This is a genomic window from Enterovibrio norvegicus DSM 15893, assembly GCF_900115495.1.
GTDB classification, from domain to species: domain Bacteria; phylum Pseudomonadota; class Gammaproteobacteria; order Enterobacterales; family Vibrionaceae; genus Enterovibrio; species Enterovibrio norvegicus.
In genome coordinates this window covers 1-195273 of sequence record NZ_FOWR01000005.1, presented here as the reverse complement: position 1 = coordinate 195273, position 195273 = coordinate 1, and the positions used below count along the sequence as shown (strand labels likewise).

Genomic DNA, 195273 nt, shown 5'->3' with positions numbered 1-195273 from the left:
CTCTCTGTCTATGACTTGTTCGGTATGCTCAGTGTCGGAGGGGCTATCGTGATGGTGGAGGAAGACAGCCGCCGTGATGCCAGTGCTTGGCTTTCGTTGATCCAGCACCATCACGTTACCGTCTGGAACTCTGTGCCTGTCTTGCTTGATATGCTCATGGTGGTGGCAGAAAGTGTTCATGCATCTCTGCCTTTCGAACAAGTGCTGCTCTCCGGGGATTGGATTGGTCTGGACATTCCTGAGCGTCTGTTTGCACTTAACGGCCATCAGGTTCGTCTTGCGGCCATGGGCGGAGCAACGGAAGCGGCCATTTGGTCAAATACCTATGACGCTTTCGACCCCGATGCCCCACTCCCAGCCCATTGGACCTCCATCCCGTATGGCAAGCCTCTGGCTAATCAGGTTTATCGTGTGGTTGATGCGCAAGGCCGAGACTGCCCTGATTGGGTGCCCGGTGAATTGTGGATTGGCGGCGATGGCGTCGCGACGGGCTACCGTGGAGATGAAAGCCTCACCCATGCCCGCTTTGTGGAAGCCTCGTCTGACACGGTGCCTGATGCGTCTGTCATGCGCTGGTATCGTACGGGCGACCAAGGGCGGTATTGGCCGGACGGGAATTTAGAATTTCTTGGTCGACTTGATCATCAAGTCAAAGTACGTGGGCATCGCATTGAGCTGGGTGAAGTAGAAAGTGCCTTGATCCGCCTCGAGGGTATCGCACGGGCTGTTGCTGTGGTGCTGACGCCATCTGGCCAACCCGCCTCTTTGGCCGCTGCGATCGTCTTGTCGGCATCCACCGACGATACTCCCTTCGCGCATACAGACATCACAGACCCACTCCGCGCATTGCTGCCTGATTATATGGTGCCTTCAACGCTGGCCGTTGTTGATGACATCCCCCTCAGCGCTAATGGCAAAGTGGATAGAAAGTCTTTGTCTCATCAATTACAGCGGCAATCAGACACTCACTATGAAGCGCCAATTGGACCCATTGAAGAGCAGGTTGCAGAAATTTGGGAAGCTGAACTCGCGATAGATCGGCTTTCGCGCCATGACAATTTCTTCATGATTGGTGGAGACAGCTTAGCAGCAACGAGGATTGTGCAAACCATGCAACAACAACGCATTAGCCCTAACGCTATTCCCCTTTCACTGTTGTTTACGGCACCAAGCATTGCTGAGTTTGCACAGGAAGTATCAGCACAATGGCAAAACCTCGCAGAGGGGCAAACGGAAGGTTCAGATATTTTTGAGGAGGGTTCGCTATGAAGATGTTTACTAAAGGGATGGAGGTTTCAGCCTTCGTTGAGGCGTTAAGAAACCGTGGCGTTCAACTTTGGGTTGAAGGAGAAGCACTTAAGTTCAAAGCACCCAAGGGTGTGATGACAGCAGAACTTAAATCGATATTATTGGCAAAAAAATCCGAGGTCATCGGTTTTCTTAACCATGTTCCGGACGAGGTTACATTAACGGCTTACCCAGAGGATCGTTACGAACCTTTCCCGCTCACTGATTTACAACTGGCGTATATTGTCGGGAGAAGAAATAACTATGAGTTGGGAGGCGTAGGCTGCCATTCCTATATCGAGCTTGACATGCCACGGCTGGATCATGCGCGCCTAGAAAATGCATGGCACAAACTCATCCTTCGTCATGAGATGCTTCGTGCTGTTATTGGTACTGATGGTAAACAGCAGATTTTAAAGCATGTCACTCTCCCCGAGGTTATATGCCATGACACTAAAGGCTTATCCGCTAGTGCTTTCGAAACCGCCATCATCCAGGCTCGAAATGAAATGGCATATCGCCGCTATGACTCTACATGTTGGCCACTGTATGAATTACGGCTAACGCAACATGATGATCGTTCAATACTTCACCACTCCACCGATCTATTGATCGCCGACTTTGCCAGTATCCAAATCCTTTTGGCCGAATTGGGGGAGTTGTATCAACACCCAGAAAAAGAACTCGACGCAATAAATGTGTCTTTCCGTGACATTGTGCTCTACCAGCAAGCGTGTCATTCGCAGCAAGAAAGTGATTCAAAATACCAAGTGGATCGTCAATATTGGCAACAGCGTATCCCGTCGTTACCTGGTGCCCCTGAATTACCCATTCATCAGAACATCCATCCACCAGCTCACCCAATACCTGACGGCGAGCCAAGTTTTGAAAGGCTGTCGTTAGAGGTATCTCCCCCTGAGTGGCAAGCGTTATGTCAAATCGCTACGTCACATCACATCACGCCATCTGGTGCAGTGATGAATGCCTTCGCGGAGGTGTTACAACGTTGGTCTAGAAACGATGACTTTTGCATCAACCTGACATTACTCAACCGCAAAGCGCCGCATCCAGACGTGAATCGTATTGTCGGCGATTTTATTGCAGTGAATGTGTTGGAAATAGCACACGACCGCGGCGGTGACTTTAAAGAAAGGGCTGTTGCCCTTCAGCATCAACTTTGGAAGGACCTCGAGCACGACAGTTACACTGGTATTGATGTTCTGCGTGATATGACCAAGGACAGAAAAAGTAATACGCTCATTCCCGTTGTTTATACCAGCACTGTCGGCGTCAGTGGTGAAGCCTTACCCAACAATGCCTTTATGCATGATGCAAAATTGAATTTTGGGATTACGCAAACACCTCAGGTTTGGCTGGATTGCCAAGCCACAGAACGAAAAGGCGCATTGTGCGTAGATTGGGATATCCGAAAAGGTGTATTCCTACCGGGCGTCATAGAACAAGCCTTTGATGCGTTCAAAACCCTACTCCTTTCTTTGTCTAAGTCAAAAGGGCACTGGAACAGTCGCATGCCTGTTTCCTTAAATTCAGACTGTATTGCGTTGCGTAAGAAACTCAATACAGAAAGAAACGCGCCGCTTCCAGAAGGTTTTCTTCATGCGTCGTTTTGCCATCATGCCATCACATCACCGGATAAAGTGGCACTGATTCATGATGCGCAGACACCCATCACCTTCACCTATCGCGATATGGCCGAATGGTCTCTTTCTATTGCCGATACGCTTCTCGACAAGGGGCTTCAGCCTGGCGAGCCCGTTGCCATATTCTTGGATAAAGGACCTCAGCAAATAGCTGCCATCATGGGCATACTTCTTGCTGGCGGGGCTTACGTGCCTATTGATGTCATCCAACCTGAAAAGAGACGAAACACAATTCTTCACGATGCTTGCATCCGATTAATATTGACTGCTCAAACTGACGCTAACCTAAACTGGCCAGCTGATATCAGAACCATGGTGATCGCTGAACCCCCAACGCTAGAGAGAAATGATCTGGCATTGAAACAACGATTATCACGCATTATTGATCAAGGTTTACAATCAGATACCCGTAACCAATTAGCTTATATCCTGTACACATCAGGCACGACTGGGCGTCCTAAGGGCGTCATGCTGACGCATGAAGGTGTTGGTAATACCATTGCAGGCTTTAATGCAGAATTCGGTATAGAAAGTGACGACAAAACGCTTGCTTTGGTTAATTACAGTTTCGATCTTTCTGTATTGGATATCTTTTGTACGTTGAGTGCGGGCGCAACATTGGTACTTCCTGGCGATGGATGGAGGAATAACCCCGAAGTGTGGGCAAAAACAATCCAACATCAGAGAGTTACCATATGGAACTCTGTCCCCGCCCACATGCAAATGCTTATGTCATTATGTGAGAACAGCCGTTCAATGGATCTTTCTACCTTAAGACTTGCCTTTATCTCCGGTGATTGGATCCCCGTGTCGCTGCCGCCAAAAATTCATGAAATGTTACCGACGTTATCACTCAACAGTCTGGGTGGCCCCACAGAAATATCTGTCACTTGTATTGCCAACCAGATAAAGGACGTGCCCGAAGGAGCCACGAGTATTCCCTACGGCCTGCCATTGAGAAATCACAGACTGTATATCCAAAACAACCAGTATGAAGATTGTCCCGACTGGGTGCCGGGCGAAATGCTGGTAGGTGGTCCAGGAGTTGCGAAAGGGTTCATTAACGATCCGAAAAGAACGCGTGAGCGCTTCATTCTTCATCCTGTTTCTGGTGAACGAATGTACAAAACAGGCGATATTTGCAGGTACCGCCCCGATGGTGTTATTGAAATTCTTGGGCGCCAAGATAATCAAGTCAAAATTCGAGGTCATCGAATTGAGTTGGGTGAGGTCGAAGCGGCATTGAATGAGCTTAGCTATGTGCAACAAGCCGTTGCCTTAGTTAGGTCTGGCCCTGCTGAATTGGTCTGTGCCCTTGTCTTCAATACCGAGGTATTGCATGGCGAAGACAAGGTTGAAGAAGCAACAGATGACATGATTCATCGTGTACAAAATGATCTTGCAGCGTTACTGCCGGGCTACATGATCCCTTCAAATGTAATAACGATGTCCTCGATACCTCTGAGCAACAACGGAAAAGTTGATCGTATATCGCTAAAAGCTTGTTTCGACACACTCATTGTGAACAAGCACACAGAAGAGCTACCGCTTGAAACGCCGCTGGAATTAAAACTCGCTGAGATATGGAAAGCCTTGTTAAAAACAGATCATATCTATCGCTCTGACGACTTTTTCCTCAAAGGAGGATCGAGTCTGACTGCGGTTGAGTTATTAAACCGTCTGTCTGAAGCTGGTTTTATTGTCAATATTGACATGATTTTTAATAACGCAGTCTTTGAAAAGATGGTAGACGTATTGGAAGCGTCAGAAGATGCGGAAGAGGCGTTCCGACAATCCATCGACCTCGACAGTCTGTGCGCAAATGCCTTGAGAAATTTCCCAAATGCAACGCCATTAGAGAAGCAGAGAGCTCAGTCAGGAAACGTATTTATGACTGGCGCAACCGGCTATCTGGGGGTCTATATTCTCAAAATGCTACTCGATAAAACCGACGATACACTCTATTGTTTAGTGCGCTGTCGAGATGAAAGTGAGGGTTACAACCGTATCCGAAAAGTGATCGCCGATCAGGGCTTAGATTGGGAGATCGATACTAAAAGAATAAACATCATTCCCGGAGACTTAACGAAAGAAAGATACGGCCTTGACGACGCGCAATATCAATCACTTTCTCAGAACATCGATAAAGTCTTGCATATTGCAGCATTGATCAGCCTTATTGCGCCGCTCTCCGAGCTTTACCCCATTAACGTTAAAGGCTCTGCCAACGCAATTGAACTCGCGACAACTGGCAAAATTAAACCCATTCACTACATGTCGACTATCGGTGTGCATTATCGCCTTCCCTACGAGGAAAATGAGCCGCCTGTACTCGAATCTGTTGCCCCTGATGGGCCATGGCACAAACCTGAACTCACGTATGAACATACAAAATACATGGCTGAACAAATTTTCTATCGCGCGAGAGAGAAAGGCGTCCCTGTGAATATTTATCGTTCAGGTGCCATTACATGGGATAACACGCTCGAAGCCCCATTCATTAACGATGACGCCTTTGTGAAATTCTTCAGGACATGTTTGAGCATTGCGGCTTACCCGGAGTCGCGCATTTTGATTAGCACAACACCCGTCAATATCGTTGCAGACGCTATCGTTGAAATTAGTCAAATGTACATTCAAGGCAAAGGCGAAAATTATCATGTTGTCTCGCGTCATAGCCACACTGGCGAGCAAATCTATTGTTGGCTCAATGAATTGGGATGCCATTTCAAATCGGTAGATTTTGCGACATGGGATAAGCAGCTCGCTGATAGTTTCGGTAGAGGCTTCATTAATCGCTATTTTAAACATGGCATGGAGCAAGGTGGTCACCATCAGTACCGTATCGACAATACGGAATCCGCATTGGCTACTCTCGACAAAACGCCCTTTGTGATAACAAAGGAATACTTTGAGCCTTTGGTTGCGCACTATAAAGAAGCCATCAACCGCGTATTCGTTGAAAAAGTCGATAGCGTAAAGGCAAGCAAACAAAAAGAGGGAGCATAACGTTGAATAACGTCAAACAACTCAATGCGCACCGTGGGTCAAAAACCGGCGTTAAAACGCCTTGGTTTAGAGTGATTAAAACCGGAGAAAGTATTCGTCAGCGCATATTTTGTCTTCCTCATGCTGGCGGATCAGCCGGTTACTTTAGGCAGTGGCGAGATGCTGTTCCAGCGCACACTGAGCTTATCGCCGTTCAATACCCAGGAAGAGAGGAAAGGCTAAACCACCTCTGTATCGACAATATGGAAGACATGGTTTCTGCCCTCTTTACGCAATTCCTTGAGAATCCGTCACTACTCAGAGAGCCTTTCGTTATTTTTGGCCATAGCATGGGCGCTTCTATTGCGTATGAGCTAACGCTAAAGTTACTTGATGCGGGATTTAAGCTCCCGAAAACACTCATTGCATCTGCGACGGATGCACCTGGCCACGCGAATCCAACGCATTTCCATATCAGTTCTGATGGTTCCCTTATTCAAGAAATAGTGAGGCTTAACCCCTCTCTCTCTTTCTTACAAGAGCATGAAGACCTGTTGCAGATGATCCTTCCATCACTGAGAGCTGACTACAAGCTCATTGAAAGCTATGGGAAGCGAAACGCAAAGCGCCCTCCACTTCCTTTACCCATTATCAAACTCATCGGTGAAGATGATGACGAGTTGAGCAGAAAAGATGCACTGCTTTGGCGTAATCAAACTTCAACGGCGTTTTCGTTACGTGTTTTTCAAGGCGGCCATTTTTACCTCGCAGAACACTATCAGGGAGTAATGAGAACCATTATGGAAGCTTTTGACGATAACGTGGTGTTCCCTCCAACAACACCTTATCACCTGCCGTAACCCTCCTGCCTGATTGGATGCCCCGCACGTTTGCGGGGTATTCAATCCCGATTCGGGTAGTATGAATATATTTGGATGTTTACCATCTTTCTTACTTGAAATCTCACTCCCTGAATTAGATTGGAAGACAACACTATGCGCGGCTCATGGATGAAAGCGATCCCATTAGGTTCTGGTACAACCTCGGCGCTTAAAGACAAGATATATACTGCTATTTGGGTTTTAACGGCAACACTGCTCAGCCAGAAGATACATGCTGAAAGCGCTTATCCCGTTACCGTGACAGATGATAGAGGGAAAGTGGTGACGCTTTCTTCCCCCCCTGACTCTGTGGCGTCTATATCTACGTTTGGCGCTGACACACTAAAAGCACTCGGGGAACAGGCAACAGGGCTATCAACACTTCAACATCGCAAATCTCTTTTTCTAGGCGAACAGGTCAATGATGTCATTAACCTGGGCGAAGTGCATGAACCGGACATGGAACAACTTACCAAGTTAAACCCCGACCTGATCGTTGGCTTACAGCAATATGCAGAACCGTTTGCAGGTCAATTTGAAAAGATTGCGCCTTTGCTTACCTTCGATCTCGTGACATTAGAAGATTCCCACCGTTCCATCGCGGCTCTGGCAGATGCACTGGGCAAGCACAGCGCGGGAACGCAAATAAACGCTGCGTTCGAGAACACATTGAGTGCCTATAACAGAAAAGCCCCTGGCGGGGTAAGCGTCGTCTTCCTATGGCATTGGGCTGATACGATTTATGCCTTTTATGACCACCATATTACCACGCATATCATGCGCGAACTCCGAGGCGATTACACCATGGGACCCACCCCAACACCGGAGTTAAAAAAACCGGATGCGACCGTGTTATCCATGGAGAAACTCCTCACATTAAATCCAGATGTGATCATTTCATTTACGGGGGATGACAAGCCCATCAGCTACCACCCTGTTTGGCAAAGACTCGACGCAGTGAAAACATCCCGTGCCTATCGAGTGGGCGATCAGTATGTAATGACCCATGGCCCTATCGCTAGAGAAATGGTGTTAAAGGAGCTCGCCTACCTTCTTTACCCAACGACCTTCAGTGAGCCAAGTGACATCCCAGACGCCGCGAGAGCAAAACCACTCGTTTTTTCTGAAAGGTAACGTATTGAATGAGTCATCCAACATCAACGTTACCGAAAGGGATGTCGCATCCTCTACGAATGTTTCGGCGTCGTCAGTTTCTTGTAGTGACGGTATGCTTTGCCTTAATTTTTTTCTCGGGCTTGGCGTCGCTGATGACTGGGGAAGTCTATTTTTCAGCATCACAGGTCGCCACAGCGTTTCTGCAACCGTCTGATTCATTGTCAACATTTCTGGTGATCGAACTGAGGCTCCCGCGGTTCCTTATCGCACTCTTTGTTGGAGCAACACTCGGAATGGCGGGTAATATTGTGCAATCCATTACCCGTAATCCCCTGGGTTCGCCCGATCTTATGGGTGTCAGTGCCGGTGCTTCATTCGCCATTGTTGTTTGTATGGCTTGGTCGACGCTTCCTCCTTTGGCGCTCTTGTCAGTAGGCACAATCGGCGGGTTTTCTGCCGGTTTCGTGACGTTTCTTATTGCATGGAAGACGCGACTAGACCCTTTGCATCTCACGCTTTCAGGTATGTGTATTTCGCTTTTTTTTAATGCAGCAATCGTGGTTGTTCTCATTACCGCGAAAGCGGATGCAAACGGTATCTATTTTTGGTTGACCGGCAGTTTGATGGACCGCACTTGGCAACATGCCGTTTTACTGATCCCGTTTGCCTTCATAGGGTTGTTATTGGGTGTCGTATTTTCAAAACCCTTGAATCTACTCATGTTAGAAGACATCACATGTGAATCATTAGGATTTCCTGTTCACGTATGGAGGGTTACCTTGGGATTTATCGCTGTTGTGCTTACTGCAGCAACGGTTTCAGTTGCGGGCCCTATCTCTTTTGTAGGACTCATTGCGCCCCATATCACACGGCTAACGCTACATAACAAACGACATATTCAGTGTGTTGACCATAGGCAAAGACTTCCCATTTCAGCACTGATAGGGGCCGCGCTTGTTTGCGTTGCCGACACCCTTGCAAAACTTCACAATGTGCCTGTGGGTATTCTTTGTGTGTTGGTTGGGGGTCCTCTTTTTGTCTACCTGATAAAGAAAAAAGTGGAATAGAAAATGACAATGGCTTCCCTAGAAAGCACACAAGATATGGCGACGAACCGGCCTACATCCGGCAAGCATTATCGGCGAGTGTTGTTCTCGCTTTGGTTCGTCACTCTGCTACTGATCTTGCTGTCTCTGATGTCTGGCTCGATCCACCTTTCTCCTTCTGAAGTGTTAAACGCACTGATGTTTAATACGCCAGCTACGACGGCACATGAGGTGACATGGAACCTTCGCCTACCTCGCACCCTGCTTGCATTACTGGTTGGCTTTCATTTCGCGCTATCAGGGCTCATTCTCCAAGCCGTGACACGAAATCCGCTTGCAGACCCAAGCATCGTTGGTATTTCAAGTGGCGCTAGTTTAGCCATTGTGATTTTTTTACTTTTGGCTGATTACCTCAACGCAGTCCTGTTTTTTAACAGCCCTTTTAACTTGTCCTTAACCTGGCTTCCCTTCGCTGCACTCGTGGGAGGCGCACTGTCTACACTTTTCGTTGTATTGCTGTCGCTTAAAACAAGACTTCGGCCTATCACGCTGACGCTCAATGGGTTTGCTGTAGGTGCGATAACCAATGCCATTGTCATGTGGCTAGTGATCGTCTGGGGCGGAGGGAGAACAGAGACCACCGTTCTATGGTTGGCTGGGAGTCTCTACGCCAGAGACTTTTCCCACATCATGATTGTGTTGCCATGGACACTCATAGGAGTGTGTATCGTGCCTTTCTTAACATCACCCATGTCAATACTTCGCTTTAATGAGCAACAAGCTCAAACAATGGGCGTAAATGTTTTGGCTTGGCGAATCGCATGTATAGCTATTGCTGTCGTCTTCGCTGCCAGTGCAATTGCTGTGAGTGGACCCATCGGTTTTGTAGGCTTGATTGTTCCCCATGTTGCCAAACTGCTTGTACGCGGTGATATTAAAAAACAATTTTGGGTCAGTGCACTGCTAGGCGCTTGCCTGACTCTTGCTGCTGATATCTTAGCGAGAACTATCGTCAGCCCCATTGAACTGCCAGCGGGAGCCATAACAACCCTACTGGGAATACCCATTTTACTCTTCCTTTTACAACAACAGATTGGACGACGCTCATGACGTTATCTGCATACCAGCTTACGCTTGGTTATCAATCGAACATTATTATCCCTTCAGTCTCTCTGACACTGCATGCTGGAGAGATCACTTGCCTAGTCGGCGCAAACGGATGCGGCAAATCTACGTTGTTAAAAGCCTTGGCTGGTGTCCTTAAGCCAAGACAAGGGACAATTACGTTGAACGAGAAGCCGCTAAAAGACTGGTCTAAAAAAGCCCTCGCTAAAGAGATTGCTTTTCTACCTCAAGATCCAATGGCACCAGACGATATCTCCGTCTACCAGTTGGTATCCCATGGCCGCTTCGCTTACCAAGGGCTTCTGGGTAAAGTCACTCAAAAAGACGTGGATGCCATAGAGAACGCGCTAAAACTCACGGGTATGACAAAGTACAAACATCGTTCATTTAATCATCTTTCAGGTGGCGAAAGGCAGCGAGGTTGGCTTGCCTTATGTATTGCACAACAAGCGAAATTATTGTTACTTGATGAGCCCACCACTTATCTAGATATTGGCCATCAGTATGAAATCCTTTCTCTTTTAAGGGCGTTAAATCAGCAACAACAACTCACCATTGCCATGGTGTTGCATGATATCAACCAAGCAAGCCAATTTGCTGATCGCATAGTCACTCTGCAACATGGAAATATCATTACCGATGACACGCCAATAAACGCGGTTAACGAAAAAATGATGATGAAGGTCTTTGGCATTGATGTTGAGATGCAAACTCGGCGAGACGGAAATAAAATTTACCCGCTAGCCATTCCTCTCGGTGCACGTTAAAACCTCAACGTGCACAAATAATGTTGTGAATATTGAACTTATTCGGGTAATAGAAACCGTATCGGGTAGCAGCGCAATGCTTGTCAATGCAAACTAGATGATTATGAGAATCATTCCCATGAAAATCTAACCTTTGACAAGGAGTATAACGTCATGCGGGTTACCCCCTTAACGCCAGAACAACCACGACCCTCAAATAAAACCAAGTCCATGCCCATGCAAACCAGCGATAAAACTGGTATGAAAATAGGTTGGCCTCTCTTAGGTTTATGTCTGTTCCATTTCGCTTCTTCAGGCTATGCAAGTGAGCAAGATGTTCTTGACGTCATTACCGTCACTGCAGATAAACGAAGTGAAAATATGATGTATGTTCCTTCGAGTCTATCGGTTAAAACAGACCTAGATCTGAAAGATGCTGAAATTACAACAATATCCGAGCTGGCTCAGCACACCCCCAATCTTCATATTTTCACATGGGGCGGTAGCAGAGAGAGTAACATCTTTATTCGTGGGATTGGGCCAGGTCTATTTACTGATCCTACCGTCGGGTTTTATGTTGATGGTGTGAACTACACGAACAACGGTATGTTCGATCTTGATTTGATCGATATCGAACGCATTGAGGTTTTACGAGGGCCTCAGGGAACATTATACGGCGGTAATTCTCTAGCAGGGATCATCAATGTTGTTACCAACAAACCCGACAACTTCACGGAAGGACGCGCATCACTTTCCGCTGACAGCTTAAATGAGAGAAAGCTCAGCGCCACTGTATATACCCCTATTGTTGAAGATCGTCTTTTTGCGGGCTTAAGTGTCGCCGGCGTGCAAAGTGATGGACATATAGAAAATATTTTTGATGGTTCGGACTATGGTAAAAAAGACGATTTTTTTGCCAGAACGACGCTGAGATGGCTTCCATCAGATTCTATCGAGGTTAATTTAGCCGTCGACTATCAACGCCTTAGAGATGATTCCTACGCCCTAGGTCTGGCTGACTTTATCAAAAACAATCCGGAAAAGATCAATAACGACTTCAAAGGTAAAGATAATAGAGACTCGATTGGTGCCTCTCTGTCTCTTACGAAAAATTATGACACCATCGATTTTACATCAATCACGGGATGGAGAGATTGGGAGAATAATAGTTCTGCCGATCAGGATGCAAACAGCAGTGCCCTCTTTGTTTTCCACTCAAGTTCAGATGAAAAACAAACACAGTTATCTCAAGAGTTTCGTTGGGCATCGACTAGCCCTTCTGATCTCCAATGGCTCGCTGGGCTTTATGCCTATGCCAGTGATTACAAGGTACGCGGTCGAAACGACCTCGATTACACAGGTATTGGTTATGGCGGACCTTACGTAGATAGATCAAATGTAAAGAAAACCAATTCCGGCTACGCAGCGTTTGGGCAGCTAGACTACAACATTACGCCAGCATTGGTGATAACAGGTGGTCTACGACTTGATCGAGAGAAACGAAAAGCTGACATAAAATTCAATAACCAAAGTACCTCTAACGTCTCGATAGCTGGTACCAAAGATTTTGATATATGGCTTCCTAAGATTGGTGTTACTTACACATTCGGCGACAGCTCGATGGTGTACTCATCAGTCAGTCGTGGTTACCGAGCTGGTGGCTTCGATCACCTTTACCCGAGCCAGAATGACCCCGCCTACGACGAAGAAACGACGACAAACTATGAATTAGGCTATAAAACAACACAACTCGACAATAAGCTCGACCTTTCTGCTGCCATTTTTCTTATCGACATAAAAGATCAACAGGTTCAACAACTCGTAAAGGCCACCAATCAAGTACTCACCGATAATGCTGGTCGAGCTAGAAGCCAAGGCCTCGAATTCGAAGCGAGATACATCCCCGCCAACAACTGGCTCATCGAGCTGGGGGGAAGTATCACCAATGCCGAGTACCGCAAATATGATAATTGTGATTTGTTGGGTTCAACAAAAAACTGCAACGGTAAGAAGATGGTGAATACACCCAACTTCACCGCCAATCTTGCTGTTCAGCATAGAATCCCGCTGACAGACGACTGGGATCTTTTTAGCCGTATCGATACCACACATATTGGTGAGTATTACTTCAACAGCTTAAATACCCTCAAACAGGAACCTTACCAATTGATCAATGCCAAAGTCGGCTTAGAAGCTTCATCATGGGATGCATATCTATGGGTGAAAAATGCACTCGACGAGCACTACTCAACCGTACAGTATGATTTTGGTACCGGCCCCACCGCTGAAGCAGCAGATCCCCTTAGCGTAGGCATCACATTGACCAGCCATTTTTGACCTTAGTGTAGATGAAACCTGCGTGTCAGCGCGACAGGTTTCATCCTAAACATTCATCAGATCTTTTTAAGTCGCGTCATAGGGGGGCGCCATATTCATGAATGCTCAACAACAAAAATCCGGTATTTTAGTTCTAGGGGGCAAAGGGCAAGTGGGTCATGAGGTTGTCCAATATCTCTTAGACAAAACATCTCACATGATCGTGGTTGCATCTCGCTCTGCCACTCCGGCTGATTTTCCAAAGCGAGATGGGATTCAAAGAGTGTCCACAAAACACATTGATGTGATGGACGAACCTTCGCTCCATTCTCATTGCAAACAGTACTCTCTTGTTATCTCTTGTGTGGGCCCGTCAGGCATCATCGGTGACCGGGTAGCAAAAGCATGTAAAACATCTGGCACGGCTTTTATAGATGCGGGCGGTTACGATCCTGTCTTCCAAGGTCTGAAGAAAGATGAAAAGCGCGTGCCTTCGAGCGTTCCACTCATCATTAACGTAGGTCTACTGCCCGGCTTATCGGGTCTGTTTCCAAAATACGTATTAGAACAGTCATATGACGTATCAGCGATTGACGAGATTGAGATGCAGTATGTCGGGCGCGACGCATGGTCATTTAATTCTGCCTGGGACATTATCAACAGCTTAGGTGGGTTTGGTATAGATCGAGGGTTTGCCTACTTTGAAAACAACATCTTGTTAAAAGCCCCCTTCCGCCAAGCAAAAAGCGCTGTCAACTTTCCTGCGCTCGACACACCAGCAAACACCATGTTGGTGTATTCAGAGGAAGCACTAGAGCTTGTAAAAGAGTGTGATATTCATAATTTACGAACGTATGGAACCAATATTGGCCCTCGTGCAATGAAAGTTTGTATTTTGGCCAAGTTATTAGGGCTATATAAATTCCGCTTCACAAACAACTTCGCCGCCAGACTACTTGAAAAAGCGTCCAGAAAAGATCTTGAATCTCTCAGCCCCTTCTATGGCATTCAAGTCACTTTACTCAAAGGCAAAGAGATCCAGTCTAACGCCCAACTAACACTGACAAACACTTACCAAGCAACGGGTAAAACCATTGGTATCGCTGCCAGATGCGTTCTAGAGGGTAAATGCACGAAGGCGGGTGTACTTATGCTGCACCAAGCTATCGCTTCATCAACATTTTTGTCTTACCTCGAAGAAGAAAACATTGCCGAATGGTCAATCGAACAAAACGTCAAAAAACACATCATTGAGGAGAAAATCGCATGACGTCGCCAGTAAATAAAAAGAGAGTCATTGTCATTGGAGGTAGCGGAGAAACTGGGCGTCGAATTATTCGTTTTCTTACCGCTATGCATCCTCATTTAGACCTCGTCGGCACATCTCGCCAGTCTGGTGGCCAATCTCTTAACAAGGTCCCATTTGTCCATTTTGATCTTGATGATCCCGACAGCGCAGTTGATACCCTCTCATCCTTTGATCTCGCGATTATTGCACTGGGGCCAATGGAAACAATCCAAGCAAAAACCCATCTTCTTTGTTTAAAAGCCTGCGTTGATTGTATTGATATAAACGACAGCCTTTCTGCAGCAGATAGTATTTTCTCACTAAATGAAGCGGCCAAAAGCAGTCACCTTTTGATGTTAACTGGAATGGGCTTCATGCCAGGCTTATCCACATTAATGCTATCTAAGATTGCAGAAGAAAATCGGTCAGAAGATAAAAACTACGCAATAAGAGCTTATATGGGTGCCGCCTATGGCGGAGGAAAAGCGAGCCCTTATGCCATTCTTGCTAGCTTCAGTCGTTATGTGCTTTGGTTTATTGATGGAAAAAGAAAAAAAATAAAAACACCATGGTGTGATGGAAAAGAAGCATTCACCTTTCTCGGCCACACTACAAAAAACCTTCTCATTCCCTACTCCTCGGTAGAAAGTGCAGGCCTTGAAGCAAAGCGTGGTGACCTCTATCAACATATTGAAGGCTTAGATGCTCGCTACAGTATTCAATATCTAAAACAGAGCGTTGCTAAGTTTTTTGCTTTCATATCTCCCAATGAGCGGCGCAATAATCAACTGGCCGAAAAGTTTTACAAAAGTGGCCAGCAAATGAAGGACAAAAAAGACGCCGACCCAGATACCATTCTTTGGTGCTACCCCGACAATGAACCAGAAAAAGGCCTACTCCTCCACGGTATGATTTCGTCTTATGATCTTACTGCTCTCGTCGCTGCATGCTGCGCTGAACTTTACCTCAGTGATCAAATGACAGATATGAGTGGCGTATTTGGCATCGAAAATATCAGTGAGCATCATCGAACATTGCTACTGAAATTGCTCAACACGCAAGGAGTCACTTTTAAGGAAGCCAACACTGATGCGTTAAAGATGTCTGGCCTTTATTTTGGCTGGGTGGAGTGCCCCGAAAAATCTGTCAAGGACATGAAGCACTACTACCAAAACTGGTATACCGCACCGAAACAGCACCCAAGAATGATCCCTTTGCAAAAGGAGTTTTTGCTTCAGTCAGAGATCTGGAAAGCGCTAAAAAGCAGACTAAGTCCGCTCTCTTTTGCAGGGTTTATTGGTAAAACACTTTTTAGATGGCGAGCACATCAAAAACAGCTAAGCGACTTCTCATCCGAGACACCGTTACCCCAAAAAGAGATCTGGGATAAAGCCGTTAAAGATATCAGCATGTTTACCTCGGGATACTCATGCGCACGTGATGTTTTAGGTCAAGAAACTGCGTTTTTACTTTACCGAAAAATGTTTCTTGAAACAGGAAAAATGGAAATGCGATGGCTATGGCCGGATACCCAATTGTTCTCACTATTAGAAGACCCATGCCAAGGAGCAACAGATTATTGGATCGCGTATCTTAGGAGCTATCAACACTTAAATATCCTTTCAGTCAGCCTCGATATCAGTACTTCACGGAAGATTAGCTTTACTATAAATGATTGTTTATACGCTAAGTTATTTACAAATTTAGGGTGCCCAGAGCTCTCTCACTTGATACGTGAAATGGAACGCGAAGCATTGGAATATATATTACTTCCCAACGGAGGATCAGTGACATGGGAATTGTTCGACCAGGGTGATGTTCAAGCGTTGATCACGCTAGCTTCGCCGAGTACAGTGCATAAAGAAGCTGACAGGAAGATTGAAAAGCTTGTTGGATAGATATCATGAGGAAATCTTTAACAAGTAAGGTTGTCTTTGTTTCAACCAATATCTCTTATGACAACGAATACTTATATCGCATGTCTTCCATTGGGATACGTTTACCGTCTCAGATGGTTAGTGAGGCGGTACTAAAACGCAAGTGTGAATTTGCTGCAGGTCGTTATTGCGCTTTTGAAGCTCTACAAAGCCTTGGGATTTCAAAACCAATAGACATCCCTATTGGACCAAACCGCGAGCCGGTTTGGCCTGCTAATACCATAGGATCAATTTCTCACTGCCAAGGTATCGCCGTCGCAGTGGCTGCGTATTGTTCAGATGTGACATATTTAGGGGTAGATATTGAACCTTTGATCTCACCCGAAATATGCAATCAGATCTGGCATTGCGTTGTCTGTGAAAAGGAGTCGAAATACAGCAAAGAGTTTAGCAGCAGAGAAACGTTTCTTACTGTCGTGTTCTCAGCAAAAGAAGCACTCTACAAAGCACTCTTTCCGAGAATCAAACAGGTTGTGGGTTTTGATGCTGTAAAGGTGTCAGGTTTGGAGGCAAAGAAGCAAATAATGTCTCTTTCTTTGAATTTCCGTTTTGACGATTCGCTGACGTTTGATCAAACGTTTTTAGTGCACTATCAGGCGTATTCAGACCAAACAATCCTAACCTTTCTCCATCAGGAAAGAGAGAAATGATTAGGAAAGAGTAAACCTCTCCAAACACACAAATGAGAATGATTATCGATGCAATTAACTGTAGTATATGATTGCTGAATAAGTTGGCGTTGACTGAACAACTACAGGTGTTTACCTGATAGTAGCCCTTGCCCAAAAAAAGGATTGAAATGTGTGCTGCAGCCTATCTCCCTAAGGGAAAGGAAGAGTTAGACAATGATAGCGTTAATGCTCAAGAGCGCGTTGATTATGTTCAAATTCAACAAGGGCTCTCGGTATGTATATCTCGTTCCGAAGCAAGCCTAAAACCTTGCTCATTTCCTGGAGATAATGAGTATATTCACTTAAATTGCCTTTTACAGGGTGAATTTGAAGCGAAAATTCGAAACATCAATATTCATCTCCGAGAGGGAGAAGTTAATATCGGTTTTTCTGATGGGGAAGAATTTTACATGCCCCGCTCAACCGAATTTTGTAATCTCGCCGTCATGATCACACCTAAATTATTGATGGAAATAGCAGGCGAAGAGCTGCTGCAAGAACATTGGTACAGTGACGTTTCATTTTTTGTCAAAAATGTAGGTAAAAGCCCTAAGGCGGTATCAGCTGCTTTGAACTTAGCAACCTTGATGAATGAATCCCCCCAGCGAAAAATATTACTTCATGCTGCGGTACTTAATTACATCCATTGGAGTCTTGAGGACAGCAGCGAGCAATCATGCAAATGTAATATCAGCGCGAGGGAAAAACACCGTTTAGAAGCTGCAAAACGCTACTTATTGAAAGATCTGAGCGAACCACCAACAATATCCGAAATTGCCGAGGTCGTTGGACTTAATCAGTGCAAACTGAAAAGAGGCTTTAAAATTCTCTACAACTGCAGTATTTACGCTTATTTTCAAGAAAAAAGAATGAAGAAAGCGCTAGACCTTCTGCGGCAAAACAACGTAACAGAAACCGCAATGATACTTGGCTACAGTAATGTTAGTCACTTCAGTGCGGCATTCAAAAAACAGTTCAACATTTTGCCTAAAGATGCGCGGCGAGAACTTATAGCCAGTGTGGAATATAATAGAACGCCATGATCAAAATGAGTGGACCTGCCTGAAGGTAGGAAAACGTTCAAACAGTGCCTATTTGAAACCCACTGAGTTACACCATGGCTTCATGCTGATTGACTCACTTTTGAATGAGGATAATAAACTACCGCCACCAGGTAGGGTCTTCATATATTTCTGCTGAATGAAGGCGTTCATGACGCAAATAAAAAGTGCTTACTATTCATTTTCCTTGTCTTTAAAGCACATAAATAAGAGCACATCGTCGCTTATCGATGTGCTCTTATTATGATGAGCAATATGAAAGGATGCGTTCTTTCTATTCGTCCTTTTTGTGCTTTGAGTGACGTTGTAACGTTTGTTTTAACACCACCGCACGGATTGGTTTGGTAACAAAGTCGTCCATGCCAGCATCTAGGCACTTCTCTTTATCTTCATTCATGGCGTTCGCCGTCAATGCGATGATGGGGAGTTCATACCCGTGAGCGCGCAAATACTTCGTCGCTTCAATACCGCATAGTACGGGCATAGACATATCCATCAAAATTAGATCAAACGGTTCGCGTTTCTCCTCAATAATATCGATCGCTTCTTGGCCATTATTAGCAACAACAACCAGATGCCCTGCTTTTTCAAGCATGAGTTTCACCACCATCTGGTTAGCTTTGCTGTCTTCGGCGACCAATACTTTGAGTGGCAGAATCACGTCATCACTCGGTTTGTCTTTTTTCACCAACTCATTGGCTGCAGGTTTAATTAACGGAATGTTAATTCTAAAACGGGTACCCACGTCAGGCTCACTTTCAAATGCTATTGTGCCATTCATCATGGACACGAGTTTCTTACAGATAGATAGCCCTAAGCCTGTTCCACCATATTTTCTTGTAATGCTTCCATCCGCTTGCGTAAACGGTTGGAATATGTCTTTTTGACGATCTGGATGAATACCAATGCCGGTGTCTTCAACGGCAAGCTCCAACCAATCGCCATTCGTCCACATCGAGACTTCGACGCGTCCCGACTCTGTAAATTTCACGGAATTTCCGACCAGATTTAGTAGTATCTGAGTGAATCGATTTCCGTCTTGGTAAATCAGGTCTGGCACATTTTCCGCAATGTCTGTACGCAGCTCAATGTCTTTTTTCGAGGCGTTTTCTTTTAATTGGTTGAATACAATTGTGACACTGTCACGTGGGTTGATGTTTTCAGGCGATAGCGAAAAACGCTCAGACTCAATACGAGAAATATCAAGTACATCGTTGATGATGGTCAGCAACAACTGTGCGGATTTATCCATCTGCAAAACCCAAGACTCTTGCTCGCTGTCGAGGGGTGACTGCTCCAAGGTATCAAGCAAACCCATCACGGCATTCAGGGGTGTTCTGATTTCATGGCTCATCATTGCCAAAAATTGGGATTTGGCTGCGTTTGCTGATTCCGCCTGTTGTCTGGCTTGTTGCAGTTCCTGCAGTCTTTGCTTACGCGTTGTGATGTCCTTTGCTGTTCCTCGAAAGCCCAAACAATTGCCGCGCTTATCGTAATAAGGACGCCCAGATAAGCTGATCCACTTCACTTTGCTATCGCGTGAAATCTGCCATTCAACTTCAGAAAAGGTTTCTTCAAGTTGGATTAAGTCGAGCAGTTTATGCTTCACCTCGGGTTGTTTATTGAGGTGAGCAATAATGGCGCTTGGCTCAGTCGATAAGTCTTCATTAGACGGTGAAGACAGATAGGTAAATTGAAGGTTGTTGTCGATCTCCCAGAACCAATCCCCCGCTGTTTTAGCAAAATCGCGAAAGCGTTGGCGGCTCGCCGTGAGCTCTTGGGTTTTGACGGAGACTAAACACTGGAGGCGCTCGCGGTAATCGATGTCGATAATCGTGCGTTCGATCAAAGGGCGAAAACGTTCGATAACTTGCTGTGCTTTGGTATCGAAGCCGCCTTTGCTTGCTGAGAACAGCATGAGAATGGATTCACTCGCATTGACTGTCATGCCTGTTATCAATGCGGAATGGCAGCTTTTAAAATCAATGTTATTCAACAAAGAGAATTCACTGACGCGCTCTGGCGCATACAGGATGACGGTTTGCCCATTCACGCAACGTGAAAATGTTTTCCCGTCTTTCCATTGCAGATCTTCAACTTGTTGGGATGTGGAGACTAAACAAGAAAACTTCTCTTCTGTGTCCTTGTTTCGTATCAGTACGAGTGCATCATCAAAAGAGACATAGCGTTCGATAACTTTAAGCAGCGTATTGAAGACTTCAATTTTGTTGCTCGCGCCAGACATAGCCGAAATCGCTGACAAAATAGCGCGGTTTTCTTCCTTGAACTTCTGCTCGCGTTCTTCAACACGATTAAGTTCGAACAACGTTTCCTGAAGTTTCTCTGAAACCGCGTTTGTCATAGCTCTTCCTTGTGGAACAAAACAGCAGAGATCATGAGGTTACCGTGGGCGATTTCTCCGCCCAAAAACTGACCTTGTTCACCAAAGGTAAACGGGCAAATAAACGGTGCGTCATGCATCGAGCGGCTCATGTTTATTGCCACGTCATGCAAAGACGGTTTTACGTGCAGCATACAACCCGCACAATAGATTGCTATACCGCCTACAGGTACATCAGCATTCTTGTCATGTTCATTGGCGGAGTTAACGACTCGCCCTGCTCGCGATACAAGCATTTCTGTAGTGCCGGACATGAAATGCACGGTCTCGCCTTCGAAGATGCTACAAAACATTTGAATGCCACCGTCATCTGACACCTTTGATGGGTGCGAAAGACTGTAATAAGGCATGCCATGAATTTCACCGGTTTGACGCCCGAGCGGGAACAAGGTGGATTGAGCAAATAATTGTGCAGGGTCGATGTCTAATCCTGTGGCGTCATGATACCAGCGGGAATAAACCTTCGCCGCGGGCTCACCGTTCAATTCAACTAGCGTGCGCCCTTTCACTTTGGTGGCAATAGCATGTGGTCCCATCGCGGCATATCCGCTATGGAATGAATAACTGATGCGGCCTGATGGGAAATACACTGCCATGCCAATGCCGTCAGCCGTGATTCTTTCGCGGTCGAACAAAGACCAGTTACCACAAATTTCATCATCCGCGGCTGTACCGCCGATAATAGGGACATTGACACCAAGCTCGCTGCGGATGGCACGAAGCACTGTTTCTTCATGGCCCGGTGTTGTGTGGAGTGTTATAAGCGCAGGCAGTTCCCCTGGACGGCCACTGTCGTCAATGGCCTTTTGCAACACGGTTTTGGCTTGCGTGAGCACATCTAAACCAGGGTCGAGTCGGACGACTGCACTACCATATGCGCCCTCTTTGTCTTGGATTGACCAAACCGCGAGGTTATGCCCGTTCACATACCCTTTGTCCGTCATCGTACCTTGGCAAGAAGAGCAACCGAGCACATGTGAATTGGGGAAATGTTTTCTAAGTTCGCTTTTGATGACGTCAACATCTTGCGTTTCTGTGTAGTACGCCAAAATAAGATCAGGCGACGAGTTGGTCGCGCAGATTTCCACCGCAATTTCTTCAACGGCGGTGATGGCGTTAGAATTTGATGACGAAGATGTTGCTATTCTCATTAGCGTTTGGCTATCGAATTTACTGCATGGACCTCAATAATAGCGTTCTCTCTTTATCAAACTCCAGTGTTTAGCCGTTTTCTTTACGTTTAATCACTGAATTCTCTATTGATAGACGATAGAATCATCACATTCGAGATGAATTTACCGCTTGCCATGGATAGCCAGCTTTATATTGTCATACCCTCTCTAGAGCCTTTAAGTCAGATCATCAGTAAGCATCTGGCAGAAAAAGGAAACTCCATTGTCTACTTAACCGACAACGAATCGGAAGGCTATGCCATTGCAGCAGAAGAACCACGCGTTCGTTATCGCTTCTGCTCACCTCATGATCTCAATGCCATCGAACACGAGCTTTATTGGGTTGAAAGGAACATTTCTCCAATTAATAGCGTAGTGGTAATGGTCAATGAAGAAGATATCGAACAGGAAAGAATGCCTATCTCAGAGGATATTTTTTCGTTATATGCATCCCGTCTTAACGAAAATCAACCTCAGCTGTCACTGACCTATGTGATCACCCCTAAATCCAAAGAAAAATCATCAGATTCATTGGCGGATCTCCATTTAAAGCTATGTGAATTGGCGCACAAAGACCAAAACGGATCAGGGATAAAAATCAATCACGTTGTTCTGTCCCCTGGTCATGAACCCCTTGAAGGTGTATGTGCCAGTATTGCGAGGGATGCTTCTGATTTGATTCACTTCCTGTCAACTAATCGTGCCAAAGCGATGCAACAACAAGCCTTCTATTTTTCTAACTGAACCATGAAAATTCCAGTAAAAAAGCAGCCTAGGGCTGCTTTTTTATTGAATTATTCAGTTTCATGCGCAATTTATTCTCAAACGTTAAAATGTTAATGCCTTTCGCATAAATATTAATTTAAAGTTAAAAGTTAATTGCTATTTGATCTTGATCAAAGAAGAGGATCAGTTTCTGGTTTGGCCCTGTTTTAACACTCTCAGGCAAAACATAAATATAAGTCGTCTCGGAATTATCCCGCACTATTTCTTGTTGCAGTAAGACGTTATTTTCCCGCTCTGAATCAACACGTAAATTGAGGGGTTTAACACGGGAGGTGACAGCAAGGCTCTCTTCTCCATCTTCTTGTTTTAAAAGATGTATAGCGACAGTGGAACGCTCTAAAGACACACTGCATGCCCCTACTGATATTTGACAAATCAAGGCGGTCTCATTTGAAGAGTAATTCATTGTTCGCCAAATAAAAGCTGTGATAAGTACAGACATAACGACTAATATTTGTACAAGTCGACCTGTGGTTAATTTTTCTGCTGCCATAATTTACTCGGTATTCCCGTGTTACAGAGCTCAAAGTTTTAGTAGAAATGTTACTCGAGGGTAAACCGTCTGTGGTTAGAACCCTGTATTTCACTGTTTAAGTGAAGTATCATCGATGCCGAAAATGCCACTTTTACAATGAAATAGCAATGGAATGCATTAAGTGGACAGAAAACAAGCACTATTCGCATTGCATTGCTTCTGGGTGGCATTGTGACATTTTTGTCACTATGTATACGTGAGTGTAGTAATCAAAAAAAGTGGAAGCATGCAATATGAGCCAAGATAAGCAGCTTGAACTGGACTACAACTACCGCGTTGTCCGTCAATTTACCCTAGTAACAATCTTGTGGGGCATTGTGGGCATGGGTGTTGGAGTTCTAATTGCCGCTCAGTTGGTTTGGCCCGCACTAAACTTCGATATTCCTTATCTGACTTATAGCCGACTAAGACCACTGCATACAAATGCCGTGATCTTTGGTTTCGGTACAAGTGCGCTTTACGCAACGTCTTATTACGTTGTGCAGCGTACTTGTCAGACGCGTCTATTCGGGGGCAAGCTGGCTGAATTTACCTTCTGGGGATGGCAAGCAGTTATTCTTTCTGCAGCGATTTCTTTGCCGTTGGGTTATACCACCAGTAAAGAATACGCAGAGTTGGAATGGCCAATTGATATCGCAATCGCCGTAGTGTGGGTAGCTTATGCCGTGGTGTTCTTTGGAACCATGATTAAGCGAAAGACCTCCCATATCTATGTCGCAAACTGGTTCTTTGGAGCCTTCATTCTTACTGTCGCCGTTCTTCATATCGTCAACAGCATGGCAATACCTGTTAGTGGAATGAAGTCATACTCCATTTATGCTGGTGCCATCGATGCGATGATTCAGTGGTGGTATGGGCATAACGCCGTAGGTTTCCTTTTGACCGCAGGGTTCTTGGGTATGATGTATTACTTCGTACCAAAGCAAGCGGGTCGTCCGGTTTACTCTTACCGTTTGTCTATTGTTCACTTCTGGGCGCTGGTTTCCCTCTATATCTGGGCGGGTCCACACCACCTCCACTACACTGCACTTCCTGATTGGACGCAGTCTCTGGGTATGGTGATGTCGATTGTTCTGTTCGCACCTTCTTGGGGCGGTATGATCAACGGTATCATGACCTTGTCAGGTGCATGGCACAAACTACGCTATGACCCAATCCTACGATTCCTGATTGTTTCTTTGTCCTTCTACGGTATGTCGACGTTTGAAGGCCCAATGATGGCAATCAAAACGGTTAACGCCCTCTCCCACTATACAGACTGGACAATCGGTCACGTTCACTCAGGTGCACTTGGCTGGGTTGCGATGGTTTCTATCGGTGCGGTTTATCACTTGATTCCGAAATTATTTGGTCAAGAACGCATGTACTCTCTGCGTTTGATCAACATCCACTTCTGGCTGGCAACAGTTGGCGTTGTGCTTTACATCGTCGCAATGTGGATTTCAGGTGTTATGCAAGGCCTGATGTGGCGCGCGGTAAACACAGACGGTACGTTAACGTACAGCTTTGTTGAGTCTCTTGAAGCCTCTTACCCGTTCTACTTCGTTCGCTTTGTTGGTGGCGCAATCTTCCTGTCGGGCATGCTTTTGTTGGCGTACAACGCTTACAAAACGATCTCTGCACCGAAGGCAAGTCTGAAAGCCATTGAACAAGCAGCATAAGGAGACCAACTAATGAGTTCTAGTCGTCATGAAATTGTAGAGAAGAACGTTGGTCTTTTTGCAATCTTAACGGTCATTGCGATCAGTCTTGGAGCCTTAGTGGAAATCACGCCACTGTTGTTCCAAAAACAAACAACGGAACCCGTCGATAATCTTCGCCCTTACACGGCGTTGGAGATGGAAGGACGTGATATCTACATCCGTGAGGGGTGTAACGTATGTCACAGCCAAATGATTCGCCCGTTCCGTGCTGAAACTGAACGTTATGGTCACTACTCAGTCGCTGGTGAAAGCGTATGGGAACACCCATTCTTGTGGGGTTCTAAGCGTACTGGTCCTGATTTGGCGCGTGTTGGCGGTCGTTATTCTGATGAATGGCACCGTGTGCACCTTATCGACCCTCGTGCCGTTGTTCCTGAATCAAACATGCCTGGCTTCCCTTGGTTGGCAGAGAATGTTTTGGATGGCCGAGACACTGAGAAGAAGCTAACGATTTTCAGAGATATGTTTGGCGTACCTTACACCGATGAACAAATTGCAAATGCAAAAACGGACGTGGAAGGTAAAACTGAGATTGAAGCGCTTATTGCATACCTGCAATCTCTCGGCCATGCAATGAAGTAAGGGACTGTTATGGAAATTGTATCGTTCCACAGTATCTGGACACTCGTTATTTTTGTGTGCTTCATTGTTATTGCGCTTTGGGCTTACAGCGGTCGTCGTAAAAAGGATTTCGATGAAGCTGCAAACCTTGTCTTTGCCGATGAGGATAAGAGCCAAGTTAAGACAGGAGAAGATAATAAATGACTACGTTTTGGAGTCTATTCATCACTGTCATTACCCTCGGAACCCTCGCTGGTTGTGCTGCACTTGTAATCTGGTGTAGCAAGGATCTGAAAGGCATTTCTGATGGTGAAGATATGGGTCACGAATACGATGGTATCCGTGAGCTGAACAACCCACTGCCAAAGTGGTGGTCCTATATGTTCTGGGCAACCATTGTTTTTAGCTTGCTTTACTTGGCGCTCTACCCTGGCCTTGGTAACTTTAAAGGCCTGTTTGGATGGCAAAGTTCAGCACAGAACATCAGTAACGTTGAAGATTCACGCCAGCAGTTTGGTGATGATTCAGGGATTAACCAATATGCACGTGAGTTGGCGCAAGCCAATGCCATTTTTGGTGAAACCTTCCGTAAGCTTGCTTACAAGCCTGGTTCGGACGAACTTCTGGATATTCCAGAAATCGCGAAGAACCCTGAGGCGGTAAAAGTGGGTCAGCGTCTCTTCATTCAAAACTGTGCTCAGTGCCACGGCTCAGATGCGCGTGGTCAAGCTGGCTTCCCGAACCTGACCGACAAGGCATGGTTATACGGTGGCGAGCCTGACACCATTAAGGCAACCCTCCTTCACGGTCGTGTCGGTAACATGCCAGCATGGTTAGATGCACTTGGCGAAGATGGCGTTAAAGAAGTGACAACCTATGCATTGAGCCTGTCTGGCCGTAAAGTGAACGCACAAGAGGCAGCGAAAGGGAAAACCCGTTTCGTTGTTTGTGCGGCATGTCATGGTACGGATGGTAAAGGTAACCCTGCATTTGGTGCACCTGATTTGACGGATAACGTTTGGCTGTTTGGCGGTTCGAGAAAGGCTGTTGAACAAACCATTCTTTATGGTCGTCAAGGGGTGATGCCTGCTTGGAAAGATATTTTGGACGAAGATAAGATCCAACTTCTTTCTGCTTATGTTTGGCAGCTAAGCGAAACAGAAAATCAATAATTAGTTAGTAAGACTTAAGCCCCTGCCTTGCAGGGGCTTTTTTACCCAAGAACTCTGTAAAAACAGGAAAGCAAAATGAACAAACCTTGGTATAAGCAGTTCTGGCCTTGGTTCCTGATTGCCCTGCCTGGCTCGGTCGTAGTAGCCAGCTTCTTCACCGTCAGCCTATTATCTGAAAATAAGGTTTCCTTAGTTTCTGAAGACTATTACAAAGACGGCAAAGGCATTAATCAGGACTTTTCCCGCCTTCGCAAAGCAGATGAACTGTCCGTATCTGCCATGCTTTCTGCTTCTGACGACACAGCGATGTTTACGCTAGAGAAAGGTAAACTTCCCCAGTTTCCAACCCTGAACATTACGTTTCAGCACCGTACACTTCCAGACAAAGACATTGAGACCATTGTTAATGCCGACGCTAATGGGCGTTACCGCATTGCCCTTGTAGAGCCTTTACAAGGTCCATGGTATGTTGAGGTGAATGCATTCGATGGTAGTTGGGCGCTAAACCGCAAGATCAACTTCCCTTCATCTGACCCAGTTAAGTTGTATGGCAAGAGCAAGGAATGACAAGAGAAGATTGTTACCACTGTGGAGAGCCAGTTCTCACTGGCGACTCCTTTCACGTTGAGATCCTTGGCGAAGAAAGAACAATGTGTTGTCCGGGCTGTGAAGCCGTCGCAACCACCATCGTCGCTAGCGGCCTAACCTCTTATTACGAATATCGCACCGCCCCAGCAGAAAAAGCCTCGCTCATTCCCGATGAACTTCAATCCCTTTCGCTCTATGACAACGATGACATTCAGCAAGAGTTCGTTCGCCATGAAGGTGGAATAGACGAAGTCGTATTGTCTGTTGATGGCGTATCTTGCGCCGCGTGTGCATGGCTGATCGAAAAGCAACTTGGCAAAGAAGCTGGTGTTTCCCGCATTCAAGTGAATACGACAACCAACCGCGCCACACTGCGTTGGGACCCTTCAGCAACGAAGCTCAGTATTCTGCTGAGTCGCATTCACGCCCTGGGTTACAAAGCTGCACCTTTCGAAGCGGACAGCCAAGAACACCAATACCACCAAACCATGAAACAATACCTCTATAAATTGGGGATAGCAGGTTTGGCGACCATGCAAGTGATGATGCTTGCTGTGGCCATGTATTTCGAAGTATTCGGAGACATGGATGAATCATTTCGAGATTACTTTCGCTGGGTGAGCTTAATCTTTGCCACGCCAGTACTGCTCTATTCCGCGATGCCTTTCTATATTAACGCATGGCGTAATTTGAAAGCACGAACGTTAGGTATGGATGTTCCTGTGTCTATCGCGCTGTTGTTTGCATACTTCGCGAGCTTGTACGCCACAGTAACTGGCGTTGGTGAAGTGTTTTTCGAATCGATCGCGATGTTCACGTTTTTCCTTCTTCTAGGGCGTTTCCTCGAAATGCGCGCGAGACGAACGGCAGCCGCAGCCAGCGCAAACTTGCTTAAATTGATTCCCCGCTTAGCAACGTTGCAATCGGGAGAGCAAATCCCTGCGAAATCTCTCACCGTGGGTCACATAGTGCGCGTCCTTCCTGGTGAACCCTTTCCGGCGGATGGCATGATATTGGAAGGTATCACCACGGTAGATGAATCCATGCTGACGGGCGAATCCATGCCTGAATCACGCAACGTTGATGACGTTGTTTATGCAGGTACCATAAACATCGATGGTAATGTCGATGTGCACGTAACGGCAGAGAAAAAAGACTCGCTTATTGCGCACATCGTTCAGCTGCAAGATGCTGCACAATTGGCAAAACCGCGTGTTGCTGAAATTGCAGATATCGTGGCGAGATACTTTGTGTCAGCCATTTTGATCATCTCGGCGCTCACATGGTGGTATTGGCAAAGTCATCGCCCTGATGATGCATTTTGGATCATGCTGTCTGTATTGGTAGCAACGTGTCCGTGTGCCTTATCTTTGGCGACGCCTACTGCCCTAACCTGTTCAACGACGACATTCGGACGCCTTGGCATTTTGCTTCGACGTGGTCATGTTTTCGAAGCCATTACCAAAATCAATCGACTGATCATCGATAAGACGGGCACGTTAACGGAAGGAAACATCTCGCTTAAGGAAACCAGTACGTATGCGTCGTACTCTGAGAAAGATGTTTTATCGATTGCAGCCGCACTTGAATCTTATGCAAACCACCCTATTGCAGAGGCATTCGGTGAATGTGATAAAATGCAGGGTATTACCAACGTCGAGAATGTCATCGGTGAAGGTCTGAAAGGCCAATATCAAGGCGCCGCGTGGCGAATTGGTAAACCTGCATTTGCGCTTGATGACCCTTCAGACATTGGCGAGTCTCTTCACCAAATCTGGTTGTCGCGAAATGGCGAAAAAATTGCCTCATTTCGCTTGATCGATCCTATTCGTGAAAGCAGCCAAGCGCTTGTTGACCAGTTCCATCAAGCGGGCATTAAAGTCACCATGCTGACGGGCGATAATTTCCACTCAGCACAGGCTGTTGCGAATCACCTAGGCATCGACGACGTCGTGTCGGATGTGTCTCCGAAAGGAAAGCTTGAGTATCTACAATCTCGTCCGAGTGATGAAGTTACCATGATGATTGGGGATGGCGTTAACGATGCACCGGTTTTGGCTGGCGCTCACCTTTCTGTCGCAATGGGCAGTGGAACCGATGTAGCAAAAGCGTCTGCGGATATGGTGTTACTTGGTGATGATTTGAGTAAATTACTAGAAGCACGCAAGCTCGCCGCATTTACGCAAAAAATCATTCGGCAGAACCTGGCCTGGGCGCTAGGATACAACCTCATTATTTTACCGCTCGCGGTCATGGGTTTTGTTGCGCCGTACATTGCAGTAGCTGGTATGTCAGGCAGCTCTGTTATCGTGGTAACCAACTCTCTGCGCCTGTTTAAGAAAGACGTCATTGAAAAACTAAGGGATGCCTAATCATGGAAAGTCTCTATATCCTCATCCCTATTGCCATTGGTCTCGTGTGTATTGCGGTTGGCGTGTTTATTTGGGCGGTAAAATCCGAACAGTTTGAAGATCTAGAACGTCAGGGAATGAACATATTGCTTGATGACGATGAGAAACCGTCAACACAAGGCAAATCTGCATCATCAGATAAAACGGAAGAGTAATCATGTTGTCGGCTGAAGTGTTTGCCGCGTTTACGGTTGGCCTGCTCGGAGCAGGCCATTGCTTAGGCATGTGTGGTGGCGTTGCGGCTGCCGTTTCATTGAGTACCCCTCAACATCAAAAGAAATGGCCATTCTTACTCTTTTATAATGGTGGCCGACTCCTTTCCTATACCCTTATCGGCGGTATTGCTGGCGGCATCGTCTCTGGTCTCACTGACATAGCACAAGTTTCTCAAGGCTTATTATGGTTACGGTTGTTCGCTGCAATCATGATGATTCTTTTAGCGCTATATATAGGCAGGTTCTGGAATGGATTGGCGCATATCGAGCGAATCGGACATGTGCTTTGGAAAAGAATATCTCCGCTAAGTACTTCATTACTGCCACTAAAACACCCAATCGCAGCATTGCCTTTTGGCATGCTTTGGGGGTGGCTACCTTGTGGTCTAGTTTACTCGGCATTGACCTGGTCAGCCGTCGCTGGAGACGCCATAAATGGAATGTTGATAATGCTCGCATTTGGTTTAGGAACTATGCCGGCAATGTTACTGATTGGTAGCGCCGCCGAGTCCATGAAGCATTTTCTTAACAATCTGATTTTTCGACGCTTATCTTCGGCAATTATTTTACTGTACGGATTAGTTACCGCTTATTCTGTATACAATCAGTTCTAACAAAGCTCGATTTCTACGTTAGAAATGGTAAAATATTGACTCAAATCAATTTGGTTAAGCAGGCTCATGATTCAAGACAAAATCATCACCAAACGCGTTCAATCAGGCGGTTGTGCAATTCACTGTCAAGATTGCAGTATCAGTCAGCTTTGTATTCCTTTTACGTTGAGCGAGAGTGAGCTGAATCAGCTTGATCAAATCATTGAGCGTAAGAAACCAATTCAAAAAGGTCAGCCTCTTTTTCAAGCGGGTGATCAACTGCGTTCTTTGTATGCCATTCGTTCTGGCACCATTAAGAGCTACACCATCACCGAGCAAGGTGATGAGCAAATCACAGCCTTCCACCTCGCGGGTGACTTAGTCGGGTTTGATGCCATCAACCAAATGTCCCACCCGAGTTTTGCGCAAGCGCTCGAAACGTCAATGGTGTGTGAGATTCCGTTTGAAACCTTAGATGACCTTTCCGGTAAAATGCCAAAACTTCGCCAGCAAATCATGCGCCTTATGAGCAATGAGATTAAAGGCGACCAAGAAATGATTCTTCTTTTGTCGAAGAAAAATGCTGAAGAACGTCTTGCTGCCTTCCTACACAGTCTTTCTACTCGCTTTTCTCAGCGCGGTTTTTCTCCAAAAGAATTTCGTCTAACCATGACACGTGGTGACATTGGTAACTACCTTGGCCTTACCGTTGAAACCATCAGCCGTTTGCTTGGCCGTTTCCAGAAAAGCGGTATGCTCAGTGTGAAGGGCAAATACATTACTATTCTTGACCATCTAGAACTGAGCCGTCTTGCTGGTGTGAGTAAGTAACTTACCGTCCGAAACCTCATCCAAAGAAATGGCGCTTTACGCGCTATTTCTCTTTTTTTACATCTATCTGTCTGAAATTATCGCACCATCCCGCAAGATTGCGTTACATTAAAGTATCAGCAACACATAGCTGGAGGTTGTTATGAACAGATATACAAACTTGCTCGTCGCAATCGATCCCGACCATGAAGATCAACCTGCATTTACGCGGGCACTTGATATTGCGCATAAGTCGAGCGCATCGGTCAAAATCACACTCTTCCTTGCCATTTACGATTTCTCCTATGAAATGACATCCATGCTTTCCGCTGAAGAACGTCAAGCCATGCGCGCTGGCGTATTGCGACAGCGAGAAGAATGGATTGCCTCTTTGGTGGCTCTGCACGACACCACTGACGTGGAAATAGTGAAGCACGTTGTTTGGCACAACCGTCCATACGAAAGTATGATTGCTCAAGTATTCGACGGTGCGCATGATCTCCTGATCAAAGCCACGCACAAACACGATAAATTAGGTTCGGTTATTTTCACCCCGACTGATTGGCATTTGCTGCGCAAGTGCCCTTGTCCTGTATTGCTGGTTAAGCAGCACGGTTGGCCTGAAAACGGAAAGATCCTCACTGCAGTGAATGTGTCTTCCGAAAACGAAGAGCACATTCCTTTAAACGACAAGTTGATTGATGAAGCGAAAGCAATGAGCAAGTTGCTTAACGCCGAAGTGAATTTGGTTAACGCCTACCCTGCGACACCGGTCAATGTAACGATTGAGTTGCCTGAGTTCGATCCCGCGTCTTATACAGATGCCGTTCGAGGTCATCACCTGCTTGCAATGAAAGCACTGCGTCAGAAACACACCATTGATGAAGCACAAACCTATTGCAGCGAAGGGTTACCTGAAGATGTCATCCCTGCCGTTTCGAAAGAGCTGGATGCTGAGCTTGTGATACTGGGTACAACAGGTCGTGTTGGTTTGTCTGCTATTTTCATCGGCAACACAGCTGAACACACCATCGACCAGTTAGATTGCGATGTACTGGCCATTAAACCTGATGGTTACGTGAGTCCGTTAGCCCCAAACTCGAATTAACCGTCAACACGTCGTTAACCATAAACACGTCGTTAAGCAGCAACGCGAACTGTAATTGACATGCTAGATAGAAGCGCCTTCTCGGCGCTTTTCTTTTTTCTGGATGATAAAACAACCGCGCGAAGTGAAAATCTGCCGATATTGACGCTGTTTGGCACAGAGAGAAGTGCGTCTTTCTTTGTTCGAGACTAGCATCCTGCCGCGAAATCCGTATCATACGCGCCAAACCTTCGCATCGAGGATCGATGTGCTAGATACGCCAACAAATGCTGAAAGCGAAAACATCGCAAATAGCTGGGTATTTAAGAGTCGCCATCGATTGGCATTGATTGCGTTGAGAAATTTCAGAGGCACCAAATAGAAACATGTCGAATCAAGAACTGACCAAATCACAAAAGTACAACCTGAATAAGTTGCAAAAGCGCATTCGCCGTAACACTGGCCAAGCAATTGCAGATTTCAATATGATCGAAGATGGCGACCGCATCATGGTTTGCCTCAGCGGTGGTAAAGACAGCTACACCATGCTGGAAATCTTGCAAAGCCTTCGAAAGAGCGCGCCTATTTCTTTTGAACTGATTGCGGTAAACCTCGATCAGAAACAACCAGGTTTCCCTGAGCATATTCTGCCAGAGTACTTAGATAAGTTAGGTGTTCAATACAAGATTGTAGAAGAAGACACCTACTCTATCGTGAAAGACAAAGTGCCAGAAGGTAAAACGACATGTTCACTTTGCTCTCGCCTGCGCCGTGGTATTTTGTACCGTACGGCAAAAGAGCTAGGTGCAACAAAGATTGCACTGGGTCACCACCGCGATGACATTCTAGAAACCATGTTTTTGAACATGTTTTATGGCGGCAAACTAAAAGGTATGCCACCTAAGTTGGTTTCTGATAATGGCGAACACGTTGTTATCCGCCCGCTTGCTTACTGCCGTGAAAAAGACATTGAGCGTTATGCAGAAGCATCCGATTTCCCGATCATCCCATGTAACTTGTGTGGGTCACAGCCGAACCTTCAACGTCAGGTGATCAAAGAAATGCTGCGTGATTGGGATAAGCGTTTCCCTGGCCGTATTGAAACCATGTTTACCGCCATGCAGAACGTTGTGCCTTCACACCTGGCTGACTTTGAATTGTTTGATTTCAAAAACATTGATAAAGACTCTGGCGTGATCAATGGCGGTGATACAGCCTTTGATAAAGAACAGTTTGTAGATGTTACGCCGTCACAAGACGACGTTGTAGAAGTCGACCCTGCACTTGCTTTGAACGTGGTTCAAGTTAGCTAACTGGTCAGAAGACAGCATCAAAAATACCAAAAAGCCCGCTGTTTATCAGCGGGCTTTTTTTGGTTTCATCTGTCTATCAGAACCCAATAGAAGGTTAGCTTTGCGGTATCCAAGGCGTCACTTTCAGTGGTTGAGACGCCCAGAAAACACGCTCACCTTTTTTCAAATCAGCAAGGCGAAGTGTGGCAACACTGTTCTCAACAGGAATCGAGCGCCCTTCTGACGTCGATAACGAAGAGACCGGCTGTTCAAAATGCACCATCACGCCTTCAACATCTGGCATGAACCAAGAGGCGAACATGCCACCAAGGTCTTGCATCATTGCCGACATTTGCGGCACTAAGACGGCAACAGAATCGGTAGATATTTCGGTCTCAAAGTCTTTTTTAGCCAGTACTTGGAATGAAATGTCACATACGTCGTCACCGGCAGTCTGAATAAACACATCCGGATTCACTTTGCGTAAATTGCTATCCAGTGGCAATGGAAGCTCTTGAGACGCTGGAATAACAAACTCTTCGTAATTCTTCTTTTTTGCCATCCATGCTTTGGTTATCTTGCAGGTTTTTCCCGTCGTAGGTGAAACCATAAAGTATCCAATTTTAACGTCAGGGTGACTTTCCCCGGCGTTATGCTTCAACTGGCTATAAAGTTTGCTGTAAGTAAATTCAACCTGCGCAGCGGCAGCAGGCATTGAAATTACAGCTGCCATCAGGGCAGCCGTAAGTCCTTTGATCATCCTTGGCTCCAATATTTCTCGTTAAAACGAATCATGCTTTGCACTTCATCGACATAGGGTTGCCCGCGCTCAGAGTAACTGAGGAGTCCTTTCGCGAGGGCTTCGCCTGTAATAGGTTGTCCAGACTTTCTCAGTGCTGCTCGAATGTTTCGCAAATCTGCATAAGCAGCATTGCGGTTTACATTCAAGAAGTAAGCGCGGATCGCTTGGAAAGCATCTTTGAATGCAGCAACTTCATGCGTCTGTCCTTTGCCTCGTGCGCTAGGCACCAAGCCACAGCCAGGAGTGTAACACCACTGCCCAAAGTAGTTATTCCCTTCACGAGCGAAGCGTGATGTGCCCCACCCAGATTCTTTTGCAGCTTGGGTCAGTACTAGATCTGGGGGAACAATATCAACGCGCTTTAAGGCTTCATTGAACCATTTGGCATCCGCGCCTGCTTCTGGCAGTGGCAACTTGAACAACTCAGCCACCTTTGCCAAAAACACTTCGTCATCAGAGGTCATGGCTGTTGTCGAAGACAGCGTTTTTAAGCGGGTACGCGCATTAAGGATCAAGTCATTAATGTACGTCACGCCAGGTTTTAGAAAAGAGACAAACGCCTTTTTCTTTTCATCAACGATTTTATAAGAGGCGAAATCCGGCACTTGCTCCATGGAAGGCGGAGGCGATGCCGGTTGAAGTTGACTCACATTGGTGGTGGATTGTGGTGCATCGCTACACGCTGAAAGAAAAAGAGCCGAAGCCAGTACTACACGGGAAAGCTTCATTACGCGTTGAAAACCTCATTATTACCGCCACCAGAAGAAGAATCATCATCCCCCTCTTCAGCCACGGTTACTTCTATACCTACACCGAACATCTCGCGGTACAAGACCCCTTTTACGTTAAACATAAAAGGCAGTGCCCAAATAAGCGCGATACCAGCTGTTGCGTAAGAGAACACAAATAGCACGGCGATGACGATGTAAACCAGCAATAATGGTATCAGCTTTTTTGTGATCGCTCTAAAAGAAACAACCATGGCCTCAACGGGCCTCAAGCGCTTTTCGCAAATCAACAGCGGAGTCATCGAAAAGGTAATGCCGAGAAACATACCGAGTAACGGCAGGATTTGGTTGCCGATGCTTTGCAGTGCCGACACAAAACACATGCCGAGCGTGACTGCCATCGCAAAGGCCATGCCTTTCACTATGTGTCTCGGCTTTGTTCTAAAGCCAATGGCATGGCTTAACCCCATCAAGCTTGCCCCAGCGTAAATAGGCGCGCTTAACACCGTGGAAGCAAACAGCGCAATACGACCTGACGCGAGCAGATCGTCAGTCATGACCGTTTTCCCCACAAACGCATCCATCAGTTCTCTGGGAGAATCCAGTAAGACCGAGAGCACGACCATAAAGAGTGCGACGTTCACGGCGGCAAGAAACAAGACAGCGGGCAAAAAACTCCAGAAGTTCTTCTTTGTTAACTGCATGGCTTCTTCGACGACGCTGGTCGCATTTAACGTATATTTGCCGGTAAGCGCATTTTCTAATGTACCGCCGACATGAAGGGCATTATTTAATTGTTGTTTATTCATATCTAAGTAACTTTTGTCTTTTGGCTGCGAAATTTCCCCATAAATAAAGTTATAGGTGATATTTTTTGCGCACGTCTCAAAGAGGCGTATTTTTAGCCAACAAATAAAGGGTCTATACTGATCGGCGCTCGTTTGTCGAACACGGGAACAAGCGAGGCTGGCTGCGGAATCCAACGCCGATTTCCGCCCTCATCGTCATCAAGTGGTTTTCTGATGAAAATAAGCCATTAAAAAGGAAAAAAACGCTTTAACTTCATGGTTCGCACGTCTATCATGCGCCGTCTACTTTTTAGGGGAATTTTCTAGCTAATCGCCCGTGGTGTAAGGAGTGAGAGTAGAATTGAACGCAACACAGCCAAACAAGAAACCCGTTGTTCAACTTAAAGGTCTTTGTAAGAGCTTTGACGGTAAAGAGATCATTTCTAAATTTGATCTTGAGATTAACAACGGCGAGTTTTTGACAATCCTAGGCCCGTCAGGTTGTGGCAAGACCACAGTACTTCGCTTGATCGCTGGTCTTGAAGATGCAGACGATGGCCAAATTATCCTCGATGAGCAAGATGTCACTGCTATCCCCGCAGAGCATCGTCACGTCAATACCGTATTCCAAAGCTATGCGCTTTTCCCACACATGACGGTTTTCGAAAACGTTGCATTTGGCCTGCGTATGCAGAAGGTCAATGAAAGCGAGATCGAGCCGCGCGTGATGGAAGCATTGCGTATGGTACAACTTGAGAAGTTCGCTCCGCGCAAGCCGCATCAACTGTCTGGTGGTCAACAACAACGTGTCGCAATCGCACGCGCAGTTGTTAACAAGCCAAAAGTCCTGTTACTTGATGAGTCTCTCTCAGCGTTGGATTACAAGCTACGTAAGCAAATGCAAATGGAGCTAAAACAGCTTCAACGTAAGCTTGGTATTACGTTCATCTTCGTTACTCACGATCAGGAAGAAGCCTTGTCGATGTCAGATCGCATCATCGTGATGCAATCAGGCAATGTTGTGCAAGACGGAACGCCGCGTGAAATCTATGAAGAACCAGCAAACTTGTTTGTTGCGCGCTTCATCGGTGAAATCAACGTGTTCGATGCAGATGTGATTGCTCGTATTGACGAACAACGCATCACAGCGACTGTTGAAAGCCGTGAATGTCAGGTTTATTGCAAACTTGATGTAGCGAAAGGTGACCGCATTAAAGTTCTTCTTCGTCCTGAAGATCTTCGTATTGAAGAAATTAACAGCAGTGAATCTGTCAACAGCGCTGGCGAAACCGTAAACGGTATCGTGGGTTACGTTCGTGAACGTAACTACAAAGGCATGACGCTGGATTCTGTGCTTGAGCTTGAATCTGGCAAATCTGTCATGGTGAGCGAATTCTTCAACGAAGACGATCCAGACGTTGACCACTCATTGGATCAGAAAGTTGCAATTACCTGGGTTGAAAGCTGGGAAGTGGTACTGCCTGATGAAGAAGCTTAATCTCCAAAACGCCATTATTGGCGTCATTGTGAGTTGGTTGCTGTTGTTCGTGTTCATTCCGAACTTGATGATTATCATCACCAGCTTTCTGACTCGCGATGATGCAAACTTGATTGAGATGACCTTCACCTTGAGCAACTATGCCAAGCTGTTGGACCCTCTCTATGCAAAAGTGGTTTGGCACTCGTTCTACATGGCTGCCATCGCCACCCTGCTCTGTTTGTTGATTGGTTATCCGTTCGCTTACGTTATCGCGCGTATGCCGGAGAGGATGCGTCCGTTCATGCTGTTCATGGTGATTGTTCCGTTTTGGACTAACTCCTTGATCCGTACATATGGCTTGAAAATCTTCCTCGGGACGCGGGGGCTGTTGAACGAAGGATTACTAACGCTGGGTTTGATCGAGAAACCTCTGCGCATTATGTACACCGAATATGCAGTCATGATTGGCTTGGTTTATATCCTACTGCCGTTCATGATCCTGCCGTTGTACTCAAGCATAGAGAAACTTGATAACAGCTACCTAGAAGCAGCAAAAGACCTCGGCGCGAGCAAGTTCCAATCGTTTGTGAAGGTCATTCTTCCACTGACAACACCGGGTATTATCGCGGGTTGTTTGTTGGTGCTATTGCCTGCACTGGGCATGTTCTATGTGTCTGACCTATTGGGCGGCGCGAAGAACCTGCTGATTGGTAATGTGATTAAGAGCCAAATCCTCAACGTACGCGACTGGCCATTCGGTTCAGCAGCGAGTATATCGTTGACGGTGTTAATGGGTCTGATGCTCTTTGCCTATTGGCGTGTTGGTAAGCTGATTAACAAGAAGGTGGAGCTGGAATGAGTCGTTTTTTCAAGACTGGCTTCATGTCGCTGGTCTATGCGTTCTTATACATCCCTATCATCATTCTTATCGTTAACTCGTTTAACGAAAGTAAATTCGGTATGGAATGGAAAGGGTTTACCACGAAGTGGTACACCCAACTTCTAAGTAACGACAGTTTGGTACAAGCGGCCGGTAACTCGCTAACCATTGCTGTCTTCTCAGCAACCGCAGCAGCAGTTATTGGTAGCCTGACAGCGGTCGCGCTTTATCGCTACCGTTTCCGTGGCAAAGGCTTTGTGAATGGCATGCTATTCGTAGTTATGATGTCTCCCGACATCGTCATGGCGATTTCATTGCTGGCACTGTTTGTGTTGTTGGGCGCGCAATTGGGTTTCCTTACCCTTCTGCTTTCTCACATCACCTTCTGTCTGCCGTTTGTTGTGGTGACCGTATACAGCCGTTTGAATGGCTTTGACCTTCGCATGCTTGAAGCAGCGAAAGACTTGGCCGCAAACGAATGGGTAATTCTGACAAAAATCATTCTGCCTTTGGCAGCCCCTGCGGTTGCTGCGGGATGGTTATTGAGCTTTACCCTTTCTCTTGATGACGTGATCGTCAGTTCGTTTGTGACTGGACCAAGCTATGAAATTTTACCGTTGAAAATCTACTCAATGGTAAAAGTCGGTGTTTCTCCAGAAGTGAACGCACTCGCAACCCTCATGTTGGTCGTCTCTCTTGCGCTAGTAATTTGTTCGCAATTGCTGGCTCGCGATAAGGTGCGCTAACAACGACTGAACCTCAAGATTCAGCATTGTTTTTGCATTTTTCAGTCACGGGTGGAGTTTTCCACCCGTTATTCTTGTTAATCAATCCAAAGTAAAACTGCAGGAGTTATCGATGAAACCCTGGTCTAAGTTTGTGCTAGGAAGCTCTCTGGCCGTTTCCCTCTTCTCTGGTGCTGCATCTGCTGCAGACAATGAGCTGTATTTCTATAACTGGTCAGAGTACATCCCTACCGAAGTGCTCGAAGAATTCACCGAAGAAACAGGCATCAAAGTCATTTACTCAACCTATGAGTCAAATGAAAGCATGTATGCCAAGCTCAAAACCCACCCTGAAGGCTATGACCTTGTTGTACCTTCAACCTACTACGTTGCGAAAATGCGCAAAGAAGGCATGCTTCAGAAAGTTGATAAGACGAAGCTAAGCCACTTTGATGGTCTTGATCCCAACAACCTGAACAAGCCTTTTGATCCAAACAACGAATACTCAATCCCTTATATCTGGGGCGCGACGGGTATCGGCGTAAATACTGACGTGATGGAAAAAAGCAGCGTGCACGCGTGGGCTGATCTTTGGAATCCGGAGTATGAAGGCCAGTTGCTGATGATGGATGATGCGCGTGAGTTCTTCCATATCGCGTTAACCAAGCTGGGCTACTCTGCGAACACCACTGATCCGAAAGAAATTGAAGCGGCATACAAAGAGCTCCAAAAAATCATGCCGAACGTGCTTGTATTCAACTCTGATTTCCCAGCTAACCCTTACATGGCGGGTGAAGTAGCACTCGGTATGTTGTGGAATGGTTCTGCTTATATTGCACGCAGCGAAGGTGCACCAGTCGACATCGTTTGGCCTGAAGAAGGCGCGATTTTCTGGATGGACAACCTTGCGATTCCAGCAAACGCAGAAAACGCTGAAGCGGCACACAAGATGATCGACTTCTTGTTGCGCCCAGAGAACGCAGCAAAACTTGCGATTGAAATTGGTTACCCAACACCCGTGAAAGCCGCATACCCTCTGCTGCCAAAATCGTTCAAAGACGATCCAAGCGTTTACCCACCACAAGACGTGATGGAAAAAGGCGAATGGCAAAGCTCTGTAGGTGAAGCGAACGTGCTTTATGAAGAGTATTTCCAAAAACTAAAAGCCGGTCAGTAATCTCATTACGCCACCAGCAAAATAGAAAAAGCGGCTTTTAAGCCGCTTTTTTTGTTGTTTGAAGTTTGCCAAACACGAACACGTTAATGTAAATCCTACGCTCAATCACTCAATGCAAGCAGTTCTTCCACCAGCGCAGGAACAAGCACACTTGCCTTTCCGTAGCGTTTTTCATCAAATTCGCTTTCTACCGCACTTGGTTCAAGATTGATTTCTATGGTTCTCGCGCCGTTAATCGCCGCTTCATGAACAAACCCTGCTGCGGGGTACACTGCCCCTGACGTACCAATGGAAATGAACAGATCAGCCTGTACCAGTGCTGTGTGAATACGATCCATCGCAATAGGCATTTCACCAAACCAAACAACATGAGGGCGAATCGGTGAAGGCATCTGACAACAATGACACATTTCGTCTGTTGCGATGTCTCCTACCCAATCCAAGACTTGATTCGAGTGGCTACAGCGGGCTTTTAGCAACTCACCATGCATGTGGATCACGTTCTCACTGCCGCCACGTTCGTGGAGGTTATCGATGTTCTGCGTCACGATCGTAACGCTACCATCAAGCTCTCTTTCGAGTTTTGCGAGTGCTTCATGGGCAGGATTTGGCGATACGCCTGACTGCAATTGCTTACGACGTTGGTTGTAGAAGTCTTGAACCAAAGCGGGATCACGCGCAAACCCTTCCGGCGTCGCCACGTCTTCAATTCTATGCTCTTCCCATAACCCATCTTGCGCGCGAAACGTTCGAATGCCTGATTCCGCTGAAATCCCCGCTCCTGTTAACACCACAATGTTTCGATGTGGAAATTGCATCTTGAGCTTCCTTTCTCGTTATCGTTTAAAACCTTTATAACATTGTTAGATTTAGCAAAACAGGATCTAGACGCTAGACCATAGTCGAACATTAAAACGCACAGTGAATTAACGAGAAAAAATCGAAAAATGTCTTATATTTAAAAAATGTATCAAATTCGATAAATCCTTTATGCCGAGCCGAAAACGCCTACTCACATTGCCATGTTTTGCACTTGCAGGATTGCTAGTAGCACCTGTTGTTGCGAAAGACGCTGTGCGCGTGAGTGGATTTGGTACGGTGAGTGTGATTGACTCTGGCACCGATAACTTTGGCCTCAAATATGACCTCTCCAAAGAAGGCTTGTATAGAGAGTCAAGTTTGAAGCCTGGCTCTGCGCTCGGTCTGCAAATCAACGCAACAATTACAGACAACATTGACGCAGTTGTGCAAGGCGTTCTGCAAGATCGCATTGAAAATGATATCGATAAATCAATCTCATGGGCGTTTCTTCGTTACAAGTTCTCACCCAATGTTTCTTTTCGTGTGGGCAGAATAGCAACGCCTATCTACATGCTCTCAGAATACCGAGATGTGGGCTTTGCATATTTATGGACAAAGCCCGTCACAGATTTCTATTCCGCAATTCCTATTGCATCCATGGATGGTGCAGACATTGCTTTTCGTTATTCACTTGGCGATGGCATATTGGAAGCCCGCTTTTTTGGAGGGCAATCCAACGTAACCATAGAAACCATTAATGACCCCTACGAAGTGACCTTGGGTCCTTTGTTCGGCACAAAATTAACGTATGAAGTTGATAATTGGCTTTTCTCTGGTTCTGCAACCACAACAAAAGTGAAAGAAGGCGATCCTTCATTATCCATCACTTCCAACCTTTCAGCCCTTCCACAGTTTCTATGGCCAAGCCTTCCTTCCACATTGGAAGACTTTAGGTTCGTAGACACACGCATTACGTATTACTCACTTGGAACGTCCTATGAGTCAGGAGATTGGAACGTACAAGCAGAGTTGAGTTACACCGACACAGACTGGCCATTCTTCCCCGATTTGGCGGCGGGTTATACCAGTGTCGGTCGAGTATTTGATAGCTTTACCGTGTTTGGTTTTTTATCCAAAGCGAAATCCGTCGGCGGATATTACGAACTTACCTCTCCCCCAACTACGTCACTCGCCATCCCTGATATCGCTACTGGGTTTAACCTTATTGATCAAAACCTAAAAGCACGAATTGTTAATCAAGAAACGCTGGGATTTGGTATGCGTTACGACGTAAACGCAAACGTGGCTTTGAAAGGACAAATTGAAAGAACATGGTTGATCGACAACCGCATTGGTGGGTGGTCTACAACAGCGAGTGGATTAACCGCTTCTGTGCCTGACTTCATTGATACTTACTCTGTTAGCCTGAGCTTTGTGTTCTGATATGAAGAAATATCTAATAGCACTACTCACAATATATTGGCTAGCGTGGCTTCCATCAGCACACGCAGGGTTAGTTGTGGTTGTTAATAAAGACAATCCCGTTGCATCGCTTTCAACACGACAAGTCATCGATCTTTACATGGGAAGATATACCTCTTATCCAGACGGTCGCGTCGTCAATACCACAGATCTCCCTGACAATAGCCCTGAACGTGAAGATTTTTACCGACAATTGGTGGGCAAGTCAGTCGCGCAAATCAATGCGTACTGGGCAAGGTTGTTATTTACCGGCAAAGCTGAGCCTCCTTCGGCGAAATCTTCTTCAGAAGATGTAGTGATGTATGTGGAAGGAAATTCCAACGCCATCGCTTACTTGCATGAAAACAGCGTCACGCCAGGACTTAAAGTGGTATACAGATTTGACGATCCTCAATAAGAAAATTCACATACGCGTTGCAGCAGGTGTTGCTAGCGGCGCAATGATATTTGCCGTGATTGCCTCGGTGCTTTGGTTCTATCTCTCTTATCATCAAGAGGTTGACCGTTCCCGTAGCCAAATTCGACAAATCATTACAACGGTAGAACAAACCGCTTCTATCGCGCTCTATCTTGGAAACAGGGAACTTGCAGAAGAAGTGCTTCGAGGCCTTGAGGCGAATGACATTATTTCAGCGGCACGGTTAACGAGCCAAGACGGACTGTCAGCGTCATTTGAAGATCCAGTAACAAAATCTCACACAGAAACGGCCGTCATTTTTCCTATTATGTCCCCCTTCGACTCGACAGACGTTGTTGGTGATTTACTTGTATACCCAAATCAAGATTACATCGAAGACAACGCCGTCTCTCTGGCAAATATTCAAGCAACAGTGTTGGTCGTTTACTCCGTGTTGATTGCGCTTCTTACCTTGGTTATCGTCAACCGCATTTTGACGGAACCTATGAAGAACATTGCAAATCGATTTCACCAGATCACGCCAGGCGATTCCTGCCGAATTGACGTCCCTTCCGCGCACAAGCGAAACGAAATTGGTGCGTTGGTCGATGACATTAACGTGCTGTTAGATGCCGTGAACAACCAGATCGACAATGAGAGAGAACTTCGCGCAGAAACAGAGAACCTTTCTAAGAAGTTTCGTTTTATCTTTGAGCGTGCGAGTGCAGGTATTGGCTTACTCAATGCTAACAACCAACTCATTGTCGCGAACCCCGCGTTGCTGAGATTGTTGGGACAGACCTTTATTGTTGATACCGACAGATTCACAAAAACAGATTTCACCACCTACTTCAATGACCCCCAGGAAATTCAGGAGTTCATTGAAGAGTTCTGGGTGAAACCGGGCAATCAATTCTCCGCCATTGATATCCAGCTAAGACATAAAGTACGCGCCGCCGATCGTTGGGTGCATTGCTTGTTCTCGAAAGTGGAAGACATTAATAATCCCGATGACAGTTTGGTCGAGATCGTTTTATATGACATTACAGAACGCGCTGAGCGTGAACAGAACATAATTTACGAAGCTGAGCATGACCCTATTACCCAATTGCTTAACCGTCGCGCAGGCATGACCAAACTCGAAAACTCTTTGATTGATGCCGATAAGAAAAAACGGTACTTCGCAATACTCATGATTGACCTTGATGGCTTCAAACGTGTGAATGACACCTATGGCCACGATGCCGGTGACAAAGTCATTATTGAGGTGGCTAACCGCATTAAACAGTTCTTTAGAGGGTCTGACGTTGTGGCACGTTGGGGCGGCGATGAGTTCTTGATCGGATTCTCTTATAACCCAACGTATGAGACGGCAGTGAGTGATGTTGCCTCTGACTTACAACAACAAGTTCAATTGCCTATCGATATTGGCCATGAGCAAACCACATCCGTCGGGTCTAGTATCGGCATTAGCTTGTACCCTCAAAATGAACAAGCGGTAGGCGCCCTGATTGAACAAGCAGACGAATCCATGTACTACGTGAAGAACAACGGTAAAAACTTCTATCGCTTCTACCAGAAAGAAGAGAGTACCGCTTCACTAAGTAAATAGTAGCCCTGTTAGCCTTCATCGATTCGGGTTATAGCGCCACTAACAGATTCTGTGCCGCTGCTCCACTTCAAAGTCTTGCTCCTCCGTTAATAGCAGAAACGGCTAATTAGATCTCACCTTTCTATCTGCTTATCTACCTTTCTATCTAGCGAAAGACCTTTTCATCTTTCGTCCGCCTCAAACGTGGCCGACGTTTAGATGCGCTGTTTAACAAAGGGATTGCCTTCTCTTTCATTTGGTCTGGAATGGTTCTTGTGTAACAGTAAGGACAAGGTACACATGCAATAGAAAGGACTCATGGATGAAATCACTGCGGGTATCGGTCAGAGCCGTTTGCTATCAAGACGATAAAATTCTATTGGCAGAACATAGAGATGAACGCGGCCTTTGGTACATCATTCCTGGTGGCGGTATTCAACATAATGAAACGCTGGATCAGGCGTTTGCGCGCGAACTTCTTGAGGAAACAGGCGGTACAGCCACAATGGGGGATATTCTCTTTGTACGAGAGGTCATTGCTGACAAACTGGAGACAACCTATCTGCCAGAGCATCTACATCAAATAGAATTGTTTGTGGAAGCAAACGGATTCCAAACAATAGAAACGCCGTCTCAATTAGACAAAGATCAGATAGGCAGTGTTTGGATGCCTTTAGACCAGCTTCAAGACCTGTTATTTTTCCCTCAATCCATGGTGCCTGCTTTCCAGAAGAGGGCATTTAATGGGATATACCAAGGCCATATTCTTTAGCTGACGCTTACAACGCATATCAAGTCTTACAATATGTACAGATTTATAACGATAATGCCGTCAGCCTATAGGTATCCGTAACTGGCTAGACCATTCATGTCTTATCACTCAGTTACAATGCCCGACAAGATTAACAAAGGAAGATTTAATTTCTTTATCATGCAGCTAACTAACTATTACAACTTAGAAAACGGTCAATTTGTTTTCACTCGCCGTCAAGCAAGCCATTTCGCCAAATTGGTTGCGGGTGACTTCAACCCTATCCACGACGAAGAATCAAAACGCTTCTGTGTCCCGGGTGATTTGCTGTTTTCTGTATTACTCGCGAAGGCGGGTATTAGTCAGAATATGCACATTTCGTTTGCAGGCATGATTTCAGATAACCTCGGCCTTGAAATTAAAGAAGGCGAAAGCGGAAACCTGTCAGTGGTTGATTGTAATGACAAATGTTATCTCACCATGGCACGTTCTGGCGAAAACATTAAAAACGAAGCACTTGCTGCGAAGGTTGCCGAGAACTACGTGAAGTTTTCTGGCATGAACTTCCCTCACATCATGGTGCCTTTGATGGAAGCGTCAGGCATGATGATTAACCCTGATCGCCCGCTCGTGATTTACGAGAGCATGGAACTGAGTTTCCACCATCTTGATTTCCAATCTCCAACGGTTGAGTTGACCGACTCTCGTATGGACGTAGCGGGAAAGCGCGGCACTGTCACCCTGTCTTTTTGTTTTAAAGAAAATGGTGAAGTCATTGGCGAAGGCAAGAAAAAAATGGTGTGTAGCGGATTAAAAGCGTTTGAAACTGGAGCCGTTGAGGATTTAGTCGAGAAATTTAACAGCCGCAAATCAGAGTTCCTCTCAGCACTTCCTGCCTAAGTATTTGTTTTAACGTATTGAACCCCGTATACCACGGGGTTTTGTTTACTGTTCAATGTCTTACTTTTGAATTGTGGCTAACATTTCTGAGACGATGTTCTATATTTAACTTAAGTTACCCGCGCTGGAGTTGAATATGTCTAACCAATCGTTACTTGCCCATGTAGATAAGCTTCCAAAAATCCCCAAAGTCGTTCAAGAATTAATGAATTTGGTGAACAGCGAAAGCTCAGATCTTAACCAGATCGCTCAAAAAATTTCTCTCGAACAAGTCATTAGTGCCAGAGTACTAAGAATGTCTAATTCGGCCCACTTTGGACGAGGCAGAACAGTGTCATCAGTCGACGATGCGGTTGTTCGATTAGGGCTTGGTCCCATCCGCACATTGGTAACGGCATCTGCGTTGATGAGTGCCTTCCCTAAAATTGAGGGTCTCGACCCCAATAGTTTCTGGAGCACGACATTTGAAGTGGCTACCCTGAGTAAAGTCATTGCTAAAGAACTAAAAATTGACCAAAACGAAGCATTTACCGCGGGTATGTTACATAACATCGGTGATCTCCTGATATATACCGTTTACCCCGACAAAGCGCAGAAAGTTGAACTGCACATGGAAGCGGGTAAAACCAAGCCAGAGGCGCAACAAATCGTGCTCGATACCGACAGCGCTCAACTTGGCGGTCAACTTGCCAAGACCTGGAAGTTTTCAGATGTTTTGATAGATGCCATTGAAAATCAATTTGGTGCCGTACAGGGCGATAATTTTTCACAACTTGCCGCCATCATTAACCTTTGTCGTAAAACCGACCAAGAGTGGGATGATCTCGCGGAAGGTGATGACAAACGCACATGGCTTAATCACCAGCTTGAATACAGCATGCTTGGGTTGAATGAGGACTTAATTGAGCTCATTAATAATAATCGTGGCATCGGTAAAGACATGGCGAATCAATTGCTTTAGAGATTCAGTCACGCACTTGTTGCCGACCATTAAAAAACCGCCTTGTTGGCGGTTTTTTAATGGTGTTTTTCGCTTAACGGCGTGATGTGATCATAAGAAGTAATGCGACATAGATTGGTATTTGTCGCGAACATGTTCAATCAGCATTTTTACCTTGTTGGAAGGATGGCGCGTAAACGGGTAAATGGCATAAATCCCTAGCCGCTTGGCAACGAGTGACGGGAAAATATCGATCAAGCCGCTGTTGAGTAAATCGTGGTACACCAAACACCTTGGCACATAGACTATGCCATACCCCGCCAGCGCCGCTTTGCGTAACGCAGCCGCGTTATTTGTGGAGAAGTTACCGGACACCCTAACAATACGCTTCTCTTTGCCCTGACCTTTATAAGTGGGCTGAGAGACGATGTTATCCATTTTATCGTCAGAGAAGAATTCCCAATCCGCTGCGCCCGTAGATTGATAGGTGTAATGCAGACAATTATGATCCACCAGCGCATCAGGGCTTGATGGCTGTCCGCACCGTTCCAAATACGTGGGTGACGCGCATACAATCCATTGCGAATCGATAAGGTGACGCGCGATCAAACTGGAATCTTCGAGATAGCCCGTTCGAATGGCAAGGTCGAACCCTTCATCGATCAAATCCACAAACCGATTACTCAAAGTCACATCAATGTTCAGCCCTGGATGTTGATGGCAAAAATCAGCAATACATTCCGCCAAGAGTAAATCACCAGAAATGGTGGGCACTGAGACCTGTAAGTGCCCTTTCATTGTCTCGCGTATCGTTGATACGGATTGAACAGCATCTTGTGTGAGGAGTGCCATCTGCTTTGCGGTTGGAAGCAGTGAAACACCCGCTTCAGTGAGAGAAAGTTTCCGGGTCGTTCGGTGCAATAACTGGACGTTCAGATCATCTTCCAATCGACGAATACGCTTACTGACAACGGAATACGCCAAATCGTATTTTTCAGCTGCCAACTTGAATGAGCCAAGCTCGGCAACGTTGGCAAACAAAATCACATCATCTGCTTTCATTTATTATTCGCTTTTTGGAAAGAATTAATTCATTTAATGCCATTTATTCGCCAATGCCAATCTTCTAAGCTGAATTGATCGTATGAAGCCGCGCTCTGTCACAGTACGTAACTATCAAACATGAACAATAAAGGTTCAGGCTGTTTGGGTATAAATGTTTAGATGTATAAGGATGATACATGCACATTTCTCGGATCTATCCGCATAAACCTAACAAGGTCTATCTCTACGCAACATGTCTTGTTGATATGTTTGACCCCGAAACAGGGATTGATGCCGTTGCACTGCTTGAGCAGTTAGGCATTGAGGTGGAATATGTGCCTAAACAAACCTGTTGTGGTCAGCCTGCTTACACGTCAGGTTATACCGAAGAAGCACGCACTGTCGCTGAGCATCAAATGTCGTTGTTTCCCGAGCCGATTCCTATCGTCATCCTTTCTGGCTCATGTGGCGGAATGATGGTGCATCATTACCCGAGGATCTTTCGTGATCATCCCCTGCACCAGCACGCTCTCGCTTTTTCAGAGCGTGTCTTTGAATTTACCGAGTTCCTTACCAGCGTATGCCATGTTCAATTAGCGGATAAAGGCGACGCCACATCTGTTGTTGTGCATACCTCTTGCGCAGCGCGGCGTGAAATGAACGTTCACACGCATACAGCACATTTACTCAGTCAACTCTCTAACGTGAACGTGACGTCGGCAGATTATGAAGAAGAATGCTGCGGATTTGGTGGTACGTTTTCTATCAAGCACCCCAATATCAGTGAAGCCATGGTGGATGATAAAACCCGACATATTCTCAACACGGGTGCAGAGCAACTTGTTAGTGCTGATTGGGGATGCATGTTGAACATCAACGGCGCGCTCGAATACCAGAGACAACCATTCAAAGGGAAACACATCGCCCGCTTTCTCGCTGAGCGATTAAAAAGCCATGAAGCTTCATCAGAGGCATACAGCCAGAACGCAAAACACCGTGGAGTGAACGCATGAGTCATTCCCAACCTGAGATGTTTCACCCACAAGCACAAGATGCCCTCGCCGATAAGGAACTGCGTCTAAACTTCCATGGAGCGATGGATTACCTTCGACATAAACGCAAAGACGCGTTCCCTGATGCTGACGAAGAAAAAGCGGTGCGCGATCTCGCCGAATCGATTCGACAACGTTGTCTGAAAAAGCTGCCTGAGCTGTTGGAACAACTTGAAGCCAACTGCATTCGAAATGGTATTCAGGTGCATTGGGCAGAAAATGCAGAGCAAGCAAATCATATCTTTGCGGAAATAGCCCAAGAACAATGCGCGCAATTGCTCGTAAAAGGAAAATCCATGGTGAGTGAGGAAATTGGCCTTAATCATGACATGGAAAAACGTGGCATCCGCTGCTTAGAAAGCGACATGGGCGAATACATTGTCCAACTCGATGGCGATACGCCTTCACATATCATCATGCCTGCCATCCATAAAAACAAACAACAAGTATCAGACACGTTCGAACACAATATTGATGGTTTTGCTCCCACGACAGACGTTGATTCTCTGATCCAAACGGGACGAGAAATGCTTCGTAATGCCTTCGAAGACGCTGAAATTGGCGTGTCAGGCGTTAACTTTGCTGTCGCTGAAACCGGCACACTGTGTTTAGTCGAAAATGAAGGCAATGGAAGAATGTGTACCACGATTCCTGACGTTCATATCGCTATCACAGGTATTGAGAAGGTCGTGGAGTGTCTGAGTGACATTCCCCCGCTCTACAGCGCATTAACACGTTCCGCGACGGGGCAAGCCATCACGACCTATTTCAATATGATCAGTGGGCCCCGTAAACATCACGAGCACGATGGGCCTAAGCAGGTACATTTGGTGTTGCTTGATAATGGTCGCTCTCAGGCCTATCAAGACGAGGAATTGCGTAAAACCCTGCAATGTATCCGTTGCGGCGCGTGCATGAATCATTGTCCCGTGTATACGCGCATTGGCGGCCACGCATATGGGACTGTGTATCCGGGCCCGATTGGCAAGATCATCTCTCCACATCTGATAGGCATCAAAGAAACCCAGTCTTTGATTACCGCATCCAGCCTTTGCGGTGCATGTGAAGAAGTGTGTCCTGTTCGTATTCCTATCCCTGCATTGTTACAACGGTTACGTCAGGAATCGAAAAACAAAGCCCAAGCGAACCACGCGCCGCTGAAAGGACAAGACGCAGGGAAGAACGCCATAGAGAAAGCGGCCATAAAGGGCTTTGCATTTGCTGCGACGCACCCTTCCGTTTATCACGGCGCATTAGATACAGCCCGTCACATGAATGGCTTGATTCCTCATCACATCGGGAACTGGACGCAATGCCGTGTGAAGCCAACACTCGCTAAAACCTCATTGAAAACCTTGCTTGCGCAAAAGGCAAAAGCGAAAGATGAAGGAGACACGCAATGAGTTCGTCAGCATCCTCTAAATCAGCACCTATCGCATCAGAATCTATTGCATCAGAATCAACGGCGCGTGCACGTATCTTTTCTCGTTTAAATGCCAGCAAGTCAGCCTTCATCGATAAGCCTACTGACGGAGCCTCCCAATGCGCGGAACAATCTATCAACTGGCAACCTTGGCATTCAGACAATCGTGACATGTTAAGCGCGCGCTTGAGAGATACAATCGCTGCTAGCCATGCTGAAGTACATCACATTGAAGCGAACGCATTAGAATCTGCGCTCGTTGACTGTTTGAATGCAGAATCGGTGTCTCGATTGGTGGTAGGGAAAACAAATTCATTGGCCAGTGCCCTCAATGCGGCTTGTCCTACCATGACTGTGACGAAATATGACCAAGACATAGAGACCTTTAAATCGGCGTTATTTCATGACATCGAAGCAGGTTTGTCTGTGTGCCCAGACGCGATTGCAGACACAGGTACCTTGGTATTGTTAACGGGCGAAGAAGAACCGAGAGCTTTATCACTGGTTCCGCCTATGCACATTGCTATCATCCGTGAGCGCGACATCGTCGCAAATTTTGGCGCACTGATGGAAACCGCCACTTGGACAAGGGCAAACTGGTCAGAAGATCCATTGACCAACCTTTTACTGATTTCTGGGCCATCAAAAACAGCAGACATACAACAAACGCTGGCCTACGGCGCACACGGACCCAAGCGCCTCATTGTTTTTGTGGTGAAGGAGCAACCATGAGTAACACGCGAGAATCGCAAAAAGAACAAGAACAACAAAGCAAACGTGCCCTCGCACCCTTGCTCACCACGTTACGACAACGCTTACCTGAATCTCGTGTCATTACAGATGAAGCAAAGCGATTAGCGTATGGCACAGATGCGAGCTTTTATCGATTAATCCCACAGGTGATTGTCCAAGCTGACGATCTTGGTGACATTCTGTTTATCATCAAAACCTGCAGCGACTTTGCCTTTCCTTTTACTTTTCGCGCTGCGGGAACAAGCCTGTCAGGCCAAGCTGTCACAGATTCTGTATTAATTACACTGACGGATAACTGGCGACATCATGACATTCTCAATAACGGGGAGCAGATTCGTTTACAGCCAGGCGTAATCGGGGCAGACGCGAACCGCTACCTCGCCCCTTTCCAACGCAAGATCGGCCCTGATCCTGCGTCCATCAACAGTTGCAAAATTGGTGGCATCGCCGCCAACAATGCCAGTGGTATGTGTTGCGGCACGGCGCAAAATACGTATAGAACCGTCGAAGCAATGAAGATCGTATTTCAAGACGGTACGCTGTTGGACACGGAAAACCCCGACTCTATCGACGCATTCAAGACATCTCATGCCCATTTGATTGATGGCGTTCGGCAACTGTGTACGGACGTATCAAACAACCCAGAATTGAAAGCCCGTATTGCACACAAATACAGACTAAAAAACACAACAGGCTATGCGTTAAATGCACTGATTGATTTCAGCGACCCGATCGACGTGTTAACCCATTTAATGGTCGGTTCTGAGGGAACACTCGGGTTTATCGCTGACATTACTTACAACACCGTGATTGAGCATCCGAACAAAGCGTCCGCGCTAATGGTGTTTGAAGATATTGAAAGTGCCTCTCGCGCCGTGACAGCCTTATCGCAATGCCCCGTCTCTTCCGTCGAAATGATGGATGGGCGCGCCCTTCGATCAGTCGCCGATAAAGCCGGCATGCCTGACTTCATGCCGCTGTTGAATCTAGAGCATTGCGCCCTGTTGATTGAATCGCGCGCCAGCGATGAAAACACGCTGAAGACGCAATGCGAGCACATCATGGATGTATTGACGGCATATAGCATTCCCTATCAAGTGGCGTTTACGTCGGATGCGCATACGGTTGGCACGCTTTGGGGGATCCGAAAAGGCATGTTCCCTGCCGTCGGTGCTGTAAGAGAAGCCGGTACCACCGTCATCATTGAAGATGTGGCCTTTCCCGTTGAACACCTTGCAAACGGAATACGTGAGCTACAAACCTTGTTTGACGACTTTGAATACCATGAAGCCATCATTTTTGGTCATGCGCTTGAAGGGAATTTGCACTTTGTGTTTACCCAGGGGTTTGATGAGCAACGTGAAATAACACGCTACGGTAATTTCATGGATGCAGTGGCACAACTTGTCGCTGTGAAATACCAAGGCTCTCTAAAAGCAGAGCATGGCACTGGGCGCAATATGGCACCCTATGTGGAGTTAGAATGGGGCTCAGATGCTTACGGCTTAATGAAACGGATTAAGGCACTGTTTGACCCTCATGGCTTGCTGAATCCAGGCGTGATCATCAATGACGATCCGAACGCCCACATCACACACTTAAAACCCATGCCCAAGGCCGATGACTTAATTGACCGCTGCATCGAATGTGGTTTCTGTGAAGCGGTTTGCCCCTCAAGAACCTTGTCCTTGTCACCGAGACAACGCATTGTGCTGTATCGCGAGCTACAGCGGCTCGAAAACACCCCGAATGCAGACGAAGCCAAAAAAGCAGAGTTGAAAAAGACGTTTGATTATTTGGGTGTCGATACCTGTGCCGCAACGGGTTTGTGCGCAGAGCGCTGTCCGGTAGGCATAAACACCGGGGATTTAATTAAACAGATCCGCACCGAAAAATACCAAAGCTACCAGCCGATAGCGCGTTGGACTGCAAAGCATTTCTCAACGGTTACATCCTTGACCAAGATAAGCCTAAAAACCAATCAGCTGCTTCAAAATACACTGGGTGAGAAAGCGTTAGACAGGACTGTGAATGGTCTGAGAAACCTGACAAACCAACGCACGCCAGAATGGCACGCTGCCTTTCCGTCACCCAATGCATATCGATTGAAAGCGAGCCCGGAGCGTCGACAAAAGAAAGTGGTGTATTTCCCCTCTTGCGCCAGTCGCAGTATGGGCAATGAAGTTGGCAGCAAGGAAGAAAGAAGCCTTACCGAAGTGACCGTGTCACTACTAGAGCGCGCGGGCTATCAAGTGGTTCTGCCTAAACAGGTTAACAACCTTTGCTGCGGCATGCCGTATGACAGCAAAGGCATGATAGATATCAGTAAAGACAAACGCTACCGACTTGAAGCTGCACTGTGGCAAGCCAGCGAATTGGGTAAATGGCCAATCCTAATGGATACCAGTCCCTGTAAAAAACTGACCCTTGAAGGGCTGACTTTCCCCCTAGACGTGTTCGAGCCGTCAGAGTTCATCATGCAGTATTTGTTTGATGATTTGGATATTACGCCGATCGATGACACCGTCATGCTGCACATTACCTGCAGCACGCGCCGTATGGGGTTGGCGGAAAACTTTGAAAAAGTCGCCAAGCGATGCGCGAAACATGTCGTTGTGCCTGAACACATTGAATGCTGTGGCTTTGCAGGCGATAAAGGCTTTTTTACCCCGGAGTTGAATGCATCAGCAACCGCACCGTTGAAAGAACAAATACCCGAAGGCTGCACCAAAGGTTTTAGCAACAGCCGAACCTGTGAAATTGGCCTGACGCGACACAGCGGTATTCCCTACCGCTCAATTCTCTATTTGCTCGATGCAACGACGACTGGCGTCACCTCTATCAGCCGTAAAAAGCAGAAAGAACGAGAAGCATTAGAAGAAAATATGTAAGTCTCCGTTTGACATCGATTAAACAAATTCAGGGAGAAGGCTTTCTCCCTCATCCAACTCAAATTCAAGCGGTGCCGTTCGGTGCGGTACGCCTTGTATTTGCGCAAGTAAAGAGAGCATGGCTTTTTCACCGGTTTGGCGGTCGGGTGTCACAATACTGGCTAATCGCGGCATCATGGATTGGCCGATGTCGAGTGCATGTACGCCAGCAATACCGATGTCTTCAGGCACGTTGATGGATTGTCGCTGACACTCAAGCAGCACCCCCGCCGCGATCTCATCGTCCGTACAGAAAAACGCATCCGTTTCTGGGTAGCGCTCAAGCACTTTTCGTGTCATCTGGCGCGCGAGAAAGACCGATGACATCGATTTGGCTGCCAAACTGCGAGGCGTGAGCGAATGGCTCTCCATGGCGTCGACATAGCCTTGTGTTTTCTCTCGGGTGAATATGCCCTTTTTCGCACTCAAGCAAACGATATGCTTATAACCACGTTCAATCATCATAGTGACCATAGAGCGTGCGGCGAACGTGTTATCGACGCCTACAGACGGTTTAGAGGAGGTTTCGCTTGCGTCCATCATCTCAACCACGGGCACACCGGCGGTTTTGAGCATTTTCTGGCTTCTCGCCGAGTGGTCTGATCCTGCTAAAATCAAACCATCCACATTGAAAGCCAACAGTGTCTCAATCCGCTTTTCTTCAACGGCTTGATCATAGTCGTATTGGGCATACATCAACTGATACCCAGATTCTTCCGCCACACTCTCGATTCCACGAATCACACCTTGGAATACGGGATGGCTTAACGACGGCAGAATAACCCCCAAGGTTTGGCTGCATTGGTTAGAGAGTATATTTGGCAGGCAATTAGGGATGTAACCGATCTCTTCCAACGCGGCGGCAATTTTCTCGCCAGTCTTAGGTGCCACCTTTTCAGGCGAACGCAGGTATCGACTGACTGTAATTTTGGTCACGCCAACGTGGTCCGCAATGTCTTGCATGGTGGGACGACGAGGTTTTTGCATTCGACCTACTCCTTGTACACGCGCTTCTTCAATGCTTACTGCTTTAAGTTTCTGAACAGATAGCCGCTTTCGCCACAAACAATGATGGAAGTGTGACGGGTAACGTAGAGAGAAACGCGCTCGCTTAAATGCCAACAAGTGTCGATGGATAAAACACGCCGCAATGAAGCGAGATAAAGGTATTAGGTAGCGAGTTACTGCTTGGTTTTATCAATGCGTACAAATCGTGCAAACTTTGGAATGCCGTACTTGGTGTACCCGTTATAGCGATATGTGACTTTGCTGCCTACTGATGGTGGCGTTTCCCGTTGTTTGTCGCTAAACCCAGAACCAATTTTGAAGGTTTTCCCATTTGCCATACGAACAATGATTGCACCCATCATGTTGGTGTATTTCCCTTTTCCCTCAACGTAGCCGATGACTTCTGCTTCGGCATCTTGGGCAATCTTTACTTTAAGCAGGCTGACATCCCTGCCTTGAATATAGATTTCATCAGCATTGCGCAGCATGATGCCTTCTGCGCCCTGAGCATGAAGATTGCTCAGCGCCGCTTGAATGTTCGCATCGCTTATCGCGGGAAAATGAGGAATCAATGCAACGTGCCCATGCGCTTTCTCGAGTAGCGCAGGCACAGCGTTCAAATACTGTTCAATAGCCTGGGTGCGTTGTGAGAAATTTCCTTGGTGATTTGGAGCATCAAATAACATAAAACGTAGGGTTTTCCACTCTAACTCGTTGGGTGTGTCATCCATCACCACAGACAGCGTATGCTCGAACTTGCCTCGACCAGCCCACAGTTCGCCTTCGACAGGAAATGGTGGCAGCACTTCAACAAACCATTGAGGCGCATGAATCTCATTTCCTTTGCGCGTCACCAGACGCTCCCCTGTCCAGTAAGCGCGAATACCATCAAGCTTTTCACTGTAGACGAACTGAGACCAGTTCCTCGTCTCATTCTGCTCGTAATCCATCGCGAGCAATGGCAGGTAAGATTGTTCACTGACGGTTTCAACTGCGTGAACATGGCTCGCACTCAATAACGCTGCGCTCAACACATTTATGCTAACACCTTGCTTCATGGGTATTTTCCCTCCTCACTGATCTAGACAAACACACCAACACCTATCGAAAGGCAATGTTATCTTCAAGCGGGACAGACTCTAGTTAGGGCGGCAGGATTGGGATTGTCTTTGAAGCACAACAAGGCTGGTTGCATTTCTATACAGAAAAAAGGCGCGTTCTCTCGATACGCGCCTTTCTCATGTGTGGGGTAACTGCTTGTTTCTATGTTTTTTTCTATGCTTATCTCTTTAAGCTTATCTCTCTATATTAGCGTCTAGGCATAAGCATAGATGAGAGTCCCGTCTTTAATGACGTTAATCACTTTCTTCGATAAGTAACTCGGCAAAGCGGGACACCCCCAACTACGTCCAAGCTGGCCTGTTTTCGATATCACCTTTGGGTTCGCATAGGCAGCACCATGGATCACGATAGCGCGGCGTCTCGCGTTGTCGTTCACCCCTTTCGACAGCCCATCTAACCGCAAAGAGTACCCGTGCTTGCCATAGTAGGTCTCGCTGGTGCGGAAGACACCTATCGAGGTTTGATGCGAATTCACGCGGTTTGAAAACTTCTTCGCGTAGAGATGACCACTGTTTTTCCCGTGAGAGACATACGAGGAGAACAGGGTTTTACGTTTTGCCACATCAAACACCCAAAAGCGTTTCTCTGAAGATGGCTTACCGTAGTCGATCAGTGTAAACACCGGTCTCGCGCTTTTACTGAACTTGAAATGGTTATAAGCGTCGGCAAATTTATCAAACGACAGTTCATGTTTAATGCCGAGTTGGTTGTACATGCTATAAGCATCAGACAATGGGCTTGCTGCCGCGGCGCCTGAATAGATCAAGGTAGAAAATGCGATTAACGTCAGCGCACAAAAAGCGTTTAATGCCCTAAACATGGTATTCCCTTAAAAAATGATACTAAACCCAACAAAGCAATGCCTTTACCCGATATGGTTTGGGATTGCCGCTTTGTTGTAATAAGTACCAAAATCCGTGCCAGAACAGCGCTTAAGCAATGTATGACATGAATTACATATAAAAATTCAATGAATTAGATACTGAAGGGAGATCCATTCTTCTCTGCGCATTGGACACCAAACACAAGAAAACAACGTGAACGGCTTGTCTTTGCCGCCTTGCTTCTTGTGAATGCGGAATCTTGCCACAGAGGGAATACGTGAAAAAGCCAGCGCGGGCGCTGGCTTTCTATTTATTAATAATCGTGACTCATATTTAATACATGAGTGTAAAGTAATCAGATTTGGTTAATGGCATTCTTGATGCGCTTATCTGAAATTGGGTAAGGCGTACCGAGTTGCTGAGCGAAGAAACTCACACGAAGCTCCTCAATCATCCAGCGAATGTCTTTCACTACTGTTGGCACTTTTTGCCCTTTCGGGATCTTGTTTAACAGCTCTTTGTAATCACCGCTGACAGATTCAATTTTCAGCATATGTAAACGATCTCGATTAGGATCGACAGGCAGCTTATCGAGTCGACGCTCAACCGCATTTAAGTAGCGCTGAATGTCAGGCAAGCGTTTCCAACCGCATTCAGTCGCAAAGCCTTTAAAGATCAATCCATCGACTTGCGCCTTAATATCAGACATCGCAAATGCCATGGTAAAGTCGATTTTGCCTTTCAACTTCTTGTTGATGTTGAACGCTGTCGTCAGGATCTGTTCCACTTGCTTAGCGATATCCACCACGGTGTCACCCAATTCGCCGCGAACGACTTCTTTGAGTGCGTTGAAGTCTTCAGATTGCCACTTCAACCCGCCCTGCGATTCAACAAGTTTATCCACACCGCAAGCAATGCAATCATCGATCAAATCCAACACGCGCCCGTATGGATTAAAGTACAAACCAAGTTTCGATTTGTTCGGCAAGTTGTCGTGAAGATATTTAATCGGAGACGGCACGTTCAACAAGATCAATCGGCGTTGACCTTGCGCCATCACTTGCTGTTGTTCATCTTCCGTTTCGAAAAGCTTGATACCCACCGAGTCTTTGTTATCAACAATCGCTGGGAAGGCTTTCACTTCAAAGCCACCGCGCTTTTGCGTGTACATTTGAGGCAATGCACCGAAGCTCCACGTCGTTAAGCCTTGTTGTTCAATATCATCATCAGCGACTTGAGAAAGGGTTTCTTGCACCTTCTCTTTCAAGCTGTCTTTCAATGCATAGAGATCTTGGTTTTCTTTTAGCTTACGGTTCTTATGGTCTACCGCGCGGAACGAAATCTTTAAGTGCTCAGGAAGTTGATGGGGTTGCCAGTTTTCGCGCAGCACTGTCACACCGGTCATGCGTTTCAACTCTCGTTCCAACGCATCAAGCAGCGGCATTTCCATTGGCGTAACACGCTGTAGGAAGGCAGACGCATAGTTTGGCGCGGGCACAAAGTTACGTCGTAACGTTTTTGGTAGCGACTTAATCAACGCAACAATCAACTCATGGCGTAATCCTGGAATTTGCCAATCAAACCCTTCTGGAGCAACTTGGTTGAGCACGGGCAATGGCACATGCACAGTCACGCCATCATGATCTTCGCCGGGTTCGAACTGATAACTCAAACGCAGCTTCAGGTTGCCTTGGAACCAAAAGTTCGGGTAGTCCAACTCGGTGACATGGCTAGCATCACCGGCCAGCAGCATGTTCTTTTCGAAGTTCAGCTTTTCAGGTTCGTTCTTACTGACCTTCTTCCACCATGCATCGAAATGACGGCCTGACACGACGGTATGGTCAATACGTTGATCGTAAAAACCATAAAGCGTGTCATCATCCACCAAAATATCGCGGCGACGAGATTTAAGTTCTAGCTCTTCCACTTCCGCCAATAACTTACGGTTTTGGTGGTAAAACTTATGCTTAGTCTCCCAGTCCCCTTCTACAAGTGCAGAACGGATGAAGATTTCGCGACTAAGTACAGCATCAATGTGGCTGTAATTCACCTTGCGCTTTGGCACGATGGGAATGCCGTACAACATGACTTTTTCATGCGCAAAGACGGCCGCTTGTTTTTTCTCCCAATGTGGTTCGCTATAGCTTCGCTTGATCAAATGCTTGGCTAATGGCTCGACCCACTCAGGTTGAATTTTGGCAGCAACACGGCCCCACAACTTAGAGGTTTCAACCAGCTCTGCAACCATCACCCACTTCGGCTGCTTTTTGAAAAGGCCGGAACCTGGGAAAACACCGAAGCGTGCGTTTCGTGCGCCTTGGTATTCGTTCTTCTCTTGGTCTTTCAAGCCAATATGAGAAAGCAAACCAGCCATCAAGGCAGTATGAACCGCTTGGTAATCTGCGGGCTCTTGGTTGATTTTAAAACCAAGCTCATGCACGACCTGACGAATTTGGAAGTGCACGTCTTGCCACTCGCGTACACGCAGATAGTTCAAATATTCTTTCTTGCACTGACGACGGAATTGATTACCTGACAGTGCTTTTTGTTGCTCGGCAATGTAGTCCCACATGTTCACGAACGCGACGAAGTCTGATTCTTTATCGTTAAATCGGCTGTGCTTCTCGTCAGAGGCTTGTTTCTTGTCTGATGGGCGCTCACGCGGATCTTGAATCGACAACGCAGACGCAATCACCATCACTTCTTTCAACGCACCCAAACGTGCGGATTCCAGCACCATTCGCGCTAAACGCGGATCGATCGGCAAGCGCGCCAAAGCACGCCCTGTGTCCGTCAGGCGTTTTGCGTCTTCTTTATTTCCACCTTCTTTTAGTGCACCAAGCTCTTCAAGAAGACGCACACCGTCTTGAATATTACGACTATCCGGTGGCTGAACAAACGGGAAAGCGGCGATGTCACCAAGGCCTATGGCCGTCATTTGTAAAATTACGGACGCCAAGTTAGTACGTAGAATTTCAGGATCGGTAAATTCTGGGCGAGAAAGGAAATCCTCCTCGGAAAACAAACGAATACAAATGCCGTCTGATACACGACCACAACGGCCTTTACGCTGATTCGCACTCGCTTGCGAGATGGCTTCAATCGGTAAGCGTTGTACTTTGGTGCGGTAGCTGTAACGTGAAATACGCGCAGTACCTGGGTCGATCACGTATTTGATGCCCGGCACGGTTAACGAGGTTTCCGCGACGTTTGTTGCCAAAACAATGCGACGACCACCGTGCGTTTGGAACACACGATTTTGTTCCGCTGAGGACAAACGCGCATACAAGGGCAGAATTTCCGTACCGCGCAAGTTACGCTTGGTCAACGCATCAGCGGTATCGCGGATTTCCCGCTCGCCATTCATGAAAATCAGAATGTCGCCGGGGCCTTCTGCATGAAGTTCGTCCACGGCATCAAAAATGGCCTGTAACTGATCGCGATCGGTGTCGTCACTGTCATCCACAATGGGACGGTAACGCACATCTACCGGATATGTACGACCTGATACTTCAATGATTGGCGCACCACGGAAGTGGTTTGAGAAACGCTCAGGGTCGATGGTGGCTGATGTGATAACCAGTTTTAGATCGGGGCGTTTCGGCAGTAACTGTTTGAGGTAGCCAAGAATGAAGTCGATATTCAAGCTGCGTTCGTGGGCTTCATCGATGATGATGCAGTCATACTGATTTAAGAAACGATCATGCTGAATTTCTGCCAGCAAGATACCGTCTGTCATCAGCTTCACTCTCGATTCGTCAGACACTTGGTCATTAAATCGAACCTTGTAACCGACGGTTTTACCTAACTCGGTTTCAAGTTCTTCCGCGATACGCGTTGCGACAGTGCGCGCTGCAAGTCGACGTGGCTGAGTATGACCAATCACGCCCGATATCCCTAAACCAAGCTCCATACAGATTTTAGGTAGCTGGGTGGTTTTACCTGAACCTGTTTCACCCGCAACAATAACCACTTGGTTGTTGGCAATGGCTTCCGCGATGTCATCTTTTTTCTGACTAACGGGCAATAATTCAGGGTAGGAAATCTTTGGTGTAGCAGATTGGCGTCGCAGTTTTACTTGCATTGAACGCGCAATATCAATGGCGATTTCTTCAAAGACGGCCTGACGGGCTTCGTCTTTATTAATGCGTTGCGCCCCTTTGATACGCTTGCTCAGACGAAATCTGTCTTTGATCATGCAGTCGTCTAGCGCGGAGAACAGAGTTTTTGCGTTATTTTGATGATTTGAACCGGTCAAAACGTTGTCCAAGAAATGCTGAAATGGATGAATAGCTGAGGATGGTATGTTTTCGGCAATAATGAATGCTGAGATACCATGTCAAAATTGGCTCAATTCTATCACAGTCCACGATAAACGCCCCACCATTCTGATTTTGCCCCTTCCTTGCACGCCTAGGGCTTAAACCCAAGCATTGGTCTTATAGAAACCTCATTTTTATCAATAATTTCTCAACCGTATAACAGTAAAGAATTTCTATGCTCCACGTAAATATCTCTTCTGTTGTGAACCGAATAGAAAAGCCACATAGTTATGCTGTGAACGCCATTCAGCACCATCATGCAAATGTCTACGTGTGCTGTTTGCGGTTCAATCAGTTGGTTACGTTAAAAATACGAATTTGAAAAAAGGAATGAATTATGCCAGTTCAACATGCGAGTGCAGTTTGGGAAGGAACATTAAAAAACGGTAATGGTGTCATGAAGTATGGCGATGTCACGGGCCCATTCACTTTCGCGTCACGATTCGAAACAGGTAAAGGCACAAACCCAGAAGAGTTGCTTGGTGCTGCCCATTCAGGTTGCTATTCCATGTTTCTTTCTGCGTTGTTATCAGAGAAAAATTACTCTCCTACGATCAGCACGTCGGCAAAGGTGCATCTCGGCGACGATGATGGACCAAAAATAACGCTGATTGAATTGACCTCTGAGGTATCAGCAGAGGGTTTGTCCAATGAAGAACTTCAGGAATTAGGTGCTATTGCTAAAGAAAAGTGCCCTGTTTCACGTCTGTTTGCAGGCACAGACATCACCTTATCTTTGTCTTTAAAATAGCTTTCCATCCCCCATGCAACGCCTTTTCTGATGATGAGCTTCAACTTTTGCTCTATTTAATCGTTAGTATTTTTGTGCTGTTTACTCACTAAGCAGCACTTTTTTAGTTTTATGGTCAGGTTAACAGGCATTCACTGTTTACACGGAAAAACGACGATGAGCATCTGCGTAGACAAAACAGGTTGGCTCATTTTCTTCCACTGCGCAAAGCGTGTGAACACCTTCATACCAAGGTCTAACGTCCATTAACATTTGCTCATATTCTCAACCATGAGCATTAGTCACATAAAAATTGTGAATATCATTCTAGCCAGTTAGAACCTGGTTTTTTCATTTCTTCAGTTTCTAATTTATCCATATAAAACTGTTCATTATGCAGCCATTTTTATTGTCAGCCCTGTTGACTGTATGTCACGTCATACATTTTGCGTTGTAAACGGATCAAGGAGAAGGAAATGGAAAGCCCAAAAAGAAGGCAATTTGTAAAATCCACCATCGGTGTTTCAGTCGCCGCCGCCGTTGCGCTATATTCCCGCGAGACGAAAGCCCTTACTTCCCTCTTTCCGATCAATTATCGATTATTGGTGCCTGAATTATTCAATACGCCGCCAAGGCTCTCTTATCATTATCCTGTCTTGATCATTGGTAGCGGCTTTGGTGGTGCAGTGAGTGCGCTCAGGCTTGGTCAGGCTGGAATCAAAGCCGCCATTATCGAACGCGGTAACCGCTGGCCGTTGAGCAAGCACCGGAAAATCTTTGCTTACGACATGATTGCTGATGGCCGTATGTTTTGGCATCGAGAAACCACAACGTTCCCGGCACTCACTTACCAACTTCCCTTTTTTAATGCCATTCAAACCAAAAGCATTGATAAATTTTGTGGCGTGCTCGATATCATTGATCGTCAGGGCCAAAACTACCGTGGCGGATCGGATATTTTACTCGGCACTGCCGTGGGCGGCGGCTCTGTTATCTATACCGGCGTAAAGGCAGTTCCTAAACAAGCGTATTTTGAGCGACTGTTCCCTGCAGACATTACCTTTAACGAAATGGTGAATACCTATTACCCGCGCGTGAAGTCGGTCCTGAATTACAGCCAAATGCCAAATGACATCTACAACAGCCTTTCCTTTAAACACTGTCGAGATTGGGACAGAGAAGCCGCCAAAACTGGCTATCACTCTTACAAAATCGACGGTAACTGGGATTGGAATGTCGTTCGAGAAGAAATGACAGGGCACTCTCTCCCTTCGAGCACCTTAGGTCTAACCAATTTCGGGAACAGTAATGGTTGCAAACAGAGCCTAGATCAGAACTACATTCCCATGGCGGAAGCCACCGGCAACGTGACGGTTCACCATAATCATGAAGTGAAAGAAATCTCACGTAATGGTGATTTGTATGAACTGGATATTGTTAAATACGACCCGTATGGCGAGATCATTCATCAAAAAACCGTTACCTGCGACAAGCTCATCATGGCGGCAGGTGCATACCACACCCCACGTATGCTGGTTCGTGCTAAAGCAAAAGGCACGCTCCCTGAGCTCAATGAATTTGTTGGTAAAAACTGGGGCGATAACGGAAACCGTATGGCCTTTAGGCAGTCACTGTTTGGGCTGCCACAAGGAGGCCCTCAAGCATCGCCCTCGCCGTCAGCCATCTACGTGAAAGATCACGGCGAGAGCCCGATTGTTGCCGAGAATTGGGCCAATGCTGCCATCGCCGAAGTTGGCGTTTCCATGTCGTTAGCCGTCACTGCGGATTTCAACAATCGTGGATACTTCTATTACGATGGCGCAAAAGACGACGCTGTTTTGCATTACCCGAAGGCACTCGAAGCGGATGCAACGAACTCAATGCGAAAAGTGAACACCAATATGGCCATAAGAAATTGGCAGCGGTTGGGCGCGCCGGGATTTGATGATGTTATTTTTACGGGTGCTCACCCTGTTGGTGGTATGGAAATTGGCAAAGCAACAGATATGTATGGCCGCGTAAAAGGGCTACCTAACATGTATGTCATGGATGGCGCCTTGATTCCTGGTAACACGGGTGGCGCCAACCCCTCATTGACCATTGCGGCACTGGCGGAAAGAAACATAGAGAAAGTGATTCAAGAAGATTTCTAGCTTCTTGCCTAGAGACTAAACCACACCAAAGCCGAGTCCGTCTCGGCTTTTCTTTACCCACCCATCGCAATGTTTATTCGTTAGATCTTGAGTACGTCTTTACGATTTTGTGTATCGTAATAACCACACTTTTGTTGCATGTTTATAGTGGCGTCCATCAGTTACACTATTACTCGTTAATTAAACCTGCAGTGAAAGGAAACCGTGTGAGTCAGTTTGTAATTTGTGCGTTGTATAAATTTGTTGAATTAAAGGACTATAAAAACATTCAAGCGCCACTGACGGCGTTGATGGATGAACATGAAGTTCGAGGTACATTATTGCTCGCACAAGAAGGCATCAATGGCACAGTGGCAGCGAAGCGCGAGAGCATTGATACCTTACTCGCTTATTTAAATGCTGACCCACGACTGGCAGGCATTAACTTCAAAGAATCCTTCTCTGATGAACAACCGTTCAATCGCACCAAGGTCAAACTGAAAAAAGAAATCGTCACCATGGGCGTTGAAGGCATTGATCCTCGTCATGTGGTCGGTACCTACGTAAAGCCTTCTGAGTGGAATGCACTGATTTCTGATCCTGAGGTTTTCGTGGTGGATACACGTAATGACTACGAGATTGAACTCGGCACATTTGAAGGTGCGGTTAACCCAAACACAGAAACGTTCCGTGAGTTTCCAGATTACGTAAAAGAAAACATGGATCCAACGAAGCACAAAAAAGTTGCGATGTTTTGTACCGGCGGCATTCGTTGTGAAAAATCGACGGCCTACATGAAAGAGCAAGGGTTTGATGAGGTGTATCACCTAGAGGGCGGCATACTTAAATACCTTGAAGACGTGCCTGAAGAAAATAGCCTTTGGAATGGCGACTGCTACGTGTTCGATGGCCGCGTTGCCGTGAACCACCAGCTAGAGCAGAGTGATTACAGTTTGTGTAACGCGTGTCGTTTACCGATTACGGAAGAAGACAAGCAATCGCCGCAGTTTGAGCAAGGCGTGAGCTGTCCGAAGTGTTTTGGCACACACACAGAAGAACAATTGGCGAACTTCCGTGAGCGAGAAAAGCAGGTTCAACTTGCGGCGGCACGTGGTGAAACGCATGTGGGCGCAGATGCAATAAAACAAAAAGAGGCGCGCCGCGCAGAAAAGTTAGCGTTAAAAACACAACAACGCGCGAGAAAATAACGCGCATTCGCAGTATTGGTTAGCCAATAAACATTAAAAAGAAACCGAGCATTACGCTCGGTTTCTTTCTTTTATCGATAGCCCAAACGTGTTTAGTAGAGCTCGACAACGTTCCAGACTAAACGGTGGTCTGACGAAATGTCCTTACCATCTCCATACTGTCCTACCCGCTCGTCGTTCATCAGCAAACGCCCTTCTTCACCCGTCGCCGGCCAATACACACCTGATTCAATAACGTTTAAGCCTGCGGACGGAATAACATGATCAACGCGCAAACCAAAGGTGCTGGTAACACGCTCAGGGTACTGCCCTGTGTTATTGGCCTCCAATGCCCCCGTGCTGGTGGGGGTTAAATCACCTTCAGTCGCATCGTGATTCACGCGGGGATGCGATAACAATGCACCGATGGTTTCTTGAAATCCGTCACCTTCTAAAGGATCAGCATTAAGATCGCCCATCACCACGAAATGCGCTTTCTTAGAAAGCCCGCCAACCTTGCCTTTGTCGTCATAAATGAAGTCTGCATTGTCGATATAATCAATCCAAAACTGAATTTCATCGCGATTACGCAATTTGTTATTTTCAGTCACTGTGTCAAAAACAGGCGGCGTGGGGTGTGAAAGCAACAAATGCACGACTTCTTCGCCAAACGGCGTTGAAATCTTAATGGGCACATCAACGTGGTTCTTGGAAGAAAGGCGCATGCGTTGCCATTCTTGGTCGGAATACCATGCATCACCACATGCCAACCCTTCAGGAATGGGGTTGTTCGGATCATTGCAATTCACCACCCTCGGGTTCTCTGCATTTTGGAGGTTTTTCCATTTAAAGGTTTGAAATGTTCGGGTACGTTTCTTATCGATATCGAACTTGGACATCAACGCAAATGCATATTGCCCATGATAAAAACCAAATCCCCATGCATCCCCAGGTAATTGACCCGCTTCGCCGTTATTGTCTAAATCCAGCCCACTGTTCAGGCCGGTATTGGTGGCGTAGGTTTCTTTAAAGGGATATTTAATGGGTTTTAGCTTGTCTCCACCATCAATACTGTTGGGGCTTTGACCATGAGACAGGTAGTTTTTCTGAAAACCTTTTAACGCCTTTAGCTTAATGCCGTTACCGTCGTTGTTAAACTCACCCATCATGAGAATATCGGGACGTGAGGTTTGAATGATCGCTGCAACATTACGGATCTGAATGATTTTCTCTGCACGTTCTCTGTCTTCGTCGCTCATGCCATCCTTGTCACTCACATACGCATCAACCAATACAGTTTGCTTCTTCCTCGATGTTTTCATTTCATCGACGAGTTGCTCAAACGATCCACGATCAAAGGAAAGATTGAACGACGCGACCGTCACTTCCTCGTTTTTGCAGCCCATCAGCGTTAACGCACTCAACAGCAATGCAATCCCCCACTTTCCCATCTTCATTATCATTACCTCGACTTGATTTATCTTCACTTCCCAAGCCTTATGCTAAGCATGGATATTTGTGTACGAATAAACATCGTCTTTTTCAGCGTTGCACGGGCTCTTTTTTCTAAGAACACGCAGGATTAGCAGATGCGGAAAACACATCAGCCCACCAAGGTCATGCATCAAAAAGCACCTATCGGTTAAGCAACACTCAAATTTAGGCACTCAACGTATCAAGAAACTGTCTGTTCAGCGCAAAGCGATGGTGATCAGGGTATAAAGAGGACTAAGATGAAAGTGATTTATGGAATGTGCGGTCTACTTTACGCAAACAATTAGACCCAATCTCTCAGATGTATAAGGATTATTCATGCCAAACTTAGAACTTCTTAGCCTTTACCACAAAGACTACTGCCCATACTGCTTAAAAGTACGTGCGGCAATGACATACATGGGTGTCGACATCAAATTGGTGAATGTGGGTACAGATTCAGATGCGCGCGATCGCCTCATCTCTGAAGGTGGCAAAAGCATGGTTCCGTGTTTGCGCATCGAGAGCACAGATGGCTCAGTTGAATGGATGTATGAATCCGATGATATTATCGAGTATTTAAAAGAAAACGTTGCCAGCTAGCATTAAAAAGGCCCTTTACGGGCCTTTTTTTGTGCATGTTTTTCTCACGCGCGCACACCTGACAGCATTGTATTACCACCAGCAAATATGCACATTATTGATCAATCTTATCCATCATTTTTTGACCTTTCATGAAGGTCAGGTAATCAATGATAGCGCTAAGCTCGGCGTCGGACAGATGGTCGAACATCAACATACGAGACTTAGCACGGTAAGAGTTCGGATTTTTAATGAACGCCATTAAGTATTCCGTGTCTCGATACTCTGTAATGTTCTGAGGAATGTTGAGTTCAGGACCAATATCCCCGCCCTCCAAGTTGACAGAGTGGCAAGAGATACAAAGGTTATTGAAAGTAGTGTAACCCGACATCACGGTTGAGCCTTCGTCTGCGCCAACAGGGAAGTAATCAGATGTTGGTTTTTCGTAGTTAAATTCAATTTTGTAAACCTGGAAAGGCCATGTCCACTTCTTGTATTCACTGGGCTCTGTCGTCATGACGTAAAATGGGCCTGGGTTTAATACCTGTTTACCTTCTCCGATATCGGTAAACAGTGCCTCATTCCCCTCTTCGCCAGTGACAACGACTAATGGGCTTTCAGTCACCCCTTTTGACCACGTGGCAATGAATCCGTCCAGTGCATGGAATTTGATTTCTTCAACTTTAGCAAAGTCGATGCCAGCAAACGTTGCCACGTCAATGAAGTCCATACCGTTGTAAACCATATCTTGGTGGTAAACAGGTGATGTAAAGGACAACGTATGATTTTTCGATGCCTTATCCAACTCAGCTATCTTAAGTGTTTTATCAAATATAACCGTGTCACCTTGCTTTAATACAAACACCAGCTTTCTATCATCTGCTAACCCAACCAACGAATAACAACTAAGAACAAGAAAAAGTATACATCTCAACATTGGAATCCCTTTTTATTAATTGCGAGTCACATCTTTGACTTAAATACTGTCTTTCCTTACGCCTCAAACATCCACCATGAAAAAACACAGGTCATTTCAAATATTGAAGGGGTAAGTCAGAAGATACATCACTAAACTCTCAACTCATTGACTAAGAAAGGTTTAAATGACACACCATCGTAAATCGAGTATAGGACTAAATTCAAAGGCTGAAAGATGTTTACGTTGATCTAGCGCATAAATGAGAAATTAATCATGCGGTATTAAGCGTGAAGATGAAACGTGTTTTATATATAAATTAAATCTCATATTCATATGCGAAAGAATGCTTACACGTTACCATCCATAATATGCATTTCAATACACTCATCAGCCCTGACGATTATTTTCCACACATACAAATTGCAAATTGCCATACTTTTTAACTTCTATATCCACATATTCAGACTGGTGATCTAATAAATCAGTCATCCATTCAAGCGGCCAACTATACACCAGCCCCAAATCGATTCAGTCAAATGGCCTAGTGCTGTCCGGTCACACTGCGAGATTACGTTGCCACTCGTATCAATTCTCATAAAAAAGACGGCATATTTGTCAGGTATTTTTACACTTTTAATGGTGCGCTTTGCCAGAAAGGAATGTTAAGACAAGTCTTATTCGTGTTCGGATAAACCCTTTCTTTTTTTGCTTGATATGGTTACTGAGTGATTTTTGAGTGCTGATTGCAATCAAAAATATCCATGCTTCTACGTGATTGTGTCTCTACATTCTCGTCTACGTGTTAAGAGCAAGTAGACACCTACATTTCAGCAAGCACGTGGTCGTGAACTTTAAGGCAGTACTTGTGTAATTCATGAAGACTGAGTGAGTAATAGCCAACGAGGACATTAACGTTACGTTGACCTACTCAGCCAAGTGACGTATCCACCCGTGATGAAGGAACGAAACGATGAGCGATGACAAAATCGAAGAACTTAGGGCGCTAATTAATGCGCCCACTCCCCAATCAGATAGCGCTGCCACTCAGCGAAGTGCTCGATTCATAAGTACGCCACAATGCTACGCAGGGTTCGATCTCTTTGGTCTGATCGAGGACGGTGGTCCCCCTCTTGGATTGGGCGGTGTTGAAAATGAGGTCGCCCCTTACCCTTACGTTTCCTTACCTCAATATGACAACGCGACATTAGATGACAGGCAACAAGCACTGGTCCAAGCAAAACTCGATAACGTGTTCGACTACGCGAAATTACGCGGCGCAGTTGTTCACGGTAATGTCAGATGTGATGACGTACAAAATGCAAAAGATTGGCGATATCGCGGAGGATTGGAAGAACAAGAATACAACTTTAATGTTGATGATGCTGATGCTGATTTTGTTGGTGTTCGCTTGTTTGAAGGCACCATCGCCTATCTTGGTAAAAACTTTGTAGCCATCGTTCTTTCTCAGAACATTGCTCAGAAATTCCTTGATTTGCTTGCGGTTGTTTACAGTAGTGTGGCTGATAACAATTTTGAGCGGATTTCGATAGAAATCATCGATCCCATCCTATTAACCTTCCCCAATCGAAAATGTAATAGTGTTGAGGAACTCGATTTCTACCCTGATTTCTGTCCATCGCACCCAGAGTACGATGCAAGGATTAAACAATGGCCTAAAGCGCCTTATGACAATGACTTCCGTTCTGATGATCTGGTCGGCTGGTTGATGACAGCAGCACCAACACCGGTGTTTAACTATCTAAAACCCTTCACAGACCACATGAAAAACTTCCCCATGACCAATGACAAGTTTAAGCGCGTGCCTGGGTTTGAGGCAGACGATTTAGACCAAGCAATGGCGGAAGGAAGGCTATTTATTCTCGATTTCAAAGATTTCCAAGAAGAAACCGTGGCTGCGCGTAATTGGGATAACTTTGGTGCCAGACTGCATGCTGGTATCGCGTTGTTTGCCCTGCCCACGAACAGCAACACATTAAAAACTGTCGCCATCCAACCGACACAGCACCCTATCGGAAATTCTTTTTGGGATGGCATCGGTTGGACGCTCGCAAACATCTTTGGGTATGGCGGGAATACCCAGCCTCCATCCAAAATAGTCACGCCTGCGGATAACTATTGGGCATGGCAAATGGCGAAGAATGCCATTACAACCATGACGTCCATGGCGGCGGTTGTAGACCACTTATCAACCCACGTTTACCTCGGCCCAATACCTGTGGCTTACTTCCGCAACATTCCGAATCAACACCCTTTGCGTGCACTTCTTGATACGCATTTGATGGCATTGGTCACCAATAACCACACCGGGATTTTTGAAGTGGGTGCGCCGCTTGTTGGGCCAGACATCGTTTACAACAACCCTTACAACGGATTGTTGACGGGGGCAATTCAGCGCTTATCTGGTTTCAGCAGTGTGACATTTGTGAATGCCACAGTACGAAGAAAAGACCAATATCATTTCTTTGAGCAAAGCACGCCATTTGATCGCATGAATGACCCTTCATTCGCACAAATTGGTGATTATCCCCAACATGACGATAACCGCTTAATGCCAATCATCAAGGAATGGGTTGATGGCTACCTTCGCCTCTACTATCACTCTGATCAAGATGTGACTAACGATACAGAACTACAAGCATTCTTGTATGAAACCACACACGATGGTCGTGTTAGAGGTTTCCCTGATGAGGCTAGATCGATTGAAGAACTGGTCGATATCGTCTCAAGGATCGTTTATTGGATGTCCGTCAACCACGGCTTTACGAGTTTGGCTTCGTTCATGAAATTGGGCGCGCTTGGCTTCTATCGAGACCACCCAATCGAACCAACGCACCCTTATTCTGAGAGAGACTGGTTGAACGTGTGCCCTCCAATGAATGTCGGCGCTGGTCTGTTTTTCTTCTCGAGGATCTTTACGGATCTTCCAGAAGATTGGCACCGTTCTCTCGGTAAATACCCGAAAGGTCAGTTCAAACACGATCCGAACGTTTACCCACTGCTAGATGTTTTCCAATCTCAACTTCAATCGTTGGATAATGAGATAAGAGACAAGAATGCTGACAGACGTTGGGCATACGATTTAAGAATGCCATCCACCATTACTGTCAGTCCTTGGAACTAAGGTTAGGAGACGCAAAATGAAAGACATTAATCTTACTCGTCGAGCAACCATGCGCGGTCTACTAGTTGCTGGCGGTTCTTGCGTGGCACTCTCGCAAGTCAACGTTTGGGCGCAACCAAGCCAAAACTTGTCCGCACATAGAAATAGCAAAGAAGCGATTGAAGCCAGTCAACAATTAGCGTTAACCACACCGGAGCAAGATGTGTTTGTTGCCATCAAGCAGAACCTTGTTCATTCAAAAAAGGTGAAAGACGAACAAATCGCTGACTTTGCCAAGAAAATTGTCGAGCGTAGTCCGAAAGACACCGACTTTAAAGCTGTCTTTGCTAATCTTCATCAAGAGTTTCAGCTGATGGATTATTTCATTCGCTATATCCATGCATAACGTTTTAAGCAGGTAGAGCAACACTCAACGGGCTATGTGGTATAGCCCGTTTTCTATCGGATCTCATTCCAAACCGCCCGCTATCGTTCCCCCGTAACTCAATGTTTTTGCACTGTTCACTGCCCTGATAACCTTCTGGCACGACAAGACAAACACCTTTTCAACAAAGCACTTAACATCAAAACATCCCCTTTTCTTTTACGTGTTTCACACGGCAGTAAGGAAAGAAAACCAAGGAGGTTGATATGTTAGTTTCTCATTGTTCAAAAGCGCGTTTATCTAAAACTGCATTAACGGGAGTCGCAATGTTTGTTTCTTCCGCTTTAAGCATTAATACTGCACATGCTGCGGGTTATCAGATTGCATTTGATTCCGCCAGTGGGTTGGGTCGAGCATACGCAGGTGAAGCTGCTATTGGCGATACCGCTGCAGCCATGGGAAGAAACCCCGCGATCATGACATTGTTTGAACGCGCTGAGTTTTCTGGCGCCTTGGTGTATTTCGACGCGGATATCGATGTTGTCGGGGCGTCTGACACCCAATCATCCAGCGATACCGTTCCTTCAAATGTTGTACCTGCCAGTTACTATGTTCGGCCTTTAAGTGAAAAACTCGCCGTTGGTTTAGGGATTTATTCCAACTATGGACTTGCAACGGAACTTAAGGATGGATTTGCGTCGCCAGACATCGCAGGAGAAACATCGCTGCTCTCAGTTAACATCAACCCAGCAATTGCCTATCAAATTACCCCTATGGTCAGTCTAGGTGCGGGTGTGAGTTTGATTTATGCCACGGGTGAAGTAAAACGTGAGAACTTACTGAGCTGGGAAGGCGACGATGTCGCGTTTGGCTGGAACATAGGTTCACTCGTGACACTGGATGAAAACAACCGCTTTGGATTGGCCTATCGCGCCGGTGTTGATGTAAACCTTGAAGGCGATTTTACCGATCACACTCCCGGGCTTGTTGCTGTGCCTGGCGGTGGCACCGTATCGAGTAGCTCAACCGTTCCCTTGCCTGCAACGGCTGAGTTTTCTGGTTTTCACCAACTGAATGACAACATCGCAATCCACTACAGCGCGCTTTGGACGCAATGGAGTGATTACACCGAGTTTAAGGCAACAGGCAGTGGTTGTTCTGTCACGGGCGGTATCTGTTTTCTTAAACCTGAATCCTATGACGATAGCTGGCGCTGGGCGATTGGCACCACCTATCAACTCAATGAGGCGGTGAAACTCCGTGCTGGGTTTGCGCTTGATGAAAAAGCGGGCGAAACCACGCTGAGCGTCCCCGACCAAGATGCTTATTGGTATTCTGCGGGCATCAACTATGTCCATGATGCAAACTGGTCGTTTGATGCAGGGTTGGCTTATATGGATAGATCGGACGAAACCTTCACGGAAACCAGTTTGTTTGCAGGCAGCAATGAATACGAAACCAAAGGGTATCTCATCATTGCGGGTGTACAAGCCAACTACCGTTTTTAGTTTTCCTTAGCAGCCCCCTTATTTAGGACGGGACAACCCATCAACAAAAAGCCCGGTAACCCGGGCTTTTTCATTCTCAGCACTCAGCCTTACTTATATCACTTGTTCATGTTGCTGAAATTTGATGTGGATAAGAACTTTAGAAAGCCCGAGGAAAACACAACAGATGACTAACACCATGAAACCCGGAGAAATAATGGTCACCTTTTCGTACGAGCAGCTATATGTTTAATCCCAAAGAGGCGCGCAATGCGATGCAGGTAAAACGCGCCGTATTCCGTACGTTTTTCAGAAGAAATACGCCTTTCCTAAAGCCAAAAAAAAGCCCCGCTATCAACAACAGGGCAAAGTTTACCGATAAGTTTTTGGAATGAGATTGTGACGTCTGGACTATCGGTAAAAACAGAGTAACGCGGTACTCGGACTCACGTCAGCTCTCCGCTCTAAGTTCCCGACGCAGTATTTTACCGACGGCAGATTTTGGCAGTTCTTTGACGATCCGAATATCTTTTGGGATCTTATAAGGCGTAAGGTTTTTCCTGCAGTGAAGCGCGATGTCATCTAAAGAAACGGTCTCTCTTGCTGTGATGTAAGCGACAACAGCTTCGCCTGTCGTGTCATCTGGGACGCCAACAACAGCCACCTCGAGCACATCGTTATGGCAGCTCAACACATGCTCGACTTCACTGGGGTAGACATTAAAACCTGACACTAAAATCATGTCTTTAAGGCGGTCAACAATTTGAACACAACCGTCGTTAAGTATTTTTCCCATGTCACCGGTTTTAAAATAGCCGTCAGAGGTGATCACTTGTTGCGTTTCTTCGGCGTTGTTCCAATACCCCTTCATGACCTGCTCACCCTTGACGACAATCTGACCGACCTCACCTTGAGGTAGTGCTTTATCGTTTACGTCCCATATCTCGACGATCGTGCCAACCAGAGGAACACCAACAGTGCCGTAATGTTCTTTACCTGGAATGTTAAGACTGATCACTGGGGACGTTTCAGACATGCCATACCCTTCAGTAATGTCACCGCCAGTCACCTCTTTCCATGCGAGACGCGCATTATCGATAAGGGCAGTTCCCCCTGAAAAGGTCACCTTGAGGCTTGAGAAATCGAGCGCTTTGAAACCGTCATGTTGGCACAAGCCGACGAATAAGGTGTTAATCCCCGCCATGCCTGTAAATTTGTGTGGCTTAATCAGGGAAACAAAACCGTCTAAGTCTCTCGGGTTCGGGATCAGAATATTTCCGTTCCCTTGCGAGAAAAACAAAAGCAAATTAACGGCAAACGCATAGATGTGATAAAGCGGCAATGGACAAACAAAAAGTTCTTCACCTCGCATCACTGTGCCTTCTAACCGCGCTTCAAACTGATGAACATTGGCCAGTACCGATCGGTGAGTCAAACTCGCCCCCTTGGCACGACCTGTTGTGCCCCCTGTATATTGCAACATGCATATTGCATCGGGAGGGGAAACTATTGGTCCAAGCACTTCATCTTGGCCAGTTGACAGTGCTTGGGGTAGGCCTATTTCTACTACCTGTTTTTCACAATCTAATGAGGGCTCATCCCCTGCGAAACCCGCATACACCACAACGTCGATATCTGTGTTATCGATAATAGCGGCAAGGTTGTCTGCAAACGGGGCAAAAATAACAATGGCCTTTGCGCCTGAATCAGAAAACTGGTGGAGCATTTCTCTTGGCGTATAAAGGGGGTTGGTATTCACAAGAACAAGACCTGCCCGCATTGCAGCGAACGCCGCAATAGGAAAATCCAGAATGTTAGGAAGCTGAATCGCAATCCGGTCACCCGGTTGCAATGCCGTGTAGTGTTGAAACCAGCATGCTAATGCTCTGGATTTTTCTTCAACCTCTTTGTAGGTTAGCTGTGAAGGGCCACAGTGAAATGCAACCTTGTCGGCATACCTATCACAAGCTTGTACGATAAAGTTCGGAAGATTATTACAAGTTTTCACATCTTCACTCTTTCGCATGTGGATCTCCTTTTAACGTTTTAGTTTCTGATCTCTCGAAGATTGCTAGGTGATACAGAATATCGAGGGGAGGCCCTGTTGTTACTTGGGCGATGCAATTGTGCATGTGTCATCACCTCGTGTTTATCGAACAAAAAACCGATAAAAAAGCGCATGTATTTTGCGACCATAAGGGGGAAACAGCATGTCACTGAAAAAAAGCCGACCGCGACTCAGCACTGATTTAGCATGGGAGAAGGTTCTAAAGCCTTCAATCCCGTGATAGCTCCCGATTCCCGACGCGCCAACCCCTCCAAAAGGTAGATCATCAACAACGACATGAAATGCAGCATCATTGATACATACCCCCCCTGCATGTGTGTTATTCAACAAGGTTTGCTGAAAGGCTTTATCAAAACTCTGGATGTATAGAGCCAAAGGACGAGGGTTATCGTTGATGTCAGCAATGACACCTTCTAACGTTGTGTACCCGACAATGGGCAGAATGGGGCCAAAAATCTCTTCCTGCATGACTTTCATGTCGCGGTCAGCACCTAACACCACCGTCAGTGGCATATAACAAACTTCTGGGTTTTCTGAGACTTCCCCGAGCGGTATGACTTCAGCCCCGCGCTGTTTTGCATCGTCCAAGTAACCCAAAAGACGTTGATACTGTTTGGCATTAATCACTCTCGTACGACGTGCGACCCCTTCTTCAACGGGATACATGGATTGATAGCGAACCTGTATGGCTCTTTTCAATTCACTGACACGGTTTTTCGGACAGTACACATAGTCCGGAGACACACAGGTCTGCCCTGCATTCATCGTCTTCCCATAAATAAAGCGTTTTACCGCTTCGTCGAGGTCAATATTGTCGTCGATAATGACAGGCGACTTCCCCCCTAACTCAAGCGTGACTGGCACCAAGTTTTCGGCTGCCGCCTTCATCACATGCCTTCCAACCTCCGTTGACCCCGTAAACAGCAAGTGATCAAATTTCAGAGACGAGAAAGCCCGTGCAACATCGGCTTCTCCTTCGATCACACATACTTTTGAGCGGTCAAAAATACTCGATAACATGTTCGAGAGAATGGCATTGGTGTTGGGCGTAAATTCAGACGTTTTAATCATTACGCGATTACCTGCAGATAACGCCGCCACAAGCGGACCAACGGTAAGGAATACTGGGTAGTTCCATGGCGCTATCACGCCCACTACACCTCTAGGTTGATACATAACCTTTGCATGCGCAGGTTGAAAGACGATGCCCACGGCTCTTTTTTGCGGCTTCATCCAGTTGGAAAGATGCTTGATGGCGTAATCAATGGAAGACAAAGAGGAAAAGATGTCACCCAAGATGCTTTCATCATGACTGCGGTATTGAAAATCCTTTTCAAGCGCATCAAGCAATGCACCTTTGTTGACGAGAATGGCATGTTTCAACGCCTTCAGGTCGCGGACTCGACGCTCATGACTTGGGAATTTATCATCTTCAAACGCCAGCTTTTGCCCATCAAACAGTCGTTGCATATCGACGAGGAAATCGCTGGTTATCTGCTTCGAGTAGGCTTGCGCCGAGATTTGCTCTACATTCGTCATTGAATTTCCTCTCATTGGTGTCGTGCATATACCATCAAGGTTTTGGTGGACAACCTTTGTGTCGGTCTACATGCCACTATGAGGGAAACTGGGGGAACCGGATTGTTAATTTATGCCAAAGGCTTATCTTTCAAGTAAACAGCGGAAAAAAACACACAAGAAAGAGGCTGTAAACCGCCACTGAATAGCGTGTTTACAAGCCAGAATGGGAGATTTAATTTTTTGGAAACCACGGCTGGAGAGAAAGCAAAGATCAACTTACTTTCGGATGAAGATGCTCCACTAACGCATTTCCGGTGAGGTAATTTTGACGATATTCGCCGGGAGCGCAGTTTTCCCAGCGACGAAAGGCGCGGTTGAAATTTGCAACGTTTGAAAAGCCGACCAAATAGCCTATTTCACTGATGCTCATGTGCGGTTGTCTTATGTAACTTAAGGTCAAACGTTTACGCGTGCAATCGAGGATATCTTTGTAACACGTGCCCTGTTCCGCAAGCTTTCGTTGTAGGTTTCGCAAACTCAACCCAAGGTGCTTAGCAACAACCGCCTGTGACGGCGCGCCTAATGGCAGCTCCTCCAATATCTTGTTTTCAATCAAATAGGTCAGGTTTGTTTTATCTACCCGCGTCATAAATTGATCAAGAATTTCAAGATGTGCTTGGTTGATAATGGGGTTGTTGCCGAAGGCACGCTCGTTAGCTTGATCAAGCTCCAATACCACGACATTGCGCTCGCAACCAAACTCCACCGGACATTGAAAGTGCGCGTCAACATCTGGACAGTCTGCCAATTCTTCGTATGTAAGCTGGATGCGGATCGGGTTCAAATCACCACCCACTAACTCCCTGGATAATTGCACCAGCGTGGCTAAAAATGACTCAATCAAATCAGAAGAAAGCACGAAGCGCCCGCTGTCTGTGTAGCGATATACATCAAGCTCAACAATAAGCTCATTCCCAGATTCATAGGTCAGCATGTTGCTACAATTTGAAACAACCCGTTTGTATTGCGATACACGCTCTAGTGCTTCTTTTAAGCTATAAGCGGATTGCACTGTATAGCCCAGAGCATGCAAGGCTGAAGGGTGGAAGTTACGTGCCACTTCGATGTTGAACTGTCGATGCCCCACGCGTTTATTGCAATAAGAGAACAGGTTTCCCAAGCTCTCCACACAAATTCTTCCTTCTGGATCATTCACTTCAGCAGGGTCGATACCGAACTTAACCAAGGTTTCTATCGGATCGATATCTAACGATTTCATTGCCCGCGTAACCGGAATAATCCAACCACTTAATGTTGAATAATATGCGTTCATTTAAGCCACTTCTCACTTCAGTCATCAAAGTGTTGCAACAATGTTTCAAAATGTAAAGTTAGCTAAAATGACACAAGATAGAAGAAATTAAGGCATCGATTCTGGCCCATTTCCAACCCATATTGGATACGTTACATTGTCTTAAACACGTTTATTTAAGACAATACCAACTACATATCTCTGGCTTTATTTCAGACAGTTAGCGTTGAAAAATAAACCGATGGAAATTACCTCATCATTTTAATCATGGTGTATTCACCATCGATACACCAAACTACCTCCACCCTGCTCTGTTCTGCTTTCCTACAAACGATAACTAGAAAACCAAGCAATTGATTGGTCTTAATCTCAATTCGTTTACAGTGCGCCACGTCATTTTCAACATCACTGACATAACGCCTTTTTGCTCCGTGAGTTACGCGCATAACATACGGGTTTTTGGCATTTGAAAAATCAAGCATCCAAACATCGCTCCCCTCAGCCACACAAATCACTTCATTAGCATTGAGATGCAGATTTCTAACGTGATTTAGGTCTCATATCTGTCGTTTGTTAAATTAATCTGTATAATCCGCGGCCTATCTATACATCTTTATTTTCTGCTGGTTGATCTTTCCGACCTCCGGATTCGTCAACCATTAAAAACTAGGAATACTTCTTTGATATCTACCGCTAACATCACCATGCAGTTTGGTGCCGAACCTTTATTTGAAAACATTTCTGCAAAATTCGGTAACGGTAATCGTTACGGCCTCATTGGGGCGAATGGTTGTGGTAAATCAACCTTCATGAAGATTCTTAGCGGTGCACTTTCGCCAAGCTCAGGCAATGTCTCCATCACGCCTGGACACAAGCTTGGGGTATTGAGCCAAGATCAGTTTGCTTTTGAACAACACAATGTTATCGATGTGGTGATCATGGGCGATCGCAAATTGTGGGAAATCAAACAAGAGCGTGAGCGCATCTATTCGTTGCCTGAAATGAGCGAAGAAGATGGTATGAAAGTCGCTGAACTCGAAAGCGAGTTCGCTGAAATGGACGGTTATACAGCGGAAAGCCGTGCCGGCGACATCTTACTGAAAGCAGGGATTGAAGAAGATCTTCATTTTGGCCTCATGCAGCACGTTGCGCCGGGTTGGAAATTGCGAGTTCTTTTGGCGCAAGCCCTGTTTGCTAACCCTGATATTTTGTTGCTGGATGAACCTACCAACAACTTGGATATTCATACCATAAGCTGGCTAGCTGAAGAATTGAACCAACGTAAGTGCACGATGATCATCATTTCGCATGACCGTCACTTCCTCAATTCAGTGTGTACCCACATGGCAGATATCGATTACGGTGAATTGCGTATCTACCCGGGTAACTATGAATATTTCTTGGAAGCCTCTTCGCTAATCCGAGAACAGTTGCTTTCTGGTAACGCAAAGAAAGCCGCAGAAATTAGTGAACTGCAAGACTTCGTTAACCGCTTTGGTGCCAACGCATCAAAAGCAAAACAAGCAAGTTCACGCGCTAAGAAGATGGATAAAATCAAACTGGATGAAGTGAAATCTTCAAGCCGTATGAGCCCTTCCATTGATTTTGGCGAAGGTAAGAAACTTCACCGCCAAGCACTTGAACTGCAAAACCTTGGACACGCATTTGAAAACGAGCTTTTGTTTGAAGGTGGTAACCTATTACTAGAAGCAGGGTCTCGCTTAGCCGTCATTGGTGAAAACGGTGTGGGTAAAACCACCCTGCTTCGTTGCTTGGTGAACGAGCTAGAACAAAAAGAAGGCGTTGTTAAGTGGTCTGAAAACGCATCTATCGGTTACTGCCCACAAGATAGCACGGCAGACTTCGACAACGACATGACCATCTTTGATTGGATTTCGCAGTGGCGTACCACCAAGCACGATGATTTGATGGTTCGTGGCATTTTAGGCCGTTTGTTGTTTACAGCTGATGACGTCAATAAGAAAGCCAAGAACTGTTCAGGTGGTGAAAAGAACCGCCTATTGTTCGGTAAATTGATGATGCAAGACATCAACGTGTTGGTGATGGACGAACCTACGAACCACATGGACATGGAAGCGATCGAAGCATTAAACAATGCCCTGAAAACGTACACCGGCACGCTGATTTTTGTTAGCCATGACCGCGAATTCGTATCGTCACTTGCCACATCAATCATTGATGTTAAAGATAAAACCTTGGTGAGCTTCCAAGGTACGTTTGATGAATATCTTGCGCATCAACGTAAAGTGTTGAACGTTGCATAATAAACGTCACGCTAAACAAGAAAAGAAGTAGACTGCTTAGACGGTCGCTAGAACAATCAAGACGTCGCGAACAAGCGTTGTTCGCGGCAACCAGTGGAGACACTCTTCATGACAGAACAAGAACGCATTGAACTGCAACAAAACAACCCGCTTCATGGCCTCAAGCTTGAAGATATGTTGAACCAGTTGGTCGACCATTACGGTTGGGAAATTCTTGATACAGCAATGCGCTTTAACTGCTTCAGTACGAAACCAACGATTGCGAGTAGTGTGAAGTATTTGAAGAAAACCGAGTGGGCACGTGAGAAGTTGGAAAACTTTTATTTGTACCGCTTCAAGCGTATGCCAAAAGCAAGCGAAGCTGAGTTTTTAATGCCGCCGCGTACCCGTACCTTTGCACACGGCGTTGAACCCCGTGAGCCAATGGAGTTAACGGTTGAATCTATTTTGCTTTCACAAGCAAAAGCAGCATCCGCACACAAAGCGCGCTCTTCACGCGGACGCTTTAACCGACGCTGATTCATACATATCGCGTTAAGCGCCAAAGCAAAAAGCGTATACAGCCAGACCTTCAAGGGTTTGGCTTTTTCTTATCTGCGGATCATGAAACTTTTCCTGATGTTAGCCACTCTTAAATAAGAAATGCTAGGCTGCAATAAGGCGAGTCAGTCATACGAATTGAAATGGGAAATAAACATGTTTTCAAAACTGTCATCCATTCTTAGAGAAGTTTTTGCCGATGAAGGCGGAAGTGCAACGTCTAATGAGCACCTTTATCAACGTGCGATGGCTGGGTTGCTGTGTGAAGTGGCGGGCGCAGATCATGAACTTGACGCACGAGAAGAAGTCGCGAAAACACGGATGCTGAGCGTGTTACTCGACATTGATGATGAAAAAGCCAAGAGCCTTGTCGATCAAGCACAGGGGGAATCAGCGCAATCAGTGTCTCTTTACGACTACACAGATAAATTGCGTCAGCTTGAGCCTGAGCAACGCTTCGAATTGATTAAAGCGATGTGGGAGGTTGCCTACGCAGATGGCAGGCTGGACCCGTTGGAAGAATCCGTGATCCGTAAAACTGCAGAGCTTCTATACGTGGATCACCCGCTGTTTATTAAAGCTAAATTGGACGCGCAACCTAAGTAGTACAAACCTAAGTAGTACAAACCTAAGTAGCGCGACATAAGTAGCGCGACATAAGTAGCGCGACATAAGTAGCGCGACATAAGTAGCGCGAGCTTGGCTGCCAGTGATACCAAACAAAAAGACTTGCCGAAGCAAGTCTTTTTACTATTGGCTCAGCATCAACATCTGCCCATCGACGTGAATGCGCTTTAGCCGTGTTCCGAACACTTGCTCTAACGTCTCCACATCCATAACACTCTCTGGTTTGCCTTGAGCGACGACATGCCCGTTTTTCAGCAGCACTACGCGATCAGCATCCGAGAGCGTTCTGTTGATGTCATGGTTAGACATGACGACCGCGATGCCCTTCTTGGCTATCTGACGCACCATTTTGTACATCACGCTTTGCTGAGCGATATCCAATGCCGTCGCAGGTTCATCAAGAAGTAACAATCGCCCTTCGGGATTAATGTCAGGCCAAATCTGCAAACACACACCCGCAAGTCGAACGCGTTGCCACTCGCCGCCTGATAATTGATCCGTACCTCGATTTAACTTGTCTTCAATGCCTAACAGTAAGCAGATTTCACTGACCGCTTTTTCTAGCAATTTCGGGTCAGTGCCATTTAGTGCAGACAAACTTAAGCTCAAGTATTGATAGACACCAATGGCAAACGCAGGACGTTGCTGCTGACTCAAATAGGCACGTTGTCTTGCAAGGTGTTTGCTGTCGATATCATCAAGGTGCTTTCCGTCTATGGAGACATCTCCCTGCCCGTCGGTCAATCCTGACAGAAGCTCAAGTAAGGTACTTTTTCCGCTTCCGTTGGCGCCGAGTAGATGCACGATCTCCCCCGGTTCGACATTCAAGTTAAGCGGCAATAATCGGGTAGATAACGCGATATTTTGAGCTTTGATCATACGCGCCTCAACAACATCCAAATAAACAGTGGTGCGCCAATCGTTGTTGTTACAGAGCCCACAGGCAATTCTGCTTCTGCAATGGCCATACGGCCAATGGTGTCAGCGACAAGCAAGAGTGATGCGCCAGCCAATGCTGATAAAGGAAGAAGAAAACGGTTTTCTGTCCCTAACCATAAACGCAGAAAATGTGGCACCACTAGCCCAACAAAACCAATCACACCCGCCATCGCAACCGACGCACCCACTAAGACGCTTACCGTTAGGATCAGTTGCCAGCGAAGCCTTTGGATATTCAACCCAAGTTGTTTTGCCGGTGTTTCCCCTAGCATCATCAAATCAAGGTTATTGCCTTGTGTGCACAGCCACAAAACGGCAGGAACAACCAAGACAGTCAATGTTAGCTGTGCCCAATGAACACCAGAAAGGCTTCCCATTAGCCAATAGAGAAGCTGACGAAGGTTTAAGTCGGAGCTGAAGTAAAACGCCCAGGTGACAATCGCACCAGACAAGATGCCTAACGCGACGCCAATCAGAAGTAATCTCGCCGTCGACATGGTTCGCTTTCGCGCAAGCCATACCAATATGGCCGTAAACGCTAACGCGCCGAACATGGCGGCTGCCATCAATCCATATTGACTTGCTAAGGATGGAAATAGGAAAAGCACAATCACCAACGCTAAACTTGCTCCACCAGAAATACCAAGCACACCCGGTTCTGCCAGAGGGTTCCCAAGAAGCACTTGGAGAACAGCGCCCGAGACAGCAAGAGAAGCACCGATAACAATGGCGGCAATAACGCGAGGAACACGAAGCTCCATAAGCAATTGTTGCTCTAACGGGGAGTCATAGAAGAACGGTGTAATCCATATCTCCCCCGCAGAAAGTGACAACATCGCGCACAAAACCATGAGTGCGGACGCTATGCCTAAAGAGAGGTGCCAGCGTCGTGTTCGACGCTCAACAAGTTGAAGTAAATGCATGGTTTTACGATCTAAACATCAATGGGCGCCAACCATACAGAGAAGAGTCATAAATGAAAAGCGCTAACTCGCCGCAATCGGCCCGGGATCGCGCTCTACATTCACGTAAAGAGGCAGTGATAGGTCTGGAGTAAAGGGCTTTACAAGCAAGCATGCACGTTGCCCAACAGCAACCTTGGCATTGGGAAACACAACGGCTTCTCCGCCTGCTTCAGACACATATTCCTTTCCATTTTCTTCCGCTAATGTCTCGCCTTCCTTAAAAAAGGTAAAGTTAGCCGCCTCGTTGCTAAACGCCAGTGTAAAAGCATCGTCAGTTTTGGTGATGGTTCGACTGACTTTGTAAATATCAAACGTTTGATTACTTGCTGATTCATCGAGCGTCTGGTTGCTGAGCAATGCTTTGATACCCGCTTTTAACGGCTCAAACTCTGTCATGTCATTTTTGTACAATGGCGCGACACGCCCCATCTCGAACGTTGCTGCCAATGCACCAAACGTTTCCCCTGTCCACCAACTAAAGGTTGAAGACGGTGTTCGGCTTAGCAGCATGGCATCCATTGCTGAGAACTGTAAGAACGACGACATCGGGCGGATGTCCGTGGCGTGGCTTGACGCTGGGATAACAGCAAACATGTAATGTTTAGAATCCCGAATGGCACTGTGCAAATCAAAGTGCCACCGTTCTCTGGAATGTTCCGTTTCACCGTCTACCGAGAGCGAAAAGAATTCTTTAACGTGACACTGTAACCTATTTGCCAGTACGCACTCTTCGTTTCGGTGATCGTTCTCACCAGCAAAAAGTCGATTCAGGTTTTCTTCGATAAATCGCGTGTATGCATGAATTGCTTTGGGGTGTGCAATGATAAATAGCGTGCGCTCAGTCGGCACAAAACGCCCTTCTACAATCTCTTTCACTAAATCATCAACCAATTCAATTGGCGCAGTTTCGTCACCATGAATACCCGAAGAGATAACAATGTCTTTGGTAGCGGTCGGCGGTGAGATTTCAACAACACCAACATCATGATGCTTCACCTCTACCCCATTTTCTAGGGTAAATACTTGAGGCATAAAATTCCCAGGAGGATATAGCGCATGTTGTAGAAAACCGCCGGAGAGATAACTATTAATCATTGTATTGTCCCTAATATATACCCACCTTCTCGTATTTATTGCGGTGGTTGATCGTATCTTTTAGACAATATACAAATCTAACAATGTGACAACAATGATTTCACTGAAATTGACGATTGAATTGGGAGGTAGGCGTTTGAAATTGAAACGGAAGAAAGGGGTTACACTCTGTATTTGAGGAAAATGAGGTATGTCACAGGCAATAAAAAACCGCAGCGATTAGGCTACGGTTTCTTCCAACGTCACACTGGACTGTTATTTTTCCAGCTTGGCATCTTCAACGCGTGCTTTCAGTTTCTGTCCCGGACGGAACGTCACCACACGTCGAGCAGTAATTGGGATATCTTCACCCGTTTTTGGGTTGCGGCCAGGACGTTCATTCTTGTCTCGAAGATCAAAGTTACCGAATCCCGACAGTTTTACTTGTTCGCCAGCTTCAAGCGCTTTTCTAACTTCTTCAAAAAAGGCTTCAACAGTCTCCTTGGCGTCCCGCTTGCTCATTCCGACGTTTTCAAACAGGTTCTCAGCCAAATCGGCCTTGGTGAGCGCCATAGGTCATTCCCTCAAGAAATGTTAAACACAAATGTGATACGTCGTATCTACACCACGATATTTTTTCACTGCATCGAAATATTCATTTCCTGTTCATTCGAGCAGTCAGTTCCTCTGCAGCAACTTATCAACAGTGTATGCCAACTGGCTGATTTGCGCCAACTTTTTTCCATATCATTATTTAGAACAGTGCTCTGTTTATGAGTTTTTCATTCTTGAGACATGCATAAAAAGTGATACACAGTTTTTGCGTATCTCTCATTATCATCTGTTTTTACTAGACTTTTATCGTTTGCGTAAGGTCATTTGTTGCATAGCTGATAAAACATTGATTTATCAGAGTGATAGGTGTTAGAACTTTTAGACATAAAAAAAGCAGCCATTAGGCTGCTTTTTTATTGATATTTTGCATATTAGTCGCGAAGATTCGCGCCAAATTTTTCGCCAAGGTGTGCAACTACCGCCGCAACTGACTCAGAAATATCGCTTTCTTCAAGTGTGCGTTCGTCAGATTGAAGTGTTAGCGCAATGGCTAAACTCTTCTTACCGTCTTCAACACCCTTACCTTTATAAAGGTCAAAAAGCTTAGAAGCTTTAATCAGCGCATTGTCGGTATCCAAACACGCGCGAACCACAGCTTCAGATTCAACGTCGTCGCCCACAATCACAGCGATATCACGGCGGTTCGCAGGGAACTTCGAAATGACAACCGCTTCAGGGGTAACACGTTGGTTGATCGCAGCCCACTCGATTTCGAATACGACAGTACGGCCATTAAGACCAAACTTACGCTCTAGTTCAGGGTGAACAGTACCGATGTGACCAACGATCTTGCCATCAACTTCAATAGCTGCGCTTTGGCCAGGGTGCAGTGCTGGGTGCTTAGCGGCTTTAAAGCTGTATGCCAGCTCATTAGCAGTAAGCTCTAGAACCGCTTCCAAATCGCCCTTCATGTCGAAGAAGTCAACGCCATTCGTCGCGATGTCCCAATGCTCTTCAGAGCGAGGGCCTGCAATCACGCCTGCAAGCATCATTTCTTGACGCATGCCGTTTTCAGCAGACGCTTCAGGAATAAAGCGAAGACCCGCTTCAAACAAACGCACACGTGGTTGCTGACGTTTTTGGTTGTAAGCAACAGTGTTGAGTAGACCCGTCCACAGGCTCAGGCGCATGGCTGACATGTCCGCAGATATTGGGTGTGGCAGAATCAATGGCTCAACGTTTGGAACGATCAACGCTTGTTGCGAAGGCTCTACAAAGCTGTAGGTGATGGCTTCATGGTAACCACGGTCAACCAACAAATCACGCACACGTTTCAGAGGCTGGTTCGCTTCTTTGTGTAGGTTCATTGTTAGGTGTGCTGCTGGCGCTTGGTTTGGAATGTTGTCGTAACCGAAGATACGGCCAACTTCTTCAACCAAATCTTCTTCAATGGCCATATCAAAACGCCATGAAGGTGCTTTCGCTGTCCAACCTGCGTCTGTGGTTTCAACGTCACAACCTAGGCGAGTCAGGATTTCTACAACGTCGTCGTTTGAAATGCTGTGACCCAGCAAGTTATCAAGCTTGGTGCGACGCAGAGAAATGGTTTTCGCTTTCGGCAGATTCTCTTCAGACTCTTGACCCACGATCTCTCCTGCTTCACCGCCACAGATTTCAATCAGTAGCTGTGTCGCACGTTCCATCGCATGGAACTGAAGATTTGAATCTACGCCACGCTCAAAACGGTGAGATGAGTCTGTGTGCAGGCCGTAGCTACGTGCGCGACCACGGATTGCATCTGGCGCAAAGAATGCTGCTTCAAGCAATACGTCAGTCGTTTCGTCATTCACACCGGAGAATTCGCCACCAAAGATACCGGCAATCGCCAGTGCTTTATTGTGGTCAGCGATAACAAGGGTGTTGTCGTTAAGCTCAGCTTCGTTACCGTCCAGAAGAACCAGTTTCTCGCCTTGCTTCGCCATACGCGCAACGATACCGCCTTCGATCTTAGAAAGATCAAATGCGTGCATTGGTTGGCCTTGTTCTAGCATCACGTAGTTTGTGATATCAACGATTGGGTCGATAGAACGCACACCGCTACGACGCAATTTCTCTTGCATCCAAAGTGGCGTTGCTGCTTTCACGTTTACGTTGCGAACAACGCGGCCTAAGTAGCGCGGACACGCTTGTGGTGCTTCGATAGCAACAGCAATTTTGTCGTCAATTGACGGCGCAACTTTTTCGAATGCTGGGTCAGTCACTTCTGCGCGGTTCAACACGCCGACTTCACGAGCCAGGCCTTTGATGCTCAGACAGTCAGCACGGTTCGCTGTGAGGTCTACATCAATGGTGACGTCGTTCAGTGCAAGGAACTCACGGAAATCAGTACCGATAACCGCATCTGCAGGCAATTCCATGATGCCGTCAGACTCAACATCAATACCTAGCTCAGTGAATGAGCAAAGCATGCCGTGTGAAGGTTGACCGCGAAGTTTCGCTTTCTTGATTTTGAAATCGCCAGGCAGCACAGCACCTACCGTTGCTACTGCAACTTTCAAACCAAGGCGACAGTTAGATGCACCACAAACGATGTCTAGCAGCTCTTCGCCGCCTACGTTCACTTTGGTTACACGCAGTTTGTCAGCATCAGGGTGTTGACCACACTCAACAACTTCACCAACAACAACGCCGGTAAATTCACCAGCAACAGCTTCTACGTCGTCTACTTCTAGACCAGCCATGGTGATTTGGTGTGCCAGTTCTTCGCTATTTACAGCAGGTTTAACCCACTCGCGAAGCCAGGATTCACTGAATTTCATTTATCAATTACCCCAATGCTTACTTGAATTGTTTCAGGAAACGCAAATCGTTCTCGAAGAACGCACGCAGGTCATTCACGCCATAACGCAGCATGGTCAGACGCTCTACACCCATACCGAAGGCAAAACCTGAGTATTTCTCTGGGTCGATGTTCACGGCGCGAAGCACGTTCGGGTGAACCATACCGCAACCCAAAATTTCCAACCACTTACCGTCTTTACGACGTACATCCACTTCCGCAGAAGGTTCTGTGAATGGGAAGTAAGAAGGACGGAAACGCACTTCCAAGTCTTCTTCAAAGAAGTTACATAGGAAGTCGTGAAGGATGCCTTTCAGCTGTGCAAAGTTTACGTTCTCATCAACCAGCATACCTTCCACTTGGTGGAACATTGGGGTGTGAGTTTGGTCGTAATCGTTACGGTAAACACGGCCAGGTGCGATGAAACGCAATGGCGGCTGGTTTTCTTCCATGGTACGGATCTGAACACCAGAAGTATGCGTGCGTAGCATCAAGTCTGGGTTGAAGAAGAACGTATCGTGGTCAGTACGAGCCGGGTGATCTTCTGCGATATTCAGTGCATCGAAGTTATGGAATGCATCTTCGATTTCTGGACCGGTTTTAACATCGAAACCCAACTCACCAAAGAAGCTTTCAATACGCTCAATGGTGCGCGTTACTGGGTGAATACCGCCGTTCTCAATACGACGACCTGGCAAGGTTACATCGATAGTTTCAGCAGCCAGCTTCGCTTCTAGCTCAGCACTTTCAAGCGCATTCTTACGCTCTGAAATCGCAGCTTGAACCGCTTGCTTCGCTTTGTTGATGCTGGCACCCGCTTCGCGGCGTTCTTCAGGGGGTAATTTACCTAGCGCCTGAAGTTGCAAAGTCAGCTCGCCCTTCTTACCCAGGTACTTTACGCGTACCTCATCCAGAGCCACAACAGAGTCAGCCGCTTCAATGGCTGCCGTTGCGTTGGACAGAATGTCTTCTAGTTGTTGCATCGTTTCCTCATCTACCCGTTCGGGCAGTGTCCTACGGTGAGTAAAATACCAATTCTCGTAACAAAATTCGGATTCGAAGCCTTTTCGGCAAGCGACTAAATTTTGCTCTGAGAATTGGTATACACGTAACGCTACATAGTAAATAAACCGCGTGACAAAGCCAAACTGAAAGTGCGTTAAAGTCAGCGTCATGGCTAATTCGTCTTCAATTTTTAACGTTGGGAAGACAAGAAGTGAAGAATTAGCATTTTTACTGTCCTTTAATCCAACGAAAAGGCGAAGTAACGCGAACACACAGAGTGGGTTGAGAGATCCAGGACAAAGACTTTTCACCCAAACGTGTAACAAGTTCATGAAACTTCTTATTGCCTCTAAAAAGTCGCCACCAAACGCGGAAAGACTCCCCTTTATTCGCCTCTCAGACCTAATTTGATCTTGGTGCGCAGTTCGAGCACCTATTTACATGCTTATCTATAAGGCAATAAAAATGAATAAGAAAATGCGGTTAAAAAGAAGCCGCTTCGCACAGTCAGTAGGTATTACCGCCATTTTGTCGTCTTCTATGTTATTCGTAGCATCACCGAGTTTTTCAGAAACGATTGCATTGGACGCCTCACAACATTCCCCACTTCCCGTAGACATCACACCGATGTTTATCAGCTTAGGTTTCGATGACAACCTCGACGTCGATGGCATGACATGGACCTTGGCGTTTTTAAACAGCCGTAAAAACCCGCAAGGTGCAGACGCTTTCGCCAACGCACCGCTTAGCGCGAGTTTTTTCATGCACTGCAACCCTGCAAGAACCGATGAACACGTGCTGCAGTTGTGGCGAAACGCGAAAACAGCAGGACACGATCTCGGCAATCACACTGAGACGCACCCTGATGATAAAGTGAACTGGAATCCCCTCGACAATTGGATGACAGCAGAAGCATGGCAGGAGGAAATCACGCGTTGTAACGCCCTGCTGCTTGCCTCAGAAGAAAAAGGTGGAATAGGCCTTGAGTCAGTAAGCGGTTTTAGAGCGCCGTTTTTAACCTATAACGAAAATACCTTATCAGCCATTGCAGCCAATAAGATCACTTATGACGTTAGCTTTCCTGCGGGCATCACACCAGAACATGACGGCACAAATAATTACTGGCCGCATACGCTTCATGATGGCAGTAAGGAACATGATCTCGCCGTTAACGGTGGGTGGAAGCCCCCTGTTTCTGAGCAACCATCGTTGTGGGAAGTGCCGCTGCATACACTGATCGTGCCGCCTGATGCTGAGTTAGAGAAATACGGTTTAGCCTACTCACTACGAGATAAGATCGCGTCACGTGTTCCTTGGTTTGATGCGGTTTCAGGTAAAGGGGATAACTTTGATTGGAATTTGTATTCGGAACCCGCTTGGGGCGCTGCAGGTTTAAATGAAGATGACGTTGTTGCGATCTATAAATACAACCTCGACCTAAGACTCAGTGGGAACAAAGCGCCCTTGGTTTTGGGGCTACATTCTGGATTTTATGGGTATGTGAATGGTCAAGAACACTTCGGCATGCCTGAAACAACGGTTGAGAACAGGCGGCGGGTATTGGAACGCTTTACTGATTATGCATTATCGAAATCGTCGGTTCGATTCGTAAACCATAAGCAATTGATTGATTGGATGAAAGCACCAGAGGCATTGGTAGTATGCCCAAGTGAAGAGTGGGATGTATACGAGACATACCAAACAGGTGACACCGTCACGTATAATGGTAAAAAATACAAAGCGAGCTGGTGGACGACACAACAAATGCCAGGGCTTTATGATAACTCGCCGTGGTCACTGATAGACGCGTGTTCCCCAAGTAGTTAAAAAGATAGAGCATCAACGTAATTCAAGGGGGGCTACCCCCTTCTTTTTGTCATTTTCATCAACAATCACATCAATCACATTTCTCTTATGCCTGTTCTTTTATGTCTTTCTTCTAAGTCCAAACGACATGCATTAACGAGAAAACAGTCGTCTCATTTCATCCGTCGCACTGATCTGGTATGGTTTAGATACCACTGAAAGGATATAATTCCAACCTTACGCTAGGGCTACCATTGATAGAGGATACCTCCCTATGCCGATACCATTATTTGGTGATGAAAACGTACTGAAAAACAAAACAAAAAAAGAAGTACTCGCAGAAAAAATATTAGAGATGATCTTTACAGGGCTGCTGAGAGATGGCGATGTGTTACCCAGTGAAAGAGAACTCGCCAATACGTTTAGCGTTAGTAGAGAAACGGTTCGAGGTTCATTGGGGGTCATTTCTGAATTTGGTCTGCTTAATATCTCCCACGGCGCAAAGACAACGATCAATCGAAGCCCTGAGTTACTTCAAACATGCCAGAGTCTCCTCCCCAGCCTTTCTGATTTAGAAGTCAATAATTACAATATTGATACCGTCTTTGAAACACGAAAAATCATTGAGCGCGCCGTCGTTAGAAAAGCGACACTGAACATCGATGCAAGCGGAATAAAAGCACTTCGCGTTCTTCTAGAGCAGCAAGAAAAGCTCTTCGACCAGCCAGTACATTTCCAACTCTCAGATAAACAATTTCATCGAATTATCGCAGAGTGCGTCCCTAATGAGATCCTGAACAATTATGTTCAAGAGCTCTACTCATATGGACTGCAGTTCAGACGAGTTGTTCTGTCCGTGGAAGGCAGCATCGAAAAAAGCTATCACGAACACATGATGATCTTTCGCGCGCTTGAAAATAGAGATCCTGACAGGGCAGAAGAAATGATGATTAACCATCTCAATAGCGTTTATGACACGACATTAATTGCCATGAAAAATAGAAATGGTTTCGGTTAACCCTTATACCCGAACGACCTGAGTACACAAATGATCTGAGTACACAAACGATCTGAAGATGCTGGCTGAATCAGGCCTCTTCAGGGTTGTTTGGGTGCAGCACTATTTATGGTCGACATCCTTATACGGGCTTTTACTGTACTTGTTACCCGGGTGTCGTCGACTAAACCCCCAAATAGCATGGTAGGTATCAACCCAGCGATGCTGAAGGCTGAAGAACAGGTAGAAGGCGAACATAACCAGTTCAGAGACAAGCATCGCGACATATGCCCACGCACCAAGCTCAAACAAGAAAAATCCGCTATAAATCGCCACATGACTGGCCGCCAATAAGAGGTACCCCAACGATTTATGTAACCATTCGAACACGCGCCTGTAGATGGTCATGTTGTAATGGTCACCAAACACTTTATTGCTCGGGACGGGGTTCCCATCATCGTCAACAGGCCCACCTTTTGTGCCTCTCGCCCAACCATAAAAGGCTTGTATCAAGGAAAGACAAATGGCTACCAGCCCAATTTTCGCATGAATGGTTGATGTATCTAACCCATTCAAACTCATGAGGCTAAGCACAAAAGCGATAAGAGACGTAGCGATGACCACACTGTGACCAAGCCAATGCGTTATCCACCAAAATTTGTTATCTAGCTTCTTGGGAAATGCTTGGCCTGGTGTGACTTTAAAATAGCGTGTAATCGTAATAATGGCTGGTGACATCACAGCCCACGCCAGTACCATCAAAGCCGCGTGAACAAGAAGCGGAAATGGAATATCACGTGTGTATTGTGTGCCTGCAGAAAAATTGAGTTTCTGTGCACCATATTCACCATGAAAGCTAAATCTGTCGCCATCCCCTATCGCCCAAATGATGTCGATATCAGCATTCGGATCGATGGTAAAATCGGACTCATCTGACGTTTTTAATGCACGTTCAAACACCAACACCGTCATGTTTTCATCTACGTCAATTTGCGCGTGATGAATGTTTTGTTCTGCGTCTGTTTGAACTGATGACAATAGCCTCCCCGTTAAATGGCTGTCTTTCACCTCTTTAGTGTGCGCGTAACCAATAATCGCATCCGCATTGCTCATCAACTTACCAAAGCCTAAGCCAATCCATACCTTTGAGGGGTGAATGGCTTTCACGCGCAACGTGTCGTTATTGCTCAAAGACCAGCAAAGCCTAAGATCACTGTCTATCAACGTCTGTTGGTGCTGATAATCTTTGCAATACTCATCGGCACTTACGCTATGAGGAATAGCTAAGAGTAAAAGTAATAACCAAACTGCAGGCATTAGCGATTCTCCTCACCATTGAGTGTTCGAAAATAAGCAACCATCGCCTCGGCATCGCTCCGTACAAGATGCGAGGTGATTTCCTTTATCACATGGCTCATTTCACCCCCTGTGTATTCTCCGTTGGGGAGCTTCCCAGTTTGAAGAAACACGAGCCACTCTTCGTCCGTCCAATCCCCCATCGCGTCACGGGTATTCAGTAAGCTGGGAGCGGGATTAAACGCCCCTTGAGGCACACCTGCCATCCATTGATCGCGCAAAAGTCCACCCAGCGTATCTCGTGGTGTGTGGCATTCTCCGCAATGCCCTAACGCCTCCACCAAATAGGCACCGCGTTGCTCAATCTCGGTATAAGTTGAAACATCAGACACATAAGCAGGTTGGTTATAAAGCAATTTCCATGTACCGATACCTGCGCGAATATTTAGCGGAAACGGCAAGACCTTGCTTTTATTAGGCTCCGATATAGGTGCAATACGCTGGTCAATGTAGGATTGAATATCAACAACGTCTTGATCACTCATCTTTATATAAGATGTGTAAGGGAAAGCAGGATAATAATGCACTCCTTGCGGGGATATTCCCTGTCTAACAGCATCTGCAAATTCCGCTCGGCTCCAACCGCCGATACCAAATTCATCATCCGGTGTAATGTTCGTCGACGTAATGATGCCAAACGGTGTTCTGATACGTTTGCCACCAGCCAGCGGCGCGTCTTTCTTCGCCGCCGTTGAATGGCAAGCCGCACATCCCGACAAATGGAAAACATACTCTCCGTTCTCAATATCAGCCGAGAGCATGTTCAGGTGATCGCCTGTTTTCGGCCATATCCAATGCGGTGCGAAAATAAAGACGGCCCCCACAGATAAGCTCACCAAGAACGCAATGACGAGAGACACGAGCAGCCTTTTTTGCCAACGACATAATGGCTTTATCGCTAACCTTTTTAACAACCACGTCATCTCTACCCCTTCACAGCACCCGCGGTCATCCCTGAAATAATTTGTTTCGATGCAACAAACGTAAATATGATCGGTGGTATGGCGAGCAGAACACCCATGGCCATGATGGCCCCCCAATCGATGTTATATTCCGTCAATGAATTCACGATATACACGGGTGTGGTTCTCGTACTTCGATCAGAAATGGCATTTGCAATCAGGAACTCATTCCACGCAATACGGAACGTGAATATGGATGCCGCAGCAAGGCCTGGCTGTATAACAGGCAGAATGATGTGATAAAACACTTGAAAAGGATTCGCCCCATCCATTCTGGCCGCTTCCTCCAGCTGGATAGGAATTTGCTGAATAAAGCTCTGTAAGATCCAAATAACAAAAGGAAGGTTCATGGCGCTGTAAATAAGCACAATGCCGTTTAGCGTGCCATCAATCTCATAGTCAAAGGTCCAAATACCAAAGACTGGAACGAGCAAGACGGCAGGCGGCACCATTCTCATGATCAACGTTGTCATCGATGCCACATCTCGCCCAAAAAATCGATAACGCACAATGGCATAGGCTGCCATACAACCGGCAAACAGAGTGATAGCCGTTGATACAATCGCGACATAGAGAGAGTTACCAATGTTGTTGACCAAAGAGCGGTCATCCAGCATGGACGCATAGTTTTGAAGCGTTGGCATGAAAAACCATGCCGTCGAATCGCTCATGATATCGACTTTCAACTTAAAAGACGTCACGAACATCAATACAATTGGCCCCAATGAAAAAACAATCAGCGAGACGAGTACTAAGTAGTAAAGCGCTGTATTCAAAGTCTTCTTGTTCATGTTTATCCTCCTTCCTCAGTACTGCTCTGCAGTGACTTTGATTTTTGCACTGCGCGTTTCACGCATCTTGTTAAACATGAACATGGCAACGGTAATGACCAGAACAAGCGCAAGCAGCATATTGGATAACGCGGCAGCTAGGCCAAGCTCTTGGCTGTCTGTCACTGTTTTAAAGATTCGTAATGCAAGAATTTCAGTTGAAAGACCGGGTCCACCATTGGTCAGTATCATGATGACTTCCAATACCTTGAACGCATCGATCAACCGGAGCAGCAAGGTGACAATGAGCACGGGCAGCATCAATGGAATTTTAATGTGCCAAATAAGTGCCCAGTTCGACGCGCCGTCGAGTTTCGCTGCTTCTACAACCGAACTAGAAAGGGATTGAAGTGCCGCCAAGGACAAGATCATGACAAAAGGTGTCCATTGCCAAACGTCTGCCAAAATGATCGAGAACAGTGACCACGATGGATCGGACAACCAAGGCACGCTATCAATGCCCAATCCATTTAGAATTTTGTTGAAAATACCGAATTGTGGGTTGTACATGTAACGCCAGACGAGACCCACAGCAATCGGCGCAATCATCATTGGTAGAATGAAAATTGTTCGATAAATTGACATGCCTCTTGTCGGCCTTTCCAGCATTAACGCAAGCCCTACTCCAAGTACCATCTCAATACCAACAACGATAAAAGCGAAAGAGAAGGTGACAAAGAAAGACTCAAAAAAACCTTCATCTTCAAGTAGCCAAACGTAGTTACTTAACCCCACAAACTCGGCATCTGAAAAAGGCTGACTTGGCCTCCAATCAAAGAAACTCGCCGTCATCATGTAAGCCATTGGGTACAAAAGGGCAAAAATCAAAATAACTGCCGCAGGCGCCATGAAAAAATAGGGAGCCGCTTTATTTAAAACCTGTCGAAATGACTTTTTATCTGGTGCTTCACTATTACCAGCGGAAACCATGACTTTGTCTTGCATATTCCACATCCATTTGTGCATTGGAGGCAGACCAATATCTGCCTCCTGTCGTTATTTACTGTTGATAAGTGTAATAACCCGCTTTATCCATGATTTTTTCCGCTGTTTTATTGGTCTTGTTAAGGGCTTCTTCAACCGTGATTTCGCCGGTCATTGCCTTGGACAAGTTCGTGCCTAACTCGGTGTTTATCTGTCCCCATACAGGAATAATTGGGCGCCAATCAGGGTCAGCATCTTTCAATGCTTCACCGAAAATTTCCATTTGCGGGAATTTTGCAATGACGTCGCTATCTTGGTGAGTAGAGAAACGAGACGGATTGCCACCTGCGAGTGCAATTTTCTTATCCGTCTCTTTTGAGGTAAGCCATTGCATCAACAAAAAGGCAGCTTCTTTGTTTTGCGCGTTTTTCGGAATCGCAATGCCAAAGCCACCGGTTTGTGAAGCATGCTTCACACCCATTGGGTGTTTAGCCCATGCCACTTTACCCACCACTTTTGATTTCTGAGGGTCGTCGACCTCACCCGCAACCACTGTTGTGTCGAGGTACATGGCCGCTTTTCCTTGTAGGAATGCGTTCTTTGCTTCGGATAAGCCAAACGAAGTGCCACCTTCCGGACCACATTCCAAAATGGTCTTCAAGGCATTACCCGCTTGGATTGCCTCCGGACTGTTCAAGGTCGGCTTCCAGTTTTCATCAAATACTCTGCCGCCTAACGGGGCGAGGTGAAGAAGAAACGCATGGGAGGTTTGGTGGCCAGATTTACCACGAGAAGCAAGCCCAACCATGTCTGGCTCTAGGTCTTGGATCTTGCAAGAGGTTTCAAGCAGCTCTTCATAGGTCTCTGGCACTTTGATGCCGTGCTTGTCGAAAATGTCTTTCCTGTAACCCAACACTGACGTCTCTGAGCCAAAAGGAATACCAAACAACGCGCCCGTTGGCCCAGGTAAGTATCCTTTCGCGCCACCAGCGACACCGACATTTTGCACGTAACCATCAATCAGATCGTCCGCATCGTAGCTTGGATCTGCCAATTTAGGGTTCATGAAAAAACGTGCGAGCGGTTCAATTTGATCCGCCGATACGTAATCCGCCTTAGAAAAAACCACATAGGCGATCAAGTCGTAATCCCCTTTTCGCTTGGTCAATTCGAGCGTTTGTTTTTGACGCATTGCCAAGTATTGAAGTTGGTCAACTTCTACTTCAATGCCCGTCTCTTTTTCAAAATCGGGTAATACCTTCATTACCGCATCATAGTGAGGATGTGCGGGGAAATTGACCACCAGCACTTCACCTTCATAGGGTTTGTAAGGATTAGAAAGCGCAAAAGGTGAAATCAGCATACCCACTGTGGCGATCACAGTGGCCGTGTATCGTTTTAACGTATTGATATTCTGTAACATTGCTCCTCCCGCATAACTGCTTTGGGGTAGATGATGAATGGATTCAGCATGTGGACTCACGTTACTATGCGTTTGAGTAAACTGCTTTTTCCGTCTTAGAATCAAATAGGTAGATATCGGTATACTTAAGATAGAACGTAATGTTCTCACCTTGTTTAGGTAGAAACTCAGAATCAATTTCAATGGAGATACGCTGTCCGTTAATTTCGGAAACAATGATCGACTGTGAGCCGCAATATTCTGTGACCAAAACGGGCAATGAAATGGGGTTTGAATCAGGAATAGACTCAGTAGAAAAAGCAGACGGTCTGAAACCTACGTGAATAGAAGAAGATGCCTGTAACAAATTGGTCAGCGAAGCCGTTAATGCTGGGTCGGTTTTTAACGAAAAGCCCTCCCCTTCGACAAAGAACTCACCGTCAGTGTTAATCAGTTCTCCCTCAAGGAAGTTCATTGACGGCGACCCCATAAAACCCGCGACGAATTTATTGACGGGTCGACAAAACAATTCTTCAGGCGTGCCATGTTGTTGAACGTATCCGTCATTCATGACAACTATTCTGTCGCCCAATGTCATGGCTTCAATTTGGTCATGCGTCACGTAGATGATGTTTTTATTGACCTTCTTTCGCATCAAGATCAGCTCAGCACGCATCTGAGCACGAAGTTTGGCATCCAAATTCGATAAAGGCTCGTCCATCAATAACGTTGATGCATCACGCGCCAACGCCCTGCCCATGGCAACGCGTTGACGCTGCCCGCCCGACAGTTCGCCAGGTTTACGGTGGAGAAGGTGCTCTAGCCCCAGCATCTCTGAGACTTCTTTTACCTTTTTCGCGATGTCCTCTTTATTCACTTTGGCGAGGCGCAAAGCAAACGAGATGTTTTTCTCAACATTCATGTGGGGGTATAACGCGTAGTCTTGGAAAACCATCGCAAGGTCGCGATCGCGTGGCTCCAACGAACTCACTTCGCGATCGCCAATGTATATCCCCCCCGAGGTCACGTCTTCTAACCCCGCGATCATTCGCAGGGTCGTTGATTTACCACAGCCAGACGGGCCGACCAGCACGGTGAACTCATTATCATCAAAGGTAAGATCAAGACCATGGACGACTTCGACATGATCATAGCGTTTTACTAGGTTTTGAATTCGAATCTGAGGCATCTTCGCTTCCCTTACGTGCTCATGATTTTTTAAACCAACGTCGTATTCCGTTGATAGGTTTTTCGAAGTGACACTCACTTAACCGAGCAAAGGAATATCGACCACGGGTGTATTCCTTTCGCAAAGCACCGTATCGCTCTTCGCCCTCAACTGGTCTATTAACAATACCAGAAGACTTGAAAACCAAAATGCCCACTGAGCACTTTTTGTCCAAAATAAGATTTAGTTCTTATTTCCCAGTGTAATTCTAGGAATAGATCTTAGTTATGATTCACACAAGTAAATCCTTACTCTGTGAATTACCTCCCTCCAATCCGCCACTAAACATCTGATAAACCAAGTATAAACACCTTAACCCGTCATTTTTACATATTAAAAATAGTGTGATGCAACGAATTAAACGCATGAAATACGTGTATTTAATTCGTCAGATCAATCATTTTGTGTCTTCCATTTTTTCAAAACATTGTTAAGAATAAAATCAACTGGTACGCTTTATATACCATTAGGGTGCATAGCGTACCTCTATCACTCAATAAAAATGATGAAAGAAAGACACTCATCGAACACGGAGAACACCATGCGAAAAGCACCCGTCGTTGCAATCACTTTGGGGGATCCATCTGGCATTGGTCCTGAACTGGTGGCCAAACTACTCGCCAGTGAACAGCGTGTTCGCCACTGCCATTGCGTCTTAGTCGGCGATGAGTGGTTGTGGAAAAATGCACAAACACTGACAAGATTGATGCATGACCTTCCAGTGATTAACGCATTTGAGGAGGCAGAACATACACCCTTAGGTAGCGTGTGTTTTCTTCCTGTCTCTACGATGGCTGAAGCGGATCACAAAGTAGGTATTGCGAACAAAGAAAGTGGCGCGTCAGTGCTCAACGTACTGACCATGTGCCTAGATGCGGCGAAAGCGTCTGAAATAGATGCCATTTGTTTCGCGCCTCTTAACAAACAAGCCATGAAGTTGGCGGGGATGCCGTTTGAGGATGAACTGCACTTTTTTGCCGATCAGCTAGAAGTGGAAGAGTATTTCTGTGAATTCAACACACTCGGAGATATTTGGACCTCAAGGATCTCGTCACACGTTCCATTCAAAGATGTCACGCAATACCTATCTCAAGACAGAATCATTGAGGCAACCAAACTCATCCACGATTGCCTTATCAAGTCTGGAGTGGCCCGTCCCAAAATAGCCATTGCAGCACTCAATCCGCATGGTGGTGATGGGGGTATTTGTGGCAGAGAAGAAATAGACATCATTCAACCTGCCGTCAAGACACTCCAGGATCAACATTACCCGGTCAGTGGCCCTTTTCCTGCGGACACCCTCTTTTTAAAAGTCAGAGACGGTGAGTTTGATGCCGTGGTCACCATGTATCACGACCAAGGTCAAATCGCGATAAAGCTCCTTGGTTTCGAAAAAGGCGTTACCGTTCAAGGCGGCCTTCCCATTGCAATTACAACTCCCGCTCATGGCACTGCGTTTGATATCTCCGGTAAAAACCAAGCCAACGTTAACGCCACACTGAATGCATTCAATCTTGCTTGCGTCATGGCTCAATCAGCCTTCAAAGAAACGTTGGCAACAAATAACACAGAGGCATAAATGAAAATCACATCCGTTAAAGCAAGAGTTTTCCAATGGAAAGGAAAAACGGTCCCACCCTCACAGCATTTTTGTTCCAACGCGAAAGACTTGCTTTGGAGTAAAGGGGATTCAATGGGCACGTTCCGGTTTCACGATTGGGCCGTTATAGAAATTGAAACGGACACGGGATTGGTCGGAATCGGTAACGTCGCCCTTGCGCCTCGAATAGCGAAAGAGATCATCGACATCTATCTTGCACCGCTCATCATAGGCCATGACCCCTTTGACTATGAATACCTGTGGCAATTGATGTATCGCTCCACATTAGCATGGGGACGCAAAGGCATTGGTATGGCAGCAATATCTGGTGTAGATATCGCGATTTGGGATTTGATGGGCAAAGCAACGGGCAAACCCGTGTTCAAGTTACTGGGGGGACGAACCAAAGAGACGATCCCCGTCTACGCCTCCAAGCTTTACCGAACAGATTTGGATGAGATGCAGCGCGAGGCGCAGTCTTATCTGGATCAGGGGTTCAACATGCTAAAAATGCGATTCGGTTATGGCCCTAACGATGGACCGCAAGGCATGAGAGAAAACATCAAAAGCGTAGAAGCCGTCAGAGAAGTGATTGGGGATGACGTTGACCTTATGCTCGAGTGCTACATGGGCTGGAACCTAGAATACGCAAAACGCATGCTCCCTAAACTTGAGAAGTTTGAACCCCGGTGGTTAGAAGAACCGGTGATCGCTGATGATATCGACGGATATGCCGAGTTAAACCAACTGACCACCATACCTATTTCAGGTGGTGAGCATGAATTTACCAGTCACGGTTTCAAAGAACTTCTCGATAAACGTGCCGTGTCCGTCATTCAGTACGACACAAACCGTGTCGGTGGTATTACCGCTGCGCGTAAAATCAATGCGCTTGCAGAGGTTTATAGTGTTCCCGTTATTCCTCATGCAGGTCAAATGCACAACTATCACCTCACCATGTCGACGCTCGCATCACCGATTTCGGAATTCTTCCCGGTGCACGATGTAGAAGTGGGGAATGAACTCTTTTACTACATCTTCGAAGGTGAGCCAGTGCCACAGAACGGCTGCATTAACTTAGACGACAACACCCCCGGTCTTGGTATTTCAATTTCTGATAAGTATCTCAATGACTTCAACATTATTGAGTAAGGGAACACACATGTCATTTTACCGCATTATTCAATACAAGAGCCCAACAGGCCCTCGCGTAGCCAAAGTACTAGACGACGAAAGCCTTCAAGCGATTTCATTGCCATTAACAACTTATGAGCTTGTTAACATGGCCATCAACGAAGAGAGAACGCTGACGTCGCTGATCGACAGTTTGCTTACCGAGCATACGATCAGCTACCAAAGCGTGATTGATGATGGACTGTTGCTTCCGCCGATACACCATCCCGACAATGCACATTGTTTTGTCACGGGCACAGGCTTGACGCATCTAGGCAGCGCCGATACCCGGGACGCCATGCACGCAAAAATTGCCGGTGAGGAAGCAACACTGACCGACTCCATGCGTATGTTTAAAATGGGGTTTGAAGACGGAAAAGCCACCTCACAACACATCGCCTCTCAGCCAGAATGGTTCTACAAAGGAACGGGAAATATCATCCGCCGTCCCTATGGCACCATTGAATCACCGGCGTTTGCGCAAGATGCTGGAGAAGAGCCTGAGTTGGTTGGTGTTTATGTCAATGACAGTAATGGCACACCGCATCGGGTTGGTTTTGCCATAGGCAATGAATTTTCAGACCATGTCACCGAACGTCACAACTATTTGTGGCTTGCTCATTCTAAGCTTCGCCAAGCCAGTTTTGGCCCCGAGCTCATGATTGGCGACTTGCCACCTTCATTAGAAGGGAGCAGCAAAATTATCCGTAACAAAAACGTGGTATGGGAAAAGCCCTTCACCTCTGGTGAAGACAACATGTCACATAACATTAAGAACCTAGAGCATCACCACTTTAAATATGCCCTTTTCTGTCAACCGGGTGATCTGAATGTTCACTATTTTGGCACATCAACCTTGAGCTTTGCCGATGGCATCGAAACACAAGACGGTGATGTATTTGAAATCTGCGTGCCGGAGTTTGGTAAGCCACTGCGTAATACGCTGACCATGACGCCAAAGACACCCAGTCATCCAATCCACATTGCAGCCTTGCGCTAAGACAACGAAGGAAAGGGAAGAATGAATAGGGATACGCTGATTCTTAACCAAAAAAGTGCTCATACCCTCGGCTTTTTTGATGCAGAAAAAGGGGAAGCCATCACCCAGATCACACTGCCAAACTACCCACATGAATTCGTCGTAGATTCAAACCGTGAATTCGCTTATGTCGGTCACTATGGCGTTGAAAATTCGGGGATCATCGGCGACAACGGCGGTTGTGATATTTTCGTCATCGACATAAAGCGAAGAGAGCATGTTCGCACCATCAGTGCGTGGCCATATTTTCGCATTCATGGCCTCGCTATGGACAATCAAGACAGACTTTATGCCATGAGTGAATCGCATAACGTCATGGTGATATACGAAAACCCAAAAACAGCAACAGCGCCAGACCGTGCATTGCCTTCAGGTGGACTTAAGACGCACCTTTTTTCTTTAAGCGCCGACGGTGAAACCGCATTTTGTCTGAACTTGCTTAGTCATACCGTCACCAAAATACGGCCTTGGGAACCCACCGTTGACCCCGTAGCAATGTATCCGGGCAAAAAGCCCGAAGGTAACTGCCTGGCACAAGACGGTAAAACACTCTTTGTTACGAACCGCCTAGACAACAGCATTGTTGCCGTTGATACGTCCTCTTTGACAGTAAAAGCGTCAGCGGCGTCAGGCCAAGATCCTACCCGGGTCTACCTGTCACCCAATCAGCAATTGTTTGTCACCAATTACCAAGGCGGTTCTATCTCTATTTATGATCAAACGTTGATGCCAAAAGGCGTGATTGAGCTACCTGCCGATCCCATTGCCGTGAGTTTTCATCCGGACGGTACAACGGCTTATGTCTCCATGACAAACGACCAAGTCGCGGTGTTGGATGTCAGCAGCACCCGTATTTTACGCACCTTTAATTGCTTAGCAGAGCCAGATGTTTCTTTCCTGCTGCCCGCACATTCACAGAATTAAGGAGTTTACTCATGTCAGTTCAGGGAAATATGTTTATTGGCGGACGCGCAGTTCATGGCACCAATGGCCGCATTCAAGGGTTTGACCCAAAGATCAACGAAAAGCTCGAGCCGTCTTTCGGGCTGGCCACCTGCGAGGATGCCGATGAAGCCTGCGTGTTAGCTGCCGGAGCATTTCAGCTTTTTCGCAAAACCTCCGCTTCTCAACGCGCCGACTTATTGCGTCTAATCGCTGATAACATCATGGCGCTCGGTGACACACTGATAGAAAGGGGCATGAAAGAAACGGGATTACCTGCAGCAAGACTTGAAGGCGAACGCGCCAGAACAGCCAATCAACTCCGACTTTTCGCCGATGTCATCCAAGATGGTAGTTGGCAAGATGTCAGAATAGATACCGCCCTCCCCGATCGCCAACCGCTTCCAAGGCCGTTTCTTGGGGTAAGAAAAATTCCACTCGGCCCCGTTGTTGTCTTCGGGTCAAGTAACTTTCCATTGGCATTTTCTGTGGCTGGTGGAGATACCGCGTCCGCACTTGCCGCGGGCTGTCCCGTGATCGTTAAAGGCCATTCCGCACACCCAGGTGTCTCTGAATTGATTGGACGCTGTATTGTCGATGCATTGGCTGAATTGAACTTTCATCCGGGCACATTTTCATTAGTGTTTGGTTCTGGTAATGAGATTGGTCAGCACTTAGTCTCACACCCAGAAATAAAAGCGGTGGGTTTTACGGGTTCACAATCAGGTGGTACCGCATTGATGTCACTTGCTCAGCAACGTGAAGAGCCTATCCCTGTGTATGCAGAAATGAGTAGCATCAATCCAGTGGTATTCATGCCCGCCTCCCTAGCAGCACAAACAGCATCACTTGCTGAACAGTTTTACGCATCACTCATGATGGGAGCGGGTCAGTTCTGCACCAACCCTGGCCTCGTGATTGCGCTCAAGAGTGATGCGCTGACTCACTTCAAACAGCACATGTCCAAACTCATGGAAGGCAATTGTGCAGGCTCAATGCTCACACCCTCAATATTTTCGTCTTACTGCGAAAACAAGAGCGCATTGATCAACAGCCCAGAAGTAAACCTTATCACGCAAGGGCATTCTGAAGGTCATAATGCCTGTGAACCCGCCTTTGTCGAAGTAGAGGCCTCTGATTTTATAAAAGATCGCGCATTGCATAGAGAAGTCTTTGGCTCGTTCTCAATGTTAGTGGTATGCAACAGCGAGCAAGAGGCCCTTGACGTTTTGGGATCACTGGAAGGTCAACTCACCGGTACGATTCACTATAGTGAAAATGACGATCAAACCTTCGCACAGCAGCTGATTGATACAATGGAACTGAAAGTCGGAAGAATTCTTTTCAATGGTTTTCCAACCGGTGTAGAAGTCTCAACAGCAATGGTACATGGCGGCCCCTACCCATCTACCTCAAATAGCCAAACAACCTCCGTCGGCAGCATGGCTATCGAGCGCTTTGTAAGACCCGTTTGCTATCAGAACGTGCCAAATACGCTTCTGCCTCCAGAAATTAAACCCAACAACCCCCTTTCCATCCCTCGTCATATCGATGGCGAGCCTGAGAAGAGGTAACGATATGGCTGATATTTCATCATTTCTGATCGAAGGCCAAGAGGTGCAACAACTTTGTACTGGTGCCATTTGGGCCGAAGGGCCCGTTTGGCTACCGGATCAAAATGCGGTTGTGTTCAGTGATGTCAAAGGATGCAAACTTCTCCGTTGGCACCCTCAAGAAGGGCTGACTGTTCTAAAAGACAACTCGCATTTTAGTAATGGCAACTACCTTGACCTCGATGGAAACTTGCTCAGCTGCGAACACGGCAGGCGCGGTATCAGCCGCACATTAGCTAACGGAGAGAACGAGATCCTCGTTGATCGTTACGACGGTAAGCGGCTCAATAGTCCAAATGACCTCGTCGTTAAGCGCGACGGAACCATTTGGTTTACTGATCCACCCTACGGCATTTTGAGCAACGAAGAAGGCTTCAAATCATCAAGTGAAATGGTGGGATGTTACGTCTATCGGTTTGCCCCTTTAACCGGTGAACTCGACATCATGACAACCGACGTCCAACGCCCTAACGGGCTCGCTTTCTCTCCAGACGAGCGCACGCTCTATGTCGCCGATATGTCAGTGGTGGAGTTTCCCATCAAAGGACGCAGGGAAATCAGGGCATTTCAGGTGGATAACAATGGTTCGCTGGGCGAAGGAAAAACGCTATGTGTCGTTGAACCGGGTATTCCAGATGGGTTTCGGATAGATATGAAAGGCAATATTTTCTGCAGCTGTGACAGTGGTATCGCGGTTTTTGATAGCAAAGGTAAAAAGCTTGGGCTCATTCCCGTGCCAGAACGTGTCAGTAATTGTACGTTTGGTGGTCCAAATCAATCCTATTTGTATATCACTGCGACCACCTCTTTATATGGTATTCAGCTCAATACAACAGGAACACAATATACGCACCTTCTTGCGTCACCTTAAACGGTGTAAAAACACTCCTGTTGTGTTGAGCTGACAACAGGCAGACAAAGAAGACCAAGAAAGCAAAGAAAAAGGGGAGCCGAAGCTCCCCTTTCACGCGAAATCTAGTCTGTAAAATTACAGAGCAGCTTTTGCTTTCTCAACAAGCACAGCAAATGCTGATTTGTCGAATACAGCGATATCGGCAAGGATCTTACGATCGATTTCGATAGACGCTTTCTTAAGACCGTTAATGAAACGGCTGTAAGACATACCATTTTGACGAGCCGCAGCGTTGATACGTGCAATCCACAGTTGACGGAATTGACGTTTCTTCTGACGACGGTCACGGTAAGCGTATTGACCAGCTTTGGTAACTGCTTGGAAAGCTACGCGGTAAACACGTGAACGTGCACCGTAGTAACCTTTAGCTTGTTTTAGAACTTTCTTGTGACGAGCACGAGCTTGTACACCACGTTTTACGCGAGCCATGGACTCTCTCCTAAACTAATTTGTTAATAATACTAAGAATAATTATGCGTATGGAAGCATACGAACAACTGCTGCTACTTCGCACTTAGGCAAAATCGCGTTTGGACGCAGTTGACGTTTGTTCTTAGTAGTACGCTTAGTCAGGATGTGACGTTTAGTTGCGTGCTTGAACTTAAAGCCGCCAGCAGTTTTCTTGAAACGCTTAGCTGCACCTTTGTTTGATTTCATCTTAGGCATGATGAATAACTCCGCATTGTATGCATGTTAATAACTATGTAACCCGGCGAATAAAGAGGCTATGCCCTAAGGCATAGCCTCTTACATTACTTGTATGCCGAAATTACTTCTTTTTAGGGGCAAGAACCATGATCATTTGACGACCTTCGATTCGCGTCGGGAAGCTTTCTACCAAACAAATTTCAGCAGTGTCTTCCTTCAAACGATTCAAAACGTCAACACCGATTTCTTGGTGCGCCATTTCGCGACCACGGAAACGGATAGTGACCTTGACCTTGTTACCCTCTTCAATAAAGCGAACCAGGTTGCGTAGTTTTACCTGATAGTCGCCAATATCGGTACCAGGACGGAATTTAATTTCCTTAACCTGAATAACCTTCTGTTTTTTCTTCTGCTCTTTCGCAGCCTTGCTCTTTTCGAATATGAACTTACCGTAGTCCATCACACGACAGACAGGCGGCTCGGCATTAGGGCTGATTTCAACCAGATCAACGCCCTCACCTTCAGCGATTTTAAGCGCTTCTTGGAGAGTAACAACGCCGATTGCTTCACCATCAAGGCCTGTTAGACGAACTTCGTTAATATCACGAATTTCATCATTCAAGCGATGAGCATTTTGTTTAACTGGGGCTTTTCTTGCGCCTTTAATACCTTATTCCTCCAAAATATTGAGCATTCGGGTGCGAACTTCGTTCTCAAGCAGAGAAACAAAATCTTCAATCTTGAATTTACCCAAATCTTTACCTTTACGAGTACGTACTGCGATTTCGCCGGCTTCCATTTCCTGGTCACCACAAACAAGCATGTAAGGTACGCGCTTCAAAGTATGTTCTCGGATTTTAAAGCCAATCTTCTCGTTTCTCAAGTCCGCAGACGCTCTAAATCCTGCTTTTTGCAGTTTTTTCGCTACTTCCTGAACATAATCGGCCTGATTGTCTGTGATATTCATAACCACAGCCTGTTGAGGCGCTAACCAGCTCGGGAAATGACCTGCGTACTCTTCGATCAAAATACCGATGAAACGTTCCAGAGAGCCGAGGATTGCACGGTGAATCATTACAGGGGTATGACGTTCGTTGTCTTCGCCAACGTACGTTGCGCCCAAACGCTCAGGCAGAGCGAAATCGAGCTGCACAGTACCACACTGCCAAGCACGATCCAAACAATCATGCAGGGTAAATTCAATCTTAGGTCCGTAGAAGGCACCTTCCCCGTCCAGAATCTCAAATTTAATGCCCATAGCGTCAAGCGCCTCGGCCAATGCGGTCTCTGCACGATCCCACATTTCATCTGAACCGACACGCTGTTCAGGGCGTGTAGACAGTTTTACAACGATTTCATCAAAACCAAATGTTTTGTATGTGTCATATACCATAGAGATACATGACGTCACTTCTTGCTGAACCTGTTCAGGGGTACAGAAGATGTGTGCATCATCTTGGGTAAAGCCACGAACACGCATCAGACCGTGCAATGCACCTGATGGTTCGTTACGGTGACAGCTGCCAAACTCCGCCATACGTAGCGGCAGATCACGGTAAGATTTCAAACCTTGGTTGAAAATCTGAACGTGACCAGGACAGTTCATTGGTTTCAGTGCATATTCACGGCTCTCTGATTGGGTCGTGAACATGTAATCTGCATATTTGTCCCAGTGACCAGAACGTTCCCAAAGAACGCGGTCCATGATCAACGGGCCTTTTACTTCCTGATATTCGTATTCAGTCAGTTTTTCACGGATGAACACTTCCAATTCACGGAATACAGTCCAGCCATTGTGGTGCCAGAACACCATACCCGGCGCTTCTTGCTGCATATGGTACAGATCAAGTTGCTTACCCAGTTTACGGTGGTCACGTTTTGCTGCTTCTTCTAGGCGAACAAGGTGCGCTTTCAGCTCTTTCTTGTCGTAGAACGCGGTGCCATAGATGCGTTGAAGCATCTTGTTGTCGCTGTTACCACGCCAGTATGCACCTGCCACGTTCAAGATTTTGAAGTTTTGGCAGAAGCTCATGTTTGGTACGTGCGGACCACGACACATGTCGATGTATTCTTCGTGGTGGTACAAGCCTGGACGGTCATCGCGAGACACGTTCTCGTCAAGGATTTCAATTTTGTAAGATTCGCCACGCGATTCAAACGCATCACGTGCTTCTTGCCAGCTTACGTTCTTCTTAATGACCTGGTATTTGGTCTTAGCAAGTTCCTTCATGCGTTTTTCAATCGCATCCAAGTCTTCTTGCGTAATAGAACGGTCAAGATCAACGTCGTAGTAGAAACCGCTGTCGATGGTTGGACCGATCGCCATTTTCACATCAGGGAACAGTTGCTTGATCGCGTGACCGAGCAGGTGAGCACATGAGTGGCGAATGATTTCAAGACCGTCTTCGTCTTTCGCAGTGATGATTGCCAAGTTCGCATCTTGTTCGATCAGATCGCACGCATCAACACGTTGACCATCAACACGACCAGCGATACATGCTTTCGCAAGACCAGGGCCGATATCTAGCGCGACATCAAGAGTAGAAACAGGGTTGTCAAAAGAACGTTGACTACCGTCAGGAAGAGTAATTACAGGCATTTTTAAGTCCTATTACAGTGGTGTTACACACGCAGTAACACTTGTTCATGAATTCTGTGCGGGGGATAAGGCATCGCCGCTGCACTTGAAAAGTACGCTCTCGTTGGTGCGGATTTTGTTACAAATCAAAATGTGAGCACCTAAGCGAAGACAAGGATTGTACCCCCATTAATGGAGAACGCAACATCCAACACATTGATTGCTACACGTTATGCGTATGCCGTACCTCTATACCTCTCTCCTCTTCTTTCATACAGGGTGAATCCAGCCCATACTTTGTCGCGCTAACGGTCTTAGCGATCTGATCACTTTTCATCTCACGCCTCTGACTTCACGCCAAATTCACACACAAAACCTCCGTGAATTGCACCAACGTCTAACTTTGCTACCTCGATGCACAGTTTTCGTGACATTAGGTTTCAGCATTCAGTCAACAAAGCACGAGATAGATATATAACTCAGTGATTTAGTCATCACTCAATCTTTATAAACAGCTAAACCATACGAGTTATATACGCAGTACGGGCTTTATGCAGAAAAGTCACGAGCGAAACGACGGAGAGCGTAATCGCTCAATAAAAGGAGTTTGCAAGACGTCTACATATTTCACGCCAGTGAGATAAACGCATTTTGACGGATTGCATTAAAACGGTCTCGTTCATTCAGGACGAAACCATTATGGAACGTGAAGAAAACTTCACAGTATAAAAGGAAGAAACATCATGGGATGGTTTACAGATATCTTTAAAGGCATTGGCGACGCAATCAGTGCAGTAGGCGATGCAATTTCTACGGCCGTAACAACCGTCGCAAATGCAGTCAGCACTGCCGTTAGCGCTGTGGATGAATTCTTGAGCGACGTGGGTGATAAAATCGCAGAGGCAACGGCAGACATACCGATAATTAATGGTATTACCGCTGCAGTAGCAACGGTCGTTGATGGTGTCACTGACGCCGCTGAAATTGTCACTCACCACTTTATGATGAACGTTGCACAAGTGGGTCAAGCTGTTGGTACAGTCGTTTCAACAACGGGCGAAGTCGTTGACGCGGCAATCGAAGGTCACGGTGAGTGCATTCCAGACATCATCAAGGAAGGCGTTGGTGAGATCGTTGAAACCGCTGAAGAACATATCGCGATGCACCTAGAACACGACATTGAATTGCTACAGATTCCAATTGATATGATTTCTGAGGCGTCGAGCGAACTGCTTACTGGCATCATTGGTCACAATGAAATCTCTCAAGCTCCGCTACTTTTAGATGATGCTCAAAGCTTTGTGTTCGACAAACTGACTGACCACGTTGTTGATCCAGCGATGGAAGCATGGGAAACGGCAAACAACCACGTATTTGGAAACACAGTGGATGGCCTTTCACACGCAGACATGGGTATGGGTTGGTTAACTGACCACGGTACAGGGCATGGCGGCGGTCATGGCACAGACACTGGCCATGGTACTGATATGGGCCACGGTACTGACCATGGTTCAAGCTGTGGTTGTGGCGACACAACAATGCCAGCAGCAGCTGACGAGTTCATGTGGGTGTAATCCTGAAACTTTTCAACTGTACGTAACAAATAAAAAATGCCGCAGAATCATTCTGCGGCATTTTTTGTTATTCAAACTGCTTACGCATACCCCTATTTGATTCCACCACTCGCCCATTCAAAATGCATCAACATAGAAAAGTGAACCAGTAAGCAACAAGTGGCGTAATAATAGGTGATGTTGCAATGCTGTAGGTTCAGGCCTCATCGGCACCCGCCGAGAGGCCTGCTTTTTATTTATACAGCAACAACAAACAACAAACAACAAACAACAAACAACAAACAACAAACAGCAAACAGCAAACAGCAAACAGCAAACAGCAAACAGCAAACAGCAAACAGCAAACAGCAAACAGCAAACAGCAAACAGCAAACAGCAAATTTGATTATAGCTTCATGCAGTTTGCATAGAAGGTTGTTGTTGCTGGCCAATCCGAAAACACCCCTACTACGCCTACATCTTTCGCAAGCACATCAAGAACAGTCAGCACGTCGCCATCATTATTGATTGCGTCTTTAACCGATTGAAAATACCACCCGCCGCCATTATTCAAAGAGCCAGAGCGTTCAAGTGTCCAGCTGACTACCTTTATATCCGCTTGCTTTGCATGTCGAGCATAATCAGATGCGACAATTTCACCCTCTTCATTAAGACTCAGCAAGGCAAACTGAGGAGGTGAAATGTAATTCACGCCCTTTTCTGATAACGCCTTCATACCCGCTAAGGACGATTGCCAATTCTTCTGCTTATATATACGCGCATCTAACAGCACAGCCTGCTCACCGAATCTTGGTTCATGCTCAATCCAGTAGGTAACGTCATCAATGCTAAATGATTGTGGAAATACATCTTCAGCGTCTACGCCTGCCGCTTTGTATTCATCAATCATTTTCTGCGCATAATCTGACTGGCTAAATCCATCAAACGGCATCGCGACCTTTGCGACTTTAAGTTCTGGGGTCATTTTAACGCCTAACGATTTCATGAGTTCGATGCTTTCAGCATGCGTCATCAAGGTGCCGCGACTGGCGTACAAATCCGTTCTCCAACCAGGCGTGCCTCTCATGTAAGCTTCTGCTGTGGTTGCCATCGGATCTGCGCCATCCATCTTCCCTTTAAGCCGCTTAAACTCTTCAATCGTAAAATCTGACGTTCGACACTCAACCTTTGCCTTTTCTCCTTCACTTGGATTTGCAGGCGTAAACGGTATGCTGCATTTCGCCGCCAGATCAGGGTGAGCAAGAATGTCTGTTGTTGTGTGTAAATCATTTTGAGAGTGGCGACAAACGAGCACTTTGTCCTTGGTAAAGGTCACATCACACTCAACAATGCCCGCACCCATTTGCGCCGCGGCGATGTAAGACTCTCGTGTGTGTTCGGGAAACATCAGAGATGCCCCTCTGTGCCCAATAGAGAAATCGTTCGCGTCCATTGGCATACCAATACATGATTTTAGTTTTTCTTTTAGCGGGCCTTCATCCATGTCATTCACTAAAAATGCAGGTCTTGGCCCTAATGAAATGCCCTTATGAACATCAGAATGCGCGGCGGCAGACGCGTTAGTGGGTGAACTTTCTGCGAAAACGGTGCCAGACGTTATCAATGCCATCACACCTACAAGATTGAAAAATTTCATGACGCTACTTCCTTGAATTGAACACTCTGATGGCCTCTGAAATCGAGCATCTTCAGGCTGTTTGGGTATATCACTTCAACAATAAACGCCACGCTAAGTGCACGAATAAAGAAAGTGTGCGGATAAAGTATGCCTCTCATCTTACTGTTTTATGTCGGTCTGATGTCTATTCACCTATGAGACGCATAGCGCGTAATGTTTTAGCGCTAACAGCATCTCGTACTGAAAAACGTCACAAATTGGTGAGGTAATAATAGACGCCCTTGATTTTCATCATGCTTTGTCGCAACATTTGTATATACGAATATCTTGAGCATACTAATGACAAAATCCCCGCGCTTTATGCAAATCAAAACTTACTTGCTCGATAAGATAGAAAGCAAAACTTGGCCGGTCGGACGTCGCATCCCCACAGAGGCCGAGCTTTGTGAGCAATTTTCAGTAAGTAGAATGACGGTAAACAAAGCCGTCAGAGATTTGGTGAACGAAGGACTGCTAGAACGCACACCGCGGCTTGGAACTTTTGTTTGCCAACGAAAAGCCGAATCGCCATTGATGGACATTCGCAATATTGCTGATGAAATAAAAGAGCGCGGCCAACTACACCATAGTGAAGTATTAAGCTTAAAAGCCATCAAAGCGCCAGAAGATGTCGCAATGCGCCTTGGGATCATGCTGGGCGGAGACGTATACAAAAGCGAAATCATTCACTTCGCTGATAACACCCCTCTTCAACTTGAAGTGCGTTGGGTGAACCCGAATTACGCCCCAGACTATTTGGCGCAAGATTTTACAGATAAGACCCCCAACCAATACTTGGTCGATAATTGTCCACTGTCTGCCATTGAGCACACGGTTGAAGCCATCATGCCCAATGAGATGATTGCACAGCGATTAGACATTCCGCTCGAGCAACCTTGCCTTCTCTTACATCGACGTACCTGGAGCGGCGACCAACTCATCAGCGCAGCGTTACTCTACCACCCCGCTAATCGCTACAAACTGAGTGCACGCACCAGCTTATAACCCTCCATTTGGTTGATGTCACTGCGCGTCCAAACGACGCGTAAGACATTGAGCAAACCCACAAACCATTCACACTGGCCCGTTTAATTTACACTCTGGATCACATCGCGATCCTACTCCCTCTTGATTACCTCTCTTCTTTTGTCTATACATTTGTATAGACATTTAAATCAGGTTGTTCCATGAAACGGATATTCATCAATTGTAAACTGGTTGATATGCACGCTGACGTTACTGACACTGCAGGCTATCAGGTCAAAGAAAATAGCATGATCGAGGTCGTAAACGGCGTCGTCCACGCTGTTGGCACTGACCTGAAAATCTCAGATCATGACGTCGTCGATCTCAACCATCATTTGGTGACACCTGGTTTCATTGATTGCCACACCCACCTTGTTTTTGCTGGCAATCGCGCCAATGAATTTGAACAGCGCTTGAACGGTGTGCCCTATCAAACCATCGCCCAGCAAGGCGGCGGTATACTGTCGACGGTGAACGCAACACGTCACGCAGATGAAAGCACCCTGATTGACCTTGCAATACCCCGAGCAAAGGCCTTAATGCGTGACGGCGTAACAACAATAGAAATCAAGAGTGGTTACGGGCTAACGCTGGAAGACGAACTCAAAATGCTGCGTGCCGCCAAAGGGTTAGAGCGAACACTCCCCATCAATGTCAAAACAACGTTTTTGGGGGCTCACGCCGTTCCTCCAGAATTCAAACACCGCGCAGACGATTACATTGCCTACGTGTGTGATGAAATGATCCCCGCCGTGGCCAGTGAAAAACTCGCTGATGCCGTGGATATATTCTGCGAAAGCATTGCCTTTTCGCTGCCACAAACTCAGCGCGTTTTCGAGTGTGCCCTTCAGCACGGTCTGAACATTAAAGGTCACACTGAACAGCTCTGCCACATGGGTGGTAGCGAGTTGGCCGCCAGAATGGGCGCCTTGTCTGTTGACCATATCGAATATATCGATCTAGACGGTGTTAAGGCCCTCGCCAAACATGGCACCGTCGCGACCCTTTTACCGGGTGCATTTTATTTTCTACGAGAAACACAAGCGCCACCCATTAGCCTACTAAGAGAACATGGCGTTCCCATGGCGGTCTCTACAGACTTCAACCCCGGCACTTCTCCGTTTGCAAGCCTGACCATGATGATGAACATGGCATCAACCTTGTTCAGCCTGACCCCAAAAGAGAACCTCTATGGCGTAACAAAACACGCAGCGATGGCATTGGGTTTACAGCAGAAGGGGCAAATTGCAGCAGGTTTTGATGCAGATTTTTCAGTATGGGATGTCGATTCTCCCGCCGCATTAAGTTATCAACTGGGGTTATCGCCTTTGGTGACACGCATCCTTAACGGAAACGTGATTGAAGGAGGTCTCCCCCATGCCAATTGACATGTCCGTATGGCAAGGCCGAATGGATAGCGAAGATGGCGATGCAGGTCGCCGTATTCATCAGGTGGTCAGTAAACTCAATGACGATGTCGAAGAAGGCATTGCCTTGTTTGGGTTCTGTACAGATGAAGGCGTACGCAGAAACAAAGGAAGAGTTGGGGCAAAGGCATCACCCCAGCTCATTCGTCAGGCGCTCGCGAACCTTCCCTTACATCATGCTCTGCCGTTTTATGATGGCGGTGATGTTGACTGCGACGATGGCAATCTCGTCGATGCGCAACAAGCGGTCTCAAATAAGGTGACACACGCCCTTAAGCACCATCATTTCCCTTTGGTTCTGGGTGGTGGGCACGAAATTGCGTGGGCAAGTTTTCAAGGGTTGGCAGCACATTGCTTAGCACGCCACCCGCACCACGTACCGCGGATTGGCATCATCAACTTTGATGCGCATTTTGATTTAAGGACACCATCAGGTGACGCTGTAACGGGAAGCTCTGGTACGCCTTTCTCTCAAATCGCGGATTGGTGCCAAACTCGCCAATGGCCCTTCCTCTATGCCTGCCTTGGCGTAAGCAGAAGCAGCAATACACAAGCCCTGTTCAACAAAGCTGACACACTCAATGTGTTAACGGTCGAAGACACGGATATAGCGCCGCATACCTTAAACAACGTCGCGCAATCGTTAGCACAGTTTATGGATAGCTGTGATTACCTGTACCTCACTATCGACATGGATGTCTTTCCCGCGTCCGTCGCACCAGGGGTCAGCGCGCCAGCAACACATGGCGTGGGTTACCCGCTCGTTGAGCACCTCATCAAGCAAGTACTGTCAGCAAAAGATAAAAATGGCGAACAAAAAATCAGGCTCGCTGACATTGCGGAATTCAATCCAAATTACGACATAGACAACCACACTGCTCGCCTTGCTGCGAGATTGGTATGGACGATCACACGAGGTTTGTCTCCCCGACAAGCGAAACGGACGGATAACACCCGACTCGACTCTCATCAAATCAACACCGCACATTGCGACTCACAAGATAAGGAAAGATGTGATGACCGATCCTAGATTGGACTTAACGCGTGAACTTGCCGCCCCAACAGGCACCACATTGAATGCGAAATCTTGGCTTACCGAAGCCCCACTTCGCATGCTGATGAACAACCTTCATCCAGACGTTGCTGAGCACCCTCATGCATTGGTAGTGTACGGGGGAATTGGCCGTGCCGCGAGAAACTGGCAGTGTTTTGACAAGATTGTAGAAGTGCTTAAACGTCTAGAGGAAGACGAAACCTTATTGGTGCAATCGGGCAAACCCGTTGGCGTATTCCCTACACACAAAGATGCCCCGCGCGTATTGATAGCCAACTCTAACCTCGTGCCGCACTGGGCGAACTGGGAGCACTTTAACGAGCTCGATAAACAAGGCTTGATGATGTACGGGCAGATGACAGCGGGCAGCTGGATATACATAGGCTCTCAAGGCATCGTTCAAGGCACGTATGAAACCTTTGTCGCTGTCGCTAAGAAGCATTTTAACGGTGAAGCAAAGAACCGCTGGGTGTTAACGGGAGGTCTTGGTGGAATGGGTGGCGCACAACCCCTCGCCGCGACCATGGCGGGTTTCTCCATGATTGCTGTTGAATGCGATGAAAGCCGAATCGATTACCGCTTACGTACCGGCTACGTCGATAAAAAAGCCACGGATCTTGACCACGCATTGGCGATGCTTCAGGCCGCCAATGATGAAGGAAAGCCTGTCTCAATTGGTTTATTGGGGAATGCTGCCGATATCTTTGCAGAGCTGGTCACGCGAGAGATCACCCCTGATGTCGTGACTGACCAAACGTCCGCACATGATCCCCTCAATGGCTACCTCCCACAAGGATGGACGCTTGAAGACGCCAACGAACGCAGAAAAGAAAGCGAAGCGTCGGTTGTAAAAGCGGCCAAAACCTCCATGGCGGTGCAAGTTAAGGCCATGTTGACGTTACAAAGTCGCGGCGCAGCCACCCTCGATTATGGCAATAATATTCGCCAAATGGCGTTGGAAATGGGCGTGAAAAATGCCTTTGATTTCCCCGGGTTCGTGCCCGCGTATATCCGCCCTCTTTTCTGCCAAGGCATTGGCCCTTTTCGTTGGGTGGCCCTGTCTGGTGACCCGGAAGACATCTACAAAACCGACCAAAAAGTCAAAGAACTTATTCCTGATAACCCTCACCTACACAATTGGTTAGACATGGCTCGCGAACGTATTCAATTCCAAGGTTTGCCGGCGCGAATTTGCTGGGTCGGCCTTAAAGATCGCGCGCGCTTAGGTCTAGCCTTTAATGAAATGGTGAAAAACGGCGAACTCAAAGCACCCATAGTGATTGGGCGAGATCATTTAGATTCTGGCTCTGTCGCCAGCCCCAACCGTGAAACAGAAGGCATGATGGACGGTTCTGATGCCGTTTCCGATTGGCCTTTGCTCAATGCCCTACTTAACACTGCATCTGGTGCGACATGGGTATCGCTTCATCACGGTGGCGGTGTTGGCATGGGGTTCTCACAACATTCAGGTGTCGTGATTGTTTGTGATGGAACCGATGACGCTGCGCGTCGTGTGGGACGAGTGCTACATAACGACCCCGCTACTGGCGTCATGCGACACGCCGATGCGGGTTATGGCATCGCCATAAATTGTGCCAAAGAACAGCAATTGGATTTGCCTTTGCTTGATATCCCCAATGTACCGGTGAAAAAGTGAGAATAAACATGGTCGAACTTTGCCTGCAACCTGGCGAATTAACCCTAAACCAATTACGAAAAATAAGCCGCGAACCCGTCGCCCTTACGTTTGCTGACCACGTCGAGCAAACCATGCAACCGAGCATTGACACCGTTGCGAAGGTGTTAGACGAAGGCCGCGTGGTGTATGGCATCAATACAGGGTTTGGCTTACTCGCTAACACCCGCATTGAAAAAGACGATTTGGAAACGTTACAACGTAGCATTGTGTTATCCCACGCAGCTGGCATTGGCGAGTTTATGGAAGACAAAACCGTCAGGCTGATGATGGTGTTGAAAGTTAACGGGCTTGCACGCGGTTTTTCAGGCATTCGTTTTTCCGTGGTAGAAGCCATCGCCAAGCTCATTAACGCTGAAGTCTATCCTTGCATTCCAAAGAAAGGCTCAGTGGGCGCATCGGGTGATCTTGCTCCTCTCGCGCACATGAGCACGGTACTGTTAGGCGAAGGCCAAGCCCGCCACAAAGGAGAGGTTATCTCTGGTGCAATGGCGCTAAAAATCGCGGGACTTGATCCCATTACCCTAGGACCGAAAGAAGGCCTCGCATTGCTCAACGGCACGCAAGCCTCCACCGCGTTCGCGTTAGAAGGATTGTTCTATGCAGAAGATCTCTATGCCTCCGCCGTCGCTTGTGGCTCTTTGTCTGTCGAGGCAGCGTTAGGAAGCAGACGCCCGTTCGATCCTCGTATCCATCAAGTGCGTGGTCATCAAACACAGATAGATGCGGCCGCTGCATATCGTCATTTACTGGGCGAATCGAGTGAAATTGGTGACAGCCATCAGAAATGTGAAAAGGTGCAAGACCCGTACTCGCTGCGCTGCCAACCTCAAGTCATGGGGGCTTGTCTTGAGCAAATCCGCCAAGCGGCAAGCGTGTTACAAGTGGAAGCGAATGCAGTGTCCGACAATCCACTCGTGTTTAGCGATGATGACGACATTATTTCGGGCGGGAATTTCCATGCTGAACCCGTCGCCATGGCCGCCGATAACCTCGCATTAGCCATTGCAGAAATTGGCAGTCTGTCTGAACGGAGAATGGCGTTACTCATCGACAGCGGGCTCAGTAAACTGCCACCCTTTTTGGTGGACAACGGCGGTGTAAACAGCGGCTTTATGATTGCACAGGTCACCGCTGCGGCGTTGGCGAGTGAAAACAAAACCTTGGCGCACCCTGCCTCTGTCGACAGCCTGCCAACGTCGGCGAATCAAGAAGATCATGTGTCCATGGCAACGTTTGCGGGACGGCGTTTAACAGAAATGGCAGCCAATACACGGGGGATCTTGGCGGTGGAATTGCTTGCTGCTTGTCAGGGCATTGATTTCAGAACGCCTCATAAGACATCGCCAAAACTCGAACAAATAAAAGCAGAGCTTCGAGGGCATGTATCTTTCTACGATAAAGACCGCTATTTCTCACCGGATATTGAAAAAGCGAATTCTTACCTTTTAGAAGCGACACATAATAAGTATTTACCTGACAGACATTTACCAAGTATGACGTCTTAAACACGTCAGGTAGCACATGATTAAGCCCCGGGAATCAAGAGGCTTGTCATATTTTGTACCAAAAGTGATGAAGGCCACATGGTTTGTGGTCTAGTCGCACTTTACTCTCCCAAGATTGCGCTACTATTTTGTTATCGCACCATTTTGCTTGCCGACACGCAGAGGTAATCCTATGTGGCACTCGCTTTCCGTTCAGCTTTCTCTCACGCTCGGTCAGCAGTTCGAGGTTGATGAGAAAACCCCTATCGATGGTGGAGACATCAACGAATGTTATGCCATCAGCAGCGGAAATATTCGTTTCTTCGTGAAGGTAAACTCACGTGAAAGCCTCGCCATTTATGAGGCGGAAGCAGAAAGCCTACGACACCTTGCCAACAGCGGTGTCGTCTCTGTGCCGCAAGTTATCTACATTGGTGTAATAAAAGAAAAAGCCGTGTTGGTGTTGGATTACATTCCCATGAAGCCGCTCAATGAAGAAAGTGCCTATCTACTCGGGCGCGAAATGGCGCACCTTCATCAGTGGGGTGACCAACTTGAATACGGCTTTGATATCGACAACTTTGTTGGTACCACCGAACAACGCAACAACTGGCACCGCAAGTGGGCAAACTTCTTTGCTGATCACCGCATAGGCCTTCTATTGAAGCTTGCGGAAGAACGTGGCATGTCATTTGGCGATGTCGAATCCATTGTTGAATCCATCAAGGAGCGGTTAACGGGTCACCAACCAAAACCGTCTCTGTTACATGGCGACTTATGGACTGGCAATGCGTCTATGTCGATCCATGGTCCCATTGTTTATGACCCAGCGTGCTACTGGGGAGACAGAGAAGTAGATATCGCAACCACCCAGCTATTCTCCGGCTTTCCTGAACGCTTTTATGAAGGCTACGCTGAGGTGTGGCCGTTGGATGAAGAGTTTGAATCACGGAAAGACATTTATAATCTCTACCATATGCTCAATCACTGTTTGTTGTTTGGTGGGCACTATCTCGAAGAAACAGAGGCGTTGATCACCAAACTGGATTTAACGTAACAAAGCGATTGGCAGTGAATCACTATAAAGTCAAAATGGGCGCCTCGGCGCCCTTTCTTTTATCTAAACAAATGTAAATGCATCCTGCTTTAGCGAAGGATCATCTCACTTTTCATCGACCAGATGGATTTACAGCATGTTTAACGCGCGCATTTTTATTGATTGGAATAGAGCCTGGTTATGATTCAAGCTGCAATTTTTGATATGGACGGCCTGTTGGTCGATTCAGAACCGTTCTGGCAAGATGCTCAAATCGCCATTTTTGGTGAGCTTGGCATGAATGTTACCCGCGAAGATACCATTGCGACGACAGGCATTCGTATTGACCAAATCGTACGACATTATTACAACACCCGAGGATGGGAAGGCCCAAGTTGTGATGACGTTTGTGAGCGCATCACGTTGAAAGTGATTGAGCTTGTTTCTGAGCACAAACCCATGATGCCTGGTGTTATGCATGCATTGAACTTGTGTAAACAAGCGAACTTGCGCATCGCGCTAGCCTCTTCATCACCCATGCGTTTGATTCAAGCAACATTGGATGCGTTGGATTTATCTTCTTGGTTTGAGCAATGTCATTCAGCTGAACATCTGAAATATGGAAAACCCCACCCTGAGGTGTATCTCAATGCAGCTGAAAGCTTGGGTATAGACCCTCAACGTTGTGTCGCATTTGAAGATTCATTTGCGGGTTTGATGGCAGCGAAGTCTGCTCAGATGAAGGCGATTGTTGTTCCCGAGGCCCATGTGGCAGGGCAAGAACGCTGGGTGATCAGTGATATGAAACTTACGGCGTTAAACGAATTAACAATCGACCATTTGATAAAGTAAGCGTTTTCAGGGAGCCGCGTTTTTTACGTTTTAGGCTCCCTTCCCCAACCTTGCTGAAGCAGCCTCTCAATTATTCCTGCAACATTTCAAAAAATACACGCAAACACCCGCCCACAGAAATACTTAGAAACACAAATATTCAGTAAATGAATCTGAGTTTACAGAAACTCGTTGCTCTTCAAAGTTTCACCTTATTTCACTGAGCAAACATTCTTGTTTTCTTAAGATGGTGACACATGGCCAGTTACGTCAACGACTAGTTTTCCACTGTCATGTTACTGGCTCGCAGTTCAGATAAGGAGTGGAACATGCAAAATTACACCGAAAGAGGTATCGCTTGTCCGCACTGTGGTCATAGCATTCGAATTACTTTGGATATGAGCAGCGGCGATCAAGAGTTTTATGATGATTGCCCGGCATGCTGTAATGCTATTCATTTGAATTTCCAAATTGATTCGCAGCATAAAACCGTTAATTTATATGTCGATGCAGACGACGAGCAGATTTTCTGAATCCTTAATCTCAACGTTTCACATTCGTAGAAAAACAAAAAGCCAGCGCTATGCTGGCTTTTTCTCTCGTGCGTAACAACGCTACCCTCTGGCAGCCATGACACGTTCTACCGTATCCACCACCGCTTGAGTTTGCGGGTCGACTTCAATATTCACCTTATCACCCACCTTTCGCCACCCCATGTTGGTGCGATTGAGCGTTTCAGGGATCAAATTGACGCAGAAACGGTTATCACACACGTCACCAATGGTCAGGCTGATGCCATCAATTCCGATGTAACCCTTATCAAACACATATTTGGTGACACTCGCGGGAACCTCGATCCAAACCTGGCGGTTGTTTTCTGTATCAATCACATCAACAACCTGTGCCATGGTCATGACATGACCAGACATAGAATGTCCACCAATCTCATCACCGAACTTCGCTGCACGTTCTAGGTTGATCTTCTCCCCCACAACAAGCTCGCCAAGGTTCGTTAACGCCAACGTTGCCTGCATCAAATCAAACCAAATAATATCCTGGTCGATCCGCGTCACGGTTAAACAGCAACCGTTGTGGGCCACAGACGCCCCCAAAGCCAGCCCTTCGAGCATATCCGAAGGAAACACGACGGCGTGACTTTGAAAGTCTTTCTGTTTTTCAATCTTGGCAATATGACCAATGCCTTGAACGATACCGGTAAACATGGAGAGTCCTTTTAAAATGTCTTGAAGTGGATCCATCGCGTGGCAGAAGACAGCAACAAACCCAATATTCGCCACACGGGGTTAAACAGATTGTCATTGTGCCCATTCAGGCAGCTCGGGTATAGCGTAAACGATGCGCAAAGATGAAACATAAACCTGTCGATAACCATTGGCTACGTAAATTATTTGTCGATGTATCCACATCGAATCAATCACATATTCATTTATGTACTAGTTTATCAGAGACTTTGATTGTCGCATTCATTCGCCAGCGTATAATGTGCTGTCTTTTTTCCTGCCTTTTTTATCGTATTTTCGGAGTAATAGGTGCAAAACTACCGCCTAGAAGCGAAATCCATCATTACGTTGGGTATCCCTGTTTTTATTGCGCAACTTGCACAAACCTCAATGGGGTTTGTCGACACAGTGATGGCCGGAGGCGTAAGTGCCACTGACATGGCAGCGGTTGCTGTTGCATCCAGTGTATGGCTTCCATCCATCCTTTTTGGCATCGGTATTTTGATTGCCATGATCCCCATTATCGCCCAGCTCAATGGGTCTGGCCGTCAACATAAGATCCCATACCAAGTGCAGCAAGGCGTATACATGGCGCTTGCATTGTCATTACCTATATCACTCGTTCTTTATAATGCCGGCGCTATCGTGCATTACATGGACGTGGACCCGCTACTCGCCGAGAAAACAGTCGGATACCTGCATGCGGTTATTTGGGCGGTTCCAGCCTTCTTACTGTTCCAAGTACTGCGTAACCTTGCAGAAGGCATCTCGATGACCGTGCCCGCCATGGTGATCGGCTTTATCGGCCTCGCGGCAAACGTGCCATTAAACTGGATCTTCGTTTACGGTAAATTTGGCATGCCTGCCATGGGCGGTGTGGGCTGTGGCGTTGCAACTGCCATTGTTTACTGGCTGATGTTCGCCTCCATGTTTCTCTACATCATGGTGAACAAGCGTCTTCGTCGAATCAACGCGTTCCAAACGTTCGAAAAACCGAACATGCCCGCACTTTGGCGCTTGTTCAAAATGGGCTTTCCCGTTGCAGCCGCGTTGTTCTTCGAAATCACCTTGTTTGCCGTAGTGGCACTTCTTATTGCGCCGCTCGGATCCGTGGTCGTCGCCGCTCACCAGATCGCCATGAACTTTTCATCGATGATATTTATGCTTCCGATGAGCTTGGGTACTGCGGTGAGTATTCGCGTTAGCCACCTGTTGGGGGAGAAATCCACCGAAGGTGCAGCCCGCTCCGCCAAAGTTGGGATTATTCTTGGCTTAATGTTTGCGCTTTGCACAGCGGGTCTGACCGTCACCTTCAGCGAACCTATCATTCACCTTTATAACAGCAACCCGGAAGTTGTCGCCATTGCAGCCAACTTGATGCTGCTGGCTGCGTTATACCAGTGTACCGACTCTGTGCAAGTGGTAGCGGCGGGCGCACTGCGTGGCTACAAAGACATGAGAGCCATCTTCAATCGTACCTTTGTCGCCTATTGGATCCTCGGCGTGCCGATGGGATACATCCTCGGCATGACGGATTGGATTGTTGAACCCATGGGGGCTTACGGTTTCTGGATTGGCATCATTATCGGCCTCTCTTCTGCCGCCATCATGCTTGGCATGCGCTTGATGTGGATCAGAGGACAATCCTCCGAGTTCCAGCTCGCAATGGCAGAAAAGTAAACGTTAAACACAAAACATCCCAGCGCGCGCTGGGATGTTTCGTTGATGCCAAAGCACATTGTGATTGAATGGGCATACCCGCTGATTTTTCACATTCTCAAGGTCTTACCGCGCACATCGATCGCTTATTCCATATACTTCGTATATTCCTAGGCTTACTCGCTAAAAGAGGCTTTGAATACGTCGTGATCGTCGCTGCCATTCGTCATTCGTTTTATGCCGTCCTGTTCGTGTCACTAACGGGGTGTTTTGGCGACGACCCCGCTATCGCCCAATTTGAAACCTATCAACAACGCCTCGCGAATGTCGTAGAGACTGACCCACTGCCTCTGTCTGAAAGCATCTCCATTTCACTGCCACGCAAACGCGATTTGCTCTTACCACTCGAAGACATTCGCATGGGGCTTCTCGATGCGTATGAGCTTCGCGAGTGTGGGTTGTTTCAGCTCATCGCGGATCGCAATTCTATCCTCGGCAAAGTGCAAGATGCCTTCCGCCACCTTGATTACGAAATAAAACTGTTAAACACGGTCGCCTATTGTTTGTCGAGCATAGAAAACGACACCCTGATTGAACAGCTCACTGCGCTGCAAAAACAGAAATCCCAGCAGCTCACAACGGTGTATTGGAACACTTTTGTCTCCAGCGACGCGTGGCGTAAGCAGCTTATACCCGCAGGCAATGCACTTATTCCTCCCGAGAAGCCGTTTCCTCACAGTGATGCCCTGCTGGCCATTGAGCGCTATGCAAATCTTATTGAACAGAAAGCTCACGAAGTGGATGCCCTATCGCTGCAAGAGCCCATCGAAAAACAGCATTACTTGGGCGCAGTGTTCCTCTCTTTGGACGAAAGCACACGGTGGCTGAACACCATTACCCAACAGCTTGAACGCGATGATCACCTTATTGTCTGCGGCGAAAACCGCGACCCTACTCGGCTGAATTATTTAAGAAATGTCTTCGACAACTTCTTTATCGGCGCTGTTCAGCCTTACGTTTCAACGCTCAATGGTCTGTATTTAGACGTGCAGCCATCACTGCACCAACTCAATGAGACAATAACGATCGCACCTTCTCACTTTCATTCTTATCAACACGCCTATTTAAGAGGCGACAGATACGATGAATTTCAACGCGCTGTGAAACATCATGTTCAATATTGGCAATCTTTATTCTCTCGTTGCCAAATCACTGTCGGTCGTCAGTAAACCCATTTTTATCAATATCAAATGTGAAGCACATGGTCGCTTAACCCGTTAAAAACAAAAAATAATGACCACAGATGCGCCAAGTTGTGCACCAAAACAGCAAACAGACCTCGAAACACAAAAAAGTCCGGATTTACGCTTGCGTGCCTTGCCCCTACTCGCTAATATTCATCCCGCTTTCAGGGCAATCGCTGCCCAGCAAAGACATGCAGTACGACCGTAGCTCAGTTGGTTAGAGCACCACCTTGACATGGTGGGGGTCGGTGGTTCGAATCCACTCGGTCGTACCAAGTTTTTATAAAGCACTACAATGCGTCCATAGCTCAGTTGGTTAGAGTACTGCCTTGACATGGCAGGGGTCGGCAGTTCGAGTCTGCCTGGACGCACCAAGTTTTTTCTTGGCACTGTATGTAATATGCGTCCGTAGCTCAGTTGGTTAGAGTACTGCCTTGACATGGCAGGGGTCGGCAGTTCGAGTCTGCCCGGACGCACCATTCCTTCCCTAACCAGGATGGAATCAGAATTTGGGTCTATAGCTCAGTTGGTTAGAGTACTACCTTGACATGGTAGGGGTCGGCAGTTCGAGTCTGCCTAGACCCACCAAATTCCAGTAAACGCACTACCCTTTTGGGTCTCCCAAGCGTTTATTCGGGCGATTAGCTCAGTTGGGAGAGCACCTCCCTTACAAGGAGGGGGTCACTGGTTCGAGCCCGGTATCGCCCACCACTTTCGTAAGAAACAAAAAAGCCTGCTCATTGAGCAGGCTTTTTTGCATTTGGCGGAAAATCACGCGCAGGCAGTATTATAAAACCAAATGCAAGACGCCTTAGAGAAACGCATCCACATCGAAATCAGGCTGGAAGTGTCCACTTGCCATTTTTGAAAGTGCAAAGAGTGGATAGCCACCTGCTTGATAGACACATAAACTCGTTTATACCCCAAATTCGTTTAAAGCCATTACTCTAGGCTACTCACACAGCATGTGCTTGCCATAATCCATTTAACCTCCCTTAAATCTCAATAAATGCCACTTGTTTGATATAGAGAGCCAGTTGCACATATTTGATTGTGTTAGCATCCGAAAAATCAGTATTACACCGCTTTGAAGGAGGAGACCATTGGCTAGGCGAGGTAGCGGTTTACGAACGGCTCTAAAGGTTATTAAGGCAATAGATAGAGCCAACAAGCAAGCAGCTCGTGAATCCCAGCGTAGGCAGAAGGCTCGTGATCGAGCACATGCTCAGGCAGTAAGAGAGCATGAGAGAGATGTGCGAGAAGCTCAGCGTGAACTACAAAGGCAAGCAAGGCTAAAGAAATCAGCAGAAAAACAGTCTTTTAAAGACGCTTTAGCTAGTGCCGCAGAAGAGTATCAGGAGCGATGCGAAGAGCGAGCAGCTCTGAGAAAGCAATTCATTCAAGAGGTTCTAAAGTAATCAATGGATAATAATTTACTGATGCTGATAGGCTTATCATTAGTAGCTATCGTACTAACTTTTTTTCTTACGAAACGCTCAGCCGATAAGAAAATCGAGCAATATAAGTCGCTAGATGAAGCACTAGCAAAAACAAAAGCAGAATATGATTCAGCGTGTGTAAGCCGAGAAACAATAATTGCTGCTAATGAAACCGCAACGCGAGATCTAGCTAAAATCAATGAAGAAACTGCCGAGCTTCAAGATTTGAAAGGACAAGATGATGCACTAAAGCAGAGCATTCAAGAGCAGCAAGCGACCTTAGAGTCGATTAAATCAACATTAGATGATCTCAGCTCAAGCATTGACAAAGGCGAGCTTGATTTAGAGGAGTTAATGGGTGATATCGACTTATATTCAAGACTTGATGAATATACTGCTCATGGTCATTTTGAAATCCCGCAGTATCTTTACGAAACATCTACTCGATTCGCTGAAGAGATCAAGGACGTTAGGCAACAGCAAAAAGACATGATCAAAGATAAAACAGCGATCACTTTCCCAGAGTCGACGGTTATATCTAAAGACAAGTCCTTCAATAGTAAAATTCTAAATGGTCAGGTTAAGCTCATGCTTACTGCTTTTAATATTGAATGTGATCTTCTTATCGGTAAGGTGTCGCCGAGTTCGTTTGGGCGTACTCTTGAACGTATAGAAAAACTTGCCAACACACTTGAGAAGTCAGCAGCGACCTTAGAGTGCGGATTTGATATAGATTACATCGAACTTAAGTTCGAAGAGTGCAAGCTTCAATACCAGTACACACTTAAAAAGCAAGAAGAGGTCGCTGAGCAGAAGCTTATCAAAGAGCAGATTCGCGAAGAACAACGAGCTATTAAAGAGTTTGAGAAAGCGATTGCCGATGCCGAAAGAGAAGAAAAAATGTACCGCAATCTTCTTGATAAAGCACAGCGAGAACTTACTAAGGCTACTGAGCAGGATCGCTCTGAAATGGAGCAACGCATCGCAATCCTCGAGCAGCAACTCTCTGAAGCAGAGGCCAGAGAAGAACGAGCTAAGAGCATGGCAGAGCAAACCCGTAAAGGTCATGTTTACGTCATCAGCAATATTGGTTCGTTTGGGGAGGATGTTTACAAGATCGGTCTTACTCGCCGTCTAGAGCCTATGGATAGGGTTAAAGAACTAGGCGATGCAAGTGTACCATTCCCGTTTGACGTACATGCTATGATTTACACCGATGATGCTCCAGCTCTTGAAACAGCGCTACACCGAGAGTTCAATTCTAAACGTGTAAACGCTGTAAATCTGCGCAAAGAGTTCTTTAATATCGACCTAGCATCTATCCAAGAAGCTGTAGAAAAGATAGTCGGAATAGAAGCTGACTTTAAAATGACAGCCTTGGCAGAGGATTACTATGAAAGCTTAAGGTTGAATGAAAGCATAAATTGAAATCTGACTGTTTAGACAAATTCATAAAAGTCAGACTTAGCCCGAATTAATTTTTATTAATAAAATGCTTGCGGTAGATATCGCCAACTCATTTTTGTACTCGTTAATTTGTTAACTGAATTAAAAAACAGCCATCTTATAGATGGCTGTTTAGAGTAATTGTCCTTTTGTTTTAACTGAATATAGTCATTTAAGAATTTGAAGCTCTACTCAGTGACAAGATCAGGAATTTCTTTTAACCCGCTATCTCCGATTGTCGGGGAGCCGCTAACTGTGACTCCATCACAACTAACATAGATTTCGCCATTTCGTCGGATTTGAGTGCACTCATCGGGGATTTCGGTTACCGTCACCTCTTTTTCAACTTCGACGATTTTCTCTACCTGCTTTTCAACCTCAACCACCCTTTCCACTTCTTTGATCAACGGTTCTTCGGTGACCCAGCGATAAGCACGATACGATGCCAATAAAAGATAAATGACCAGTAAAAGGGACAGTACAACTAGCAATACCGTTTTTAACCAACCTAAAATACGCCCTCTACGAAAACGAGACAACGCTTCTCGCTCTTCTCTTTCCGCCCTTTTTTGCGCAAGTTCCCGCTCAGCATTAGCTTTCAATTGGTCTTGCTTTAGTATCTCTTCGGTTGCTTTATTTTCGCTGACTTGCAGCTCGATTTCTTGCTTTACGCTTTCTATCTCCTTCAGGGCGATTTCGTCCTGCATCCTTTCTTTATCAATGGAAATCTGGTCTTTTATCTTGGCATGCTCAGCCTGCATTTTGGCCCGTTCAAATTCCAACTCTTTGTTTAATATTTCTTTTTGTTGTTCTAAAGGAATCTCAGGCTGAAATTCGTGTATCCGCTTTTTCAGAGCTTCGCTCTGTGACTGAGCGCTGTGACTCATTTGCCCCATTATCGTCTGTGATGTCGTTGCTCGCGCTATAGAGCTGGCTCTCTGCAGTTCGTGCAGTTTCGTTAAGTCGAGGCTGCGCATTCAATAATCTCTCCAGCTCTTCACCGGTAATATTTTCAGGTACAGGAATGATTCGTTCGTGAATAACAATTTGTGGGTCTTTGATGAAAACCGGCTCGGGTACTTTCTTTATCTTTTCGACAAATACTGGCACTTCGGTTGGTACTTCAACAATACGGTCAACCTCTACAGGAACCTCAACACGCACCTCAATAGGTACCTCCTTGATGACCTCAACTTCTTTTTCAACGACGATTTCACGCTCTACAATTCTATCTACTTCTTTTTCTACCACTTTTTCGATTTCGACAACGCGCTCAACCTCGTTCACTTTAATTTTCTTACGTCGATGAGCCCACACACGGAAATACTTGATGAGCTTGGAGTACATCACTTCACGCTGTGACTTTTGTCTGGCTTTCGTCTTTTGTCTCAATCTGAAGTTTTTTCCCGCATGACGACTGAGCCTTAAAATTCTCGCTCGCTGGTAGCCTACTAATTTTGTTAGGAGAAGATTACGCAAGGATTTGCGAGCCCTTTTAATCTTCTTAGTTTCTGCTTGTCGTTTTTCTCTCTCGGTCCTACTCTTTGCCCTTACAAATTTGTTTGGTTCTGACTCCAAAGATACATAAAGGTTAAGCATGAAGTAGACGGGATAGATGAGAAACGAAACAAAACCAACAAACACACTAAATGGGTCTTTAGGCGCTAATCCGAACCATGATGTAACGGTTAGGATGATTTTTTCGTAGGAAGCTTTTTTCATTTCAAACGTCGATTCCGTTCCCGCATGTACATTAATACTTTCGGTATTTTGACGTTTGATGGTTGTCATGTCGTTCAGAGCCAGATCTAGGCTCTCTTCAAGTTTCACAATGCGACTGTCCAAACGTGCTCGACGCTCATACAGGCTGTTCACTTCAAGTGTCAGCAAGTTAGCTTGACCTTCAAACGCTTTCACTGACGCAGCACAATCAGGAACTGCGGAACAATCAATCGCCTTTAATCGACGCTCACTAGCTTGTTCAGACAAGCTCTTAATCTGAAGGCTTGCCGTATTAATTTGCTGGGTAATAGTTTCTCTTTCACCACGCATCTGGCTAACCTGATTTTGAAAAGAAATGGCCTCTCTCTGACGTGTTAACAGATAATCATCGCTGTTCTGATTTTGCACTTTGACTTCATGCAGTTTGCGAATTTCTGCTGTTGAAAGCGTGTTCAGGTAGCTATTTATCCCGGTAAAGCACAAAAACGTAAACGCCGGAATTAATATGAATAAAATACCTTTCAAAACTCGGCTGGCATTCGGCCAATTGGCAATAACCGCCGATGTCCATACCAAAACAGCGATCTCTGCAACAGCAAGCAGTAGACTAAACGGCGATGCCAAACCCAAAATTGGCTCGTCCGAAAAGAGGATGTCATATCCCTTAACATTAAAGGTTACGACCAATGCCCCCATTGCAAACAAGCAAAGATAGAGTAGGATTAGTTTTCCGTTATCCCAAAGACCTTGCAAGGTTCTTTTCATCAATAGGTCTCTACATTCATGTAATTACTAATATTAATTGAGTTCAAAATATACATATCGTCACGGCCATAGCCTTTCATAAACTTTTCGTACAACTTTTCGTCTCCACCTATTAACTTCCAATAAGGCTGATAGTCTTCATAAACCTGGCGAATCAATTCTGGTGTATCCGGATAGCTAGGTAAATATGGACGATGAAACCCTATCTCCGCTCCAGGTTGTATATATTTAGCTCTCCCGGAAGCATAGATAAAACCGCATGTCGAGTAACATTTCATATATTTATCGGCATCTGTATCCCAGTTTTTTTCATGAATATATTTACCGATTTTTATTCCTTCGTTGAGCACACCTCCTGGGCTGTGCATCATAAAGCGATTTAGCTTAATACCCTGTCTTTCATAATGAGAAACATAGCGAAGAAATTTATCATACGCACCTACTTCCACAGGTCCTTCACTGTATAGATAGTAGCCTTTACTATCCTCTCCTAACATAAATGCTAGCTTGTCAGATGCTTGGAGAGGATGTTTAAACTGCTCTGGCGCTTTTAAGCTCGGGTTGATATTCGGGACGATTGGTTGTTGTGAGGGTACTGACTCGAATTGTCTATATGGGTTTATTCCCTCTTCTAGTTCATGAGCCTTATCCTCTAGTTCATGAGCCTTATCATCTTGTTCACGAGGCTTCCCCTTGAGTTCATGAGCCTTATCATCTTGTTCACGAGGCTTACCCTTGAGTTCATGAGCTTTATCATCTTGTTCACGAGGCTTACCCTTGAGTTCATGAGCTTTATCATCTTGTTCACGAGGCTTACCCTTGAGTTCATGAGCCTTATTATCTTGTTCACCCATCACATGACTTTCATTAGTTTCATGTGGCTTGCCCGCGGCAATTTTCTTAGTTTCTAGTTTCTGTATCTGATTACGGATTTCTTTTTTAACTATAAAGTCTGGCTCAGATGAATTCTTTAATGCATTCGAGATGGACTGTTCTTTATCTACTCTTTGTAGATTAGAGTGATCAGGCAACAATTCTCCATTAGTATCTATGCTCGATGAGCAGGCGGTAACAAGAGTTGCAATAAAAATGGAGCATAATAAATCCAAATTTTTAACATTATAATTATTTATACTTGGATTAATATTCATTAAATCATCACACTGTTAAATTTTAAACATTCAAAATATTTCCATTTTAGGGTTATTTATCACATTCGACAATCAATTATTCACGCCTATAAACAACCATAATTAGAACACAAAAATATAGTATCTTATTAACGTAAGAACAAAGAAACATTAACAATACTCTTTAATACTATCACTGAAATTATTTCACTTACATTATAAAATCAGGCAAAGTCAATCTAAATAAGCAATAGTTAATTAATTAAAAATCAAGGTCAATGCATAGACTTTTTTGCCGTATCTGCCTCTACACAATTAGGGATACACTGATTTAGTGCTTTAATAATTCATCGTTCTCTAAAATCTCTTTGTGATGGTAGGAAGCAACGTTGGACAGAGAAAAATCTAACTCAATGAGATTTTTCTTCATTTATACGAAATATGAAGAACGTACGCACCCTGCCGCGCAATAAAATCATGATAACTTTCCGAGTGATAAGCCTTAAAACAGCCAAGGCTCTTTGATGTTTCACCATTTTTCATATGGCCGACTGATTTCTCCGCTGCGTTCAAAATGAGTAAGGCGGTATCCGAATACGGGTCGTGCTCGGTTTCTAAGGTCTCTTCATTTTGAATGATTCGATGTCTGCCCTTTCCCATAAAAGAAAGTGAGTCAACGGGTTGGATCGATGGCAATGAGGCACGACACCACCCCATAGTCTTTGAGACTTTTTCTCTCCTTTCCGTCTTATCGATAAAACACGTATTTAGACGTATCAGCGTCAACTTTTCGGTGCTTATTGAGCATTTTCTTACTGTCTCTCATGAACTTGAAAGGATCAATTGAGTGTCATGTTCTATGCTACTTGAGTGTCTTAACAAAAACACTTAATTCGCAATGTAGAGACGTTATGATGATTCTACCTCGCTCGATCAAACACAAAATATCACTCGCTATCGCTTCTATTATCATTGTTGTTGCTGCCGTTCAGTTTCAACGACAAGACCAACAGCTGGTCGGATACACGGAGCAATCTGTCGCGCAATTCATTGACTCTGTGGGTATTGCCAGTGCCAAGGGCATCCAAAATTGGATTGAGCCTCGCATCGAAGTCATTGAAAGTGCGATGAACAGCGATGTGAATGCACAGAATATCCCCATCTATTCCTACCTTGATCAAGCGCGCGTAGCGGGCGGTTTTGAATCTGTATACGTAGGAACAAGCGAAGGTGAAATGATTCGTTATAATGCGAAACCTTCGAAAGCGGGATACGACCCAAGACAGAGGCCATGGTATATCAGTGCCTCGTCGGCTGAAGGCCCTATCATCACCAAACCGTATAAAGATTCTTCGACAGGAGAAGCGGTTGTCACTATCGCTCAAAAATACACGCGTAATAATGGTGACTCAGCGGTTATCGCTGGCGACATCAAAATTGGTCAACTGATAAGCTACATCAACAGTATCAGCAACGAAAATACGCAAGCGATACTGATGGATAACAACGCGACGATTCTTGCCAGCGTTAACCCTTCTGTGAGTTTACAACCCGCCACAGAACTGACACCTCAGCTAACGCCCGAAGCACTTAACTCACTCGCTGCCAGTACAGATGTCAGCATGATGAACATTGCAAATGTGCCCTACCTCTTTAATCTTCACGCTGTAGAAGGAACACCTTGGTTCCTCGCAATCGCAATGGATGAACAAGCCGCTTTCGCGAGCGTGACATCAAGCAGAATTGATTCCCTTATCTTTGCCATTGTCCAAGTGATTTTGATTACAGGGATCGCGATTTTGCTGGTGAACAAGCTCCTTAGACCGCTATCAGACATTATCCGCGCGATGAAACGCTTAGCACGAGGCGACCTCACCGCTCGCGTTAACGTGACGTCTCGCGATGAAATAAGCTTAATTGCAAATGGAATGAATGAAGTTGCTCAGAATCTACAAGACATCGTGAGTGGCATTTCTGACGCGACGAAGAAGATCTCTCATGAAGTGGAAGAAGTGAAGAGCAAGACAGATGAAAATCACAACGTTCTCCACCATCACAGCCAGGTCACTCAAGACGTTGTGTCGAAAATCGATAACATGAATTCGACAGTAGAAACGGTGGCAGAAAGCGCATCAGAAGCCTTGAGTTGCACGCAAAAGACGAATACCCAAACGGTTGAGTCAAAGCAGAAAGTCAAAGAGTCTGTCACGAGTGTGAATTCCCTACTCCAAGAAATCACGGACATGGAATCTGACATTCAAAACATGAGCGAGAACTCTGAGAAGATTGCATCTGTCTTAACCGTTATCGGTGACATTGCTGAACAAACTAACCTGCTAGCACTGAATGCTGCTATTGAAGCCGCACGTGCCGGTGAGCAAGGCCGTGGCTTTGCGGTGGTTGCTGATGAAGTGCGTGCGTTAGCAAGTCGTACGCAACAAAGCACCTCTGAAATTAACGACATGCTGCAAAACCTAAACGCAGGTACAGACAATGCCGTTAAATCAATAGAAAACACCAAACGCAGTTGCTTGCAGTCGGTTGAACAAACCAACTTGGTGGATGCAAATCTCGATGTCATGGCGGAATCGGTCAATGAAATTAATCAGCTCAACAGCAATATTACCGAAATCACTAATAAGCAAAATCAAGCGTCACACGATATCAGTAAGAGTATTCATTCCATCAGTGAAATGGTCGAACAGTTGAATGTGAGCGGTGAAGCGACGTTAAGTAATGTTCAACGACTGTCAGCGTCTAACCAACAACTGAGCGCTGCGATTGCGAAGTTCCAGATTTAACACCAATAAACACTGAAAAGTAACAACCCAATGCCCTGTCGACGCAATATCGACAGGGCATTTTGTTTCTCGCACCTCCGTTTTCAGCCATTCGATCACGATTCACTTTCTAACAACCTCAGCGATAACCAAAACAACAACCTCGTGTTTTTCTCGGCGTTTAATTTGGTACGAATTCACAATATTTTTGTTTTCTATTAAGGTGAAAAGCACTACTATTGCGGCGTTTTGGGGAGTAGTCATTTCGTCGCGCTGTCGTCATCCCGAAGCTTATGCTTCCGGCACGCGAGAACTCATCATCATTGAGTTCTGACAAGACCAACACCACGTATTGCTTTTCTTTTTTTAGCTTTGCGGTTGGTCAGGCTACCCTGCTTTCCTGTCCCTTCCGCTCGCGGAGGTATCATGTTCTTAAGTGAACTCTTCTCAGGTTATGAAGGCCTGTTAATTCTTACGCTTTTGATGCTAGGCATCGACTTGCTCCTAACAAGAGGCAGTATAAGCTTCCGTTCTGCAGCCATTTGGAGCGTATTCTGGTTTGCTCTCGCGTTTCTTTTCGCTGGTGCGATATTTTTCTTTTGGCCTGACATGTCGCCAACAAGTTTGTTGTCAAACAGCGAAGCGGCAACGGCTTTCATCACGGGTTATCTGCTTGAAAAGTCACTGAGCGTTGATAACCTCTTTGTATTTGCATTGATTTTTAGCCAATTCAAAGTGCCAGAGAAAAACGTACCACGCATTCTGATGCTCGGTATTGTGGGTGCCTTGATACTGCGTGGCATCATGATTTCATTAGGTGCACCGTTGATCGCGAAATTCCACGTGGTGCTTTACCTGTTCGGCTTCTTCTTGATCTGGACGGGTGTTCAAATGTGGCGTCAGCATGGCGAAGAAGACGAATCGTTTTCGGATGGCTTTCCTGTCCGCATGGTGAAGAAATTCTTGCGCGTAAGTCCAGATTACCACGGCAACAAACTGTTGATCCGCGACGCGGTGGGTATCCTCGCAACCCCAATGCTGGTGGTTGTGCTGGTTATCGCGATGACTGACGTGATGTTCGCACTGGATTCCATCCCTGCAATATTTGCGGTAACACAAGAACCTTACCTCGTATTGGCCGCGAATGTGTTCGCCCTACTCGGCTTGCGTTCACTGTATTTCGTGCTGGGTGGCATGCTGAGCAAGTTTGCTTACCTGCACCACACGCTGGCATTCATGCTGTGCTTCATCGGTGTGAAAATGCTGCTTATCGAAACGCCGTTTGCGATTGCAACGCCGGTTTCTTTAGGGGTGATTGTGACATCGTTGGCAGTCGGCATTGGCGCGTCTATTTGGAAACAACGCCGAATAGAAAAAGCCGCTGCTTAACGGCAGTGATTAAAATGAAAAAAGGCACGTCGGTGCCTTTTTTTGTTTTTGTGTAATAAGAGAAAGCGATCGTTGATGGATAAACGCATCACGCCAGAGCCTGTTTCAAGCTTCAACGCTTACACGTCAAAGATGAACGAGGTAAAGCCCTAACACGCCGCTCGCTATCGCAAACAGTGTGCTTGCAAACGTACCTAGCATGACGTACTCGGTGAACATTCGGCTACCGTGATCTTTCATATCACCAAAGCGGAAGACAGATTTGGCCGCCAACACCAATGCAACGCCGGGCAATTGCCCCCAAAGCACAAAGGTAACAATCAACGCGCGTTCAAAATAACCGATGTAGGTACCCGCATCTTTCAGTGGGCGGTTCTTTTCAATATCAGACGCGTCGTTCAATTCCTGCGTCCAATTTTGCAGTAGCAATGAAATCGCGACGGAAGAAGGTTTCATCGCAAGCAAATACGCCAACACGCCTGAAAATAATCCCCACCAACTTTGCTGTTGAAGCGCGGTAATCGCTTCACTTCTCGCATCTGATGAGGCTATCGCTATCGCCACAAAAAGCAGTAGACCAAGGTGAGCGCTTTGTTTAATCACGAGTAACCGCAGTGTCGTGACTCGTTCTACGCCCCACACATCAATCACGAAGGCAAACAAACCGATGAACAGTGCAGCACCGAATGCATAGAGAAATGTATGCGTGAAAAAGAGAAGCGCGATGAGCATCAAGATGCTTTGGCAAAGCACAGAAACAATCAATCTACGGTTGAGCGTTTTCTTTGTATTTTCTTCGCCACGGGATCTGCGTAAGAAGCGTGGCCCCACACCATCTTCAGGAATAACGTAGAACTCAACAAATACGTGAATCGCCACCATGGTCAGAAATACGGTGAGTATCATTTCTTCTGCCTTCTCCTTCTCGTTGATTTACTTGACGGTTTTACGAGTATTGCAAACAAATATACGCGCAATTATAGACATACTATCCAGCAAGATAGCGATGATATCGACGCTGATACCATTCGAGTACATTTTCCACTTTGGCGTAGTTTGCACGGTTGATAATACGGGTAAACGCGCTGCGTGAAAGACCAACCTTTTCCGCCAATTCAGCGTGGGAGAGCGAAGAGTCTTCAATCCAAACATCAAGTGCAATGGCCATTTTCACGGTTAATCCACTCATTACATCATCAAGCAGTGAGCACACCATTTTGCCATCATCCGCAAAGGCTTCGTCATCCGCACTGAAGGTTAAGCGCTCGCTTTTCATTGCGTCGAGATGTCGCCCTGATAGAAGAAATGCCTCACTGTTGTTCGACATACGGACCGGCAGTTCTCTCGCCGTTGCTTTAGCGACAGACAGAGACAATCTTACGTCTGCAGAGGGCTCAAGACGCAGTAAGCTCAACCGGAGTTTGATGGCCATGTAAAGGAGTTGGTCGGGCGCTGACGTGTATATCTGGAACGCATCCCCTCTGTATATTTCGCCATTCGCGCAGTCACCAAAAGCGGTAAAACACGCTTCTATGGCCGATAAACATCGCCGGCGTGTGGCTTCATCCATTTTGGTGGAATCCACGATATCCCCTGTTATGACACCTGCAACACTCATCATGTTTCCACTCACGTCAACCAAAGCACAAAAATAAAGAGTTACACAAAAATGTAACTCTTTAGATTGTTACGTTAATACGTAACATTGTCAAATGTGACCAGATAAGGTCACTAACAAGCTTCTTTGTCTTCAATCTGGACTTCTAGGTTGTCGTATAACGCTGCGAAACTCTGAGAAAGCTTATGTTTCGGTGCGAAATGAACGAGCGGCATTTGTTGATAGTGCGATTCCTTCATTTTCACAGATTGAGGAATAAAAGGTTCTAACAGAGGTAGCCCAAGCTCTCGCACGTTTTCAATAATTTGACCTGGGAACTTCGCTTGTGCGTTAAACATGTTCACCACTACGCCTTCCAACATCAGCTTCTTGTTGTGGTCATCACGCAGTTCAGCAAGGTTGTCCATTAATGTTAACAAGGCTTGGTGTGAGAAACTGTCGCAATCGAAAGGAATCAGTAATTTGTGCGCGGCAATCAGCCCCGCTTTGCTGTAGAAATTCAGGTTTGGTGGCGTATCGATATAAATGCGATCATATTCGCTCTCTAACTCATCCAGCGCATCGCGGAGTTTGTAGATTTTATAACGACGCTCAAGCTCAGGTTCTAACGCAGCCAATCGTGGACTTGACGGGATGATATCGAGGTTCTCATACGCCGTTGCTTGCGGAAATTGCTTAATCGGCGTGGACATTGAAAACCAAGAGACGGTTTGATCCAATAAATCCGCAACGCTTCTTTCCGTTTTGGCGTTGATATCAACGCCCAAGTAATGACTGCTGTTGCCTTGTATATCGAGGTCTATCAGCAATGTCTTTTTGCCGCTCGCGGCACTGAGTGCGGCAAGATTTACTGTAATGCTTGATTTACCTACGCCGCCTTTTTGATTGAATATGATCCGTCTCATGATCCCTGCCCTTGTTAACAATGAAGAAGCACGACCACGAACTGTGCATATCTATTAACAATATCAGGTTGTTAAGGCAGAAAAGTGAAGGAAGCTCTCGATTTAGGGGGATGGAATAAAAGTACGAGAATTCAACGAGGAAAACGAAAAAAGCCACCTTTGAAGGTGGCTTTCTCACTGAGGCTCACGCAGCGTTAGGATTTCCCTAACATGCGTTTTAGCGTGGCATCTTTATCGACAATGTGGTGTTTAAGCGCCCCAAGCACATGCAGTGCGAGTGTCACCAATACAATATTGGCAAGTACCCCATGTGTTGTATGGCCTATCTGACCAAGCAGCTCGTTTTTCTCGCCGGCGGTAATCAGCGTAACGCCAAATACACCGATATCATGGCCACCACCAAGCGACATGGCGATACCGGAAATGGGCATCAATAAGGTCGCGAGCAAAAGAAGATGATGAACACCCACAGCGATTTTTTCCTGCCATCTTGGTGAGCCTGGTAGAGAAGAAATGGATCCTTCCTTAAAGCGCCACAACAAACGAGAGACAGCCAAAACAAGGACGAGCACACCAAAAGATTTATGTAGGCCGATCAGCTCACCTTTTTCAGGCCCTTTTGGTAAATCTTCCACATACAAACCAAAAGCAAGCACTGCGATAAAACTGATGGCGACTAACCAATGAAAATAGATCGTCGGTTTAGATAGAGGCGACACATTACTCATTTTACATGTTCCATTATCATTATTTTAAGTAAGGCTAATTTAGCGCCAGTCAATCGCTTAAACAATGAGCAGCATGTAAAGTTAGGTAAAAAAAAGGGGCAAATATTTGATGTTTACTTATGCCATTGATCGTATCTGACACACATTGGAAAACGGTGTTTCACAAACGGTTTTTTATCTCAATTTTGATAGGTGAATTCAGAAAAAAGCCAGGAGTGAGAAGAACTTCCAGTGCTCGCCTCTGTACTAAATGCCATACTGTTCTCAACCTGCTTCCGTCCTATATTTATGAGGTCTCTCGATGATTGTCAGAAAGCATCTGCATGGTGCCCTACCACTTTTCTTCTTATGTTTTGCACTGTTTTCAGGCACGACACTTGCTAGCTCTGAAGCGCCTGCAGCAACGCCAACTGCTGCTTCATCGTCACCCTCTGAATCTCTTGAAAAACGCATAAAGGATTTCAATCGCGATTTAGCCGAACTCGTTATCCTGCAAGACAAGGCGGTAGGCGAAGATAAGCTGGCTATGCAGCTTCAAATGTTTCAAAAAAACGAAGAGCTGCGAACGCTGATCTCTCAAGCGATCAAAGGAAAGAGTACAGACGCCAAGTTCCTCATCGCACAAGTCAACCAACAGCAGAAATACAGCAAAGGTGGGATAAAATACCTCACTGAACGCTCTACCAAACTGTCTGAGGAAATCAGCAACGCGAACAGCGAAGACAAGTTTGCACTGCTCAGTGATTACAGTGAAGCAAGAAAGTACCTCGACAGTTTGTATGAGGAGCAATCACGAAACATTGACTGGCTGAAAAAACTCGATGCCTTAGACCCTACCGTTCAAAAAAACTTCGATAAAGACATCATCAGACGCACTGAACAACTGGCCGCTAACATTGAGTATTTAAAACAACAACTAAGCGCAGATAACGCGCAACTCAGTGTCGCACCTGAATCAGAAAAGGCGGCGATTCAGCTGCGAAAACTCATCACCCAACGCAGAATGGACATCACAACCACCAGCCTGCGCACCATGATTGAAATGGCGGATGAAGAAGGTATTCCAAGCGCCGAATACAAACGTTTATATTTTGAAGTGACCGGCAGCGTCACGCAGGACTTGCTGAGCACTGACGTCATCTTTGCGATTGTCAAAACCTGGTCGAGCAAGTTCGGCAACTGGTTCATTGAAAACGCACCGCAACATATCTTCCAACTGTTTGTGTTCTTGGTCATCTTGCTGGTCGCGCGACAAATTGCCAACATCACCCGCCGCGTGGTGAAACATGCCGTCGCCACGAAGAACTTCAAGCTGTCCATGCTAATGCAAGAGTTCTTTATTTCGATGTCCGGCAAAGCAGTATGGTTCATCGGTATCCTGATTGCGCTGTCTCAGATTGGCTTGAACCTCACGCCGATCCTGACCGGTTTTGGTATCGCGGGTGTCATTATTGGTTTCGCCCTACAAGATACATTGTCTAACTTTGCTGCGGGCATGATGCTGCTGATTTACCGCCCTTTCGATGTGGGAGATTTCGTGTCTGCGGGCGGTGTTGAAGGCAAGGTTAGCCACATGAGTTTGGTGAATACCACGATCAAAACCTTCGATAACCAAATCATCATTGTGCCAAACAGCAAGATATGGGGCGACGTGATCAAAAACGTCACGCATGAGCGCGTAAGACGTGTTGATATGGTATTTGGGTGCAGCTATAGCGATGACGTAGAGAAGGTGGAAAAGGTGCTCACGGACATCGTGATGAATCACCCATCGGTGCTTCGTGCACCCGAGCCGGTGATCAAGCTGCATGTGTTGAACAGTTCTTCGCTTGATTTCATCGTCCGCCCTTGGGTCAAAACCGACGACTATTGGGATGTGTACTGGGATGTGACGAGGGAAGTAAAAATCCGCTTTGATAAAGAAGGCATATCGATACCTTTCCCTCAACAAGATGTGCATTTACACATGGCATCTTCGGACATTCCTCCCTTGCCTAAAAACGAGCTCTAGCAGCAGATAGCAGAGCATTGAGCCTGTATCACACCCACAAAAAAGCGCCTCACTCGGCGCTTTTTTTACATCGTTTCGTTACACATTTTTCTTGGACGTAAACAATGACTTGAACATCATGTAGAGGGTATAGAACACGTTTGTTGAGGCATTATAGTCTTCCATAACATAGATGAAGTTCGACTTGTATTTCTCAACCGCTTCTTCTGATGATTCAGCAAGGATGACGTCATCTTCAATCTCAAACCCTTGTTCTAACAACCCTGCTTTTTCGACAAGGAATGTGTCTGATGCCATATCAAGGTAGGTGTATTTTTTCCTGTCCGAATTCGGAAGAGTAAAGAACTGATATTTTGTTGCCATGCGATCCCTCAGCTTGTCGAGTACACGCCAGCATGATTATGCACGCCCCGTTGACAAAAATGACACCCAATCCAAACGATCTCTTTCTTTCGCCGCTTTCACTGCGCGATGAACGTCGTAATCAATACGTTTGTGGGAGACATGCCAATCAGCGCCTTCTCCGTCCACAATGGCGTATGAGGCATGATGGCTGAATGTCTGCATTTTGTGACATACGGGCTCATCATCTGCGTATGCTGGCAAACCTACACTACCCGGATTAACGATGTATTGCTGCGTTGAGGTTTTGACCAACCGAGGTAAATGCGTGTGACCACAACAAATAAGTGAATGGGTGTTGCCCGCTAACAGGCGAAGAATGTCAGATTCGTCACGCAGAGTAGGCTCACCTTCTTTAAGGTCTTCAAGCAGATAAATCAAATCATCTTGGGGAGTCCCATGACAAAAAAACACATCATCGTTAAGCGCATAAGTGGCAGGTAGGCTTCGCATCCAGGTCAACGGCGCTTCACCCAGATCCTCGAGTATAAATGCCATGGTGGGATTTGAATCGATGTCGGTCTGCGTCGCTTCGTAAATTTGTCGGTCTTGATTGCCGCGAATGGTAAGGAAATCTTCTTCCATCAAGCGTTCGTAAGTCGCGCGCGGCGCAATGGGCCCGTAGAGGATGTCACCCAAGTTCACCACCACATCGACACCTTGATGGCGAATGTCATCAAGCACGGCATCCAGTGCGTAAATATTACTGTGAATGTCTGATATCAGCGCAATGCGCATGCCTTTCTCCCTTTGCTCAACAATGCTATACCCGATGACCTGAAGATGCCGGCACCTTCACATGCATCATAAACGCGTAGGTAAAAAAAGGGAGAGGAATGAACCCAATACCGATACCAAAACCTAAACCTAAACCTAAACCAATACCAATACGATCATGGCGTCAGATATTGCTGTTTGATCCCGTTTGCCCACTAAAGCCACAGTACAGTTTGGGGTAATTCGCGATCAAATCCTCTTTCAGTTTTTTTATAAATGCACGGGCAACGGGGGATAAGCTGACATTCTTTCTATGCACCAGCATGATGTAACGGTTGATGAAAACATCGTCAATTGAGAACGACAACAAGCGTCCTTTTTTCACCTCGTCTTGAATCAAAAAATGAGAGGCGATTGCCACCCCCGTATTTAACTCAACGGCTTTCTTTACCGCCTCCATACTGCCAAGAGCAACGACCTGTTTAAAGTTTACTTTCGTGCCACTTGTTCTCTCGACGTTTTTGACGGTCGTACTCTTGCGGTTGGATGTCAGTAGCGACAGCCCATGCAACTCACTTAATGGTATCGATGTTTTCCCTTCCCACTTGGTCAACACCATCGGATGTTGCGGCGAAACAATCACCGTTAACCTATCGCGCAGCAAGGGCTCAAAGTGTAGCTTTTTATCATCCAACCCCGTTTCTGCCGGTTGTGAAACAAAGCCCAACTCACACTCACGCCCATAAGACACTTCACTGATGACATCTTTGGCATATTTAATTTGAGACTCTATATTCACGCTAGGGTACAGGAGGTGAAAATCAGACAGAGCTTGAGGAAGGATATAAGTGCCTGGTGTATTGGAACTACAGACGTTGAGTTCGCCTGTGGATAGTTTATTTAAAATGACTAACTCGTTCTTCGAATCACGAATCGCTTTTATCACGGCCTCACAGTGAGGTAACACCCGCTGTCCAGCCACCGTAAGTTTCACATCTCTCCCAACACGATCGAGCAATTGCGTTTTATAATAGTTCTCTAAATTTTTAATGCGTTGAGAGATCGTCGCCTGAGTACAAAAGCACTCTTCAGCGGCTTGTGTAAAACTGCGCAGATGGGCGATTTTCACGAAAGCCTCAAAGTTCTCTATTCTCATTTCATTCCTTGTAAAAAAACAGAAGTGACACATCAATCATGATGTCACTTCTGTTTTGAGTATAAGAGATAACCTTGCTTAGATAGTGCTTTATGACCTAAGCACGAAGCTAAGCACCGAGCTTAGCAACGACCCCTAAGTGATCCATTTGTATGCGGAAAAAATCCCGCGCCGTGAGGTTATTCAAACTGCCATGTGTCACGTACTTTTCACCGAAGTTTTCAAGCGGCAGGCTTCTCACATTCCCGCCTGCAAAAAATGTCGGCACAGGATCACCAGAATGATCCCGTCTCATGCAAGGGGTGGAATGATCGCTGGTATAGCCAACAAAACATTCATTCAAATCAATGTGTCTGAGTATATGCCCTAGCATCATATCAAGCTTAATCGCAGATGATACTTTAATCATGGGTTGGCAATCATGCCCCGCCAAATCAGGTGATTTGATGTGCAGCACGACCCAATCATAACCGCTCTTCAATTGTTCAATCGCAAGGTCTGCTTTAGCGATAAAGTCCGTATCATGGCCTGCGGTAAAACTGTCGCGGTGATACACGTCAAAGCCCGCCATTCTGGCAATTCCGAGCACAGTACGATCACCCGCGATACACGCACCACGAATACCCAGCGTTGTTGTGATCTTTGGTGCCTGTATTTCTCGCCCAATACCACGGAGCAAAATCATATTTGCAGGCGGCATACCTTGTAACGAACGTTCGGCATTGACTGGATGCAAACTCAGGACAGAAAACATTTTCTCTGTCAGTTCATTAATGGCGTCGGCTGTGTGTATCGCATCACTTTCTTCATTCAATGCAATACTCTTTTGGACGGTCTCACCTTCTTTCGCTGTACCAGGATCTGTCGTTCTCACATGTTCAGAGAGGTTCTCACCGCGCAAAACGACAGCAACACGGTGGGCACTCAGCGGACGAACAATCACCTTAGTCCCATTAGAAAGCACAATCCCATCCAGCGCCTCTGCAAGTTCATGTGTGCCCACGTTGATGCGCCCAGCTCGACGGTCAAGCACGGTGAATTCATCATCAACCGTTGCAAAGTTACCGCGAAAAGCAATGTCAGTGGGTAACAACTCGATGCCTGCACCGTATGCTTCAATAGGACCACGCCCTGTGTAAACATCATATGGGTCGTAACCAAAAATCGCTAAATGGCCTACATCCGTACCCACAGGAACGCCCGGTTGTACTGGGTGCACGTTCCCGAATAACCCCTGTTTCGCCAACGCAGTTAAGTTTGGTGTTAACGCATACTCGAGCGGGGTAAGACCGTTTAGGTCAGGTATCGGGTTATCCCCCATACCGTCAGCAATAATTAATAGGGCTTGTTTACTCATTTTTGCTCCTCAATAGGCGCTGATTCAACGGCTTCTTTTTCGTCGACAAGTACATCTCTTCGTTTCCACAGCAACGCGCCGGAAATTAGGATGACGAACGTCCAAAGCACCCATTTGATATTTGGTGCTGGACGGTATAAGCGCACTTTTGTTTCAACGTCCTGTCCAGCAGTCAGCGCGCTTCGATTCACCGTTACCACTTTCCAATCATCCAGTTTACTGATGGTGAATGTTTTCTTTTTCTTCGACCATTCCGGTGTTACAACACCATAAAGCTCGGTGCCTTTTGGCACAGAAAGCTGGGTCGAAAAATCATCAATCGTTGAGGGTGATGTATTGGTAAAGGTGTATGAAACACGCGTAACGCCAGCAGGATGGCTGTACTTGAGCTTCGCTTTCTTTTCTTTGTAGAGTTTTTTCACTTGAAACGTTTGCTGCAACGTCACCAAGCTATCACTTGACGCAAAACGGTATCGATAAGCCTCACGGCCATGAATATCGATGCGCTCAGGCATGCCAATCAATGTTCCCGACAATACTTCGTAGTTTGCTAACTCGCCCTTTTCATAAGCAGGCAAGTAAACAACACCCTCGGCATTGGTGGTCGCAGTGACGGAGGTATTAATAATGCCTTCCGAACCTGACGGTTGGATGTTCTCGTGGTATTGCTGAATGTCTCCAAATTCTTTAGCAGCAAGGGTTGGCGACAACACGATAGCGAGTGGAAATAACAGTGTAAGCACTGCGCGTGATGAAAATAACGGCTTAAACATCATGTAGCCTCCTTAAGGTGTAATGCCGAGATATGCGAACCATGTGAACGACGCGCCAAACATGAAGCACCACTTCGCCATCAAGGTTAAAACGCCATATAACAACTGGTTATTTACCGAGAAATAGCCTGTGCTGTAATACACCAAGTTTGCTTTACTGTGTGGAGGAAGCGTGATGGTATCTGCAATCGTGAATGCGGCAGGTAGCGCCAACATCAGAGGCGGAACCCCTGCACTTTCTGCAAGACCGATAAGGGTGGGAATAAGGATAATGGTCCGAACCGTTTTACTGGTGAAGACAAAATGACTGAAGCTGGATATCGCGATAACCACACCATAGAGAGTGGTGAAGTTCATGTCTTTCACACCAAGGTGGTCAAAGATACTGCCCAACGCCCATGACGCAACACCGGTTTCGCTCAATGACACACCAACGGCGTAAGCGCCGGCGGCAAACACCATCAAGTTCCAGGGTATTTTGGCCTCTTTCCAAGAAAGAATGCCGACATAAGGCATAAAGAATATCGCTGCAGAAATAACCGCAACCATCACTAAGCTAATCTGAAAACCAAACAGGTCCATGTGCCATTTATCAGTGGCCCATAAACAGATGGTGAGAATGAAGATGGACGCGGCTTTCTTTTCATTTGACGATACAGAACCCAGCTCCTGATATTGTCGATTGATTTCTTGTATCTCTTCGCCGCCTGATTTCGCCGAACCTGACGGTTTAAATAGCGTAATACCGATAAAGAATGATGCAATCAGTGTAAGGATGGCGATAGGTGCTGACGCAATGAACCATTCCCCCCACGACACTGACGAGCCGGTTAGCTCTTTCATCAAACCAATGGCAAGAATCTGAGGTGCTGTGGCTGTCACAATGGCTGACGTGGAAATATTGTTGGCTTGCAGGCCTTGAATGGCCAGCAACTTGCCAAGGTTTTTATTTCCCTTTTCAACGCTGAATGCTTTGGCAATAAGAAGAACGATTGGTAGCAACATGGCGGCACGCGCCGTTGTGGATGGCACAATAAAAGCGATGGTAAAGTTTGCAGCCATCAACGACATCAACATCGACTTCCATGTTTTACCAAAGCGAGTGATGATCGCTAGCGCAATACGTTTAGCCAATCCGCTCTTTTCCATGCCCGATGTAATGATGAAGGCTGAGATCATTAGCCAAATCACGCCGTAGCCCATGGTCCCTAACGCATTCTTCTCGGCCCACCCACCAAGAATGGATAGTAAGGCGATTGAAATCATTGAGGTCGCATAGTTGGGCAGTGATTCTGATACCCAAAGGATTAGCGCAAAGCTAAAAATACCCAGGGACATTTTACCTTCGAACGTAATGCCGTCAGGTGTTGGTATGGAATAGAAAATCATGAGTACAACCATGGCCAATGGTAGGCCGAGGTAATACATTATTTTCTCTGTTTTACTTTTGGAGCTCAGGTCTCTCACAATGCTTACCACTAGCAATCTCCTTTGCTTTTAGTCCAGTGAGTATAGTTTTCCTAGCCTTTGCCTCAGTCTATCGCTGAGCTACCAAAAGGTTATGTTTGACAGCATTCACTGTTCAATCGAAAGGATGAATACCAAGCATTGGATTATCAAATAGGTGAATGCGAACTATTAAGGCGAAATAAAAACAACCTGTTGTTTTTAATAATATAGTTAATAGTAATGATTAATGTGAGGATATGGCGTTATTGCGAGTATATCTGACAGGAAACTGATAGGAGAGTATTTTCAGAGGCAAGCATTAGCACTAAAACTTACCAGGGGTAACAGTACGCATGGCAAAAGATTTGCAGGGATAATTACTATTTTTACCGTTGTTGTGTCCAAATCACCGAGAAATGCGTGTTCACGAAGGTTCTCAACTGGATAGACGCAGCAGTAATGTCGGTACTGCTGCGCCTCAATGAAAATCAGAAAGACGGTTAACGATGGCGTATTAGGGGACAATATTCAGCCATTCACATGGACGACCAGACACCGCTACGCTTCTTGATTAAACACACTCTCAGGCTCAGCTTCCAAAGGCTTCACGGGCGCAGGTTCGGTCTCTTCTGGCGTTAGCACTTCATCAGCTTTCTTTTTCGCTTCTTCGGCTAGCTCGCCACTTTTTTCTTTGGTCTTATCCCAAATGTCTGCACTCTTTTCTTTGGTGCTTTCCCATAAGCTGTCACCGCCTTCTTGTGCGCCTTCTAACAACTCACTACTTTTCTCTTTGGTCGCATCCCATGCGCTATCACCCGCTTCTTTCGCAGATTCCCACGCTTCTGTGGCTGACTCTTTGGCTTTATCCCAGCTGGTTTGCTCTGCATGTGCTGCCCCAGACAGGCCAAACACAGGCAAACAAAATAACAAAGACAGTAAAATCGGTTTCATTTGCATCTTAATGCTCCTTCTCTCTGGTGACACCCAACTAGCCTCTTGTCAGGTGCGCCGAATACTGATGCATTTCCCTACACATTAGTCAATCTCGTTGAATGCTGCATCTCGTTCAGTGTTTAAAAGGCAGAGTTTCACAACCTTCCCCCATCTGAAAACAATCAACGCACCGAATATAGACAGAGATAACACGACTCAGCGTCACAATGACCATAACAATAAAACACCGTTCATTATCATGCAAGTGAATCACCTCTCTCTGAATGAGCACAATACATCTCAAATGAAAAACGCCATCGGAGAGATGACGTTTATACCTATGCACATAAAAATGGCACTAAGCGGGGACTAATCTGAATCAGGCACCGAGCGCTTCGCAGGACCGTCATACGTCCACAGTAAGTCTCGAGGGATTGGGCCTTTGTTTCTACCGCCCTGTTGCGTCTGCTCCCATGCGTGAGCCAGTATGCCGACGGAGCGAGACAAACAAAACAGCCCTCTCGCAAGTTCAGGTGCTACACCCAGTTCGGCGTATATGACGGCGGTAGCGCCGTCGATGTTCATGGGGATTTTCTGCCCTTTCTCCTGCTCAAGTTGCAATTCGACTTGTTGAGCTATCGCCAAAAAACGCCCTTCTACCTCACCATCCGTTTTCGCGCCTTCTACCACCGCCATTAAACGCGGTGCTCTTGGATCGACAGGATGGAAACGGTGGCCAAAACCGGGAATGAACTTACCGAACAGCTCGCGCTGTTTCTCAAGCCCTTTTTGCGTAGCAACGACAACATCCACACCGTCGTTTTGCACAATGTCATCAATCATTTGATACAAGGCCATTGCCTGTTCGCCCGCGCCACCATGCACATCGCCCAACACATTCACCGCAGACGCCATGGCATTGTTCAAACCAACGCCACAGGTTGCTGCCATGCGCGCAATCGCAATACTTGGCGCTTGTGGGCCATGATCAACGGCAGACATTAACGCGGCATCGAGCAATTTCGCTTTTTCTGGCGAAGGCAGAGAACCTTGCGTCATCAACCAAATCATTTGGGTAAAGCTGACGTTGCCAATGAGATCTTCTATCGGATACCCGTAATAGCCAATCTCCCCCGGCGTCATATCGATAATGTCTGTGCGCCACCAATCGGCAACCGCTTTTTCTGGGCCGTTAGTCGGCCGTCGAATACTCATACTGCGCCCTCTGCTCGAAACGTTTTAATGTCGTCATCGCTAAACCCGAGCTCAGAGAGAATATCAGCGCTGTGTTCACCTAATTGGGGTGGCGGCGATGCCACTTTAGGGCGTTGTCCATCCACAAGAAAACCGGTTCTGACGATATGAACATCTCTTCCTACGCCTTCGACATCATCGAATGTGCCTTCAAAGTCGCGTTGTTTTACTTGGTCTAAACTCAATGCCTGAGGCACCGACAGCACACGCCCCGCAGGCACGCCAATGGCATTCAATTTTTGCTCCCACACTTCAGCTGAATCACAGGAAAACGCATCTTCAAGAATCTCTGTCAGCACATCGCGATGTTTCAGTCTGGCTTGTCGTTCGCTAAAGCGAGGGTCAGTTTTCAGTTCAGCCCGCCCTAACAAATCACAAATGGCGTCAAACTGCTCCTGCTTGTTGGCGGCGATATTGATCAGGCCATCACCGGTATTGAACGCACCAGAGGGACTGGCCGTCACATTGTCATTGCCCATGGGTTGCGGTTCACGACCTGCGACAAGGAAATTCGATACCGCCCACCCCATGGTGGCGAGTGTTGATTCCAACATGGACACATCAATGAAGCAGCCCTTGCCCGTGTGAGCACGTCCCGCGAGCGCAGAAGAAATCGCAAATGCGGCAGTCAGGCCACCAATGGTGTCTGCAATGGGATAACCAACACGGTACGGCGCATTATCAGGCGCGCCGGTTATCGACATCACGCCCGACATGCCCTGAATAATTTGATCATAGGCAGGCAGATTGTTCATGGGGCCATCAGCACCGTAACCAGAAATGGCGCAGTAAATCAGCTTGGGATTTACCGCTTTCAACACGTCATAGTCGAGCCCCAAGCGCGCCATGACACCCGGCCGGAAGTTCTCCACTAACACATCAGCAGATTCAACCAGCTTTTTGAGCACGGCTTTGCCGTCAGGGTGTTTGAGGTTGACGGTAATGGAGCGTTTACCCGAGTTTTGCGCCAGAAAGGAAATGCCCATTTTCTCGCGGTTTAAATCCGCATCGGCACCCAATTGACGCGCAAGGTCCCCACTATGGGGGACCTCCACTTTTATCACTTCTGCACCCAAGTGCGCCAACTGATGGCAGGCGAATGGGCCTGCCAGTACGTTGGTTAAATCCAACACCCTAAAGGATGACAATGCATCGTGCATGCGCCCCCCTAGCCGTCATTACGATCGACTTGTGCTTTATTCGGCTGCAGTTTGATGCCGACCCCCATTTTGTCGAGCACACGTCGAATCAGTGGCAAGAACAACACAAATATCGAAATACACATGATGGTCAGCGTTAACGGACGATCCCACAGGAAGCTCAAGCTGCCGTCAGAGATGATCAGTGCGCGACTCAGGTTGTTTTCCATAATCCCGCCCAAAATGAAGCCGAGTAACATCGGTGCCATCGGGAAATCGAGCAGTTTAAGGAATATCGCCACCACGGTAATTAACACCATCATATTGATATCGAAAGTGTTGAAACTCACCAAGTACACACCGGTGATGGAGAAAAACAAAATCAACGGAATCAAGATGGGGCGCGGAATGGCCAACAAACGCGAAATGTACGGAATCAGTGGAAGGTTCAGGATCAACAACACTAAGTTACCGAAGTACATAGAGATGATGACCGACCAAAACACATCAGGATTATCAATAAACAAACGCGGGCCGGGCTGAATACCATAGGCAATCAACGCACCCAGCATGATCGCCGTTGTCCCCGACCCAGGAATACCCAATGTCAGCAAGGGTACAAATGAGCCTGTAGACGCCGCATTATTCGCAGACTCTGGCGCTGCCAATCCGCGCAGTGCGCCTTTACCGAATTTCTCTTTCAAACGTTTTGGTGCAAGGTTACGTTCAAGCCCATAAGCAAGGAAAGACGCAATCGTCGCACCTGCCCCCGGCAAAACACCGACGATAAAGCCGAAAATGGAAGAGCGCGCCACGGTCGGAGCCACTTCTTTCACTTCCTCTTTTGACAGTTTCATGCTGCCGAGCGCCGCCATGTCCATGTCCGCTTCTTTCTCTTTGTGCTGCCCTTTCATCACTGTGGTGACAACTTCTGCCAATGCAAACGTCGCCATCGCGAGCAATAAGAAACTGATGCCATCCACCAAATCGATATTGTTAAAGGTGAAGCGTGGCGCACCGGTAATTGCGTCTGTCCCTACGGTGGCGATCATCAAACCAAATACGGTCATTGCCATGGCTTTCAGCACTTGGCCTTTACCCGCAAACGCTGACACTGCAGTCAAACCGAGGATCATCAGTGCGAAGTAATCAGAAGACTGGAAACTGAGTGACACCGATGCCAGTGCAGGCGCCGCGAAAAGCAAAATGATTGCGCCAATCGTGCCGCCAGTGAACGACGAGTACGCTGCCAGCGCAAGGGCTTTACCTGCTTGGCGTTGCTGCGCCATTGGGTAGCCATCAAATGCGGTAACAACCGTACTTGCACAACCCGGCGCGTTGATCAGGATAGAAGACGTTGAACCACCAAATACCGCACCGTAATACACACCCGCCATCAAGATGATGCCAGACGCAGGATCAAGGCCGTAGGTAATCGGGATCATTAACGCAACCGCAGAAATAGGGCCAAGGCCCGGCAGCATGCCAATGAAGGTGCCAGCGAAACAGCCGACGACGACCATCATGAGGTTGAACGGCATTAAGGCAGTGCCTAAGCCGGTTGAGATTCCTTCCCACATCGTCTTACCCTCCTAAAACTTGTGTAAAGAAGCGACCTGGTGCGAGATAGATATCCAACAGCTTCGCAAGAATAAACCAGATGCCGACAGCAAAAGGCACGGATGCAATGAACAGCATTTTTGGACGGCGTTCACCAAGGATCCAATATCCGCCCACCAAAAACAGAATCGTCGACAACATAAAGCCCACCCACTCAAGGGCGAAAGCAAAAATCATGATCAGAACGAGAAGTTTCGCGACCAGCAGAAAATCAAGCCCGGCCACAGAGAGTTTGCTTGCAACGTCGCGACGCGCCGTTACCAACATAAGAAAACCTAGAATTCCGCCCAACCAAGATAGGAAGATGGGCAACGTTTGGGCGTTAAACGGTTCATACTCATCGCCGGGAAACATAGGGATTTCACGCGCGTAAAAACCATAGGCCACTGAAAGACAGAGAAAGACGAGACCACCGATATGGTCTTTAGTGACAACCATCTGACACTCCTTGATACAACAACAAACGAGCAAGCCCGTCAAAAATAAGAACGCCGAGTGCTTATTAGCAGCTCGGCGTGTTTTTCATGATTAACGTAGGAAGCCAAGTTCCTTCATCAAACTACCCACTTCTTGTTCTTGTCCTTCAAGGAAGGTGACGAACTCTGCACGTGGTTTGAAGATTTCAGTCCAACCGTTACGGTCACGCACTTCTACCCACTCATCGGTTGCGTACATTTTCTCAAGCGTTTGTGCGTATTCATCTGCTTGTGCATCAGAAAGGCCAGGCGCACCGAAGAAGCCACGCCAGTTAACGAAACTCGCGTCATAACCCTGCTCTTTCAGGGTTGGCACATCCGGTGCCGCAGCAGAACGCTCATCGCTGGTTACAGCTAGAATGCGTACTTCGCCAGCGTTTTTTAGCGCAAGGGCTTCACTGAAGCCAGTCGAAAGCACTTGGGTTTCGCCCGAAAGCATCCCTGCCATGGCTTTACCGCCCGCATCGTACGCCACGTATTTCACACGTTTTGGATCACCGCCTGCGGCTTTAAATGCCATCGCCGCAACGAGGTGGTCCATGCCGCCGCGAGAAGAGCCCCCAGCAACAGCAATTGATCGTGGATTCTCTTTGTAGTCTGCAACGATTTCTTTAAAGCTGGTGTATTTAGAATCTTTCGGCACAACGAACGCCGCATAGTCACCGATCGTGGCAGCAATAGGTGTTAAATCGCGAAAAGATTGGGGGAACACTTTAGAAAGAGAGCGAATGACAATAGGTGTAGAGTTCACCATCAAGGTGTTTTCTGACTGCTCAGCAACTTCAATTAAATGCGCGATCGCTTTACCGCCGCCGCCGCCAGACATGTTTTCGTAAGAGACCGTTTCCACTAAGCCAGATTTTGATAAAGCTTCACCGGTACCGCGAGCAGTGCCATCCCAGCCACCACCTGCACCACCAGGGATGAGAAAGTGTACTTCTTCTACAGCAGCCGATGCTAACCCTGCAGTCAACGCAGAGGTAAGCGCAATTGCGGCAACGAATGAACGTTTTTTGGTGAATAGATTCGAAATCATAGGTGTATATCCTCGTGTCGTTCTGTCCTTAGGACGAATTTATTTTGTTGACCTACCCCTTCAAACTATTTCTCCATACTTGTGTTGGAAAGCTTCTGTATTTAATGTTTTTTTAGTGTTTAAAAAACGTTAAGTTCATTTTGTTCATAGACGTGACCCAGTGCTGAAAAATGGGAACCTGACGACGCGCATCACGAAATAACGCGTACAGTCAGCCACACATATAAGGATGTATCAGCATATGTTGCTTTCGCTTCGCTCGTTTAAATTGAAAACCCGCATGGTGCTGATCCTCGGCATGATGGCGTTACTACAAACCGGATTGATCGGTTTTTTTGCCTTGGCATACCTCAGTCACTCCCTTGATGAACAGATTGGACAGCGCGCACTTCATGTTGCCAAGACCATCGCCTCCATTCCTGAAGTGATTGAAGCCGTCGAAAACCGCGACAGCGAATTGCTTCAACCGTTGACGATTGAACTGGCCAATATCAATGACGCACGTTTCGTTGTGATCGGAGACAGAAACGGTATTCGTCTCGCTCACCCCTCTTGGAAGCGCGTTGGGAAACCCATGTACGACGATGATGGCGACTACAACGAGCCCGCCCTTCTCTATGGCAAGCCGTATATTCAAAAAGCGACAGGAAGCTTAGGGGCGTCCGTCCGAGGCAAGGCCCCAATTTTCGATTCCAACAATGAAAACGTTGTTGGGATCATTTCCGTGGGCTTCATGCTCGACACAGTCGAAGAGATTATCGATCGATATCGAAACACGCTGTATTTGGTTATCGCATTAAGTTTTGGGTTGAGTGTGCTCACCGGGCTCTGGTTTGCCTCTCACTTTAAAAAAGCCATTTTTGGCTTAGAGCCTGAACAGATCGGGCAACTATTCCAAGAACGAAATGCCACACTGGAATCCATTCGTGAAGGGATCATTGCGGTAAACAACCAAGGCAATATCACGACCTTTAATCGCGCCGCTATTGAAACGTTGGGCCTAGATGCAAATACCCAACTCACCGGAAAACCCATTGAAGAAATCTTGCCCGATAGCCGTTTAATGAACGTGATGCTTTCTGGAAAACCCCAGTTTGATAAAGAAATATGGTTACAAGATAGGAATTTGATCGTTAACCGTCTCCCGATGCATCAAGATAATGAAATCACGGGGGTTGTATCGAGCTTCAGACGAAAAGACGAACTTGATTTGGTTAGCCGCCGTTTAACTCAAATCCAGAAATACGCGGACACATTGCGTAGCCAATCTCACGAGTATTCTAACAAGCTGCATACCATCGCGGGTCTTATTCAAATCGGTGCAACCGAAGAAGCCCTCGCGCTTATAGGGCAAGAAACATTGAGCCACCAAGCCTTGATTCAACTGCTGGTGGAAGCGGTACCCGACCCGATTCTTGCAGGCTGTTTATTAGGAAAATACAACCGTGCCAAAGAACTAGGGTTGCACCTCGATATTGACCCTGAGAGCAGTATGAAAGCGATCCCAGATCGTATTCCTCGCGAAGAGTTGGTGAGTATTCTTGGCAACTTGATTGATAACGCCCTCGAAGCAACCTTGAAGAACCAAAAATTCGAAGTAAAGCTCTCAATGACGGATTTAGGCAATGACCTTATTTTCGAAATTGAAGATCAAGGCGCAGGTGTTCCCGAAGAACAGCACGAAAACATATTCCGCAAAGGTGTTACATCGAAACAAGGTGAAGGTCATGGATTCGGCCTTCACTTAGTCACTAAATTGCTTCAAAAGCTGGGTGGCACCATTATGTTAGAACCTGGAGACAAAGCAGGAAGTCGCTTTACCGTCTATATCCCTAAAGACAGATAGCATTAAAGACAGACAGCGATAAAAATAGACAGGGATAAAGAGACAAACAGAAAGGCATATGATTGATTACGTTGTAATGCTGCCTATCGAAACCAAGGAAGAAGCCGTATTTATGAGCCAAAACATTCGCGTCGTCATTGCTGAAGATGACCATCAAATTGCAGAAATTCAAAAACGCTTTTTAGAACGTATTGACGGGTTTGAACTGGTTGGTATCGCCCATACGCTTGAAGATGCAGAAGATCTCGTGGATGTTTTTAAACCGGAGTTAATTCTGCTCGATAACCATTTCCCAAAAGGTACTGGGCTCGATCTACTAAGAAAACTGCGTGCCAACAATTGCGCCACAGATGTCATATTGATTACTGCGGCCAAAGAAGTCGATACGCTCAGGGAAGCCCTTCGCAGTGGCGTGTTTTACTACATTCTCAAACCCTTGGTATTTGAACGCCTTCAAGAAGTGCTAGCCCAATATTCAGCGCATTTAGACAAACTAAAAGCGATGGAATCCCTCGCGCAAACCGATGTCGACACCCTGCTGCCACAACGCGCAACAAACACGTCAGCACATCAACAAGAGCCACAGACGACGTCATCACATCCACGGCTGCCAAAAGGCATCGATGTCATCACCCTCGATAAAATTCGCGCCGTATTCAGCGATGCTGATGAATCATTAAACGCAGAAGAAGTGGGTACATTGATCGGCGCAAGCCGCACCACCGCACGACGCTATCTGGAATACATGGTGAGCGCGCAAGAACTGGAAGCGCAGGTGAATTACGGCAGCGTAGGTAGGCCAGAAAGACGGTATTTGGCGTTGGGACAATAGTACTTAACGACAATGAGGGCAAAAGCCCTCATTGTTAATCAAAACGATACATTACAAATGTTCAGGTATTAATTTTCTTCGTGTTTGAAAGAAACAGATAAGATATCGACCCAACTTTCGGTGCCAAAGTAATCTGACGCGGAATCTAATACTACACCATTACTCTGTTGGCTAAACACGCCTTGAGAAGGGGCATAATCAACACTTAACGGATCATTTCCATCTTTCAATTCGACATTGACTGGTGTAGAAGAAGAAATATTTTGTATTTGCGTCAATATGTTTTGCATTTGCGAACTATACGCGCTGCTCCAATCATCTAAAACAACCCCTTTATTGACTCGCAGACCAATAATACTTTCAGTAAGTGTTGAATCAACATCTTTAGTATAAAGCCAAACGCCACCAATTTTTCCCACACGAATAATAGTGGTGCCACCACCAATGACTATACCTCGCAGTTCTGTCATTCTATATACTGTGCCTGCTTCGATGTACTCAACGTAAAAATCAGCCCCATCAAACCAGTTACTCTGATAGTCTACAGATAAGCCATCAAGATTATTGCCAGCAATAAGCCGAATATCACCTTCATCGAAGGTACTATTGTTGTTGATATCAAACTCAATGGTTAAACGTGAAAAACCAATACTATCCTTAGTTTTTTCAGCAATAGATACTTCTACATCAAACCAAGATGTAACCTGAGAAGGGTCAAATCCTTGAGCAAGATACTCTGAAACAACAGGCTCCGTTGAAGAAGTATCACTAGAACCACCACATCCGATAAGAGATAATGAAAATAGTACTGAAGGAATAATTAAATATCTTTTTAGCATAATATATCACATCTCCAAAAGGCATTTAAATCAGAGCATTACTCTAAATCCACAAGTAAAGATAGAGAAGAACAACGATGAGAAGCCAAATTTAAAAGATAATGTTTCTTTAATACACAACAGAACCAATTTAATGCGATGCAAAGCAATATAACAAAAAATATTAAACCATACATTAAATAAGGAATTAAACACTTATATATTTAATTAAAATACGAGACATCAAAAAAACCAGTATTATTTTTCAATAAGTTACTGTGGCCTTACCTATAGACAATCTAAATATCAACAGTTGCAAGGTTATATTTCATTTAAACATGCGTGTTCATTTTTCATGTGATGCCACTTATATTAATAGAATAATTTATATTTAGTTATAGTGCATTAAAGCCATTTTGCTCGTATTCAACCACCAACCCCTTTAGGGTGATAGGGCTAACCTAATCACGGATACCCAACATGCCCTCAACACAAAGCGTTTCCCTGCCCTTACCTTCTGATTTTCGCTACCAAGATTTCATTGGTTTTCATCAACGCGATAAGACCGAGCTTTCGGAAAGAGTAGATGGCATGGAAATACACAAAGGTGTGTTGATGAATGCGATTCCCTGTCGTCTTTCACTCTCGCTAGGTTCAGAGATCGCAACCATGACAATCAATGCTGACGCTGATGAAAATGCATTGAGTGACAGTGAAATGACTCTACTGGCAGGCCGTATGCTTGGACTTCAGCAAGACATTGCAGGCTTCGAAAGCAAATACCAGAACCACCCTGATATCTCGCGTCTTCTTTCACATCAACATGGTTTACGTATCCCCCAAACCACCACACCGTTTGAAGCAATATCCTGGGCGATTACCGGGCAATTGATCAGCGTGGATGCTGCGATTTCCATTCGTAGACGGTTGATTGAGGCGACAGGAAAACCGCATAGCAGCGGCATTTGGTGTTTGCCGGATGAACATATTCTGGCAAACACGGATATCGACACCTATAGAGCCTGTGGATACTCAAACAGCAAAGCCACGACACTTCAACGGATTGCTAAGGCCATCGTTGCTAACGAATTAGACTTATCACCAGATAGAGACCCAACCGACATTGGGAAAGCATTACTCGCCATAAAAGGTATCGGGCCCTGGACAGTCAGCTATGTCTTGTTACGAGGTTTTGGCTATTTAGACGGTTCACTTCATGGCGATGTGGCCGTTAGACGAAACATACAGCGCTTACTTGATAGCGACGAGAAGCCGACAGAAAAAGAAGCGCAAAAATGGTTAACCGAGTTCGCCCCTTGGCGTGCTTTGGTAGCTGCGCACCTCTGGGCGATGGATAAAGACAAGGCGTATTAGCAGCACAAAAGACTGTGATTCAAGCCTGGCAGCGCCCATGCGTTTCATAGCAATCTGCATTTATAACCATCTCATGTGTTGAAAAATCAGACGACTCGACGTGAAAACGAGCAATCAACCCCCGAAAGCCTTGTTCAGTAAGGCATTAGGGACGTGCTTGCTGTATGCTCCGCGGCTCTCGTAACGTGATCTGTGACGCATTTATGCACTATAAAAACATGCTGGGGTATCGATACCCTAAAGGTCCGTTTGCCATGATCAGCGTATACACCTTCACGGGTGCTGCTGTAATCACGTCGACGGTTTTTTCATTGCTGCTTTTCCTTTCGATAGACGACAGTCCACTCATGAAAGGGCTTTTCGGCACGCTGGCTATCATTTTTGAAGCGGGCAAGTTTTACGCTTGGTATGAGTTTGGTGAACGCCGCGCGCACAAGAACTACACCGGCGCGATCACTTCTTTGATTTTCTATTTGGTGCTTGCAGCAATCTCTATTGGGGGTAGCGTTGGCGGCATCAACAGTGCAACCAATAAAGCACAGAGCGTTATCGCCATAGAACAATCGAAAGTCCTTGCCTATGACCGTCAGATTGAATCTATCGAAAAACAGATTCAGCTGAATAATCTGGCGGCCGAAAAATACATCGAGATGGAACGTATCGCGACAGGCGTTACGCGTATTCAAAAACAAAATAACCAATTACGTGAACAACAAATTCGATTGGCAGCAGAACGTGATGCCCTTCCGCCTGTGGCTCAGGGTTCCGCGATTGGCTTGATCAACAGTTTGGCTGATGCGTTCAACGTTTCAACGCAAATTGCACAGCTTGGTTTGGTAGTATTCCTCTCTATTTTGCTTGATTTGTTTGCGGCATTTTTTGTTGGCGTGATCGGCGAAGAACTGCGCTTCCGTCGATTCTATGAACATTTCGGCGAGATTGCGCTAACACCTCACGCCATGGCTATGCCTGTCGGCTTTATCGAGCACAAGCCCGAACAAGACGTGGTGTATAGTCAACGTCATCAAGAAAGCGAAGAAACAACGCCGCCACTGACTTTGGCAGAAAACGTTGAGAAGTCGGTACGTGATGGTGTCATTACCTGTTCGAAGAAAGCAGTAGCAAAACATTTCATGCTGGCTGCGGATGAGGTGGATGCCCTGTTTGAACAAATGATGGAAGCTGGCGTAATGGCGAAGAAAGCGAATCATCACTATTACCTCGCACCATCGGTTCAGGCTTAAACCGCTCCCTCTTAGAGATACGCAACCCTCAGAAAGCGAAAAGCGCCTATCCAGGCGCTTTTTTTGTATCAATGATTTTGTGAGGATTAACCCTCTTAACCGCTTAGTTGCTTAGTTGCTTAGTTAGACAACTCTAGTTACTTGCCGTTGATGTCACAGGGTTAACTGACGACGCCGGTGTCAGATTAGTGTCAGGAAGACCACCCGCTTTTTTGTCTAAAAACGGGTTCAATGCTTCCGGCTTTATCGTATTGATGATCGATTTCAAGTCGCCAATTAAGCTTTCGTTATTTTCGTTAGCCATCTCAAGCGCCGTCACTTGTGCAGTAAGCACTTGGTTTTTTGATTGCTTTGAAGACAAGTCCGCATTGACGGCATCTAACCTCGCAACAAGCGCCGCCAGTTGAGGATCAGCATTTGCGTCAGCAGCAGCCGATTCGAGATTGGCTTTTTCGTTGAGTTGAGCCACTTTATCAGCAAGGACATCCGCTTGGCGCTGCATTGGCGTATTTCGTAAATCGAGATCATCTAACGTTTGTGCGATCACATGTAACCGGTTTTCGAGCTCCAAGATGAGCGGTTCAAACTTGTCGTCGTCAACATTTTTAAACTTCTTCACCTCTTGCCCGATATGCTTGAGGTGCGCAATTTCAAATTGCACGTCTTCAACGGCAACGCCAATGGCTTTTGCGTCTCTTGGGTTCAGGTTGACCACAGCTTGGGCCTGTTCAAGTGCGGCACTCGTTTTTGTGTAGCTAATCGGCGCAACAGTTTTGAACCCTTGCTTACGCAATGTGGCGATCTCAGTTTGCAGCGGTGCAATGTTGCGTTTCATCGCAACCAAGGCTTCCAGTTGCTTGGCTTTTTGAAGAAATTCAGCCTGTTTAACTTGCGCATCATCAATCTCGTTGTCTTCGACATAGCTGTAGAGTTTGTAGTAATCCCTCTCAACACTGCGGAATTTTGTGGCGTAAACAGATTTTGCGTCTATCTCATTGAGGTACGCCATTTCAGCGATAGAATCCGCTAGCAAAGAGTCCGCGGTCTTTTTCAACCCCTGCAACTTATCGTATTGAACAGAGACTGTTGCAAGGTATCCATTAAACTTGTCAGCATACGTGCCTGATGAAAAGACAGAGTAGCTCTCCATTGTCTTTGCTGGGTTTGATGCAAACTCATCATAAACATCGACGGCATCATCCCACGCATCAAAAAGTGTATTCACGGTGCCTTTGCTATAGATAACAAGCGTCTTGCTTTCAGCCACTTTTTCCAACCATGTCGAATAATCCGATTTGGCTTTTTCGTAGACTTGAAGTGTGTTTTGATTTTCTTGCATGGCAGGTTTGTTAGTGTCACTGACTGCTTGGCGAGGTTCTGAGGTTGACTGGCAAGCGCTCAAGCTTGCAATGATCAACACAGCCAGCGCAGGTCTGTTAAATCGGTTCATAAAGCTAGCCCCTTCATCATGTTCTTATTTTAATGTCTTTAATCGTCTTTTCGACGCAGCGACCACTGAGTGCTTTGGAATAAAAGCCACGTACGATTTTGCGATTTTCACATTGAGTACTGTTCAATCTAGTTCAATAAACCTTTAACGCTCGCAGTGAATATGGTGATAAAAGTCACACAAGATGACGCAAAACATACAGCATGAAATCTGGTATCAGGAGCCAACATAATCATTGAAGGTTCGTAGCAAAATCACACCGAGACATCACTCGCATTGAGAAGCTCAATAATAGTGATGTACACAACGAATTCAGGATCCCAACCATACCTTGTTTTTAATAAGAGAAGACGCTCACTCTTTACACAGAAATAATCGGTATATTCATCAACATCATTAAAATATTTAAATGAATTTAATTTAACCAACTAAAATAATTAACATTTAATTAATATAAAAATGCATACCGGAAATGCACCCACTGTTTTAACACCACACTTAAAAAATTAAATTTTGGTTTAATAAGCAGCATGCCGAGAAAAAACAAAGCAGTTATTGTTCACTTTATAACTTAGAACTTTTAGGCATATAAATTTGTTATTGATGCATAAGAGCATGCACTATCATCTCCGCCATTCTGGCAAATAGCCCGCCAAACCGCGCTCCGCGTTGGCTCAGGAGATGTAGCACCAATAAAGATGGAATGTTAATACGCCGTTGGCGGTTTAACAGTATTTTGAGGAAATGGAACTTACCTCCCTACATTTGGCTAGTGTTTAACCACTGCGCCCTCTAACAATAATAAGGAAACACAATGGCACTAAGCGTTATATTTAACCTCGCGATATTCATTGCGTTAATCTATTTCCTTTATACGCTCCAATCTAAATACGTTGCTTTCACAAAACGCGTATTTACAGGTTTAGGTTTGGGGGTCGTATTTGGTGGCTTATTACAACTGTATTACGGCGCAGGCTCAGATATTATTGCAACCAGCATTGATTACTTTGACATTGTTGGTAAAGGCTACGTAAAACTGCTTCAAATGATCATCATTCCATTGGTCATGGTGTCGATTATTTCCGCGATATTAAAACTCAATGGCGGATCTTCACTGGGTAAAATCAGTGGCATGACCCTTGGTGTTCTGGTCGTTACAACCATGATTGCAGCGCTTGTCGGTATCGCATGGTCAGTGATGTTTGGTCTGTCTGCTGAGGGCCTCACTGCAGGTGCAGCAGAAATGGCGCGCGCGGAAGCACTTCAAACCAACTTAGGCAAAGTCGAAACCATGTCTTTCGCCAACATGTTGTTGGAATTCATCCCTGCTAACCCATTTTTAGACATGACAGGGTCTCGTAAAACGTCGACCATTGCAGTGGTTATTTTCTCTATCTTTGTGGGCATTTCTGCCACGGGTATAGCCAGCAAGAAACCAGAGATTTTCGCGTCATTCGAACAGTTCATTAACGTCGCGCAAGCGATCGTCATGCGCATGGTGACATTGGTTCTACGCCTTACGCCTTACGGTGTGTTGGCTCTGATGACCAAAGTCATTTCAGGTTCAAACTATGCAGACATCGTAAACTTGGCGAACTTCGTTCTCGCCTCTTACGGTGCGCTGTTCAGCATGTTTGCTATTCACCTTGCGATTATCGCAATGATCGGCCTGAACCCTATTCGTCACCTTAAGAAAATCATCCCTGTTCTGACATTTGCATTCACGTCTCGCAGCAGTGCGGCGTCTATTCCAATGAACGTACAGACACAAGAGAAGGCCTTGGGCATTCCAAACGGTATTGCGAACTTCGCAGCATCATTTGGTTCAACCATCGGTCAGAACGGCTGTGCGGGTATCTACCCTGCCATGCTTGCAGTGATGATCGCGCCAACCATGGGCATCAATCCGCTAGATATCAGCTTTATCGTGACACTTGTAGCTATCATCACCATCAGTTCATTCGGTGTTGCAGGCATCGGCGGTGGTGCAACGTTCGCAGCGCTCATCGTGCTGTCAGCGCTTGATTTCCCAGTGGCGTTAGCGGGTCTATTGATTTCTATCGAACCCTTGATCGACATGGGCCGTACCGCGCTTAACGTGTCTGGCTCGATCACTGCAGGTTCAGTGACCAGTAAATTGATGGGTGAAACCAACATGGACGTCTTTAACGATGGCCAACCTGTCAATCTAGATGGCGAAGATACGACGGCATAAGCCTCTAAAAAAGCAGTCTCACCAACGCAACGATTCATAAACGTAAACAACAACGAATAAACGTGGGGGCTATTGCCCCCACGTTTTGCTCAACATACCCAAACACACACCTACAGAACGCGCTTCTTAAGGCTGCTTGGGCATAAAAGCATTAAAGACTTTTTAGGATACAACCCATGAAAATAGTGATTATTGGTGGTGAAGCCGCAGGCATGAGCGCTGCAGCAAAGGCTCGTCGTGTAAACCCAAACGCCGACATCATTGTGTATGAAGCGTCAGAGGTAATTTCATTTGGTGCCTGTGGCCTGCCTTACTACGTGGCAGATGAATTCCAAAACCACGAGTACATGTCTGAATTCACACCTGCGCAATTTGCTGAGCGTGGCATTCAAGTCAATATCGGACATCGCGTCACAAAAGTAGATGCTGACAATAAGAAGCTAGAGATTACACATAAAGACGACGTATTCGTAGCCCACTACGATCGACTGATGATCGCCACGGGAGCGAAAGAAGTGTTCCCCCCAGTGTCGGGCTTAGATAAAGACGGCGTGTTCACGCTTCGCGTCATGAATGACGGCATCGCACTGAAGCAAGCCGTCGCGCAAGAACACTGCAAAAACGTCACCATCATTGGTTCGGGTTTCATTGGCTTAGAAGTCGCGGAAGCCATGGTGCATCAAGGCAAAAACGTACGCCTCATCGAACGTGCTGAGCGTTTGATTCCAGACGCGTTTGACCCTGAAATCAGTATCCACTTCTATGACGAGCTGAAAAAAGCCGGCGTTGAAATCCTGACCAGCGAGTCGTTACTCGCGATTGAAGGCGATGCCAAGGTTACGCACATTACGACAGATAAAGGCACATACTCTGCAGATTTGGTGGTTGTGTGCACAGGCGTAAAACCTAATACCGCGTTTTTGAAAGAAACCGGCATTGAAACCCTACCGAACGGCGCAATTCGTATTGACCGTCAAGGTCGTACGTCATTGCCGGATGTATGGTCTGCGGGTGACTGCGCGACGATTTGGAACGCGATTTCAAACAAAGACGTTTACATTCCTCTGGCGACCGGCGCAAACAAATTGGGCCGAATGATTGGCGATAATATCGCGCAAACAGATGGCGATGCGTTCGAATTCCCTGGCTCACTTGGCACCAGCTGTGTTCGCGTTATGGGATTGGAAGCAGGTCGTACAGGCTTGTCCGAGCGTGAAGCAATTGACGCAGGCTTTGATGTGAAAACCTTGGTGATCAAAGACAAATGCCACACGAACTATTGTGATGGTCAATCAGACCTTCACATGAAACTGATTTATGAAGCAGGCACAAAGCGCGTGCTGGGCGCACAAATCGCAGGATACAAGGGCGCAGTCCACCGCATTGATGCGATGGCCGTTGCCGTCACCATGGGTGTGACAACCACACAACTTGGCATGATGGATTTCGCTTACGCGCCTCCTTTCTCTCGCACGTGGGACATCATGAATGTTGCGGGGAACGTCGCGAAGTAATTCTCGATCCATATTTCTAGAGTCACCCCCCATTTGTCTTAAGGCCAGTAATCACTGGCCTTTTCTCATTTCGGTATGCAATTACTGAACTGGCTCACACTGGCAACATTGCGGCATGTCCTTTTCATCGTTAGGCTAGTTTTATCGTGTTAAAAGCGTCAATGGTTTGAAAGCAGCAATGCTTTCAAACCACCTAAGTATTGAAACAACCTAGGTATTGAAACAACCTAAGCATTGAAACAACCTAGGCTTCGAAACTTTCATCATTTAAACGCTTCACACGATGCTACGCGCCCGAATTGCGCAGCCTCCCACACCCTTCTGTTCGTGGTGCTTACGCGCAATCTGCCCCAAGCATGATAAGAATGTTTTTCTTACTTTTCATTCGCTGACACAGCGATGAACTGACACCACAAGGACACTGTGACGTAATGAAACAGATCAAAAACCATACGCTGCTTTCAGCGCTGTGCGACAACCTCGACAACACCATTGCCGTGACTAACCCTGCAGACCAAACCCTTATAGGGCATGTTCAAGCACACTCGCGGGAAGAGGTGGAAGCCACGATTCTCCGCGCTCGCGATGCGCAAAAGGCCTGGGCAAAAACCACGGCAAAGCAGCGTGCAGCTATTTTGATGCGTTGGTACGAGTTGTTGATGGAAAACCAAGAAGATCTCGCCCGCATAATGACCTTAGAACAAGGGAAGCCGCTGGCTGAATCTCGTGGTGAAGTGGCGTATGGCGCGTCTTTCGTCCAATGGTTTGCAGAAGAAGGTAAGCGCGCATACGGCGAAACAATTCCAACCCCCTTGGCCGACCGTCGGATCATGACGATCAAACAGCCTGTGGGTGTCGCAGCTGCAATAACACCATGGAACTTCCCCATTGCCATGATCACACGCAAAGCCGCACCAGCCCTTGCTGCTGGCTGTAGTTTTGTTGCAAAGCCTGCCATACAAACGCCGTTGAGTGCGTATGCTGTGGTCGAACTTGCCCGCCAAGCTGGGCTGCCTGATGATCTTCTTGCTGTCGTCACCAGCGAAGACGCTCCCATGATCGGCGATGTGTTTTGTAATAGCCCACACATACAAAAAATCTCGTTCACCGGCTCGACCGATGTCGGGCGTATATTGATGAAGCAAAGTGCAGAATCTGTAAAGCGCGTCTCCATGGAGTTAGGCGGCAATGCCCCATTCATCGTGTTTGATGACGCGGATATCGACTTAGCGGTGAAAGGTGCAATCACGTCAAAATTCCGCAATGCAGGACAAACTTGCGTCTGCGCTAACCGTTTCTATGTTCACGACGCGGTGTACGAAGAGTTCGTTCATAAATTCTCGCTGGCTGTTGATGAACTCACCGTCGGCAACGGATTGGATGACGATGTTGTTATCGGCCCGCTGATCGACGACAACGCCAAGCTCAAAATTAAATCATTGCTCGACCAAGCCCTTCAACAAGGTGCGACTGTGTCAGCTGGCGGTGATGATTTGGGCGGCCAATTTTTTGAACCGACCGTGCTCACCCACGTTTCGCACAGCATGGACATTGTTCAAGCTGAGATCTTTGGCCCTATCGCGCCAGTGATTCGTTTCAGTGATGACGAAGAATTGATCGAAATGGCGAACGACACCATTTATGGATTGGCCAGCTACTTCTACAGCAAAGACATCAACCGTATCTTCAAAATCGCAGAGGCACTGGATTACGGCATGGTCGGTGTTAACGAAGGTGTTATCTCGACAGAGGTCGCCCCCTTCGGCGGCGTGAAACAATCTGGCATCGGACGAGAAGGCGCTAGACAAGGTATCGATGAATACCTCAACACCAAATACATTTGTCTCGGTAGCATGTAGCTTTGGGACATATAGCTTTGTGAAACATAGCTTTATCGAATATAGCTTTGTGAAACGTAGCTCGGTGATATCTAAGCGACAGCGCCAACGAATCTACATCGATGACAGAAACAAAAACAGAGGCATTCGCCTCTGTTTTTTTATTCTCTTTACGCCAACACAGTGCGCCGACATGAAGCCGTTGGTCGTCTGAGTTAACCGATCCCTGCCAGTTCCCTCGTCAACGTCTCCGCAGAAACCTCTTTGCACCCTGACGTATTTTGACCGCTCCACAACGGAGAGAAATCACGTTTGCCCATCTTCTCAAAGTGACTCCGTAACTGCCCCATTTCGATGGACGAATAGGGAAACGCGGGCGCCAATTCATTGATACATCCGAGCTCTGTCATTGCGCGATTCATGATGCCTCGCGCAGGACGACCCGAAAAGATGTTCGTGATGGCAGTGTCTGCCTCTGATGCACCTTTGATGGCATCTCGATGCAGAGAGGATGTTTTCGCTTCTGAACAAAGCATATAGCTTGTTCCTACCTGCACAGCACCTGCGCCTGACGCCAACACGCGTTGCACATCGTCATGATTACCAATTCCACCAGCGGCTATCACAGGAATCGAAACCGACTCAACAAGACAAGCTAACAGCGCGTTCATCGGCGACTGAGCAGACAGATCGTTAGAAAGAAACATGCCTCTGTGTCCACCTGCTTCACTGCCTTGTGCAATGATGGCATCGGCACCATTTGCTTCAAGCCAACAGGCTTCTTCAACGGTGGTTGCAGACGAAATCACCTTCGTTCCCCAACGCTTCACACGTGCGAGTAATGCCTTGTCAGGCAAACCAAAATGAAAACTGATGATAGGAGGTTTCAATGATTCGATGGCATCCGCAATATCATGATTGAAAGGCATTCTGCTTGCGCCATTAGGATTTGGAACACATTGTTCATCGACCTCATCAAAATACGGCGCTAAACATGCTTGCCATCGAGCGTGACTGTGTTCATTGTAGGCAGGCATGGAATGACAGAAGAAATTGAGGTTATAGGGCTGTGTTGTTGCTTCGCGAATACGCTGCGTTTCATTGACTATCTGATCAATGGTTAACATGCCACAAGGTATTGAGCCTAAGCCACCAGCACGACACACCGCGATAGCAAGTTCACTGTCTTGCACGCCAGCCATTGGCGCTTGAATGATTGGCAGTTCCGTTCCCAATAATCGCTTTACACCTTCCCTATACACGCATTTTCCTTCATCAATTCCAGGTCACTATTTAACGTTAGGTTATTGTTTAGCGTCAGATTACTGTTTAATACCCACAATCGTTCGCGCTGAACCAATTTTTAAACACATATTGCCTGCGTTTAAACAGCCACTTTTAATGAAAGGATCTTCTTCATTACTTTCCGTTACGATCACTTCAAACGCTTCTTCAACGGGCATGCCTATCAAACCGTGGTTCGCAGTGAACATCGCAATTTCTAACTGTGATGATTTCCGATCATTGCTGGATTGAAGGTGAGTGAGACTGATGCCTGAGTCAACAGTACGATAAAAGAACATTGCCCCCCAAGTGACATTCGAGACAATTAAAAGGAGTAACAGAATAACGGTACTTTTTTTCATCAAATTCTATGCCTTATAACAACCACATTTTGCCTATTTTGGCGTTCATACAACCCTATTATTGTGGTAATACGATGAAATTGAGAAAGTTTCTCACCACCTTTTTCGACGAGTGTGACATTCGTAGGCATCTGTAAAAACATGGAAATGTTTATCATAGGTGTCAGGTCTATATGAACTCACGTGTATTGGTCGTTGATTTTACCATCAGCATTGGTGTAAAAATTCATCATTCGCGCTTGTTCAACTTAACTTCTTTGCGCGAATGTGAGGCGTGACACCGTAATTAAATGAAACGGTGCGACACTACGCTCAATTCCAAATTCCCTATTAATAATGAAGGAAAGAACATGTCTGATGTACCCGCTGCCGCAGTGGAAGTTGTAAGTGCGGCGCAAACAGCCGCCGAGTCTTCTGGTGCAATCTGGCCATACGTTGTTGGTGGTATCGCACTGGTTGTTGCGGCTGGCTATTTTGGCTTTAAACGTATGAACCGCCCTACCTTCGTCATCAATCAGATCCGTAAACGTAATCTGAAAGCGATGAAAAAAGAAGGTGTTGAAAGCAATGAAGCGACCGTTGATTTGGACAAACTCTTGTCTTCTATTGAACGTCACTCCATTGAAAACAAACTGTCAGGCTCTGACATGATCAAACTGCTTGCACCGTTGAATGACAAAAACCGTATGCAGTCAGCGAAAGACATGTACCTCACCATGCAGCACATCGCGCGTGAAATTGGTGACAACCGACTAGCCGGGGAGTTTAAAGGTAAATCTTCAGGCGTGAGATCAAGTTCTAAGCTGATGTCTGGTCTGCTTAAACGTGCTGGCATCTAATACTTAGTGAATGCTCAGTGTGATTGCCTACCTTGGCGATCAACACTGAGCACATCTACCGTCAAGGGCATCTACCGTCAAGGGCATTTATCCTACTGGCATCTCACACACTTTTCCTAACATGCCTTACTTAACCTCTAAAAACATAATCCCAATTCTTTCAGTTCACGCTCAGCCTGAGATGCTTGCGTAAACTGAATCGCAGACAGGCCCACCTTACGTGCCCCTTCAACATTCTTAGCAACATCATCGAGAAACACGGTTTCGTTAGCGTTCAAGTCGAAGGTATCGAGGAGTTGATGGAAAATATCGGCGTTGGGTTTTAAGCATCCCACTTCTGCAGACACAATCGCGCCATCGAACAATGGCCAAAAATCGTATTCTTGTTTGAGAAAAGACACGATTTCATGAACATTGTCTGTCAATGCATACGTGGCATATCCGGCCGTTTTCAATCTTTTCATGAGCGCAACGGTGCCAAACAACGGGATCTGCGTTTGCTTTATGTAATAGAAAAGCCGCTCTACTTCACTGGGTGACAGGGAAAGTGTTTGCACGTATTGGTGTTTGGCTTCTTGCTCTGTCAATTCGCCTCGGTTGAGTGCCAGCCACAATTCTTGCTGGAACACGCGCTTAGAAAGTTCAGTGGCATCAACATCGTCGCCAAATGTCAGCCGGATGATCTCAACAGGGTTCCACCTGACCAACACATTGCCCACATCAAACACCACGTTTTTAATGTCTGGGTTCGTCATTTTTCTCTCCCTAAATGTTTATTCGTGTTTTTGTTTAAATGGTGTGAGCGACGGTGACGCATCTTTTCATCTTTACTATTTCATTACCGCTTTTCCGCCAATGATTTTGTAGGCGGGTGTACCACGTACGAGGGCTTCACGGCCAAACACCGTTCCGCAATTCGGGCACTCACAGGGTGTGGTAGTAAAATCTGTCACGATGCGTTCTTTGAAACACTTCACCAATGCGCCCTTTCCGCCTTTTCGGTATTTAAACAGCGGACTTTTACACTTCGCGCAGAGGATATCTACCGTACGTGTGGGGCCTTTTTTGTTCGGTTTTGCCATACTCACTCTCCCTTTCAGCTGGGATAGTACTTAAGATCTTAATGTTATCCAATTGGTTAGGTATCTATCACGCTTCACTCAAAAAACTGAGAAGATGCTTATATTTATGCGCTCCGCCTTAACATCGCATTTACAACTCGGCTATCCTCTCATCTTATTCCGTTCTCACCCTTACCGTTCGGAACGCTGTACAAACGCAATGGTGTGTAGCCTTAATGACCTTCCGTCATTCATGGCTTGACACTGCTCATATGGAAATCGCCAACATTGGAGCGTTGTATGAAATTGAAATCCCTGTTTAAAACCCTCTCTATTGCTACTGCTATCTCGCTGGCTGGCATGAACACCGCTACCGCTGCAGCAGATAGAGACTACATTCTCGCTACCGCATCAACAGGCGGTACGTACTACCCTGTCGGTGTTGCGCTGGCGACACTGAGTAAAGTGAAGCTTGAACCTAAACATAAGTTCTCCCTTTCTGCTATTAGCTCTGCAGGCTCTGGTGAGAACGTAAAACTGCTTGGCGAAAACGAAGCTCAATTCGCGATCCTTCAAGGTTTGTATGGCGCTTGGGCATGGAACGGTGACGGCAAGCTAAAACAGGCAGGTCCACAAAAAGATCTCCGCTCAGTCTCCATGCTTTGGCAGAATGTTGAACACTTCGTCATTCTAAGTGACATGGCAAAAACAGGCACTGTTGATGATCTTAACGCGATGAAGGATAAGAAATTCTCCATCGGTAAGAAAAACTCCGGCACCGAAGGGTCTGGCCGTCAAATCATGTCAGGTTTAGGCATCGATCCTGAAACGTTCAACCTGGCATACCTGGGTTACGGCGCAAGTGCTGATGCACTGCAAAATGGCACCATTGACGGCATGAACATTCCTGCGGGTGTGCCAGTGAGCGCAGTCACACGTGCATACGCGTCTATGGGTGAAGATATCCGCATTCTGAATTTCACTGATGAGCAAATGAAAGACGCGAACGGTGGCTACAACTTGTGGACACGCTTTGTGATTGATGCCAACACCTACCCAGGTCAAACCGAAGCAGTAAACACCATCGCACAACCTAACTTCCTTGCAGCGCGTAGCGACCTGAAAGAAGAAGACGTTTACCTTCTAACAAAAACCATCTATGAAAACCTCGCCTTCTTGAATGGCATTCACAAAGCCACTAAAGCTATGTCTCTTCAAAAAGCGATTGATGGTTTGCCTGTACCATTGCACCCAGGTGCTGCACGTTACTACAAAGAACAAGGCATTGAGATTCCAGCACATTTAATTGCAGACTAATACGGAATCGCTTCGTTATTTTGGAGGCAATGTAAAGCGCTGACACCGCACCGTCAGCGCTTTCTTCATCAGGACATCGTGCAACTGCCGCACGTTAGAAGGAAACATGACAAATCATACGCCTGACGGAACAAAGGCTTCTTCAGACACCGATAACGCCCTGTCTCAATTTGAATTGACGCAACGAACAGACTTCCCACTGCTTACTCGCATTGTCACCGTCATTGGTATCTTGCTTTCACTTGTTCATATTTGGTTCAACACACTCGCGACGCTCTCGGAGTTGTGGGTTTCTTCCGCGCACTTTGCGGGCTTCGCCGTGATGGTGGCGTTAACATACCCCGCCGCGGCAACATGGCGAAAGAGTAAATTCGCTTTATCCATCGATATCACCATCGCTATCGCAGCGGTTGCGTGTTTTGTTTACATCATTTTTGGCGAAGATGCGCTGTATGAGCGCGGCGTGAAATTCGTCACGTCAGATTGGATCTTCTCCATCATCGCCATTCTTATCGCACTCGAACTCATTCGACGCACCATGGGCTGGTTCATTCCTTGCTTGATACTTGTCGCACTGACCTATGTCGTGTGGTGGGGAAGCTGGATAGACGGCATATTCTCCTTCCCCGGCCTTTCTGCAGAAACCATGCTCTATCGCGCTTTCTACAGTTCTGAAGGCATGTTTGGCCCTATCTCCCGTATTTCGTGGAGTTATGTCTTCATGTTTATTCTGTTTGGCGCATTCTTGGTTAAATCTGGTGCGGGCGATTACATCATCAATATCTCGCGAGCGGCGGCAGGAAAAATTATCGGCGGCCCCGGTTTTGTTGCTGTTCTGGGTTCAGGCTTGATGGGATCTGTTTCAGGTTCAAGCGTGGCGAATACCGTATCAACCGGTGTTATTACTATTCCCCTCATGAAGAAAGCAGGCTTTCCACCCCGCTTTGCCGCAGGCGTTGAAGCCGCTGCATCCACGGGGGGGCAATTGATGCCTCCAGTCATGGGCGCAGGTGCGTTCATCATGGCGTCCTATACGCAAATTCCCTATGTGGAAATCATTGCCGTCTCTTTCGCTCCTGCATTGATTTACTTTTTGTCTGTGGCCTTTTTCGTTCGCATAGAGGCAAAACGTTCCGGCGTTCACCATGTCGAAACAGAAACACAATCCATGCTTTCCGTGCTCGTCTCCGGTTGGCACTATCTGATTCCTTTGGCCGTGCTCGTCACCTTGCTCGTGATGGATTTCACGCCAACCTACGCGGCCGGTATCTCAATCATATCTGTCGTTGTCGCGTCATGGCTGTCTCCTAACCGTATGGGAGTGGCAGACATTTTTGATGCACTGGCGCAAGGCGCTAGAAACATGGCAACCACGGCAGTCTTGCTGACGGGCATTGGTCTTGTGGTGAATGTCATCAGTACCACAGGGATCGGCAATACATTCTCTTTGATGATCAACGATTGGGCAAACGGTAGCTTGTTCATGATGTTGGTTTTGGTCGCGGTTGCTTCGTTAATTCTGGGGATGGGTTTACCCGTAACGGCGAGCTATATCGTTCTCGGTACCCTTTCAGCGCCTGCAATTTATGGATTGATTGCCGAGCAGCAACTTCTTGAGCTTCTCACCACGGGACAATTACCGGAAGAAGCAAAAACCATCTTTATGCTGATCGCCCCCGAGCAACTCGCTGCACTGGGTGCGCCCATGTCGTTCGAAAGCGCGATAGCGCTCGTTGGCATAGTGCCTGATGATTTCAAAGCCACCTTGCTAGAGCAAAGCTTAGGCCCTGTGACTGTTGGACTGGCATTGCTTTCAGCGCATTTGATCATCTTCTGGCTATCGCAAGACAGTAACGTGACGCCTCCTGTCTGCTTAACAGCCTTTGCAGCAGCAACCATTGCGAAAACGCCGCCAATGGCGACAGGCTTTACTGCATGGAAAATCGCAAAAGGCTTGTACATCGTACCCTTGCTGATGGCCTACACGCCATTGGTGTCGGGAGATTTCCAGCAAGTGGTTGTGGTGACCGGATTTTCTATTTTGGGCACATGGTCATTGATTGCGTGTTTGGAAGGTTACTTAGAGGGCCCGATTAACATCGTCCTTCGTGCCGTGGCTGCAGGTTTAGCTGCAATCATGATGTGGCCAGGGCTAGACATCACTTTCCGTGTTGTGGGTGCAGCGTTGTTTATCGCGTTGCTTTTGTACAGCCGAAAGCAAGCCGCTGTCGTAACAGCGTAAGGCTTGATTGCTGATTGAAACGATAAAACAACACAAGTCATCCTTCAAAACTGAAAAAGCGCCCTTCGGGCGCTTTTTTGTTTCTACCGGCTTAGCCAGAAAAGGGCTGTCTAAGCGTGAGTTATTCTTCGCTTTCAGGGGCCGGCGTGCTCCCTGATCCTTCGGGTGGTTCGATATTCAACACAAAGCTGTCCATCAAGCCCACCATACGTCCAATTTCTGGCTTGGTGATCGTATCGTTCGCACCTAACTCAATGGCTTTACGACGATTATCATCACTCATCAGTGACGAGAACATGACGATAGGTGTCGTTTTGTATTCTTCAATTTCTCGGAGACGCTTGACTAAGTGCATACCGTCCATTTTGGGCATTTCCACGTCGGTTACAATGCCATCAACGAACTCTGAAATGGGGAGGTTTTCCTCATTACACAAACGCACAAACTCTGTTAGCGAATCCAGTGCTTGACCGCCGTCTTTCGCCGAAATCACGTTGTACCCCGCTGACCGCAGTGTGTTTTCAATCAAGCGCCTGATAAAGGCGGAGTCATCAACCACCATAATGGTTTTCGCTTCTCGCTTGGCCATCATTACATCATCAATGACCACGCGTTTGTCTTTGGTGACATCGTATTTTTCCATACTGAGTTCTGGATTGATGTCAGCAATGACTTTCTCGAAGTCGAGGATCATGATGAGGTTGGTGTTCTGTCGAACAACCGCCACAACGCAATCCTGATCAGATGCCTCAAGAAACTGGGAAGGAGACTCGACTTCTTCCCAAGAAATTCGGTGTATGCGGCTCACGCTATCGACCAAAAAGCCATTCGCCATGCGATTGAAATCAGTCACGATAACGACTTTGTTTTCAAGGTCATTTTCAGTCGGTACACCCAACCAGCTGGCGAGATCGACCAAAGGAATAAGTTTTCCGCGTAACGAAAACACACCCAACACATTCGGTTGCGCATTCGGGTAATCTGTTGTGTCAGGAACGCGTATGACTTCTCTGACTTTTGCTACGTTAATGCCGTAATAACAAATCTTCTTGGAACCATCTGGCTGTTTTTTTAACAAGCTAAACTCGATAATCTCGAGCTCGTTGGTTCCACTTTCTGTCAAGATTGAACTTTTTAGTTCTGTACTCATGCCAAATCTCGATGGGTTTATGACGCGGAAATGAAAAAATGTACTTTTACAGCATAGTCACGATCTATAAACAAATGCCTCATTAATCAAAATTTATCGTGCTTACTCTCAAATCATCTCGGATTCGTTAATCCATTTTGAGGGCTTGTTGCTCAATCAACGCGTTAATGATCGCACTGGTTTCCGCGCCAGCAACGAGATGTAAACCAGAACTCGTAATGTCCATCTGTTGCAATTCAATGTCTTGCTGCTGGCTACCCGAGATAATCCCCAACCTGATAGTGCCTTGTGCATCTAGAGTGGCTTCGTCAATGTAAGGAAGTAGATCATTCACGTCAGGGTTAGCACCTAAATCTGGTAGTAAGCCACTGATATAAAGCACGTCTTCACCCAACTCAAAATCTGTGACGATGTCACTATTGGTGGGAGTGCTCAATGATGATTCAAGCCAAGTGAATACGTCATTACCAGCCCCACCAGTGAGGATGTCATTACCCGTACCCGCTTGCAGTGTGTCATTTCCGTCTAGCCCAAACAGGCTCTGTCCTCCAGCTTGCGCTGATAGGTTGTCGTCGGCCGCGCTCCCAATGGTATCGCCAAGGTAAAGGTTACCCTTGTTCACCATCGCTTCTAGTAACTCCGATTGAGAGAGTCCAGAAGATGCACCTCCTACTAACGCATCAAGGCTCACGCCAGAAAACGCGATATGTTGAATCTCACTTCCGCCATTACTGATGCTCAACAGTGCATCACCATTTGATTCGGACAATGACAATGATTGTGTGAGCACATCGAAACTTAACAGTTGCGCGACATCCATTGCAGCACTCAAATCAATGAGATCGATGTTAGGCTCAAAATCCATGACAGTGTCCGTCGATGGCGCCGAACTTGACCCCAGATCAGACGCCGTCCATACGAAACGATCTTTCGCGTTGTCACCGTTACCGTTTAGTAAACCGCCCCATAGTGTGTCGTCTCCTTGCCCCCCAGTCAGAATGTCTTCGCCCAAACCACCGATTAAGGTATCAATGTTCGCGCCACCCTCTAACCTTGCCGCTTCAGCGCCAGAGACAACCATGTTTTCTGCTGATGCATCTTGTGCAGCAATTGCGCCTTGGCTTGGGTCAATGACAGAGATATTGAGATCAATCGCGGAGGACGCCGCGCTTTCTTGGTCTGTCGATGAAATCGCAACAACCTGTACTGTCGTCGATTGCGCGGTGTTACCCATGACATGAAGCTGCGAAAGTTCTGTTGGCGTGAGCGTTAAAACACCACCAACAGGCCCCGTGCCTAGAGCAACGCCTTGTGCATTTACGAACGTCATGTCATTGGGAATGCCGCGAATTTCAACACTCAGTGTCTCAGCGGCATCGGTCAGTGCAGCGACTAAACCAAGAAGCGGAATAATCGCTGCAGTTGCACCGCCAACAGACGCAGACTGCGCATTGTTCAATACAAGCGTCGGCACATCCGGTTTTGGTGTGACGTTCACGGTGATAGTGCTTGAGTCACTGAGTGCGCCCCCCGAACCCGTGTTGCCATTGTCGTTAACAGATACGGTTAATGTCTCTTCACCCGCGAAGTTCGAACCGCCGGTATACAAGATCCCACCGCCGCCAGATTCCCCCAACAATGCATTAATTGCATCCAGTGGACCTGCCAGTTTGAGATTTGCCGTTCCCTCTCCCGTGATCGTGATGCCTGTCGTGTCTGTCGACGCAGGAATGGACAGCACACCTTCCGTTGCCGATATCTCAACCGTTATCGAATGACCACTGGTTTCATTGGCGTCCACATCGTTAATACGAATAGACTCAATCAAAAGAGGCGTGTCTTCATCGACCGTTAATGCTGTCGCAGGCACCGTCAGTTCAGGGGCATCATTAACAGGTGACACCGTCACATCTATCGTTTGATTCACCCATAGCGTGCTTTCCGCTTCTACGCCGTTATCGACAGCGCGAATAGACACAGACAACTGCCCATCCCAATTGAGTTCGTTAGCATCTCCCGGTGTGAAAAGTAACGATGACAATGCCGTTTGATTAGCAATGATGACCCAACTTCCATCAGGCTGTTTGACCGCACTGCTTCCAGGTGCCACATCGCTTGGTAAACTCAGCGTGGCTGAGTCCGGCACATTGGTGACAACAATTTTTATGGTCTCTGCAGGGTTTTCAGAAATCGCGCTGCTACCGCCGCTGTAACTTGGCCCCTTATCGATAACCTGAATATCTAACGGCAATGTAATGGTTTCATCTTCCGCCCCTTCGACAGACATGGTGATGTCCGTATCAATGCCATCGCCAATGGGGTTAACTTGAATATCAACCGACGTAGAGTGGGCTTCTGGCGAGGACAAGGTTGCCTCGTCGGTGTAAACAACGAGCCCGACATTGAAGGTGCCGCTAAAGTTATTTGGCGGGATCACCACGATATCGTCGAAATCAATGGTTGTGCTGTTCGCGGGAACACTGATCGTCCACTCTCCGCCCCCACTGTTTTGCACTAAGTGACTGCCAAGTGTCGAGACTTGGAAGTCATCGGGTAAACCGGTGAGTTTGACCGACACTATGCGTTCTGATCCATCCAGATCGTTGAGTTTTGCTTCTAATCCGGTTAACCGAATACCGCCTGTTGCATCTTCGTCACCTTGGATCGGAGACGTGTTTCCTATAAAGTCGACGGGATCATGCACAGCAACCACATTGAACGAGACTTGATTGGTCACTACCCGCGTTGAAGTGGCATCGGGTAAACCAGCGTCATCGTTTTGAGCCGTGTCTGTTACCGTCGTTTTAACGGTCACGTTGACAGGGCCACTGTAATTTTCAGTAGGTTTGAAATAGATCGAAGAAAGTTCAGCTTCCGTCACTGTGATGCTTTGCGCACCATTTAAGCCATTTTCATCCACAAATTGCCCCATCGTGCTGTCAACGCTCAATACAATTTGTGTAACACTTTCTACGCCTTGTTTAATGTCGGTATCCGGATCGTCCAATACCGTTGTGAATGAAAGTTTTACAATGCCATCTTCTAACGCTTGTCCTGATATCGGCACTGAATCAGCAGGATCGGAAACAGGTTGTTTGTCTGCACCCAATCCATCCGTTTCAAGCACGTTGACGCTGACTTTGACACCATCAACCTCTGGCGCAATGACCACGGTAAAACTGTCGTCTGTTTCTTTGGTATGACCGCTCACTGTATCTGTTGTTACCCATTTGACTGGAACAACAAAATCACCCGCGAAATGGGTCGGCAGCCCTAACCCTATGCTCGAAAGATCGTATTCGCCGCCACTTCCCACGGTGACTTTCGCCACGTATTCACTGGTTTCGTAATTAAACTCCATGCCTGTCACAGACACATTGGCGGGTAAGTCACCGGCTTTGATGATCATACTGAGTTCATCATCCGCAGCGTCTGCACTGTCGATAGCGATACGCCCGTTCAATTGAGTGCCCAAATCAACATTGGTGTCTTCAATCCCAGTGATGTTTTGTACATCCACTAAGGTCACGGCACCGGCTTCTTGGGTGTTGTCCGTGGATCCAGTGAAGTTAAGCGTAAGTACAACGGGCGCTTGTTCATCAATGGCGCTCGCATCGCCTTCATTGTTGTCACCTTGGTCTTGCACTTCTGCAACCACCTTGATGAAAACGGGCTCACTTAGAGGCGTTGACGTGGATATTTCCAGTTGTGCTAATCCACTTTTTGGCACTGTCCAACTGCCATCGCCATTGTTAATGCCACCCTCAATGAAGAAATTATCAAAGAAGGCTTGATCAGGTGGGTCAAACTCAGACCCTGCTGCGTCTTTCACAAACGAAATAACAACAGAGTCGATCACTTCATCGCTCGAGCCGTCGGTATTGATGCCTTTATAAGTCACAAACGCCAAACGCTGATTGGACGCAGACAGTGAAATCATCCCCGTCCCGTTATCACTGACTGCCGTTACCGCGGTATCGCTGCCATTGAGCAATGCAATGCTGCCATCTTCTACCACCGCGCGGATAACCACATCAAGATCACCCGTGATGACTTTAGAATCAATCACGGAAGAATCTACATCTGTTTGTTGCACAGTCAGTTCTACGCTGAGGCCTAGATCGCGATCAGCATCCGAATTGTCTGGCGCTTGCATCAGTACGTTACTGCCACTGTTCAGCGCCGAAACTTGTGCACTCGTCAGCACGACCTTGCCATTCACGAAGGACAACGGCGCAGATTCGCCCTGAATCGTTAGGGTGTACCCCGCAGCAATGGCAGTCGCCGACATATTGAAGGTGATTGCAGTAATGGATTCGTTTTTATCTGTAAAACCTTGGTCAGTCGAAGGTCGCCAATTGATGGGAATATTCGCATCTTCATTGCCTTGTGACCCCAAGGTGTAATCTGACGCATCAATGCTTGGTTCAATGTGCACAGTCACTGCTTTGCTCACCGTCAGCGTGTCACCATCGTCTTCCGTGACCACGATGATCACGTCCAAAGTGATGTCTTCAGTGCTCCCTAGTGGGGGAACCAACTCCACGTCTTCTAAGCCATCAACCTTGGCTTGATACTGAGGCTCACCTTGCGCATCCACACCAGCGTAAACGAGGTTGATTTCCTGCTGGTTGTTATCGTAAAGCTTTACGCCGGGCGGAATATTTGTCACCAGCGTGGTTAGGGTTTCAGAGTTATCTCCCGCAAGTGCTTTACCGTCTTCACCCGATTTGATTTGGAACGACAGTGATACCGAGCCGTCTTCTTTAATCGTGGTTTCGATGCCAGTTTCTATGCCGTTTTCAATAATGGGTGTCCACACATTGCCTGTGTCAGCCGTGATAACAGGTTCGTCGGCGACACCTTTCACCGCAATATTTAGCACTTTTGATGCTGTTTCGCTGATGGAAGTGACACTCGACGCCACGCCAGCGGCATTCGTGATCGTTATGGTGTCTTTCACCACACCCCGAACGTTAATGGAAAAGTTGCCGTTGGCTTCAGGTGGTGGCAAGAAGGTTAAACCTGGCACTTCCGTATAAGCGATTTCGTAAACACCGTTGATGTCTGTCACCTCAGAACCGTCAGCCAGTAATAAGGTCGCGCCTTCTGGGATGTCTGAAATCCACACATACAATGCTTCTGAACCGTCAACATCAGCCGAATCCGTTAAACTGATATGAGGAGAAAGGCTAATGGCAGTATCTTCCAAGCCATTCGCGCGACTGACCTTTAACGTGGTGGTATCTGCCACTGGATCGACAGCCACTGTGACTGTCCTCGCTTGCGAATCTGCCGTTTGTTGACCCGACACAAATGGCGAAGATTCTTTGCTCTGCGCAACAACGGACAAGGTAATGTCGCCCGAAAAATGCGCGTTCGGTTTCACCACGATGTTATTGATATCGACAGCTGAAATTTCATATTTACCATTCACAGGCGACAACGTTTGCCCATTGAGCAACAAGGATCCCTCACCGCTTTGCAGGGTGACAACATAATTCAGGCTTTCTGAGCTATCCGCATCTTGCAGGTCAGCAACCAAATTCAACGTTGCACCGTCACTGTCTTCTTCAATGCTGTAAAACAGCACGGTGTCTGTGTCGTTCCATTGCGGTGTGTCTGCAATGCCATCGACAGTGATGGTGAACGTTTGATCCGCAAGTTGTCGCTGATTGCCTTGGTTGTCTTCTACAAACCCTGTCACGGTAAACGAAGGGATACCATTTGCGGCGGAATAATCTTGGTCAGGCACGAAGGTGACGTTTTGCAGCGTCCACAATTCATTTTGCGCATCAGGAGAAAACAACGCCCCATCAAGCCTCACTTGACCGCTACTCACCTGATCAACAGAGAGAGGAAGCGCCGTGCCGTTTGCGTAAAACGTGCCATGAGCGTCATTCGGCAAGGTGATGAGTACATGGTCAACATGTTCACCTTGGTCGCTGTCCCCCACATCAACCGTCATGCTGACTTCGATGCCATTTTCTGGATTCAGAACATTTTCATCGTTCGGGTCGAGATCTCGACCTTGATCTTCAATGCCACTCGTATTCACCACAATCAATTGCGGCTCATTATCCACCACCACAATTTGCGTCGTGCCAACAACGATGTCGCCGTCCCCATCCAGGATCTCGTAGCTAAAACTTTCTTCAATACGGTTTTCAGTCGTCCCCAGATGGTCAATGTCTGGGTTCGCGATAAACTGAACGTTACCGCTACTTTGAATGACCAACGTCCCCAATGCTTGTCCACCCACACCTTCGGTGACGTCAAAGCGGTTGTTGACCCCTTGAACCAGCTCATGCTGCTCGCCATTGATGGTGACAGATTTAATCACCGCATCGTCTGCCCCTCGGTTTCGACTGGGCAAAATGGTGACGCGAGAAGAAGACGCTCCTTCTTCGGTGACTAAGCTACCGCCGCCAACACCTACGCCATCCGTTTCGAGTGAGAACGGCACATCATCCACAACATTGACGAGAATATTTTTCGCCTCACTGACATCACCATCGGCATCCGTCACGCGAATAGGAAGTTGCACAGACACGGTATCTTTGCCTTGAACCGAGTGATCAAGCGCACCCGTCAAGGTAAAGGTGTAAATGCCTTGGCTACTCAAGGTCACCGTAAACACAGGGCGTGTGCCTGCATATCCGGTATACACTTTCGAATCACCTGATTGGACGGGCTCTGACAACGTCACCGCGATGCCATGGGAGGTAATCGTGTTATTCGCAGCAAATAAGTCTACGTCGAGCGCATAATCAGTGACAACGTCACTTCCACTATCAACAACCAATTTGCCACGCGCCGTATCGCCATCAGTCCCGGTACCGCCCGGGGTTGTGCCTGCACGGTTTGCGTTTGAACCGCTGCCATTCGCGTTAATATCGCTTTCTTCAACGGTTAACGCTGGCGCACTGGAAATAACAGGGGGCTCCCCGTCAATAATATCGACACGCACATCAACAGGCGTCGCCAACCAGTCTCCATCGGTGTCTTTTACTTGAACGGGGATTTTGATTTGAATCTGATCGCCATCGATATCCACTAAACCGGTGAGACTTGTATCTTCGACATGGTCAATGGGCATGGAAATGTTGACAGATACCGTCGCGGCGAGTCCTATCCCCCCTGAAATTTGATCAGCACTGAACGTAATCACGATCGCTTCAGTACCATTCACTGTGCCCTTTAGGGTTGCGCTGGGTTCGTCATACGTGAAGTTGAGCGCTTGCCCCTCACTGGTGAGATTGGCATTGAGCGACGCGATCAACGTCGACACAGACGCCGCTGCAATACCGATACTGCTTGGAAGTAACCTGTCAGTGATCGTACCGATATTAAAACGGGTTGCCGACGAATCAGGGTAACCCGTTTCTGTCCCTTCAGGTGTGAGATCTGGTTCATCCACTGACACCACAACATCAGTCGACGGTGAAACCGAAGGATCAACATCATTCAATGTGATGGTGAATTGCCCATCGACGATGTCACCGTCGGTGTCTTTCACACGCACACCAATAGGCAGCTCGATGGTATTGGAGGGTTGGTCAATAGACAAAAGTTGAGCGACTGAATAGCTGCCGGTGGGATCGTTGTTTGCATCCACGTCGAGCGAAATAGTGAGCACTGTAGCACCGTTGTTTTGCGCTGATGCATCATCAATAAGCACACGGATTTCGTCAGTCACACTCGAAAGAGGGTGGGGTTCAACGCGCGTTTGATATCCATTACTGGTTAGCGCATCCAGCGCTGCCTCTAGCCCCGCAGGCACAGTGAAGATGATACTTTCGACCGCGTCAGAACCCTCCGTCAAACCTAAGCTGAAACTTTCTGTTTGACCGATTGAGCCAGTTTTAGGATCGAACATATCGGCATCAACAGGGTTTAAACTCGGTGGTGCTCCATCTCGCACCACCAATTCGAAATCACTGGTATCGAAATCACCATCAACATCTATCACGCGAACACCGAGTGGTAAGGTCACGGTGTCTGATTGGTCGAGGGCTTCAGATAACACCACTTTGTATTGCCCCGTTTCAGGTAGCAATGTCACCGTAAGCACAGTGATGACCGAGCCATCAGCAGCGGTATACCCCAAGGTTATCGGGTCAGACGACCCATTAATTTCCATGCCAGCCGGAATCAACGCCAAGGCATTGCCATTACTGGTCAGCGATTCCAATTGCGTTATGAGCGATGGCGATACGTTCCATACAATCGATTCAATACGATCACTCCCCACCACAACGCCGAGGGATGTCGTTATTTCTGAAGGCTGCGCGTTAAATGCGGGATCAGTGACGTCAGAATCAGACGCTTGAATGGTTGGCGTTAACCCATCAACCACACTGTAACTGACGTTAATAGGCGCATCGAGCAAGTCACCATCGGAATCTCGCGTTTGCAGTTGAACGTCTATGACGAACGTTTCAACCGCCTTCCCTTGCCCATCAATGGACTGAATGAATTTCACCCAGTGATTCGCGCTGTAGGTCGCGCTATTTTCATGGTCTAACGGTTCGGAAAGTACCCAATTTGAAGATACTGTTAGCCCCTTCCCGTCATCGGCTTGCGAAGAGATTAACGTTAGCGTTGCTACAACCGTGCCATCAGGCTTAATACCGTTCAGTACAATCGTGCCTGACGGTGATCCTGACGCAATAGCGAATGTCAGCCCTTCACCGTCTGAGGAAAGCGTATTCAGCTCATTCAATAACCCTGGCACACCACTTTCTTCATTCAGGTTAGAAATGAAGATCGAATCTGGTAGCAGCCTGTCAGATCCAGCAGCAAGCGTAATCGCACCAATAGCGGGTGCTTCTGGTGTGCCTGGCGTGGTTTCTTTAATGCCATAATCACCAGAGATAACAGCGGCAGCGCCCGAAGCATTATTTCCATCTTCCAATGACACGGTGAATGCAGCTTGAACGGTATCACCGTCTTTGTCTGTCACATCGACAGTGACAGGCACAACAATATTGTCTTTGTCGTCGGTATTATCCATTGCTGCATTTTGGGTCACGACATAGGCGTAGGAACCATCTGCTTGGGGGGCAAGCATCAATGAAAATACCGTGACCGAAGGATCCGACGCCAAAGTAACAGTGATTGCAGTATCAGTGATGGTGTATTGGGTTGGCTCTCCATCACTGGTTATGGACTCAAGGACACTGATAAGCGCTGGCGTCGCGCTAAATCGTACATTTGCGAGCGCATCACTGTTGATATCTATATTTAACGGGATAGGTTCCGATATATAGTCCAACTCATTTTCATTGTGCGTGTGGCTGCTTGGGTTTGCAGAAGAATTGCTACCATCAATGATGGCCACATTCATCTCGACGGCTTCCCGCAAGGCATTTCCACTCGCATCAAGCGCCTGAATCGGCATTGAAAACAGGATGGCATCCCCGACCACGCGCACCAAGCCTGTTCCATCATCAGCAATATGATCGAGCGGTTTATACAAAGTAATGGAGGCATTGAGTGTGGCATCTCTTCCAGATGCCTCACCAGATATCGAAAGGGTAAGCACTGTTTCACCGTTAACGCTTCCCGTCAGGGTTTTACCGTCATCGCTAATGGCATACGTCACCGCATTGCCGTCACTTTTCGTTTCAGACGCGAGTTCAGAAAGCAGTGATGACAGCCCTAGGGTGTCGAATACAAAGCTATTTGGGTCGATGGGCAAGGAGCCAGAAGCAACGAGCAGTGTGGCGTCTACAGTGACTGGGTATCCATCACTTGCATCCAGCGTTGCAAGATCACCTTCGCGAATAGAAAGCCCAAAAATTTCCCCGCCAGCGGCAGAGATGACGGCAACATCATCATCGTCAACAATCGTGGAAGCTTGCGGTGAATAACTCGTCGAAAAACCTGCCTCGGCTAATACACTTGTGAAGTTGTATTCGATGATGGCAAAACCACTGATTGATGAACTCAACACACCACCAGCCGCAGGAGCCTCAAACTCTTGTGTCGGGTCTGCGCCTTCTAAAATAGCCTGTTGCAACGCACTAATGTCGTCATTCAGCAAGGTAATTGCTTGAGAAGACTCTTTAAAATCGAAATTTTCCGCCAGTGCAATCGCTTCTATTTCACCTTCATTGATACGAATACAGGTCGCACAAGGCTCATTGACGAGGACGGGCACACCATTTTTCATCACGACGTAAGCGGCGTTAGGCCTCGCGACAATTGTGTCACCAATTAATACACCGTTTGCGAAAGGAACGGGCTCAGCGACACCGTCTCTTATCACATAAAGTTGACCACCAATGACGGTAAGTTGCGCATCAAAGGTTGGCGCAACTGATGGTGCTCGAGTTTGCTCGTTAGGTTGTTCATTTTCTCTCTCAACGTTGCTAATTACTTTCTCGTCCATGCTCTCCGATCCTCGCTTTTCTTAACCAAAAAGCTAAAGCGTGATAGCAGCCTCAAGACAAATTGATTTTGTTAGAAATGGATAGAAAAAGGAGTGAATACGAAAAAGGCAGCGCCACTGAAAACTCGCAGTCAGGTAAGCGAACCAAAACACATATATACCCCTCTTGAGTCAGTTTGGTCGCATTTAACTTGTCTCGACCTGTCTCATTTACGATAGCGGAGCGATATAAACCACTTTAGGGGTGTCAATAGGGGTTTAACTTGCCCTATTTTTACATGGGCGCGAGCAAATACGTGATTTCTCGCGGTTTATAGGGATGAACGCCCTGTTGAAAACGTGAAAAAAGACCCTTTTTGGCAGGTCTTCTAGACAACATTTCCTGCGTTCATCCGAGTAAAAAACGAACAGATTTATCGTTTAACGTAGTATCAAGACGCTTTGAGGGAGCATTCATGAAACCGTTCTATACCCGAAAGAGACAGCGATTCTCGCAGACGAACACTGATGTAGCTTACTTCAAATCAAAAATTAACCATACAAAACAACAAGTTAAAATGATGACTTTACTCACCGAAAGCATACCAACAAAAATGAGCATGATGGTGCTCGCAGCAACTGTTTCTGTGTACATTCCGTCAGCGTCTGCCCAGTCACTTGAGCAAGCTGTTGCAGAGACACTGTCTCAAAATCCAGTCATTCGAGAAGCGTACAACCAGTTCAATAGTCAGGAAGAGCAAATTGACGCGTCACAAGGCGGGTATTTACCTTCTGTCGATTTAGAAGCTGGCATCGGTTATTCCGACTATGACAATGACAACAATCAAGGTCACTACAAACCTCGAGATGTTCGCATCAGTTTGCGTCAGCTAATTTGGGATGGTGCCATTACTTATAACGATATCAAGCGTACAAAGTCAGAAGCTGAAGCGCAGCGCTTTCAACTTCTTTCTGAAGCGCAGGACACCGCGCTAAGTGTGACCGAGGTTTACCTAAATGTATTAAAATCTGAAGCGATTCTAGATTTATCATTGAAAAACCTCGAAACCCACGAACGCATCCATAATGACATCAAGCGCCGAACTGATTCAGGTATCAGCTCAACGGCTGACCTTTCCCAAGTTGAAGGCCGCTTGGCTCAGGCCCACACTAACCTTCTAGCGGCACGCAGTAACCTCGATGATGAAACCACCGAGTTTGAACGTGTAGTCGGACGAAGTCCTGCTGCGTTGGTAAAACCAGAAGTCGATGCCCTCTTCATTCCACAATCTCTGGTTGATGCCCTCGCAGCTGCAAAAGAAAACAACCCTGTTGTACATGTGGCAAGTAACGACGTTGAAGCCGCACGTTATCAGTACGAACAAGCGAAAGGCGATTTCTACCCGACCTTCACCATTGAAGCGTCACAAGAATGGGGCGAAGAGCTCGATGGCTCGCCTGGTGACACTGATGAGTTCCAAGCCATGCTTCGTATGCGATATAACCTGTTTAGTGGCGGTACAGACGCTGCAGAAGCACGCAGCGCTGCGTACCAAATCAACAAGGCCAAGAATATTCGTAACAATGCACACCGCATGTTGAATGAAAGCACTCGTCTTGCATGGACAGCGAAAGAACTGTCTGAGAAGCAAACGACCTTCTTGCAACAGCATGTTGATGCGTCGGCGAAAACACTTACGGCTTACGAGAAACAATACATGATTGGTCGACGCACTCTGCTTGACCTACTCAACACTGAAAATGAACTTTTCGACGCGCGCCGCTCATACCTCGATGCGCACTTCGAAGGCATTCTCGCTCGCTACCGAGTATTAAACGCGACGGGATTACTACTCTCTGAACTCCGTGTTGATACACCAGAAGAATGGCAAACCTCGGTCTATGACGATCAAGGAGACGGTCAATGAAGAACGCAGTAAGGTTGGCAACAACCAAGTTCACACTGACACTTTCAACATTTGTACTATTGGGAACATTCGGCTTAGCCGGATGTTCTACTTCTGTTTCAAATCCACCAGTGGCAGATCAAACAGCAAGCCTGTTAGACGATGATAACGATGGCGTGATCAATGCGCGCGACCTTTGCACCACAACGGCATCAGGCGCTGAAGTGAACAATGATGGATGTGCGGAGATTGTCGCACTCAATGCAAGGAATGAATTGCACATCCTGTTTGCGAATAATTCATCTGTTATTCCCCTAAGCTTTAACGGTGAAGTGCGTCAACTGTCGACCTTCATGAAGACCTTCCCAGCGACCCGTGTTGAACTAAAAGGCTACGCAAGCCCAACAGGCTCTGACACGCACAACATCGCGCTCTCACAGGCACGTGCAGCGTCTGTGAAAAGTGCGCTAACGCGACAAGGTGTTCAAGCTAATCGAATTAAGATTGTGGGATTCGGAGAAAGTGAACCTGTGATTGCAGATTCACAAGCCCGTACTGAAATTTTGAGCCGCCGCGTCACGGCTGGTGTAAAAGCAACAGAAGAGAGTGTCGTGATGGCATGGACTATCTACACATCAAAATAGCCGATAGACATGATAAAAAATGAACAACGAAAAAGGGACTGAATAAATCAGTCCCTTTTTTTATCTGGATGTTACAAGCCTGCTAAAAAACGAGAAAAACCAACTTTTGACTGCATTTATCAATCACGCTAGCTCGCAATATCTACCAACACGAAGACGAAACACACTCAGACGACCTTACCCCACTCTCACTATCACTCTCACTATCACTATCACTCTCACTCTCACTATCGCCATCGCCATCGCCATCGCCATCGCCATCGCCATCGAGCGTGGCCTGCGTGGTAAGCACCAAGCAAACCATTTGATACCACGGCCTTTAAGCACGGGCGATTCGCCATTCGCCTGACGAATTAGTGGAATATAATCGGATCAATGGTTCCTTGGTTGGTTGGCAGTGCCAACAACAGCCAAAAGTCGAGCTCTGTGTCCGTGCATTGCTCTGGCGCGACACGGATGACACCTTTACAGCGTTTCCCACCAGGTTGCTCTAGTTTCGCCCCTGGTCGCCTCAGCGCTTCTTTTAAGCACTCTTCTCCAACAACGAACTGAAGGCCGTCTTCGTCGATAATGCTGAACAAGCGCTCATGTTGATAAAAGTACACACGCTGGTTATCGATTTCTTCACGAATGCCAGATATACCAATCAGTGCATTTCGCACTGACTCAGAAAGATGTTTGTCAGTCACAGTGTTCTCTCTCTTTTTCTCGTTTAGCCAAATATAGAGAAACAACGCTCGCAAATAATCATCGATGAATCATATTCCATCTAAAACCGTAAAAAAGGCTGACATATCCATCAAGTGTCTAGTAGCGTTAACTAATAATTATTCAGATCAAACGGAAAAACTTAGTAAACAAAGGGCTTAAGCCTAGAAAAACGCCAAAAACTCATACTTCACTAAGGCTGTAGACTGATAATACTTTTTCACAAAGTAGGGATTTAGTGCTTGATCCGGCACACACTTCGATTTGTCTTAACCTTGCTTTTGTCTCGATTACGCTAAACTTCCAGTAATCAAGATACATCTCTTTAAAGTTAAACACATTTCGTCGTATTCATTTGAATCGCCACGATATATGTCACCAAGGAAGGAGAGTAAACGACCAAAATACCACGTGCGACGCTCACCAATTCACCAATATTGAAGGAGAGGCGACATGAAAGGGCTAATTTGGTTTAGGAACGATTTGAGGCTGGGCGACAACCCTGCTTTAGTGACGCTGACACGGCGTTGCGAGAAAGCCATCATGCTTTTTGTCATCGATCCAGAGTGGTTTCGTCCAACCCACTTTCAATCAAAACATATGGGACGTTTCCGCGAAGAATTCCTCTATCAGTCGTTGCGTTCACTCGAATGCGAACTAAAAAAACGAAAACAACGTCTGGTCGTGAAAGTCGGCAACCCACTCGAGATCATTCCAGATATTTGCCAACGCCATGGCATTGACCTTGTCACCGTCACGGATCATCCCGGCGTTAACGAACAACAACACGTCGCGTACCTAAAACGCGTGCTGCCAAGTGAAGTGAGGGTCTGCGAAAGCTTTACGCTCTACTTACGTAATCAAATTAATTTTACAAAAGACAGCTTTCCAAAAACCTTCACTCAATTTCGACGTCACGTTGATCATCAAAACCTTTTGCCCTGCATTCCTATTAGCGCACCCGAGTCCTTACCAAGCGTGTTGGACGAGCGTCGAGATTTTTGGGGTGGGCAAGAGTTTGTCTACGATCTAACGCCTTACCATGGCGGAGAAGATTCCGGCTCTCTGCAGTTAAACCAGTTTTTCTGGAAAACACAGGGCCTAAAACACTACAAGGACACAAGAAACGATTTGGATGGGTGGCGATTCTCGTCACGCCTATCTGCGTGGTTAGCGAATGGTTCATTGTCAGCACGCATGGTAGCAGCAGAGCTTGATAACTATGAATATCGCCATGGACGCGGTGAGTCCACCCGCACCATTTTTGCAGAACTATTATGGCGCGATTACTACCAATGGATGATGCATGTTCAAGGGGCAAGAATGTTCGCCTTTGATGGCCTCAAACAGAAACGACCACTCACACGTTTTCATAGTGAAAAATTCAAAGCGTGGGAACAAGGTACAACAGAGTTCCCCATTGTGAATGCCTGCATGCGACAACTCAATCAAACCGGTTGGATGTCTCACCGTGGTCGTCACATTGCGGCGAGTTGTCTCGTCAACGAATTGGGTATTGATTGGCGATTTGGCGCTGCGTACTTTGAGCAGCAACTTATCGACTTTGATGTGTCGTCAAACTACGGCAATTGGCAGGCAGTGGCTGGCGTTGATGCCGATCCAGAAGAACATCCTCAATTTGATGTGAATGTGCTTGCGAGTGAATACGATCCTGAAGGCGTATTTGTTGATAAATGGGCGGAATCTAGCTCTTCCGAAAGCTTACTGAAGTACTGATTTCGCACCAGCGAACATTTATAAACACGTATAAACATCTACAAACATCAGTAAACATAAAAACGAAAGGGCGATGAATTCTCATTCATTGCCCTTTTCGTGTGTCACGATGGCCCCGCGAGTGACCGCAACACGAAGCAGATATCAGGGAGCGTATTACGCCAAGATATCGAGTATCCGATTGCTCACGCGCTTGGCATAAATCAGCGCTGTGTGCGTCAGAGGAAAAGTTTCATGGCTTGTCATGCCCTTAATCTCTGTTTCCTTCAGTAATACGGTTCCATCAGAAGCCTCACTCTGCTTTGCGTCGAGCAAGACTCTTGCTGGGCCAATGGGCATGTCACCCGCGATGCTGTATAACGCAGCACCTTTCGGCCACGAAGGCGTATTTTTTGGCATGAGGTATTCACTCGCGGACTGGAACATCCAATCTCCGATGCCAATCTCTTTCAAGTATTCCGCAATTTTAGAGCCCTGATGTGGCGTACCCAGCGTAATCACTGTTTTAACGCAGTGGCTCATGTCACTGTCTGCCTCCATGTAGGCGCGGGTTATCACGCCGCCCATGGAATGCGCAACAATGGCAGCTTCATCGCCATCAATAAAGTCATCCATTTCGCCAAACAACGATGGGGTATCAGGCGAAATCGTGTTGTAAGACAAATTGAGCACTTCGTGCCCCGCCTCTTTTAAGCGATTGCACAAAGGGATCATGGCAATGCCATGCATGTATAAGCCGTGAAGCAGGATAATTTTCATCGGTTAGTCCTTGTATTTTTCTTTAGACAAACAGAAACAATACTGTTGTCACTCTCCTTCACCCTTCAACGACAAAAACACCTGATAGTGAATAACGTATTGTCGCAGCAAATAAAATATTTGTAGCTAGGCTGCCGTCACAGTTACTCATACACATCAAAAAGAACGCCCTGCCGTTAATGTCTATTTATTCAAACTAAATGTATCGCAATTAACACACCAAAACACGTGACCCGATGAGTATCTTTATCGTGATGCTTAATCGTCACGCGGACGAACCCAAACAATCTGAGGATGCTCGATGTCAGAGGCCATCAGAGTGTTCAATTCAAGGCAAATTCTTGTAGGAATAGACATTCTATTTCACAGAAATTAAACGATGAAGTGGACACTCTGAGGGTCTCCCTTCGGGCGAGTTTACTGACGCCATGCTCGGTGTTGTCCCTTTTTGATGGCGCTCACTACATTGGCAAAGGGACGCCTTGATCATAACGTCAGTAAAGCTCGCTGAATTCGGCATCTTCAAGTTGTTTGGGTATATACAAACTACCTGAAGAAGCTTTCTGAATCCCGCATATTCAGGTGTTTAGGGATATTTAACTAAGGAGCTAATCCATGAAAATTCGCAATCTCGCCATTCTCGCTACCGTGTTTTCAATATTGCCTTTTTCTACCCTCGCAGATGACGTGGCAAACCTAGCAGAATTGACCGCCCAAGAACGCGTTGAAGAAATCAAAGCAGTCATGAATGACGTGGATACAGATGTAGACAAGATGGCGAAAGAAGCCGAAGTGCAAACCGAGCAAGCAATGAAAGAGGCCAAAGATGACGCAGATTCTGCTGTGGGTGACACCAAAACAGAAACCAACGAAATGAAGCACGCGGCAGAAGCGAAAGTGGATGACGTGATAGATAGTACCAACAGCCAATAAAATCCTTTCATCGCGTTATACCGTGAAACGCTGAACGTAAAACGTAAAACGTAAAAAAAAGCGGCCTATGGCCGCTTTCTTCTTTTGCTCAGGGGTTCACACTGTGATTAGAAAATCAGGTGAGCCACGCCTGCAATAACGGGTAACGTTACCAAAGTACGCAGGATGAAGATCATCACCAATTCCCAAGCTTTCACAGGAATTTTGCTGCCCAGTAGCAATGCGCCCACTTCTGACATGTAAATCAACTGTGTGACCGACAACGTGGCTACCACAAAACGGGTCATTTCATTGTCGATGTTTGCAGCCAGTACCGCAGGGATAAACATGTCTGCAATGCCCACTAGCATGGTCTCAGACGCTGCAACCGCTTCAGGGATTTGTAGCAACTCAAGCAATGGCACGAATGGCATACCCAGAATCGTAAAGATTGGTGTGTATTCAGCAATGATCAGTGCAGAAGTACCGATTGCCATGACAACAGGCAGCACACCAAAAACCATGTCGGCCGCGTTTTCTAGGCCTTCTTTCAGCACATCGCTTAAAGAACGGATTTTAGATGCACGCGTAATCGCGGTTTTCACACCATGGCTGAACAGGGTCTCGCCTTCTGGTAGCGCTTCATGCTCTAAGCATTTCTCTTCGCCATTAACCAGTGTGTTTTTCTTCCAGCAAAGTGGCGGCAAACGTGGCACAACGATAGCAGCAACAAAGCCTGCTAAGCACACCGTCAGGTAAAACGGCACGAACATGTGCTCCAAACCAACTTGTGCAATGACCACCAAGCTAAAGCTGATTGAAACCACTGAGAAGGTTGTGCCAACAACAGCCGCTTCACGCTCTGTGTAGTAACCTTGTTCGTATTGCTTGCTCGACATCAGAATCGCCACGCTGCCATCACCTAACCATGAACTTGCACAGTCAACGGCCGAACGCCCAGGCAATCCAAACAGAGGACGCATGATGCGCGTCATGAAAGTACCAATCAGTTCAAGCAAACCAAAGTTGGTCAGCAGTGGCAGGAACAAACCCGCGAACACAAATACAGACAGCAGGGTGGGTAGCAAATCGCCCAGTACAAAACCGCCGGTTGCTCCGCCAATCACATGCTCTGGCCCAAAGCCGAAAAACGCCATTAACACAAAAGCTGCACCCAACATGCGCACTGTCAGCCAAACTGGCGTGGCTAAAAGAAGACCTGACAGGAACGTTGAGTTCATAATGAAGCGTGGTTTGAATGCCAACGCGAACACAGAACCGATGGCGCTAACAAAAATGATGGTTGTTACAACAACAGGTGCCGAATTCCCCAACACCGCTAGCAAAGATTTTGCGAGAACAGCAATAGGAATAGTAAACCCGCCATTGATCATGACTGGCGTCATGAACAGCAAAATGCCGAGGAGGGACGGAATAAGGAACATCAACACATTCCGTGTCGATGATGATGCTTTTGCTATCTTCTGAGTGTTTTGCATGGCGTGACTTCCTGAGCAATGCGCTGCTAAATATATATTCACTAAATGTGACTAACTGGGCGAAGATTAATTTAACTCTTTTCGCTTGTAAATAATAAATAGTCACTTATTTTGAATAAATTAGCGAAAGCAATGTTTTTGACCACTCAGGAAGCAAATACTGTTTATTTTTCACGCATTAATTGTTAATTAGTTGTTACATCAACTCTCACGGCGAGACGAATAATGTCACCTAAAGCCCAAGATTTCACACTGAAACCCGTTTTTCCTTTATTGCATAACTACCCAATTTTCCGATCGGTTTTTTCGTACTCATCGACCACCCATTTCCAATGCGCATCTAGCAAGGCAACCACGGCGCGTTTTTTCACGGGTTTTCGCTGGATCAGATAGAAAAGGCGTTCCATTTCCAAGGTTTTATCAGGGTAAAACTCAAGAAATACGTGAGAACACGCGTCTAACTCTTCTTCCCAGCGATTGGCTTTGTAAGCCACCAAGCCAAAACTGGCTTTGATCAGCCGCGAAGCAGCTTCCTCTGCGGCATCCAACTGTGTACCCCATTTGGTGGCAATGGCGACTTTATTTCGAAGTTCACGTAAACGCGCTGACAAGTCATCATTCATCGCTTTGCACACTTCCCAGCTCACTTCAAAGTGACCAAAGCTTTGTGCAAGGTTATCGCCTTGAATACATTGGGTGCAGTGCTTTAAGAAAAAGCCCCATTTAAAGATATTCCCGAGATCCCTCACATCGTTGATTGGCACAACATCAATCGCAACACGGCTAATCGCTTCACTGCCCTGCTCTATACGGAAACGTACCGTATTCAACATGGAATATTCATTCACGTTTAAACTGCGTTGTGTCACGAGCGTTACGTTCATCGTCGCTTTGTCTGGCGCGGTTCTATGTGCAATGTCGCCTGACAGATAAGCACTATGCAATGTGTCCCCTAGCGTGCCTTTAAGTTGACGCATGGCGGTTGCGACAGGGTCGACAAACTGTGTTTGCAATGGGCGTTCGCTATCGAGTTCAGGCAGTAACCCTTGGCGTGGGCTGGCTTTGTACAAACTTCGCTCCTTTCTGGCGACGGGACTCAATGTCTTCTGGATCACGCTGAACGCAGGACGTTCGGATACATCTCCCTATTTTAGAAGCAGAAACCCTATTCAGACCAGCAATACTGTGCGTTCTTCCCGTCTGTTTGCACACTCTCTGCGCGACGAAAGGCAAGAACGCGCTTTGGGAAACCTTCTTGAACATGCTTTAATAGACCTGTTAGAAATCTAAGAGTGAATGATGATGGAAACCCAGCTACTTTCAATTGATGACACCCTTGATACGGCGTTTGATATCTTTTATGAAATGGCAGAAGACAACCTCGATTACGATGACCTTCTTGCGGTTCAAGCCCGTTTTGATGAGGAAGGTGCTGGCATCGCGGTTGATGCAGAAAGTGATTGGGAAGAGCACGTAGGTTTTGACGTTAACCGCGAGACGTTCGTTGAAGTGCGTATTGGCCTAACCTCTGAAGACACCTTGAACGATGTGCTTGTGCGCATGCTTGTCAGTCGCGACCCTGAGCAGAAATTCTGCCACTTGTTGTGGAAACGCACCGAGTAACCTCCAGCCTTCATATGACATTTTCGCTCGCGCGGTGCATATAAAAAAGGCCAGCTTAATCGCTGTAATGCATGTGAATTAAGCTGAATTACGCCTTCTAGAAGGCCTGGTCGCATAGCGACTGGGCCTTTTCTTTACTGCTCTTGGATATGTCCTCTCCCTCCTCTCTGGAAGCACAAAGCTCTCTGCCATATCGAGGATATACCTGAGCACTTCTGGATATCTTCCGGGCGCGACTGCCGGGAGCATCTGCAACTGACTCACCAAAAATATCGATGCCTGCTTAAAACCTATTTGGTATGGCATTACCGTATTCAAGGAATACGCCATCTGGCACATCATAAAACGCAGCAGGTTGTAGGCAAGCAACATCCCCCAAAGCTCCTGCTTGACCAACGCCGGCGTTTTACTTCTTAGTGT

General features: G+C 46.6%; 154 protein-coding genes, 5 tRNA genes and 1 pseudogene. 92 read left to right on the top strand and 68 right to left on the bottom strand.

Annotated features, from left to right (window positions below; all coding sequences use genetic code 11):
- The 12 genes from BM082_RS04950 to BM082_RS04895 all read left to right on the top strand — a co-directional run.
- Positions 1-1269 (top strand): non-ribosomal peptide synthetase (locus BM082_RS04950; protein ID WP_139218771.1); only part of this gene is annotated, 1269 nt, incomplete at its 5' end.
- Positions 1266-5957 (top strand): non-ribosomal peptide synthetase, encoded by a 4692-nt coding sequence (locus tag BM082_RS04945; protein WP_074925533.1) that lies wholly within the window; start codon positions 1266-1268, stop codon positions 5955-5957. The genes BM082_RS04950 and BM082_RS04945, both read left to right, overlap by 4 nt.
- A 2-nt stretch (positions 5958-5959) precedes the next feature.
- The gene (locus BM082_RS04940; protein WP_241810496.1) at positions 5960-6796 is read left to right on the top strand and encodes a thioesterase II family protein; all 837 of its coding nucleotides are present in this window, start codon (positions 5960-5962) and stop codon (positions 6794-6796) included.
- A 135-nt stretch (positions 6797-6931) separates the two neighbouring features.
- The gene (locus BM082_RS04935; RefSeq protein WP_017017234.1) at positions 6932-7951 is read left to right on the top strand and encodes an ABC transporter substrate-binding protein; all 1020 of its coding nucleotides are present in this window, start codon (positions 6932-6934) and stop codon (positions 7949-7951) included.
- A gap of 8 nt (positions 7952-7959) precedes the next feature.
- On the top strand, positions 7960-9000 hold the full coding sequence (locus BM082_RS04930; RefSeq protein WP_241810495.1) for a FecCD family ABC transporter permease: 1041 nt from the start codon (positions 7960-7962) through the stop codon (positions 8998-9000).
- Positions 9001-9003: 3 nt separating this feature from the next.
- Positions 9004-10089, top strand: coding sequence for a FecCD family ABC transporter permease (locus tag BM082_RS04925; RefSeq protein WP_017013631.1), 1086 nt, complete (start codon positions 9004-9006; stop codon positions 10087-10089).
- The gene (locus BM082_RS04920; RefSeq protein WP_017013632.1) at positions 10086-10871 is read left to right on the top strand and encodes an ABC transporter ATP-binding protein; all 786 of its coding nucleotides are present in this window, start codon (positions 10086-10088) and stop codon (positions 10869-10871) included. The genes BM082_RS04925 and BM082_RS04920 overlap by 4 nt, the downstream gene beginning before the upstream one ends.
- 153 nt (positions 10872-11024) lie before the next feature.
- Positions 11025-13187: a TonB-dependent receptor gene (locus BM082_RS04915; RefSeq protein WP_074925530.1), complete on the top strand. Its 2163-nt coding sequence runs from the start codon at positions 11025-11027 to the stop codon at positions 13185-13187.
- 97 nt (positions 13188-13284) lie between these two features.
- Positions 13285-14436 (top strand): saccharopine dehydrogenase NADP-binding domain-containing protein, encoded by a 1152-nt coding sequence (locus BM082_RS04910; protein ID WP_074925527.1) that lies wholly within the window; start codon positions 13285-13287, stop codon positions 14434-14436.
- On the top strand, positions 14433-16352 hold the full coding sequence (locus BM082_RS04905) for a saccharopine dehydrogenase family protein (protein WP_017013635.1): 1920 nt from the start codon (positions 14433-14435) through the stop codon (positions 16350-16352). The genes BM082_RS04910 and BM082_RS04905 overlap by 4 nt, the downstream gene beginning before the upstream one ends.
- Positions 16353-16357: 5 nt before the next feature.
- Complete coding sequence (locus BM082_RS04900) at positions 16358-17041, top strand: 4'-phosphopantetheinyl transferase family protein (RefSeq protein ID WP_017013636.1); 684 nt, start codon at positions 16358-16360, stop codon at positions 17039-17041.
- A gap of 149 nt (positions 17042-17190) precedes the next feature.
- A complete protein-coding gene (locus tag BM082_RS04895; RefSeq protein ID WP_017013637.1) occupies positions 17191-18105 on the top strand; it encodes a helix-turn-helix domain-containing protein in 915 nt (304 codons plus the stop codon).
- 292 nt (positions 18106-18397) lie between these two features.
- Here BM082_RS04895 and BM082_RS04890 read toward each other — a convergent pair whose 3' ends face one another.
- Positions 18398-20485, bottom strand: a complete 2088-nt coding sequence (locus BM082_RS04890) for a PAS domain-containing hybrid sensor histidine kinase/response regulator (protein ID WP_074925524.1) — start codon at positions 20483-20485, stop codon at positions 18398-18400.
- On the bottom strand, positions 20482-21675 hold the full coding sequence (locus BM082_RS04885) for an FIST signal transduction protein (RefSeq protein ID WP_074925521.1): 1194 nt from the start codon (positions 21673-21675) through the stop codon (positions 20482-20484). Before BM082_RS04885 ends, BM082_RS04890 begins: the two co-directional genes overlap by 4 nt.
- A gap of 156 nt (positions 21676-21831) precedes the next feature.
- On the opposite strand from BM082_RS04885, the gene BM082_RS04880 reads away from it, so the two are divergent.
- Positions 21832-22440, top strand: coding sequence for a hypothetical protein (locus BM082_RS04880; RefSeq protein WP_244275931.1), 609 nt, complete (start codon positions 21832-21834; stop codon positions 22438-22440).
- Between the two features lie 124 nt (positions 22441-22564).
- Here BM082_RS04880 and BM082_RS04875 read toward each other — a convergent pair whose 3' ends face one another.
- Positions 22565-22975 carry a hypothetical protein gene (locus tag BM082_RS04875; protein WP_017008426.1) on the bottom strand — a complete coding sequence of 137 codons (411 nt, stop codon included), beginning with the start codon at positions 22973-22975 and terminating at the stop codon, positions 22565-22567.
- A gap of 275 nt (positions 22976-23250) precedes the next feature.
- Between BM082_RS04875 and ccoN the strand changes: the two genes are divergently transcribed.
- The 11 genes from ccoN to ttcA all read left to right on the top strand — a co-directional run bounded on the left by ccoN (position 23251) and on the right by ttcA (position 33470).
- Positions 23251-24678, top strand: a complete 1428-nt coding sequence (ccoN, locus tag BM082_RS04870; protein WP_017008425.1) for a cytochrome-c oxidase, cbb3-type subunit I — start codon at positions 23251-23253, stop codon at positions 24676-24678.
- A gap of 12 nt (positions 24679-24690) precedes the next feature.
- On the top strand, positions 24691-25302 hold the full coding sequence (gene ccoO / locus BM082_RS04865) for a cytochrome-c oxidase, cbb3-type subunit II (RefSeq protein ID WP_017008424.1): 612 nt from the start codon (positions 24691-24693) through the stop codon (positions 25300-25302).
- A 9-nt stretch (positions 25303-25311) separates the two neighbouring features.
- Entirely contained in the window at positions 25312-25485 is a 174-nt protein-coding gene (locus BM082_RS04860; RefSeq protein ID WP_017008423.1) for a CcoQ/FixQ family Cbb3-type cytochrome c oxidase assembly chaperone, read from the top strand.
- The gene (ccoP, locus tag BM082_RS04855) at positions 25482-26453 is read left to right on the top strand and encodes a cytochrome-c oxidase, cbb3-type subunit III (protein WP_017008422.1); all 972 of its coding nucleotides are present in this window, start codon (positions 25482-25484) and stop codon (positions 26451-26453) included. Before BM082_RS04860 ends, ccoP begins: the two co-directional genes overlap by 4 nt.
- Positions 26454-26528: 75 nt before the next feature.
- Complete coding sequence (locus BM082_RS04850) at positions 26529-27020, top strand: FixH family protein (RefSeq protein WP_017008421.1); 492 nt, start codon at positions 26529-26531, stop codon at positions 27018-27020.
- On the top strand, positions 27017-29413 hold the full coding sequence (locus BM082_RS04845) for a heavy metal translocating P-type ATPase (RefSeq protein WP_074925515.1): 2397 nt from the start codon (positions 27017-27019) through the stop codon (positions 29411-29413). The genes BM082_RS04850 and BM082_RS04845 overlap by 4 nt, the downstream gene beginning before the upstream one ends.
- A 2-nt stretch (positions 29414-29415) precedes the next feature.
- Entirely contained in the window at positions 29416-29607 is a 192-nt protein-coding gene (ccoS, locus tag BM082_RS04840) for a cbb3-type cytochrome oxidase assembly protein CcoS (RefSeq protein ID WP_017008419.1), read from the top strand.
- A gap of 2 nt (positions 29608-29609) precedes the next feature.
- Positions 29610-30281 carry a sulfite exporter TauE/SafE family protein gene (locus tag BM082_RS04835; protein ID WP_017017226.1) on the top strand — a complete coding sequence of 224 codons (672 nt, stop codon included), beginning with the start codon at positions 29610-29612 and terminating at the stop codon, positions 30279-30281.
- A gap of 66 nt (positions 30282-30347) precedes the next feature.
- Entirely contained in the window at positions 30348-31091 is a 744-nt protein-coding gene (locus BM082_RS04830) for a fumarate/nitrate reduction transcriptional regulator Fnr (protein ID WP_017008417.1), read from the top strand.
- A 142-nt stretch (positions 31092-31233) separates the two neighbouring features.
- The gene (gene uspE, locus BM082_RS04825) at positions 31234-32178 is read left to right on the top strand and encodes a universal stress protein UspE (RefSeq protein WP_017013644.1); all 945 of its coding nucleotides are present in this window, start codon (positions 31234-31236) and stop codon (positions 32176-32178) included.
- A 365-nt stretch (positions 32179-32543) separates the two neighbouring features.
- Entirely contained in the window at positions 32544-33470 is a 927-nt protein-coding gene (gene ttcA / locus BM082_RS04820; RefSeq protein WP_017008415.1) for a tRNA 2-thiocytidine(32) synthetase TtcA, read from the top strand.
- 94 nt (positions 33471-33564) lie between these two features.
- Here the strand turns inward: ttcA and BM082_RS04815 are convergent, their stop codons facing one another.
- The 3 genes from BM082_RS04815 to BM082_RS04805 are packed head-to-tail and all read right to left on the bottom strand — an operon-like array spanning position 33565 to position 35788.
- Complete coding sequence (locus BM082_RS04815; RefSeq protein WP_017011565.1) at positions 33565-34209, bottom strand: DUF2987 domain-containing protein; 645 nt, start codon at positions 34207-34209, stop codon at positions 33565-33567.
- On the bottom strand, positions 34206-34979 hold the full coding sequence (locus BM082_RS04810) for a glucosaminidase domain-containing protein (RefSeq protein WP_074925512.1): 774 nt from the start codon (positions 34977-34979) through the stop codon (positions 34206-34208). The genes BM082_RS04815 and BM082_RS04810 overlap by 4 nt, the downstream gene beginning before the upstream one ends.
- Positions 34979-35788, bottom strand: a complete 810-nt coding sequence (locus BM082_RS04805; protein ID WP_017011563.1) for a DUF2189 domain-containing protein — start codon at positions 35786-35788, stop codon at positions 34979-34981. The genes BM082_RS04810 and BM082_RS04805 overlap by 1 nt, the downstream gene beginning before the upstream one ends.
- Before the next feature lie 340 nt (positions 35789-36128).
- On the opposite strand from BM082_RS04805, the gene potA reads away from it, so the two are divergent.
- The 4 genes from potA to BM082_RS04785 all read left to right on the top strand — a co-directional run bounded on the left by potA (position 36129) and on the right by BM082_RS04785 (position 40029).
- Positions 36129-37265, top strand: a complete 1137-nt coding sequence (gene potA, locus BM082_RS04800; protein WP_017011562.1) for a spermidine/putrescine ABC transporter ATP-binding protein PotA — start codon at positions 36129-36131, stop codon at positions 37263-37265.
- Positions 37252-38106, top strand: a complete 855-nt coding sequence (potB, locus tag BM082_RS04795; RefSeq protein ID WP_017013648.1) for a spermidine/putrescine ABC transporter permease PotB — start codon at positions 37252-37254, stop codon at positions 38104-38106. Before potA ends, potB begins: the two co-directional genes overlap by 14 nt.
- Positions 38103-38873 carry a spermidine/putrescine ABC transporter permease PotC gene (potC, locus tag BM082_RS04790; RefSeq protein WP_074925509.1) on the top strand — a complete coding sequence of 257 codons (771 nt, stop codon included), beginning with the start codon at positions 38103-38105 and terminating at the stop codon, positions 38871-38873. The genes potB and potC overlap by 4 nt, the downstream gene beginning before the upstream one ends.
- Before the next feature lie 112 nt (positions 38874-38985).
- On the top strand, positions 38986-40029 hold the full coding sequence (locus tag BM082_RS04785; RefSeq protein ID WP_017011558.1) for an extracellular solute-binding protein: 1044 nt from the start codon (positions 38986-38988) through the stop codon (positions 40027-40029).
- A gap of 101 nt (positions 40030-40130) precedes the next feature.
- On the opposite strand, the gene cobB is transcribed toward BM082_RS04785, so the two are convergent.
- Complete coding sequence (gene cobB / locus BM082_RS04780) at positions 40131-40847, bottom strand: Sir2 family NAD+-dependent deacetylase (protein ID WP_074925506.1); 717 nt, start codon at positions 40845-40847, stop codon at positions 40131-40133.
- A gap of 172 nt (positions 40848-41019) precedes the next feature.
- Here cobB and BM082_RS04775 point away from each other — a divergent pair, with 172 nt between their 5' ends.
- From BM082_RS04775 to BM082_RS04750, 6 genes are all read left to right on the top strand, one after another.
- The gene (locus BM082_RS04775) at positions 41020-42273 is read left to right on the top strand and encodes a hypothetical protein (RefSeq protein ID WP_074925503.1); all 1254 of its coding nucleotides are present in this window, start codon (positions 41020-41022) and stop codon (positions 42271-42273) included.
- Between the two features lies 1 nt (position 42274).
- Positions 42275-42709 (top strand): type 2 periplasmic-binding domain-containing protein, encoded by a 435-nt coding sequence (locus BM082_RS04770; protein ID WP_229491668.1) that lies wholly within the window; start codon positions 42275-42277, stop codon positions 42707-42709.
- The gene (locus BM082_RS04765) at positions 42693-44321 is read left to right on the top strand and encodes a diguanylate cyclase domain-containing protein (RefSeq protein WP_017011554.1); all 1629 of its coding nucleotides are present in this window, start codon (positions 42693-42695) and stop codon (positions 44319-44321) included. The genes BM082_RS04770 and BM082_RS04765 overlap by 17 nt, the downstream gene beginning before the upstream one ends.
- Before the next feature lie 301 nt (positions 44322-44622).
- Positions 44623-45072 (top strand): NUDIX domain-containing protein, encoded by a 450-nt coding sequence (locus BM082_RS04760; protein ID WP_074925500.1) that lies wholly within the window; start codon positions 44623-44625, stop codon positions 45070-45072.
- Between the two features lie 159 nt (positions 45073-45231).
- Entirely contained in the window at positions 45232-45951 is a 720-nt protein-coding gene (locus BM082_RS04755) for a DUF3581 family protein (RefSeq protein ID WP_017017220.1), read from the top strand.
- 136 nt (positions 45952-46087) lie between these two features.
- Positions 46088-46912, top strand: coding sequence for an HDOD domain-containing protein (locus tag BM082_RS04750; RefSeq protein ID WP_074925497.1), 825 nt, complete (start codon positions 46088-46090; stop codon positions 46910-46912).
- A 90-nt stretch (positions 46913-47002) separates the two neighbouring features.
- On the opposite strand, the gene BM082_RS04745 is transcribed toward BM082_RS04750, so the two are convergent.
- The gene (locus BM082_RS04745; RefSeq protein ID WP_017013654.1) at positions 47003-47953 is read right to left on the bottom strand and encodes a LysR family transcriptional regulator; all 951 of its coding nucleotides are present in this window, start codon (positions 47951-47953) and stop codon (positions 47003-47005) included.
- A gap of 179 nt (positions 47954-48132) precedes the next feature.
- Here BM082_RS04745 and BM082_RS04740 point away from each other — a divergent pair, with 179 nt between their 5' ends.
- From BM082_RS04740 to BM082_RS04725, 4 genes are read left to right on the top strand one after another with little or no spacing between them, the layout of a single operon-like run.
- Complete coding sequence (locus BM082_RS04740) at positions 48133-48948, top strand: (Fe-S)-binding protein (protein ID WP_017017218.1); 816 nt, start codon at positions 48133-48135, stop codon at positions 48946-48948.
- On the top strand, positions 48945-50390 hold the full coding sequence (locus BM082_RS04735) for a LutB/LldF family L-lactate oxidation iron-sulfur protein (RefSeq protein WP_074925494.1): 1446 nt from the start codon (positions 48945-48947) through the stop codon (positions 50388-50390). The genes BM082_RS04740 and BM082_RS04735 overlap by 4 nt, the downstream gene beginning before the upstream one ends.
- Positions 50387-51142, top strand: coding sequence for a LutC/YkgG family protein (locus tag BM082_RS04730; protein WP_074925491.1), 756 nt, complete (start codon positions 50387-50389; stop codon positions 51140-51142). Before BM082_RS04735 ends, BM082_RS04730 begins: the two co-directional genes overlap by 4 nt.
- Positions 51139-54054, top strand: coding sequence for an FAD-binding and (Fe-S)-binding domain-containing protein (locus BM082_RS04725; protein WP_074925489.1), 2916 nt, complete (start codon positions 51139-51141; stop codon positions 54052-54054). Before BM082_RS04730 ends, BM082_RS04725 begins: the two co-directional genes overlap by 4 nt.
- Positions 54055-54072: 18 nt before the next feature.
- Here BM082_RS04725 and BM082_RS04720 read toward each other — a convergent pair whose 3' ends face one another.
- From BM082_RS04720 to hrpA, 4 genes are all read right to left on the bottom strand, one after another.
- On the bottom strand, positions 54073-55080 hold the full coding sequence (locus tag BM082_RS04720; protein ID WP_074925486.1) for a LacI family DNA-binding transcriptional regulator: 1008 nt from the start codon (positions 55078-55080) through the stop codon (positions 54073-54075).
- Between the two features lie 194 nt (positions 55081-55274).
- Complete coding sequence (locus BM082_RS04715; RefSeq protein ID WP_017011544.1) at positions 55275-56159, bottom strand: DNA ligase; 885 nt, start codon at positions 56157-56159, stop codon at positions 55275-55277.
- 257 nt (positions 56160-56416) lie between these two features.
- Positions 56417-57043 (bottom strand): murein L,D-transpeptidase catalytic domain family protein, encoded by a 627-nt coding sequence (locus tag BM082_RS04710; protein WP_074925483.1) that lies wholly within the window; start codon positions 57041-57043, stop codon positions 56417-56419.
- 359 nt (positions 57044-57402) lie between these two features.
- Positions 57403-61305 carry an ATP-dependent RNA helicase HrpA gene (gene hrpA, locus BM082_RS04705; RefSeq protein WP_074925481.1) on the bottom strand — a complete coding sequence of 1301 codons (3903 nt, stop codon included), beginning with the start codon at positions 61303-61305 and terminating at the stop codon, positions 57403-57405.
- A 401-nt stretch (positions 61306-61706) separates the two neighbouring features.
- On the opposite strand from hrpA, the gene BM082_RS04700 reads away from it, so the two are divergent.
- The 3 genes from BM082_RS04700 (at position 61707) to trhO (ending at position 65439) form a co-directional block, all read left to right on the top strand.
- Positions 61707-62120: an OsmC family peroxiredoxin gene (locus tag BM082_RS04700; RefSeq protein WP_017013663.1), complete on the top strand. Its 414-nt coding sequence runs from the start codon at positions 61707-61709 to the stop codon at positions 62118-62120.
- Positions 62121-62575: 455 nt separating this feature from the next.
- Positions 62576-64252 carry a GMC oxidoreductase gene (locus BM082_RS04695; RefSeq protein ID WP_074925478.1) on the top strand — a complete coding sequence of 559 codons (1677 nt, stop codon included), beginning with the start codon at positions 62576-62578 and terminating at the stop codon, positions 64250-64252.
- 206 nt (positions 64253-64458) lie between these two features.
- Positions 64459-65439, top strand: coding sequence for an oxygen-dependent tRNA uridine(34) hydroxylase TrhO (trhO, locus tag BM082_RS04690; protein ID WP_017013665.1), 981 nt, complete (start codon positions 64459-64461; stop codon positions 65437-65439).
- Between the two features lie 92 nt (positions 65440-65531).
- Here the strand turns inward: trhO and BM082_RS04685 are convergent, their stop codons facing one another.
- A complete protein-coding gene (locus tag BM082_RS04685; RefSeq protein ID WP_074925476.1) occupies positions 65532-66875 on the bottom strand; it encodes an endonuclease/exonuclease/phosphatase family protein in 1344 nt (447 codons plus the stop codon).
- A 355-nt stretch (positions 66876-67230) separates the two neighbouring features.
- On the opposite strand from BM082_RS04685, the gene BM082_RS04680 reads away from it, so the two are divergent.
- A complete protein-coding gene (locus BM082_RS04680) occupies positions 67231-67494 on the top strand; it encodes a glutaredoxin family protein (protein ID WP_017008538.1) in 264 nt (87 codons plus the stop codon).
- A 94-nt stretch (positions 67495-67588) separates the two neighbouring features.
- Here the strand turns inward: BM082_RS04680 and BM082_RS04675 are convergent, their stop codons facing one another.
- Positions 67589-68410: a c-type cytochrome gene (locus BM082_RS04675; protein WP_017013667.1), complete on the bottom strand. Its 822-nt coding sequence runs from the start codon at positions 68408-68410 to the stop codon at positions 67589-67591.
- A 952-nt stretch (positions 68411-69362) separates the two neighbouring features.
- On the opposite strand from BM082_RS04675, the gene BM082_RS04670 reads away from it, so the two are divergent.
- The 3 genes from BM082_RS04670 to BM082_RS04660 all read left to right on the top strand — a co-directional run bounded on the left by BM082_RS04670 (position 69363) and on the right by BM082_RS04660 (position 73406).
- Complete coding sequence (locus tag BM082_RS04670) at positions 69363-71534, top strand: lipoxygenase family protein (RefSeq protein ID WP_017008540.1); 2172 nt, start codon at positions 69363-69365, stop codon at positions 71532-71534.
- A 16-nt stretch (positions 71535-71550) separates the two neighbouring features.
- On the top strand, positions 71551-71919 hold the full coding sequence (locus BM082_RS04665; RefSeq protein ID WP_017008541.1) for a hypothetical protein: 369 nt from the start codon (positions 71551-71553) through the stop codon (positions 71917-71919).
- A gap of 245 nt (positions 71920-72164) precedes the next feature.
- Entirely contained in the window at positions 72165-73406 is a 1242-nt protein-coding gene (locus tag BM082_RS04660) for an outer membrane protein transport protein (protein WP_074925473.1), read from the top strand.
- 430 nt (positions 73407-73836) lie between these two features.
- On the opposite strand, the gene BM082_RS04655 is transcribed toward BM082_RS04660, so the two are convergent.
- From BM082_RS04655 to BM082_RS04640, 4 genes are all read right to left on the bottom strand, one after another.
- Positions 73837-75411 (bottom strand): AMP-binding protein, encoded by a 1575-nt coding sequence (locus BM082_RS04655; RefSeq protein ID WP_074925471.1) that lies wholly within the window; start codon positions 75409-75411, stop codon positions 73837-73839.
- A 123-nt stretch (positions 75412-75534) separates the two neighbouring features.
- The gene (locus BM082_RS04650; protein ID WP_074925468.1) at positions 75535-76992 is read right to left on the bottom strand and encodes a coniferyl aldehyde dehydrogenase; all 1458 of its coding nucleotides are present in this window, start codon (positions 76990-76992) and stop codon (positions 75535-75537) included.
- A 253-nt stretch (positions 76993-77245) separates the two neighbouring features.
- Positions 77246-78307 (bottom strand): AraC family transcriptional regulator, encoded by a 1062-nt coding sequence (locus BM082_RS04645; protein ID WP_074925465.1) that lies wholly within the window; start codon positions 78305-78307, stop codon positions 77246-77248.
- Between the two features lie 227 nt (positions 78308-78534).
- Positions 78535-78768 (bottom strand): hypothetical protein, encoded by a 234-nt coding sequence (locus tag BM082_RS04640; RefSeq protein WP_244275926.1) that lies wholly within the window; start codon positions 78766-78768, stop codon positions 78535-78537.
- Positions 78769-78966: 198 nt separating this feature from the next.
- Here BM082_RS04640 and BM082_RS04635 point away from each other — a divergent pair, with 198 nt between their 5' ends.
- The 3 genes from BM082_RS04635 (at position 78967) to BM082_RS04625 (ending at position 81717) form a co-directional block, all read left to right on the top strand.
- Entirely contained in the window at positions 78967-80571 is a 1605-nt protein-coding gene (locus BM082_RS04635) for an ABC-F family ATPase (RefSeq protein ID WP_074925459.1), read from the top strand.
- 108 nt (positions 80572-80679) lie between these two features.
- Positions 80680-81090 carry a VF530 family protein gene (locus BM082_RS04630; RefSeq protein WP_017008548.1) on the top strand — a complete coding sequence of 137 codons (411 nt, stop codon included), beginning with the start codon at positions 80680-80682 and terminating at the stop codon, positions 81088-81090.
- A gap of 177 nt (positions 81091-81267) precedes the next feature.
- Positions 81268-81717, top strand: a complete 450-nt coding sequence (locus BM082_RS04625) for a tellurite resistance TerB family protein (protein ID WP_017013675.1) — start codon at positions 81268-81270, stop codon at positions 81715-81717.
- Between the two features lie 144 nt (positions 81718-81861).
- Here BM082_RS04625 and btuD read toward each other — a convergent pair whose 3' ends face one another.
- The 6 genes from btuD to pheS form a co-directional block, all read right to left on the bottom strand.
- Entirely contained in the window at positions 81862-82617 is a 756-nt protein-coding gene (gene btuD / locus BM082_RS04620) for a vitamin B12 ABC transporter ATP-binding protein BtuD (RefSeq protein ID WP_017008550.1), read from the bottom strand.
- The gene (gene btuC, locus BM082_RS04615; RefSeq protein WP_017008551.1) at positions 82614-83600 is read right to left on the bottom strand and encodes a vitamin B12 ABC transporter permease BtuC; all 987 of its coding nucleotides are present in this window, start codon (positions 83598-83600) and stop codon (positions 82614-82616) included. Before btuC ends, btuD begins: the two co-directional genes overlap by 4 nt.
- Before the next feature lie 63 nt (positions 83601-83663).
- Positions 83664-84674, bottom strand: coding sequence for a succinylglutamate desuccinylase (locus tag BM082_RS04610; RefSeq protein WP_244275924.1), 1011 nt, complete (start codon positions 84672-84674; stop codon positions 83664-83666).
- Between the two features lie 318 nt (positions 84675-84992).
- The gene (ihfA, locus tag BM082_RS04605) at positions 84993-85289 is read right to left on the bottom strand and encodes an integration host factor subunit alpha (RefSeq protein WP_017008553.1); all 297 of its coding nucleotides are present in this window, start codon (positions 85287-85289) and stop codon (positions 84993-84995) included.
- A 413-nt stretch (positions 85290-85702) separates the two neighbouring features.
- Positions 85703-88090, bottom strand: a complete 2388-nt coding sequence (gene pheT, locus BM082_RS04600) for a phenylalanine--tRNA ligase subunit beta (protein ID WP_017008554.1) — start codon at positions 88088-88090, stop codon at positions 85703-85705.
- A 19-nt stretch (positions 88091-88109) separates the two neighbouring features.
- Entirely contained in the window at positions 88110-89093 is a 984-nt protein-coding gene (pheS, locus tag BM082_RS04595; protein ID WP_017008555.1) for a phenylalanine--tRNA ligase subunit alpha, read from the bottom strand.
- Positions 89094-89580: 487 nt separating this feature from the next.
- Here pheS and BM082_RS04590 point away from each other — a divergent pair, with 487 nt between their 5' ends.
- The gene (locus tag BM082_RS04590) at positions 89581-90942 is read left to right on the top strand and encodes a carbohydrate-binding protein (RefSeq protein WP_074925457.1); all 1362 of its coding nucleotides are present in this window, start codon (positions 89581-89583) and stop codon (positions 90940-90942) included.
- Positions 90943-91195: 253 nt separating this feature from the next.
- Positions 91196-91939 (top strand): FadR/GntR family transcriptional regulator, encoded by a 744-nt coding sequence (locus tag BM082_RS04585; RefSeq protein ID WP_017010341.1) that lies wholly within the window; start codon positions 91196-91198, stop codon positions 91937-91939.
- Between the two features lie 102 nt (positions 91940-92041).
- Here the strand turns inward: BM082_RS04585 and BM082_RS04580 are convergent, their stop codons facing one another.
- The 6 genes from BM082_RS04580 to BM082_RS04555 form a co-directional block, all read right to left on the bottom strand.
- Entirely contained in the window at positions 92042-93235 is a 1194-nt protein-coding gene (locus BM082_RS04580) for a cytochrome and DOMON domain-containing protein (protein ID WP_017010340.1), read from the bottom strand.
- A complete protein-coding gene (locus BM082_RS04575) occupies positions 93235-94197 on the bottom strand; it encodes a c-type cytochrome (protein ID WP_017013682.1) in 963 nt (320 codons plus the stop codon). The genes BM082_RS04580 and BM082_RS04575 overlap by 1 nt, the downstream gene beginning before the upstream one ends.
- Before the next feature lie 2 nt (positions 94198-94199).
- Complete coding sequence (locus tag BM082_RS04570) at positions 94200-95027, bottom strand: carbohydrate ABC transporter permease (RefSeq protein ID WP_017010338.1); 828 nt, start codon at positions 95025-95027, stop codon at positions 94200-94202.
- A gap of 15 nt (positions 95028-95042) precedes the next feature.
- The gene (locus tag BM082_RS04565; protein WP_017010337.1) at positions 95043-96011 is read right to left on the bottom strand and encodes a carbohydrate ABC transporter permease; all 969 of its coding nucleotides are present in this window, start codon (positions 96009-96011) and stop codon (positions 95043-95045) included.
- Positions 96012-96066: 55 nt separating this feature from the next.
- Positions 96067-97413 carry an extracellular solute-binding protein gene (locus BM082_RS04560; protein ID WP_017013683.1) on the bottom strand — a complete coding sequence of 449 codons (1347 nt, stop codon included), beginning with the start codon at positions 97411-97413 and terminating at the stop codon, positions 96067-96069.
- 64 nt (positions 97414-97477) lie between these two features.
- Positions 97478-98581, bottom strand: a complete 1104-nt coding sequence (locus BM082_RS04555) for an ABC transporter ATP-binding protein (RefSeq protein ID WP_017010335.1) — start codon at positions 98579-98581, stop codon at positions 97478-97480.
- Between the two features lie 580 nt (positions 98582-99161).
- Between BM082_RS04555 and BM082_RS04550 the strand changes: the two genes are divergently transcribed.
- The 6 genes from BM082_RS04550 to BM082_RS04525 all read left to right on the top strand — a co-directional run bounded on the left by BM082_RS04550 (position 99162) and on the right by BM082_RS04525 (position 105858).
- The gene (locus BM082_RS04550) at positions 99162-100199 is read left to right on the top strand and encodes a 4-hydroxythreonine-4-phosphate dehydrogenase PdxA (RefSeq protein WP_017013684.1); all 1038 of its coding nucleotides are present in this window, start codon (positions 99162-99164) and stop codon (positions 100197-100199) included.
- Positions 100200-100313: 114 nt separating this feature from the next.
- The gene (locus tag BM082_RS04545; protein ID WP_277814626.1) at positions 100314-101372 is read left to right on the top strand and encodes an L-rhamnonate dehydratase; all 1059 of its coding nucleotides are present in this window, start codon (positions 100314-100316) and stop codon (positions 101370-101372) included.
- 10 nt (positions 101373-101382) lie between these two features.
- Entirely contained in the window at positions 101383-102393 is a 1011-nt protein-coding gene (gene araD1 / locus BM082_RS04540) for an AraD1 family protein (RefSeq protein ID WP_017013685.1), read from the top strand.
- 21 nt (positions 102394-102414) lie between these two features.
- The gene (locus tag BM082_RS04535; protein WP_017013686.1) at positions 102415-103356 is read left to right on the top strand and encodes a YncE family protein; all 942 of its coding nucleotides are present in this window, start codon (positions 102415-102417) and stop codon (positions 103354-103356) included.
- Between the two features lie 11 nt (positions 103357-103367).
- Complete coding sequence (locus tag BM082_RS04530; protein WP_074925454.1) at positions 103368-104948, top strand: aldehyde dehydrogenase (NADP(+)); 1581 nt, start codon at positions 103368-103370, stop codon at positions 104946-104948.
- A gap of 4 nt (positions 104949-104952) precedes the next feature.
- On the top strand, positions 104953-105858 hold the full coding sequence (locus tag BM082_RS04525; protein ID WP_074925453.1) for an SMP-30/gluconolactonase/LRE family protein: 906 nt from the start codon (positions 104953-104955) through the stop codon (positions 105856-105858).
- Between the two features lie 117 nt (positions 105859-105975).
- Here BM082_RS04525 and rplT read toward each other — a convergent pair whose 3' ends face one another.
- The 4 genes from rplT to thrS all read right to left on the bottom strand — a co-directional run bounded on the left by rplT (position 105976) and on the right by thrS (position 109147).
- Positions 105976-106329 carry a 50S ribosomal protein L20 gene (gene rplT / locus BM082_RS04520; protein WP_017010328.1) on the bottom strand — a complete coding sequence of 118 codons (354 nt, stop codon included), beginning with the start codon at positions 106327-106329 and terminating at the stop codon, positions 105976-105978.
- 42 nt (positions 106330-106371) lie between these two features.
- Complete coding sequence (rpmI, locus tag BM082_RS04515; protein ID WP_017010327.1) at positions 106372-106566, bottom strand: 50S ribosomal protein L35; 195 nt, start codon at positions 106564-106566, stop codon at positions 106372-106374.
- 103 nt (positions 106567-106669) lie between these two features.
- Positions 106670-107215, bottom strand: coding sequence for a translation initiation factor IF-3 (gene infC, locus BM082_RS04510; protein WP_074925450.1), 546 nt, complete (start codon positions 107213-107215; stop codon positions 106670-106672).
- A gap of 3 nt (positions 107216-107218) precedes the next feature.
- Positions 107219-109147, bottom strand: coding sequence for a threonine--tRNA ligase (gene thrS / locus BM082_RS04505; protein WP_017013690.1), 1929 nt, complete (start codon positions 109145-109147; stop codon positions 107219-107221).
- Between the two features lie 722 nt (positions 109148-109869).
- Here thrS and BM082_RS04500 point away from each other — a divergent pair.
- Positions 109870-110700, top strand: coding sequence for a hypothetical protein (locus BM082_RS04500; RefSeq protein ID WP_017010324.1), 831 nt, complete (start codon positions 109870-109872; stop codon positions 110698-110700).
- Positions 110701-111085: 385 nt separating this feature from the next.
- Here BM082_RS04500 and BM082_RS04490 read toward each other — a convergent pair whose 3' ends face one another.
- A complete protein-coding gene (locus tag BM082_RS04490) occupies positions 111086-112336 on the bottom strand; it encodes a glycerophosphodiester phosphodiesterase family protein (protein WP_074925447.1) in 1251 nt (416 codons plus the stop codon).
- Positions 112337-112657: 321 nt separating this feature from the next.
- On the opposite strand from BM082_RS04490, the gene hutC reads away from it, so the two are divergent.
- The 8 genes from hutC (at position 112658) to BM082_RS04450 (ending at position 121447) form a co-directional block, all read left to right on the top strand.
- Entirely contained in the window at positions 112658-113362 is a 705-nt protein-coding gene (hutC, locus tag BM082_RS04485) for a histidine utilization transcriptional repressor HutC (protein ID WP_017010322.1), read from the top strand.
- Positions 113363-113544: 182 nt separating this feature from the next.
- The gene (gene hutI / locus BM082_RS04480; RefSeq protein ID WP_074925444.1) at positions 113545-114771 is read left to right on the top strand and encodes an imidazolonepropionase; all 1227 of its coding nucleotides are present in this window, start codon (positions 113545-113547) and stop codon (positions 114769-114771) included.
- Positions 114761-115840: a formimidoylglutamase gene (hutG, locus tag BM082_RS04475; protein WP_074925442.1), complete on the top strand. Its 1080-nt coding sequence runs from the start codon at positions 114761-114763 to the stop codon at positions 115838-115840. Before hutI ends, hutG begins: the two co-directional genes overlap by 11 nt.
- Positions 115827-117521 carry a urocanate hydratase gene (gene hutU, locus BM082_RS04470; RefSeq protein ID WP_017017676.1) on the top strand — a complete coding sequence of 565 codons (1695 nt, stop codon included), beginning with the start codon at positions 115827-115829 and terminating at the stop codon, positions 117519-117521. The genes hutG and hutU overlap by 14 nt, the downstream gene beginning before the upstream one ends.
- A gap of 8 nt (positions 117522-117529) precedes the next feature.
- Positions 117530-119068 (top strand): histidine ammonia-lyase, encoded by a 1539-nt coding sequence (gene hutH / locus BM082_RS04465; RefSeq protein WP_017013698.1) that lies wholly within the window; start codon positions 117530-117532, stop codon positions 119066-119068.
- A 172-nt stretch (positions 119069-119240) separates the two neighbouring features.
- Positions 119241-120104 carry a fructosamine kinase family protein gene (locus BM082_RS04460; RefSeq protein WP_017010317.1) on the top strand — a complete coding sequence of 288 codons (864 nt, stop codon included), beginning with the start codon at positions 119241-119243 and terminating at the stop codon, positions 120102-120104.
- Positions 120105-120284: 180 nt separating this feature from the next.
- Complete coding sequence (gene hxpB, locus BM082_RS04455) at positions 120285-120935, top strand: hexitol phosphatase HxpB (protein WP_017017675.1); 651 nt, start codon at positions 120285-120287, stop codon at positions 120933-120935.
- A gap of 308 nt (positions 120936-121243) precedes the next feature.
- Positions 121244-121447, top strand: a complete 204-nt coding sequence (locus tag BM082_RS04450) for a CPXCG motif-containing cysteine-rich protein (RefSeq protein WP_017010315.1) — start codon at positions 121244-121246, stop codon at positions 121445-121447.
- Between the two features lie 81 nt (positions 121448-121528).
- Here the strand turns inward: BM082_RS04450 and BM082_RS04445 are convergent, their stop codons facing one another.
- Entirely contained in the window at positions 121529-122137 is a 609-nt protein-coding gene (locus BM082_RS04445; protein WP_017010314.1) for a riboflavin synthase, read from the bottom strand.
- A gap of 327 nt (positions 122138-122464) precedes the next feature.
- Here BM082_RS04445 and BM082_RS04440 point away from each other — a divergent pair, with 327 nt between their 5' ends.
- The 8 genes from BM082_RS04440 to BM082_RS04400 all read left to right on the top strand — a co-directional run bounded on the left by BM082_RS04440 (position 122465) and on the right by BM082_RS04400 (position 127925).
- Complete coding sequence (locus tag BM082_RS04440) at positions 122465-123835, top strand: MATE family efflux transporter (protein ID WP_017010313.1); 1371 nt, start codon at positions 122465-122467, stop codon at positions 123833-123835.
- A 68-nt stretch (positions 123836-123903) separates the two neighbouring features.
- Positions 123904-125043: a DUF3080 domain-containing protein gene (locus BM082_RS04435; protein ID WP_074925441.1), complete on the top strand. Its 1140-nt coding sequence runs from the start codon at positions 123904-123906 to the stop codon at positions 125041-125043.
- A 213-nt stretch (positions 125044-125256) separates the two neighbouring features.
- A tRNA-Val gene (locus BM082_RS04430) sits at positions 125257-125333 on the top strand.
- A gap of 22 nt (positions 125334-125355) precedes the next feature.
- Positions 125356-125432: transfer RNA gene (locus BM082_RS04425), tRNA-Val, on the top strand.
- Positions 125433-125460: 28 nt separating this feature from the next.
- Positions 125461-125537: transfer RNA gene (locus tag BM082_RS04420), tRNA-Val, on the top strand.
- Between the two features lie 32 nt (positions 125538-125569).
- Positions 125570-125646, top strand: a tRNA-Val gene (locus BM082_RS04415).
- A 47-nt stretch (positions 125647-125693) separates the two neighbouring features.
- A tRNA-Val gene (locus BM082_RS04410) sits at positions 125694-125769 on the top strand.
- Positions 125770-126479: 710 nt separating this feature from the next.
- Entirely contained in the window at positions 126480-127925 is a 1446-nt protein-coding gene (locus BM082_RS04400) for an SNIPE associated domain-containing protein (protein WP_026025227.1), read from the top strand.
- 206 nt (positions 127926-128131) lie between these two features.
- On the opposite strand, the gene BM082_RS04395 is transcribed toward BM082_RS04400, so the two are convergent.
- Genes BM082_RS04395 through BM082_RS04385 form a run of 3 tightly spaced genes read right to left on the bottom strand, consistent with a single transcriptional unit; the run spans position 128132 to position 131581 of the window.
- Positions 128132-128830, bottom strand: a complete 699-nt coding sequence (locus BM082_RS04395; protein WP_017017671.1) for a hypothetical protein — start codon at positions 128828-128830, stop codon at positions 128132-128134.
- Positions 128766-130430 (bottom strand): hypothetical protein, encoded by a 1665-nt coding sequence (locus BM082_RS04390; protein ID WP_017017670.1) that lies wholly within the window; start codon positions 130428-130430, stop codon positions 128766-128768. Before BM082_RS04390 ends, BM082_RS04395 begins: the two co-directional genes overlap by 65 nt.
- Positions 130430-131581, bottom strand: coding sequence for a hypothetical protein (locus tag BM082_RS04385; protein WP_139218770.1), 1152 nt, complete (start codon positions 131579-131581; stop codon positions 130430-130432). The genes BM082_RS04390 and BM082_RS04385 overlap by 1 nt, the downstream gene beginning before the upstream one ends.
- Positions 131582-132471: 890 nt before the next feature.
- Between BM082_RS04385 and BM082_RS04375 the strand changes: the two genes are divergently transcribed.
- Positions 132472-134361 (top strand): methyl-accepting chemotaxis protein, encoded by a 1890-nt coding sequence (locus BM082_RS04375; RefSeq protein WP_017017295.1) that lies wholly within the window; start codon positions 132472-132474, stop codon positions 134359-134361.
- A gap of 405 nt (positions 134362-134766) precedes the next feature.
- Positions 134767-135729: a TerC/Alx family metal homeostasis membrane protein gene (locus BM082_RS04370; RefSeq protein ID WP_017013706.1), complete on the top strand. Its 963-nt coding sequence runs from the start codon at positions 134767-134769 to the stop codon at positions 135727-135729.
- Between the two features lie 126 nt (positions 135730-135855).
- On the opposite strand, the gene BM082_RS04365 is transcribed toward BM082_RS04370, so the two are convergent.
- The 4 genes from BM082_RS04365 to BM082_RS04350 all read right to left on the bottom strand — a co-directional run bounded on the left by BM082_RS04365 (position 135856) and on the right by BM082_RS04350 (position 138980).
- Positions 135856-136635, bottom strand: coding sequence for a DUF3307 domain-containing protein (locus tag BM082_RS04365; RefSeq protein WP_074925439.1), 780 nt, complete (start codon positions 136633-136635; stop codon positions 135856-135858).
- 82 nt (positions 136636-136717) lie between these two features.
- A complete protein-coding gene (locus tag BM082_RS04360) occupies positions 136718-137350 on the bottom strand; it encodes a winged helix-turn-helix domain-containing protein (protein ID WP_229491677.1) in 633 nt (210 codons plus the stop codon).
- A gap of 110 nt (positions 137351-137460) precedes the next feature.
- Positions 137461-138252, bottom strand: coding sequence for a ParA family protein (locus tag BM082_RS04355; RefSeq protein WP_017010408.1), 792 nt, complete (start codon positions 138250-138252; stop codon positions 137461-137463).
- Positions 138253-138446: 194 nt separating this feature from the next.
- A complete protein-coding gene (locus tag BM082_RS04350; protein WP_017010407.1) occupies positions 138447-138980 on the bottom strand; it encodes a cytochrome b in 534 nt (177 codons plus the stop codon).
- A gap of 301 nt (positions 138981-139281) precedes the next feature.
- Between BM082_RS04350 and BM082_RS04345 the strand changes: the two genes are divergently transcribed.
- Positions 139282-140991: a mechanosensitive ion channel family protein gene (locus BM082_RS04345; protein ID WP_074925437.1), complete on the top strand. Its 1710-nt coding sequence runs from the start codon at positions 139282-139284 to the stop codon at positions 140989-140991.
- A 78-nt stretch (positions 140992-141069) separates the two neighbouring features.
- Here the strand turns inward: BM082_RS04345 and BM082_RS04340 are convergent, their stop codons facing one another.
- From BM082_RS04340 to BM082_RS04280, 12 genes are all read right to left on the bottom strand, one after another.
- On the bottom strand, positions 141070-141354 hold the full coding sequence (locus BM082_RS04340) for a hypothetical protein (RefSeq protein ID WP_017010405.1): 285 nt from the start codon (positions 141352-141354) through the stop codon (positions 141070-141072).
- A 36-nt stretch (positions 141355-141390) separates the two neighbouring features.
- Entirely contained in the window at positions 141391-142131 is a 741-nt protein-coding gene (locus BM082_RS04335) for a metallophosphoesterase family protein (protein WP_074925435.1), read from the bottom strand.
- A gap of 163 nt (positions 142132-142294) precedes the next feature.
- Positions 142295-143266, bottom strand: a complete 972-nt coding sequence (locus BM082_RS04330; RefSeq protein WP_074925432.1) for a LysR family transcriptional regulator — start codon at positions 143264-143266, stop codon at positions 142295-142297.
- A 109-nt stretch (positions 143267-143375) separates the two neighbouring features.
- Entirely contained in the window at positions 143376-144623 is a 1248-nt protein-coding gene (apgM, locus tag BM082_RS04325) for a 2,3-bisphosphoglycerate-independent phosphoglycerate mutase (RefSeq protein ID WP_074925429.1), read from the bottom strand.
- Complete coding sequence (locus BM082_RS04320; RefSeq protein ID WP_074925426.1) at positions 144620-145399, bottom strand: hypothetical protein; 780 nt, start codon at positions 145397-145399, stop codon at positions 144620-144622. The genes apgM and BM082_RS04320 overlap by 4 nt, the downstream gene beginning before the upstream one ends.
- A gap of 9 nt (positions 145400-145408) precedes the next feature.
- Positions 145409-146824, bottom strand: coding sequence for an SLC13 family permease (locus BM082_RS04315; protein WP_241810405.1), 1416 nt, complete (start codon positions 146822-146824; stop codon positions 145409-145411).
- Positions 146825-147403: 579 nt separating this feature from the next.
- A complete protein-coding gene (locus BM082_RS04310) occupies positions 147404-147802 on the bottom strand; it encodes a hypothetical protein (RefSeq protein ID WP_017013712.1) in 399 nt (132 codons plus the stop codon).
- A gap of 345 nt (positions 147803-148147) precedes the next feature.
- Positions 148148-148993 carry a citryl-CoA lyase gene (locus BM082_RS04300; RefSeq protein ID WP_017010952.1) on the bottom strand — a complete coding sequence of 282 codons (846 nt, stop codon included), beginning with the start codon at positions 148991-148993 and terminating at the stop codon, positions 148148-148150.
- Complete coding sequence (locus BM082_RS04295) at positions 148990-150192, bottom strand: CaiB/BaiF CoA transferase family protein (protein ID WP_017010951.1); 1203 nt, start codon at positions 150190-150192, stop codon at positions 148990-148992. The genes BM082_RS04300 and BM082_RS04295 overlap by 4 nt, the downstream gene beginning before the upstream one ends.
- An 8-nt stretch (positions 150193-150200) precedes the next feature.
- On the bottom strand, positions 150201-151751 hold the full coding sequence (locus BM082_RS04290) for a tripartite tricarboxylate transporter permease (protein ID WP_017010950.1): 1551 nt from the start codon (positions 151749-151751) through the stop codon (positions 150201-150203).
- 4 nt (positions 151752-151755) lie between these two features.
- Entirely contained in the window at positions 151756-152229 is a 474-nt protein-coding gene (locus BM082_RS04285; protein ID WP_017013715.1) for a tripartite tricarboxylate transporter TctB family protein, read from the bottom strand.
- A gap of 90 nt (positions 152230-152319) precedes the next feature.
- Complete coding sequence (locus tag BM082_RS04280; RefSeq protein ID WP_017010948.1) at positions 152320-153303, bottom strand: tripartite tricarboxylate transporter substrate binding protein; 984 nt, start codon at positions 153301-153303, stop codon at positions 152320-152322.
- Positions 153304-153544: 241 nt separating this feature from the next.
- Between BM082_RS04280 and BM082_RS04275 the strand changes: the two genes are divergently transcribed.
- A complete protein-coding gene (locus tag BM082_RS04275) occupies positions 153545-155149 on the top strand; it encodes an ATP-binding protein (RefSeq protein WP_017010947.1) in 1605 nt (534 codons plus the stop codon).
- A gap of 112 nt (positions 155150-155261) precedes the next feature.
- A complete protein-coding gene (locus tag BM082_RS04270) occupies positions 155262-155981 on the top strand; it encodes a response regulator (RefSeq protein ID WP_026024653.1) in 720 nt (239 codons plus the stop codon).
- Positions 155982-156049: 68 nt separating this feature from the next.
- Here the strand turns inward: BM082_RS04270 and BM082_RS04265 are convergent, their stop codons facing one another.
- The gene (locus BM082_RS04265) at positions 156050-156820 is read right to left on the bottom strand and encodes a hypothetical protein (RefSeq protein ID WP_017010945.1); all 771 of its coding nucleotides are present in this window, start codon (positions 156818-156820) and stop codon (positions 156050-156052) included.
- A 459-nt stretch (positions 156821-157279) separates the two neighbouring features.
- Between BM082_RS04265 and BM082_RS04260 the strand changes: the two genes are divergently transcribed.
- Both BM082_RS04260 and BM082_RS04255 read left to right on the top strand, forming a co-directional pair.
- The gene (locus BM082_RS04260) at positions 157280-158173 is read left to right on the top strand and encodes a DNA-3-methyladenine glycosylase family protein (protein WP_017013717.1); all 894 of its coding nucleotides are present in this window, start codon (positions 157280-157282) and stop codon (positions 158171-158173) included.
- A gap of 203 nt (positions 158174-158376) precedes the next feature.
- Complete coding sequence (locus BM082_RS04255; protein ID WP_026025190.1) at positions 158377-159417, top strand: hypothetical protein; 1041 nt, start codon at positions 158377-158379, stop codon at positions 159415-159417.
- 133 nt (positions 159418-159550) lie between these two features.
- On the opposite strand, the gene BM082_RS04250 is transcribed toward BM082_RS04255, so the two are convergent.
- On the bottom strand, positions 159551-160867 hold the full coding sequence (locus BM082_RS04250) for a hypothetical protein (RefSeq protein ID WP_074925423.1): 1317 nt from the start codon (positions 160865-160867) through the stop codon (positions 159551-159553).
- Positions 160868-161681: 814 nt separating this feature from the next.
- On the opposite strand from BM082_RS04250, the gene BM082_RS04245 reads away from it, so the two are divergent.
- The 3 genes from BM082_RS04245 (at position 161682) to BM082_RS04235 (ending at position 166455) form a co-directional block, all read left to right on the top strand.
- Complete coding sequence (locus tag BM082_RS04245; RefSeq protein ID WP_074925420.1) at positions 161682-163082, top strand: L-cystine transporter; 1401 nt, start codon at positions 161682-161684, stop codon at positions 163080-163082.
- 176 nt (positions 163083-163258) lie between these two features.
- Positions 163259-164596: a CoA-disulfide reductase gene (locus tag BM082_RS04240; protein ID WP_074925417.1), complete on the top strand. Its 1338-nt coding sequence runs from the start codon at positions 163259-163261 to the stop codon at positions 164594-164596.
- A 431-nt stretch (positions 164597-165027) separates the two neighbouring features.
- Positions 165028-166455: an NAD-dependent succinate-semialdehyde dehydrogenase gene (locus BM082_RS04235; protein WP_074925414.1), complete on the top strand. Its 1428-nt coding sequence runs from the start codon at positions 165028-165030 to the stop codon at positions 166453-166455.
- Positions 166456-166649: 194 nt separating this feature from the next.
- Here BM082_RS04235 and BM082_RS04230 read toward each other — a convergent pair whose 3' ends face one another.
- Together BM082_RS04230 and BM082_RS04225 are read right to left on the bottom strand one after the other, a co-directional pair.
- The gene (locus BM082_RS04230; protein WP_074925412.1) at positions 166650-167696 is read right to left on the bottom strand and encodes an NAD(P)H-dependent flavin oxidoreductase; all 1047 of its coding nucleotides are present in this window, start codon (positions 167694-167696) and stop codon (positions 166650-166652) included.
- A 60-nt stretch (positions 167697-167756) separates the two neighbouring features.
- The gene (locus tag BM082_RS04225) at positions 167757-168080 is read right to left on the bottom strand and encodes an Imm58 family immunity protein (protein ID WP_017010936.1); all 324 of its coding nucleotides are present in this window, start codon (positions 168078-168080) and stop codon (positions 167757-167759) included.
- Positions 168081-168430: 350 nt separating this feature from the next.
- Between BM082_RS04225 and BM082_RS04220 the strand changes: the two genes are divergently transcribed.
- Positions 168431-168919, top strand: a complete 489-nt coding sequence (locus tag BM082_RS04220; RefSeq protein ID WP_017010934.1) for a hypothetical protein — start codon at positions 168431-168433, stop codon at positions 168917-168919.
- A 137-nt stretch (positions 168920-169056) separates the two neighbouring features.
- Here the strand turns inward: BM082_RS04220 and BM082_RS04215 are convergent, their stop codons facing one another.
- Positions 169057-169674 (bottom strand): HAD family hydrolase, encoded by a 618-nt coding sequence (locus BM082_RS04215; RefSeq protein WP_074925410.1) that lies wholly within the window; start codon positions 169672-169674, stop codon positions 169057-169059.
- A gap of 75 nt (positions 169675-169749) precedes the next feature.
- Positions 169750-170001 carry a hypothetical protein gene (locus tag BM082_RS04210; protein WP_017013725.1) on the bottom strand — a complete coding sequence of 84 codons (252 nt, stop codon included), beginning with the start codon at positions 169999-170001 and terminating at the stop codon, positions 169750-169752.
- Positions 170002-170280: 279 nt separating this feature from the next.
- Between BM082_RS04210 and BM082_RS04205 the strand changes: the two genes are divergently transcribed.
- Positions 170281-171297, top strand: a complete 1017-nt coding sequence (locus tag BM082_RS04205) for a TAXI family TRAP transporter solute-binding subunit (protein WP_017013726.1) — start codon at positions 170281-170283, stop codon at positions 171295-171297.
- Between the two features lie 106 nt (positions 171298-171403).
- Positions 171404-173539, top strand: coding sequence for a TRAP transporter permease (locus BM082_RS04200; RefSeq protein WP_017010930.1), 2136 nt, complete (start codon positions 171404-171406; stop codon positions 173537-173539).
- Positions 173540-173660: 121 nt separating this feature from the next.
- Here the strand turns inward: BM082_RS04200 and BM082_RS04195 are convergent, their stop codons facing one another.
- Positions 173661-174689 (bottom strand): chemotaxis protein, encoded by a 1029-nt coding sequence (locus BM082_RS04195; protein WP_017008507.1) that lies wholly within the window; start codon positions 174687-174689, stop codon positions 173661-173663.
- A 127-nt stretch (positions 174690-174816) separates the two neighbouring features.
- A complete protein-coding gene (locus BM082_RS04190; protein ID WP_074925408.1) occupies positions 174817-185085 on the bottom strand; it encodes a retention module-containing protein in 10269 nt (3422 codons plus the stop codon).
- Positions 185086-185540: 455 nt separating this feature from the next.
- Between BM082_RS04190 and BM082_RS04185 the strand changes: the two genes are divergently transcribed.
- The 3 genes from BM082_RS04185 (at position 185541) to BM082_RS24945 (ending at position 187964) form a co-directional block, all read left to right on the top strand.
- Positions 185541-186992, top strand: coding sequence for a TolC family outer membrane protein (locus BM082_RS04185; protein ID WP_017013730.1), 1452 nt, complete (start codon positions 185541-185543; stop codon positions 186990-186992).
- A complete protein-coding gene (locus BM082_RS04180) occupies positions 186989-187615 on the top strand; it encodes an OmpA family protein (RefSeq protein ID WP_017008510.1) in 627 nt (208 codons plus the stop codon). The genes BM082_RS04185 and BM082_RS04180 overlap by 4 nt, the downstream gene beginning before the upstream one ends.
- A 106-nt stretch (positions 187616-187721) precedes the next feature.
- Positions 187722-187964 carry a hypothetical protein gene (locus BM082_RS24945; RefSeq protein WP_159435493.1) on the top strand — a complete coding sequence of 81 codons (243 nt, stop codon included), beginning with the start codon at positions 187722-187724 and terminating at the stop codon, positions 187962-187964.
- 4 nt (positions 187965-187968) lie between these two features.
- Here the strand turns inward: BM082_RS24945 and BM082_RS04175 are convergent, their stop codons facing one another.
- Positions 187969-188304, bottom strand: a complete 336-nt coding sequence (locus tag BM082_RS04175) for a hypothetical protein (RefSeq protein WP_017013731.1) — start codon at positions 188302-188304, stop codon at positions 187969-187971.
- 472 nt (positions 188305-188776) lie between these two features.
- Between BM082_RS04175 and BM082_RS04170 the strand changes: the two genes are divergently transcribed.
- Positions 188777-190060: a DASH family cryptochrome gene (locus BM082_RS04170; RefSeq protein WP_017017596.1), complete on the top strand. Its 1284-nt coding sequence runs from the start codon at positions 188777-188779 to the stop codon at positions 190058-190060.
- A gap of 156 nt (positions 190061-190216) precedes the next feature.
- Here BM082_RS04170 and BM082_RS04165 read toward each other — a convergent pair whose 3' ends face one another.
- A complete protein-coding gene (locus BM082_RS04165) occupies positions 190217-190819 on the bottom strand; it encodes a PGAP1-like alpha/beta domain-containing protein (protein WP_017013733.1) in 603 nt (200 codons plus the stop codon).
- 615 nt (positions 190820-191434) lie between these two features.
- Here BM082_RS04165 and BM082_RS04160 point away from each other — a divergent pair.
- A complete protein-coding gene (locus BM082_RS04160; RefSeq protein WP_074925406.1) occupies positions 191435-191752 on the top strand; it encodes a hypothetical protein in 318 nt (105 codons plus the stop codon).
- Between the two features lie 107 nt (positions 191753-191859).
- On the opposite strand, the gene BM082_RS04155 is transcribed toward BM082_RS04160, so the two are convergent.
- Together BM082_RS04155 and BM082_RS04150 are read right to left on the bottom strand one after the other, a co-directional pair.
- Positions 191860-193230, bottom strand: a complete 1371-nt coding sequence (locus BM082_RS04155) for a YjiH family protein (RefSeq protein WP_244275922.1) — start codon at positions 193228-193230, stop codon at positions 191860-191862.
- A gap of 281 nt (positions 193231-193511) precedes the next feature.
- A complete protein-coding gene (locus BM082_RS04150) occupies positions 193512-194300 on the bottom strand; it encodes a hypothetical protein (protein WP_017017593.1) in 789 nt (262 codons plus the stop codon).
- 229 nt (positions 194301-194529) lie between these two features.
- Between BM082_RS04150 and BM082_RS04145 the strand changes: the two genes are divergently transcribed.
- Entirely contained in the window at positions 194530-194853 is a 324-nt protein-coding gene (locus BM082_RS04145) for an HI1450 family dsDNA-mimic protein (protein WP_017017592.1), read from the top strand.
- 78 nt (positions 194854-194931) lie between these two features.
- Here the strand turns inward: BM082_RS04145 and BM082_RS04140 are convergent.
- Positions 194932-195273, bottom strand: a pseudogene (locus BM082_RS04140) (IS4 family transposase); the annotation flags it as partial.

Coding starts and splice junctions, on each gene's coding strand:
- BM082_RS04945 (WP_074925533.1), top strand. CDS start 1,266: ATGAAGATGTTTACTAAAGGGATGGAGGTTTCAGCCTTCGTTGAGGCG.
- BM082_RS04935 (WP_017017234.1), top strand. CDS start 6,932: ATGCGCGGCTCATGGATGAAAGCGATCCCATTAGGTTCTGGTACAACC.
- BM082_RS04930 (WP_241810495.1), top strand. CDS start 7,960: ATGAGTCATCCAACATCAACGTTACCGAAAGGGATGTCGCATCCTCTA.
- BM082_RS04925 (WP_017013631.1), top strand. CDS start 9,004: ATGACAATGGCTTCCCTAGAAAGCACACAAGATATGGCGACGAACCGG.
- BM082_RS04920 (WP_017013632.1), top strand. CDS start 10,086: ATGACGTTATCTGCATACCAGCTTACGCTTGGTTATCAATCGAACATT.
- BM082_RS04915 (WP_074925530.1), top strand. CDS start 11,025: ATGCGGGTTACCCCCTTAACGCCAGAACAACCACGACCCTCAAATAAA.
- BM082_RS04910 (WP_074925527.1), top strand. CDS start 13,285: ATGAATGCTCAACAACAAAAATCCGGTATTTTAGTTCTAGGGGGCAAA.
- BM082_RS04905 (WP_017013635.1), top strand. CDS start 14,433: ATGACGTCGCCAGTAAATAAAAAGAGAGTCATTGTCATTGGAGGTAGC.
- BM082_RS04900 (WP_017013636.1), top strand. CDS start 16,358: ATGAGGAAATCTTTAACAAGTAAGGTTGTCTTTGTTTCAACCAATATC.
- BM082_RS04895 (WP_017013637.1), top strand. CDS start 17,191: ATGTGTGCTGCAGCCTATCTCCCTAAGGGAAAGGAAGAGTTAGACAAT.
- BM082_RS04890 (WP_074925524.1), bottom strand. CDS start 20,485: ATGACAAACGCGGTTTCAGAGAAACTTCAGGAAACGTTGTTCGAACTT.
- BM082_RS04885 (WP_074925521.1), bottom strand. CDS start 21,675: ATGAGAATAGCAACATCTTCGTCATCAAATTCTAACGCCATCACCGCC.
- BM082_RS04880 (WP_244275931.1), top strand. CDS start 21,832: ATGGATAGCCAGCTTTATATTGTCATACCCTCTCTAGAGCCTTTAAGT.
- BM082_RS04875 (WP_017008426.1), bottom strand. CDS start 22,975: ATGGCAGCAGAAAAATTAACCACAGGTCGACTTGTACAAATATTAGTC.
- ccoN (WP_017008425.1), top strand. CDS start 23,251: ATGAGCCAAGATAAGCAGCTTGAACTGGACTACAACTACCGCGTTGTC.
- ccoO (WP_017008424.1), top strand. CDS start 24,691: ATGAGTTCTAGTCGTCATGAAATTGTAGAGAAGAACGTTGGTCTTTTT.
- BM082_RS04860 (WP_017008423.1), top strand. CDS start 25,312: ATGGAAATTGTATCGTTCCACAGTATCTGGACACTCGTTATTTTTGTG.
- ccoP (WP_017008422.1), top strand. CDS start 25,482: ATGACTACGTTTTGGAGTCTATTCATCACTGTCATTACCCTCGGAACC.
- BM082_RS04850 (WP_017008421.1), top strand. CDS start 26,529: ATGAACAAACCTTGGTATAAGCAGTTCTGGCCTTGGTTCCTGATTGCC.
- BM082_RS04845 (WP_074925515.1), top strand. CDS start 27,017: ATGACAAGAGAAGATTGTTACCACTGTGGAGAGCCAGTTCTCACTGGC.
- ccoS (WP_017008419.1), top strand. CDS start 29,416: ATGGAAAGTCTCTATATCCTCATCCCTATTGCCATTGGTCTCGTGTGT.
- BM082_RS04835 (WP_017017226.1), top strand. CDS start 29,610: ATGTTGTCGGCTGAAGTGTTTGCCGCGTTTACGGTTGGCCTGCTCGGA.
- BM082_RS04830 (WP_017008417.1), top strand. CDS start 30,348: ATGATTCAAGACAAAATCATCACCAAACGCGTTCAATCAGGCGGTTGT.
- uspE (WP_017013644.1), top strand. CDS start 31,234: ATGAACAGATATACAAACTTGCTCGTCGCAATCGATCCCGACCATGAA.
- ttcA (WP_017008415.1), top strand. CDS start 32,544: ATGTCGAATCAAGAACTGACCAAATCACAAAAGTACAACCTGAATAAG.
- BM082_RS04815 (WP_017011565.1), bottom strand. CDS start 34,209: ATGATCAAAGGACTTACGGCTGCCCTGATGGCAGCTGTAATTTCAATG.
- BM082_RS04810 (WP_074925512.1), bottom strand. CDS start 34,979: ATGAAGCTTTCCCGTGTAGTACTGGCTTCGGCTCTTTTTCTTTCAGCG.
- BM082_RS04805 (WP_017011563.1), bottom strand. CDS start 35,788: ATGAATAAACAACAATTAAATAATGCCCTTCATGTCGGCGGTACATTA.
- potB (WP_017013648.1), top strand. CDS start 37,252: ATGAAGAAGCTTAATCTCCAAAACGCCATTATTGGCGTCATTGTGAGT.
- potC (WP_074925509.1), top strand. CDS start 38,103: ATGAGTCGTTTTTTCAAGACTGGCTTCATGTCGCTGGTCTATGCGTTC.
- BM082_RS04785 (WP_017011558.1), top strand. CDS start 38,986: ATGAAACCCTGGTCTAAGTTTGTGCTAGGAAGCTCTCTGGCCGTTTCC.
- cobB (WP_074925506.1), bottom strand. CDS start 40,847: ATGCAATTTCCACATCGAAACATTGTGGTGTTAACAGGAGCGGGGATT.
- BM082_RS04775 (WP_074925503.1), top strand. CDS start 41,020: ATGCCGAGCCGAAAACGCCTACTCACATTGCCATGTTTTGCACTTGCA.
- BM082_RS04770 (WP_229491668.1), top strand. CDS start 42,275: ATGAAGAAATATCTAATAGCACTACTCACAATATATTGGCTAGCGTGG.
- BM082_RS04760 (WP_074925500.1), top strand. CDS start 44,623: ATGAAATCACTGCGGGTATCGGTCAGAGCCGTTTGCTATCAAGACGAT.
- BM082_RS04755 (WP_017017220.1), top strand. CDS start 45,232: ATGCAGCTAACTAACTATTACAACTTAGAAAACGGTCAATTTGTTTTC.
- BM082_RS04750 (WP_074925497.1), top strand. CDS start 46,088: ATGTCTAACCAATCGTTACTTGCCCATGTAGATAAGCTTCCAAAAATC.
- BM082_RS04745 (WP_017013654.1), bottom strand. CDS start 47,953: ATGAAAGCAGATGATGTGATTTTGTTTGCCAACGTTGCCGAGCTTGGC.
- BM082_RS04740 (WP_017017218.1), top strand. CDS start 48,133: ATGCACATTTCTCGGATCTATCCGCATAAACCTAACAAGGTCTATCTC.
- BM082_RS04735 (WP_074925494.1), top strand. CDS start 48,945: ATGAGTCATTCCCAACCTGAGATGTTTCACCCACAAGCACAAGATGCC.
- BM082_RS04730 (WP_074925491.1), top strand. CDS start 50,387: ATGAGTTCGTCAGCATCCTCTAAATCAGCACCTATCGCATCAGAATCT.
- BM082_RS04725 (WP_074925489.1), top strand. CDS start 51,139: ATGAGTAACACGCGAGAATCGCAAAAAGAACAAGAACAACAAAGCAAA.
- BM082_RS04720 (WP_074925486.1), bottom strand. CDS start 55,080: ATGCAAAAACCTCGTCGTCCCACCATGCAAGACATTGCGGACCACGTT.
- BM082_RS04715 (WP_017011544.1), bottom strand. CDS start 56,159: ATGAAGCAAGGTGTTAGCATAAATGTGTTGAGCGCAGCGTTATTGAGT.
- BM082_RS04710 (WP_074925483.1), bottom strand. CDS start 57,043: ATGTTTAGGGCATTAAACGCTTTTTGTGCGCTGACGTTAATCGCATTT.
- BM082_RS04700 (WP_017013663.1), top strand. CDS start 61,707: ATGCCAGTTCAACATGCGAGTGCAGTTTGGGAAGGAACATTAAAAAAC.
- BM082_RS04695 (WP_074925478.1), top strand. CDS start 62,576: ATGGAAAGCCCAAAAAGAAGGCAATTTGTAAAATCCACCATCGGTGTT.
- BM082_RS04685 (WP_074925476.1), bottom strand. CDS start 66,875: ATGAAGATGGGAAAGTGGGGGATTGCATTGCTGTTGAGTGCGTTAACG.
- BM082_RS04680 (WP_017008538.1), top strand. CDS start 67,231: ATGCCAAACTTAGAACTTCTTAGCCTTTACCACAAAGACTACTGCCCA.
- BM082_RS04675 (WP_017013667.1), bottom strand. CDS start 68,410: ATGTTGAGATGTATACTTTTTCTTGTTCTTAGTTGTTATTCGTTGGTT.
- BM082_RS04670 (WP_017008540.1), top strand. CDS start 69,363: ATGAGCGATGACAAAATCGAAGAACTTAGGGCGCTAATTAATGCGCCC.
- BM082_RS04665 (WP_017008541.1), top strand. CDS start 71,551: ATGAAAGACATTAATCTTACTCGTCGAGCAACCATGCGCGGTCTACTA.
- BM082_RS04660 (WP_074925473.1), top strand. CDS start 72,165: ATGTTAGTTTCTCATTGTTCAAAAGCGCGTTTATCTAAAACTGCATTA.
- BM082_RS04655 (WP_074925471.1), bottom strand. CDS start 75,411: ATGCGAAAGAGTGAAGATGTGAAAACTTGTAATAATCTTCCGAACTTT.
- BM082_RS04650 (WP_074925468.1), bottom strand. CDS start 76,992: ATGACGAATGTAGAGCAAATCTCGGCGCAAGCCTACTCGAAGCAGATA.
- BM082_RS04645 (WP_074925465.1), bottom strand. CDS start 78,307: ATGAACGCATATTATTCAACATTAAGTGGTTGGATTATTCCGGTTACG.
- BM082_RS04640 (WP_244275926.1), bottom strand. CDS start 78,768: ATGCTTGATTTTTCAAATGCCAAAAACCCGTATGTTATGCGCGTAACT.
- BM082_RS04630 (WP_017008548.1), top strand. CDS start 80,680: ATGACAGAACAAGAACGCATTGAACTGCAACAAAACAACCCGCTTCAT.
- BM082_RS04625 (WP_017013675.1), top strand. CDS start 81,268: ATGTTTTCAAAACTGTCATCCATTCTTAGAGAAGTTTTTGCCGATGAA.
- btuD (WP_017008550.1), bottom strand. CDS start 82,617: ATGATCAAAGCTCAAAATATCGCGTTATCTACCCGATTATTGCCGCTT.
- btuC (WP_017008551.1), bottom strand. CDS start 83,600: ATGCATTTACTTCAACTTGTTGAGCGTCGAACACGACGCTGGCACCTC.
- BM082_RS04610 (WP_244275924.1), bottom strand. CDS start 84,674: ATGCCTCAAGTATTTACCCTAGAAAATGGGGTAGAGGTGAAGCATCAT.
- ihfA (WP_017008553.1), bottom strand. CDS start 85,289: ATGGCGCTCACCAAGGCCGATTTGGCTGAGAACCTGTTTGAAAACGTC.
- pheT (WP_017008554.1), bottom strand. CDS start 88,090: ATGAAATTCAGTGAATCCTGGCTTCGCGAGTGGGTTAAACCTGCTGTA.
- pheS (WP_017008555.1), bottom strand. CDS start 89,093: ATGCAACAACTAGAAGACATTCTGTCCAACGCAACGGCAGCCATTGAA.
- BM082_RS04590 (WP_074925457.1), top strand. CDS start 89,581: ATGAATAAGAAAATGCGGTTAAAAAGAAGCCGCTTCGCACAGTCAGTA.
- BM082_RS04585 (WP_017010341.1), top strand. CDS start 91,196: ATGCCGATACCATTATTTGGTGATGAAAACGTACTGAAAAACAAAACA.
- BM082_RS04580 (WP_017010340.1), bottom strand. CDS start 93,235: ATGCCTGCAGTTTGGTTATTACTTTTACTCTTAGCTATTCCTCATAGC.
- BM082_RS04575 (WP_017013682.1), bottom strand. CDS start 94,197: ATGACGTGGTTGTTAAAAAGGTTAGCGATAAAGCCATTATGTCGTTGG.
- BM082_RS04570 (WP_017010338.1), bottom strand. CDS start 95,027: ATGAACAAGAAGACTTTGAATACAGCGCTTTACTACTTAGTACTCGTC.
- BM082_RS04565 (WP_017010337.1), bottom strand. CDS start 96,011: ATGCAAGACAAAGTCATGGTTTCCGCTGGTAATAGTGAAGCACCAGAT.
- BM082_RS04560 (WP_017013683.1), bottom strand. CDS start 97,413: ATGTTACAGAATATCAATACGTTAAAACGATACACGGCCACTGTGATC.
- BM082_RS04555 (WP_017010335.1), bottom strand. CDS start 98,581: ATGCCTCAGATTCGAATTCAAAACCTAGTAAAACGCTATGATCATGTC.
- BM082_RS04550 (WP_017013684.1), top strand. CDS start 99,162: ATGCGAAAAGCACCCGTCGTTGCAATCACTTTGGGGGATCCATCTGGC.
- BM082_RS04545 (WP_277814626.1), top strand. CDS start 100,314: ATGGGCACGTTCCGGTTTCACGATTGGGCCGTTATAGAAATTGAAACG.
- araD1 (WP_017013685.1), top strand. CDS start 101,383: ATGTCATTTTACCGCATTATTCAATACAAGAGCCCAACAGGCCCTCGC.
- BM082_RS04535 (WP_017013686.1), top strand. CDS start 102,415: ATGAATAGGGATACGCTGATTCTTAACCAAAAAAGTGCTCATACCCTC.
- BM082_RS04530 (WP_074925454.1), top strand. CDS start 103,368: ATGTCAGTTCAGGGAAATATGTTTATTGGCGGACGCGCAGTTCATGGC.
- BM082_RS04525 (WP_074925453.1), top strand. CDS start 104,953: ATGGCTGATATTTCATCATTTCTGATCGAAGGCCAAGAGGTGCAACAA.
- rplT (WP_017010328.1), bottom strand. CDS start 106,329: ATGGCTCGCGTAAAACGTGGTGTACAAGCTCGTGCTCGTCACAAGAAA.
- rpmI (WP_017010327.1), bottom strand. CDS start 106,566: ATGCCTAAGATGAAATCAAACAAAGGTGCAGCTAAGCGTTTCAAGAAA.
- thrS (WP_017013690.1), bottom strand. CDS start 109,147: ATGCCTGTAATTACTCTTCCTGACGGTAGTCAACGTTCTTTTGACAAC.
- BM082_RS04500 (WP_017010324.1), top strand. CDS start 109,870: ATGGGATGGTTTACAGATATCTTTAAAGGCATTGGCGACGCAATCAGT.
- BM082_RS04490 (WP_074925447.1), bottom strand. CDS start 112,336: ATGAAATTTTTCAATCTTGTAGGTGTGATGGCATTGATAACGTCTGGC.
- hutC (WP_017010322.1), top strand. CDS start 112,658: ATGACAAAATCCCCGCGCTTTATGCAAATCAAAACTTACTTGCTCGAT.
- hutI (WP_074925444.1), top strand. CDS start 113,545: ATGAAACGGATATTCATCAATTGTAAACTGGTTGATATGCACGCTGAC.
- hutG (WP_074925442.1), top strand. CDS start 114,761: ATGCCAATTGACATGTCCGTATGGCAAGGCCGAATGGATAGCGAAGAT.
- hutU (WP_017017676.1), top strand. CDS start 115,827: ATGACCGATCCTAGATTGGACTTAACGCGTGAACTTGCCGCCCCAACA.
- hutH (WP_017013698.1), top strand. CDS start 117,530: ATGGTCGAACTTTGCCTGCAACCTGGCGAATTAACCCTAAACCAATTA.
- BM082_RS04460 (WP_017010317.1), top strand. CDS start 119,241: ATGTGGCACTCGCTTTCCGTTCAGCTTTCTCTCACGCTCGGTCAGCAG.
- hxpB (WP_017017675.1), top strand. CDS start 120,285: ATGATTCAAGCTGCAATTTTTGATATGGACGGCCTGTTGGTCGATTCA.
- BM082_RS04450 (WP_017010315.1), top strand. CDS start 121,244: ATGCAAAATTACACCGAAAGAGGTATCGCTTGTCCGCACTGTGGTCAT.
- BM082_RS04445 (WP_017010314.1), bottom strand. CDS start 122,137: ATGTTTACCGGTATCGTTCAAGGCATTGGTCATATTGCCAAGATTGAA.
- BM082_RS04435 (WP_074925441.1), top strand. CDS start 123,904: ATGGGCATACCCGCTGATTTTTCACATTCTCAAGGTCTTACCGCGCAC.
- BM082_RS04400 (WP_026025227.1), top strand. CDS start 126,480: ATGGATAATAATTTACTGATGCTGATAGGCTTATCATTAGTAGCTATC.
- BM082_RS04395 (WP_017017671.1), bottom strand. CDS start 128,830: ATGAGTCACAGCGCTCAGTCACAGAGCGAAGCTCTGAAAAAGCGGATA.
- BM082_RS04390 (WP_017017670.1), bottom strand. CDS start 130,430: ATGAAAAGAACCTTGCAAGGTCTTTGGGATAACGGAAAACTAATCCTA.
- BM082_RS04385 (WP_139218770.1), bottom strand. CDS start 131,581: ATGAATATTAATCCAAGTATAAATAATTATAATGTTAAAAATTTGGAT.
- BM082_RS04375 (WP_017017295.1), top strand. CDS start 132,472: ATGATGATTCTACCTCGCTCGATCAAACACAAAATATCACTCGCTATC.
- BM082_RS04370 (WP_017013706.1), top strand. CDS start 134,767: ATGTTCTTAAGTGAACTCTTCTCAGGTTATGAAGGCCTGTTAATTCTT.
- BM082_RS04365 (WP_074925439.1), bottom strand. CDS start 136,635: ATGATACTCACCGTATTTCTGACCATGGTGGCGATTCACGTATTTGTT.
- BM082_RS04360 (WP_229491677.1), bottom strand. CDS start 137,350: ATGATGAGTGTTGCAGGTGTCATAACAGGGGATATCGTGGATTCCACC.
- BM082_RS04355 (WP_017010408.1), bottom strand. CDS start 138,252: ATGAGACGGATCATATTCAATCAAAAAGGCGGCGTAGGTAAATCAAGC.
- BM082_RS04350 (WP_017010407.1), bottom strand. CDS start 138,980: ATGAGTAATGTGTCGCCTCTATCTAAACCGACGATCTATTTTCATTGG.
- BM082_RS04345 (WP_074925437.1), top strand. CDS start 139,282: ATGATTGTCAGAAAGCATCTGCATGGTGCCCTACCACTTTTCTTCTTA.
- BM082_RS04340 (WP_017010405.1), bottom strand. CDS start 141,354: ATGGCAACAAAATATCAGTTCTTTACTCTTCCGAATTCGGACAGGAAA.
- BM082_RS04335 (WP_074925435.1), bottom strand. CDS start 142,131: ATGCGCATTGCGCTGATATCAGACATTCACAGTAATATTTACGCACTG.
- BM082_RS04330 (WP_074925432.1), bottom strand. CDS start 143,266: ATGAGAATAGAGAACTTTGAGGCTTTCGTGAAAATCGCCCATCTGCGC.
- apgM (WP_074925429.1), bottom strand. CDS start 144,623: ATGAGTAAACAAGCCCTATTAATTATTGCTGACGGTATGGGGGATAAC.
- BM082_RS04320 (WP_074925426.1), bottom strand. CDS start 145,399: ATGATGTTTAAGCCGTTATTTTCATCACGCGCAGTGCTTACACTGTTA.
- BM082_RS04315 (WP_241810405.1), bottom strand. CDS start 146,824: ATGTATTACCTCGGCCTACCATTGGCCATGGTTGTACTCATGATTTTC.
- BM082_RS04310 (WP_017013712.1), bottom strand. CDS start 147,802: ATGCAAATGAAACCGATTTTACTGTCTTTGTTATTTTGTTTGCCTGTG.
- BM082_RS04300 (WP_017010952.1), bottom strand. CDS start 148,993: ATGAGTATTCGACGGCCGACTAACGGCCCAGAAAAAGCGGTTGCCGAT.
- BM082_RS04295 (WP_017010951.1), bottom strand. CDS start 150,192: ATGCACGATGCATTGTCATCCTTTAGGGTGTTGGATTTAACCAACGTA.
- BM082_RS04290 (WP_017010950.1), bottom strand. CDS start 151,751: ATGTGGGAAGGAATCTCAACCGGCTTAGGCACTGCCTTAATGCCGTTC.
- BM082_RS04285 (WP_017013715.1), bottom strand. CDS start 152,229: ATGGTTGTCACTAAAGACCATATCGGTGGTCTCGTCTTTCTCTGTCTT.
- BM082_RS04280 (WP_017010948.1), bottom strand. CDS start 153,303: ATGATTTCGAATCTATTCACCAAAAAACGTTCATTCGTTGCCGCAATT.
- BM082_RS04275 (WP_017010947.1), top strand. CDS start 153,545: ATGTTGCTTTCGCTTCGCTCGTTTAAATTGAAAACCCGCATGGTGCTG.
- BM082_RS04270 (WP_026024653.1), top strand. CDS start 155,262: ATGAGCCAAAACATTCGCGTCGTCATTGCTGAAGATGACCATCAAATT.
- BM082_RS04265 (WP_017010945.1), bottom strand. CDS start 156,820: ATGCTAAAAAGATATTTAATTATTCCTTCAGTACTATTTTCATTATCT.
- BM082_RS04260 (WP_017013717.1), top strand. CDS start 157,280: ATGCCCTCAACACAAAGCGTTTCCCTGCCCTTACCTTCTGATTTTCGC.
- BM082_RS04255 (WP_026025190.1), top strand. CDS start 158,377: ATGCACTATAAAAACATGCTGGGGTATCGATACCCTAAAGGTCCGTTT.
- BM082_RS04250 (WP_074925423.1), bottom strand. CDS start 160,867: ATGAACCGATTTAACAGACCTGCGCTGGCTGTGTTGATCATTGCAAGC.
- BM082_RS04245 (WP_074925420.1), top strand. CDS start 161,682: ATGGCACTAAGCGTTATATTTAACCTCGCGATATTCATTGCGTTAATC.
- BM082_RS04240 (WP_074925417.1), top strand. CDS start 163,259: ATGAAAATAGTGATTATTGGTGGTGAAGCCGCAGGCATGAGCGCTGCA.
- BM082_RS04235 (WP_074925414.1), top strand. CDS start 165,028: ATGAAACAGATCAAAAACCATACGCTGCTTTCAGCGCTGTGCGACAAC.
- BM082_RS04225 (WP_017010936.1), bottom strand. CDS start 168,080: ATGAAAAAAAGTACCGTTATTCTGTTACTCCTTTTAATTGTCTCGAAT.
- BM082_RS04220 (WP_017010934.1), top strand. CDS start 168,431: ATGTCTGATGTACCCGCTGCCGCAGTGGAAGTTGTAAGTGCGGCGCAA.
- BM082_RS04215 (WP_074925410.1), bottom strand. CDS start 169,674: ATGACGAACCCAGACATTAAAAACGTGGTGTTTGATGTGGGCAATGTG.
- BM082_RS04210 (WP_017013725.1), bottom strand. CDS start 170,001: ATGGCAAAACCGAACAAAAAAGGCCCCACACGTACGGTAGATATCCTC.
- BM082_RS04205 (WP_017013726.1), top strand. CDS start 170,281: ATGAAATTGAAATCCCTGTTTAAAACCCTCTCTATTGCTACTGCTATC.
- BM082_RS04200 (WP_017010930.1), top strand. CDS start 171,404: ATGACAAATCATACGCCTGACGGAACAAAGGCTTCTTCAGACACCGAT.
- BM082_RS04195 (WP_017008507.1), bottom strand. CDS start 174,689: ATGAGTACAGAACTAAAAAGTTCAATCTTGACAGAAAGTGGAACCAAC.
- BM082_RS04190 (WP_074925408.1), bottom strand. CDS start 185,085: ATGGACGAGAAAGTAATTAGCAACGTTGAGAGAGAAAATGAACAACCT.
- BM082_RS04185 (WP_017013730.1), top strand. CDS start 185,541: ATGAAACCGTTCTATACCCGAAAGAGACAGCGATTCTCGCAGACGAAC.
- BM082_RS04180 (WP_017008510.1), top strand. CDS start 186,989: ATGAAGAACGCAGTAAGGTTGGCAACAACCAAGTTCACACTGACACTT.
- BM082_RS04170 (WP_017017596.1), top strand. CDS start 188,777: ATGAAAGGGCTAATTTGGTTTAGGAACGATTTGAGGCTGGGCGACAAC.
- BM082_RS04165 (WP_017013733.1), bottom strand. CDS start 190,819: ATGAAAATTATCCTGCTTCACGGCTTATACATGCATGGCATTGCCATG.
- BM082_RS04160 (WP_074925406.1), top strand. CDS start 191,435: ATGAAAATTCGCAATCTCGCCATTCTCGCTACCGTGTTTTCAATATTG.
- BM082_RS04155 (WP_244275922.1), bottom strand. CDS start 193,230: ATGCAAAACACTCAGAAGATAGCAAAAGCATCATCATCGACACGGAAT.
- BM082_RS04145 (WP_017017592.1), top strand. CDS start 194,530: ATGATGGAAACCCAGCTACTTTCAATTGATGACACCCTTGATACGGCG.